The organism is Bradyrhizobium sp. 2S1 (assembly GCF_011516625.5).
GTDB classification, from domain to species: domain Bacteria; phylum Pseudomonadota; class Alphaproteobacteria; order Rhizobiales; family Xanthobacteraceae; genus Bradyrhizobium; species Bradyrhizobium septentrionale.
In genome coordinates this window covers 57,672-288,357 of sequence record NZ_CP147717.1, presented here as the reverse complement: position 1 = coordinate 288,357, position 230,686 = coordinate 57,672, and the positions used below count along the sequence as shown (strand labels likewise).

Below are 230,686 nucleotides of genomic sequence, written 5' to 3'. Positions count from 1 at the left end.
CCATGCTGCGATGTTCCGCGTTGGATATTCAACGCAGGTGCAACATACACCAAACTGTCCGTGATAGGGAAGGATTGCTGACGTCACGTCCCCGTGTGGCTGGTATAACCTATTGTCATAACGAGGCTTTTCATCGGGGGGTGCGTCATACCGCCGCTTCCAGCGCCCTTTGCAGGAGAAGCAAATCCTCCGGCAAAGGCTGTTCCCAGCGCAAAAGTTCCCCGGTCCGGGGGTGCTCCAAAGCCAGCAGATAGGCGTGCAGGGCCTGCCGGTCGAGGGCGGTGAGTGCGTCCTTACCTTCCGCGCTGAGCTGCCCGGCCTTGGTCTTGAAGTGGGCGCCGTAAACGCTGTCGCCCATCAGCGGATGGCCGAGATGGGCGAGGTGCACCCGGATCTGATGGGTCCGGCCGGTCTCGAGCTGGCAGGCCAGGAGCGAGGCGACCGGCTTGCCGTCGCGGCCGGCAAAGCTCCGCTGCACCTCGAAATGCGTGATCGCCTCGCGGCCGCTCTGACGGACGGCCATCTTCTCGCGGGCGTACGGATGGCGGTCGATCGGCGCGTCGATGGTGCCGTGGGGCCGGTTCGGCACGCCCCAGGCGAACGCCATGTAGCCGCGCTCCATCGGGCCGGTGCGGCCATGGTCGGCGAACTGCGCGGTCAGCGACTGATGGGCGTGGTCGTTCTTGGCCACCACCATCAGGCCCGTGGTGTCCTTGTCGAGCCGGTGCACGATGCCCGGCCGCTTGACCCCGCCGATACCGGACAGGCTGCTGCCGCAATGCGCGATCAGCGCGTTGACCAGCGTTCCCGTGGCGTGGCCGGCCGCGGGGTGCACGACCAGGCCGCGGGGCTTGTCGATGACGATGATGTCGTCGTCCTCGAACACGATATCGAGCGCGATGTCCTCGCCCTGGGGCTCGGCAGGCGCGGCCTCCGGCACGTCGATTATGATCGTATCGCCCTTGGCGACATGATAAGCGGGGTCGCGGACGATGGCGTCCTTGACGGTCACGGAACCGGCGAGGATCAGCGCCTTGAGCCGGGACCGCGACAGCTCCGGGGTGCGCTGCGCGAGCACGCGGTCAAGCCGGGCCGAGCCCTCGTCGCCCGCGACGATGACCTCCAGCTTCCGACCGCCATTCGAAGAGACGTGTTGCAAAGATATAGAGCCTTGTGATGACCGACACCGCTGTGACCGAACCGACCCCCGACCAGGCCGCGCTGATCGCGCGGGTGCGGCGCATGATGCTGATCGCGGGGCTGACCTCGGCACTGGCCGTGGCCGTCGTGTTGATCGCCATCGGCTACCGCCTTTATCGCAGCGAGGGAAGCCCTGTTTCGGTGTCCGACGTCACTGCTGCGCTGCCGAAGGGCGCCCGCATCGTCTCGACCGGCGTCGCCGGCGAGCGGTTGATGCTGACGCTTGATATAGGCGGTGCAACAGAGATTCGCACATTTGATGCAAAGACGCTGAAACCTGTCGGCAGGCTGACCTTCGTCAACGAACCCTGATCGACGCAACCGCGAAGCGGCGCAGCTAAATCAACCAAAAGCTGCAGCGTATTTTTTGCGCATGCGTTCGTGCATCGAGAAGGTGTGCCGCCATCTTTTCGGCTGAGTTGCACGCTCAGCTTGCGCCATGTCGGAGTCTAACCCCAGCGCTTCCGTCGAACAGACCAGTGAGTCCGATGCGTCGGGCTCGTGCGCCGACCCGACGCGCCGCGCGCTGATGACCGCGCTCGCGGGTTGCGCCTGCCTCGCCGCGATCGAGCCTGCATCCGCCGACGACGAAGATCAGCCTGGCGCCAGTGAGCGACCGCAAAAGGCCGACCTCCTGGTGCGCGCCGAAGGCGACAAGGCCGGCGAGGTCATCAAGTCGGATGATCTGACGCTCGGTGGACCGCCCATTCGCGCCTGGCCGAAGGATCCGAAATCCTCCGTCGTCCGCAAAGGTTCGCGGCTGAATGAGGTCGTGCTGGTCAAGCTCGATCCGAACGAACTGGACGATGCGACGCGTGCCCGCGCGCCTGACGGCATCGTCTGCTACTCCATCATCTGCTCGCATGCCGGATGTCCGATCACCGCCTGGGTGAAGGAAGAGCAGGGCGACAAGAACGTCCTGAAATGCCTCTGTCACAACTCCGAATACGATCCGCGGCAGAATGCGCAAGTCGTGTTCGGGCCGGCGCCACGTCGCCTCGCGGCATTGCCGCTGACGGTGGCCGACGGCGCGATCACGGTCGCAGCGCCATTCGTTGGGAAGGTGGGTGCTCAGCAAGGAGGATGAGGCCACACCGGGATTTCTGCATGACCTAAGCTGAAAAAACAAAACAGAGCAGGGAGGTAGCATCTCATGACAAGCAAGCAGTGGTTACTGTCGGGTTGCGTCGCATTCACGTGTCTCGTCTCGACCTGCGCCGTCGCAGGGCCGATCGAAAACTACAGTCCGGTGACGTCAGCGCGTCTCGAAAATCCCGAACCCGGCAACTGGATGCTCTATCGCCGGACCTATGACGGACAGGGTTATAGTCCGCTCAATCAGATCAACACTTCCAACGTCAAGGATCTCAAGCCGGTCTGGACTTTCTCCACCGGCGTCATCGAGGGCCATGAGGCGCCGCCGATCGTCAACAATGGCGTGATGTTCGCCGCGACCCCGATGGGACAGGTGATCGCACTCAACGCCAAGACCGGCGAGGAATATTGGCGCTACAAGCGCCAGCTTCCCGACGATCTGTTCCAGTTGCACCCGACCAGCCGTGGCGTCGGCCTGTGGCAGGACAAGGTCTACTTTGCCACGACCGACGACCACGTCGTCGCGCTCGATGCCAAGACCGGCAAGGTGGTCTGGGACACCAAGGTCCAGGATTACAAGAAGGGGCAATATTTGACGCTGATGCCGCTGGTGGTCGACGGCAAGGTGATCGTGGGCGGCTCCGGCGGCGAGTTCGGCGTGCGCGGCTATGTCGTCGCCTACGATGCCGACAGCGGCAAGGAGCTCTGGCGCACCTTCACCATCCCCGGCGAAGGCGAGCCCGGCCATGAGACCTGGACCGGCGACGACTGGAAGTCGGGCGGTGGATCGGCCTGGATGACCGGCGTCTACGACAGGGACAACAAGACGATCCTGTGGGGCGTCGGCAACGCCGCACCGTGGCCGGGCTCGGCTCACGCCGGCGACAACCTCTACACCAGCTCCGTGATCGGCCTCGATCCCGAGACCGGCAAGATCAAGAAGCACTTCCAGTATCACCAGAACGATTCCTGGGACTGGGACGAGGTCGATGCGCCGATGCTGGTCGACCTGCAGCGTGACGGACGTTCGTTCAAGAGCCTGATCCACCCGGGCCGCGACGCGATCTTCTGGGTGCTCGAGAACAAGCCCGACAAGATCAACTACGTGTCCGGCTGGCCGTTCGTGAAGACCAATGTCTGGAAAGGCATCGAGGCCGAGACCGGCCGGCCGATCGTCGATCCCGACCACAAGCCGGTGATCGGCAAGCGGGTCGAGTTCTGCCCGTCGCTGTGGGGCGGCAAGGATTGGCCGTCGGCGGCGTACAGCCAGAACACCAAGCTCGTCTATGTTCCCGCCAACGAGAATTTCTGCGGCGGCTTCACCGGCGAGAAGCAACCGCTGGTTCCTGGCCAGCTCTGGCTCGGCACCAAGCCGGAGGACATCGGACTGACGCCGGCACCGAACGCCGATCATTTCGGCGAGTTGCAGGCGTGGGATCCGGCCACCGGCAAGAAGGTCTGGCAGCACGACTTCAAGACCTCACAGCTGTTCGGCTCGGTGACGGCGACCGCCGGCGACCTCGTTCTGGCCGGCGGCACCAACGACCGGATGTTCCGCATCTTCAATGCCAAGACCGGCGAGCTGTTGTGGGAGCAGAAGACCAACTCCGGCATCATGGCGATGCCGATGTCCTATGAGGTCGATGGAACGCAATACATCGCGGTCCAGTCGGGCTGGGGCGTCGACGCGCAGCGCATCCAGGACGCGCTTGCCGGCAAGGTCGCGGGCTTCGAGAACAACGTGCCGCAAGGTGGCGTGATCTGGGTGTTCGCGCTCAACAAGAAGTAAGGCGCGCGACCAGAGCTTCGGTTCTGATCAGAACCGAAGCTCTGGCTTTCTGTTTTGACGCGTTTTCTTCACGCGAACCGGTGTCCACTTCGCTCGAAAACGCTTTAGCAGACAGGGGGCGATGCGATCGGGAAGCGGCGGCTGGGGAGACCGCCGCTTCCCGGTCCGCTTCCCGCTGCTTGTTCCCGCTATTTGCCCTTGGTGTCGACCTTCTGCTTCTCGTCCTCATTCATTTTCTTGATCATCGGGTCACGGCTGGCCTCGCCGGTGGCTTGGCCGGTGGTCGCCGGCGGGGCGTTGCTCGGAACCGAGGTCTGGTCGGGCAGCACCTTGGCCGGCCGCGTCGCTGTGCTTGGCGGCGCAGCGGTCTGCGCGAGCGCTGTCTGCGTCGCAAAAAGAAAAGCGCCCGCGGCCACGGTTGCCGCGAGCGCTTGAAACTTCACGGGTGGGGTTTTCATCGGTCTGCTCCTCTAAAGCGCGATCTTCATCGCGCTTTAGCTGTTTGTTGGGGCATGATCTTTTCGGAAAACCGCTTCGCACTTTTCCGGATCATGCCTCAGATCGATGAGAACTTCCCGTCTTGCCTAACGTTCCTCAGGTCTCCAGCTGCTTGCCGATCGGAAGGGCGCGGATGCGCTTTCCGGTTGCGGCGAAGATCGCGTTGATCAATGCCGGTGCAAATGGCGGCACGCCGGGCTCGCCGACGCCGCTCGGCGGGGTGTCCGGACCGGGCGGCACGATGTGGACGTTGGTGATCGCAGGCGACTCGTCCATCCGGATCACCGGGAAGTCGTCGAAATTGCTCTGCTGCACCTTGCCGTCCTTGAAGGTGATCTCGCCGTATTTGGCGAGGCTCAGCCCCATGATCGCGGCGCCTTCGATCTGCGAGTGGATCCGCTCCGGATTGACGTAGGTGCCGCAATCGATCGCGGTGTCGACCCGCGGCACCGTGAACTTGCCCTTGTCGTCGATCGCCACCTCGACGATGGTCGCGATGTAGCTGACGAAGGAGCGGTGCACCGCGATGCCGAGACCGTGGCCTTTGGGCACGCTGCGTCCCCACTCGCCCTTTTCCGCGACCAGTTCGACCACCTTGCGGAGCCGCGCGGTGTCGATCGGGTAGCTGTCATAGGGCTCGCCGTAGTTCCAGAGGTCCTTCACCGAATCGAGTTTGACGATCCGGGGGCTCCCGATCAGCTCCAGCAGCATGTCCTTCGGGTCGCGCCCCGTCGCCTGCGCGATCTCCGCCACCATGGATTGCACCGCGAAGGCGCGCGGGATGTTGGAGACCGAGCGGAACCAGCCGATACGCGTGAACGCGGCGGCTTCCGGGTTCTCGCACTGGATGTTGGCGATCTCGAACGGCATGTCGACCAGCCCCATCCCGAGTTCGAACGCCGCCTCGTGATTGGCGCCGGCGGCGAAGGTCGAGGCGATGGTCGGCGCCACGCTGCGGTGCCGCCACGCAGTCACCTTGCCGCTCTTGTCGAGGCCAGCCTCGATACGTTCGACCGAGACCGTGTGCAGGAAACCGTTGTGGACGTCGTCCTCACGGGTCCATTGCACCTTGACCGGCGCGCCGAGTTCCTTCGACAGCAGTGCCGCCTCGAGCGCGAAGTCGCATTTCGACTTGCGGCCGAAGCCGCCGCCGAGCAGCGTCACGTTAACGGTGACATTGTCCTCGGGGATGCCGAGCGTCTTGGCGACGTCCTCGCGGGTGCCGCCGGGGCTCTGCACCGGCGCCCAGATCTGGGCCTTGTCGCCCTTGACGTCGGCAACCGCGACCGGCGGCTCCATGCTGACATGGGCGAGATGCGGCAGATAATATTCGCCGGTTATCACCTTGTCGGCGCTCTTCAGGGCAGCATCGACGTCGCCCTCCTTGCGCACCACGGGGCCGGGTTTTCGCGCGGCTTCCTCGAGCGAGGCACGATAGGTGACGGAGTCGTACTTGGCATTGGCGCCGTCGTCCCAGACGATTTTCAGCTGGTCGCGGCCCTTGATCGCGGCGCCGGTGTTGCGCGCGATCACAGCCACGCCGCCGAGCGGCTGGAACTTGGACGGCCACGGCCAGCCCTTGACCTCCATCACCTTCTCGACGCCGGGGATCTTCATCGCCGCGCTGTCGTCGAACGATTTGAGCTTGCCGCCGGTGACCGGCGGACGGGCGATCACCGCGTATTTCAGGCCGGGCAGCCGGATATCGGCGCCGTAATGCGCCTTGCCGGTGGTGATGTCGTGCAGGTCGACGATCGAGACCTGGCCCTTGCCGAGATAGCGGAAGTCCTTCGGATCCTTCAGCTTGAGGCCCTCGATGCTCGGCACCGACTGCTTGGCGGCGTCGGCCGCGAGCTCGCCGAAGCCGACCTTGCGCCCGCTCGCGCTGTGGACGACTTCGTGGTTCTGCGCCTTCACCTCGGTCACCGGCACGCCCCATTTCTTGGCGGCGGCGGCTTCCAGCATCGAGCGTGCCGAGGCGCCGATCTGGCGCATCGGGATGAGATAGTGCCGCGTGCTGCGCGACCCGTCGGTGTCCTGATTGCCGAACTTGACCTCGTCGCCATGCGCCTGCTGGACATGGACGCGCGACCAGTCGGCCTCCATCTCCTCGGCGACGATCAGGGGCAGGCTGGTGCGGACGCCGGTGCCCATCTCGGAGCGGTGTGCCACGATGGTGACGATGCCGTCGGGGGCGATCGCGACGAACACGCGCGGGTCGACCACGACGCCATGCGGCATCTTGCCGGCGCCGGTCTCATAGGCGGCGAACGCCTGGCGCGTCATCACGGGCGCGGCGAGCACGAAAGAGCCGGCGATGCCGAGACCCTTGAGGATGCTGCGGCGCGAAACGTTCTCGACCTTCACGTGCTTCTCGAAGCCGCGAAGCTTACCCGGATTGGTGCGAATGTTCATGTCACACCCCCGTCGATGCGAGGTGCACGGCATTCTCGATCCGCTGATAGCAGCCGCAGCGGCAGATATTGCCCGCCATGGCTTCGCGGATCTGGTCGTGGTTGGGCTTCGGGTTCTGGTCCAGCAGCGCTGCGGCCTGCATGATCTGGCCGGCCTGGCAGAAGCCGCACTGCGGAACATTGACCTGGCGCCATGCCTTCTGCACCGGATGATCGCCGGTCGGGTGCAGGCCCTCGATGGTGGTGACCTCGCGGCCGACGACGTCGGAGACCGAGGTGATGCAGGCGCGCACCGCCTCCTTGTCGACGATCACGGTGCAGGCGCCGCACAGCGCCTGGCCGCAGCCGTACTTGCTACCGGTGAGGCCGGCTTCGTCACGGAGATACCAGAGTAGCGAAAGGTCGGGGTCGCCATCCCAATTCTGTTCCTGGCCGTTGATTTTTAGCTTGATCATGGTCTGTCCTCGCTCTGCTTAAGCTATTGACCGATGCGGGCAGGGCGGAACGTCTTCCATGGCCTGCGGCCGCGATGATGTTTGTTTGCCAAGATGTTGGTGAGCCAAATTGCCGTACGCCAAGGATTTGCGCTTTGTTCCAAGCACTCCTCTTGCTTCTCGAGCGCCTTGCCGGGCGCGCAGCGTGGTGAATGGCTGCGATGTTAGCAGAGCCGGGCGCCGCGTGACTTCACAGGCAAGTGTTTTGCATTTCCATTTGGCGAAAGCAGGGCCGTGCACGATGGAGACGTGACATCCGGAGGTGGCCGTCATGCGATCGGCGCGGCCGCATCGCTGGGTCTGTGCAGGCGAGCCGCGCCGGGGTCCCTCATGGCAGGGCGGTTTGGGGCTGCTTCCGCGGGAAATAGCGGCCCGGCGCGTAAAGTATGGCCGACAAAATCCCCACCGCAATGCACAAGCCATCTTGCGGCAGGCCGATTTCAAGGCTATTGCCTTCCCCCTCAACGCTCCCTTCGTCTAGCGGTTAGGACGCGGCCCTCTCAAGGCTGAAACAGGGGTTCGATTCCCCTAGGGAGCGCCAGCAGCATCAGAAGACCCGATAATCCAAGAACATCGCACAAATACTGGCTTTGTCTGCTTCCGACTGGTAGCAAACGCTGGTAGTTTTCGATGAACGCAATGCCCTATCTGATCAAGAACTCCGCGCACGTTTGGTGCGTTCAGCGCAAGGTTCCCGAGAGGCTCCAAGCCGCCGTTGCGCGCATCCTTGGCGGGAAGAAGCCGACCCAAGCGTACCTCAAGAAATCTCTGGGAACGAAGGATCGTCGCGAGGCGACACGGCGAGCCCCTCACGCGCTTGCCGACATAGACCGCACACTCAGAGAAGCCGAGGCTCTTGTAACGCAGCCCACGTCGAAGGCTGCACTCCGCGCTAGCCTCACTGATACTGAAATCAAGAGAATGGCGGAGTACGTCTATGCGAAGGCTCTCGCATGGGACGAGCGTACTCGATATGGCCGTGACGAACTCAAGCGTATGGAAGCGGATCACATCCGGCTTGAGGGGCGTCCGCTGACTGGGCCTTGGGCATTTCCCTATGAGACCCTTCCTGCTCACGGTCTATCGCCTGCTCAGCTTGCTGAGAACCGCAAACAGCTCGCCGCCATCGCTGACTTACCGTAAGCGCTCCTTTCTACGCACCTATGCAGTTGAGCGCGGGGATGGGATGAGGTGTCCACCATGAGCGAGGTGGACACGATCGATGATCACTCCAGAAGAACCTTTGAGACTTGAGACGGTCGGCGTGTTGCGCAATGGCCGGCGTCGCTATGATCCGGCCAGCAAACAGCGGCTGGTCGAGGCCTGTCTGCAGTCTGGCGTGTCGCTGGCGGGGCTTGCGCTGCAACACGGCGTGAACGCGAACCTGCTGCGCAAGTGGGTGGCCAAGCGACAACTTCAGAACGGGGATGGCCAGCCGGAGGCGCGGGCGCCGATTGCGCCAGCCTTTATTCCGGTTCGCGCGCCGTCGCCGTCGCCAACTCGATCTGCTGGCGCGATTGCGGTTTGCGCGACGGAGCGATCCTGTGCAGGGCGGCTGACGGCATCGATGCCCAACGGCGTGACGCTTTCGCTGGAAGGCGGCGACGCGCAGTTGCTGTCGGCGGTGATTGAAGCGCTGGGGCGTTGCGATGTTCCGACTGGCGTCTGATCTTCGGGTCTACCTTCACCGCGAACCGATTGACTTCCGGGCGGGCATCAACAGCCTGGCGATCGTGGTCGAGCAGTCGATGGGGCTGGATCCGTTCCAGCGCGCGGTGTTCGCGTTCTGCAATCGTCGCCGCGACCGGATCAAGCTGCTGATTTATGATCGGTCAGGATTTTGGATGCTGCTGAAGCGGCTGGAGGCCGACAGATTCCACTGGCCCCGAAGTCAGGAGGCGGTGCTGACGCTGACGACGGAGGAGCTGCACTGGCTGCTTGACGGCATCAACATCGCGGCGGTGCGTCGTCATCCGGTGCGGCAATATCAGAGCGTGGGCTGAGCGTGTTCGATGCGGGCGGCGTCATCGGGCTTCGGCATGGCCGTTCTCAGATGACGCGGCCGAAGACATGACGAAGACATGGGAGCCCGGTTGACGCGGCGGCATGACTTCGATTCAAGACTCCGATGAGTCGCAAGCCCACGACGCACGAACTGGAAGCCTTGATCGCGGCGCACGCGGCCGAGATCGCGGCGCTGAAGGCCGAAAACGAGAAACTCGCACAACGCGTGCTGCATCTAGAGGAGCAGTTGCGCCTGGAGCGCCTGCACCGGTATGCGCCGAAGAGCGAAAAGCTCAAGGAGCGCATCTTCAACGAAGCCGAGCAGGCCGCCGCTGAAAGCCGGGACGACGACGATGTCGAGGCGGTCGCCGTGCCGGACACGGGATTGCCGGAGGCTCCAAAGCCGGCGCCGAAGGCACGCGGCCGCAAGCCGCTGCCTGACGATCTGCCGCGCCAACGCGTCGAACACGATCTGGGTGAGGATCAAAAGGACTGTCCGTGCTGCCATAATCGGATGCATCGGATGGGCGAGACCGTCACCGAGCAGTTGCACGTCGAGGTCAAGGCGTCGGTGCTGCAACATGTGCGGTTCAAATATGCCTGCCGTCACTGCGAGCGCACCGCGCTGAACACCCCGATTGTGACCGCGCCGATGCCGGCGCAGCCGCTGCCGGGTAGCGTCGCCACGCCATCGACGCTGGCGCTGGTGCTCGCCAACAAATACGTCGACGGCACGCCGCTGTACCGTGTGGCGGACGCGCTGGGGCGCGCCGACGTCAGCATCAGCCGCGGGACGCTGGGCAACTGGGTGATCCGGGCGAGCGAGTTGCATCTGCATCGGGTCTATGACGCGCTACAGCAAAAGCTCATGTCGCAGCCCCTGGTCCACGGCGACGAAACCTGGGTCCAGGTTCTTAAAGAGGACGGCCGTGATGCGCAGGCCAAATCCTTCATGTGGGCCTATCGCAGCGGCCAGGACTGCGCGCAGCCGGTCGTGCTGTTCGATTACCAGCCCGGTCGCGGCCAGCAACATCCTCAGGCCTTCCTGGCCGGCTATCGCGGCTTGTTGATGAGCGACGGCTATGACGCCTGGCGCACGCTGACAGGCGCGACCCATCTCGGCTGTATGGCGCATGCGCGCAGGAAATTTACCGATGCGCTCAAGGCCAGGACAAAGCCTGGCGGTCCGCCATTGCAGGCGCTCAAGTTCTTCGAGGCGTTGTACGAGGTCGAGAGGGTGGCGCGCCAGACGCCGCCCGACGGCGAAACGCGCGCCGCATACACCTTGCGGCTGCGCCAGCAGCATAGCCTGCCGGTATTGGCCGCCTTCCGGACCTGGCTCGACGACCAGGCGCCGAAGGTGCTACCCGAAAGCTTGACCGGCAAGGCGATCGCCTATGCACGCAACCAATGGGATTATCTGACCCGTTACACCAGTGACGGTCTCGCCCCGATCGATAACAATGTTCTGGAGCGCGACATCAGGCCGTTTTGCACCGGACGAAAAAGTTGGCTGTTCAGCGACACCGTTGCCGGCGCCAAGGCAAGCGCCGTGATCTACAGTTTGGTGCTGACATGCCGGGCATGCGGCGTCGATCCCTATGCATGGCTACGTCACGCGCTCACCGAATTGCCCCAACGCGCGCCAGACGCCGATATCGAAGATCTGTTGCCGTTCAATTGCACCGCTCAAAAAAACCTGCCAGCTGACAACGACAGCGGCTGACCGTCAAACGCTCAGGATCAATCAAGCCGTTCCGATGATCCCGCTGGGCCCCGGCGCCACGCGACGCCGCGGCCAGCCGCGCGCGCAGCCTGTGCAGTAAAATGCGCGCTTACGACTTACCGATACGTTCGGTACGCGCCACGTGGAGCGTCACGTTGCTGTAGTCGCGAACACCTTTTGGGGTTGGAATGATGTCCGCACGGTCCTCCATTAAGTCATACATCAGGTCGACGCCGGCTGTTGCGTCCAGCACGACTGGCCCGGGCAGCTCCAACGGCACGGTTAAGGCTGAAGAGTTGAGAGAGTGCTGGACGCCCTGCAGAGTCATGAAGGCGTACTGATCCAATAGGGCCTCCGCGGACGCCAGCGTCTTGTCAAAACGTTGAGCTAACCTCTGACGCTCGTTCTCGTCGTCCTTGCCGTTGATCTTGTCGTATCGAAGATTGCGCATGTCGGCGCGTAGCGCAGTGAGGTCGGCATTAGCCGGGCTGGACCCAGCCTCCCATGCGAGTGCCGTGCCTAAACCGAAGCCATCATTGGCCGCGGCATGGGACAGCATGCTCTCGCGCAGCGTCTCTAAAGCTTCAACCTCAATTGGGTGAGACAGGCGCATTTCTTGCGTAATGTGCCCAATTGTGCGGCTTAGCTCGTCGAGCTTTAGCTGGCTGTGTTCCACGACGTTGGCCAACGCTTCGTCAACGATTGTGAGGAGACGTCTTCCACCTTGCCAATGCGTCAGGTTATGCCACCGGTCTGCACTAAAACCCGAGAGCGTCTTCTTAGCGCTCGTGTAAGCCGCGTGCGTGATAACAACTACGTCGCTTGCCCGTAATTGCTCGGGATGAGCTGCTGCCGGTTTGATGGACACCCGCTTAAGCTAATCCCACCTTGCGCTCGAACTCAACCGGGCTGAGATAGCCGATGGTCGAGTGCCTGCGGGTCGTGTTGTAAAATCGTTCGATGTAGTCGAACACATCGGCGCGTGCCTCATCTCTGGTTTGATAAATCTTGTTGGCCGTACGCTCGGTCTTGAGCGAGGAGAAGAAGCTCTCCATCGCCGCGTTGTCCCAGACGTTGCCGGAGCGGCTCATGCTGCAAACGATGCCGTGGTCGGCCATCAGGCGCTGGAACTGCTCGCTGGTGTACTGGCTGCCCTGGTCGGAGTGATGCAACAGCGCATCCGGCTTGCCGCGCCGCCAGACGGCCATCAACAATGCGTCCGTCACGAGCTGTGCCGTCATGGAGGCACTCATCGACCAGCCCACCACGCGGCGTGAGAACAGGTCGATCACCGCTGCGACATAGAGCCAGCCTTCGGCCGTCCAGAGATAGGTGAAGTCGGCGATCCACTTCTGGTTCGGCCGCTCGGCGGCGAACTGCCGGTCAAGGAGGTTCGCCGGTACGGTCTCGAGCTGTCGATCGCCGCTGTCCTTCGGTAAGCGCCGACGTCGCGGCCGCGCCCGCAAGCCTTGCAGGCGCATCAGCCGCTCAATCCGGTGCAGGCCGCAATCCGCCCCGTCGGCGAGCAGGTCACGCCACACCCGGCGTGCGCCATAGGTGCGGTCGCTGGCGGCGAAGCTGGCCTTGACCTTGCCGCCGAGCTCCTCGTCGCTGCGGGATCTGGCGCTGGGAGAGCGGTTCAGCCAGGCATGGAAGCCCGACCGCGACACTCCCAGCGCATCGCATAGCCATGCCACCGGCCAGATCGTCCGGTGCTTCGCGACGAAGGCGAACTTCATGTCGCTTCCTTCGCGAAGTAGGCTGCGGCCTTTTTTAGGATATCCCGCTCGGCCTTCAGCTTGGCGACCTCACGGCGCAGCCGCTCGATCTCCTGCTGCTCCGGCTTCATCTGCCCGTGGCCGGGAAAGGCTTGCGCCGGGTCGGAGCCCAACTCCTTCACCCATTTGCGGAGAACATTCTCATGAACATCCAGGTCACGGCCAGCTTGCGCCACCGACACCCCACGTTCCCGCACCAGCTTGACCGCCTCGACCTTGAACTCGCGGCTGAACTTCCGTCTTTTCATCGCCACCTCCGGCTTCATGAAACACCTAATCTCGGTGTCCATCAAACCGGCAGCAGCTCAGTCCGGCCGCGCGTTGCAAGAAGACTTGGTCGAGCTGGCGATGAGCGGTCTTGCATCAATGTATCCGGCCTCTGATCGGAGCGTGTGGTGCTCCGGGCCATCATGGATATCAGCGCGCGTACGTTCTCGTTAGCGTGCGCCGCTTTGGCGGCAAATACATGGGCGATCGCGTGCTCGTTTATTTCGGCTATCCGCAGGCGCAACAGGATGACGCCGAGCGAGCCTTGCGCCATCTTTAAACGCTCGGGCTTGGCCGTGGCATGTCCGCGAGTGGCCCAATGTATGGACCGGCGTTGGCGGACGTATAGCGCGGTATATCGTTAGTGGCTGGGCTTTGATTTGGTTGTGAGTTCCACGCTCGCTCTTGATGCGATTCACGATGGGGAGTGGTAGGTTTTTGGCAAGCTCAAGTTTTTCGACGATTCGTTTCATGTCGTTGTCATCCGGGACGCGCAGGAGATGTATGTCCTTGCTCTGGTCACCCAAAAAGGCGGAAGCGGCAAGAGCACGCTGGCGGTCGGAATCGCAGTCGAAGCGATGGGGAACGGGGAGCGCGTCGCAATTGTCGAGGCGGATCCACAGGGCACGATTTCAAAATGGAAAGAGCGGCGCGGCCATCCCTATCCGCGGGTCGTTCGGATCGCGGATCCCGCCGAAATAGAAGGCGCGCTCGTCCCCCTTAAAGCTGAGGGGATCTGGCTTACGGTCATCGATACCGCCGCCACGAACAATGGACTGGCTATGCGCGCCATCGCGAGGGCGGATTTTTGCCTGATCCCGGTGCGTCCGAGTCCGGCGGACATCGAAGCTGCGATACCGACGCTGATTGCTATTCGTAGGCTCAACCGCCGATTTGCTTTCGTCCTCAATCAGACGCCACCGCGGGGCTGCCGCTTGAGTGAAGCTGCAACGTCGCTCAATTCGCTCGGGGTGCTTGCGCTTCCCTATGTCGGACAGCGCAATGACCACCAGGACGCGCTTGGGGCAGGATTAGGCGTGACCGAGTTTGCACAAGAGGGAAGAGCCTCGGAGGAAGTTCGTGAGCTGTGGCGCTGGGTCTTGAAAAAGCTTGTCGAGGGTCGTTAGATCATGAGCCACACGCAAAAAAGGCGGCGTGCTAGCCATACGCGCTGTGCGCGACGCTCGCTGGTGGAGCTTACGGCGGCGGCGAGCCGAGCGGTTGACGATGGCCTGTTTGTGTTGTCCAGCGGGATTGCTGCTTCCAATCCGCGATCGGAGCACACAGGCGACAAGACGTCTGATCAAACAATCCTTGGAAGGCAAGCGACGGCCCCGAGTCCCGTTGCGGTGCTTGAATCTCGGAATGCGGCGGCGTCTCGAAAGGACGGACTCCTAGATTCCGACACTACCACCGAGATGATGGTGAAGATTGCCAAGGACTATCAAAATAGCGCTTTTGAAAACATCAAAACCAGCCTGAACGCTGCGTTGGACCATGCAAAGGACCTCGTAGAAACACGGGTCGGAGGCGAAGCGGCGTCGAATGACATCGGCGGTTTCAGTCTTGAAAGCAATTTTTTGACCGTTCTCAAAGAAGCCGCAACGGAGTTCCGCGCGGATGCGGTCGAATTGATTGTACAGAAGGAACCAACCGACAGCGCAGGGCAGCCACAACCGCGATACATGCGGCGGCTCACTGACGAGGCGGTCAGATTGCTGGACGATCTTCGGAGCGGCAAGCTGGAGAATCAGGCGAACTTCATCCTGAGCGAATGCTTCAGAGAAGCCGCCAGCGCGTTCTCTATGATCAATCAGCAGCTCAAGCGCGACGGCTATGCCGCGAGCATTGATCCATCAATCTTCAACTGGCTTGCCAATATCACCGAACCGGAGACGCGCGACACCGGGACCATGCGGCTTGAGATCGTACCCAACCACCGAGGTCGTCCGAGCACGTACGCGCGCCAGGTCGCTCAATTCATCTGGCACCTTGTCGAGGGGCAAGGCTGCCGACGACAGGCCGCATATCGGGGAGCGCTCACGAAGTTCAGCATAAGCGCGAGTTTCGCCGAGAAGGCCTATGCCTTTTGGGAGCCGATCTTCAAACGGGCGGGACCGCACGTGAAGATGCTGACCCGCATTTCAGATCCAGAAATGTAACGCTAAGCAGCGCGGGCATTTGGCGTCGGATTTGACTGAGGCCGAGACCCGGACAGAGGTGGAAGAGTTCGTTCACCTCGAGACTCTGGAACTGCACAGCAAGTTTGGCGGCTTAGTGTCGTAGCGTCGAACAGATTATTTGAAACCCGTCTCATGACCACGAAAACTTATTGCAACAAAGCCTATCGTGCGCAGCGTCAACGTCTTCACGAGGCGGTCCGACGTGTCGAAATCCGCGTGAATTTAAGGTCGGCCGATGCGCTTAGTTCCCGTTGTTTCTTGGCCGCGTTCATTTACTATCGGCGGATAGCGAGGTCGGCTTCTGTCGCATACGCCGCGCTTCCAGACCTTGAGGCGACCACAAGATCGTTCCGATGTCTGCCTGTGGCCGAGCGTTACTAAGAGCCACTGGTGCGCTTGCCTAGTACCTACTGTTCTTAAAGCGTGAGTCGTGATTCAAGGTCGGGATGATACCCGAAGCAAGAGAAGTCCACCTTTCGAGGAAAGATCGCAAGGTGCTTGAGGCGTGTTGCCGCTCCCCGGTGACGTTGCAGCGCGATTTGAAGCGGGCGCGGATAGTTCTGTTGGCGGCGGATGGACGCAGCACTCGGTCGATCGCCAAGGAAGTTGGGGTCCAGCCGCGGATTGTCAGCCTTTGGCGGCATCGCTATGCCGACCAAGGCCTTGAAGGGCTGCAAGACAAGCCGCGACCGGGCAAGCAGCCAATCTATACGAAGGCCACCGACAAGCGGATTCTGAAGCTGCTGGACAAGCCGCCGCCGGACGGGTTCGCACGCTGGACCGGGCCCCTGCTGGCCGGGGCGCTGGGCGATGTTGACGTCCAATATGTCTGGCGGTTCCTGCGCAGCCACAAGATTGACCTCGCGGCTCGTAAGTCCTGGTGTGAGAGCAACGACCCGAACTTTACGGCCAAAGCCGCCGATGTTGTCGGCCTCTATGTCGCCCCGCCCGCGAAGGCCATTGTGCTGTGCGTGGACGAGAAGCCCTCGATCCAGGCTTTGGAGCGAGCGCAGGGTTATCTGAAGTTGCCCAATGGCCGCGCCTTGACCGGCCAGAGCCACGATTACAAGCGGCATGGCACCACAACATTGTTTGCGGCGCTCGAAGTCGCCACCGGAAAGATCATCGCGGCGCATTCAAAACGCCGACGCCGCGTCGAGTTTCTCGACTTCATGAACAGCGTCACCGCGGCTTTTCCGAACCGGAAGCTTCACGTCATCCTCGACAACCTCAACACCCACAAGAAGAACGAGCATTGGCTCAAGGCCCACCCCAACGTGCAATTTCATTTCACGCCGACAAGTGCGTCTTGGCTCAATCAGGTCGAGGTATGGTTTTCGATCTTGCAGGGGCAGTCGCTCAGCGGCACCTCCTTCACAAGCCTCACGCAGCTTCAGGAGCACATCGATGCCTACGTCAACGCATACAACGACAGAGCCGAGCCCTTCGTCTGGACCAAGAAAAAGGTCCGTCAACGCCGTTTCAAAGGCCGCCGTATCACTCAGCTCTGATTCTGGGTACTAGCGCCGCCAAAAGTCCTTGAAGCGAGTAGGGGACAATTCGGTATAGCGCACGGTGTGTTGGATATTTTTGTGTCCGAGGTTGGCTTGTAGCGCGCGTGTGTCGTGGCCCTTGTTGGCGAGAGCGTAACCGCAAGCGTGTCGCAGCATGTGCGGATGGGCCTTAAAGCCCAACTTGGCTTCGATCCCAGCCCGTTCGACCATCCGAGCGAAGCCAGCTGTAGTAAACGGAGTGCCGCGCTCGGACGTGAATACGAATGGCGACTTCGGTTCTTGCTCGCGCCGAAGCCTGCGAAGGGCGCGTAGTTCGTCGCCGAGGATCGGGTGCGTGCTCGGCGTCCCCTGCTTTACCCGTCTCACGTGCAGCGAAGCGGAGGTGAATTCGATCTGATCCCAGCGTAGATCGGTCAATTCTGATGCCCGAAAGCCATGCCGGTAGGCCACGAGGATTATGGTTGCGTCACGATGGCCGTGGCGATTGGCCTTGGCAGCCTGCGTTAGGCGCTGCACTTCATCGTCAGTCAAATACTCGCGCGTTCGTAGCTCAGCGTTCTTTCGCCGAATCGGCGCTCGAACTGTTCGTTTTTCGATGGCTGACGACGTGATTCTAGACGCGGATTTTGGCATGTTTTTATGCTCGCTTGTGAGTGAACTGTTCGAAGAACGGCTGTTTTATGAACACTAGAAACGACGAATTCTGAGCGCGAAAGCTACTCGTTGCGGCAATACTTGAAGGTGAATGGAGTAGTTTTTCCTCAGACCAACTGTGAACATGTTGATGAAAAGGTATCGGCTTGGCTTGGCATTCCGCCAATGCGCTCAAAATGCTAAGATGAAGTGCGCGCCGAAAATGAGGGAATTTATGGATACGATTGGCGAACAGAAGCTCTGGTCATTCGCACCGCAATCTAACAAGGCGGCCGCAACCACCTGTGTCGAAGTCAGGGCGGCCGCAGGTCACAAGGTGATTTCATTTATGGATTTGGCGACCAAGATTGCCGAACTCCAATTTTTGAACCGAGAGCACGTGCTTCTCTTTCGAGGTCAGCGCTCTGACTATCGTAGTGAAGCGAAGCTTTCTTCGCTCAAGCCGGGAGTGTTTCGGTCTGGAGTCGACAAAAAGCCAAATACATTTGAAGTCCGAGACCGGTTTGCGAGGCTGGAAACGGCCGAGGCCACTTTGGCGGAGGAGTACACGAACCTTAAGCTGCTCGGCGTTGCGTAAATCAATCGACACCGTATTTTGCGGTGGGCGATTTTGCAGCACTATGAAATCTGTTTAACGCCACTTTTAGATTTTACTCACTCCCTCAGAATTGCCGCTTCGTTCGCCTCGCAAAACGCCAAAAACGAGGCATACGTTTTTGTTATCGGTGTGCCCAACTTGAGCGGGGCAGTAACCGCAAGCGCAGAGGCTGGCGTTCAGATAATTCGACTTTCAAGCGTATGCCCCCCTACGGCGGTACGAGCCCACATTCAGGAGTGCTATCTATTGGGCGAATATCCAGAGATGACCAGTTATAGGCAGCAAAAGCAGTACCACCACCACGAGATCGATTTTGGACGACGATTGGTAGCGAAGTTTGTGCTCGATCCTTCCACTTTTTGGAAAAACGATGAATTCCCTCTGCTGGCGCGTTCAGCGCTCTATCCCGATCCTGTGGACCCGTTCTATCAAACGGCGGAAAGAATCAAGCTGACGCTAGCGGGCACTAAGATCGGCCCGGGTGAGGCGTTGTTCTAGCCCGACCTACCTGTTCGGTGCGGTGTGCCCGGAGCTCGGAACCGGCGCGGGACTGGTTCTGCCCTTCTGCAACAGCGAGGCCATGCAGCTTCATCTCAACGAGATCGCAAGCAAGGTCAGCCCTGGCGCTCACGCCATCGTCATCCTCGATCAGGCCGGGTGGCACGGAGCCAAGGAGCTGAAGATCCCGCACAACATCTCGCTGATGCCGTTGCCGCCGCGTTCGCCCGAGCTCAACAGTCAGGAGAATATCTGGCAGTTCATGCGCCAGAATTGGCTGTCAAACCGCGTTTTCAAATCCTATGACGACATCGTCGATCACTGCTGTTACGCCTGGAACACTCTCATCGATCAGCCGTGGAAGATCATGTCAATTGCGCTCCGCGATTGGGCCTACATCGGTCCATCAATTTGAGGATTGGTATTACTCGCCTGACCTCAATCCGATCGAACAGACCTGCGCCAAGATCAAGCACTGGATGCGCGCCGCCCAAAAACGCACCATCGACGAGATCAGCCGCCACCTCGGCGAACTCATCCAAACCATCCAGCCAGATGAATGCAAAAATTACTTCGCCAACGCCGGATACGCTTCAATAAAAACGTGAAACGCTCTAATGAGTCGCCCGTTAAGAAGCTTCCAGGCGACTGATCTGGAATCGTAATTTGGCTGGAATGACGTTCTGAGATTGCAAGGTTTTGGTGTTTTGTGCATCGGAAGCTTGCAATTTCGTTTTCGAGAATCCCTCGACGGGCGAAGCATGAGTCCCTGTCCGCATCGGAGGGCACGATGCGGCCGAAGAAGCACAAAACGACGGGAGCGAACGATTTTTTCCGGGCGCGGCTCGACCAGATCATCAATCTGAAGCACGAGCTGGTCCGGCTCACCGGCAAGATCGATTGGGACTGGATCGACGGCGAGATCGCGCCGCTCTACAGCGAGAACGGCCGGCCGGGGATTGAGACCCGCTTCGTGATCGGGCTGTTGTTGCTCAAGCACATTTACGGGCTGTCCGATGAGGGGGGATGCGAACGCTGGGTCCACGACCCGTATTTCCAGTACTTCACTGGCGAAGAGTTCTTCCAGCACGCATTCCCGCACGAGCGCTCGGACCTGAGAGCTGGCGCCGGTTGTTTGGACAGCGCCCCGCGGGATTTAAGTGGATTCCTGCCGGGTTATGCTGAACGCGGGGCCTTACGATTTTGTCGTTGCGTCGGGAGGGCGTAGCCCGACCAGAGCGACGACAAAATCGTCGGCGACGGTCATGCGGCCATCACCATAGCTTGCGTGCCGAAGTAAGCCTCGTCGGGCGTGCGCCCGTCAAGGCTCGAGTGAGGGCGTCCCTGATTGTAGAAGGCCAGATACTTGGCAATTGACGCTCGCGCCTCGGACACGCTGTCGTAGGCGCGGAGATAAACTTCTTCGTATTTGACCGTGCGCCAGAGCCGCTCGACAAACACGTTGTCGCGCCAGGCGCCCTTGCCGTCCATGCTGATGGCGATCTTCGCGTCCAGCAGCACATCGGTGAACTCGAGGCTGGTGAACTGGCTGCCCTGGTCCGTGTTGAAAATCTCGGGCCTGCCGTGCTTCGCCAACGCCTCCTGGACCGCTTCGACGCAGAAGGCCGCCTCCATTGTGATCGAGACGCGATGGGCCAGGACCCGTCGGCTGAACACATCGACGACCGCCGCGAGATAGACGAAGCCACGCCGCATCGGAATGTAGGTGATGTCCATTGCCCACGCCTGGTCGGGCCGCTCGATCTTCAATCCGCGCAACAGGTACGGGTAGATCTTGTGACCCGGTGCCGGCTTACTCGTGTTCGGGCGACGATAGACCGCCTCGATCCCCATGCGCTTCATCAGCGTCGCGATGTGGCGGCGACCGGCGTATACGCCCTCCCGCCGCAGCAACGATCGCTGCATACGCGCTCCCGCGAAGGGATAATCGAGATGCAGCTCATCGAGCCGACGCATCAAGGCAAGGTCCTCGGCCGAAACTGGCCGAGGTTCATAGTAGACCGTGCTGCGAGCCAGCTTCAGGACCTTCGCCTGGCGCACGATAGAAAGATCATGACCGCGGTCGATCATCGCTTTGCGCTCAGCAGGCCCGCCTTGGTGAGCGCGCCGGACAAAAAATCGTTTTCCAACGCCAGCTCGCCGATCTTGGCATGTAACGCCTTCAAATCGACCGGCGTCTCGGCCGACGCCTTGTCATGCCCAAACACGCCGGCGGCGCCTTCCAGGAGCTGGTTTTTCCAGATCGTGATCTGGTTCGGATGAACATCAAACAGTTGCGCCAGCTCCGCCAGCGTCTTCTCGCCTTTGACCGCAGCCAAAGCAACCTTCGCCTTGAATGCCGGAGAATGCATCCGGCGGCTCTTCTTCGTCATCTTCGCTCCTGATTCGCGGCAAGAATCCTCGCCGCTGTCAGGCAGAAAATCCACTCAAGCTACTGTCCGAATTTGCGGAGCCAGCTCTGTTGGCGCTGGTTTCGTCGATGAAGACGAGACGCTCAGGGTCAAGATCGATTTGCCCTTCGAACCACTCCTCACGCGCGGCATTTATATCGCCGCGCCGTTGCTCGGCGGCGTGCGCTGTCTTTTTTTAAGTGTGATCTTTCTGCGCTGGAAAAAACGCCAGAGCGACGCGATGCCAGTCGATATTCCACGACGTTTCAACAGTTCTCGCAACTCGGCGAGCGTGATATCCGGCTTCGCTGTCACTGCCTCCAGAATCAATTGCGAATGCGCTTCGATGCGCTGCGATTTGCGGTCACCGCCCTGGCGTTTAGGAACGATGTCGCCAACTTCCTTGAGGCGACCGCGCCAGCGGATCGCACTGGCCGCGCTGACACCAAAGCGCTCAGCAGCCTGTCGACAGGACATGCCACCGTCAATCGCGGCTATCACCCTTTGACGAAGATCAACCGAAAGCGCCCTGGCCATACATGCTGGCCTCCCTCGCCAGCATGCAGCTTGAATCTGACTCGCGCCGTTTTGGGAATCCCCACCCGATTCATTCCGGTCGGAAAATGCTCTAGCTTCGGTTCCAAGGATCTCCGTCAGAGCCTCGACCCAGTCGCCAAGCTTAGGCGTCGGCTGAACGCCCCGCGCGTATTTGAACTCGGTCTTGTGGCCCCGAATGACCTTGCGCACCGTCGCGCGCGATACCAAAAGCGTGCGCACTATCTCCTTGATGGAGCGGTCCTGCTCGAAATAGGCGCGCCGTATCTCGCCGATCTTGTCCACGCCAATCATCCCCATCAGCCCTTCCCGGCCGACTGAGGCCAAAGGGAAGGACGCTGACACACAACGTCAAAGGGGGGTCTTTATTGGACGCGAAAACCGCCCCTCAGGGGGGCATTATTGCAAGCGAATTTACAAACTGGGCTCACCGGGACCCGCTGGAGGGAAGGGAGCCGTCACGCGTTAAGACCCATTGACGAGAAACACGGGAGGGAACCCTGAGTCCCGCAAACCTGTCCACGAAACGACAATGGATAGCCGATCTGGCGAGGCAACATCCCGAGCGGGTGCTGACCGCGCTGCATCACCTGATCGACCGTGAATGGATGCTCGAGGCTTATCGTCTGACGCGCAAGCATGGCGCGCCCGGCGTCGACGGCATGATGGCGACGGACTATGAGGCGAACTTGGAGGTCAATCTTGATGATCTCCTGGCGCGCATCAAATCCGGCCGTTACATCGCGCCGCCGGTGCGACGGCACTACATCCCCAAGGCGGATGGCACGGAACGGCCGCTGGGCATCCCGACACTGGAAGACAAGGTGGCGCAGCGGGCGATTCGCCTGCTGCTGGAGCCGATCTACGAGACGGACTTCTTGCCGTGCTCGTACGGGTTCCGATCGGGACGATCGGCCCATGACGCCCTGCACGCTCTACGTACCGGTTCATGGAATAAGGGCTGCGCTGGGTGGTGGACGTCGATATCTCGAAATACTTCGACACCATCGACCACGCACACTTGCGCCGATTCCTCGACCAGCGAGTCACGGACGGTGTCGTCCGGAGGATGATTGATAAATGGCTGAAGGCGGGGGTGCTCGAAAAGGGCATCCTGCGCCGCACGACTGGTGGAACGCCCCAAGGCGGCGTGATCTCGCCACTGCTTGCAAACATCTACCTGCATTATGTGCTGGACGAATGGTTCGAGCAGGTGGCGCGACCGCGGCTCAAGGGGCGGTGCCAACTGGTTCGATACGCTGATGATGCGGTGATTGCCTTTGAGGACCACCTGTCCGGCAAGCGATTGCTGAACGTATTGGCCAAGCGGCTTGATCGGTATGGGCTTCAACTCCATCCGACCAAGACTCGCTTCGTAGACTTCCGGTTCAAACGCCCAGGCGGGCGTCATCCTGTGACGGCGGGGACCACGTTCAACTTCCTTGGCTTCACCCACGTGTGGGGTATGTCGAGGCGAGGCAAGAATGTCGTCCGTCAGATAACGGCAAAAGACCGTTACGCACGCGCGCTGGCTTCTGTGATGGAATGGTGTCGGCAAAACCTGCACTGTTCGTTCAGGGAGCAGCACGCCCATCTGTCACGGGTAATCCGGGGGCACTGCGCCTACTACGTCATCTCCGGAAACGGCCGACGCATCAGGTGGTACCACCACCAAGTCACGCGGATATGGAGGAAATGGCTCGCACGGCGTGGCCGCCACAGCAATCTGCCGTGGACGCGCTTCCGGGCCATGCTCGCGCGATACCCACTGCCAACAGCCAAGATCGTCCACCAATATGCCGTCTCGTGAGCGAAGCTTGCGCGTGAAGAACCGGATGCGGGTAATCCGCTCGTCCGGGTCTGTGAGGGGCGGGGATGGCAACACCCCCGCCTACTCGGCAGGCCGCTTCAAGGATCGGAGCCGGCTTCCTTTGGGCTTTGTAGAGCTGGTTATATCCATCGAAGGCATCGGCCTGGGTGTTGCCTGAACACCTTCACGTCGTGTAAATATTGCCCGAAGGTGATGCCGATTTTGCACTGCGCTGGCGGTTGATCAAGTCCACCTTTTCGCGTCGTCTGGCGCGAAACGAGGCTCGTCGACCGGGTACGCGACTGGGCGCCGTCCTCGTTTCATCGTCACGTGGAGAGCTCGGCAACTATCCAGCGGATTGGGCGGACTCCCCTCATTTTTGGTGGGTCGCTTGTCCAGTTCAATTGCCCTACGTTTGTCCAATCACTGGTCCTGTTGATTGGCGAGGCTTCCATGCACGTGACCAACTTGCGGCACCACGTTGTCGGCCTGATCTGTGCTATGGCCGTTGGAATATCGCCGCTCGCTGCCCAGCCTTCGGCATTGCGCAGTTATAATGCGGCGATCGGCGAGAGCTCGGTCTCCGGCATTTCATCCGGCGCCTTCATGGCAATCCAGTTCGGCACAGCCTGGTCTTCGATCATCAAGGGAGTCGGTGTGGTCGCTGGCGGCCCCTATTGGTGCGCGGAGGCGAACTTCTGGGATGTCATCACCGGGTATTGGGGGCCGATCTGGCGGGCTACGCGTCAATGCATGAAAGGGCCTGCGTCGGACCTGAACATCAAGCACTTCACGAATCAAGCTGATGCAAAGGCGTCAGCCGGCGAGATCGATCCACTTAGCAATCTTGCCAGGCAGAAAATCTACCTCTTCCACGGCTACAACGACGCGGTCGTCTATAAAGCCGCGCCCGATGCGGCTGCCGAGTTCTACCGCCACTATTTGGGCGATGGCAAGCGCGGCAATCTCTTCTATCAGACCGTGCTTGGCGCGGGCCATTCTTTCGTGGTGACGAAACAGAACGACGCGGGACTGAACGACTGCAGCGCCAACAAGGAACCGTATATCAACCAATGCGGCTACGATCAGGCCGGAATCATTCTGCAGCACATCTATGGCCGCCTGAACCCACTCAATCGCGGGCAACTCGCGGGCGCACTCAAGAGCTTCGATCAGTCACTCTATACTAGGCCGCATACAACCGACGAGCTGAGCCTGGGCGATAAAGGCTATGCTTTTGTACCTCAGGACTGCGAGCAGGGCGCTCCATGCCGCGTTCACGTGGCGCTGCATGGATGCAAGCAGGATGTCGATCAAATCGGGCCCAAGTTTGTCGACTATGCCGGCTACAATGCGTGGGCGGATACGAACAGTTTTATCATTCTCTATCCTCAAACCAAGCCCCACTCATTTCGGCCGACCAATCCGGATGCCTGCTGGGACTGGTGGAGCTACGTCAATCACACCGATGACTATGTCACCAAGTCCGGACCGCAAATCAAGGCGATCAAGGCCATGCTAGACGCGCTCACCGGGGGGAACGCGACGCCCAACGCGACGCTCGTCAGTGAAAACGATCAATCGGTGTCAGCACCTCAAGGGCTCTCGGCGAACGATGCGTCGGATAGCAGCGTTAATCTTGTCTGGTTTCCGGTATCGGGAGCAACGACTTACAAGGTCCAGCGTGCAGGCGCCGATCGTGCGTTTCAGACGGTTGGCGAGGTAGCAGGCGCGAGCTTCGGTGACTCCGGCCTGACGCCGCAAACAGCCTTCCGCTGGCGCGTATCTGCCATGCTCAATGGAACGGAGGGCCCCGCCTCCGAGGAAGTGATCGCTACTACGCGATCGAGGCCTCCCCCTTGCAACGATCCTGGGTCCTGCCCGGTAGGCCCGATAGGCAGGTAGGCGAAGGAGCAATGGATCTTTGCTCCAGCTTCATTCATCTGCCGAGCGCGAGGATCATGGATGAGGCGAACATCCTCTCGGCTCAGGTGGCCGAGTAGTGCGTCTGATTCAGTCTCCCTCGCGACAGATTCCGGAACTGCCACGTCCTTGTCTGTGCCGAACGAGGTGGCCCCGGAAACAATTCGCTATCCAGCCAGATCATTTGTCAGTGCGCGTGCTCAGCTTGCCGCAACACGCAGCGCCGTCCACAGCCTCGGGCGGTCTGGGGCAGTTCGTAGACCTTCATCCCGGGTAACATTACTTCCTGAGGCAATACGCGGGGTCCTTATTCCATGCCGAAACACACTGAAGGTGATGGGGTTAGCTTCGCAACCGACTCCTACGCCGCATCAGCGCTTTACACCACGCTCGCCAGCCCTCAGGCGCACTCTTGCGAATTCGTAGAGGCGTTCGCCGGCACTTCCCCAGACTGCGCTCGCCGGATGGCTGCGCCGGCTGGTTCCGGTCCTTCGTGCCCAGGGCCCAGGCCGTCGGCGTGAGCCCTCCAGCCTGAGCTATCCGCCCACGGCGACATCAGCCCCTGAGTCGGTTCTGCAGTGCCTGCCGATTGGCAACTACGTTGCTGAGGTTCAGCAGGTCTGGTTCCCGTCCTTGCTCCAATTGCCTAACCAGCGCCCGCGTCCCGTCCACGACGAAGACACCGCAATCATACCCGTTCCGCTGCTGGGCCATGCCGGCTCGCTCCAGGCGGAGGTGCAGCCGACCTGCGAGATGGTCTGCATCCTTGTTGTTGAGTCCCCCGTAGGAATCGTAGTGATAGGCGACCGGCCGGCCCCGGTCGCGGCGATCAACGAACAGCAGCGACCAATGGTTGCCGAGGCTATTAGGATCTTCAGGATTGGCATTAATCACGGGCAGGAACAGGAAGTCGGCTGTATCATTACCATTATCATCACCGACGATGCGCTGGAATTCGGTTAGCACGACGCCATCGTCGTTAGAGCGCAGATAATTTAGGACGATGAGGGGATTCACGAACCGCGTCCGGGCGGCGAGATCCGGATGGTTCCTCCGCAAATCCAGCTCCTGGAGCCGGTAATCCCTGTCGATATGCTCGTCGCCCAGCCATTCCGTGTCCTCGAGCACCAGCCCGTGGCCGTGGGACGAGGCTGTCGGATCTAAAGCCCTGATCTGAGCATCAGCGGAGGTGCTCGGAAACGGCCGTACAGAATTAGCATCGTCGCGTGATTCGGACGGCGTGGCCGCAGTCAGATCAACCAATGGAAAACCACGGTAGGTGTCTGAGCGAGCCCCGGCAGCGGGCGCCGGCGCAAAGTGAGCATCGTCGCGCAACTCGGACGGCGTGGCCGCATCCAGATCAACAAAAGACTCAAGACCGCCGTAGGTGTCTGACGGAGCCCTGCTGGTTGATGGTGAGGCCGGCTCTTGCATCTGCCGCCGCGCCAGCTCCTCGCGCAACCACGCCAAAGCTTCATCATCCGAGAAGGCTGGCGCCGGAGAAAGCCCCTGCGGCGAGCCGGGCTGTCGAACGCCCTGGTGATGACCCGGTACTGGCCCGGCAAACGGCGGCGGAAAGTCAGGCGCCGGGCTCCAAGCATTGTCACGCAACTCGAACGGTGCGGGCGGATTCGGATGAACCGCTGCCTCAAGACCGCCTTCGATGTCTGAAGGAGCCCTGGCAGAGTGCGCTGACGCTGCTTCCAGGGTCGGCCACATACTCCAATCAAAGTCGAGCGGCATCTGCGGCGACCAGGTCGAGGTGGACCTGGCAGGTTCCTGCTGTCCAGCTTGGACTATCTCCTGCGCCTGCTCAGGGGGAACCCCGGACCACGGTGGGCCGTCTTCCACCATCAAACGCAGGTCCTGATCGTAACCTTCCGGGAGGACCAATGGCCGACTGACAGCTCCCTGCGGCGCGCTGTGCTGCGCAGCGGCGCCTCCGACGTACGTCGCGACCGCATGCGGCGCCGTGGCATCTTCGTGCCCGCTCGCCTGCATCATCGGCTGCGCCTGCCATGGCGATGCACCCAGTTGATGGGTGGGGGCCGACGTCAGCAGGCGACCGCCTGAATTGGCGATCTCGCTCAGCTGCCGCTCGCCGGCAAGGCCGTGCAGATTGTCTAGGGGCCTCGGCCTCTTCGCTGGCCTCAACTCAGCTGTGTCATGCTCATCGTTGATGAGGACCTCCTCGCTTGGCAGGAGGTTGCTCCTGGCAAGTGCACCCATCGACTCGTCCGGGAACTGCTGGCGGTCGTAGCCCCAGTTCAAGGGACGAATGGACTCTCCGGGATCCGATGACTGGTCATGGCGCGCGGCTGGCTCGAGAGATGACGACGGGCCGGGTTCGTCCATCAGCCCCAAAAGCAAATCCTGATCGTGGCCTACCGCAGGAAGCAGCTCCTCTGGCCAACTGAAAGCTCGCTGCGACGCGCTGTGCTGCGCAGCGGCGCCGCCGACGGGCATCGGCTCCATCAGTGCCGCGTCTTCGGGATCAGGAACTGGGGAAATATAGCGCTCGAACTCCATCGCTTTAGCGCCGGCCTGCGATTTTCGGAGATGAGCCAGTGCGGCACCGATATTCGGATCCCCACCGGCGTCCTTCCTATAGCGCTTAACATCTTCATCCAACGTGTTGCCGGAAAGCCGAGCAGCAATGCCCTTCTTGTTGTTTTCACGCAGGTAGTGACCGAAACTGCGAAGAGAAACTGCATACACCCTGCCGGTCACTGTCGCTGCTTCGTTTTTGTACTCTTTGATGAGAGCCACGTCCTGGGGGTGAGGATTTAGCTCAGCGCGGCCTGTGATCGGCACGACTCCGCCCGTCGACTGGAAGGTCCGGAGATGGTCAATTGCCGGACGGAGTCCCCTGTTATGACCTTTTTCGATGGCCTCGCGCGCATCATCGATTAGCGACTGGTCGTCGAGCCGAGCAGCAATCGGATCTTTGTTATTTGCGAAGAGCCAGCGGCCGAAGCTGCGAAGAGAATGTACATAGTTCTGGGCGGTGCGCTTGGCGCTGTTGCCCTTGATGAGGGCCTTCTCAAGCCCCGAAATAAGGCGAGCATCCTCGGAATAAAGAGGCTGCTTGCTCCGCCCTTTCAAAACCCCAGCTGACTGAGCCGGCTGCAGCGCCGAGGCGGCCGGCATTGCTCCACCACCTCCATTTGAATTGGCGATCTCGCTCAGCTGCCGCTCGCTGGCAAGGCCGTGCGGATTGTCTAGGTTTCTCGGCCTCTTGGCTGGCCTCAACTCAGCTGTGTCATGCTCATCGTTGACGAGGACCTCCTCGCTTGGCAGGAGGTTGCTCCTGTCAAGTGCACCCATCAGCTCGTGCGCGGCCTGTTGGAGGTCGTGGTGTCCGCTCAGGTCAGGAAAGGACTCTGCGTGATCCGGCGCATGGTCGTCGCGTACGCTTGGCTCGAGAGCCGACAAGGGGCCGGATTGATGATCCCGCGGTCCCTGCGTCTCCTCCAGAAGCTCTTGTTCCGGTGGCAGAAGCGCTGGATCGTCAGCCATGATCGGCGGCTCGTCGGCCTCATCATCCAATAGCTGCCGAAGCTCTTCGGGATCGACGTCTACCATCGGCGACTGGGTAGCCTCACCTGCGCCCTGCTGAGAGCCGCCTGCGCCCGAAGCCCCCTCCCCCGAGGGGCTTGAAGCCTTCGCCTGACGATACTCACGAAGCGCTTTCAGCCCACCGTCCAAGGCCATTTTGCCCCCGTCTTTGCGAAACAATCTGTCCGCGTAGACACGTAGGGCTACGTGATTGAGTGCAGAAAGCGAATCGCCGTAAAGCCCTAACTCTCGGGAGAATTTGCGAAGCGCCCAATCATAACTCTTGACGGTAGTCGAACTCAACTTGTTGCTCTCAAAGGCGTGGCTTATGGCGCCCTTAATGAGCCCTTCGTCACCATCGGCAGGAGGAAGCGGTGGGCGCTCGCCAACAGATGAAGCGCCCGGAGCGTTGGGGGCACGATGTTCTCTAAGCGCCCCCACCGCGGTCCGCATAAGTTTATCACCCTTGAAGATTTCTTTAGCATGGGCGAGCAAGAAAGCGTCATTACTCCCAACAAGCGATAGACCGCGCTCCCCGAGATCATTCGCCAACCTGTTAAGATTGCGCGTATACCCGTTAGCCACCACGTCTTTCAGCTTCCGACTTGCAATAACGCCCTGAGCCACCTCGCTGATAAGCTCCCGGTCGCACCCAGACACATGGGGATAGACGGTGGATGCTTTTTGGCGCTTGCGCACGGGAGCTGCATGGGGGACGCGCCCCGTCGACCGCCAGGTCCGGAGATGGTCTAGTGCCAAAATGAGATCCCTGTTTCCGTTGTATTGGAACAGATCACCGCCATCGGTCAGCGAATTGTTGTCTAGCCGAGCAACAATGCCCGTCTTGTTATTTACACAGAGCCAGCGGCCAAAGCTAAGAAGAGGACCTACAATCCTCTGGACGAAGGATTCGGCGAGCTTGCCCCCGATGAGGGCCTCCCTAAACCCCAAAACAACGAGAGCATCCTTGGAATAAAGAGGCTGTTTCCTTTTTGTGCCCGCTATTGAAACCAGAGTTAACTGAGCCGGCTGCGGGGCCGAGGCGGCAGGGATTGCTCCACCACCTCCAACTGAATTGGCGACCTCGCTCAGCTGCCGCTCAATGGCAACGCCTTGCGGATTGTCTGGGGTCCTCGGCCTGTTCGTTGGTCTCAACTCAGCTGTGTCATGTCCATCTTTGATGAGAACCTTCTCGCTTGGCAGAAGGTTGCTCCCGGCGAGTGCACCTATCGGTTCCTCCGGGGACTGCTGGCCGTCGCTAGACACATTGGGAGGGGTCCCGCGGTCCGGCATCGCGGTATCGGCCTCGCGCGCCTCGTGCAATTGCTGCTCAAAGGCCTCTTGCCCGGCTTGGCCCGCCTGCTGCTCCTGCAACAGGTCGTGCTGCACCTGCGACGAAGCTGTTACGTTGGTTGGGTCATAATTGTGTCGGTCCACGTTAGCCTCGCATCTACAGAATCATCTAATCAGGTTTCTGACTTGGTTAGGCTGTCAAAAAGCTGACGAGCCAGGAGCCTGGGTAACCCGAAAACCTTTCGGGTCATCTGGCCAAACGTTCCTGCCTCCCCGAGATCTCGTTCGATCACCTTTTTCACGTCTTCGGCATGAGCACCGCCATCGACCAGGCGCTGCTTACGAAGCTGTGCATGTTTCGCGGGATCGTGAGCACGGATTTCAGGGGATCGTGAGCAGAGATTTCAGACGATCGTGAGCACGGATTTCGCGGGATCGTGAGCAGCTTTTCAGCGGCTCAGCCCGCTTCGGCCGACAACTCAACCGGCTTAGGAACTGCCTCGTCAGTGAACGAGGAAGGCCGATGCCCACCCAGAGATTGTCGATGCGCCGGATCAAAGAGGTTCTCCGCTTAAAACATGTTCAAGGCTTGCCGGAGCGAGCCATCGCGCGCACCCTGGGCATCAGCAACGGAGCCGTGCACAGCTATCTGCGCCGAGCCGGGGCTGCCGGACTGAACTGGCCGTTGCCGGTCGGAATGACCGACGAAGACCTGGAGCTGCTGCTTTTCCCTGCGCCGAGGCCTGCGTCACAGAGCCCACAGCGGCCCGTTCCCGACTGGGGCTATGTCGACAAGGAGCTGCGCCGGCGCAACGTGACCCGCCGGCTGCTGTGGGACGAGTATCGCGCCAGCCATCCCGATGGATTCGGCTACACATGGTTCTGCACGACCTACGAGGCCTGGAAGGGGCGAGCCCGGCCTTCGATGCGGCAGACCCATCTGGGCGGCGAGAAGGTTTTCGTGGATTTCGCCGGCGACACCATCGACGTCATCGCCCCCTCAAGTGGGGAAGTGCAGTCGATGAAGCTGTTCGTCGCAGCGATGGGCGCCTCCAACTATACCTACGCCGAGGCCTGCCCAAGCGAGGGGCTCGCCGACTGGATCCGGGTCCACATCAACCTTTTCGCCTTCCTCGGCGGCGCGCCGACATTCGTGGTCTGCGACAATCTCAAGGCCGCCGTCACCAATCCCGACCGCCACGATCCTGGCCTCAACCGAACCTATGCCGAGATGGCGAGCCATTACGGCACGGCCATTCTCGCAGCCCGGCCGCGGCGCCCAAAAGATAAGGCAAAGGTCGAAGTTGCGGTGCAAGTCGCCCAGAGATGGATTTTGGCGCGGCTGCGCAACCAACGCTTCTTTTCGTTGGCGGAGCTGAACGCAGCCATCAAAATACTCGTCGTCGAACTCAATGCCCGGCAGATGCGCGACTTTGGCGCCAGCCGCGCCGAACTGTTCTCCGAACTCGACAAGCCCAAGCTCACAAAGCTGCCGGATCAGGCTTACGCTTTCGCGCGCTGGAAGCGATGCCGGGTCGGCCCCGACTATCATATCGAGATCGATGGACACTGGTATTCCACGCCATATCGGCTCATCCGTGAGCTTGTCGATGCCCGCATCGACGACAGGACGGTCGAGATCTTCCACAACGGCCGCAGGATCGCCAGCCACGCCCGCGCGCCCAACCGGCGGGGCCACACCACCACCGCCGACCACATGCCCAGCGCCCATCGGCGCTACGGCCAATGGACGCCCGCCGGAGTGATCGCCGCCGGCGAGCGGATCGGTCCGTCGACCGCCGCCTTCTTCCAGGCCGTGATCGCGGCCCGGCCGCATCCCGAGCAAGGCTTTCGCACCTGCCTCGGCATTCTGTCGCTGGCCAAAAGCTACAGCGCCGAGCGCGTCGACGCGGCCTGCCGGCGCGGCATTCTGATCAAGGCGCGATCCGTCGCCTCGATCCGCTCCATCCTCCAGAACGGCCTGGATCGCACCTTTCTCGACGAGCCCTCCGAACCCCAACCCCTGCGCCACGGCAACATCCGCGGCCGGGATTATTTCCACTGAAGCCAAGGAGACCTGTATGCTCACCCATCCCACCCACGAACGCCTGATCGAGCTCGGCTTGAGCGGCATGGCCAAGGCCTTCGAGGAGCAGCGACGATCACCTGATCTCGAAGCCTTGCCGTTCGAAGATCGCATCGGCCTGCTGGTCGACCGGGAAGCCGCGGAACGCGACACCAGGCGGCTCACTACGCGCCTCAAGCTGGCCGCGCTCCGCCAGAATGCTTGCTTGGAGGACGTCGATTTGCGCACGCCGCGGGGTATCGACCGGGCCGTCTTCGCCAAGCTGGTCAGCGGCGACTGGATCGATCGCCACGAGAATTTGCTCATAACCGGAGCGACCGGATTGGGCAAAAGTTGGTTAGCCTGTGCCCTCGGCCACAAGGCCTGCCGCGACAATCGCTCGGTTCTCTATCATCGCGTCCTGAACCTCCTCCGAATTGATGGACACCTGTAGTAGGCTCGAAGAGCCAGGAGAGGTGTTGGATGGAAGGACGTCAGCGTAGGTCGTTTACGGACGACTATAAGCGGCAAGCGGTCGATCTGGTCGCTTCGAGTGGCCGCTCGATCGGATCGGTGGCCAAGGAACTTGGCCTGCGCGATTCAGTTTTGCGGCGCTGGGTGGAACTACGTGGAACTGGGCGAGAGCCGACGGCTGCGGCGCGGCGCCCCACAACGCAAGCGACGCTGCCGTCGGCGGACCACGCGGCGGAGATCGCTCGTCTGCAGCGAGAGAACGAGCGGCTGCGCATGGAGCGCGACATTTTAAAAAAGTCGATCGCGATCTTTGCTGGGGGGCCGAAATGAGATTCCGCTTCATCGAAGATCGCCGCGCCGACTATCCTGTGACGATCCTGTGACGATCCTGTGCGACGTGCTCGGTGTCTCGCCGGCCGGCTATTATGCTTGGCGCTCCCGGCCGGAGAGCCAGCGATCGGTCGCCAACCGTGAGCTTGTCGACGACATCAAGCGCGTCCATCGCGAGACAAACGGACGCTACGGCAGCCCGCGTATCCATGTCGAATTGAAGGCCCAGGGCCGCGGGGCGAGCCGTGGCCGCATCGAGCGGCTGATGCGCCATCACGGTATCAGGGCCATCATGGCACGGCCTCGCCGGGTGCGGACGACCGATAGCCGTCACGACCTCCCGATCGCGGCGAACCTGCTCGAGCGCAACTTCACCGCCACTGCGCCGAACCGGATCTGGCTCGCCGATATCACCTACATCGAGACCGATCAGGGTTGGCTCTATCTGGCCACCGTCATGGATTTGTACAGCCGCAGGATCGTCGGCTGGGCGATGGCGGATCATTTGCGTGCCGAGCTGCCGCTGGCAGCCTTGCGGATGGCCGTCTCAGCGCAGCGGCCTGGCGCCGGTCTGATCCATCATTCCGATCGCGGCGTCCAATACGCATCGGCGGAATACCGCAAGGTCGTGCAATCTGCCGGCTTGAGGGCATCGATGAGCCGCAAGGCCGACTGCTATGACAATGCTCCAATGGAGAGCTTCTTTCACACGCTCAAAATCGAGCTCGTCTACCACACTCACTATGCAACACGCGCAGAGGCCACACGTGATATCTTTGCTTACATTGAAGGCTTCTACAATCGAACTCGTCGTCACTCCGCCATCGGCTATGTCAGTCCGATCGAGATGGAGCTAAAAGCAGCTTAACCTTGTCCATTTTTTCGGGGGAAGATCATCCCAAGATTGTTCGAAGCGTTGGCACTCGCGCGGGGGGATGGACGTTATGCCCGCTTGCTCAAAACCCTTGGCCGCGCCCAGCTTCTGATTTTGGACGATTGGGGATTGTCAGTGCTCACCGCTGCCGAACGGCGCGATCTACTGGAAGTCCTTGAGGACCGCCATGGCCGCGCCTCCACCATCGTAACCAGCCAACTCCCTGTGGACACATGGCACGAAGTTATCGGAGACCCAACCTACGCCGACGCTGTCCTCGATCGCCTCGTCCATAACGCTCACCGCCTCCAGCTTGCCGGCGAAAGCATGCGAAAACGCAACGCCAGAACCATCACCCTTGACGAGCAGCCAGAACGCTGACTCTACAGGACGATCAACGACCCGGCATGGACGCCTCCGCAGCAGATGGACCTAGACGACGGCACCTACCTGCCGATGACCTTCGTTCAGGGTGCTAAGCCCTCGGTGGCCGCCGCTGCCTTCTTCGCGATCGTCGACCGCGCGCTGCAGGTGCTGGCGAAGGAGGAGGGTTGGATCTTTGTGAGGAAGCCGACCTGCGCGCGCCTAATCATATCCGAATATGCGCACATCGACGTTCCCCTCTATGCGATTCCTGACAAGGAATTCAGGCTGTTGGAAAAGGCCGCGCAATCCAGGACCCTTGACGGCGCGTTCGACGCCAGGGCCGACAGCATCGACCGCTGGGATGCGCTGCCTTCCGATTGCGTGCTGCTGGCACACCGCGAGGAAGACTGGGTGGCTTCAGATCCGCGCCAGATCAACGACTGGTTCGTCGACGCAGTCGATCTGTATGGAGAAAGGCTCCGCCGCATCTGCCGCTACCTGAAGGCATGGCGCGACCACAACCGGCCCCATCTCGATCGCGTTTCGTCGATCCTGTTGATGGTCTGTGCGTGGCGGGTGTTCGACGATTTCGGCCGGCCGAACGTTCCCGAGCGGGACGATGCCGCACTCCTCCTCGTTGCCCGCCGCCTGCCCATCCTGTTGGCCGGCCCGGTCGAGAACCCGACTGATTCCGAAGAGAAGGTCGATGCCCGCCTCGAAGATGCCGACAGGCGCATGGCCATCGTGATGGCCGAAGGACTCGCGAAGGAGCTGGGCGAGATCGACGAGAAATGCTTCGACCCGCAGGAGGCCGTGACGCGTCTGAAGGACCTGTTCGGCGACCGCATTCCCGATCGTCCCGATCTCATCGACGTGACGAAGGCTGCCTACGCTGAAGTCCGGTCGCACGATCGCCGAATCTCGGCTGCACCCGTCGTCGGCAAGTCGACGAGTGCCTGACAGGCGCACGAAATCGATCCGACGCGTTCACGATGCGCTACTGCAGCGCCACTTCGTGCGCGACCATACGAGATCGGGGTTGCACTACCGCGGCGTGCTCGATGAAACGGGACTGAAAGTCCCCGTTGTGGTCTCGGTGACCGATCTTGATTTCGTGGCGCCGCCGAGCATTAGGCTGGTCGATCCTGGCGTCGGATCCGCCGGCCAGGTGCCCCACGTCCTAAGATCCGATGGCACGTTCTGTTATCTCGACGGAAAGGCGATCGTACTCGACAGATACAAGCCCGCTGAGACCATGATCCAGTGCCTCGAATGGGCCGACAAGGTCCTGAGAGATGCCGTCCGGGGACGGCTTGACGAGGACCTGGTCGGTGAGTTCGGCGCATATTGGGCGGATGGCACCGTCTTGATGGATCTTCCTGAAGGGTTCGAAGGCGATGCGAAGATCCAGATACTGAAGTTTGACCGCCATTCTGGGCGCGAAGAAATTCTCGTGTCTGACGGGGCTTCCAGTTTTGTCACTCTGCACAAGCGTAATGGCGGCAAGGACCCGGAAGGCCTGCTTTGTCCTGTGCTGCGCGTTCCGGCGCTATCCTTCGATCCGAAGCAATCCTGGCCGCCCAAGAATCTGGCAGAATTGAACACGTGGATGACGAGCGCGCTGCGCCGACGGCGGTCGGAGCGATCGAGAAAGCGTTCGCCCGCTCCACGGGACATCACCAGTGGATTTGCTTGTCGGCACCGAACGGCCGCTTCTTCGTGTCGGCGGAGATCGCCAAGGCATATAGGACGCCGGAGCTTTTGAAGAACCGGCGCGCTCATATTGGCGAGACGCTCCGATATATGCAGGGTGCGGTGAAGATTTCGGGCTACGTCGGCGTGCCGGTCGACGAGGAGTACGTCTTCTCGAGGAACATGGGCGGAATGACGAATCTGGCCGGAAAGAAAATACTACTCATCGGATGCGGGACGGTCGGCGGTTTCCTGGCGCAACACCTAGCTCTAAGCGGCGCCGGCGCCGGCGGCGGAAAGCTGACCTTAGTCGATAATGACAAGCTGAAGGGCGCCAATCTTGGCCGTCATTTGCTTGGATCGCCGTATCTCGACCGCAACAAGGCCGATGGTTGCGCAGACTTTCTTCGCGAGCAGCTTCCCTATCTCGACATCACCAGCATTCCGCGCTCGATCATGAATGACACCACTGTTCTTCGCAGACAGGATCTGATTATCGATGCGACCGGGGAGGAAGCATTGTCGATCGCCATCAACGAACTTGCCATCACAGCTCGGCCGGCCTTTCCGCCGGTTTTGTTCGGCTGGCTGGAGGGAAACGGCGCGGCTGCCGTGGCCTTCATGACCGGAGACCCTGGCCTAGCCTGCTTCAAGTGTCTCAAGGTTGAACTGGCCGGCGTGCCCAGGTTTAAGCTCATGCGCGGCGACGCAAAGGTGGAGACGGGCCGCAATCTGGCGTGCGGGGATGCGCACTTCATTCCGTTTCCGGTTTCCCGCGCAGCGGTTGCGGCGGGCCTAATTTGCGACATTGCGCTCGACTGGGCGAACGGCGGTGGCGGCCACAAGTGGCGATCGCTGACGCTTGACCACGACCGCGCCATTCAGATCAAGGACAGCAATCCGAAGCGTATCGACAGGTGTCCTGCATGTGGCAACATTGAGTGATGATTTTCCTCGCAGGCGGTCATCTTGTGATTTTGGCGGAACAGGTTGTCGCCGAGATAAAGCGTTTCAACGGACCGGATGAAGCCAGCCTGGAGGCCGGGGGTATTCTGCTGGGATGCTATCGCGGACCGCACGTTGAAATTCTGGAATGCACCACGCCTATGCCTCTGGACACGCGCACCAGATATGGATTTGTCCGCCGCGATCCGGGTCATCAGCGTCGTGCCCTCGCGGTTTGGAAGGCTAGCCCGTCTTATTCGTCAGAGTGCGCCTGAGAGGCTGGCGAGCGTGGTGTAAAGCGCTGATGCGGCGTAGGATTCGGTTGCAAAGCCAACCCCATCACCTTCAGCCGCGAACACCAGGCCCGCCATGACCGATGATACGATTCCGCCCTTCTCGTTTCCAGCCGTTCACGCCAAGAAAGTCACAGCTGCCTTCGATGGCGGTCGGCTGACTGTCAATCGGCCTGCAAATTTGACCCCTCGTATTGCCTCAGGAAGTAATGTTACCCGGGATGAAGGTCTACGAACTGCCCCAGACCGGTCTCGAGCCGCGGCCAGCTCGGTGGAGAGGCTGTGGGCGGGGCGGAGTGCTCATCACACGCAGCGCCGTCCACAGCCTCGGGCCGTATTTCATCCACGGGCATGGATACGATGGCTGTCTCCGCCACCTTCCGCCGGAGGGACCGAAGCAGGCGCTGAACGATCGAATGCTGCTTGTCGCTGAACATCGAAGGATCGATCGTGGCGAGCCTGCCCACGATGGCCAGTGCAGTGAGCTGTGGCTCGACGGCGAGCCAGTTCTCGATGATCGCGAGATGGGGATCGAGCTTCGAGGGCATGCGAATACGCTTTTTGTATCGCCGTTTCGGCCGGCGGTGCGTGGCCCGCACTTCGGCGGTGTTTGCCGCCGTGCCGAGCGATCGGGCAAACGAGAGCGGATCAGCCGGCGATACGGTGGGAACCTTCGCAAGACCGCGCTTGCCGATCCGTTCGCCGAGCTCTTCCTGCGCCGTGCGGATCGTGGCAAGCAATTGTATGGGATCGAGAGTCCGATACGTCTGGCGCAGACGGCGCTTGACCGCTGATGGGAGTTTCGGGTGCCCCAGTGCACGTTCGTATGGTGTGGCAGGCGGATGATAGCGTTTGATGATCTTGGCACCCTCGCGGCGCTTCTCTTTGAGCTTGAATGACGGCTGGAAGAAGTTCACCAGCAGGCGCGCCGCCGCGTAGAGACGTGCCATCACGCGGGCCGTCTCGACCCCGTCGAAGCGCCCGTATCCGACGAGCCGCCGGACCACCGCACCGTTCTTCTGCTCCACGAAAGCCTGATCGTTCTTTTTGTAGGCACGTGACCGCGTTACCTCGATCTTCTGTGCTCGGCACCATGGAACGACGACGTCGTTCATGAACGCGCTGTCGTTATCGAAGTCGGCGCCACAGATCACCCACGGGAACAGGCCCTGTGCTCGCGTCATCGCTTCCACGACGAGGCTGCCATCGCGTGTCACCAGGGGCAGGCATTCCGTCCATCCTGTTGCGATGTCCACCATGGTCAAAGTCTGGATAAACGAGCCGGCGACGCTGGTCCCACCGTGCGCGACCATGTCGATCTCGCAAAAGCCTGGCGGCGGGTTTGCCCAGTCATTGAAAGTGCGGATCGGCACCTCGCGTCGAATCGCCGAGTAGAATCCGACTCGCCGCCGGCGCCCCCCAGCAGCCGCAATTTTAACGTCGATCAACATCCGATCGATCGTCGCCGCGCTCAGAGTTGTCAGCAGCGCACGCTCTGCGCTCGTTGGCTTCAGCCGGCCATGCCGCTCGAGTGCGGGCAACAGCACTGGGATCATCGATACGAGGCGCTTACCGCAGACGCGATCGGAGGCTTCCCACAGCGCGATCAGCGCGTCGCGCACGCTGGCGTATTTGCGTCGCCGACTTGTCGCTGGTTCGGTTGGGCTCGTTGCCCCTTCGTCCAGTGGTGGTCTGGGCCTGTCCCTTCCGGCAACCGACAGTGCTCGCACCGCGTGCTTGCGGTGCCAACCCGTCGTTGCTGTCAACTCGTCAAGGATCCGTCCCTTCTCAACTCGTCCAGCCGCACGGTAGCGCCTCGCCACCACGGCCAACACCTCGCGCCTTGCGCCCATGCTGATCCCGCTCGCCATTGGCGCCACCGACCTGATTCGGTAACGCCGCCCCAGTCATCAGCGGAATTGTTCGGTAACATTTTCGATGAGGCAATGCGCCCCTCATCGGCGTCCAATTTTGACCCCTTCGTGCGGCGGGCTTTGCTGGTAGCGCTCGTCTCGTCGGAGCTGGCCGGGATAGCGGAGGCGAGACGAGCGCGGGTGGCGTGATCGTCGTCTCGGCTCTTGAACCGCCAGCTATCGTTGCCGGTCTCGACAATGTCGCAGTGATGGGTCAATCGGTCGAGCAGCGCTGTGGTCATTTTGGCGTCGCCGAACACGCTCGGCCATTCGCCGAAGGCGAGATTGGTCGTCACGATGACGGAGGCGCGCTCATAGAGCCGGCTGACGAGGTGGAAGAGGAGCTGGCCACCGGACTGGGCGAAGGGCAAATAGCCGAGTTCATCCAGCACGATGAAGTCCATCCGGGTCAGATGCTCGGCGAGCCGTCCTTGCCGTCCGTTGCGGGTCTCGGTCTCGAGGCGATTGACGAGGTCGACTACGTTGAAGAAGCGGCCGCGGGCACCGGATCGGATGCAGCTTCTGGCGATGGCAATGGCCAGGTGGGTCTTGCCTGTGCCGGTGCCGCCAACCAGCACGACATTGCGTTGCTGGGCGATGAAGCCGCCGCTGGCGAGATCATTGACGAGAGTCTGATTGATCGGCGTGCCGTCGAACTGGAAGTCGGCGATGTCCTTGGCAAGCGGCAGCTTGGCAATGGTCAGCTGGTATTTGATCGAGCGGGCCTGCTTCTCGTTGATCTCGGCGTTAAGCAGGTCGCCGACAATGCGCTGAGGTTCGTGCTGGCGCTTGACGGCAGTTGCCATGATCTCGTCGAAGGCAGCCTTCATGCCGTAGAGCTTGAGCTCGCCCATGAGGTCGAAGATTTGGGTTCGTTCCATCAGATGGTCCTCCGGAGGTTGTCGTAGCGGGCACAATCGGCGATCGGTGCATGACGGAGCGTCAGTGCGGCCGGCGTCATGATGTTGGCCGGTGGGGCGGGTTCACGTTGACGGGCCAGGATGTTGAGCACGACATCGGCGGAATGGACGCCATGACCGAGCGCTTCGGCACAGGCCGCTTCCACCGCGGACAGACCGTCAGTCAGCACCGCGGTGAGGATGTCGACCATCTGCCGATTGCCATCGTCGGTGCTGGCAAGCTTGCGCCGGATCCGCTCGATCGCGGCCGGCAGCACCCAGTCTTTGAAGGGAGCGCCGTTGCGCAAGGCACCGGGTTTGCGAGCCAGCACCGGCACATAGTGCCAGGGATCATAGGTCGTCTCGCCGCGGCCAAAGGATCGCGGGTGCTCGGCAACGATGCGTCCATCCTGACGGATCACGATGCGGTCGGCATAAGCCTGGACTTCGACCGGCCGTCCGACTGCGCTGGCTGCGACCGAGTACTTGTTGTTGTCGAAGCGCACCAGGCAGGTCTTCGAGACCGATGCCGTCACCGCATGGAAGCCGTCGAAGCGGCCGGCATAGGGAACGAGCTTGGGACGCTCGGCTTCGAACACTTCCCAGATCGTCTGATCGACCAGCTCCGGGTGGCGATGAGCCTTGGCGTAGGCGATGCATTTGTCGAGCAGCCAGGCGTTTAACTCGTCGAGGTTTTTGAACCGCAGCCGCGGCGTGAAGAAGCGCTCCCGGACCAGCCCGACCTGGTTCTCGACCTGCCCCTTCTCCCAGCCCGACGCCGGCGTGCAGGCGACCGGATCGACCAGATAGTGGCTGCACATCTGCAGGAAGCGGCGATTGTAGAGACGCCCTTTACCGACGAAGATCGTCTCTACGGCGGTCTTCATGTTGTCGTAGATGCCGCGGGTGCAGGTGCCTTTGAACAGAGCGAACGCCCGGTCGTGGGCGTCGAACACCATCTCCTGCGTCTCCCGCGGATAGGCCCGCACGAACAGCATGCGGCTGTGACAGAGCCGGACATGGGCGGCCTTCACCATCACCGTGGTCCCGCTCAGCAAGACCACCTCGTGGCTCCAGTCGAACTGGTAGGCTTCGCCTGGGGCAAAGCTCAGCGGGACATAAGCCGCCGCGGTCGATTGCCCGCGTTCTTTGCTCCACCGCCTGGCGTAACGCCGCACGGCATCGTAACCGCCGTCGTAGCCGCGGCCGCGCAGCTCTTCGAAGATCCGGATCAACGTCAGCTGTTCACGAGCCGATTTGGCCGCGTTCGCCGCCAGCAATCCGTCAAGCTCTACTGCCCATCGTCCCAGCTTTGGCCGCGGCTGCACCTGCCGCTCGTACTCGAAGGAGGTCTCTCCCGACCTCAGCACCTTCCGGACCGTGTTCCGCGACACCTTCAGGTCACGGGCGATCTCCTTGATCGTCTTGCCCTTGATGAAGTGCTCGCGCCGGATCCGGGCAATTGTCTCCACGATCAGCATCCCCCACCACCTGCTTCGTTCCAAAGCAGGCAGCGCAACAGATCAATCTGTAGGGGGTCAATTTTGGACGCCGATCCCCCGGCTTAGGGGGTCAATATTGCAGGCCGAATGACACCTCGGCGAACACGTAGACTACTGCCGGCGGCGCCGGGCCGCCCCACGGGCGGTCGTCGGTGGCGATCGCCCAGAACTGGCAGACTTTGGTTCTGCCACGGCCGGGATCGAGAACTGGCAGCGGCGTCTCGTCGGCAAACAGCCGCGGGTAGGACATCACTGCGCGGCGCAACAGCGCGTGAAGCGGCTTCAGCCACCAGGCGACGCGGCCCATCCACGAGGCCAGCGTTTGCCGGTCGAGCGTGATGCCTTGGGCGGCAAACATCTGTTCCTGGCGATACAGCGGCAGCTGGTAGCCGTATTTCATCACCGCGACGTGGGCCAGCAAGGCTTCCGTCACCATTCCACCGTCGATCGCCTGGGCCGGCGCGGGTGCCTGCAGAACACCCTGGCGGCATCCCCGGCAGCCGTACCGTGGACGCATGATGCGCTTGACCCGGTACTGCATCGGAATGACGTCGAAGGCTTCCTTGACGGTCTCCCCGATCTTGTGCAGCTGCTCGCCGCAGCAAGGGCAGATGTGGCTCTCGATATCGATCACGACATCGATGCGCGGCAAATGCTCCGGAAGCTTCCCCCGGTTGCGTCGCGCCGGTCGCTTTCCACGGCCCTCCGCTCCGTCAGGCAGCCTGCCTCCGGTCACGTCGTCGTTGGCGGCGGCACGAACCGCCTGTGCCCTGATGGTGAAGAGAGACAGCTGTCCGATATCCAGTGTCTCGGAGCGCGGACCGAAGATCGTGCGCTTGTACTGGGACAGGATCATCAGGAGCTTGTCGTTCTCCTGGATCGCAGCGTCGCGTTGGGCGATCGCTGCATCACGCTCGGTCGCCAGCGTGCTGCATTCCTCCGACAACGCCGCAAGCCGTGACGATAGCGTCATCACGGCTTGTCGGAGCAATGCTGGATCGGAAGGCAAATCACTCATGCAGAGCGATTCTACAACAACTCCGCATGAGTGACGAACGACTCTTGATAATGATCAACCAGCTCGTATCGGCTGATCCACAACTCGCATCGGCACACGCTTCCAGTCCGAGCCATCGAGCAGCACCGAGAGCTGAGCATGAGATAGCGACATGACGCCTTCCTTGATCGGCGGCCAGGTGAACTGCCCCTCGATTCTTTTGTAGTAAAGGACAAGGCCGCTTCCATCCCAAGTCAGGATCTTCACGCGATCTCGGCGCTTGGAGCGGAAGACATAAAGTCCGCCGTCGAACGGATCGGCTCCAAAGGCCTCGCTCACCAGCATCGCCAGCGAGTCCATGCCGCGGCGGAAATCGACCGGCTGCGTCGCAATCCAGATCGACAACCCAGCTCGAAGCCCGATCATCGACCAACCGTCCCGACCGCCGCCAGCACCTCGCACAGTGCCTCCCGGTCGACTGTCCCCCTGACACGGATGCGAATCGCGCCGACCTCGATCTCGATCGCCGCCTGCTCCTCACTCGGGCGCCCACAGCCGGTGATCGCGACCGGCACAAAGCCAGGTGGCATGCCTCTGTCCCCGCGCTCCGCGACCTGCGCCCGCGTAGCCTGGCGACGCCAGAGAAACAACAGGCTTGGACTGATGTCGTGTCGCCGCGCCACTGCGGACACGCTTGCACCCGGCGCAAAACTCTCCGCAACAATCGCCGCCTTCGCATCGGTCGACCTGCGCCGACGTCGGCCCGTCCCGGTGATGATCTCGACACGCTGCAGCGTGTCGGCGCCGTGTTCGAGGATAGGCATATGCCTATCCTTATCGCTATCCTTACGACTATCCTTTGACATTGTGACCTCGCGACAAACCATTCCGCGAGATCTTCCTAGCCGACCAGATCAACCCTCAGCGCGTGGTCTCCGCATGACGCTCACGATCATTCTTCTCGGCGTGTCGTCGTTTCATCGAGGACAGTTCGCCACCTCTCGTTTGGTCAGTGGAGCAGCAGTCGGTGCATGCACAGCGAGACAGACTCGCTCATGGCCATCCGCGGAGGGAGGGGCAACCTCGCCGATATGACCGCGACCAAATAAGGCGGCAGCTGGGCGCGCGGTGCGGGCGTAGGGAGCTCGGCTATCCGTACAAGCGCGGCCATCTCATCGCGTTGCGGCCGACGAAGATTTCGGCGAGCGATCCGCCGTCAACGTGGTGGCCGGGTGAACGGTGAAGACCACCAAATACCGCTCGGTCTGTTGCAGTTATGCAAGCTTCTCTCTGCTCCGAAACGATAGTGTTTTGGGTCGGATCGGAGGTGATACATGTTCGACGTGCAGCTAAACCATAAACGTGATCTGCTCGTTGTGAGGCAGGGATCGTCGATACCTCTCGGTTTCACGTCGGGGAGATGGCAAAAAAGAAAGAGGAGGGTCCCCAGCGTCAGCGACGAAATTAAGTCTAAGAGGCAGGGCTACTACATGCGGAAGCGGAGTGAGTTGAAGACAAACTAGGATCAAGTCCGGTTTTCTAAGCGCGGCTCGCATGTGCAATCTCTTGTCTGATTGCGGTTGCTGGCACAAGGGTTCAGCTCGTTACCGACAGCCTGCGAGGCTCGCTCTTGTCTACGAGGTCGACGTTCATAGCCGCCTCACGATGGTAGTCCGAAGATCGGGAGCTGCTATCTATTAGGCGCGTGCTGCAGGCACAGAGGTTGCAGCGCAGTCACCCCGACCTCGTCCTCGCAGGACGTCGTCCCGCCTTTTCGGCGGATCCGCTGAATTGCTAATTGATCATGCGGTCGCCTCCTCGCGGGTCCATCGGAACTCGCTTCCATCTGCCCAGATCCGATGCATCACGATCGCTAATTTTCGTGCGACTGCTACGACCGCTCGGCGAAGGCCGCGTCGCTTGGCCACCCTTACACCCCAAGCTTTCAATGCGGACCAACGCTTGGTGCGGGTTAGAAGTGCAAGCGCGGCCTGATAAAGTATGGTCCTGAGCATCACATCGCCACACCTCGAAATAGCGCCATTCCGATCGGTTTCCCCAGATGCGTATTTGCGTGGCGTAAGGCCAAGATGCGCGCCAACATCGCGGGAGCGTTGAAAGCGATCTGGGTCATCAATGGTTGTTAGAAACGTGATTGCCGTCAGTGCACCTACGCCCGGTATCGTCATGAGCCGCTGACATGTCGGTTCGCGGCGTACTATTTCAAGTACCATCTTGTGCAGGACGCCGTACTGTTCACGCAGCGCGGCTCGAGCCACAAGCATTGGGCGCAGCATCGCCGCGAGTCGTGGATGGCCATCTGTGAGTTCATTAGTCTGCTGCTCAAACGTCGCTTGAGATATACGACCAGACAGCTTTAAGCCGAAGACGCGTAAGACGCCGCGAATTTCGTTCTCGATATCGATCTGCTTGATCAAAAGCGTCTTGCGATTGTTGAGAAGCATTCGTAGCTCCTGGCTCACGTCACCCTTGATATGAACAACGGTGTACCAGCCGACCCGCATTACCTGTGCAATGGCGCGAGCGTCGTTTCGATCGGTCTTAATCGGCATCGTCTTAGTCACGCCACGCAGTCTTCGGGGATCGATGCAGACTGCGTGTAAGCCGGCAGCACGCAGTTCGCTGTACAGCCAACGAGCGAGACCACCAATCTCAATCCCGATCTTGACAATGGGCAATCCGCTTTCGTTGAGCCAGGCAACAATAGCCTCCGGTTCCGAAAGTGCCTTGCCCTCGCGAATGACGACGCCATTCTCGTCCACAACACAGATAGCCGTCTCCTTTAGCGAAACATCCAGACCGACATAGTGCTTCATGTTCCCGCTCCTGCTGCCACCGGCTCGCCGGCTTCCCTTCCAGGCTGAGCCTTTCGAGCAGCAACCGCAATCACCCCATCTACAGCATCACCACAAACCAAATTGTAGAAGCGCCCGCGAGCACCGGATCGGATGCAGCTTCCGATGAGTCTTGCCAGCACCTGTGCCGCCGACCGGCACGACGTTGCGTTGCTGGGCGATAAAGCCGCCGGTGGCAAGATCATCGACCAGCGTCTGGTTAAACGGTGTGCCAGTCGACTGGAAATCCGCGAGGTCCTTAGCCCGTCCTATTCGTGAGAGTGCGTTTTTTTAGTCCGATTGATGTGGCCGCACATCTGCTCTGACGAGGCGCGCGGGATTGCCTTCGGCTTTTCACCGCCTGACGACCGGTACTTTGCAACGCGCTTGAGGTGTAGGTTGGGCGAACGGGGGGCGGACGCCCCGCCGGTCAAGGACCGAGCGGCAGCAGCGCGCCTGGCAAGCCGCGGATCAGGTCGGCTTCGGGACAGGCCGCGGCAAACGCAAGGCGAATGCGGCTCGTGGTCTCGACGACACGGGCAGCGAGTTTCAAGAGACGAAGACGCAGCGTCGCGAACTCGGCTGTGGCCAATTCCCGGGCTTTGGGAATCGCGTCGCGCACGGTCAGCATCAGCCAATAAGCGGCGGTGTGGAGAACGAGGCGGACTTGATTGGCGAGCGCCGAACGGCAGCTGGTGCGATCGGAGGCGAGCTGTGTCTTATGCAGCTTGATCAGATTCTCGGCTTGGCCGCGCGCGCAATACAGGCTGTCGTAGATCCACTCGGCCGAGCCGACATCGAGGCTGGTGACGACGAAACGGATGTCGAGGCCGAGCATCGTCGCCTCAATACGGGCGACGGTACGCCGTTCGCGATCCCAGGACTTGGCCTTGTGGCGCGTCTCGGTATAGCCACGCAGAACCGGCAGGTTCTCGATGGCGCGTCGCGTGCGGATGTCGTCGGCGGCCTCGTCGAGTTTTCTGGCGAGCGGCTTGGTGCCGGACAGACCGAAGATGTAGTCGATGCCGTTGGTCTCGCACCACGCCATTGCCTCCGGCCGGGCATAGTGCCCGTCGCCACGGAACGTAATTCGCGTGTTGTGCCACCGCGTCCGGATATGCCGTATCAGGCGGCGCAGATGGGCACGCACCTCGACGCCGCCCGGCGTCTTGCCGGGCCGCAACACGACCGCCACGGGCCGGCTCTTCTCCGTGTCGTAGACGTGGATCGGCAGGAAGCAGCGTTCGTCATAATGAGCGTTGAACAGCGAGAGCTGCTGATGGCCGTGGACGACATCGCAGGTATCATCGATGTCGAGCGTGACGGATGCCGGCTCGCGCGGGTAGCTATCCATCCATGCGTCGACCAAAGTGTAGGTCAGTCGGATCACGTCGCGCAGGCGCGGAGCATTCTCCAGCCGCGACAGCGTCGGTTGGGAACACAGATCGCGACCCGTGTCCGGCAGCCGTCCGCAGGCCAGCTTGAATGCGGGATCGGACCGCAGATGATCGAGGTCGTCGGCGTCCTCGTAGCCGCAGCAGATCGCGAACATGCGCGCGCGGAACATATCGACAAGGCTGTGCACGACCCGCGTCGGATCGCGCCGATCCGGGAACACCCGGGCCAAATTGTCGGCCAAGCCGAGACGCCGCTCGGCCATCGCCAGAAGCATCACGCCCCCGTTCGAGGTCAGCCGACCGCCATCGAAGGCAGCTGTGACTTTCTTGGCGTGAACGGCTGGAAACGAGAAGGGCAGAATCGTATCATCGGTCATGGCGGGCCTGGCGTTCGCGGTTGAGGTGATGGGGTTGGCTTTGCAACCGAATCCTACGCCGCATCAGCGCTTTACACCACGCTCGCCAGCCTCTCAGGCGCACTCTGACGAATAAGACGGGTTAGCGAGCGGTAGCTTGGCTATGGTGAGCAGGTATTTGATCGACCGGGCCTGCTTCTCGTTGATCTCGGCGGTGAGCAGGCCGCCAACGATGCGCTGGGGTTCATGCTGGCGCTTGACGGCGGTCGCCATGATCTCGTCGAAGGCCGCCTTTCATGCCGTAGAGCTAGAGCGAAGAGGCTACTTATCAAGTTCGGGTCATCATCAGAGAACCGTTTGCCCCGAATAGCCCAACTGCTCCAGACGGTGAAGTCGCAACGTTGAAGTCGAGCGGTCCGCAAGTAATCATGCAATAATCGTAAGCCGAGCGCTGATCATTTCCCATTAGAAACTGATAATGGATCTGCATAAAGTTGAACCGATAGCGTCGGAAGCGGATAGGACTCACCATTGAGTGTATTTGGACGCGCCGAATCTTTGGATGGACTCCTGAATGGTCTCGACTGATACGTTTCAGAGTGACAGGGTCGAAACGATAGAAGCTGATCGCGTCATCTCGTGCTTGGTATTCGACCCAGTCGATGGCAGCCGTTCCGGCCACAAGTTGCGCCGCTTCCCGTATTTGGCCGCCCATCGGATGCAACGAGAATTTAGGAATAGTGGCGCCCACTGTAAGAATGCATAGCTTTGGTCCGCGCGTTTCGAGCAGAGGATCCAATTTTAGCGCGCGCGCTACCGCCGCTATTGAGAGCGCAGCGCCAAGGGAATGGCCTACAATCAGAATTTCATCAACTTCTGCGGCCCGAGCTGCTTTTGATATCAGCTCCGCAAAATCGCTGAGCCGCCTGTCAAGTTCGCGTTTTTGCCCGTGAAGAAATTGAAGGGAGAAAATGGCATCGTCGAGAATGTGGTTTATCCGATGCTTTGGTCCAATCCAGAGCATCGAGATGACGAAGATGGCAAGCGATAGAAGAATTCCAAGCAGTAATTCTTCTACCCAAAATGTTGGGCGTATGAACCTGATCACCAGATATGATAACCCAGCGCTGCAAAATGCGATCAACAGTAAACAGCAATACGGAAAGATGAAGAAGAGGGCATATTTCCAGCTTGCGATAGCATATTTAAGTAATGTTCCCGTTACGATGAAGTCGAATAGGGCTTTCACGGACTGAACGAGACGAGGCACGAGCCCGACTCCCGAATCGCATCGAATCAGATCATCCCAGCGCAGCATTTCGAAGGTGACGTAAGTTTTCCAGTTCGGCCCCCATGCCTCCAAGTTACACGAGGCACTGATTGCAGATGTGTTCGAGATTTCCGACAGCCGTGAAGAAGCGCCCCAAATCTTATCGAAGCTCGACAGCGAGCGGCGTAAGCGATCAACCTGCTCTTTTGGGGTGATTGGATCGTAGCCGCCGATGTGGAAGACGTGCCGTCGTTGAATCATTTAACAACTCGAAATCTGCATTGAAGGTTGCCGCTCATTCTGGAAAAGCGAAACGTATATACACTTTACTCCAGAACCGCTGCGACGTTGATCGGGATCCGTGGTGAGCCTGATATCGACGATGGTTAAATTACCACTCCAGCTGCGAGGTGGCACTCATTGATATTAGCCTTGGTCAAAATAGCGCACAGGACTGGCCCTAGGCCACTTCGGAGGCCATTGTTACGATTTACAAGTCTGATTTAATGCGACTGGAAGTGGACGAGGCGTCCTGAAATGGAAAGCGCGTTACAGCGCGGCACTGGTATGCGCCGTCCTGACGCTTATTTTTGCAAGCAGCTCGCTTTTGAGCGGCGGGCTCAGGCGACGCCCGGAATTTCGGTTGCGATGTTCGGGATGTAGACGGCAACCACTTTAACAGTACGCATACGACGGAGGCCGCCTGATTGACGCATGCGCGCGGGCACGGCGAGGTCTATGATGGCATTGGGTGAAGGGTGAAGGTCAGGCGGCCTGCTGATTGGCTGGCTTGTCGGCCTGGCGCAGGAGCTTCCATTCCCAGGGCAAGAGCTCGTGCAGACGCGATGCGGGATGATCGGCGATACGGGCCAGGACGTCGGCGAGCCAGGCCTTGGGATCGACGTCGTTGAGGCGACAGGTCGTGATCATCGTCAGCATGATGGCGGCACGGTCGGCGCCGCGCTGGCTGCCGGCGAAGGTCCAGTTGCGCCTTCCCAAGGCGATGCCCCTCAATGCGCGCTCAGCGCAATTGTTGGTCAAGCAGATCCTGCCGTCGTCGAGGAAGCGGGCGAAGCCGTCCCAGCGCCTGAGCATGTAGTTAATCGGCTTCAGGACCTCGGAGGAACGCGAGAGGGTTTCGCGCTCGCGGAGCAGCCAGGCATGCATGTCCTCGAGAAGTGACTTACTCTGTTCCTGGCGAGCGGCACGCCGCTCGCCGGCACCGCGGCCGTTGATGGCGCGCTCGATCTCGAACAACGTATCGAGGCGTCTGACAGCCTCCAGCGCGATCGGGGAGACCGGTTTGCCTTTCTTGCCTTCCCGAGCATTTTTCTCGATATCAGCCAGCTCGAAGAAGCCCCGCCGCGCATGGGCCACGCAAAACGCCGGCGTAATCGGCAGCGCCTTCTTCTGCGGGTCGAACAGCGGCTCGAAGCCGCTGTAGCAATCCGCCTGCAAGATGCCGGCGAAGGCGGCCAGATGTCTCTGTGGATGCTCGCCTCGTCGGTCGCTCGAGGCGTAATAGACCGCTGCCGGCGGCGCAGGCCCGGCGAACGGCCGGTCATCCCGCACATAAGTCCAGATCCGCCCGGTCGTGCACTTGCCCTTCGCCAGAATACGGATGGTGGTGTCGTCGCCATGAAGGCGCTCGGCAGCGAGCACGTGGCGTTCGATCAAGTGGAAGAGCGGCATGACGGCGAAGGTCCCGTGGCCGACCTGGTCGGCCAGCGTCGACAACGGCAGGTCGATCCCCTCGGCCTTAAAGCGCGCACTCTGGCGGTTGAGCGGGATATGCATGCCGAACTTGTCGAACAGGATCGTCGCCAGCAATTGTGGGCCGATGAAGCCGCGCGGCGTGGCATGGAACGGCGCGGGCGGCTGGCTGATCTTCTCGCAATCGCGGCAGGTGAACTTCTCGCGTACCGTCTCGATCAGCTTGAAGCGGCGCGGGATCTCCTCCAGCGTCTTGGTCACATCCTCACCGATCTTCGCCAGCCGCGATCCACCGCAGCAGGCGCAGGTATTGGAGTCTCAATGACGACGCGCTCGCGTTCGATATCGTCAGGCCATGGCTTGCGCACCGGCCGCTTGCGCATGAAGGGGCGGACGTTCTGCGTCTTCGCCGCTGCGGCCTGTGCGGCAAGCTCATCCTCGCTCGCCGTGGTGACGAGTTCTTCGAGCTCCAACTCCAACTGCTCGAGCAGCCGTGCCGAGCGCTCGGATCGCTGCCCGTGCAGTTCGCGTTTCAGCTTCTCGATGCGCAACTCGAGATGAGCGATCAGCGCCTCGGTATCCGACAGTTTCGCCTGCGCATTCGCGGCTTGCGCCTGCCAGTTGGCGGCCTTCGCCTCGGCTTTCTGTCGCGCCTCACGCTCGGCCTGCAGCGCCGCCAGGGCACTGACAAGGTCCGATGGAAGATCATCCGGCTTCGATATCATGGAGCCATTGAATCAGATCGAGCAGCAGATTCAAACCGTAAAACGACTATCCGACCCGCGTCGGACGCTGGGTTTCTTGAGGGTTGCGCCAATCGATCCCGGACAACAGATAGCTCAACTGCGCCGGAGAGATCGTTACCGATTCACCAGCAACCGATGGCCAGATGAACCTGCCTCTCTCGAGTCTTTTGGTGAACAAGCAGGCGCCCTGGCCATCGTGCCAAATGACCTTCAATAGATCACCGCGTTTGCCCCGGAAGCAGAAAAGACCGCCGCCCATGGCGTCGCGCTTGAGCACTTCCTGCACGCGCAGAGCCAGGCTCGGAAAGCCGCACCGCATGTCGGTATGGCCCGTCGCCAGCCACACCCGCACGCCCATCGGGATCGGGATCATCGGCGCGCCAGGCCCCGAGCAATTCGAACGACCGCCTCGATATCCGCACCGGGGCCGAAGACCACGCGCAGCCCCTGAGGGCTCACGATTTCGATCTGACCTGTCTCGACAGCTTCCGTCGTTGGCGGCGTACTTGCCGCAACTATCGCAGGGACGAATGTCGGGCCGATCGAATCCTCTTCGGCCGGATCATGACAGGTCCAAGCCTTGCGCCAGCTCAGCAGAAGCTGACGTGATATCCCATACCGGCGAGCCGTCGCCGACACCAGTCGTGGCCCCGAGAAGCTCTCCTCTACGATTCTGAGCTTCTCCGCACGCGTCCAGCGTCGCCGCCGACCGGTCTCCACCAAATCCATGCGGCTCAGCACCGCACTGTCCTTATGTCCGTCCATAAGGACAGTCAGCTACAGATCGGAAAAACTCGCAAGACGGCCGCCCTCGGACGGATACCTTTAACATCGACAAAAGCGCGGCGCTACATACCATGGTGATACGAAAGATAAGGGCAATCGCCCCCCCCTGTTGCGCGCCCACGAAAACACCCGAGTCTTTCGAACTCAGTTTTACCTGCGGCCCGAGCGACCAATTCTTAGCACGACGCCCAAAAGACAGTTGGAAGGTGGGGGTTGATATAGCATTTGATGCTTTGGGTTACGTCTCTGTTGGGCCCGGTGTCCGTGTTGTTTCTCTTTAGCAATTCAGGCCGGGGAGACAGTCATTGACGACGTTTAGACAATTCTCATTGGCTATAGCCATATGCATGCTGGCAACCGTGTGTGCCGCCTTCACAAAGCCGATTCATATCGTAGCGGTCGGCGCAAGCAACACGCAAGGTTGGTACGTTGGAGAGCAAGACGCTTACCCAGCTAAGTTAGAAGCCCTGCCGAGAGCGAAGGGCGTCAACGCGACCGTGAGCTGGCTCCGGTTGTCTGAACAGATTTTCCGCGTCGATAAGTGGAGCCTCTGCCATGGTTAGGCTGCCAAGCGGAGTGGCAGCGGGTTGAAGTAGGCTTGATCGGGGGTGACGCCGTCAAGGCTCGAATGCGGGCGCCGACCGTTGTAGAAGTCGAGGTATCGGCCGATCGACGCGAGGGCCTCGCTGACGCTGTCATAGGCCCGCAGATACACCTCCTCGTATTTGACGCTGCGCCATAGCCGTTCGACAAACACGTTGTCCCGCCAGGCTCCCTTGCCGTCCATGCTGATCGCAATGCCGTTGTCGGCGAGCACGCCGTTAAAAGCCTGTCCGGTGAACTGCGAGCCCTGATCCGTATTGAAGACGTCCGGCTTGCCGTGACGAGCCAGGGCATCCTGAAGCGTCGCGACACAGAACGCCGCCTCCATGGTGATCGATACGCGCCACGACAGCACGCGGCGGCTGAACCAGTCGAGCACAACCGCCAGATAGACGAAGCCTCGCGCCATCGGGATGTAGGTGATGTCCATCGCCCACACCTGGTTCGGCCGCGTGATCTCCATCCCGCGCAGCAGGTACGGGTAGATCTTGTGGCCCGGCTCGGGCTTTGTCGTGCGTGGACGGCGATAGAGCGCTTCTATCCCCATCCGCCGCATCAACGTCTTCACATGCCGACGGCCGATCTTGCACCCATCGGCAGCCAGCAGCCCTCGCAACATGCGAGAGCCGGCAAAAGGGAACTCCAGATGCAGCCGGTCGAGGCGCTGCATGATCGCAAGGTCGGCGTCCGGCACCGGCCGCGGCAGGTAGTACACGCTGCCGCGGCTGATGTTCAAAGCCTCCGCCTGCCTGGTGATCGACAGCTCGTGCTCACGGTCGATCATCGCTTTGCGCTCAGCAATCCCGCCTTGGTGAGCGCTCCTTCTAAAAAACTATGCGCGGCGATGCGCTCCCCCTGTGGGATAGAAACGGACCGGCGCTAGATTGCCGACCGGGAGGGAGCGGCCGATACGATTTTGGTGGCACGTGACCCCGTTAAAAAACCTGGTCCATGGGTTGTCGCGCACTTGAGAGTGGTGACGCCATCCGGCGATCCCGTTTAGGAATCTGACGTATAGCGCAGCCCAGCCCTTCCGCCGCCGTCAGCAGGAGGATTAGAGATGAACCCCAAAAGATCGAAGTCGAGGAACGGAGGTAAGATGCAGATGGTGCACCCGGACGCGGCTGCCATCGACGTCGGAGCGACTATGCACATGGCTGCCGTGAGGGCAGATCGCGCACCGGAGCCAGTCCGCAGCTTCGGTACCTTCACGGCTGATCTGCATCGGCTAGTCGACTGGTTTACTGAATGCGGCGTCGAGACTGTCGTCATGGAATCGACCAGCGTCTACTGGATTCCGATCTTCGAGCTTCTCGATGCCCGGGGATTTAACGTGTTTCTTGTCAACGCGCGCGATGCCAAGCACGTGCCGGGGCGCAAGACCGATGTCAGCGATGCGCAATGGCTGCAGCGGCTCCATTCATTCGGGTTGCTGCGGGCCAGCTTTCGGCCCAAAGGGCAGATTGCCGAGCTGCGAGCCTACGTGCGTCAGCGCGAGCGTCTGCTGGAGTACGCGGCCTCACACATCCAGCATATGCAGAAGGCCTTGACGGAGATGAATCTTCAGCTGCACCACGTCGTCACCGACATCACCGGCGTGACCGGCCTGCGTATCATACGGGCGATCCTTGCCGGCGAGCGCGATCCTGAGGCGCTGGCGTGCTTGCGCCATTATAGTTGCCGCTCCAGCGCCGAGACGATCGCGAAGGCGCTCACCGGAAGCTACCGCGCCGAGCATCTGTTTGCGCTCGAGCAGGCACTTGCGCTTTACGACGCCTACCACGAGAAGGCATCTGCCTGCGACGCCCGAATTGAAGCCGTGTTGAAGGAACTGAGCTTCCATCGGGGGCATGGCCACGGATCAGCGCCGCGGGTCTCGCGGCGTCGGAATCGAACCGATCAGGCGAACGCTCCAGCTTTCGATGTCCGCGAGGCGCTGTTCGCGTTGCTCGGAAAGGACCTCACCGCGATCGACGGCCTCGGTCCTTACCTCTCGCTGAAGCTGATCGCTGAATGCGGCGACGACCTCTCCTCGTGGCCAAGTGCAAAGCATTTTACCTCCTGGCTGGGACTGGCGCCGAGCAACAAGGTCTCCGGCGGCAAAATGCTCTCGTCCCGAACGCGCCGATCCGGCGGCCGAGCGGCGGCACTTCTGCGCCTTGCTGCCGTGACCGTGGGTCGTACAGACACTGCGCTCGGCGCCTTTTATAGACGGCTCTCAGCGCGCATCGGCAAGGCCAAGGCCGTGACCGCCACGGCCCGGAAGATCGCAGTTCTGTTCTACAATGCTGTGCGATACGGAATGGACTATGTCGATCCCGGGGCCTCGTCCTACGAGACGCGTTACCGGACGCGAGTGGTCAACAATTTGCATCGGCGTGCCAAGGCATTCGGCTTTGTTCTCCATCCCTTGGAGCCGAAAGTAGATGCTGCCGTTTCTTAGGAATCGTTCTCCAGCGTCAGTTCGCCGATCTTGGCGTGCAGCGACTTCACGTCGATGGCTGCTTGCTCCGCTCCGGAGCCGCCGCCGGGACCGAACGCATCGGCGGCCTTGCTTTCAAGCTGAGCCTTCCACGCCGTGATCTGATTGGGGTGGACGTCGAACTGCTCGGCAAGCTGAGCCAGCGTTCGATCGCCCTTCACGGCGGCGAGCGCCACCTTCGCCTTGAAGGCCGGTGTGTGGTTCCGGTGTGTGGTTCCGGCGTGTTCTTCTGCTCATTGTCGCTCCTGATTCGCAGGCACAGCGTGCCCGCTGTCAGCCAGAAACTCCACTTATCGCCCTGTGCAGAATTCCGGGGCCGGCTCTACCGTCGTCAATGCCGGCGTTCCCTTCGATACCACGGCTGGTATGCTCAAGCGCATTGATAACGCCGTTCCAACGGGAACCGACATCGTAATCTTGCAGCCTGGAGGCAATGATAGGCGCTTTTTTGTTACGAAGGAGCAGCGGGCGGCCAATGTCGCGGCGATGGAGCGGCGGCTGTGTGATCGCGCCATCAAAAGCATCGTGTATGACGAAGAGATTCCTTCTCAGTATTATGCTTTTGACTTCATTCACCTCACGGCTGACGGTCATGCTTTCATAGCGTCGCAGTTACTCCCCCGAGTGCTGGCGACCGTAGACCGAAGAGCCATGGTGGCTTCGCCGCGGGCGAAATAGAAATAGTTTTGTCATGGCAACCGGTCCGGCGCTCGCAATCCTGTCGATTGCGGACTTTTAGCTGGATCCAGGGAAGCTAACAAAGAGCGTCTTCGTAGATGTCTTTCTCAACGGGTGCTATTTGAGAAAACTCGAGCAAGAGCTCGACCAATGCTCTCATAACCATCCTCTGCTTTGTGCTATTCGCCCCAAAGAGAGCGAACGAACGCGGCGACGCACCAGCCTTGGATACCGCCGGACGTGCTGCCAATTAATCAGTGGAAACGACCGGCAACCCTTGTATGATCGCTCTCTGGACCTATCCAGATCAAATCTCAGACGTTCGCTAAGGATGGCGCCGTTTCGATGGTCGGCAAAGATGGCGCGCGAGCGAAACAAGCGCTCGGCACACGGTGACATTGCCAAATTCGTGTTTGTGATGATGGCGGTCGGTTGGTATCTCGTCCGCTACAAATATGCGCGTCGTGCTCGCCGTGAAAAGGTCGCGACGAGCGCCCGAGGTCTTCGCGAAAACACCCTGCTGCTGATATCGCTTACGGGTCTTGGTATTGTGCCATTCATCTACATTGTAACCGCCATACCTCACTTCGCATCGTACGCCTTCCGGCCAGCTCAAGCGTGGCTGGGCGTTTTCCTGGCGGTTGCGGCGCTGATCATGTTTCGGCTAACCCATCGAGCTCTTGGTCGGAATTGGTCGTTAAGTCTCGACGTGCGGGAAAACCATCGCCTGATCACAGACGGGATTTATCGAGAAAGTCGGCACCCCATGTATTCCGCATTCTGGCTTTGGGCTGTCGCTCAGGCATTGCTTATGCCGAATTTGGTAGCCGGTTTCGCTGGCTTGATCGGATTTGGGACATTGTTTTTCGGCCGGGTTGCCAGAGAAGAACAGATGATGCTGGAAACGTTCGGCGACGAGTATCGCGAGTATATGGCGCGGACCGGACGCATTATACCGAGGCTGTTCTGAGCTGGCTGTACGAGATCGGTCTCGCCCGTCCAATATCCAACGCCACGCAAAGTAATCGCTCCGTGTCGTTTTTGTCACATCCGGCAGAGAAACGACCGCACGAGCGCCAGCTTTGATACAGCGTTAATTGCGCCGTAGCCGTTGGAAGGTTAGGTGTTTGTGCTCGGCTACATGAAGGATGGGCAAGTGCGCTCATTCCTCGTGAAGGGCGATACGGTGGCCCTTAAGGAAGAACTTGTCCGTCAAGGCAGCCTTACTCCGGAATGCCAAATTCCTTCGCAACACGCGCCGCGATCTCGTGCGGATCGTGAGCACCCGACTTGTCGATCTCGATTACCTTGCGAGCCACAATGTCGGAAACAGGGTCATTGCGATCAACAAGGTGTAGCGACTTTAGGCTGAACGTGAAGGCGCGGTTGAGTCTTTCAACCTCTTCGGGACTAATCTTGCCACCCTTCAATAGCCGATTGATCGGCATTGTCGCCCTCCCTAGCCAAGGTTCCTTTTTAGCTGAAAACTGAAGGGCCGCGCATTGAAATCGACGTACTCACGCGCCGAAATAAGTAGCGGTGCCTACGTCATCGCGGCGCTCTCCCGCTGAAAGCGATTCGCAGGGCGGCGAGAGCTTCGCGCTGAGACTTCAGGAACAGGGGAAGGGCGGGAAAAGTTGAGACTCAATGAAAACTCCATGAAGGATATCTCACAGCTATCAATAGACTGGGCGACCGCCTTGACAGCTTTCTCCTTCAGTTTGTCAAAAGGCCAGACTGAGGCTGCTCATATCGCCAAAATAAGGCCCGGTAAATCTTCATAGCCTAGGAGACGCTCAATCCTGGTAGGTGCGTCGCAGTTCGGTTTTGGCGATAGTGCCTCATCTCGCAGACTCATTGCGCGATACCGTCGCTCGTAAGGGAGCAGAATCATGTCCAGACTTCAGGGGACGTATGTGAACGACAACATCGGAGCGAAGCTTGTAATTTCACAGGCTAACGATTCGAACGGCCAGATCGCTGCTGCTTCGATCAGCTATAATGGCCATAACTATCCTGCGACCGGCCACTACCACTTCAAGAACAGCACTGGCCCAACCACGGTAGCGGTTCTAACCGGTCTGGACGATGACACTGGCTATGTCGCCTTATCCTTGACCGCCGAAAACCAGGAATTCAAACGTCTGAAGAGCTTCGGTGGGCTCGCTAATTTCGATGCCGAGACTATCGGCCTCGGCGGCGCCTTCATTCGCCAATAACGCAGACTGGATGTGGCTTTAGGAGTCACGCAGCCACGTTCGGCTTTGTGGGCTATGGGGGCGGAACGGAAGACTTCACCGCGCGGCCGAACCATATAGGCGCCGCTCTCTTTGTCGGGATTGCCTGCGAACCTAGAATCACCAGGTTCGCAGGCATCGTAGCAACCCATTTTTTCAATGACCTGATTATTTGGTGATGAGCGAAACCTTCGAAGGCTGGACACGCGAGCAGGACGAGATCTTCTGGCATTTGGTAAAGAAGCAAACTCCAGAGGAAGTCATCGCGGCGGCGCTGAACAAAACTTGTCAGGATCTCAGACGGCGCGGCTATGTGCTGGGATTGCCAGCGAAATGGTTCAAATCCGCAAGGAGAACGACCGATCAGCCGGTGCTGGAGGGCGGGAAGGGGGGCGACGCTGTCTAGCCCGTCTTATTCGTCAGAGTGCGCCTGAGAGGCTGGCGAGCGTGGTGTAAAGCGCTGATGCGGCGTAGGATTCGGTTGCAAAGCCAACCCCATCACCTTCAGCCGCGAACACCAGGCCCGCCATGACCGATGATACGATTCTGCCCTTCTCGTTTCCAGCCGTTCACGCCAAGAAAGTCACAGCTGCCTTCGATGGCGGTCGGCTGACCTCGAACGGGGGCGTGATGCTTCTGGCGATGGCCGAGCGGCGTCTCGGCTTGGCCGACAATTTGGCCCGGGTGTTCCCGGATCGGCGCGATCCGACGCGGGTCGTGCACAGCCTTGTCGATATGTTCCGCGCGCGCATGTTCGCGATCTGCTGCGGCTACGAGGACGCCGACGACCTCGATCATCTGCGGTCCGATCCCGCATTCAAGCTGGCCTGCGGACGGCTGCCGGACACGGGTCGCGATCTGTGTTCCCAACCGACGCTGTCGCGGCTGGAGAATGCTCCGCGCCTGCGCGACGTGATCCGACTGACCTACACTTTGGTCGACGCATGGATGGATAGCTACCCGCGCGAGCCGGCATCCGTCACGCTCGACATCGATGATACCTGCGATGTCGTCCACGGCCATCAGCAGCTCTCGCTGTTCAACGCTCATTATGACGAACGCTGCTTCCTGCCGATCCACGTCTACGACACGGAGAAGAGCCGGCCCGTGGCGGTCGTGCTGCGGCCCGGCAAGACGCCGGGCGGCGTCGAGGTGCGTGCCCATCTGCGCCGCCTGATACGGCATATCCGGACGCGGTGGCACAACACGCGAATTACGTTCCGTGGCGACGGGCACTATGCTCGGCCGGAGGCCATGACGTGGTGCGAGACCAACGGCATCGACTACATCTTCGGTCTGTCCGGCACCAAGCCGCTCGCCAGAAAAGTCGACGAGGCCGCCGACGACATCCGCACGCGACGCGCCATCGAGAACCTGCCGGTTCTGCGTGGCTATACCGAGACGCGCCACAAGGCCAAGTCCTGGGATCGCGAACGGCGTACCGTCGCCCGTATTGAGGCGACGATGCTCGGCCTCGACATCCGTTTCGTCGTCACCAGCCTCGATGTCGGCTCGGCCGAGTGGATCTACGACAGCCTGTATTGCGCGCGCGGCCAAGCCGAGAATCTGATCAAGCTGCATAAGACACAGCTCGCCTCCGATCGCACCAGCTGCCGTTCGGCGCTCGCCAATCAAGTCCGCCTCGTTCTCCACACCGCCGCTTATTGGCTGATGCTGACCGTGCGCGACGCGATTCCCAAAGCCCGGGAATTGGCCACAGCCGAGTTCGCGACGCTGCGTCTTCGTCTCTTGAAACTCGCTGCCCGTGTCGTCGAGACCACGAGCCGCATTCGCCTTGCGTTTGCCGCGGCATGTCCCGAAGCCGACCTGATCCGCGGCTTGCCAGGCGCGCTGCTGCCGCTCGGTCCTTGACCGGCGGGGCGTCCGCCCCCCGTTCGCCCAACCCATCCCTCAAGCGCGTTGCAAAGTACGGGTCGTCAGGCGGTGAAAAGCCGAAGGCAATCCCGCGCGCCTCGTCAGAGCAGATGTGCGGCCACATCAATCGGACTAAAAAAACGCACTCTCACGAATAGGACGGGCTAGCGGAGAGATTTCCAAGGGCCGACCGCCCTGTTGAACCGATCCAGTTTTCGCGTGCCAATGATGCGATGACCGTTGGGTCTCGCGTAATAGTAGCGTACTCGGCTGGTCCAAAGCTGAAAGGGCGGAGCGGCCTCATCGTCGCTCTTGGTGTGACCAGGACAAGGGTGCGCGTCCTCTTGGACGGCAACATGAGACCGATCACACTCCACGTGTGCCTGTTGGAAGTTGTATAGTCGCGCCGCGCAGCAAAATGATGTCCGTCCGCGCAGCGAGCAAGTACAAAACAGCCCAACGCCGCCCGCTTGAAATGCATGCGGGCGACGTTGGCTCTCCCCAGGGGGGATGACAAAATCCTGACCTGGATGAAGTATGGAGGGGAGCTTACGTCTTCGCTATCCGTATGACTCCGGTATCACCGATGAGTAGTGGAGGCAGTGCGGTGCGGTCTAGGATCGGCTGACGGCAGAACGCGGAGCTGCCCAGCAGGGTGGTTGCGGCGGTGAAGGATGCAAGGCGTGGAGGGGGCTGGCTTGAGGTGACATAAGCAAAGCACGGCTACGGATACCGCCTGGATACTTCGTGAAACCTCAAACGACCATCGCCATGAATGAGCAACTACCAGACTTGGGAGCACTTCAGACAACCGTGGAACTAATCTCACAAGAAGGTTAGGAACAACATATAACGGTCCATGTTGGAGAAGCTTTCAACTATACTCACCGCCATCGAAATTGCGAACGCCAAAAAGCGCGTTAAATATCGACACGCGAACGTTCGACACGAACATGACGACTTTGTCAGGATTGCTTATCAATGGCTGGACGCGCAAATGCCAACCAAGAGGATGTTGCGCCGTACTTACCCTTTAAGGGACATCATCGAGATTTGGGGCGGTAGGCATTGCAGTGTCCGATGTAGAGGTTGCGGCTGAACTACACCCGAGTATCCAATGGCAAATACCCTCACTTCAATATCAGCGCTCGCCTAACGTTTCCCTCCGGTAGTCGCCTTGCCAACATTGCAGAGGCGAGAACGCAAGACTACAAGCTTACGACGTATCACTTCATTCAAACGTACGGTGGGATCGAGGAACCGTAGGGCACGGAGCACCGTCGATGGATCGTCACGCGGTCGCACGGTTTACCCGCCAGAATAATCTGCGCATCGCTATGGTGTTCTTGTTCCCGCCTACACCAACTGCACACAGCCTTACGGCACGACGTGCGTCATTGTTATCCCGACCAGCAACAGCTAAGAGGCCGACCGGAAATTAAAGTTGGGTGATTTCAGCAGGTTGTGCGTTTTCGAGGTGTTCGAAGCCATCGGAGAAGCAGATGACCTGGGCCAAAAATCACCCGCTGTCAGCATGACAGACGAGAACTGCGCTATGCAAGCGATTGTACGGATGCGGAATGGGACTTGCTCGAGCTGTTGATCCAAGGCCGAGCAAGGTCGGGCGACCGCGCACGACCTGCATGCGATCGGTATGGGATGCGATCCAGTACATTGCGACGACGGGATGCCAATGGGCGTGCCGAAGGATTTTCCTCCCTTCACGACGCAGGGCTATCGCATATGGCTGAGGGCTGCCATGAGGAAGGCATTGTCCCAGCCGGCGCGCTTAATTTTGCGCCGCAGGGAGGCTGGATCCGGGTGAGTTCGCAGGATGTTGAGGGCGAGCCTGCGCAGAATGGCAAGGTTCTCGGGCGCATGGTCGCAGCGTGAGCGGTTGCTATCCTCGGCAAAATGGACGTCGAGCACCCAATGGAGTTGGTTCTCGATGCCCCAATGGCTGCGAGTGACGTGGAGCAGCCGCTTGGGAGCGATGTATTTGGACAGGAGATAGTGACGCACGACAGGCGCATCGGCGCGCTGCTTCCGCAGGCGTCTGCGCGAGGTGATGCGCCCTATCGCGGCGGCCCCTGGGAAGCCATAGAGGTCCGCCAAACTGGTATTGCGCATGACTGTGGCACGTCGCACTTCGCGTCGATCGTGGGTGGAAGGGTCGATCTGCTCGGCTGTGCTGCGCTTGCCCGATCGCGCAAATTGTTGGGTCACCGCGGTGAACAAGCGCCCGCGGTTGGCCTTGATCGCCAGAACATAGTCGCCGCCGCGCTCGCGCACCGTAGCCGCAAAGGCGCGGGTACAATGCAGCGCATCGGCGGTAACGAGTCGCCCGTTAAGAAGCTTCCAGGCGACTGATCTGGAATCGTAATTTGGCTGGAATGACGTTCTGAGATTGCAAGGTTTTGGTGTTTTGTGCATCGGAAGCTTGCAATTTCGTTTTCGAGATTCCCTCGACGGGCGAAGCATGATTCCCTGTCCGCATCGGAGGGCACGATGCGGCCGAAGAAGCACAAAACGACGGGAGCGAACGATTTTTTCCGGGCGCGGCTCGACCAGATCATCAATCTGAAGCACGAGCTGGTCCGGCTCACCGGCAAGATCGATTGGGACTGGATCGACGGCGAGATCGCGCCGCTCTACAGCGAGAACGGCCGGCCGGGGATTGAGACCCGCTTCGTGATCGGGCTGTTGTTGCTCAAGCACATTTACGGGCTGTCCGATGAGGGGGTATGCGAACGCTGGGTCCACGACCCGTATTTCCAGTACTTCACTGGCGAAGAGTTCTTCCAGCACGCATTCCCGCACGAGCGCTCGGACCTGAGCCATTGGCGCAAGCGGCTCGGCGACAGACTGGAACTGCTATTGGCCGAGAGCCTGCGGGTGGCGCACGACGTCGGCGCGTTACGCGGCAAGGACCTTGAGCGGGTCACGGTCGACACCACGGTGCAGCCGAAGGCCATCACCTTTCCGACCGATGCCAAGCTGCTGCATGCGGCGATCCAGGGGCTCAACCGCCTAGCGAGGAAGCACGGAGTGCGGCTGCGGCAATCCTATTCTCGGATCGCCAAGGCCACCGCGATGATGGCGGGACGCTACGCCCATGCCAAACAGTTCAAGCGGCACCAGCGGCAGTTGCGCATCCTGCGCAGCCGCCTGGGCCGGATCATCCGCGACATCCGCCGCAAGATCGAAGGCCAGGATGCGCTCGAAGAGGCGTTCGCACTCCCGTTGAGCCGGGCCACGCAGATCCGCTCGCAGCAGCAGCGCCAGCGCGGCTGGAAGCTGTATTCCTTCCATGCCCCCGAGGTGGAGTGCATCGGCAAGGGCAAGGCCAGCGCGCCTTACGAGTTCGGCGTGAAGGCTTCCATCGTCACCAACAACCGGCCTGCTCCCGGCGGCCAGTTCGTGCTGCACGCCAAGGCGCTGCCCGATAACCCTTACGACGGTCACACCCTGCGGGACGTCATCGACCGAACCGAGACACTCACCGGCTGCGCGATCCAGTGCGCCTTTGTCGACAAGGGATACCGCGGCCATGACGCACAGAACCCGCGCCGCGTCTTCATCTCCGGCCAGAAGCGCGGCGTCTTCGGCACTATCAAGCGCCAGCTGCGGCGCCGCTCCGCTATCGAGCCCGTGATCGGCCATTTGAAGGCTGACGGACACCTCGGCCGCTGCTACCTCAAAGGCCGCGCCGGCGATGCCGCCAACGTCATCCTCTCCGCCGTCGGTTACAACTTCCGCCGCATCCTCGCCTGGCTAAGGGCTCTTTGGTACCTCTTCCTGGCTGCCTTCTTCTCAGTCACCAGCCACCGCACACCACTCAAATCGGCTTCTTAACCGACGACTAACGATGCAGCCTTCCAGCGACAGAAGGTCCAGTACCTCCAGAGCGCCCGCCGTCTCGTTGCGACCAGATGCCTTTTGCTGAGCCAAGGCCATGCGGGCATCCACCGCAAAGACGTTGACCATGTGCAGCGGGGTGGCCTTGCCGCCGCGTTCGTAGGCCCCGCGCAGGGCCTTGCCGTCAACCGCCACGACCCCAGTCAGCTTGATGCGGTTGGCCTTGGCAAAGGCCGCCATGAAGCGACGAAATGCGCACTCAAAGGCCTGCGGTTTGAGCAGGCGGAACACCCGACTGAATGTATCGTGGCTTGGGATGCCATGCTCCAGGCGAAGAAAGAGCCGCAACAGCTCCTCCTTCGACTGCCCGAAGTCCGCCATGTCCGAGCACGACTCCGCCCCGCACAGCATCGCCGCCAGTGCGATGAACAGCACTTCCAACAGATCGTGCCTGGCATTGTCCGCGCGCGGGTCCGGCAACCGCCGAAAGGCCGTCTTGAACTTCTTCATCCGACCCCCTCCTTAATCCGGGAGTCGTCTTCAGAATCGGTGTTGCCTTACAATGCAATAGCCAGCGAAACCCCATATGCGATTCCCCTGCTTCACGACGGTGCGGTACTATTTTTTATGGCCTGCGCGACCGCGGGGCATTGGATTTGATCAATGAAGCCCCGGTTGAAATCGCGCGTAGGCTTGCTGGACGGGAGCCGCAACCAACGGTGGCGATCATCGGTCAAGACGACCGAGAGCGGAGGGCCACGCGGCTTTGATGCGGGCTAGAAGATCAAAGGTCGCAAGCGCCACATCGTCACCGATACACAAGGAAACTTGCTGAGCACCATCGTGCACCCGGGCAATGTTCAGGATCGGTTTGCGGGGGGCGATGTAGTGCCAGGGCCAAAGACCTCAGCGTGCCCCCCCCCCCGCAATTGACTCGCCAACGTGCGCATGAGCGAACTACCGAGGCCGTCTACGATGCTATCGCTCCGATCCTCGGCCCCCTCTCACCGGCCGAATGTGCCAATTACTTCGCCGACGCCGGATATGGCCAAAACTAAAGTCATCACGCTCTAGTACCCAGAATCAGAGCTGAGTGATACGGCGGCCTTTGAAACGGCGTTGACGGACCTTTTTCTTGGTCCAGACGAAGGGCTCGGCTCTGTCGTTGTATGCGTTGACGTAGGCATCGATGTGCTCCTGAAGCTGCGTGAGGCTTGTGAAGGAGGTGCCGCTGAGCGACTGCCCCTGCAAGATCGAAAACCATACCTCGACCTGATTGAGCCAAGACGCACTTGTCGGCGTGAAATGAAATTGCACGTTGGGGTGGGCCTTGAGCCAATGCTCGTTCTTCTTGTGGGTGTTGAGGTTGTCGAGGATGACGTGAAGCTTCCGGTTCGGAAAAGCCGCGGTGACGCTGTTCATGAAGTCGAGAAACTCGACGCGGCGTCGGCGTTTTGAATGCGCCGCGATGATCTTTCCGGTGGCGACTTCGAGCGCCGCAAACAATGTTGTGGTGCCATGCCGCTTGTAATCGTGGCTCTGGCCGGTCAAGGCGCGGCCATTGGGCAACTTCAGATAACCCTGCGCTCGCTCCAAAGCCTGGATCGAGGGCTTCTCGTCCACGCACAGCACAATGGCCTTCGCGGGCGGGGCGACATAGAGGCCGACAACATCGGCGGCTTTGGCCGTAAAGTTCGGGTCGTTGCTCTCACACCAGGACTTACGAGCCGCGAGGTCAATCTTGTGGCTGCGCAGGAACCGCCAGACATATTGGACGTCAACATCGCCCAGCGCCCCGGCCAGCAGGGGCCCGGTCCAGCGTGCGAACCCGTCCGGCGGCGGCTTGTCCAGCAGCTTCAGAATCCGCTTGTCGGTGGCCTTCGTATAGATTGGCTGCTTGCCCGGTCGCGGCTTGTCTTGCAGCCCTTCAAGGCCTTGGTCGGCATAGCGATGCCGCCAAAGGCTGACAATCCGCGGCTGGACCCCAACTTCCTTGGCGATCGACCGAGTGCTGCGTCCATCCGCCGCCAACAGAACTATCCGCGCCCGCTTCAAATCGCGCTGCAACGTCACCGGGGAGCGGCAACACGCCTCAAGCACCTTGCGATCTTTCCTCGAAAGGTGGACTTCTCTTGCTTCGGGTATCATCCCGACCTTGAATCACGACTCACGCTTTAAGAACAGTAGGTACTAGGTTGTGACAAACCGAAGTTGCATCCGATGCAAAGACCGCCACGGGATATCGCCCCGAGCGATCAGACCTTGACGCCTTATGACCGGGAGCACGCCGTCACCTACATGCGCATGCTGGAAGCGGACGCAGAGTGCGCAGACTAGCGAGAGGTAGCGGAGATCGTATTGCGCATCAATCCTAAACGCGAGCCGCAGCGCGCCCGCCGAGCGTATGAGACGTATCTCGCCCGGACCAAGTGGATGACTAATCAAGGATACCGGCACATCTTGCGTGACGGCGGCCCGGCCGTCGTGGATAACTAACTTCAGGTATCCATGTTCTTTAGGCCGCAATTGCTTTGTTGAGCGCGCTCGAGGCTTGCCTGAGGCCATCCACATATTCGGCTGTGTCAACGGCCTCGGAGCCGCCCACCGCATGGACGCGGACTTGGCGACCTCAAGATCTGCCAAAAGCTGATCAATGTTCGCTCGCTCTCGCTGCAACTCTTCAATGATCGAACCGTGTTTTGTCATCCCGCTTCCTTACTCATCAGGTTTGACTGTTGTACTCGCAGCCACCGTTAAACTCGACGAGCCGGCGTGTTCGCTCATCGTATCGCCAGCACGCTCGGGGGTGTGGCCGCTTGTGAACGTGCCGCGATAGCCGAAGAAGAACAGATGCATGTCGCCGAAATCGGGGCGGTCACCTTCGTAGTCGTCAAGCTCCACATCATTCCACGCAAGCCCGTCATCCAGATCATTGCGGGGCTCGCCAGGCATGAGGACAGCAGAGCAGGGGGATGGTTGTGGTCGTAGTTGACCGGAGCTGGCGGCTCTGCGTGCACGCTCAGGCTTACTTGCATAGCTTCGATGACGGCAGGGAGCGTCCCATAGTTTGCGACCGAGTAGGAAGGCCATTCCCACCGCGAAAGCGGCGACCGTGAGCAAGCAACCTATAACAACCTCGGGCACTCGGAACTTCATGCTCGCTCGTCTGATTGAGAGGTGCCATTGCGTCCGTACAATCTAAGGGGGCTACACCAAATGGTGGTTCAATTGAATAGCTGGCCTCCCGCCCGATCCCTATTGGGATTTGGTTGCGGGAGGACGGACCTTCTCCCCGCGATGCGTCAACGAGATACTCCGCAGGTTGAGCGCGTGCTAACGTCTAATGGCTTCGCCGTCAGGTTGGCACCTATGCCGACAAGTAGGTGTAGGGCTCGGGTTGCCGTGTCAGGGTGCGGAACGCTGCGCGCCGGCTTGTGCTGGTGTGCCGCGTCTCGGAGTGCACGCTCCGTTAAGTGCTGGAGCTGTGTAGTGCGTGGCGACCTTCCGTACATCGCATACGTCATTTTGATGGGACTAACCTCGCTCGCCATCGCCGCGGTCGTAATATTCATGCAATGAGGTGGCCGTCCTCGTGTTCAGCCGCGGTGTCCGATGCCTCGGGATCTTCAGAGGTTCGGCAGCTCAGGGCCCCACGGAGCTCAACAAGATGGATGGTTGGATAGCGACAGCGGCTTTCTTCAAGGAAGATGGTGACGATGACGAAGAATTCAGGCACATAACTTGCGTGGGGCCGTCGCCGATCCGGCGGAAGTGGTGAGGATGACCATCGCGGAATGCGGCGCAAAGGCCGCAATGCTCAACTGCCCAATCGAAGAGGAGCAGTTGCGAAGACTTGGCGTGAAGCCCGGCGAGCTTCTCATCGTGCACGATGACGAGATCAGTCCGACTATTTCGCACCCTCGTCGTCATTAACGCGGCACGTCTGATGTCGTTCAGTTGCGTCCGGTTCGTGACATTGTAGTCCGGAAAGCACCGCTCGCGCGAGTAGTTAGTCTGCACAAGGTATGAAAGCGCGCCGTTTGCCTCTCTGCGCAATGTGGCCGTTTGGCACACTGATTGCTGAGCCCATGTATGACTTGGTCGCTTATTGATTGAGGGCCAAGTCCTCGCACCGTAACTCGTGCGGGCGGTCGTCAGCAGCCGCCGCACGCTTTTCATGGTGGTGCGCACTATTTCGCCTCTCTTGCATCTTGAATGGCACGCGAGTTGCTGAGAGCCAATTGGGCTTGGCTCCTCATAATTCGCGCGACCTCCATGAGATGGCCAAGTCTGCGCAGGGGGTGGGGCTCTCCTCCGCGCATCTTTTCATGCCATCGGTGGCACGGTGTGGAGATAATGCGATGACGCGTGAAGAGGCTTTGAAGAACGCCATAGCGGCACTCCGGGAATGGTCTAAAGGGAAGATCACAAAGAGCGCAGTGCTTGCGACGATTGTGACGCATCAGGCAACCAGACGGTCACCTAGGCCGTCTCCGCAGTGGAAGCAAGTTCGTAGGTCAGGCTCAAGATCGCCTCTGGAGACTATTGCAATGGACAGGCTCAAGTTCATGCCTGCCTTCGACGCAGCTATTCGCTCTGCCGATCCCGACAAGCTCGCCGCACTGCGGGAGGCCATCGATGAGCGTGGAGGCCGTGACGCGTTCGCGAAGGCGAGCACAGAACTCTTACGCAAACACCCGCTTACGCTCTTTAGGCTACTTACGATCATCTCCGTTGCGGCGCATGAGGAGCATGGACTATGAGCATCAAGCCAGCTTCTCGAAGTTACACTATTCTCATCGCAGACGCAGTGTATCGGTCGTTGAGGTGGTTTGCGCAGCATGGCGCTGACAACATGCTTGCTCGGAAAGCAGCGCGAGCAGCCTGCGGATCTGCGTGTGAAAGCGTGTCCCGTTTTCCCTTACGTCTATCTAGCACGCGGATTGCTGAGCTATGTATAGCTTGGTCGCTTACTGAATCTCCTGAGGGCCAAGCATCATGCGTAACGCAACTCGTGCGGGCGGTCCCTCAGCCACCGCCCGCGCGGTTTTCCATCGTGGCGCTAGCCGCCATGCTCTGTCGAGGTCAGGCTACGACGGGCGAAAAGGCTGGCACCGCTTATCTCTACACTTGAAGTTCGTGACCGTCTGGCACGCGAGTTGCTGAGAGCCTTTTGGCTTGGCTGTTTATTTCACGCAACCCCAGCAGCCAAGCTTGGCGTAGCAAACTTCGCGCGGGCGGCTCCTCCAGACGCCCGCGCCTCTTTTCCTGGGTTCTACCGGCCTTCTGCAACAGGCTCGCTGGGGAGATAGTTCACATGAGCCGTGAAGAGGCTTTGGAAGACGCCATCGCGGCGCTCGGAGATTGGTCCGGGGGAACGACCGAAACGAGCGTAGTTCTCGCGACGATTGCGCAGCTCATGGCGACTGGGCCGCCCCCTAGCCGGCCTCAAAACCAAAAGCTCGTTTCCCCGACTGACACTCACGATGGCTTTGTGGAGTGTGCTGTAATGGACCGGCTCAAATTCATACCGGCCTTCGAGGCCGCTATTCGCTCTTACGCCCCTGAGAAGCCAGCTGCACTCCGAGAGGTCATCCGCCAGCGCGGAGGCCCTGATGAGTTCGCGGTGACGAGCACTGAGCTCTTAGATCATATTCTCGCGGCGCATGAAGAGCATCGCTCATGAATGGCAAGCTGCCGTCCGCTCGTGGTCGCTTGGCTAGGGGCGGCTCGCGAGCAATGAAAGACAGCACTGGGAGCATCACTGCGGATGTTGGACCGACATCGATCGGCCTTATCGGCATCTTAATGACAGCGGTCCAACTGGCCGCGCACTTCAAGACCACGCCTCGGACAATCGCTCGTTGGGCTGAAGAGCCAAATTTTCCCTGCGCGAGCACTTCAGCAGGTGAGGTAATGTGGCTGTTAACGGACGTGCAGGAGTGGAACCGCCAACGCCGACGCACCCGCGCCGCGCTACGCTCCAAAGAGAAGACCATCGAGAAGGTGGTGGAAAAAGCTGGCCGCCGCCAGCGCCTGATTGCAGCGTTTTCCCGGCGATATCCGCCGCAGATCCGGCGATCGGCAGTTCTGCCGCTTGGCGCGCCCCTCTCGCGCAAGATGATCGTTCAGGCCGATGGCTCGCTAGCCCCTGCGCCCACTGAAGAACAAGAATCGAATGAAGCCGATTTTCATCAGTGATAGGATCTTAGTGCTGCCGTGTTTCGCCAAGCTGTCAATGCGACTGCCGGCGGCATTGATCGCGTCGATAACGCGCTTCTCAAGTGCACCCAGCGTGTCTTTCGGCACGTAGTCCCGGGACACCTCAACGCGGAGATCGGCCAGCCTTTTTCAAGCGAGATTGTTCGAGCGACCGCCGGATGCGGATTTGGCTGCCTGATCCGCGGTCACTTTGCATCCGTTATAAAGTTGGACAGTTCATCCTGAATGTGAGGGTGCTTCCGATGGAGACCACGGCCCCGAGCAGCCGGTGCGCGGCAGGAGAGAGGACGCTCATGGCCCTTGTTTCCATCGAAGATCGCGCGGCGGTTCGTATCATCACCTACGCAAACGCCCCGTTCGGCACCATGACCGCTGCCGGGACGGCCGAGATGTTTCATGCAGTCGCGGCTGCAGGAGAAAACACATCGGTGCGGGCCGTCGTCATCACGGGGAGCGTACCCGGCATCTTTCCGCCATTATGACGTCAGGGAACTCTCTGACGCCGCGGATGCGATGAGCCCGGAGCGCCGCGACTGCCGTCGCCGCCCGGTCCTCGACCGCCAGGCTTCCATGCGCTCACGGACCTGATTGCAGCCGTCGAGAAGCCGGTCGTAGCCGCGATAAATGGCTTATGCATGGGTGGAGGCTTTGAGCTATCGCTAGCATGCGACCCGCGCATCGCAGGGATGCCGTTACGGCATCGGTCTGCTGGAAACCCGTATTGGCATCTTTCCGGGTGGCGGCACGCAGCGCTTGCCCAGGATCATTGGAGAGGCCAAGGCGCTCGAGATGATCCTGCGCGGGTTAACCGTGACGGGACCGCGCGCCACGAAATCGGGATTGTGCATGAGGTCGTTGATGACCCGCACGCGCGCGCCCTGGAGGTCGGGGCCGAATTATCGAGCCGAGGCGCTATTTGGTACGGTACGCTCGCGGAATGCCTGCGCGAGCCTCATGTCGAAGCCGAAAATCAACACCGCCTCCACATCTCTCGTCACGAGTCGGGCCATAGGGGGTCGACGGTGCGGGTGCGCATCTTGTTGCGACCCAAGATAGTAGCGGTCGGAAGAGCTGGCTCCGCAAATTCGGACAGTAGCTTGAGTGGATTTTCTGCCTGACAGCGGCGAGGATTCTTGCCGCGAATCAGGAGCGAAGATGACGAAGAAGAGCCGCCGGATGCATTCTCCGGCATTCAAGGCGAAGGTTGCTTTGGCTGCGGTCAAAGGCGACAAGACGCTGGCGGAGCTGGCGCAACTGTTTGATGTTCATCCGAACCAGATCACGATCTGGAAAAACCAGCTCCTGGAAGGCGCCGCCGGCGTGTTTGGGCATGACAAGGCGTCGGCCGAGACGCCGGTCGATTTGAAGGCGTTACATGCCAAGATCGGCGAGCTGGCGTTGGAAAACGATTTTTTGTCCGGCGCGCTCACCAAGGCGGGCCTGCTGAGCGCAAAGCGATGATCGACCGCGGTCATGATCTTTCTATCGTGCGCCAGGCGAAGGTCCTGAAGCTGGCTCGCAGCACGGTCTACTATGAACCTCGGCCAGTTTCGGCCGAGGACCTTGCCTTGATGCGTCGGCTCGATGAGCTGCATCTCGATTATCCCTTCGCGGGAGCGCGTATGCAGCGATCGTTGCTGCGGCGGGAGGGCGTATACGCCGGTCGCCGCCACATCGCGACGCTGATGAAGCGCATGGGGATCGAGGCGGTCTATCGTCGCCCGAACACGAGTAAGCCGGCACCGGGTCACAAGATCTACCCGTACCTGTTGCGCGGATTGAAGATCGAGCGGCCCGACCAGGCGTGGGCAATGGACATCACCTACATTCCGATGCGGCGTGGCTTCGTCTATCTCGCGGCGGTCGTCGATGTGTTCAGCCGACGGGTCCTGGCCCATCGCGTCTCGATCACAATGGAGGCGGCCTTCTGCGTCGAAGCGGTCCAGGAGGCGTTGGCGAAGCACGGCAGGCCCGAGATTTTCAACACGGACCAGGGCAGCCAGTTCACCAGCCTCGAGTTCACCGATGTGCTGCTGGACGCGAAGATCGCCATCAGCATGGACGGCAAGGGCGCCTGGCGCGACAACGTGTTTGTCGAGCGGCTCTGGCGCACGGTCAAATACGAAGAAGTTTATCTCCGCGCCTACGACAGCGTGTCCGAGGCGCGAGCGTCAATTGCCAAGTATCTGGCCTTCTACAATCAGGGACGCCCTCACTCGAGCCTTGACGGGCGCACGCCCGACGAGGCTTACTTCGGCACGCAAGCTATGGTGATGGCCGCATGACCGTCGCCGACGATTTTGTCGTCGCTCTGGTCGGGCTACGCCCTCCCGACGCAACGACAAAATCGTAAGGCCCCGCGTTCAGCATAACCCGGCAGGAATCCACTTAAATCCCGCGGGGCGCTGTCCAAACAACCGGCGCCAGCTCTGCTCTCCTGCTCCAGTTGGCCCGCGGCTGCGAGTGCGATCTCAATCTGATCCGGCACCAGGGCGTCGAGGACTACCCGTTGGACCAAGGCATCAACCGCTAAGGCCCGGACTTCCTGGCACAGTGCACTGCCTTCCTGATCCCGATCCGACCGGCAGCAATAGACCGGATAGTCGGCATTCGGGCCCGTGTAGCGCATGCTCATGCGCCGTCCACAACGACCGCAGACCGCAATTCCTTGTAACAGGGCTGCCCCCTTGCGTGGCACGCCAGCGTGTCCTGCCTCAAAGTGGGCGACGTTATCTGCCAGTCGCCGCTGGTTGGCCATGAACTCCTCCCAGCTGATATAACCCGGGTGAGCAGAGCGGAGGCAAACCGCCCAGTCGGCGATCGCCACCTTGACCGTTCCCGTCAGCGATCCCGGCCGGCATCGGCTCGGATCCTTTTGCCGTCGGCCATAAACGTACGCCCCAGCATAGGCCGGATTTTGAAGGACGCTAAGGACGCGTGCACTATCTGGCGCCCGCCAGACGATCTCATGTGGAGATGGTCCAAGCAGCGGTCGAACCGGCAAGGACAGTCCGTTCCTGTCCAAGTAACGCATCACACGGCGGGCGCTTTGCAATTCCTGGAATTTGGCAAAAACGAGATGAAGACGGGCCTGCACCTCCTCATCAGGATTGAGAATAATTGTGCCGGCGCGATCATAGGCGAGCCCGGCTGGCAGGGGCAGCCGCAGTTCGCCCCGCGCCGCCTTCTGGCGTTCCCCTTGGTGAAGGCGCATCCGAAGCTGATGCAACTCCGCCTCGCTCATGATGCCGGACAAGCCCAACAGCAGGCGGTCGTGGTAGGCGCGCGGATCGTAAAGCCGCTCGCCATCCGCAATGAGCACACCGAACACCGAGCACAGTTCGAGCAACTGATGCCAGTCCCGGTTGTTGCGGGCCAAGCGCGAAGCGTCGAGGCTCACCACAAGACCGGCGTTGCCAAGGCCGATCTCGGCAATGAGCTTCTGGAAGCCATGACGATCCACACCGCCAGCACCGGATTTGCCCAGATCCTCGTCAATGACCTGGACGCGCTCCGGCGGCCAGCCCAGACCGATGGCGCGATCGACGAGGCGGTACTGCAGCTCCGTGCTCTCCTGATGCTGGCGCACCTGGTTCACGGATGACTGCCGTACGTAGACATAGGCCAACTTGGCTCGGTGCGCAGTCGTGAGCCGCTCGTCAGCGACGTTCAAGCTGATCAGCACGACCCAGTCCCCTTCCGGGCGTGCCGGGAACCGCTTGCATCCGCCGGAGCAGCGTGGCGAGGATTTGAGCGATCTGGGTTTGCGTCGCGGTCGACAGATTCGGCCACAGGCGCGGAATGTCGTCCGTCGGACGGCCGGGTGGATTTGCCAACGTCGGCATGGGTCGATACGCAACGCGACCTGGAAGCGGTCGGTGGGTCATCGCGAATCACCTTCTCGTCAAGAAGGCTCAGACTCGCGCTCAAATGTTGCATCAATGGGATCAGCGTACGTGCGCTGATGCGCGGCAGATCGGCGGCGTTCGGACCAGAAGTTATTGTCTCGGCAAGATCGGTCGACGCGATGCGAACCGCCCGCGGCCGGCCGTCCGGCAGCGCGACAACGACATAGGCGGGACCGCGCCCCGACCGCTCCTTCAGCACCTCAACCCGGTGCCCAAAAAGAAAATGATGCGGGTCAGTGATCGTAACGTGAGACACGACCCGCTCGAGAATAGGGGTACTTCGACGTGTTCGGTGACGCGAAAATGACAACCGCCATGCTCGATCGGCTGACCCACCACTGCGACATCATCGAGACTGGCAACGACAGCTGGCGCTTCAAGAACCGCGCATAACCTCCTGCTCGCCACTCGCGGCCCGCCAAGACCGGCTCTCCTCCGCTACGTGGGGCTCCGCGACGCCGGTCTTGGCTCCGTCAGAGGGGTCATTCTTGGACGCGAAAAGGGGGCGCACTTGGATGCGATTTGACAGGCGATGTGTCGGCTCAAGTCCAGGCACATACGATCAGCGCTCCTGGCCTTCATCTTCGAAAGTGAGTACAGATGAACTTCGTCTCAATGAATCGCGTGCGTCAACAAACGGATAGCGTGGACGCGCAAGATGCCTCTCCGGCCGACTCGTCGGCAGAGGCGGCGGCCTTTCAGCGGGCAGGCAGGAAGCAGCGTTCGTCATAATGAGCGTTGAACAGCGAGAGCTGCTGATGGCCGTGGACGACATCGCCGATGCAATAGGCGTCTCAAGATTAATACTGAATTGTAAGGCACCAAAAGTTGGTTGCGTTTCGATTTTGACTCGCGCGTTCAGCGCATCCTGTCAAGATGTTGGCTGGAGATAGTCCTCGCCGCGAAAGCTGGCCGTACGCCTCACCGATGAGAAGCAGTATTTTGTCTCTGAATCTTCGGTCTATCGGCTGTTGACGGCGAAGCGCGCAGGTCATAACAGGGGACTCCGTTCGGCAATTGACCATCTCCGGACCTTCCAGTCGACGGGCGGAGTCGTGCCGATCACAGGCCGCGCTGAGCTAAATCCTCACCCCCAGGACGTGGCTCTCATCAAAGAGTACAAAAACGAAGCAGCGACAGGAACCAGCAAGACGTATGCAGTTTCTCTACGCAGTTTCAGTGACTACCTGCGTGAAAACTACAAGGAGGGCATTGCTGGTCGGCTTTCCGGCAATGCGCTGGATGGAGATGTCGAGAGCTATAGGAAGGTCGCCGGTGCTGATTCGAGGATCGGTGCCGCGCTGGCCCATCTCCGAAAATCGCAGGCCGGCGCTAAAGCGATGGAGCGCGAGCGCCATATTCCCCCCGTTCCTGCTCCCGAAGACGCCGCACTGACGGAGTCGAGGCGGGTCGGCGCCGCCGCTGCGCAGCACAGCGCGTCGCAGGGCGCGGGCAGTTTGCCAGAGGAGCTGCTTCCTGCGGAAGGCTACGATCAGGATTTGGGCCGGATGGACGAACCCGGCCCGTCGTCCTCGGCGCCGCAGCCGGCTCAGTCAACTCGGGTTTTAATGGGGCGGAACAAGCCTCTTTATTCCGAGGACGCTCGCCTTATTTCGGGGCTTGAGAAGGGCCTCATCAAGGGCACCGGCGCCGAGCGCACCGCCAAGGACTATGTATATTCGCTTCGCGGCTTTGGCCGCTCGCTCTTCGCAAATCACAAAAAGGGCATTGTTGCTCGGCTCGACAACGAGTCACTGACCGATGATGCGCGCGAGTTCGCCGGAAACGGTAAGCCCGGTCTCCTCCTTAGGGCAATAGATCGTCTCCGGACCTTCCAGTCGACGGGCGGAGTCGTGCCGATCGCAGGCCGCGCTGAGCTGAATCCTCACCTCCAGGACGTGGCCCTCATCAAAGAATACAAAAACGAAGCAGCGACAGGGACCGGCAAGAGGCATGCAACTGCTCTACGCAGTTTCAGTGACTACCTGCGTGAAAACAACAAGAAGGGCATTGCTGGTCGGCTTTCCGGCAACACGTTGGATGAAGATGTTAAGCGCTATAGGAAGGACGCCGGGGGTAATCCGACTATCGGTGCCGCACTGGCTGATCTCCGAAAATCGCAGGCCGGCGCTAAAGCGATGGAGCTCGAGCGCTATATTTCCCCCGTTCCTGATCCCGAAGACGCGGCACTGATGGAGCCGAGGCGGGGCGGCGCCGCCGCTGCGCAGCACAGCGCGTCGCAGGACGCGAGCAGTTGGCCAAAGGAGCCACGGCGCCGCATGCGGTCGCGACGTACGTCGGAGGCGCCCCTGCGCAGCACAGCGCGCCGCAGGGAGCTGTCAGTCGGCCATTGGTCCTCCCGGAAGGTTACGATCAGGACCTGCGTTTGATGGTGGAAGACGGCCCGCCGTGGTCCGGGGTTCCCCCTGAGCAGGCGCAGGAGATAGTCCAAGCTGGAGAGCAGGAACCTGCCAGGTCCACCTCGACCTGGTCGCCGCAGATGCCGCTCAACTTTGATTGGAGTATGTGGCCGACCCTGGAAGCAGCGCCGGCGCCCGCTGCCAGGGCTCGCTCAGACACCTACGGCGGTCTTGAGTCTTTTGTTGATCTGAATGCGGCCACGCCGTCCGAATTGCGCGACGATGCTAACCCGTCTTATTCGTCAGAGTGCGCCTGAGAGGCTGGCGAGCGTGGTGTAAAGCGCTGATGCGGCGTAGGATTCGGTTGCAAAGCCAACCCCATCACCTCAACCGCGAACGCCAGGCCCGCCATGACCGATGATACGATTCTGCCCTTCTCGTTTCCAGCCGTTCACGCCAAGAAAGTCACAGCTGCCTTCGATGGCGGTCGGCTGACCTCGAACGGGGGCGTGATGCTTCTGGCGATGGCCGAGCGGCGTCTCGGCTTGGCCGACAATTTGGCCCGGGTGTTCCCGGATCGGCGCGATCCGACGCGGGTCGTGCACAGCCTTGTCGATATGTTCCGCGCGCGCATGTTCGCGATCTGCTGCGGCTACGAGGACGCCGACGACCTCGATCATCTGCGGTCCGATCCCGCATTCAAGCTGGCCTGCGGACGGCTGCCGGACACGGGTCGCGATCTGTGTTCCCAACCGACGCTGTCGCGGCTGGAGAATGCTCCGCGCCTGCGCGACGTGATCCGACTGACCTACACTTTGGTCGACGCATGGATGGATAGCTACCCGCGCGAGCCGGCATCCGTCACGCTTGACATCGATGATACCTGCGATGTCGTCCACGGCCATCAGCAGCTCTCGCTGTTCAACGCTCATTATGACGAACGCTGCTTCCTGCCGATCCACGTCTACGACACGGAGAAGAGCCGGCCCGTGGCGGTCGTGTTGCGGCCCGGCAAGACGCCGGGCGGCGTCGAGGTGCGTGCCCATCTGCGCCGCCTGATACGGCATATCCGGACGCGGTGGCACAACACGCGAATTACGTTCCGTGGCGACGGGCACTATGCCCGGCCGGAGGCAATGGCGTGGTGCGAGACCAACGGCATCGACTACATCTTCGGTCTGTCCGGCACCAAGCCGCTCGCCAGAAAACTCGACGAGGCCGCCGACGACATCCGCACGCGACGCGCCATCGAGAACCTGCCGGTTCTGCGTGGCTATACCGAGACGCGCCACAAGGCCAAGTCCTGGGATCGCGAACGGCGTACCGTCGCCCGTATTGAGGCGACGATGCTCGGCCTCGACATCCGTTTCGTCGTCACCAGCCTCGATGTCGGCTCGGCCGAGTGGATCTACGACAGCCTGTATTGCGCGCGCGGCCAAGCCGAGAATCTGATCAAGCTGCATAAGACACAGCTCGCCTCCGATCGCACCAGCTGCCGTTCGGCGCTCGCCAATCAAGTCCGCCTCGTTCTCCACACCGCCGCTTATTGGCTGATGCTGACCGTGCGCGACGCGATTCCCAAAGCCCGGGAATTGGCCACAGCCGAGTTCGCGACGCTGCGTCTTCGTCTCTTGAAACTCGCTGCCCGTGTCGTCGAGACCACGAGCCGCATTCGCCTTGCGTTTGCCGCGGCATGTCCCGAAGCCGACCTGATCCGCGGCTTGCCAGGCGCGCTGCTGCCTCTCGGTCCTTGACCGGCGGGGCGTCCGCCCCCCGTTCGCCCAACCTACACCTCAAGCGCGTTGCAAAGTACGGGTCGGTCAGGCGGTGAAAAGCCGAAGGCAATCCCGCGCGCCTCGTCAGAGCAGATGTGCGGCCACATCAATCGGACTAAAAAACGCACTCTCACGAATAGGACGGGCTAATTCTGTACGGCCGTTTCCGAGCACCTCCGCTAATGCTCAGATCGGGGCTTTAGATCCGACAGCCTCGTCCCACGGCCGCGGGCTGGTGCTCGAGGACACGGAATGGCTGGGCGACGAGCATATCGACAGGGATTACCGGCTCCAGGAGCAGGATTTGCGGAGGAACCATCCGGATCTCGCCGCCCGGACGCGGTTCGTGAATCCCCTCATCGTCCTAAATTATCTGCGCTCTAACGACGATGGCGTCGTGCGAACCGAATTCCAGCGCATCGTCTACGATAATGGTAACGATACAGCCGACTTCCTGTTCCTGCCCGTGATTAATGCCGATCCTCAAGATCCTAATAGCCTCGGCAACCATTGGTCGCTGCTGTTCGTTGATCGCAGAGACCGGGGGCGGCCGGTCGCCTATCACTACGATTCCTACGGGGGACTCAACAACAAGGATGCAGAACATCTCGCAGGTAGGCTGGACCTCCGCCTGGAGCCAGCCCGCATGGCCCAGCAGCGGAACGGCTATGATTGCGGTGTCTTTGTCGTGGACGGGACGCGGGCGCTGGTTAGGCAATTGGAGCAAGGAGGGCAGACAGTCCACCTGGACCAGCTCGTCGTCGATCGGCAGGCACTGCAAAGCCGCCTCAGGGGCTGATGTCGCCGTGGGCGGATAGAGTTGGCTGGAGCGGCTCTCGCCCGACACCAGTCGGACTGTGTGCGCGGGAAACTGGGGTGCACGCCGAAGGCGAACATTATCAGTGGAGGGAGATTCCACCCAGAGAGTTGTCGATTGATCTGGTAGCTGACGAGCGGTTCAGAGGGCAACTGACGGATCGGAGCCTCGTGACAAAGGCCGTCTTTGGACGGTTGAGCGATCCACTGGGCCGTAGGGCGAGTAAAGTTTAAGCAGGCCTCGAAAGAAGCAATGTGGATGCAGACCCACCCCCAATTTGGGGAAGGCCGCGCGGGAAGCAATCGACACATGCACCTGTCCGGTCCACCGGGGTAATGGACACGGCACGTTGGAAGGGTGATGCGCGTAATCGGGGGAGACCCGCCCGGTCGGAGGTCGCGGCTTCGACGCTGCTCCTGGCAGCGGACCGTGCGGGAGTCGGAAAGGATCGTACGACCGTTGAAGCCGGGTAATGCCGGCGGAGGAAAGGACCCTGACCGCCGAACGGGATGTTCGTGCCGCTGAGAAAGACGCGGCGGCCTGTCAATCGGCGTTGGACTGGGGTCCATGCCGAAACACATCCCTCGATTTGTCTCACAGGCGCTGATGGCGAACACTCAAGAACTCTGCATCTGGCCGAGCAGCAATGGCTCAGGACAGTTTATTCGTAACCCGTTCAGACGTCGGCTTTGTTGAGTTCAAGACGCTCAATCCCCCTGCTGCTCGGGCCTCATCTGGCTCAAGCCGAGAAAGGCTGCACCGAATCGAAGCCGAACTCCTTCACACATCGCGCAGATCGTTCCCTCAACATAGTTCAACGCTCGTCAGCTCGACGTAAGCTGAATGTCTTAGATGCTGCAACCGTTCGATGTGGGCTGATAGGTCGCCTTGATTTGCTCAGTCCGACAAAGGAGTAGGGAATGGATTCCTTTGATGCAGGGCAGGCTCAGCGCGGTGATGGCAGCACTGCCGAATCTTCCGAAGGCGAGGACCGGGAAGGTGAGGAGGCCCAGTGGGTTGGAGTCTTGACCCACGCGGTGCTCGCCGCTGACGATCCGGCAAACCTCGGGGTTTCTGCTCCTGAGGGGGGGGGCACGACCAGATGCTGGAGGAGTGGGCTGTCGATGAGGGGCAGAACCCGCTCGAGGATCGGCAAGAGGCTGTAAGGCGAGTGAATGCTTGGAATCAGGGCGAGCTGAATCTTGGAATGCTGCGCCTCACCAGCCTGCCTCCACTTCCGGCCGGGCTCCACTTGCTCGACGCGTCCTTCAACCGGCTGACCAGTCTGCCCGAGACTCTCCCTGACGCACTCTCTTCGCTCAGTGTTAGGGGGAATCAGCTGGCCAGCCTGCCCGCGCTTCCGGCCGAGCTCGCCTCGCTGGACGTTTACCACAATCGGCTCACCAGCCTGCCTGACGCCCTCCCGGCCGCGCTCGAGGACCTCAACGTTGGCCACAACCAATTGACGAGCCTGCCCGAGACCCTCCCGGCCAGGCTCGAAAGCCTTGACGTTAGTGAAAACCAGTTGACGCGTCTGCCAGAGACTCTCCCGGCCAGTCTCGAAAGACTTGACCTTAGCCAAAACCAGCTAACCAGCCTACCCACGGGCTTGCTAACGCAGTTGGGTGCTGCTGCCGAGATGGTTGTGTCTGGCAATCCGCTGCCCGAGGAGGTGCTGACGAACCTGAACACAATCCAAAGTGCCTATGGGTATGCCGGCCCGAGGGTCTTGTTTCTGGCCGACGAAGGAAGTGATTTGTCCGAGACGGACGAAGATCAGTCGGAGGAGGACGCCGCTGCGCAGTTTCTTCCCGAGACAGTAGCGGACTGGCTCAACCGGGATCCGAAGGAGGGTGATCCCGAGGTGGTGGCCAAGTGGCAGAGCTTTGCAGAAGAACCCGGCGCCCAGCAATACGCAAACTTCCTCAACGGGCTGCGGGGTACCGTGAACTCTGGGAACGAAGGATTCCAGCAGGGGGTGGCCAATGATCTGCGGCAGGCGGCGGCCAACCCGCAATTGCGCGCGCAGTACTTCCAGCTTGCTCTTGACGCCAACGAGAGCTGCGCGGATCGCAGAACTTTGACCTGGAACGGCATGCAAACCGCACGCCTGATCGCCAACGTCGAGAGCGGGCTCTATGACAATAACGAGGGGGTAGCGGCCCTCGTTGATCTAGCCCGTCCTATTCGTGAGAGTGCGTTTTTTTAGTCCGATTGATGTGGCCGCACATCTGCTCTGACGAGGCGCGCGGGATTGCCTTCGGCTTTTCACCGCCTGACCGACCGGTACTTTGCAACGCGCTTGAGGTGTAGGTTGGGCGAACGGGGGGCGGACGCCCCGCCGGTCAAGGACCGAGAGGCCGCAGCGCGCCTGGCAAGCCGCGGATCAGGTCGGCTTCGGGACATGCCGCGGCAAACGCAAGGCGAATGCGGCTCGTGGTCTCGACGACACGGGCAGCGAGTTTCAAGAGACGAAGACGCAGCGTCGCGAACTCGGCTGTGGCCAATTCCCGGGCTTTGGGAATCGCGTCGCGCACGGTCAGCATCAGCCAATAAGCGGCGGTGTGGAGAACGAGGCGGACTTGATTGGCGAGCGCCGAACGGCAGCTGGTGCGATCGGAGGCGAGCTGTGTCTTATGCAGCTTGATCAGATTCTCGGCTTGGCCGCGCGCGCAATACAGGCTGTCGTAGATCCACTCGGCCGAGCCGACATCGAGGCTGGTGACGACGAAACGGATGTCGAGGCCGAGCATCGTCGCCTCAATACGGGCGACGGTACGCCGTTCGCGATCCCAGGACTTGGCCTTGTGGCGCGTCTCGGTATAGCCACGCAGAACCGGCAGGTTCTCGATGGCGCGTCGCGTGCGGATGTCGTCGGCGGCCTCGTCGACTTTTCTGGCGAGCGGCTTGGTGCCGGACAGACCGAAGATGTAGTCGATGCCGTTGGTCTCGCACCACGTCATGGCCTCCGGCCGAGCATAGTGCCCGTCGCCACGGAACGTAATTCGCCTGTTGTGCCACCGCGTCCGGATATGCCGTATCAGGCGGCGCAGATGGGCACGCACCTCGACGCCGCCCGGCGTCTTGCCGGGCCGCAACACGACCGCCACGGGCCGGCTCTTCTCCGTGTCGTAGACGTGGATCGGCAGGAAGCAGCGTTCGTCATAATGAGCGTTGAACAGCGAGAGCTGCTGATGGCCGTGGACGACATCGCAGGTATCATCGATGTCGAGCGTGACGGATGCCGGCTCGCGCGGGTAGCTATCCATCCATGCGTCGACCAAAGTGTAGGTCAGTCGGATCACGTCGCGCAGGCGCGGAGCATTCTCCAGCCGCGACAGCGTCGGTTGGGAACACAGATCGCGACCCGTGTCCGGCAGCCGTCCGCAGGCCAGCTTGAATGCGGGATCGGACCGCAGATGATCGAGGTCGTCGGCGTCCTCGTAGCCGCAGCAGATCGCGAACATGCGCGCGCGGAACATATCGACAAGGCTGTGCACGACCCGCGTCGGATCGCGCCGATCCGGGAACACCCGGGCCAAATTGTCGGCCAAGCCGAGACGCCGCTCGGCCATCGCCAGAAGCATCACGCCCCCGTTCGAGGTCAGCCGACCGCCATCGAAGGCAGCTGTGACTTTCTTGGCGTGAACGGCTGGAAACGAGAAGGGCAGAATCGTATCATCGGTCATGGCGGGCCTGGCGTTCGCGGTTGAGGTGATGGGGTTGGCTTTGCAACCGAATCCTACGCCGCATCAGCGCTTTACACCACGCTCGCCAGCCTCTCAGGCGCACTCTGACGAATAGGACGGGCTAGGAGCTTGTCTGGATAGTCGCTGTTCAAATCTGGTCGGGTCTGATTCAACATTGGGCGATGAGCAAGTATTTTCGGCCTTGGAACATAGATCAGACGCTGCTTCTGCCGCCGAATGTGCAGGACTTCGTGCCGAAAGGCCATGTCTCGCGGTTTATGGTTGATCTGGTGCGGGAGAGCCTCGATCTCAGGGAGATCATGGGCAGCTATGTGAGCGGGCTTGGGCAGCCGCCGTTTGATCCGCGGATGATGGTGGCGCTGCTGCTGCATAGCTATGCGAGTGGGCTGTATTCGTCGCGTCGGATTGCCAAGGCCTGCCGGGAGCGGAACGATTTTGTGATGATCGTGGCGCTGGATGCGCCGGATTTTCGGACGATCAGCGACTTTCGCAAGCGACATTTGAAGGCGCTCGGCGCGCTATTCGTGCAGGTTCTGAAGTTGTGCGAGACGGCCGGGCTGGTCAAGCTCGGTCATGTCGCGCTGGATGGTACGAAGATCAAGGCGAACGCGTCGAAACACAAGGCGATGAGTTATGAGCGCATGAAGAAGCGCGAGGCGGAATTGAAGGCCGAGGTCGCTCGCATGCTGGCGGCCGCCGAGGCGGCGGATGCCTCGGAGGATGAGACTTTCGGCAACAGCGACGAACTGCCGGACTGGACCGTCGACAAGCAGAAACGGCTGGCGAAGATCCAGCAAGCGATGGCGGCGCTGGAAGCGGACGCCAAACTGGCGGCGGAGGAAGAGCGCCGCATCGAGGCCGAAAAGGAACAGCAGCGCCAGGCCGAAGGCCGCAAGAAGCCGGGCAAACCGGCGGCGCTGCCATCGGAGGAACCCAATCCCAAGGCGCAACGCAACTTCACCGATCCGGAAAGCCGCATCATGAAGTCGAAGGATGGCTTCGTTCAGGCCTATAATGCCCAGGCGGCCGTCGATGCACATGCCCAGATCATTGTCGCGCAAGAACTGACCCAGCACGGCAGCGATCAGGGCCAGTTGGTGCCCCTGATCGAGGCCATCGAGAGCAATCTTGGCCGCAAGCCGCGGCAGGCCTCAGCGGATTCCGGCTACTGCAGCGAAGCCAATCTCGAAGCGCTCGACACACGCAGCATCGATGGCTATGTCGCGCCCGGACGCGCCAAGCACCCGACAGTAGCGAACGGAAAAGTCGGCGGCCCGCTGACACAGGCCATGCGAAAGAAGATCGACGATGGCGGCTTCGAAACACCCTACCGATTGCGAAAGCAAGTGGTGGAGCCGGTGTTCGGGCAGATCAAACAGGCAAGAGGCTTCCGCCAGTTCCTGTTGCGGGGCATCGAGAAAGTGCGCGCCGAGTGGACAATGATCTGCACCGTCCATAACCTCCTCAAGCTGTTCAACCTCGCAAACGCAGCCTGAGCCTGCTACTCTACAACAAATGCCCGTCACGAAAACATATCTGGACGGGCTCCTAGGGTCTTCATCTTTGAAGCCGATAATGGCCCGGCATTGGCCTTCAATGTGGTCGACTAACAGAACCTTTTTTACGTCATCGGGCTCGTTCAACTTGCTGCTCCTGAATGCCAGGCTATCTCTTCTGATGTCGCGCCGGTTACGCCGAGCGAGGCGTTGCAACGCAAGAGCTTTGCAGGTCGCCGTAGTCGCGCGCTTGGGCGCTGGGACCGCCCAAAAGCGCTGTAAGCGGTCGAGAAGCTGGCTCGCCGCTTTGATTGTCTTTGAAGCGAGGTGAAGTTGATCTTCTCTGACCTCGGCCACTCTGCGGTGATGCGGCTTAGGACAGCTGAACGGTATCGCTGTGGGATGGCAGCCCCTTCACAACCGCCTGCTCGCCGCGGCGGCGCGATCAACACGCAACGCATAGACATCTCGAGCGGTCGGCTGTCGCGGACCAGGATCTCGCCCAAGCATTGCGGCGTGGCTATGCCCATGTGAGACATTCGAAATCCTTCACAGTCCGGACGGCAGCTGAAGACTCGTGCCTTCCTAAGATTGTACAATTTAACGCTACGTCCGGTTCAAGTCCTCTTGGCAGCCTGTATGCACGTGCCTAAGCGCCAAGGTCTGCTCGCAAAACGCCGCGTACAGTGTTGTTGCTGACTCATTCTGTGTCTCGATGTGCGTCACAATGCCACCCCAGTTGACAACAAGGTTCGGGCGGACGAGCCCCGGCCGGAAAGGTTCGTGCCTGCGCGGCAGCTACCCGCTCTAGGGCCTGTTTGGATTCCGGATTCTCATCCTGGCTTGGTTGTGATTCAAGCTTGGGATGGACCGATTCGTTTTGACTGATGCCCAATGGGCGAAGATGGAGCCGCTTTGTCTTGGCAAGCCGGGTGATCCCGGCCGGAGCGGCAATAACAACCGGCTGTTTGTCGAAGCCGTGCTGTGGATTGCGCGCACGGGCAGTCCGTGGCGCGATCTGCCGCGCGCCTTCGGCAACTGGATAACCGTGTACACGCGCTTCCGCGACTGGGCCAAGGCGGGCGTCTGGAAGCGCATGTTTGATGCGGTCTCGGACGAGCCGGACATGGAGTACGTCATGGTTGATGCCACCATCGTCAAAGTCCACCGCCACGGACAGGGCGCAAAAGGGGGACGCAAAACCAGGCGATCGGCCGCTCGAAAGGCGGAATGACCACCAAAATCCTGGCACTGACCGACGCGCTCGGCAATCTCCTGCGTTTCGTGCTGCTGCCAGGACAGCGCTTCGACACGGTCGGCGTCCCGCCGTTGATCGAAGGGCTGACCTTCGATGCGATGATCGCCGACAAGGCGTTCGACAGCAACGCCATCATTGCCGACCTCGACGCACGCGGCGCCAAGGTCGTCATCTCCCAGCACCCGCGGCGCGCAAAACCTCTCGCCATCGACGCGGAAATCTACAAATGGCGACATCTGATCGAAAATTTCTTCTGCAAGCTCAAGGAATTCAAGCGGATCGCCATGCGAGCCGACAAAACAGATATCAGCTTCGAAGCCATGATCAATCTCACCGCCGCTGTGATAAATTCAAGATGAATCCAAACAGGCCCTAGTCGCAGTCAATTTCGCGGCCGGACATCCGGCCGTGCGGTAGTCATGAAAATTCAGTCGGATGGGCACCGAAGCCTCAGTGCCCAATGCGAGATCCGGATGGTGTTCGATCAGGTCGGCCTGACAGGAAGGGATTTATGTGACCCATTGCGCCATTTCGAGGCGTGCGGCGCGAATATCGGAGCGCGTCCCCGATCCGGCGTACGCCGCGGTCGCGGCCGGCGGCTGGTCGAAATTATTGCAGTGTCTGATAGAGGCGATAGAGGAGTCGGGCGCGCGGCTCAATCGAGGAGATGTAGAGTTGCTCGCAATGGGTATGCGCGCCCTTGCCGTCGACGCCGAGGCCGTCGAGGGTCGCGGTATGCGGCGCTGTGAAATTGCCGTCGGAGCCGCCGCCGGTGAAGACATCGAGCAGCTCGAAGCCGAGTTCGGCGGCAAGCTCCCTGGCGTGTTCGTAAAGTGCTGCGCCGGCGTTGCTCTTCTCGTAGGGCGGACGGTTCAGTTCGCCGGTCACCTTCACGGTGACGCCCTCGGTGCGCGCGGTGATTCCGAGGATCTTCGGCACCAGCTCGTCGGCGTCGGCGATGGTCGGCACGCGCAGATCGACTTCCGCATAGGCCTCCTCGGCGATCACGTTCGGCTTGGTGCCGCCGCGGACGACGCCGACATTGACGGTGATGCCGCGCTTGAGATCGTTCATCGCCTCCAGCGCCAGGATCACATGGCCGAGTTCCCGGATCGCGCTGCGGCCGTGCTCGGGGCGCGTGCCGGCATGCGCCGGTGCGCCCTTGATATGCAAGTCGAAGCGCGCGACGCCCTTGCGTCCGGTGACGATCTTGCCGCCGTCGCGCGCGGGCTCGGTCACCAGCACATATTTGGCCTTGCGGCCCTCGGCCTCGATCAGCGCCCGCGAGGTCGGGCTGCCGATCTCCTCGTCCGATGAGTAGAGATGGGTGATGCCGAGCGGCGGGCGCGCATCATCGGCGCAGATCCGCCGGAAGGCATCATACGCAAGATACGCGCCGCCCTTCATGTCGTAGATGCCGGGACCGAACGCGCTGTCGCCGTCGATCCGGAACGGCAGGCGCTCGATGAAGCCCATCGGGTGTACGGTATCGAGATGGCTCAGCACCAGGACGCCCGGTGCCTCCTGGCCCCAGGACGAGCGTGCGATCAGGTGATCCCCTCGGCCGTCGCGTCCCGCGACACGTTCCACAGTTGCCGGCAAGTCGCCATAGCCTGCGGCGACGAGGTCGACGAGCATGTTGACCTGATCCGGCCGCTCCGTTGGAGACTCGATCTCAACCCAACGTCGGATACCCTCGAGGATTGTCGTTGCTCCAAACGGATTGCTGGACATCGCCTGACGCCTGTGAACGCGCCTCTCATCGCTCATACAAGATCAGGATAAGATCCACGGTAATCCTATCATGATCTCGCGCGAAGATCTTAAGATGCGCAATTGTTGTGCGGCACCTGTGCCTTCTGAAGCCTGGTCTTGCCGCGGCAATGATGCTACGCCGCTATCGACAGTAACTGAGCTACCAGGGCTGGTAGGTGTCGGCGCAATTGTAGAGCTCAGGAGCGCGCCCTGGTATGGGCCGTCCTCGCATTGCTGACCTGCCTTCTGTTGCGCAAAATGCCTGACCACGACATCAATCCAGGAACGTTGCCGTGCCGCTCCCTGGCACGGCTTGGCTTCGGCGGGAGCGCAGAATGCACCTGTGGAGCCGGCCGCCCGCCTTCCTCTTTCAAGTGCACGTATTCGATGCGCTGCTCGTGATCTTATTCCGGCAGGATGTGCTTGCCGGTGACCGGAGAAGCCGTGAGTGCCGGCTCGCACGCGCGCGTGCCGTGATAGCGCAGCGCTCTACAACACCCTGAGAGACAATCTTGTCGATCTTTGCTCGTTCCACGATGCATGTTTCGCGGGATCGTGAGCACGGATTTCAGGGGATCGTGAGCAGAGATTTCAGACGATCGTGAGCACGGATTTCGCGGGATCGTGAGCAGCTTTTCAGCGGCTCAGCCCGCTTCGGCCGACAACTCAACCGGCTTAGGAACTGCCTCGTCAGTGAACGAGGAAGGCCGATGCCCACCCAGAGATTGTCGATGCGCCGGATCAAAGAGGTTCTCCGCTTAAAACATGTTCAAGGCTTGCCGGAGCGAGCCATCGCGCGCACCCTGGGCATCAGCAACGGAGCCGTGCACAGCTATCTGCGCCGAGCCGGGGCTGCCGGACTGAACTGGCCGTTGCCGGTCGGAATGACCGACGAAGACCTGGAGCTGCTGCTTTTCCCTGCGCCGAGGCCTGCGTCACAGAGCCCACAGCGGCCCGTTCCCGACTGGGGCTATGTCGACAAGGAGCTGCGCCGGCGCAACGTGACCCGCCGGCTGCTGTGGGACGAGTATCGCGCCAGCCATCCCGATGGATTCGGCTACACATGGTTCTGCACGACCTACGAGGCCTGGAAGGGGCGAGCCCGGCCTTCGATGCGGCAGACCCATCTGGGCGGCGAGAAGGTTTTCGTGGATTTCGCCGGCGACACCATCGACGTCATCGCCCCCTCAAGTGGGGAAGTGCAGTCGATGAAGCTGTTCGTCGCAGCGATGGGCGCCTCCAACTATACCTACGCCGAGGCCTGCCCAAGCGAGGGGCTCGCCGACTGGATCCGGGTCCACATCAACCTTTTCGCCTTCCTCGGCGGCGCGCCGACATTCGTGGTCTGCGACAATCTCAAGGCCGCCGTCACCAATCCCGACCGCCACGATCCTGGCCTCAACCGAACCTATGCCGAGATGGCGAGCCATTACGGCACGGCCATTCTCGCAGCCCGGCCGCGGCGCCCAAAAGATAAGGCAAAGGTCGAAGTTGCGGTGCAAGTCGCCCAGAGATGGATTTTGGCGCGGCTGCGCAACCAACGCTTCTTTTCGTTGGCGGAGCTGAACGCAGCCATCAAAATACTCGTCGTCGAACTCAATGCCCGGCAGATGCGCGACTTTGGCGCCAGCCGCGCCGAACTGTTCTCCGAACTCGACAAGCCCAAGCTCACAAAGCTGCCGGATCAGGCTTACGCTTTCGCGCGCTGGAAGCGATGCCGGGTCGGCCCCGACTATCATATCGAGATCGATGGACACTGGTATTCCACGCCATATCGGCTCATCCGTGAGCTTGTCGATGCCCGCATCGACGACAGGACGGTCGAGATCTTCCACAACGGCCGCAGGATCGCCAGCCACGCCCGCGCGCCCAACCGGCGGGGCCACACCACCACCGCCGACCACATGCCCAGCGCCCATCGGCGCTACGGCCAATGGACGCCCGCCGGAGTGATCGCCGCCGGCGAGCGGATCGGTCCGTCGACCGCCGCCTTCTTCCAGGCCGTGATCGCGGCCCGGCCGCATCCCGAGCAAGGCTTTCGCACCTGCCTCGGCATTCTGTCGCTGGCCAAAAGCTACAGCGCCGAGCGCGTCGACGCGGCCTGCCGGCGCGGCATTCTGATCAAGGCGCGATCCGTCGCCTCGATCCGCTCCATCCTCCAGAACGGCCTGGATCGCACCTTTCTCGACGAGCCCTCCGAACCCCAACCCCTGCGCCACGGCAACATCCGCGGCCGGGATTATTTCCACTGAAGCCAAGGAGACCTGTATGCTCACCCATCCCACCCACGAACGCCTGATCGAGCTCGGCTTGAGCGGCATGGCCAAGGCCTTCGAGGAGCAGCGACGATCACCTGATCTCGAAGCCTTGCCGTTCGAAGATCGCATCGGCCTGCTGGTCGACCGGGAAGCCGCGGAACGCGACACCAGGCGGCTCACTACGCGCCTCAAGCTGGCCGCGCTCCGCCAGAATGCTTGCTTGGAGGACGTCGATTTGCGCACGCCGCGGGGTATCGACCGGGCCGTCTTCGCCAAGCTGGTCAGCGGCGACTGGATCGATCGCCACGAGAATTTGCTCATAACCGGAGCGACCGGATTGGGCAAAAGTTGGTTAGCCTGTGCCCTCGGCCACAAGGCCTGCCGCGACAATCGCTCGGTTCTCTATCATCGCGTCCCAAGATTGTTCGAAGCGTTGGCACTCGCGCGGGGGGATGGACGTTATGCCCGCTTGCTCAAAACCCTTGGCCGCGCCCAGCTTCTGATTTTGGACGATTGGGGATTGTCAGTGCTCACCGCTGCCGAACGGCGCGATCTACTGGAAGTCCTTGAGGACCGCCATGGCCGCGCCTCCACCATCGTAACCAGCCAACTCCCTGTGGACACATGGCACGAAGTTATCGGAGACCCAACCTACGCCGACGCTGTCCTCGATCGCCTCGTCCATAACGCTCACCGCCTCCAGCTTGCCGGCGAAAGCATGCGAAAACGCAACGCCAGAACCATCACCCTTGACGAGCAGCCAGAACGCTGACTCTATCACCGCCTCGGCCGGAGCGGGCTGCTCACGATCGTCTGAATTCGCCGCTCATGATCGCGCGAAATCGCTGCTCACCATCACTGAAATATGCATTCCACGAGGTAGCTGCACGTGCTTTGGTGTCTGGGCCGCACGCATTCCTGCGTATGGCCGCGCGCATCGAAGAGGCGGAGGCACCCTCCCGCTCCGGCCGGGAGGGTTTGCCCGAGGCCTCGCTGTTCCCCGGCTGCTCGGTTCAGCACATCGGGCTTTGTGAAGGCAAATGTCCCGAAAATGCGCGGGTTCGCTTTTTGTCTGTTGACAGCTCTTGTTTGCAGCAGCGTTCGGTCGACGGCCGTGTTGGTGATGTCGGGCGTGCCGGCTTCGTCAATTCGCAGCGATTTGGCAAAGACCGAGCAGTGGAGGAGATGTCCGGCGATGCGTGACGGCAACTCACTTCCGAACGAGGGAGCCGGTGCGTCATGGAACGCGTGATCCACAATGCGCAGGTGACAAGGCATCGGCGGCATCGACTTCACCTAGTCGGCCGGCGGCAGCAACCGTGGTTGTCCGGTATTGCACTCTCAATGAACCCAGGCGCTGCATGACGGGCAGCTTTTACCGACGTATGAATCGATCCGAGAAATCCCGTGTGCAGCTTGCTTTCGATCTTGTCGAGAGCAGCTTTGGCGGTAGTTGCCATAGCTTCAATAGAATCCCGAACGAGCCTTTTCGCTACGCCCGCCGTTTCGCGGGTCTGCACGAAATGCCGCCCCTGTACGCCGGCAATCCTGTAGGAGTTGTATGTCCCTACCGACGTCACAAGCTTCTTCTGCATGCGTTACGCCGATCGGCCAAAAGAGAATCTGCGCCCTCAGCAGAATCGCCTGGTCCTCGGAAGGGACATCGCTGCCTTTTTGGCAGATCAAGAAGCTCCACCCTGCCGGCCGCCGCGCCCGGATACTTGCGTAGCGGCAAGCAGACAGCGCCTGACAGCAGTCCTCCTGCGGCAGCCGGAGCAAGCGGCCATCCTTCGTCCACCGCCAGGCGCTCGATCACCAGCGCCGTGGTTCCGCCGAAAGTGGCAATCTCGGCATGGCTCACCGGCAGGCCGAACGCGGCAGTCAGCCTAAGGCAATCGCGACGGTTTGGCCGACGGCCGTGCGTGAGAACGGGCCTGAAGCTGGACCATCTCGATGTATATAATGTGCTTGGCTTTCTCTGTAGACCAATGAGCAATTGCTCGATCTCGTCGAGCTCAATCCTATCCCCGCTAGGCAGAAAGGGGCGGCCATGCTGCTGGATTCCGTCGGCGCGATCGGTGCATGGCTGGAACGTCGCCGACTGGCCGTGCGGACAGGATCATGCCGATTGCGGTACTGGCGGGCGCCGGCCAGGGCAAATTGTTTCTCCTTATGCAGGGCATTGGCGCGCTTAATGTCCCCGTAAGAGAACACGCTTTTTTGCATCGATAAGATGCTCATCGAGTGTTGCGTGCAGCGCGCCCCGCAGCTCCGGGGGGATCGAGCTGTCCGTATCAATCAATTCCCTAAACTTGCGAATGATGTGTTCTATCGTTGCGATGGATCCGAGTGCTTCCGTTTTCTGTGCGGACGTCATCGATCATCTCCTTTGGCCGGCAGCGTTAGCACCACGTAGCGGGCTCTGAAACCTCGGCAACGGTGCGCCGCAACAGGCTCTCGCCGACGACGAAGGCCGGCTCTTGCGCCACCTATTCGATGCCAACTGCGTTGATGCATGGGCAAGCGGCGCAAGCTCGCAAGCCTCGCAGGAGCAGCGCGCATTCGCGCTTGTGAACGTTGGCCTTGGCGGCCACAACTGAACAGGGCTCAACTCAGTTGTCATTAGTTGGAAGCCGCGATCAGGCGCTCCAGTCGGGTGGCTGCGGCGCCGCGATCAAGCGCTTCCTGGCCAAGTGCGACGCCTTCCTGGAGCGTGGAGGCACGGCCGGCCACGATCAATGCCGCCGCCGCGTTCAAAAGGGCGGCATCGCGATATCGACTTGCTGCGCCACCGAGCACGCTTTGCAGCGCCACGGCATTGCCATCCACATCGCCGCTTTCCAGCGCCTCGGTGTGGCGGGGGAGCCCAGCATCTTCTGGCGTCACCTCGAAGGTGCGGACTGCACCCGCCTCGAGCGCGGCAACAAAGGTCGGGCCGGCAAGGGTTATCTTATCGAGCCCGTCCGAGCCGTGCACCACCCACACCGATTCGGCGCCAAGGTTCTTCAACACTAGGGCCAGTGGCTGCACCCATTCACGAGAGAACACTCCGACCATCTGCCGCTTAACCCCCACGGGGTTGGACAGAAGCGTGATTAGATTAAAAATCGTGCGAGTCCCAAGTGCAGTCCGGATCTGGCGAATACGCTGCATGGCCGGATACTGGGCCGACGCAAACAGAAAGCCGATGCCGGCTTCCTGTAGACAACGAGCAACGGCTTCAGGCGTGAGATCGGTCTTCACGCCTAGGTGCGCCAAAATTTTCGCGGCGCTCGAGCTTGATGACGCTGCGCAGTCGGTGTGCTTGGCGACAGGAACGCCGGCCCCGGCGACGATAAAGGAGGCGCACGTCTCCACGTTGACTGAGCAAAACGGGGTATCGCTCGTGCTAGCAATGCCGATGGGTTCGCATGGCGCATCGACCCGTGGCATTCTATTGCGGATCGCGGAGGCCGCGCCGGTGACCTCTTCGACGGTCTCGCCGCGGACCCGCATTCCCAGCAACAAGCCACCGATCTGCGAAGGGCTCGCTTGACCCGACATCATGCTGTCGAAGGCGAACTCACTTTCCTCACATGTCAGAGTGGTGCCGCTGGCAACTTTGCCAATGATCGATCTAAGCGCTTCCATCGAACTTTACACGTTACCTGTCTATCCTCGGGCTCCTCGTTCAATAGGGGACTTTTCGTCGACGAGGCGTGGCGTCAATTGCATTGATATTGTTGTGCGAGCACCCGCTCGCGGCAGACCGTCCTCGATGCTTGCGTATCTGCCGCTTAAATGCGATTCCTTCGTGAGGCTACAACCTGACGCTACGTGAGGGTCAAGCGCTCCAGGCTGAGCTGCCCGATAGAAGTAATCGGCGACCGTGTCTGTCAGTTCTAAGTTATCGACGTCGTTCTCGATCGCCCGTGCCTGTTGTCCTGCCATCGCGTGACGGCCTGCTGGTCACGGTCGGCAATCTCTGAGCCTGAGGCGAAGGCGCAGCCACCTGGTTCGCCATCCCCTCATTTCGGTTCGTTACTCTTCTTGCCAGCGTCGCCAGCGGAAATCATGTAGCGACATTTCAGACTGAGCCTCGATTGCTTGGATCTGAGACAAGCGATGATGGCGACGCGATCCGGAATATGGCTGCTGCACAGGCGGAACACGTCCTCCATGCAGGCTTCTTTCTCCTCTACGGTCGGCGCTTGATCGCGCGCGTCTACTCGCTCTGGGATGAGGGCGGTCATTGCAAAAGCAAGGGTGATGGCAGCCTTCAGGGGCGAAGCCAAACGAAGCCGCTGGTTTTGAATCATGGTGTTTCTTCGCGTCGGTTGGTTTGCGGCATGTTCTTCAGGCCTTCCGACCGAAGACATGCCGGATTGTTAGGTAAGCGCCTGCGAGACCGTTCTTTTCTCTTGCGAAACCATCCGGGCCGGGAGTCGGTATTTTCGCAGCGACTTGTCAGCATCTGTCGTTGCCGGCGCCGAGCGCCGGGCTGCACTCGCAGCTGCACTGACCGAACAATTTGATCACGGTTAAGCTTTCGGTGATCGTGCGGTGGCCGCGGTCACGCCCCGATCTCGTGAGGCATTGGGAGGCTTTTGCATGAGTCTAAAGTGCGGCCGCAGCCTAATGACGAGTCAACCGACGGAGGAGGCCATCGTCGTCCCGACGCAGGATCGAACAGGACTTGTGACCGCGGGCCAGGAAAGGCGGCGAGGAGCGCCCAAGGCAGGGCTGCTCAATCCATTGACAAACGATGCACTCGACTGCGCAGGCAAAGCTGTCATCGCGCGTGCCCCTGTCACGCTCGGCGCGGTCCCGCAACGTGCGTGCCACTTCATTTGACGCAAGAGCGGGGGCAATCGAGTTGGCGTCAGTACCGGGCGTCCGTTCCCCTGCGCATGCCACGATCGAAAGGGGCCGGTCTCGAAGAGCGCAATTGTTTATACCTCTCATTGGACCAGCCACCAATAAGGGCAGACAAGTGTGCTTTGAATCTCGCGGGTTGAGCTTGGGTGTTTGAAACATTCGCAGTTCTTGGGATTTGGCGGGAAACGCCTGGATTGTTCGAAGTAGTCCCCACTTGTCCAGGATCGTGCAATCTGACGCTACGTGCGATTCAAGCCCTGTCGTCTGAATACGTCTTGGGATCTACAGGGTCCGTCAGCAGGACGAGTGTGCTCCGGCGAAACCTCGCGCTGAGTGTTTGTAAACCGCGGCGTCTCTATGGCCACGCTCAGGGCAAGTGTGAGTTTGCGCGCACCGTTGGTGTCTACTCGCTGGTAACCCCGGGCCACAAGCGTCACTGCTAGGTAATTGTACGGAGCGCCACTGTCACATTTGTTTGATCTGCAAATTGCATGTTCATCGCTATGAATCCGAAGAGTAAACTCTACGATCCCGACCTTTGGCGCGGCCGTGCGGAAGCAACGCGAGAGAAAGCGGAAACGCTGGCGTACGGCAAAGCCAGAGATAGGCTTCTCAAGATAGCCAAGGAATACGACAAGCTCGCTCGGCGCGCCCTAGAGTGGCAGACGCACAAGAACGAGCGGGGCACTTGGCCCGGCCAAGAGTCGTAGCGTCTCGCGTGTCGATGGAACCTCCATCGGCAGATCGCCACGAATGCCAACGGTGAGCAACAATCTCGCTCGGTATTCGGGCGGGCGATTCATTGCAGAGGCTGCCGTGCCGAGAATCTCCAGACGGTCCTCTCTCGCACAAATCGTTCCAATCGAATCCCAGTCAGCGTGCCGCCTCAGCGCAGCGAGCCGCTTTAACGACCTACAGGGGATTGTATAGGCGCAGGCGTATTCTTTTCGTCAGCTTCTCGAAAGCTAATCCGCCTACTATCGAGCCGGCGCGCCGATCTTAGTCCTGTTCTTGCGCGAGAACCGTAAAGCACTTGTCGGGCGTAGTACCGAATACCGGATGGGACAATAGCTGCCGTCAGGTCAAGTCAAGCTTGCAGGCATATAAGTCCGATAATCCGCGATATCCAACACTTCTGCACCTGCCTGTCTGACCTCGGAGGTTTTCATATCTAGCCACTCAACAATTGCAAGACCGCGGCCGCGGTACACGAGGGCATCGAAAGGCCCTCCTATACCAGCACCCATCCACTGAGATCTCCTCTGGTTCATCGTTTCGCTCATAAGGACGCTGCGATGATCCAACATATACTGGCCCAAAGCAGCGCATGAAGGAGAAGCCCGGCCAGCGGCAACAGGTTCCATCTCCTCTGCGTCTGCCAAGAGCGGCGGTCAGCAGCGTAATGCTTCATCATGGACTGCTTTGGTGCGCGCCAGTGCGTCATTCCTCGCATGCTCCACTGGTCCAGGGAAAAAGGTTAGCGTCCGGACGCCTCGTGTTATCCATCAGTTCGTCTTCCAAAGCTCGGAGTGTCAGAATTCGGCTTGTTGCGCGTGAGGTATGCGGCCTGTCGATTTGGTCGCGTATCATCGATCAGGGGATACCGTGCAAGTTCGAAACGTGCTTTGGCAATGCATAAAGCAAAAACAAACAACGAGTCCATTGCAAATTGATGTCGGGATAGCGTGTCCTTCCTGTTTCGACACTACAGCAATCAGCATGCCAGTAACCGAGAAGTGCCCGCACCGCTCGACAAGGGTTAGATGCGTGCCTCTAGAGTGCGGCGCTGTGGACCAATCGACGATTGTCGGAGCTGCGACATCGATGTCTGAAAGCCGACACCAGCAATGGGAGGCAAGCGTGAATGTTTGCTGACGTCATACCCGCAACGATGCGCCAGCTGTTGCATTGTATCGACGCGCCTGAAGATCCGCGGATGGTCGCAGTGATGGTCTGTCCAAAGGACTAACTCGTCATGTCTGATCATCCTCGCGAGGAGCCGTAGGATGCTATCAACTCGATCCGAAACACATTGTGCCAAGCATTCACGAGCCAGACGCGCCCGTTCGAATTTTTAGTCCGACAAGCTCTTCATGGTCACATAGATGACGTATTGGCATTGTTTCAGGCTCCGCTAGCGGCGAGAGCTGCGAATGATTCAAGTGCGGCCACGTCACAAGGCCGCATCGGGCCAAAGCCGATATTGCTCTTGCGTCGCGTCAGTCCGTGCGGCGTGACGTCGTTTCGGCGAGCCATAATCGAGTGCACAAACGGATATCGGATGCGACATCAGAACGGGAGGGATGAAGTGATACGCGTCGATTGACGGATTTCATATTGCCGAGATGCATCCTCGAGACCTGAACGGAAAGGCTAATGAACACTCGTTTTGCAAGTGCGGGAGATCGAGCGCGGATCTTACCTTGCTGAAGCGCACTCTGTCCGGCGCCGGCTGATCAGCGCCCGCGGGCATGGGTAAGTAAGATGTGTCGCCAAAAGCGCGCTTCGTGACCGAGTTGTCTGGCGGGGCTGGTTACCCCATCGGGTGTTCGTGAGTGTGGAGGTCAATTCCGCGGGTGAATCGGATCGAGCACTTCGTGCATCGCCGGCCTTCATGCAATCGGGGAGTGCAGTAAAGGCGTTCGTCGGGTGCTTGAAGAGGATGTGAGCTTCCGAGAACTAAGTAATGGGAGAACAAGTGATGATGGACATCTGCGGCTTTCTCAGCAGATGGTTCGCTGGAGAGTGGTGCTCGAACGCTACGCTGCTGACGGAGCTTGCGCCGGCTCATGAGTTGCCAAACAACGTCATCTACGTCGACTTCAAAGCGATCCGTAAAGCAAAGGAGGGTGCGTGCGAGCGCAGATCATAGAGAAGCTGGAAGCCGGCCGCGTACGATCCGGCAAGTTCGCCAGCGTACCAGGATCAGGCCCCGGTGGGCTGTTCTTGGTGCAGGGCCCTTGCGGGAGTGAACTGAAAATCAGTGGCTTCGTCCGTCCGGGCTGGGAGCAGGTCGCCGTTTCGACGCCGCGGCGTTGTCCGAACTGGCAAGAGATGTGCTTTGTCAAAGACTTGTTCTGGGATGAGGAGGAATGCGTCATGCAATTGCATCCGCCGCATTCGCAGTATGTCAATAACAGCCGGTACTGCCTTCACCTCTGGAGACCCACTGATCGGCACATCCCAAGGCCGCCGCCGAGCTTTGTAGGTATTGTTGGGCTAGGACCATCCGAAGCGGCAATGTTATTTGCTAAGATTCGCGCGACGGCATGATGGTTTAGGGGACGAGGCAGAGCGGGTGCAGAAACATAGTTCGGCGTCGCCGGAAGGCCATGCAACCAGCTCACGTCGCAAGTGTTCTTCTGTGTGCGACGGACGGGAGGCCAACCCGGGATCACTGCCGCCAAGCGAGAGGCGGCAGTGGAGAGGATGTCTCACGCGGCTGGCCTCAGGGGGAGCTTCGACGACTTCTTGGCGATAGTTCGCGCCGTCGGAGTGATTATCAGGTCCGCAAGTCGGTCATCGCGCATCTTTCGTAGTCAGCCTGACCACCCGCCTTCGCGGGGCAAGCGCATCATGATCTATTCGCAAACGATATCGCGCGGTGAGCGGCCGCATTAGCTGTTTAGTCCCGGCATTTGCTGGAGCGGATTGAGGGTGAATCGTTCGTTCTCTTTTGTCCAGGCTTTGCAGATGTATTCGTAGGGCGTGAGGCCCTTCAGGGTCTTCAGCTGTCAATCGGCCTGCAAATTTGACCCCTCATCGGCGTCCAATTTTGACCCCTTCGTGCGGCGGGCTTTGCTGGTAGCGCTCGTCTCGTCGGAGCTGGCCGGGATAGCGGAGGCGAGACGAGCGCGGGTGGCGTGATCGTCGTCTCGGCTCTTGAACCGCCAGCTATCGTTGCCGGTCTCGACAATGTCGCAGTGATGGGTCAATCGGTCGAGCAGCGCTGTGGTCATTTTGGCGTCGCCGAACACGCTCGGCCATTCGCCGAAGGCGAGATTGGTCGTCACGATGACGGAGGCGCGCTCATAGAGCCGGCTGACGAGGTGGAAGAGGAGCTGGCCACCGGACTGGGCGAAGGGCAAATAGCCGAGTTCATCCAGCACGATGAAGTCCATCCGGGTCAGATGCTCGGCGAGCCGTCCTTGCCGTCCGTTGCGGGTCTCGGTCTCGAGGCGATTGACGAGGTCGACTACGTTGAAGAAGCGGCCGCGGGCACCGGATCGGATGCAGCTTCTGGCGATGGCAATGGCCAGGTGGGTCTTGCCTGTGCCGGTGCCGCCAACCAGCACGACATTGCGTTGCTGGGCGATGAAGCCGCCGCTGGCGAGATCATTGACGAGAGTCTGATTGATCGGCGTGCCGTCGAACTGGAAGTCGGCGATGTCCTTGGCAAGCGGCAGCTTGGCAATGGTCAGCTGGTATTTGATCGAGCGGGCCTGCTTCTCGTTGATCTCGGCGTTAAGCAGGTCGCCGACAATGCGCTGAGGTTCGTGCTGGCGCTTGACGGCAGTTGCCATGATCTCGTCGAAGGCAGCCTTCATGCCGTAGAGCTTGAGCTCGCCCATGAGGTCGAAGATTTGGGTTCGTTCCATCAGATGGTCCTCCGGAGGTTGTCGTAGCGGGCACAATCGGCGATCGGTGCATGACGGAGCGTCAGTGCGGCCGGCGTCATGATGTTGGCCGGTGGGGCGGGTTCACGTTGACGGGCCAGGATGTTGAGCACGACATCGGCGGAATGGACGCCATGACCGAGCGCTTCGGCACAGGCCGCTTCCACCGCGGACAGACCGTCAGTCAGCACCGCGGTGAGGATGTCGACCATCTGCCGATTGCCATCGTCGGTGCTGGCAAGCTTGCGCCGGATCCGCTCGATCGCGGCCGGCAGCACCCAGTCTTTGAAGGGAGCGCCGTTGCGCAAGGCACCGGGTTTGCGAGCCAGCACCGGCACATAGTGCCAGGGATCATAGGTCGTCTCGCCGCGGCCAAAGGATCGCGGGTGCTCGGCAACGATGCGTCCATCCTGACGGATCACGATGCGGTCGGCATAAGCCTGGACTTCGACCGGCCGTCCGACTGCGCTGGCTGCGACCGAGTACTTGTTGTTGTCGAAGCGCACCAGGCAGGTCTTCGAGACCGATGCCGTCACCGCATGGAAGCCGTCGAAGCGGCCGGCATAGGGAACGAGCTTGGGACGCTCGGCTTCGAACACTTCCCAGATCGTCTGATCGACCAGCTCCGGGTGGCGATGAGCCTTGGCGTAGGCGATGCATTTGTCGAGCAGCCAGGCGTTTAACTCGTCGAGGTTTTTGAACCGCAGCCGCGGCGTGAAGAAGCGCTCCCGGACCAGCCCGACCTGGTTCTCGACCTGCCCCTTCTCCCAGCCCGACGCCGGCGTGCAGGCGACCGGATCGACCAGATAGTGGCTGCACATCTGCAGGAAGCGGCGATTGTAGAGACGCCCTTTACCGACGAAGATCGTCTCTACGGCGGTCTTCATGTTGTCGTAGATGCCGCGGGTGCAGGTGCCTTTGAACAGAGCGAACGCCCGGTCGTGGGCGTCGAACACCATCTCCTGCGTCTCCCGCGGATAGGCCCGCACGAACAGCATGCGGCTGTGACAGAGCCGGACATGGGCGGCCTTCACCATCACCGTGGTCCCGCTCAGCAAGACCACCTCGTGGCTCCAGTCGAACTGGTAGGCTTCGCCTGGGGCAAAGCTCAGCGGGACATAAGCCGCCGCGGTCGATTGCCCGCGTTCTTTGCTCCACCGCCTGGCGTAACGCCGCACGGCATCGTAACCGCCGTCGTAGCCGCGGCCGCGCAGCTCTTCGAAGATCCGGATCAACGTCAGCTGTTCACGAGCCGATTTGGCCGCGTTCGCCGCCAGCAATCCGTCAAGCTCTACTGCCCATCGTCCCAGCTTTGGCCGCGGCTGCACCTGCCGCTCGTACTCGAAGGAGGTCTCTCCCGACCTCAGCACCTTCCGGACCGTGTTCCGCGACACCTTCAGGTCACGGGCGATCTCCTTGATCGTCTTGCCCTTGATGAAGTGCTCGCGCCGGATCCGGGCAATTGTCTCCACGATCAGCATCCCCCACCACCTGCTTCGTTCCAAAGCAGGCAGCGCAACAGATCAATCTGTAGGGGGTCAATTTTGGACGCCGATCCCCCGGCTTAGGGGGTCAATATTGCAGGCCGAATGACAGTGTAGGTCAGTCGGATCACGTCGCGCAGGCGCGGAGCATTCTCCAGCCGCGACAGCGTCGGTTGGGAACACAGATCGCGACCCGTGTCCGGCAGCCGTCCGCAGGCCAGCTTGAATGCGGGATCGGACCGCAGATGATCGGAGGTCGTCGGCGTCCTCGTAGCCGCAGCAGATCGCGAACATGCGCGCGCGGAACATATCGACAAGGCTGTGCACGACCCGCGTCGGATCGCGCCGATCCGGGAACACCCGGGCCAAATTGTCGGCCAAGCCGAGACGCCGCTCGGCCATCGCCAGAAGCATCACGCCCCCGTTCGAGGTCAGCCGACCGCCATCGAAGGCAGCTGTGACTTTCCTGGCGTGAACGGCTGGAAACGAGAAGGGCAGAATCGTATCGTCGGTCATGGCGGGCGTGGTGTTCGCGGCTGAGTGTGATGGGGTTGGCTTTGCAACCGAATCCTACGCCGCATCAGCGCTTTACACCACGCTCGCCAGCCTCTCAGGCGCCCTCTGACGAATAAGACGGGCTAAGCGGCTTAGGTTTGCTAAAGGCTAATTTGGTTTCCTCGGTATTGTGGTTGTGGTGTCTAGTCTAGCTCGGCACCTGGCGATGACGTGGTCGCTGATGGCATGGTGGTTAACTGGGCTGCGTCCCCTGGGGAGCGGCCGACGAGAATGGTGAGAAGACCTTAGCCCCACAGCCGCTGCGCGACTCTCTTGGCATCCTCCAACGTGACCGCATCGACGACTGCTTCATGCTTTTCGAAATAGTCGATCGGCAGCTTGTCAAGCTGATACTGCAACAGCGTTTGCGCCAGCTTTGATGATGTGTTGAGGGCCAGCATCTGCGAGCCCTTCAGGTAGGACTTTGCATTGTCGAGTTCCTGCTGGGTCGGGCCTTGCTCGGCGATGTGGCGGACTTGCTTCTCGATTTCTTCGACAGTCTCACGGGCGCGATCGGCGCTGGTCCCGCTATTGCCGACAAACATGGCCGAACGATCCATCCAGACTAGGTGCTCACGGACGAAATAGGCCAGCCCGCGCTTCTCTCGGACTTCGCGGAACAACCGCGACGTCAGACCGGCATCGCCGAGGATGTGGTTGACAATATAGGCGGCCATGAAATCGGGCTCGCTGCGGCGGACCGCTGGACCGCCGAAACTCACAACTGTCTGTGGCACATCGAACGGAATATTGACGCGCTGCGGTGGTCTTGCCGCGACCACGTCGGGGACCGACGCCAACTCCGCCCTGGCGGGAAGGCCTCCAAAGGTCTTGTCGAGTAGTATACAGAGAACCTCTGGATCGACATTGCCGACCACCGCGATCTTGAGCGTGTCTTTTGCCATCACGTGTCGGACATCGCGCTTGAGATCCGGGACCTCGATCTTCGACACGCTTTCGATCGAGCCTGCAGCCGGGCGAGCATAAGGATGATCGCCAAAGGCGACTTCGAGTAACTTGCGATTGGCGAGCGATGAAGGATCGGTCGATTGATGCCGAAGGCGACAGAGCACGCCGGCACGGATCCGCTCGACGTCGGCCGCGTCGAAACGGGGCGAGGTTAGCGCCATCCGTAAAAGGTCGAAGGCCTCGTCCCTGTGGTCCTCGAGCGTGCGCAGGGCACCGCGGAAGTGATCGTGGGTCGCTCCAAGCTCAGCTTAATGGCTCGACGGTCGAGCCGTTCATGAAAGGTCTTAAAGCCGAGATCGCCGGAGCCTTCATCGAGCAAGCCAGCAACCATGTTGCCGACGCCGGGCTTGCCGCTTGGGTCCTGGGTCGCGCCACCGCCGAAGGCATATTCCATCGCAATCAACGGGACAGTGGGGTCTTGCAAGAACCAGGCTTCGATACCACAAGACGAGACCAGGCGCTTGATCTTGGTCGCGGCAAGCGTCCTGGTGGTGGCAAGCGAATTTAGCGAGGCGAGCATCGCGATTGAGAGCGACGCGCCGCCGAGGAGGACCCCCCGCCGTGTGCAAAAACAGGTCACTATCGCTTCTCCTCGTGGTTTGGCGTTGGCTCTTTGATGAGATAGCCGGTCACCGAGCGTCTTTTGTCGAGCCATTTCCGCGCGGCCTCGCGCACCTGCTGGGCACCGACGGCGCGGATGCCGTCCGACCAGCCTCGAATATCGTCGATGCACAGGCCCGTGCTGAGCCCGCGGCCATACCGGTTCGCGAGCGCTTCCTGATTGTCCTGAGCGTAGATTGCTCGCGCGATCAGCCGCGTCTTGACCCGCTCGATATCCTCGATGCGCGCGGGATTGTGCGCAATGTTGGCGATCACCTCGTCGATGGCGCGCTCAATCTGGCCGAACTTCACGCAGGGGTTTGGTATGGCAGAAATCACGAACCGCGAGGAATCGAGCGCGGTAGGCTGGTAGCTCGCCGTGGCACCGATCGTAAGCTGCTTGTCGATTACCAGCGCGCGATAGAGATATGAGTTGACGCCACCTCCAATCAATTGCTCGAGCACTTCAAGCACTGGACTCTCGCCGGCGGCCGCGGTGCGAGCGGAGGGCACGAGATAATAGCGGTGCAAGGCTGACTGCTCGACGCGGGGATCGGCCAGCGTCACGGTCCGCGGCGCGGCCGGCGTCGGCTCCTGCGGCCGCAGGCGTTCCTCTGGGATCGATGGCTGCGCAGAGATGCCGCCAAATTCGTCTCGACCAGCGGGCGGATCTCATTGGCCTCCGCACTCCGGTTGGAGTGTCTGAGGTGCACTTCATTCTGGCCCGACGCTGTTCCTATTGTTCGGTGTGGGACCTGCGGCGTTTGGCCCGACGCTCGGCCTGCTGGTGCAAGGCTTATTCTTTACCCCTGCCGACCCGCCGCAATATGGCATGAACGTCATCTAATCTGGTGAAGCCTTCAAGCTCACCGAATTCGACCCGCACTTGGCACAATGGATACATCGCGCATCCGGAATTGAAGTTTGTTCTTGAGCGAACGCCAGCTCCGTTGGCAAATGCCAACTGCGAGGACGTCAAGAAGGCGCTTTTGCAATCGCTGCTGTCTCGAATGAGTTGGCGCCTACTCCACCGACAGGCAAACTGCCATTGAGCGGGGGGCCGTCCTCCCGGTGGCCAAACCAGATGAAGCGTTCCGAGCGCCAGATCTGTGATCTCGTTCCACGACAATGGGATTTCGAAAGCGCCCCCTTGGTCTCCTTGTTCAAGCGTCCTAGCCGAGCATCCAGTTTTCGTTGCTGATCAGCTGAATCAGCTTGGAGCATTCGCGGCCGACGTTGGCTGGGGTCATAACGAAGAGGAGGCGGCCCCGCATACCTGAAGCTATCTGGGAACAGCTCCCACGCGCCTCGGTCAGTACGGCAAACAAACTCTCACTTCGCTCTAGTGAGCCGGTCGTCGGCTTCGCGACCAATGTTCGAAAGTTGACGGTACGCAGGTTCAGACAAGGAGAAAAATCAGCAGTCGCAGTTGGCCCGCTGCTTGCTTGTTTACGGCTTGGTCAGCGGCCGCTTGCGGGCATGTCGTTGGCTCATCGAGTCGAGCCGGGGGGGAGTTCAACTATGTCGGAAGCCGAAGCCGCGCGAACAATGGAGGCGGCGAAGTCGTCCTATCGAAGAGCTCAGACCGGATGCGGCAAGTCACCTTTGACTGATTGTAGAATCCGCCTTGAAGCAACCAATCGGCCTGTATCCGTATCTGCGTCGAGCTATCGCGATCGCCATTGCCGGAGAGATGTCAGCGCACCTGGCATGCTGGCGGCGATGTATCCACGGAAGTCATTTGTGCCGACATGAAGAAAAGCCCAACTATCGCGCGGATAAATGCAGCAAACACGCATCCGATCGATGTGTATGTCTCCCCAGTGAATTTGACTGCCAATGGCAGGGCACATCTGGGGCACGCCGCTGGGCCTTATCTTCGGATGGATGTCGTGCAGAGGCACCTGAAGAGGGCGGGGCATCGAGTTCGCTCTGGGCTGACCACCGACGGCTTCGAGAATCATGTTTTGGTCCGGGCGGCTCGCGAGAACACTGATCCATCGGAACTCGCGCATGGCTTCCACGTCAAGATCGTTGAGGATCTCGCCTCGCTAGGCATTGTTTTCGACCATTTCGATGATCCTGCGCATGGCCGAAATCTGCAGCGCTTCTCGAATGTGAGTGGCGCGCTCATGGGGGCATTGTTTGCAGCCGGAAGTCTGCAATTCCGCACAATGCGTTTACCAATTGACGATACGCCCTCAGCTGTCACGCGGCCAGAACAACGTTTTTGCATTGGGGGCTGGTTTGGTGCGACCTGTCCGGTTTGTGCGGCTTCTGCCGGCAGCTTCTTCTGCGAGCAATGTGGATATCATTTCGAGCCCGAAGAGGCGCGGGATCCGATATCAAGGCGAGGGCGGATCGTGCAATGGGCGGATGACATTTCCGCCTTCCTTTCAATTTCGGAAAAAGACCGGCTTCTACGGGCGTGGGACGACACGGCTATAGAGCCAAGTTTTCGGGACATAGCGAAGCGGTATGTCGCGCGCAAAGGACAGCAGATGCGGCTGACCGTGCCGGGGTTGCACGGGTTGGGTTGGAGTTCGCCGCATTTCAAGACCCGGCAAATATTGTTCAGCTACTCCTCGCTACTCTACGCTCATTCTCTCTATTGCGGCCAGAGAGACACAGAAAGCAGCGGCAGGCCTAGTCCTTTTGTTCTCGACTCCGATGCGTTCCTCATTAGTGCTACCGGTGTCGATAACACAATTCCGATGCTCGTGGGTACTACAGGGTGCGCGCTGGGCCAGGACTCGTTTCGGCCGTTCGATCGTATCTTCTTCAACTACTTTTTGCGATTGAACGGATCGAAGTTCTCCACCAGCCGAGGTCACGTGATCTGGGCGGGCGAGATCGCTCGAACTCCAAATGTATCAATCGATGTTCTTAGAGTGTACCTGTCGGAAATTTGTCCGGAGGAGGCCGAGGCCGATTTGATATCAGAGCAGCTGGTCGATCGTTACAACGTACTTTTCGATCAGATGTCTGCAGCTATCGACCGCTGCACAGGCATCGTAAACGCAGCACCGGCTCCAACCTGCTGCTACGTAGATGGCGCGATGATGACCGCGCTCGACAGGCTCTACGAGAAGCAGTGCGCGGCACTTTCGCTGGATCATCTGCTGGTATCACAAGCGTCAAAGCCAGTCATCGAATGGGGCGACTGTGTGAATGCGGCGACGAGCCATGAGACCGCTTACACTTGGCTGATGGGCTTTAGCGTACTGGGGTGGCCGCTGATGCCGAAGATCACCGAAGCGTTATGGCGCTGGCTGGGGCATAGCGGACATCCGCTTGCCGGATGCGCGTCAAGGCCATCATCTGCGCGAAACGGATCAGTACCGAAGATCGATGGGCGCAGGTTAGCGGCTAAAGACATTGATTGGTGCCTGCCCGGAAAGAGCGCAGCATGACACCGGCCAAGCATATCGTTCCTGCTGAGGACTTGCCCAATGCAATCGCGTTGCAGGTCTCAATCCCCTTCATGTTTGGCAGTATCAGCTTGGCCGCTTGCTACGGCTCGAGTTTCTTTCTTGTGGACGCGTTAACCGCCGTTCGACAAAACGACACGACCGCCGGAGCCGTTGTTTCGATCGGTACGATCGCAACAATATTGTGCTCGCTCTTGGCCGGCCGGATTGCCGACGTGCTCGGCGTGATGCGAACGATCACACTCGCTGCAGCGATCATGGCCCTGGCCATGGTATGTTTCGCATCAGCATCGCTTGCGACGCTGATAGCTTACATCGGTGGACTTCTGCTGGGCATTGGATGGTCGGTCTTTTATATACTAGCGCCGCTTCAAATCTTCTGCCACGTGCGAGCTGAGGCTCGTATCAAGTATCTTACGTTGCTTTCCGCATCTCAAATGCTTGGCATCGGGCTTGCGGCGCCCCTCGCACGTGCGCTCGCGGAAGCCGCTGGATCCTACATTGCAGTTTACTGCCTATTTGCAGCTGCCTGTCTTGCGGGCGCGGCGCTCTTGGAGTCCGCAGGCAGGGTCCTGGCGCAAGCTCCACAGATCGAAATGCCGGCTGTGCGGCTGACCTTTGGAAGTCTGGTGCGAACCTTCAAGGCGAACACGCGCTATCCAGTCATCATGATCGGCATCGCAGCCTGCGTTTTCGCCGGTCTGTCCACGTTCCAAACGCTCTACGCGACATCGCGAGCACAGTCTGCGGATACGTTCTTTCTGGTCTTCACGCTGACAGCGGTCTTCTCGCGTTTTGCGGTGGCACCGATCATTGGGCTCTGGCGGCTTGAACGCGTAGCTGCATTTCTGATCCTTTGCACTATTGCGGGGCTATTCGTCCTGTTGATGAACGTAGGTAGTCCAGCAATCTACATTCTCGGGACGATGATGTTTGCGCTCGGATACGGTCTCAGCTATTCGACTTTGAACAGCATGGTCGTTCACATTGCCGCTATTGATGGGTCATCGTTGGCCGTTGCGTCTCAGGTGTTCACTCTCTCCTACTTCATTGGCCTATTTGGATTTCCGTACATCGCTGGGCAAATCATAGGGGTCGGCAGTTTCGATTATCTATTGATGAGCATGATGTTGCTGGTCGGCGCCAATGGCGCTCTTCTTACAATTCAAGTATTCGTGAGCGGCGGGAGGCATTGAGTGGCGCCCCTCAGGGATCATGGGATGATCAAGGACGGCGTTGGCCGCGACGTAGTCGCGATCGGTGCTGGGCCTGCAAATCTAAGTCTGGCGGCGCTCGCGGTTCCGGTTTCGGAAATTTCTGTGCACATCCTGGAAAGATCGGACTCGGTTGAGTGGCATCCCGGACTGCTTCTAGGAGGTGCCCTTATGCAAACCAGCCCGCTAAAGGACCTTGTTACGCCGGCGGATCCAACCAGTGCCTACAGCTTCATCGCCTACTTGCATGATCAAGGACGGCTTTATCAAGCCATCGTCCGTGGACTTGACCACGTCAGCCGTGCTGAATTTGAAGACTATTTGCGATGGGCAGCAAAAAAGCTGGCGAACGTTCGGTTTGGCGAACGTGTCGTCGCACTCGAGCTGCGAGGCAGCTCCTTTGACGTCATAACCACTCACCGCAAATACCAAACCTGTACAGCTGTGGTAGGTGTGGGTCGCGTTCCATCTATTCCTGATTGGAGCAGGAATGCACCGCCAGACGAGGTGTTCCACGGGAGTGCCCTTCTGCTGCGACGGCGCGAGCTGTCGAGCAAGCGTGTTATGGTGGTGGGTGGCGGCCAGAGCGGGGCGGAGGTATTCCTTCATCTCCTGCGTGGTGGTTGCGGCGCGCTCAGAGCCCTGACCTGGGTGACGCGCCGCGCGAATATCTTTGCGCTCGAAAATAGCCCGTTCGTGAACGAATGGTTCTTTCCGCGGTATGGTGGGTGGTTCTTCGAGCAGAGCGAATCGGCGCGCAAAAGAATTCTGGCGCGGCAAGCATTGGCCAGCGACGGGGTGAACTGCGTGACGCTCCGCGCCATCTACGACGCCCTCTACGATCGAGAGCTTCGCCGAGGAACATACCCCGCTCAGGTCGAAATATGCGTCGACACCACAGCCGACGAGTTGCAAGGCGCGTCCCCCTTTCGCGTGGGTTTGCGTCAGCAGACGACAGGCATTTGTTCTGAACATGCCGCCGACATTATCATCTTAGCCACGGGTTATCGGACCGAGATCCCTTCGTTCCTAGATCCGATCGCGGGCCGACTGACGGTCGCGAGTGCCCCCGGTGGCTCTCGGGAAATCGTCGTCAAGAAGGACTTTTCGGCTCGTTTCGATGGTCCCGAGACATGCCGTTTGTATGTGCAGAACGGCGCGCGCCTTCAACATGGTATCGCTGATACCAACCTCAGCTTGGTACCCTGGCGCGCTTCAATAATCCTCAATTCGATCATCGGCCGCGTAGCCTACGAATGCGGCGAGGAAACTGGCGCCGTCAAGTGGAACAGTTGCCAGCAGCCTTGAACCAGCCTTTCCTTAATCGGGGTATACTATGAAAGATGCAGAGCTGATTACGTTAGGCGACATCACCGCTTATAGCCCCGGCGTCGTGCTGCAGGAGGTCAAAGGCATAGGCAATCAACAGACGACTTGTTGTCCCGTCGAACTCATCGAATTCCGGCTTGATCCGTTCGCGGTGTCGACGCCGCATTCCCATCCGTCCAGCGAGATCTGGCGCATTACCGGCGGCAGCGGTCGGGTGGTGACCAATGATGGTGAGTTGGCTGTGAAAGCAGGAGACCTTGTGTTTCTGCGACCTGATCGAACTCATCACCTGGAAAATAGCGGCTGCGAAGCTCTGAGCGCCCTGTCTATCTCCTGGAGGGAAACCCGATGACCGGCGGGATTTATGACCTGGCGGTTATCGGCGCGGGCGTCATGGGTCTTAGTGCCGCCTTCATCGCGGCGCGCAATGATCCGAAGCAAAGGATCGTTATCTTCGAACGAGATATCGTTGGAGCAGGTGCTAGCGGGTTTGCTCCCGGAATCCAAATCAACATTTGTCGGAATGATGGGGAAAGGAGCCTCATTGATCGCGGTTCGAAATTCTGGCGTGGGATCTATCCCCGTGGTGGCTGGCACAATGGCCGAGACTGTGACGTGTTCTGGCTGACCCGCAATCCGGACGAACTCGCGCGACTGGCTGGCATGGGCGGCACTACCCCCTCAACGTCGGTCGAGCTGACCGAGAGGCTTTCCTCGCTGCCAAATTTTCAGATTGCCGACGATATAGCTGTAGCGCTCGATCGGGGCTCGTATAGCCCGGTCGATTTAATTGTCCAGGATTTGGCCGAACGGCTCAGGGCCCTCGGTATTTCGATATTCGAGCAAACGTCCATTGAAAGGATAAGGCAGGGCCCACGTAATCTTCTTCTTCGGACCTCGGACGATAGCGAAATCTCGGCGCGGCGAGCTATCCTGGCAATTGGTCCATGGCTTCCAGAATCACCATTACGCGAGCACCTGGCAGACGAACCGCGGTTGCGGGTTAAAAAGGTCGTCGCCCTTCATCTCGCAGCGCGTCCCTCCTCGAACTGTCCGATGATCGGCCTGTTGGATGACTACGCTTTCCTCATTCCCATGATCGCGGACGGCTATTGGTTGTTCAGCTTTACCTCGCAGGAATGGGATGTCAGGCCCGACAGCGACGCGTTGCATGTCAGTTCAGACGATTTGGCGCGCGCAACAGCAATATTGGCGAAATGGTTCTCCGTGGACGTGCCGGCGATTGCGTCAGTACGGGTGTTCTGCGACTGCTATTCGGACGATGCCGTCCCGTTCGCGCGTCCAGCTCGAACCATCGCCGGGCTTCAGGTCATTGGTGGCGGCGCAGGTAACGGGTTTCGGTTTGGGCCCGCCTGTGCGGAAGAAGCAATACGATCCTTGTATTCTCCGTAGTCGCGATGTCAGCGCCGGGACACGAGGAAGGGCATATGCCTGAATCGATTCATACCGAAGCGAAGCTTTCTATCCAAGAAGCAGACAACGGTTATTTCAATATGTCGAGATCCACCATGATTGTGGATCTCGGCGCGATCCAATCGAACTATCGGAGAGTTCAGGCGCTTGCCCCGCATAGCGCATGCGGCGCGGTTGTCAAAGCGGACGCCTATGGCCTCGGCGCGAAGCATATAGCGCCCTTCCTTGCTCAACTTGGCTGTAGGGACTTTTTCGTAGCCGATGTGGAGGAGGGGATCGCCCTGCGCGATGTGCTACCATCATCTTCGAAGATCTACATCCTCCACGGCGCTATGCCAGGTATGGAGCTGGCAGCCGAGCAGCATGATCTATTGCCAATCCTCAACAGCAGGGAACAATTGGATGCATGGCTTCGGCATTGCCGACAGCGTAATCGGGCACTACCAGCGGGTATCCATGTCGACACCGGACTGGCTCGATTGGGTTTTGCCGTTGATGAATTGCGAGCAATCGCCGAGTACGACAGTGGACTGTCGGAATTACCCGTAGCGCTATTCATGAGTCAGCTCGCCTGTGCAGAATGGCGCAACGGGGACAGTTTTCAACAATTGAGAAGGTTTCGCGAACTCACACAGTTTTTTCCGGAAGCGATCCTCTCATTGTCGAACTCGGCTGCCCTATTTGCCGGATGCGAGTTTCATTTCGACCTCATAAGAGCAGGTGGAGGAATTTTTGGCTTTTTGACGTCTGATGATCCCTGCTTCAAGCCATCGCAAGTCGTCCATCTGCGAACTCAGATCGTTCAATCTCGCAAAGTAGAGCCTGGTGAGACGATCGGATACTGCAGGTCGTACCGAGCGAGCAGGCAGATGCGTGTTGCTACCGCCTCTATCGGTTATGCGGATGGCTTTCCACGTAGTCTTGGCAATCGAGGGAATGTGTTCATATGTGGTATTCGTGTGCCTATCGTCGGCTTTGTTTCGATGGACCTTATTACAATTGATGTAACGGATCTGCCTGAGAGTTGGACGACTCCGGGCGCAATGGTTGACGTGATCTGCCCTGAACAGACTGTGACGGATCTAGCATCTGCGGCCAGGATGCTGAGCGATGAGGTGACCACAGCGATGGGGCGGCGGTGCCGTAGGCTCTATGTCTCGGCGAAATGACATGAGGCGCCGATGAACTCCTCTGCTCCTGAATTCGAGCAATTCAATCGATCGATCTATCTACATGGCGAAGCTGGGCGTCTCATGCGCCCGAATTACTTCACCGCCGAGGTGCGTCAGTTCCACGAACTTGAGCGACGCTTTTATGCCGATCTGCTGCGCGCAGCCCGATATGATTTGGTCATTGAGGTAGGTTGCAGCTGCTATCGCCTCATTGGAGTCAAGAGCGATGCGAGTGATTACCTTGGGATCGATATAAACCCGGCTCGCACGCGAAGGCTAAAAAGCGGGAAAGGAGCAGTTATTCGCTGTGAGGCTGATAAATTCTTTAAAAGAACGCGGCTGATCAGTAAAATCAGGAGCCGATATGATGGAAAGGTACTCTGCATCCTGCCATTCAATTTTCTAGGTACGATGGATGCGCCGATGGAATTTCTAACACGCGTGTGTCAAGCGCCCTTTGATCTCGCTTTGTCGCTCTTTGCAACGAACGAGGCGGCAACGCTGGCGCGCTGCGAATATTATGATCTTTGTGGCATCGGGATTGAAAGTGTGGAGCGGACCGACGATTACGTCCGCCTGAACTGCTCCAACGGCTTCCGAGCATTTGCTTTCGAGCCGTTATTTCTTCAGAACCGCATAGCGGCTTGTGGCTTCCGCTTGAGCGGCGCGCAGTATTCTGACGTCTGCAACTTCCTGCATTTCAGGAAAAGCAATATTGGTTAGCCCGTCTTATTCGTCAGAGGGCGCCTGAGAGGCTGGCGAGCGCGGTGTAAAGCGCTGATGCGGCGTAGGATTCGGTTGCAAAGCCAACCCCATCACACTCAGCCGCGAACACCACGCCCGCCATGACCGATGATACGATTCTGCCCTTCTCGTTTCCAGCCGTTCACGCCAAGAAAGTCACAGCTGCCTTCGATGGCGTCGGCTGACCTCGAACGGGGGCGTGATGCTTCTGGCGATGGCCGAGCGGCGTCTAGGCTTGGCCGACAATTTGGCCCGGGTGTTCGTACGCATACGACGGAGGCCGCCTGATTGACGCATGCGCGCGGGCACGGCGAGGTCTATGATGGCATTGGGTGAAGGGTGAAGGTCAGGCGGCCTGCTGATTGGCTGGCTTGTCGGCCTGGCGCAGGAGCTTCCATTCCCAGGGCAAGAGCTCGTGCAGACGCGATGCGGGATGATCGGCGATACGGGCCAGGACGTCGGCGAGCCAGGCCTTGGGATCGACGTCGTTGAGGCGACAGGTCGTGATCATCGTCAGCATGATGGCGGCACGGTCGGCGCCGCGCTGGCTGCCGGCGAAGGTCCAGTTGCGCCTTCCCAAGGCGATGCCCCTCAATGCGCGCTCAGCGCAATTGTTGGTCAAGCAGATCCTGCCGTCGTCGAGGAAGCGGGCGAAGCCGTCCCAGCGCCTGAGCATGTAGTTAATCGGCTTCAGGACCTCGGAGGAACGCGAGAGGGTTTCGCGCTCGCGGAGCAGCCAGGCATGCATGTCCTCGAGAAGTGACTTACTCTGTTCCTGGCGAGCGGCACGCCGCTCGCCGGCACCGCGGCCGTTGATGGCGCGCTCGATCTCGAACAACGTATCGAGGCGTCTGACAGCCTCCAGCGCGATCGGGGAGACCGGTTTGCCTTTCTTGCCTTCCCGAGCATTTTTCTCGATATCAGCCAGCTCGAAGAAGCCCCGCCGCGCATGGGCCACGCAAAACGCCGGCGTAATCGGCAGCGCCTTCTTCTGCGGGTCGAACAGCGGCTCGAAGCCGCTGTAGCAATCCGCCTGCAAGATGCCGGCGAAGGCGGCCAGATGTCTCTGTGGATGCTCGCCTCGTCGGTCGCTCGAGGCGTAATAGACCGCTGCCGGCGGCGCAGGCCCGGCGAACGGCCGGTCATCCCGCACATAAGTCCAGATCCGCCCGGTCGTGCACTTGCCCTTCGCCAGAATACGGATGGTGGTGTCGTCGCCATGAAGGCGCTCGGCAGCGAGCACGTGGCGTTCGATCAAGTGGAAGAGCGGCATGACGGCGAAGGTCCCGTGGCCGACCTGGTCGGCCAGCGTCGACAACGGCAGGTCGATCCCCTCGGCCTTAAAGCGCGCACTCTGGCGGTTGAGCGGGATATGCATGCCGAACTTGTCGAACAGGATCGTCGCCAGCAATTGTGGGCCGATGAAGCCGCGCGGCGTGGCATGGAACGGCGCGGGCGGCTGGCTGATCTTCTCGCAATCGCGGCAGGTGAACTTCTCGCGTACCGTCTCGATCAGCTTGAAGCGGCGCGGGATCTCCTCCAGCGTCTTGGTCACATCCTCACCGATCTTCGCCAGCCGCGATCCACCGCAGCAGGCGCAGGTCGTTGGAGTCTCAATGACGACGCGCTCGCGTTCGATATCGTCAGGCCATGGCTTGCGCACCGGCCGCTTGCGCATGAAGGGGCGGACGTTCTGCGTCTTCGCCGCTGCGGCCTGTGCGGCAAGCTCATCCTCGCTCGCCGTGGTGACGAGTTCTTCGAGCTCCAACTCCAACTGCTCGAGCAGCCGTGCCGAGCGCTCGGATCGCTGCCCGTGCAGTTCGCGTTTCAGCTTCTCGATGCGCAACTCGAGATGAGCGATCAGCGCCTCGGTATCCGACAGTTTCGCCTGCGCATTCGCGGCTTGCGCCTGCCAGTTGGCGGCCTTCGCCTCGGCTTTCTGTCGCGCCTCACGCTCGGCCTGCAGCGCCGCCAGGGCACTGACAAGGTCCGATGGAAGATCATCCGGCTTCGATATCATGGAGCCATTGAATCAGATCGAGCAGCAGATTCAAACCGTAAAACGACTATCCGACCCGCGTCGGACGCTGGGTTTCTTGAGGGTTGCGCCAATCGATCCCGGACAACAGATAGCTCAACTGCGCCGGAGAGATCGTTACCGATTCACCAGCAACCGATGGCCAGATGAACCTGCCTCTCTCGAGTCTTTTGGTGAACAAGCAGGCGCCCTGGCCATCGTGCCAAATGACCTTCAATAGATCACCGCGTTTGCCCCGGAAGCAGAAAAGACCGCCGCCCATGGCGTCGCGCTTGAGCACTTCCTGCACGCGCAGAGCCAGGCTCGGAAAGCCGCACCGCATGTCGGTATGGCCCGTCGCCAGCCACACCCGCACGCCCGTCGGGATCGGGATCATCGGCGCGCCAGGCCCCGAGCAATTCGAACGACCGCCTCGATATCCGCACCGGGGCCGAAGACCACGCGCAGCCCCTGAGGGCTCACGATTTCGATCTGACCTGTCTCGACAGCTTCCGTCGTTGGCGGCGTACTTGCCGCAACTATCGCAGGGACGAATGTCGGGCCGATCGAATCCTCTTCGGCCGGATCATGACAGGTCCAAGCCTTGCGCCAGCTCAGCAGAAGCTGACGTGATATCCCATACCGGCGAGCCGTCGCCGACACCAGTCGTGGCCCCGAGAAGCTCTCCTCTACGATTCTGAGCTTCTCCGCACGCGTCCAGCGTCGCCGCCGACCGGTCTCCACCAAATCCATGCGGCTCAGCACCGCACTGTCCTTATGTCCGTCCATAAGGACAGTCAGCTACAGATCGGAAAAACTCGCAAGACGGCCGCCCTCGGACGGATACGGGTGTTCCCGGATCGGCGCGATCCGACGCGGGTCGTGCACAGCCTTGTCGATATGTTCCGCGCGCGCATGTTCGCGATCTGCTGCGGCTACGAGGACGCCGACGACCTCGATCATCTGCGGTCCGATCCCGCATTCAAGCTGGCCTGCGGACGGCTGCCGGACACGGGTCGCGATCTGTGTTCCCAACCGACGCTGTCGCGGCTGGAGAATGCTCCGCGCCTGCGCGACGTGATCCGACTGACCTACACTTTGGTCGACGCATGGATGGATAGCTACCCGCGCGAGCCGGCATCCGTCACGCTTGACATCGATGATACCTGCGATGTCGTCCACGGCCATCAGCAGCTCTCGCTGTTCAACGCTCATTATGACGAACGCTGCTTCCTGCCGATCCACGTCTACGACGCGGAGAAGAGCCGGCCCGTGGCGGTCGTGCTGCGGCCCGGCAAGACGCCGGGCGGCGTCGAGGTGCGTGCCCATCTGCGCCGCCTGATACGGCATATCTGGACGCGGTGGCACAACACGCGAATTACGTTCCGTGGCGACGGGCGCTATGCCCGGCCGGAGGCAATGGCGTGGTGCGAGACCAACGGCATCGACTACATCTTCGGTCTGTCCGGCACCAAGCCGCTCGCCAGAAAAGTCGACGAGGCCGCCGACGACATCCGCACGCGACGCGCCATCGAGAACCTGCCGGTTCTGCGTGGCTATACCGAGACGCGCACAAGGCAAAGTCCTGGGATCGCGAACGGCGCACCGTCGCCCGTATTGAGGCGACGATGCTCGGCCTCGACATCCGTCTCGTCGTCACCAGCCTCGATGTCGGCTCGGCCGAGTGGATCTACGACAGCCTGTATTGCGCGCGCGGCCAAGCCGAGAATCTGATCAAGCTGCATAAGACATAGCTCGCCTCCGATCGCACCAGCTGCCGTTCGGCGCTCGCCAATCAAGTCCGCCTCGTTCTCCACACCGCCGCTTATTGGCTGATGCTGACCGTGCGCGACGCGATTCCCAAAGCCCGGGAATTGGCCACAGCCGAGTTCGCGACGCTGCGTCTTCGTCTCTTGAAACTCGCTGCCCGTGTCGTTGAGACCACGAGCCGCATTCGCCTTGCGTTTGCCGCGGCATGTCCCGAAGCCGACCTGATCCGCGGCTTGCCAGGCGCGCTGCTGCCGCTCGGTCCTTGACCGGCGGGGCGTCCGCCCCCCGTTCGCCCAACCTACACCTCAAGCGCGTTGCAAAGTACGGGTCGTCAGGCGGTGAAAAGCCGAAGGCAATCCCGCGCGCCTCGTCAGAGCAGATGTGCGGCCACATCAAGCGGACTAAAAAAAGCACTCTCACGAATAGGACGGGTTAGGACATGCAAACACGCACTGCAGATCACAGCTGATGGAGAAGTGCGATCGCCAGCACTGGCCTGTCCCAGCCAAATCGATCTTTCAATCTCCGCCATCTGCCGGCCCCTGCCGGAGCAGGAGTGATAAGAATAAGGCAGGATATTCCCATCGTGCCTTAGGCTGATGATCCAAGGAGATCGTTTGCTGCATTGCAGCTCATCTTTGTTTGCGGACACCACCGCGTCGCCCTTTTCGAGTGCGGTCTCGAAGACCTCTTTAAGCCTGGGATCCAGCAAAATCTCCTCCGCCGCGCTGAAATCCGTAACGGGATGCCAAGTCATGCCTCCGCGAGGCGGTGGCAGGGTGGCGGATTCGAAAGCGTACGCGCATCGCCCCTCGCCAGATTGGCCTTGCTCAATGAATTTTCGTAAGCGACTCAAAAGCGTCCCCAATTGATCTTGAGTATCTCGGCGCAAGCTGCCGATCCAGTTCGAAGCTCGCAAGGGCTGAGGATCATTGCAAGCCCGACCGAAGGCCCGGCATTGCTGCCAGGGTTCTGCCAGTCATGGCTGCCGAGAGAGGCTGGATCAGAAGTCCATGCCGCCCATGCCCCCGCCCGGGGGCATTGCGGGCCCGGCCGCAGCCTTCTTCGGCAGCTCGGCGACCATCGCTTCCGTGGTAATCAGGAGTGCAGCAACCGAGGCGGCGTTCTGAACTGCGATGCGCACGACCTTGGTCGGGTCGATGATGCCCTTGGAGACAAGATTGCTGTATTCGCCGGTCTGCGCATCGAAGCCGAAAGAATATTGATCCTTCTCGAGCACTTTGCCGACCACGACCGAGCCGTCTTCGCCAGCATTGATCGCGATCAGGCGGGCAGGCCAGGACAGCGCCTTGCGCACGATCTCGACGCCGGTCTTCTGGTCGTCGTTCTTGGTGCTCAGGCCCTTGAGTTGCCCGGACGCTCGGAGCAGGGCGACGCCCCCGCCAGGCAAAATACCTTCCTCGACGGCCGCGCGTGTGGCGTGCATCGCGTCATCAACGCGATCCTTGCGCTCCTTCACTTCGACTTCGGTCGCGCCGCCGACGCGGATTACTGCTACGCCGCCCGCAAGCTTGGCCAGACGCTCCTGCAGCTTCTCACGGTCATAGTCCGAGGTGGTCTCCTCGATCTGCGCTTTGATCTGGGCAATGCGGGCGTCGATGTCGGCCTTCTTGCCGGCGCCGTTGACGATCGTGGTGTTCTCCTTCTCGATCATCACCTTCTTGGCGCGGCCGAGCATCTGCAGCGTGACATTTTCGAGCTTGATGCCGAGGTCTTCCGAGATGGCCTGGCCGCCGGTCAGGATCGCGATGTCCTGCAGCATGGCCTTGCGGCGATCGCCGAAGCCCGGAGCCTTGACGGCCGCGACCTTCAGGCCGCCGCGCAGGCGGTTGACGACGAGGGTGGCGAGGGCTTCGCCTTCGACGTCTTCAGCGACGATGACCAGCGGCTTTCCGGTCTGCACCACCGCCTCGAGCAGCGGCAGCAGCTCGTTCAGCGAGGAGAGCTTCTTCTCGTTAGTCAGGATGTAGGCGTCGTCCATTTCCACGCGCATCTTGTCGGCGTTGGTGACGAAGTAGGGCGAGATGTAGCCGCGATCGAACTGCATGCCCTCGACGACGTCGAGCTCGGTCTCGAGCGACTTGGCTTCCTCGACCGTGATCACGCCCTCGTTGCCGACCTTCTTCATGGCGTCGGCGAGGAACTTGCCGATCTCGGCATCGCCGTTGGCTGAAATGGTGCCGACCTGGGCGATCTCCTCGTTCGAGGTGACCTTCTTCGAGTTTTTCTGGAGGTCCGCAACGACGGCTTCGACCGCGAGGTCGATACCGCGCTTCAGGTCCATCGGGTTCATGCCGGCGGCAACCGACTTGGCGCCTTCGCGAACGATGGCAGCCGCAAGCACGGTCGCGGTCGTGGTGCCATCTCCGGCCGCGTCAGCGGCTTTGGCGGCGACCTCGCGCACCATCTGCGCGCCCATATTCTCGAACTTTTCCTCCAGCTCCACCTCCTTGGCGACCGCGACCCCATCCTTGGTGATGCGCGGAGCGCCGAACGACTTGTCGAGCACCACGTTGCGGCCCTTCGGACCGAGCGTGACCTGAACGGCGTTGGCGAGGATATCGACACCCCGAAGCATGCGATCGCGCGCTTCTACGCCGAATTTGACCTCTTTGGCTGACATAATGATTCCTTCAGTTGTATTTCGACCTTCGGGGCGCCCGGCCGGCACTCTTCGGGGATAAGCAGTGTGAACGATGAACTAGGCGGCCTTCTTTCTTGAGAACACGTCGGTAAGAACGCCCATGACATCGCTTTCCTTCATGATCAATAGCTCTTGGCTGTCGATCTTGACCTCGGTGCCCGACCACTTGCCGAACAGCACGCGGTCGCCGACCTGCACGTCGATCGGGATCAGCTTGCCGGTCTCGTCACGGCCACCCGGGCCAACGGCGATAACTTCGCCTTGCGAGGGCTTTTCCTTGGCTGTGTCGGGAAGGATGATACCGCCAGCGGTCTTCTCATCTGCGTCGATGCGTTTGACCACGACGCGATCGTGAAGCGGACGGAAATTCATGCAGGCCTCCTGAGCATTTGAACGGGTTGGAGATAGGCACATTGCGAACAGCGCCTTTATAGCAAGAGGCAGGCCAAAGATGAGCTGATTGATCCTGCCTGCAGTTCTGCTAAATCGTACACTTGGCCTGCGCGTATGTTCGTCCGGAAGCAAACGCGCTGGCGTACCCAGCCCGTCAAGCTGTCGTGAAAGTGACATTGCATCTCGTCAAAGCACCAGCATCGATCGTCACGCCTTGGCCTAAATCATGCAGGCTTGGGTCGCGGCAAGTCAGGCTGGTCAGAGGAGTCCGATGCATGCAGGCTCACGATTGGCAGGGCACTCGAGTGCCAACCCTCGTGATCCGCGGCTCTGCGCTGTTGGGCTTTGGCATCGAAACCGCTTGGACGGATTTGGAAGGAGCAATCATGCAGTCCGCGTCAAAAGAGAACGGGTCTATCAAGATCGTCGGCCCTGCCGACCGTCCGAAGGTCATTGCCGTTCTGACGACAGCCTTTACGACCTGCCTGCTGCTGAGATGGCTATATCCAGAACGGGAGCGCTACTTTCGCCATTTCGCCGGCTTCCTGGAATACTACGCCGGCGATCCCTACATCGATGGAAGTGGCGCGTATCTCGAAGACGGCCAGAAAGGTGCTATTCGAGGAGTTCGGCAAGTATCACCCCGAGGAGCCACACTGGTATTTCACCATGCTGGGCATCGATCCCATGCATCAAGGATCGGGCCGGGGCGGCCGTCTTTTCCAATACGGCCTTGCAATCCTGGACGAGGCGAAAGGCTTGGCATTCAACGAGGCCACCAGTCTCGGGTCGGCACGTCTGTATGAGCGGCTGGGATGGAAGATCGTGGGTGAGGTTCAGGTCGGCAGTTCGCCGCCCATTTTCCCGATGGTGCGCCGTCAGTCTTGATGGACCGTACGCGCGGGCCGGGCCGGGCAGAAGCTTTGTTCTACCCATGAATCAGGATCCGAATAGATCGCAGGGCCGCCGAGTTCGGCCCCTGCAAGACGCGCTCGTCATGTTGCAATCCCAGTATATCAAAAAAGTGGACGAACTGTTCTCCACGATGCAGGAGGCAAATGAATGCTTTCTGGGATACCCGTTCGCGAGGGGATCGACTATGAACCCTTATGGCGCTTCTTGAAGTTCACAGACAACAACCTTGGAGACCCGTTCGAACCAGGAACCTATCGCGTCAACCCGCATACCCTGGAACGGGAAGTTATCGAATTCTTCGCCGAGCTGTTTCGAGCACCGCGGGAATTTCGGGGCTACATCACCAACGGAGGGACGGAAGGTAACATCCACGGTCTTTATCTCGCCCGTGAGCTCTATCCGGATGCTGTGACGTATTTCTCGTCTGATACCCATTACAGCGTGAGCTCTGCTCGGGGTTGAGCACCGCGTGGTTCGTTCGCAGCCAAATGGAGAGATCAGCTATGACCATCTGGCGCAGGAAGCGGCTCGTGAAAGGCCCGCCGTCGTGGTGGCAAACATAGGCACCACCATGAAGGAAGGCAGGGACGATACGCTCAAGATACGCGCCGTGCTTCGCGATGTCGGTATTGACGCTATCTACGTTCACTCCGACGCGGCACTATGCGGGGCATACGCGGCTCTCTTGAGCCCGAGGCCGCATGTCGATTTCGCGGATGGAGCGGACTCGGTTACGGTCAGCGGACATGAGTTCCTTGGCGCGCCAAGGCCCTGCGGTATCGTTCTCTAGCGTAAAATTCATGCTCAGCGTATCGAGCGTTCTATCGATTACATCGGGAGCTTCGACGCGACCTTGAGTGGCTCGCGTAATGCCTATACACCGATCATCCTTTGGTATGCGATCCGTCGTCTGGGTGTCGAGGGCATCAAACAAATGTTTGTTGAATGCGAACAGCTTGCCGCCTATGCAGCCAGGGAACTCAATGCCCGAGGCGTCAGCGCCTGGCGTAATCCTAATGCGCTTACGGTCGTCTTTCCTGCTGTCGATGAGTGTATCAAGGCTAAATGGCAAATTGCGACTCAGGACGTAAGCCATTTAGTCGTTGCGCCAGGGACGACCAAGAGTCAAATCGACGCGCTTATTGAGGCAGTGAGCAACAGCGGCTGATGATCGTCCTCGAGCTGACACCGCTGTGCTGCTTTGCACGCGGGATTTTGGTGCTCTCGGGCGAATGCGTGTTCTGCGTTGCACGGCTGCAATCTGCGGCGATGCCAAGCGGAGCTGATGGTCGGCCCGCATTGGCCCGATCCGTCGTCGACGCTCGCTCCACCCACGCCGATTCAACTGTGCTGCGGGAGTTCCTCCCTCGTGTATGGTGAAAGATGGCAACGCCTTGGCAATACGCGCCCTGGAGCAGCGTGTTCTCGCGTGTTTTGTGGGCTGAGAGAGCCATAAGCAACTTCAGCCGGCCCCCTATTTGCAAGCGGGGCGATGCAGTCGGCAAAATGCGTTTCAGGCGCGCTCGATCTGACGATCGGTCCGTGCGCGGCGAGACGAACATCTGCTGTGCGATTTGCGGATTTGACGCGCCGGTTGCAACCAGATGCAACACTTGGATCTCTCTGAGCGAGAGATCGTATGGCCACGAAATCTGCTCCTCGGTGACCACGACCATGGTATGCTGGCAGGGTATAATTGAGACGTGATGGCATTGGCCGCTGTCATCGCTCCACAGGAAGCGTCGCGGGGCCCAGTGCCTAAGCATTTCCGCGAGCAGTTTGCACCCCCTTCGCCCAGATGTCGACCCGCTGCACGTGCCAGCAAGTTGAAAGCGGCGCCACTTGAAGAAATCACCAACGCAAACGAGTTAGGAGCCACGCCTTCTGCGAGTAGAGGGGGCGTTCTCAGCCGGTCGCAGAGCTCGGCCAGAATGGGACGAAATCGCTGAGTGATGTCCTTGGGCTCATCGTAAGCGCTCCTTTCTACGCACCTATGCAGTTGAGCGCGGGGATGGGATGAGGTGTCCACCATGAGCGAGGTGGACACGATCGATGATCACTCCAGAAGAACCTTTGAGACTTGAGACGGTCGGCGTGTTGCGCAATGGCCGGCGTCGCTATGATCCGGCCAGCAAACAGCGGCTGGTCGAGGCCTGTCTGCAGTCTGGCGTGTCGCTGGCGGGGCTTGCGCTGCAACACGGCGTGAACGCGAACCTGCTGCGCAAGTGGGTGGCCAAGCGACAACTTCAGAACGGGGATGGCCAGCCGGAGGCGCGGGCGCCGATTGCGCCAGCCTTTATTCCGGTTCGCGCGCCGTCGCCGTCGCCAACTCGATCTGCTGGCGCGATTGCGGTTTGCGCGACGGAGCGATCCTGTGCAGGGCGGCTGACGGCATCGATGCCCAACGGCGTGACGCTTTCGCTGGAAGGCGGCGACGCGCAGTTGCTGTCGGCGGTGATTGAAGCGCTGGGGCGTTGCGATGTTCCGACTGGCGTCTGATCTTCGGGTCTACCTTCACCGCGAACCGATTGACTTCCGGGCGGGCATCAACAGCCTGGCGATCGTGGTCGAGCAGTCGATGGGGCTGGATCCGTTCCAGCGCGCGGTGTTCGCGTTCTGCAATCGTCGCCGCGACCGGATCAAGCTGCTGATTTATGATCGGTCAGGATTTTGGATGCTGCTGAAGCGGCTGGAGGCCGACAGATTCCACTGGCCCCGAAGTCAGGAGGCGGTGCTGACGCTGACGACGGAGGAGCTGCACTGGCTGCTTGACGGCATCAACATCGCGGCGGTGCGTCGTCATCCGGTGCGGCAATATCAGAGCGTGGGCTGAGCGTGTTCGATGCGGGCGGCGTCATCGGGCTTCGGCATGGCCGTTCTCAGATGACGCGGCCGAAGACATGACGAAGACATGGGAGCCCGGTTGACGCGGCGGCATGACTTCGATTCAAGACTCCGATGAGTCGCAAGCCCACGACGCACGAACTGGAAGCCTTGATCGCGGCGCACGCGGCCGAGATCGCGGCGCTGAAGGCCGAAAACGAGAAACTCGCACAACGCGTGCTGCATCTAGCCCGTCTTATTCGTCAGAGTGCGCCTGAGAGGCTGGCGAGCGTGGTGTAAAGCGCTGATGCGGCGTAGGATTCGGTTGCGAAGCCAACCCCATCACCTCAACCGCGAACGCCACGCCCGCCATGACCGACGATACGATTCTGCCCTTCTCGTTTCCAGCCGTTCACGCCAAGAAAGTCACAGCTGCCTTCGATGGCGGTCGGCTGACCTCGAACGGGGGCGTGATGCTTCTGGCGATGGCCGAGCGGCGTCTCGGCTTGGCCGACAATTTGGCCCGGGTGTTCCCGGATCGGCGCGATCCGACGCGGGTCGTGCACAGCCTTGTCGATATGTTCCGCGCGCGCATGTTCGCGATCTGTTGCGGCTACGAGGACGCCGACGACCTCGATCATCTGCGGTCCGATCCCGCATTCAAGCTGGCCTGCGGACGGCTGCCGGACACGGGTCGCGATCTGTGTTCCCAACCGACGCTGTCGCGGCTGGAGAATGCTCCGCGCCTGCGCGACGTGATCCGACTGACCTACACTTTGGTCGACGCATGGATGGATAGCTACCCGCGCGAGCCGGCATCCGTCACGCTCGACATCGATGATACCTGCGATGTCGTCCACGGCCATCAGCAGCTCTCGCTGTTCAACGCTCATTATGACGAACGCTGCTTCCTGCCGATCCACGTCTACGACACGGAGAAGAGCCGGCCCGTGGCGGTCGTGCTGCGGCCCGGCAAGACGCCGGGCGGCGTCGAGGTGCGTGCCCACCTGCGCCGCCTGATACGGCATATCCGGACGCGGTGGCACAACACGCGAATCACGTTCCGTGGCGACGGGCACTATGCCCGGCCGGAGGCAATGGCGTGGTGCGAGACCAACGGCATCGACTACATCTTCGGTCTGTCCGGCACCAAGCCGCTCGCCAGAAAAGTCGACGAGGCCGCCGACGACATCCGCACGCGACGCGCCATCGAGAACCTGCCGGTTCTGCGCGGCTATACCGAGACGCGCCACAAGGCAAAGTCCTGGGATCGCGAACGGCGTACCGTCGCCCGTATTGAGGCGACGATGCTCGGCCTCGACATCCGTTTCGTCGTCACCAGCCTCGATGTCGGTTCGGCCGAGTGGATCTACGACAGCCTGTATTGCGCGCGCGGCCAAGCCGAGAATCTGATCAAGCTGCATAAGACACAGCTCGCCTCCGATCGCACCAGCTGCCGTTCGGCGCTCGCCAATCAAGTCCGCCTCGTTCTCCACACCGCCGCTTATTGGCTGATGCTGACCGTGCGCGACGCGATTCCCAAAGCCCGGGAATTGGCCACAGCCGAGTTCGCGACGCTGCGTCTTCGTCTCTTGAAACTCGCTGCCCGTGTCGTCGAGACCACGAGCCGCATTCGCCTTGCGTTTGCCGCGGCATGTCCCGAAGCCGACCTGATCCGCGGCTTGCCAGGCGCGCTGCTGCCGCTCGGTCCTTGACCGGCGGGGCGTCCGCCCCCCGTTCGCCCAACCTACACCTCAAGCGCGTTGCAAAGTACCGGTCGTCAGGCGGTGAAAAGCCGAAGGCAATCCCGCGCGCCTCGTCAGAGCAGATGTGCGGCCACATCAATCGGACCAAAAAAACGCACTCTCACGAATAGGACGGGCTAGAGGAGCAGTTGCGCCTGGAGCGCCTGCACCGGTATGCGCCGAAGAGCGAAAAGCTCAAGGAGCGCATCTTCAACGAAGCCGAGCAGGCCGCCGCTGAAAGCCGGGACGACGACGATGTCGAGGCGGTCGCCGTGCCGGACACGGGATTGCCGGAGGCTCCAAAGCCGGCGCCGAAGGCACGCGGCCGCAAGCCGCTGCCTGACGATCTGCCGCGCCAACGCGTCGAACACGATCTGGGTGAGGATCAAAAGGACTGTCCGTGCTGCCATAATCGGATGCATCGGATGGGCGAGACCGTCACCGAGCAGTTGCACGTCGAGGTCAAGGCGTCGGTGCTGCAACATGTGCGGTTCAAATATGCCTGCCGTCACTGCGAGCGCACCGCGCTGAACACCCCGATTGTGACCGCGCCGATGCCGGCGCAGCCGCTGCCGGGTAGCGTCGCCACGCCATCGACGCTGGCGCTGGTGCTCGCCAACAAATACGTCGACGGCACGCCGCTGTACCGTGTGGCGGACGCGCTGGGGCGCGCCGACGTCAGCATCAGCCGCGGGACGCTGGGCAACTGGGTGATCCGGGCGAGCGAGTTGCATCTGCATCGGGTCTATGACGCGCTACAGCAAAAGCTCATGTCGCAGCCCCTGGTCCACGGCGACGAAACCTGGGTCCAGGTTCTTAAAGAGGACGGCCGTGATGCGCAGGCCAAATCCTTCATGTGGGCCTATCGCAGCGGCCAGGACTGCGCGCAGCCGGTCGTGCTGTTCGATTACCAGCCCGGTCGCGGCCAGCAACATCCTCAGGCCTTCCTGGCCGGCTATCGCGGCTTGTTGATGAGCGACGGCTATGACGCCTGGCGCACGCTGACAGGCGCGACCCATCTCGGCTGTATGGCGCATGCGCGCAGGAAATTTACCGATGCGCTCAAGGCCAGGACAAAGCCTGGCGGTCCGCCATTGCAGGCGCTCAAGTTCTTCGAGGCGTTGTACGAGGTCGAGAGGGTGGCGCGCCAGACGCCGCCCGACGGCGAAACGCGCGCCGCATACACCTTGCGGCTGCGCCAGCAGCATAGCCTGCCGGTATTGGCCGCCTTCCGGACCTGGCTCGACGACCAGGCGCCGAAGGTGCTACCCGAAAGCTTGACCGGCAAGGCGATCGCCTATGCACGCAACCAATGGGATTATCTGACCCGTTACACCAGTGACGGTCTCGCCCCGATCGATAACAATGTTCTGGAGCGCGACATCAGGCCGTTTTGCACCGGACGAAAAAGTTGGCTGTTCAGCGACACCGTTGCCGGCGCCAAGGCAAGCGCCGTGATCTACAGTTTGGTGCTGACATGCCGGGCATGCGGCGTCGATCCCTATGCATGGCTACGTCACGCGCTCACCGAATTGCCCCAACGCGCGCCAGACGCCGATATCGAAGATCTGTTGCCGTTCAATTGCACCGCTCAAAAAAACCTGCCAGCTGACAACGACAGCGGCTGACCGTCAAACGCTCAGGATCAATCAAGCCGTTCCGATGATCCCGCTGGGCCCCGGCGCCACGCGACGCCGCGGCCAGCCGCGCGCGCAGCCTGTGCAGTAAAATGCGCGCTTACGGCTCATCCGTTGCCTCCGCTGATGTAGTCCACTTCATTGGAAAGCACCGACGTAGCGGCAGTCCGACAACCGCAAGCACATCGTCGAGCCCTCGTACCGATGGAATGAGAAATTCGCGCGCCGTCAGAGTCTCGGGAAACCAAAGGTTCCAGTCTCGCTCACAATCGCGCCACCTGAGCGAGCGCGGATCATCCTGATGCGCAATGGTGAAGGCAGGATTGTCTTTGACGAAATCATCATTGATGTGATCGAGCAGCTTCTCGGAGTAACCGTCACTTGCGAGTGTCTGATGCAGATGAGTCTGCGATAGCGGATCCCAAGCACTCAAAGTAAAAGCGGAACACTGCACCAAGGTCCTATCAATCAGTTGCGCGCGTGGATCGACGGATGCCGCATCCCACGGAACGATCACCGAGCTCTCTAAATGTGCTCTCACCGAGTCCCCCTTAAGATATCATTGCGGAAGGAGCCAGCCGGTCACGCTCGGTCGATGTTACGTTGCGTTTTGGGCGGCTGTCGCGCCGCCTTGTTGCTCAGCGCTCCTAGCGGCTCGTTGTTTTAGCCAGCTTACGACAGTTAATATTCGTTCGCACCGGCTATTGGACTGCCCGGGGCCGTCGAAGGTTAGGTCGGTTGTCCGAGATGGGCTTTCCCACTAGCCCACCAGCTGTTCGACGACGTCCTCGCCAGGCGAATAGAGCGGGCGTTACACGCGCGCATTGGGCGAGACAAGCTGTTCGCCAGCGCAGTCCGTCCTGTGCGGCGCTGCTACTGGCTTCGCAAAATCGGTCAACTGATGTATTGAAGCAAGGTGCGGCGCGCCCGAAGCTTGGTCATCGCAGCATCTTGGTCTCGCGATGTCTAAACCGGCGCTGCGGTGAAAAGGTCTGCGATAGAGCGCATCATGTACGCAATGGGTGTGAAGGGAGATCAGTCGGGCAAGGCACGAAGAGACAACAATGCGCTACTGCTCTGAAACTCTCGGAATTAGCATCGTCAAACGATGCGCCGTCTGTAATGGTCAGTTCGGACTGGTCCGGTACTACTCATGGCGGACCTCTCTTTGTTCAAGGAAGTGCCTCGATCGCCTGCGCGCCCGCCGGCAAGCCGACCGCAGCTGGCTGAGCAAGCTCGTCGCTCGAAAATCAACAAAGCGAGCGGGCGTGCGAGCCGAGCTGGTCTGACGCCCTACCGCTCCCCGCTTGAACGATCTGATCACGTATTGGAAGGGCAGGGCTCAAGCGAGGGGCCGGGTTTGGTCGTGGAAAAACCTGCTCGCCCGTTGATCCCGCCAGAACCATGAAACTTGACAGAACTGATGCCCGCCTTCTTGACTTACTGCAAAGAAACAACCGTCTGAGCAGTGAAATACTCGGCGCGAAGGTCGGGTTGTCGGCCTCTGGCGTTCAGCGCCGACTGAAGCGCCTGCGAGCACTGCGCGTAATCGAAGCGGACGTCTCAATCATTTCTCCGAAAGCAATCGGACCAAACGTGACCCTGCTGGTTCTCGTCTCACTTCACCGGAATCGAGCCGACATCGTTGATCGCTTCAAGCGCACAATCTGCAAAATGACTGAGGTGATGAGCGGATTCTATGTCACCGGTCAGGCCCACTTCGTCCTGCTCGTTACCGCAGATAATCTGGAGGAGTACGAGCAATTTACCCGCCGCCTCTCTCATGAAAATCCGGACATAGAGCGCTTCGAAACCATGGTGGTTATGGATAGGGTCAAGGCAGGCTTTACCTTGCCAATTTCTTCGATCGCATGCTGGTGATCGCCCGATACCGTTCGAACGGAGGCCGGCGCTCGTTCAGTTCATCACAATTATCATCTATGCGGAGTGAACGTCGATCAGTAGCCTTTCCTGGAGCGGCCGCAGTCGCCCGTGGCCGCTCCCGGTACCTGGTGCCCGAAGGTGGTATCAAGACTGGTGACAATCAGACCACAATCCGTTCGGCGCGGGTCTTTATCGCCTTGCGAAGCCAGATCGCGATGCAGTGGTCAAAGGGCCACTCGCAAATCGCCTATGCCACCGCGAAGATCGCGTTCCAGATGGCGCCCTCGAGAGCACGCCGCGGCCCGCTTCGCAAGACAAGCCGGCAGTGGCGGCAGCATCATCCCTCGCCACGCTCGAGCGAAAGAGAGCGGCATCCGCGACTGCTCGCGCGCCGGCATATGAATTATATATGTTGATATACGTTGTGCTGGGATGTCTGACGTGTGATTGCGCGTCTAGGACAAAGTGTCAACGGAGTTCCAATGGAAAAACAACCCGTGTCTTCTGTGGACGTACATCAGCATATTCTGTCACTTCTTGGGATGTCCAATCCAGTGATCTTGGATATCGGCTGCAATGACGGAACCGATACGGCACATTTTCTCACCCTGTGCCCACAAGCTCAGCTTTACTGCTTTGAGCCGGACCCCCGAGCGATCGCGCGTTTCAAGAAGAAGCTCGGTCCACATCTCGATAAGGTGAAGCTGCTTGAAATTGCGATCAGCGAACGAAACGGGACGATCGACTTCCATCCAAGCAATGCAGATGGAGATGCAAAGGAATGGGACCTCTCTGGCTCAATACGCCGCCCGAAGAACCATCTTACCGAGTATGATTGGGTTCGCTTCGACCGTCCCTTCTCGGTTGAAACTCGACGGCTCGACGATTGGTGCAGCGAAGCTGGACTGAACACGGTCGATTTCATCTGGATGGACGTTCAAGGAGCCGAGGCCGATGTCATCGCCGGTGGCGTGCAGACGTTAAGCAACACGCGCTTCATCTACACGGAATATAGCGATCGCGAGCTCTACGAGGGGCAGCTGTCCCTGCAAGCCATTCTCGACCTATTACCATCATTCGAAGTGGCGGCTCATTATCCCCGCGAAGTGGAGGGTGACGTATTGCTGAAAAATACGCAATTCTAGCTGCCATATCCGGCAGCCCCGTTCGTCGGTGAAAGAGCTTGCCCCAGATTTATGTAGCACATTGTTGTGTAACAGCGATCGATCGGGCAAGCGGGCTCGTTGCCTCGTGGCTTCGCTCGCTACATGTCCTTTGACGTTCTCGGTTGTTGCCGTTGCACGGGCTTACGGACGGGAGATGCATGAGACTCCCGTGAGAATTGCTGAGTTGCTGATAATCGCTATTTTGATATATCGGCGCTGGGAGTGACGTCGCGGATAGCCGCGCGAGCCGTTTCAGATGCTTGAATCAGCTCCATCAGCCGGCGCTCATACTGTTTAAGCGTCTGAACGGCTGCTGTATGCTCTGGGCCTCTAGGAAGCTGCTGCACGGATTCGAACAACTGCCAAAGCAGCTGCATCATGTCTCGTAGTTCCTTGAGCCGCGCCAGTTTTGTCACCCGGTCAACCTTGCTCTAATTGCTCCAATGCGAAGACGGGCTGAAGCATCGGCGTTCGATCCGGTCAACACCGCAGATAGGAAGACGTGAGATCGGTAAAAAGGGTCGTTGTTCCCCGCCGGATGCAGTTTGTCGCACGATCGTCTCCGTTGGTTAGCTTCTTTCTCGCGGTTTTTTCAGTCCTGCCGTCTCGCTCATGATCCTGGCGGGAACCATTCAGTCTGCTGTACAGAGGCAAATGTTGAGCGAGGGTTTTGCAACGACCGTGCCATCAGCTCGATCCAAATAGCCTACGGATCTGAGAATGCTAGAGCATGATGAGATTAGGTTGAGCTGGAGCGGCGTCGAAAGTTCACCGCTCCCTTGGGAGAGGTCGATTTGCGTAGCAAATCGGGTGAGGGGTTGCGGTCTACCGAGAGAGCCAAGAGCCCTCACCCGGATTGCACCGGACGATGCTTCGCATCGCCGAGCGCAATCCGACCTCTCCCCGACGGGGAGAGGTGAACCGCAACCGCGGCGATCCGATTCAACCAATACTCATCCCGCTCTAGGTTCGTGGTTGTTGCGGATCCGACATCGCCTCGGCGCCCCGGCCTGTCAGTGTCCATACAGCATCAATGGATTCCAAAGCACCGGCTTTGGCTCTGAGCGTTGTGTTGCGACGCGTGCAATACGCGCTGGTCCTTGGCGCCGGAAAGCTCGCTCACAGCTGCTCTAGGAGCTTGTCTGGATAGTCGCTGTTCAAATCTGGTCGGGTCTGATTCAACATTGGGCGATGAGCAAGTATTTTCGGCCTTGGAACATCGATCAGACGCTGCTTCTGCCGCCGAATGTGCAGGACTTCGTGCCGAAAGGCCATGTCTCGCGGTTTATGGTTGATCTGGTGCGGGAGAGCCTCGATCTCAGGGAGATCATGGGCAGCTATGTGAGCGGGCTTGGGCAGCCGCCGTTTGATCCGCGGATGATGGTGGCGCTGCTGCTGCATAGCTATGCGAGTGGGCTGTATTCGTCGCGTCGGATTGCCAAGGCCTGCCGGGAGCGGAACGATTTTGTGATGATCGTGGCGCTGGATGCGCCGGATTTTCGGACGATCAGCGACTTTCGCAAGCGACATTTGAAGGCGCTCGGCGCGCTATTCGTGCAGGTTCTGAAGTTGTGCGAGACGGCCGGGCTGGTCAAGCTCGGTCATGTCGCGCTGGATGGTACGAAGATCAAGGCGAACGCGTCGAAACACAAGGCGATGAGTTATGAGCGCATGAAGAAGCGCGAGGCGGAATTGAAGGCCGAGGTCGCTCGCATGCTGGCGGCCGCCGAGGCGGCGGATGCCTCGGAGGATGAGACTTTCGGCAACAGCGACGAACTGCCGGACTGGACCGTCGACAAGCAGAAACGGCTGGCGAAGATCCAGCAAGCGATGGCGGCGCTGGAAGCGGACGCCAAACTGGCGGCGGAGGAAGAGCGCCGCATCGAGGCCGAAAAGGAACAGCAGCGCCAGGCCGAAGGCCGCAAGAAGCCGGGCAAACCGGCGGCGCTGCCATCGGAGGAACCCAATCCCAAGGCGCAACGCAACTTCACCGATCCGGAAAGCCGCATCATGAAGTCGAAGGATGGCTTCGTTCAGGCCTATAATGCCCAGGCGGCCGTCGATGCTCATGCCCAGATCATTGTCGCGCAAGAACTGACCCAGCACGGCAGCGATCAGGGCCAGTTGGTGCCCCTGATCGAGGCCATCGAGAGCAATCTTGGCCGCAAGCCGCGGCAGGCCTCAGCGGATTCCGGCTACTGCAGCGAAGCCAATCTCGAAGCGCTCGACACACGCAGCATCGATGGCTATGTCGCGCCCGGACGCGCCAAGCACCCGACAGTAGCGAACGGAAAAGTCGGCGGCCCGCTGACACAGGCCATGCGAAAGAAGATCGACGATGGCGGCTTCGAAACACCCTACCGATTGCGAAAGCAAGTGGTGGAGCCGGTGTTCGGGCAGATCAAACAGGCAAGAGGCTTCCGCCAGTTCCTGTTGCGGGGCATCGAGAAAGTGCGCGCCGAGTGGACAATGATCTGCACCGTCCATAACCTCCTCAAGCTGTTCAACCTCGCAAACGCAGCCTGAGCCTGCTACTCTACAACAAATGCCCGTCACGAAAACATATCTGGACGGGCTCCTAGAGCATTTTCCGACCGGAATGAATCGGGTGGGGATTCCCAAAACGGCGCGAGTCAGATTCAAGCTGCATGCTGGCGAGGGAGGCCAGCATGTATGGCCAGGGCGCTTTCGGTTGATCTTCGTCAAAGGGTGATAGCCGCGATTGACGGTGGCATGTCCTGTCGACAGGCTGCTGAGCGCTTTGGTGTCAGCGCGGCCAGTGCGATCCGCTGGCGCGGTCGCCTCAAGGAAGTTGGCGACATCGTTCCTAAACGCCAGGGCGGTGACCGCAAATCGCAGCGCATCGAAGCGCATTCGCAATTGATTCTGGAGGCAGTGACAGCGAAGCCGGATATCACGCTCGCCGAGTTGCGAGAACTGTTGAAACGTCGTGGAATATCGACTGGCATCGCGTCGCTCTGGCGTTTTTTCCAGCGCAGAAAGATCACACTTAAAAAAAGACAGCGCACGCCGCCGAGCAACGGCGCGGCGATATAAATGCCGCGCGTGAGGAGTGGCTCGAAGGGCAAATCGATCTTGACCCTGAGCGTCTCGTCTTCATCGACGAAACCAGCGCCAACACCAAAATGGCGCGGCTTTACGGCCGCTCGCCACGCGGCGAGCGATGTCGTGCAGCTATCCCACACGGACATTGGAAGACGACGACATTCACCGCTGGATTGCGCTCCGACGGTCTGATCGCGCCGCTTGTTCTGGACGGTCCAATGGATGGCGACGCTTTCCTGGCCTACGTCGAGCAATTGCTCGCCCCATCGCTGCGGCCGGGCGATACCGTTATCATGGACAACTTGCCCGCTCACAAGGTCCATGGCGTTCGAGAGGCCATCCGGGCGGTCGGAGCAAGCCTGCTCTATCTTCCGCCCTACAGTCCAGACTTCAACCCGATCGAAATGGCCTTCTCTAAACTGAAAGCCCTGTTGCGGGCCGCCGCAGCGCGCACCATGCCCGATCTCTGGCAAGCAATCGCCAACGCTCTCAAGCGCTTCTCACCCGAGGAATGCCAAAATTATCTCGTCGCGGCTGGTTACGACGCAACGTGATCGGAAAATGCTCTAGGTTAGTACATTGAGAGTCGTGGCGGCCGCCATCAGGGTCGCTGATCAGATGGACCTGCGCTGCCACTTCGGCGAGATAGCGATCCATCGCCGTTCGTGCCGTGGCGGTGCCGGGGTGGGCGGAAGTTCACGCAGCTTCTGTTAGTGACTGGTCCACAGGTATGTCTCGCGGGCATCAGAATCGCGGCCAATCAAAAACCGGCGCTCCAGCGCGGCAAGCAATCCGATCGGGCGCCCCCTCGGATTGTCCATACAGGACACCATGAAACGGTCGCGAAGTGCGAGGCCGAGCAGATCGAAGGCCTCTCCAGAACAAAAGACGGACGCGCGCGTCGGCCCGCTAGCTGACAGGGGCGGGAATGTTGATCCGCCACACCGTCAGCCGACCCGGTTGCCGATCAAGATCGCCAAATTCTTTGATGTGATGCGCCGGTCCGTCGTGTCGGTTACACACGCAAGCTGCGCGTGCGGCGCAGCGGGGAGCGCCAAATCCAAACTATCGAGGCGGCGCCAAGCAGGCTGCTCGCAAGCAACGTAATGCGTAAGCCTGTTGCCGCAGCGACTGCGCCACCGGCCAGCGCACCCAATGACGCCAGTCCCCACACCACGCTGCGGATGCTCGCATTGGCCCGGCCTTGCAAGCGTTGCGCGACCAACGCGTATCGAAGGGGAACCTGCTGCACATTGTAGATCCCCTGGCCGATCCACAGAATGAATTGGGAGAGCGAAACGCATGCCACCGCGGCCCACCGGGGTTCGGTGATCAGGGTGGCCAAACTCATGCCCACGGTGCTCACGGCCAAACCGACCATTAACACCGGGCCGATGCCGATTGCCCGGCCGGCCGAGGGCGAGCTAGCCGCGCCGACCACACCACCAAGCGCGCCGATTCCGAGCACCACGCCGACGATCCGGCTGTCGAATCCGAGATCCTTGGTCAGATGCAACAGAAAGGCTGCAGAATATGCGGTATGGCAAAAGATGAACGTGGCGGTGGCTAAAGTGACCGCCCTCAAGATCGGATTGCCGAACACGCCCGCCAGCCCCTCAGCCACTTGGCAGAGTACCGCGCACGAGGCGGCTGTTGAGCGCCCAGCGGACCGCATCGGCACCAGCAACAGCAACGCGGCGGCAAGCAGAAACGAGACAGAGTCTGCCAGGATCGCGGTCGGTGCGGAGAGCGCGTTGACGAGCCAGCCGGCCAGGAATGGACCTGCCGCCATCGCGATCGCCTGGCTGAGCTCCAATGAACTCTGCGCCCGCACCAGCCGGGAGCGGTCTAACCACTATCGGTATGCACGCCAGATATGCCAGGTCGGCGATCACCGCGACACCCCCAACCAGCAGGCTGGTCGCGTACAGCTGGACCATTCCAAGATGTCCAAGGCCCACGGACAACGGAATCGTCGCCAGTGTTGCCGCCATCACGACGTTGGCGGTCAATAGGATTCGTCGGTGCGGGAGACGGTCCACGATGACTCCGGCGAACAGGCTCAGCATCAGACACGGCGCCCGACTGCAGGCCAGCAGCACCCCCGTCTGCGCCGGTCCCGCGTCCAGGAGGGTGATTGCGGTCAGCGGTAGCGCCAGCATGGTGACGTTGGAGCCCAGCAGCGAAATGGTCTGGCCGACCAGCAGCGCAAGATAGCTGCGCGGCAACCCGCCAATCACGGCGGAACAGTTCCGGCGACTCACGCGTCGCCAGACGGGCTTGCAAGCGGCAAATAGCCGAGGCGGACCAGCTCACTTCCGGCGATCTGCTCGAACTTCGCAATCTGGGCTCGCGTCAGATCCTTGGTGTAACGACCCACCCGGCCTTGGTGCAGCGGCTTTCCCGCAGCCTCGGCCGCCGGGTGGCCGTGCGGTTGTTCGAACAATGCGTGCTCGTATTCGGCGTGACGCAGCACGGCCTCGTCCCAAGGCAAGCCGAGATGGTCCAGGATTCGGGTCAGCGTGGGCCGAGGACTGCCCACAAGATCCTCGTAACGCACCTCCAGATAGCGACCGGGCGGCACGATCTGATGCGGCCGGGATACCACGTCAAACCAGCCGCACGCGGCCTCGGCCACAGTCCGGTACCCCCAATCAGGAACGGTTTTCAGATGCGAGGCAGCAACGTCGCGCCCGTCGCGCACGATATGCACGAAATGCGCGTGCGGCCATAGCCGGGCGAAGTCGTCGATCTGGGCGATCTTGCGCTGCGGTTTTCAATCCCCAGCGCCGAGCGCCGCTGCGCGTCCTGCGCAACTCGCCCATCTCGTTGATTAGCTTGCATCGGTCGGCGAGTGAAACAATGTCGCTGCCCAAATCGAGCATGACCTTGCTGACGAGCTCGAGCAGGTCATTGACGTCCAGACCGAACCGGCGGCATTGCACCACAAAATGCACGCCGTCGTACCAGAACGGATCGATCGCGCTCTTGGTCGTGCCCGTGACCCGCGGATCTCCAGCGGCAAGCAGGTCCGTCGCATGTAGAATGTGCGGGCCGAGATTGGGCGGCTCAAGGAAGTCGATCTCCGGCCCGGCTACCAGATCAAGATGCGAGTCAAGCACCACGCTCAACAAGGTCGTGCCCGACCGGTTCTCGCCGCCGAGCAGCACGGGGGATGTGGAAAATGGATCGGGCTGCGGCATGTGAGTATCCTCTGTTGGAAATCCGTTCTCATTCATGGGCTGGTGCAGTGAACCAGCGCCGAACTGCCTCAGGGCTCGCAACGAAGTGATCACCGGCAAACCGTATGGCGGCTGCAAGTCGATCCCGCTCGCCATTGCTGCTGTCCACCCGCGACTGCGCAGCCGGCAAGGCCTCTGCAGCTGCTTCAATAGCCGCCTGCACGTCGGCGTTCGACACCGCCGCGGACGGCATGAAGCGGCCGCCATATTGCATGAGGAAGCCTCGCGCCCACATCTGCTGGAAGAACGCCTGACCAAGCTCCGCGTCGGCAAAAACGACGTCGAACATGGTCGGCCATGCGAACGACCATGCTGCGACTTGCCGGCTCGCGAAGACCGCATTGAGTCCCTTGATCAGTTGCTCGCCAACCTCGCGCATCCGGGCCAGCGCGGTCCCGTCGCGTACCGCGTCCAACGTACTCAGCGCGGCCGCGAATGGAGTGACCTCGCGCTGATAGGTGTTGCCCATGTAGGTCTTTTCGCCGGAACTGAGGACATCCGCCCGACCCGCGACCGCGGACAATGCCATTCCGTTCGCCAGTCCTTTGCTCAGCGTAATCAGATCAGGCGTGAGGCCGACCGCCATGTGGTAGCCTCCGAAGGCGTAGCGGAATCCGGTCATCACTTCATCGACAATGAGCAAGGCGCCATGCCGATGCACCTGCCTCTGCAGCTCCTTATGGTATTCGGGCGGGAAGAAGTTGACCTCCGGCGTGATGATCACTGCCGCAACGCGCTCGACGCTGGCGAGCTCGTCGAGCAAGTCGAGGTCATAGCGGAAGTCCACGCTGTCCCGGTCGCGGTTAGGCAGCCCCATATCCGGTCGGTCCTGCAACTGCCAGTCGTGCCAGCCGTGATATCCGCTGGTGAGCACACGGTTCACGCCCGTGAACGCGCGGGCAAGGCGAACCGCAGCACTGGTAGCGCATGAGCCGGTGCGGAAGAACACCGCGCGTTCCGCGATCGGGAATATCTCAGCCAGCCGTTCGGCCAGTTCGATCCGGTGCACAGATAGCGGCCCGGGGAGGATGCCGCCGGTCCGGCGCATCTCAGCGGCGGCGTGCGCAACGACCGGCTCGTATCCGGCTCCTAGCGGCGCGGCCCCGCTACAGGACGTGAAATCGACATATTGCTTTTCATTGATATCCCACGCATGCGCGCCGGACGCGCGGGCCATCACGACCGGAAAGCGCCTGTTGAGATCCCATCTTTCCGAGGCGGTGACGCGGAGGGCGCGGCGCAGTGCGGATTTCGGCCCGTCGGTCGCGGCCACGGTACGACTAGGTATGTTGGTCGACAAGACCGGTCTCCGTTTGATGATCCACGCTCGTTAGATCAGCTGCGTGACTATTCTTCGAGCGATCCGCAGCGCGTTCGCCTGGATCGTGAAGGTCGGGTTGACGCCTCCCGCATAGGGGAAGAAGCCCCCATCCGCGACGTAGAGGTTGTCAATGTCGTGTACCCGGCCCCAGCGGTCGACCACCGATTGTGCCGGGTCGATCCCGGCCCGACAGCCGCCATGCAGATGCCCGCTGCCGAACTGATAGCCGGAATCTTGGTAATCGACCTTTTCCACGCCGGCCTCGGCCAGCAAGCTCGACGCGCGTCGTGACAGATAGCCTAATCGGCGTTTGTCCAGCGGATGGGTCGAGTAATCGAGAATGATCTTCTCTAAACCCAGCCGGTCCCGACTGGCGGCCAATCGGACGGCATTGTTGCGCATGGGCTGGTCGGCCGCCAGGAAATGCAGCCGTACGTTTGTCTCTCCGTGGTGGCCCGTGTGCTGAGCTCCACTGGCTTCGTAGATCATTCCGCCCAGTCCCGACGGCACCTCGTCGTCCAGGTAGTGATCGGATATCGCGACGGTGGAAAATGGGCCGCCAGAGGGGGGCGTGGAGAGCTGATCTATCCTGGTGCTGCCCGACACGTAGCCGCTGATCTTAAACGAGATGCCACCGCCGACCATACCAGAGGCATTGCCGATGCCGTTCGGCGCTGCCCGCTGCCTCGAACGGAGCAGCAGGGCCGCGGACTGCACTGCGTTGCCGGCGAGCACCACGCAGCGGGCGCGAACCCGGGCGCGTCGTCTGCTTAGCGTGTCGAGCCATTCTACCGAGTCCGCGCGGCTGACACTGGCCAGATCGATACTTACTGCCCTGCTGCCCGAAGCGACCGTCAGTGCGCCAGGCGGCAGGGTGACATCTGTGAATGGCGAGCGCGCATCGGCTCGCGCGCCGGTTGGGCACAGATGTTCGTTACAGGGACGGTCGCAATGACAGGCTGGCCGGTTGCGATATGGCAGTGAGTTGATTGCCAATGGGGTGGGGAACGGCAGCCGGCCCAGGCGCTTGGCCGCATCGGCAATCAACCGCCCCTGCGTGCTGTACTCATGGGGCGGCAGAATGGGAGGATCGCTCGGCGGCTCGAGCCGGTCCGCGCCGGCCAGACGGGCCACTCCCATCCGCCGTTCGAGTTCCTCATAGAAGGGGCGCAGTTCGGCGTAGTCGATCGGCCAGGCCGGGTCGAGTGCATCTCCAGCGGTATGCGCTCGTGCGTCAAAATCGATGATGCGATAACGGAAGGCTATTCCGGCATACAAAGTCATTCCACCGCCGAGCGCACAGACGGTCCACGGACGACCGAACGGAGTCAACGTACCTGCCGCAGACCGAACCAAGGCGGTATCCATGCGACTTTGGACGCTCGCCAGCGAGGCGTCGGGAGGAAGCGCCTGACCTGCCTCAAGGAGGAGCACTCGCAAACCGCTTTGGGCGATCTCGTAGGCGACCATCGAGCCGCTGGCGCCGCTCCCGATCACGCATACATCAACGGCATCGGCCGTCATTGTCTCACCCTCTGCCAATAGGCCGGCGATACGCAATCCCGACCTATTCAATATTCGGCAACTGCCGTGACAGCTGCCATCGTCAGCGTTGTACGTACGCTAGGTCTCCGCGACCGCCACAGACTACCGGTGTGGCTTCGCCCGTTTGCCAAAGGATCGTCGCGAACACCTCGGCATCGTACAATGTGACGCTACGTTCGATTCGAGCCTCTTCGCTGGTAAACGCATGAATATGATCACGAGGCCCTTCCAGGAGCTACGAGAATATCGAAGAGAACGAGCATGCTTGAAGTCGTGATCCACCAGCAACCTGTACGCGCGGGCGAGCGCACGCGCTTTGCGCGAGCGAACGAAAAGTGGCCAGGATTGGTCAAAGGTAAGCGCTGTTTTCAGGCCACAGCTTTGAGGTCGTGACGGCAATAGGCCCACGGCAGCAGGTGATCGATCTCGTTATTCGGATGACCGTTGACGATCCTGGTGAGCGCGTCGGTCAAGTAGGCAAGCGGATCGACATCGTTCAGCTTACAGGTTTCGACCAGGGAGGCGATGATAGCCCAGTGCTCGGCACCACCGTCGGAGCCTGCGAACAGCGCATTTTTCCGGTTGAGCGTGATCGGACGGATCGAGCGCTCTACGGCGTTGTTGTCGAGCTCGATACGGCCATCATCGATAAAGCGCGTCAGGCCCTCCCAGCGTGAGAGCGCATAGCGGATGGCGTCGGCCAGCTTGCCCTTTTGGCTGATCAACGCGAGCTTTGCGCGGAGCCACTGCTCGAAGGCTTCCGCGAGCGGTCGGCTTTTCTGTTGCCGAACGAGACAGCGCTCCTCGGCGCTACGGCCACGGATGTCCTTCTCGATGGCATAGAACTCGGCGATATGCTTGAGCGCCTCGCCCGCTGCATATTTCAGTGATGGTGAGCAGCGATTTCGCGCGATCATGAGCGGCGAATTCAGACGATCGTGAGCAGCCCGCTCCGGCCGAGGCGGTGATAGAGTCAGCGTTCTGGCTGCTCGTCAAGGGTGATGGTTCTGGCGTTGCGTTTTCGCATGCTTTCGCCGGCAAGCTGGAGGCGGTGAGCGTTATGGACGAGGCGATCGAGGACAGCGTCGGCGTAGGTTGGGTCTCCGATAACTTCGTGCCATGTGTCCACAGGGAGTTGGCTGGTTACGATGGTGGAGGCGCGGCCATGGCGGTCCTCAAGGACTTCCAGTAGATCGCGCCGTTCGGCAGCGGTGAGCACTGACAATCCCCAATCGTCCAAAATCAGAAGCTGGGCGCGGCCAAGGGTTTTGAGCAAGCGGGCATAACGTCCATCCCCCCGCGCGAGTGCCAACGCTTCGAACAATCTTGGGACGCGATGATAGAGAACCGAGCGATTGTCGCGGCAGGCCTTGTGGCCGAGGGCACAGGCTAACCAACTTTTGCCCAATCCGGTCGCTCCGGTTATGAGCAAATTCTCGTGGCGATCGATCCAGTCGCCGCTGACCAGCTTGGCGAAGACGGCCCGGTCGATACCCCGCGGCGTGCGCAAATCGACGTCCTCCAAGCAAGCATTCTGGCGGAGCGCGGCCAGCTTGAGGCGCGTAGTGAGCCGCCTGGTGTCGCGTTCCGCGGCTTCCCGGTCGACCAGCAGGCCGATGCGATCTTCGAACGGCAAGGCTTCGAGATCAGGTGATCGTCGCTGCTCCTCGAAGGCCTTGGCCATGCCGCTCAAGCCGAGCTCGATCAGGCGTTCGTGGGTGGGATGGGTGAGCATACAGGTCTCCTTGGCTTCAGTGGAAATAATCCCGGCCGCGGATGTTGCCGTGGCGCAGGGGTTGGGGTTCGGAGGGCTCGTCGAGAAAGGTGCGATCCAGGCCGTTCTGGAGGATGGAGCGGATCGAGGCGACGGATCGCGCCTTGATCAGAATGCCGCGCCGGCAGGCCGCGTCGACGCGCTCGGCGCTGTAGCTTTTGGCCAGCGACAGAATGCCGAGGCAGGTGCGAAAGCCTTGCTCGGGATGCGGCCGGGCCGCGATCACGGCCTGGAAGAAGGCGGCGGTCGACGGACCGATCCGCTCGCCGGCGGCGATCACTCCGGCGGGCGTCCATTGGCCGTAGCGCCGATGGGCGCTGGGCATGTGGTCGGCGGTGGTGGTGTGGCCCCGCCGGTTGGGCGCGCGGGCGTGGCTGGCGATCCTGCGGCCGTTGTGGAAGATCTCGACCGTCCTGTCGTCGATGCGGGCATCGACAAGCTCACGGATGAGCCGATATGGCGTGGAATACCAGTGTCCATCGATCTCGATATGATAGTCGGGGCCGACCCGGCATCGCTTCCAGCGCGCGAAAGCGTAAGCCTGATCCGGCAGCTTTGTGAGCTTGGGCTTGTCGAGTTCGGAGAACAGTTCGGCGCGGCTGGCGCCAAAGTCGCGCATCTGCCGGGCATTGAGTTCGACGACGAGTATTTTGATGGCTGCGTTCAGCTCCGCCAACGAAAAGAAGCGTTGGTTGCGCAGCCGCGCCAAAATCCATCTCTGGGCGACTTGCACCGCAACTTCGACCTTTGCCTTATCTTTTGGGCGCCGCGGCCGGGCTGCGAGAATGGCCGTGCCGTAATGGCTCGCCATCTCGGCATAGGTTCGGTTGAGGCCAGGATCGTGGCGGTCGGGATTGGTGACGGCGGCCTTGAGATTGTCGCAGACCACGAATGTCGGCGCGCCGCCGAGGAAGGCGAAAAGGTTGATGTGGACCCGGATCCAGTCGGCGAGCCCCTCGCTTGGGCAGGCCTCGGCGTAGGTATAGTTGGAGGCGCCCATCGCTGCGACGAACAGCTTCATCGACTGCACTTCCCCACTTGAGGGGGCGATGACGTCGATGGTGTCGCCGGCGAAATCCACGAAAACCTTCTCGCCGCCCAGATGGGTCTGCCGCATCGAAGGCCGGGCTCGCCCCTTCCAGGCCTCGTAGGTCGTGCAGAACCATGTGTAGCCGAATCCATCGGGATGGCTGGCGCGATACTCGTCCCACAGCAGCCGGCGGGTCACGTTGCGCCGGCGCAGCTCCTTGTCGACATAGCCCCAGTCGGGAACGGGCCGCTGTGGGCTCTGTGACGCAGGCCTCGGCGCAGGGAAAAGCAGCAGCTCCAGGTCTTCGTCGGTCATTCCGACCGGCAACGGCCAGTTCAGTCCGGCAGCCCCGGCTCGGCGCAGATAGCTGTGCACGGCTCCGTTGCTGATGCCCAGGGTGCGCGCGATGGCTCGCTCCGGCAAGCCTTGAACATGTTTTAAGCGGAGAACCTCTTTGATCCGGCGCATCGACAATCTCTGGGTGGGCATCGGCCTTCCTCGTTCACTGACGAGGCAGTTCCTAAGCCGGTTGAGTTGTCGGCCGAAGCGGGCTGAGCCGCTGAAAAGCTGCTCACGATCCCGCGAAATCCGTGCTCACGATCGTCTGAAATCTCTGCTCACGATCCCCTGAAATCCGTGCTCACGATCCCGCGAAACATGCAGCCTCCAGCGCATCACAATCATGAAGTGACGCTTCAATGACGCCAGGCCCCGTTTCAAAGTGCAGCCCGATAAGAGGTATTCTGGCCTTGTCACAAAGCACCAAGATCTCACCGAACAGCTCCTGGTGTGCGACAGAGCGCGCAATCGAGTAACCGAATGGACCACGCGTTAACGGAACCCATTTGTCAAAGGGCTTCTCTTCTATCGTGTCTGCGTTCTCCTTGAACAGCATAAATTCAAACTCGAACCCGGCAGCGCAGCTGTATCCATGGATAGCAGCCCTTCGAAGGACCTTGCGCAGAACGCCACGCGGGCAAATACCCTCATGCGCGCCCGTAAACTCGGCGAGGTAGAGGCGTTGATCCCCGACATAAGACACAGCACGTCCGGTGCTTGACAGTATACGCAGATCGGCGTCTCCGAACGCCGACAGAGGCTTCTGCGTGAAGCCGGCTGGTATCACTCGGTCCGAACAATCCCAGGCGAGCACCGCTTCAGAGAACTTGATGACTCCGTCTCGATCCGAGACATCTTCCTGTAAGATGTGTTTGCCCCGCAGGACGCCATCAAAATCACTCACACCGATCATTGTCGCGTGGGTTGGATTCACCCCAATAGCATCGGTTAACATCAGTTGCGATCCTGCGTCATCAAATCAAACACGTGGTCCATCCGCATCGCTCGCAACTTGCGATAATCATCCTCAAGCTGATTCAATTCGTTATTCACCAGATAAACAATTCCCGGTGTCGATGCTAAGTCGACCGTCGGAACCAGGTTTTGGCCTATCGGAACGAAAGCAATGGCATCAGCGAAGCTCGGGAGCTTGCGAATCGTTTCCAGACCCGAATAGCCGCTAACAACACCGGCCGTGTCGGAAATCAGCGAGACGCACAGTGCATGAGCCTGCCGTTTGTAAGCCCCACGCCGCCTCATATACGCAGCAAAGCCTTGGGGATCTGCGTAGCGCCACGCCGTCAGCGCCATATGGTTATGACCCAACGCCATTGTTCGTGCTTTTGCCGACATGGTTCCTTGAAGCCTCGCTCCGAAGTCCACCAAAACCGGTCCCCGATGGTCGACGATGATCTCGGCATGAGCAGGTCCGTCGACAATCTGAAGCGCCTGCAAAGCGCGCACCAAGTAGTCGGACAGTTCATGAACAATCGGTTCCCTGCCCCCCAACAACCGCTCCACCGAGCAAACCGACGACGCCCCCTCAATAGGAACGGTGTCATAGGTCCAGGCCTCGGTAACGAAGGCTTCGCCGTCGATCGAGACCGCATTTACGGTGTACTGCTGGCCGTTTATCTTCTCCTGTCCAAGCGCAAAATGATTGAACGCTCCTGTACGGTTCGTCTTCCCGACAATTGCGCCTACAGCTCTCCGAATATCGGCGTCAGTCGAGCAAAAGAACACATCCTCGGTACCCGTACTGTTCAGAGGCTTGACCACGATTTCATCGAAATCCGCGCGATGCTTCCAGTTTGTGACCTCTTCAGCATTATTGGACACGACCTGCCTGATCGATCGCACGCCTGCAGCGCCCAGCGCGTCAGACAAACGCGCCTTGTCACGTCGGGCGGCTGACAGCGCCGTCCCATTTGAAGGTAACCCTAGCCGCTCCGACAGCGAGTCGGCGAGCTCAACACCGGTTGAGCACCCCGCGATAACAAACTCCAGCTTCCTGCCGCGGAGGACCTGAGCATGAAATTCAACGATCTCCTCATTAGACATTTGCTCGGGCGGACGAATGACTTCATCACACAGATCTGCATTGAAATGCGGTTGAAAGATCGCAGGAATTTGCGCAGCAGACATCACGTGCACCGTTCCAATTTCATAACACTCAAACTCCTCCGGTAGGTATCGACCGGTCGAGTATGCGTCCACGATTACGCAACTGCGTTCCTTCATGCGGATCTCCGATACTGCAAGTAGATGTTGCCCGAGGCGACAGCCGTAATGAGAACATTTCCAACGAACGTATGTGAGGAAGGCACGATGCGAGAATCGAAGTACTGGAACAGAAAGGTGATGATAGGAGCCGTGGACAGGACCATGTTGACTGTGAAGGGCTCTACGCGGCGAATGCCCGCTTGGATCAAGAGCAAAGGAACGATGATCGTCGACAGCCCAATCGTTGCGATTGCAAGCCAATGCTGCGAGATCTCAAGCACGAGAGAGGAATAGTCAACCAGTCCCAGCAGCAGCAGAATGGTTGCGTTAAACCGATGGGCCAGCACTTGCCGTACAGAAAACCCACGGTCGAAGAGCAACTTGACGAGAATATTTGTGAGGGCCAGCGATAGACCGGCCACGATTGCCAAGACGATGCCAAAGGACGATCGAGTCCCCCACTCCATGCCCGCGTTGCCGCTAGCCGAGATCCAAATCATGTAGCATCCAATCGCCGCGATCGTAACGCTCACGACAACATCGGATGCTGGAGGGACGCCCTGTCGCCTGATCAGTGCATTTAACCACACTGTTGCTGTGGGCCCTAACGCCACCATGAACGCGACGACGATCGCCGGTTCTGCATATTTGAGACCGATGAACAAGCCGATCCAGCTTATCGCGGTCACGACATTGAGCGAGACAAGAACCAGGAGCGAGCGCTTCGTCAGCCGCGCCTCGCCTCCCTCGTGGCGAGCTAGGAGATTGAACATTAGACAAACCGCAGCAAAGGACAGCAGCAGAGCGACGAACACGTCTGCCTGCTGAAAATACGACGCGGCATAAACCTCCCCTGCGGCGCTCACGACGACATAAAGCGCCACAAAGAGAACTCCTAGGAGCTTGTCTGGATAGTCGCTGTTCAAATCTGGTCGGGTCTGATTCAACATTGGGCGATGAGCAAGTATTTTCGGCCTTGGAACATCGATCAGACGCTGCTTCTGCCGCCGAATGTGCAGGACTTCGTGCCGAAAGGCCATGTCTCGCGGTTTATGGTTGACCTGGTGCGGGAGAGCCTCGATCTCAGGGAGATCATGGGCAGCTATGTGAGCGGGCTTGGGCAGCCGCCGTTTGATCCGCGGATGATGGTGGCGCTGCTGCTGCATAGCTATGCGAGTGGGCTGTATTCGTCGCGTCGGATTGCCAAGGCCTGCCGGGAGCGGAACGATTTTGTGATGATCGTGGCGCTGGATGCGCCGGATTTTCGGACGATCAGCGACTTTCGCAAGCGACATTTGAAGGCGCTCGGCGCGCTATTCGTGCAGGTTCTGAAGTTGTGCGAGACGGCCGGGCTGGTCAAGCTCGGTCATGTCGCGCTGGATGGTACGAAGATCAAGGCGAACGCGTCGAAACACAAGGCGATGAGTTATGAGCGCATGAAGAAGCGCGAGGCGGAATTGAAGGCCGAGGTCGCTCGCATGCTGGCGGCCGCCGAGGCGGCGGATGCCTCGGAGGATGAGACTTTCGGCAACAGCGACGAACTGCCGGACTGGACCGTCGACAAGCAGAAACGGCTGGCGAAGATCCAGCAAGCGATGGCGGCGCTGGAAGCGGACGCCAAACTGGCGGCGGAGGAAGAGCGCCGCATCGAGGCCGAAAAGGAACAGCAGCGCCAGGCCGAAGGCCGCAAGAAGCCGGGCAAACCGGCGGCGCTGCCATCGGAGGAACCCAATCCCAAGGCGCAACGCAACTTCACCGATCCGGAAAGCCGCATCATGAAGTCGAAGGATGGCTTCGTTCAGGCCTATAATGCCCAGGCGGCCGTCGATGCACATGCCCAGATCATTGTCGCGCAAGAACTGACCCAGCACGGCAGCGATCAGGGCCAGTTGGTGCCCCTGATCGAGGCCATCGAGAGCAATCTTGGCCGCAAGCCGCGGCAGGCCTCAGCGGATTCCGGCTACTGCAGCGAAGCCAATCTCGAAGCGCTCGACACACGCAGCATCGATGGCTATGTCGCGCCCGGACGCGCCAAGCACCCGACAGTAGCGAACGGAAAAGTCGGCGGCCCGCTGACACAGGCCATGCGAAAGAAGATCGACGATGGCGGCTTCGAAACACCCTACCGATTGCGAAAGCAAGTGGTGGAGCCGGTGTTCGGGCAGATCAAACAGGCAAGAGGCTTCCGCCAGTTCCTGTTGCGGGGCATCGAGAAAGTGCGCGCCGAGTGGACAATGATCTGCACCGTCCATAACCTCCTCAAGCTGTTCAACCTCGCAAACGCAGCCTGAGCCTGCTACTCTACAACAAATGCCCGTCACGAAAACATATCTGGACGGGCTCCTAGAGCGAAGCGACTTGCCGATCGCCCGCTCTTGTTCTGCCCATGGAATGCTGCAGCACGCCCCCAGAACCATGCTCGCGCATCAGTCCCGAGCGCCTCTCCTTTCGACCTTAACGGACCGCGCTTCGATTGAAATGTCACCATCCGCCTCTATTGCTTCTTTGTTTGGCGATAGGCAGCACACGCCGCTCCAAATGCCGCGAACAATTGCTGGCTGAGGAGATCGGTTGCTACGTGCCATTCGGGATGCCATTGCACTCCGATTTGCATTGTCGGCGCGCCAATGACTGAAGCTGCCTCGACCAGGCCGTCAGGCGCCCACGCCTCGCGCTTTAGCGCGGCGGCAAGTGTCTCTATGCCTTGATTGTGCAGGGAGTTAACTTGCGCTGCGACGGCGCGCGCGATCGGAAACAGCGCACCGTCAGAACATATTCTCACGCTGTGTGCGGCATCGTACTGGCGGTCCCTTGGACGATCTGGTTTCTCGGCATGCATCTGGCCACTCTCGGGCCTCCACGCCGCTAGCGATGGCCGGAGTGTGCCGCCGAAATAAACGTTGAGTTCCTGAAGTCCACGGCAGATGCCTAGCATCGGCATTCCGAGCGCAGTGGCGTTCTCAATGGCTACCGCAGAGAGCCTGTCGCGAGGGCGGTCAAGAGTCCCGCCCTCAACATCCTGCTGGTCATCCCCTGTCGACAACAGGATGGTCGGCGTTTCGCCTGCTAGCTCGATGCCTGCAGACAAGTGAAGTTGGCTGATCCTCTGGCTTCATGCGCGATCCTTGCCGAAACCAGGCCGGAATACCGGGTTTCTGCAGGCGGATCTTCGCGCTGATCAGTGTGTAGAAGACCTTGAAGCGCTTGAGCAACGAGATTGCCTGACCGCGACGCCGCGCGGTGGTCCTTTATCATTGCGTCGTAGACTCTGACCTGGAGCATGGGACGGCGTTTCTTGAGCTCCTCCGCTCCTGCCCAAGCTCCATCTCTGGTCGCGAATTCGGTTTTGAACTGACCGTCGACTTCGCGCACGTAACCAGAAGCGGGCAATCGACGAGCGGGTGCGACCATTTTGTTCCTTTAGAGGACAATTCGGATCGATGCCCCTGCTTAACCCGAGTCGCCTTGGCCAGCCAGCAGACTGGTGAGCTCATCTCCTACAAAATCTATCGTGCGATGCGCAGTGTCAGGTTCTGCGCTACGAACCGCCAAGGATTGCGCGCGCTATCAAGGCACCGACCACAACTTCCGCTGACTGCTCAGGCGTTTGCTCCATGGTCCTGAGATGAATTTCGGGTCTTATGGGGGCTTCGTAGGACGCATCGATGCCGGTGAAGCTCTTGATCTTACCGTACTTCACTCTTGAATAGAGACCTTTGGGATCGCGCCGCGTGCATTCTTCGATCGGCGTGTCGACAAAGACTTCGATGAACTCCTCCCCACCTACCAAGCCGCGCACCAGGTCTCGATCCGCCCTGTAAGGCGAGATAAACGAGCAGATCACGATCAAGCCGCTGTCCGCCATCAACTTGGCAACTTCTCCGACACGCCGAATGTTCTCCGCGCGGTCGACATCGGAGAAACCGAGGTCCACATTTAGTCCGTGCCGGACGTTGTCCCCATCCAGCAACATGGCATGCCGCGACATTGCAAACAACTTCTGATCGACGATATTGGCAATCGTCGACTTTCCCGCGCCGGACAGGCCGGTGAACCAGATAATGCAAGGCTTCTGGTTCTTGACCGCTCCTTCCTTCCCACGTCAAGGGGTTGCCAGGCGACGTTTGCAGCCCGTCGCAATGGAGATGCGATCATGCCGGCTGCGACCGTACGATTGGTATAACGGTCGATGAGGATGAATGATCCGGTCTTGCGATTCACTTCGTAAGGATCGAACGCCGCGGGCAGTGCCGTTGAGACATTGCAAAAGCCGATCTCATTGAGACTCAGCGTCCTAGCTGCCTGATGCTCACGCGTATTGACGTCGATCTCGTGCTTGATTGCGGTAATGTAAGCGGCTGTGGTCTGCGTCCCGATGCGCAGAATGTAGTTGCGTCCGACAATAAGCGGGTCCTCATCCATCCAGATCAGATGAGCGGCGAACTTGTCGGCGACCTGCGGCCGCTCGGTCGGTCGTGCCAGGAGATCGCCACGGCGGACATCGATCTCGTCTTCAAGCGCAATCGTGATGGCGTCGCCGGACTCAGCGCAAGCGAGATCGCCGTCCCGAGTCACGATCCGCTTGATTCGCGCGATCCGCCCGGATGTGGCGACAACGATATCGTCTCCCACAGAAATGCTCCCCGAAGCCACGGACCCGGCATAACCGCGGAAATATTCGGCCGGTTCACCCACTGGACAGGAAAGCGGAACGCCTGGCCCGCGCTGTCGGAGCCGATGTCAATGCTCTCAAGGTGACCGAGCAGGCATGGGCCATCATGCCACTGAGTATTACAGGAGCGATCGACGACATTGTCGCCGTACCGGGCGGAGATCGGAATCGGAACGATCGAGGCAAAGCCAAGATCGGCAGCAAACGCCACATAGTCTGCGAAGATCCGGTCAAAGATCTCTTTTTTGTAGCTAACGAGGTCAATCTTGTTCACGGCCAGGACGAGATGCCGAATACCAAGCAGCGAACAGATGAAGGAGTGGCGCTTGGTTTGGACCAGCACGCCCTTGCGTGCATCGATCAGGATGACCGCGAGTTGAGCGTTGTGTTTGCCGTCAGGGCGTGTGAGACAAATTGAAGGATTTTGCGGAGGGAGGATTTCTGGTTCATCGTAGCCACCAGGAGCGAAGATGAAGCAGAAATCCGGACCGGGCAAAGCGCCGGCAGAACAGGTACTAAGGGACATTCGGCGCCAGACCCGCCGGCAGTATTCGGCGGAAGAGAAGATCCGCATCGTGCTGGAAGGACTGCGGGGCGAGGAGAACATCTCCGAGCTCTGCCGGCGTGAGGGCATTGCCGCCTCAATGTATTACGGCTGGTCGAAGGAGTTCCTCGAAGCCGGTAAGCGCCGCCTGGCGGGCGATACGGCGCGTGCGGCGACCTCCGGCGAGGTGACGGATCTCCGTCGTGAGACGGCCGCATTGAAGGAAGTCGTGGCCGACCTCACCCTTGAGAACCGCCTACTCAAAAAAAGCATGAACGGGGATGGGGAGGACGAGGCATGAGATATCCTGCGTCCGAGAAGGCCGAGATCATCCAGTTGGTCGAGCAGTCGCACCTGCCGGCCAAGCGCACGCTGGACAAGCTCGGGATCCCACGCGCCACGTTTTATAGATGGTATGATCGCTATCGTGATGGCGGCGTCGAGGCGCTGGCTGACCACCGGTCTCGACCTGACCGGATATGGAATCGCATCCCCGACGATGTGCGGGGCCAGATCATCGACCTGGCGCTGGAGCTGCCCGAGCTGTCGCCGCGCGAGCTGGCCGTGCGGTTCACCGACGAACGGAAGTATTTTGTCTCCGAGGCATCGGTCTATCGGCTGCTGAAGGCGCATGACCTCATCACCAGCCCCGCCTATGTGGTGATCAAGGCGGCGAACGAGTTCAAGGACAAGACCACCGCCATCAACCAGCTCTGGCAGACCGACTTTACCTACCTCAAGATCACCGGCTGGGGCTGGTACTACCTGTCGACCGTGCTCGATGACTTCTCGCGTTACATCGTCGCCTGGAGGCTTGGTCCCACGATGTGTGCCTCCGACGTCACGGCCACACTCGACCAGGCACTCGCGGCCTCCGGCCTTGACCACATCACCGTCGCGCACCGGCCGAGGCTTCTCAGCGACAATGGTTCGAGTTACGTCGCGGACGATCTGGCCAGGTGGCTCGAACACAAGGGCATGCAGCACGTGCGCGGCGCTCCGTATCATCCCCAAACCCAGGGAAAGATCGAGCGCTGGCATCAGACCCTGAAGAACCGCATTCTGCTCGAGAACTATTATCTACCTCACCACCTCGAACGGCGGATCGGCGCCTTCGTCGAGCATTACAACCACGTCCGCTATCATGAGAGCATCAAAAACCTGACCCCGGCTGACGTCTACTTCGGCAGAGCCGAGACCATCCTAACCGAACGACAGCGCATCAAGCGTGAGACCATCGCAAACCGCCGCTTGCAGCACCAACTGCAGGCCGCTTAAACTCCAACAACAGATGAGCCAGAGCCTCCCTTCTCGAAAGCCTGATTAGTCTCAAATTATCTGACGACGGACAATCTCGCGACCAAGCGCGCGCAGGGTTTGTTCGTTAGGGCAGTCGTCCGGGAGACCTGTATACTTCTCCTTTCCGGCGTCGGCGGCGCAGCGGGCCTTAGCCCGACACAGGCCGCACACCCGCTGCAGATCGCGCATTACGTCACCATGACGAGCGGCAAGCGCATTCTCGGAAAAACCGGCAAGTGCGAGGCGCTTGCTTAAGAGTTCAGGAGAACCCGGACTTTGAGCCATCCTGCGAAAGGCGGACGTGGACAGATTAAGCTCACGCGCGATCGCATCGATGTCGTGAGAGCTCAAGTAAGCTAGGGCCTGTTTGGATTCATCTTGAATTTATCACAGCGGCGGTGAGATTGATCATGGCTTCGAAGCTGATATCTGTTTTGTCGGCTCGCATGGCGATCCGCTTGAATTCCTTGAGCTTGCAGAAGAAATTTTCGATCAGATGTCGCCATTTGTAGATTTCCGCGTCGATGGCGAGAGGTTTTGCGCGCCGCGGGTGCTGGGAGATGACGACCTTGGCGCCGCGTGCGTCGAGGTCGGCAATGATGGCGTTGCTGTCGAACGCCTTGTCGGCGATCATCGCATCGAAGGTCAGCCCTTCGATCAACGGCGGGACGCCGACCGTGTCGAAGCGCTGTCCTGGCAGCAGCACGAAACGCAGGAGATTGCCGAGCGCGTCGGTCAGTGCCAGGATTTTGGTGGTCATTCCGCCTTTCGAGCGGCCGATCGCCTGGTTTTGCGTCCCCCTTTTGCGCCCTGTCCGTGGCGGTGGACTTTGACGATGGTGGCATCAACCATGACGTACTCCATGTCCGGCTCGTCCGAGACCGCATCAAACATGCGCTTCCAGACGCCCGCCTTGGCCCAGTCGCGGAAGCGCGTGTACACGGTTATCCAGTTGCCGAAGGCGCGCGGCAGATCGCGCCACGGACTGCCCGTGCGCGCAATCCACAGCACGGCTTCGACAAACAGCCGGTTGTTATTGCCGCTCCGGCCGGGATCACCCGGCTTGCCAAGACAAAGCGGCTCCATCTTCGCCCATTGGGCATCAGTCAAAACGAATCGGTCCATCCCAAGCTTGAATCACAACCAAGCCAGGATGAGAATCCGGAATCCAAACAGGCCCTAGCCCGTCCTATTCGTGAGAGTGCTTTTTTTAGTCCGATTGATGTGGCCGCACATCTGCTCTGACGAGGCGCGCGGGATTGCCTTCGGCTTTTCACCGCCTGACCGACCCGTACTTTGCAACGCGCTTGAGGTGTAGGTTGGGCGAACGGGGGGCGGACGCCCCGCCGGTCAAGGACCGAGAGGCAGCAGCGCGCCTGGCAAGCCGCGGATCAGGTCGGCTTCGGGACATGCCGCGGCAAACGCAAGGCGAATGCGGCTCGTGGTCTCGACGACACGGGCAGCGAGTTTCAAGAGACGAAGACGCAGCGTCGCGAACTCGGCTGTGGCCAATTCCCGGGCTTTGGGAATCGCGTCGCGCACGGTCAGCATCAGCCAATAAGCGGCGGTGTGGAGAACGAGGCGGACTTGATTGGCGAGCGCCGAACGGCAGCTGGTGCGATCGGAGGCGAGCTGTGTCTTATGCAGCTTGATCAGATTCTCGGCTTGGCCGCGCGCGCAATACAGGCTGTCGTAGATCCACTCGGCCGAGCCGACATCGAGGCTGGTGACGACGAAACGGATGTCGAGGCCGAGCATCGTCGCCTCAATACGGGCGACGGTACGCCGTTCGCGATCCCAGGACTTGGCCTTGTGGCGCGTCTCGGTATAGCCACGCAGAACCGGCAGGTTCTCGATGGCGCGTCGCGTGCGGATGTCGTCGGCGGCCTCGTCGAGTTTTCTGGCGAGCGGCTTGGTGCCGGACAGACCGAAGATGTAGTCGATGCCGTTGGTCTCGCACCACGCCATTGCCTCCGGCCGGGCATAGTGCCCGTCGCCACGGAACGTAATTCGCGTGTTGTGCCACCGCGTCCGGATATGCCGTATCAGGCGGCGCAGATGGGCACGCACCTCGACGCCGCCCGGCGTCTTGCCGGGCCGCAACACGACCGCCACGGGCCGGCTCTTCTCCGTGTCGTAGACGTGGATCGGCAGGAAGCAGCGTTCGTCATAATGAGCGTTGAACAGCGAGAGCTGCTGATGGCCGTGGACGACATCGCAGGTATCATCGATGTCGAGCGTGACGGATGCCGGCTCGCGCGGGTAGCTATCCATCCATGCGTCGACCAAAGTGTAGGTCAGTCGGATCACGTCGCGCAGGCGCGGAGCATTCTCCAGCCGCGACAGCGTCGGTTGGGAACACAGATCGCGACCCGTGTCCGGCAGCCGTCCGCAGGCCAGCTTGAATGCGGGATCGGACCGCAGATGATCGAGGTCGTCGGCGTCCTCGTAGCCGCAGCAGATCGCGAACATGCGCGCGCGGAACATATCGACAAGGCTGTGCACGACCCGCGTCGGATCGCGCCGATCCGGGAACACCCGGGCCAAATTGTCGGCCAAGCCGAGACGCCGCTCGGCCATCGCCAGAAGCATCACGCCCCCGTTCGAGGTCAGCCGACCGCCATCGAAGGCAGCTGTGACTTTCTTGGCGTGAACGGCTGGAAACGAGAAGGGCAGAATCGTATCATCGGTCATGGCGGGCCTGGCGTTCGCGGTTGAGGTGATGGGGTTGGCTTTGCAACCGAATCCTACGCCGCATCAGCGCTTTACACCACGCTCGCCAGCCTCTCAGGCGCACTCTGACGAATAAGACGGGCTAGCTCAGATGACCGAGACAGGCTTGCTCGTAACCGCCTAAGCAGATTTCTGAACCGCCAAGGACGACCGATATGTGCAGATTGGCTCACCGTGTGTCACATCCCTCGAAAGAGCCTTAGCTGATGGCGGCCCATGGGATTTGACATGCATCAAAATGGGGCCGAGCAAATCGCTCCAATCAACCAAGCCGATACATGTTGCTGCAGGGACGCTGTGCTCCTCGCACCGGGCTCACCGCTGGCGATTCTCGACGTGCATCGGCTTTTTTGACCTGCATCAATACTGCGGCGGCGGCTTAGCGATAGAAAAGACGTTCCGGTCAAGGTCAGAGACATGGCAGACAGAAGGACTTGGCGGCCCATCATCTTTTCGTGTCCAAATACCGGCGACCGGGTTCAAGGACTGCTGCCGGATGACGCCTCCGAGCTAGGCGCCGACGACCTGCCCCAATAACCTGCGCTGCTTGTGATGGCGTCCACTTCGTCGACCGGCGGACCGGCGCAATGATTGGGGCCGAGCGCAGCTAGATCGATCGGCATGGCATCAAGCGAAGCCGGGGGCGTCACATTTTCGCTTGGACACGCCCGCCAGGCTCGCAAGGACGCGTTGAGGCCATCCATCTCACGCTCGCCCACTTGGGAGTCTTCTCACCAATGAAGGATGTTCGACATGAAAGACCACGGGAACACTTGTGGCGCCGCTGGCACGACTTCGCAGGCAGCAGTTCAGTCTGATTTCTGCAAGACAGCGGCCGATACTAGCCGGCATTGTCTTGAGCAGGGCGGGATCTTCTCGATCGTAGCCGGGAAGCTGTATCGGAGCGTTAATCCTCGTAATTCAGTTAGCGAGCGGATCATGTCCCATCACGGGTTCAACGAACTATGACTTATAGGACCTGGACGGCAACCGAAGCGATCGAGATCACGCGCCGCTCGGCCAATATTTGGCTCAACCTGTTCCCGCACCGACCAAGCGAACTGATCCATGCTGTTCAGAAGGTTGCCCCAATTGTCTATTCGCGGCGATAAACACCATACAGCATCTACTGACAAGATGACGTGGGAACGGATCGAAGCGGCGCCCTTTGATCGGGATCTGGAGATTGCCGTCATTGAGGGTAATACCATTCACCGGCTGGTGTTTCCTTGCCGCCGGATCTTCGGCGGCTGGATTAAGACCAAGACCGGAGAACACGTCGCTGTGCGACCCACACACTGGCGCATCTGGTCGAAATAGCGGGCCATCCAGCACTTAGATGCCGTGAATGCTACGCTTCCACTCAGTGGCCCTCTCGCAGGCGATGTAGAGCGAATCGAATGAGTGTGCTTGGCGCGAAATATGCCGACCGCATCCGGTATCGCTATGGCACTGAGGGACCGCGGCTGCATGGGTTTAATCTGAACTCGTGCACGTCTCGCGGCCGACCACCATGGGTGAGATGGCATCGGCCATCGCCCATGAAATCAACCAGCCAGTCTTCGCCACTACAAACTACCTGCTCGGGCCGGCATCAGACAAGCCAGACGTCAATCGCGTTGGTAACGCGCTCGAACACGCCGCCCGACAGGCCTCCTCGCGCCGACGATATCGCCAGGCGCTCACGTGAATTCGCGGCCAATGGCGAGCGGCAGGACTTAGTGGAGAATGCGCCAGGATGCGCTGAACCTGATGGGAACGGCAATCGAGACGATGGCTTCCCTACTGGTGCTGAAAATTGACCGTCGGGGCTACCAAGACGGCCTGGCCAGGTTTACTCGTGCTGGTAGCGGCCCCAGCATTAGCCCCGACCGCCTGTTTCAACCCCTTGTCACGAGTTAACCCGTCTTATTCGTCAGAGTGCGCCTGAGAGGCTGGCGAGCGTGGTGTAAAGCGCTGATGCGGCGTAGGATTCGGTTGCGAAGCCAACCCCATCACCTCAACCGCGAACGCCACGCCCGCCATGACCGACGATACGATTCTGCCCTTCTCGTTTCCAGCCGTTCACGCCAAGAAAGTCACAGCTGCCTTCGATGGCGGTCGGCTGACCTCGAACGGGGGCGTGATGCTTCTGGCGATGGCCGAGCGGCGTCTCGGCTTGGCCGACAATTTGGCCCGGGTGTTCCCGGATCGGCGCGATCCGACGCGGGTCGTGCACAGCCTTGTCGATATGTTCCGCGCGCGCATGTTCGCGATCTGTTGCGGCTACGAGGACGCCGACGACCTCGATCATCTGCGGTCCGATCCCGCATTCAAGCTGGCCTGCGGACGGCTGCCGGACACGGGTCGCGATCTGTGTTCCCAACCGACGCTGTCGCGGCTGGAGAATGCTCCGCGCCTGCGCGACGTGATCCGACTGACCTACACTTTGGTCGACGCATGGATGGATAGCTACCCGCGCGAGCCGGCATCCGTCACGCTCGACATCGATGATACCTGCGATGTCGTCCACGGCCATCAGCAGCTCTCGCTGTTCAACGCTCATTATGACGAACGCTGCTTCCTGCCGATCCACGTCTACGACACGGAGAAGAGCCGGCCCGTGGCGGTCGTGCTGCGGCCCGGCAAGACGCCGGGCGGCGTCGAGGTGCGTGCCCACCTGCGCCGCCTGATACGGCATATCCGGACGCGGTGGCACAACACGCGAATTACGTTCCGTGGCGACGGGCACTATGCCCGGCCGGAGGCAATGGCGTGGTGCGAGACCAACGGCATCGACTACATCTTCGGTCTGTCCGGCACCAAGCCGCTCGCCAGAAAAGTCGACGAGGCCGCCGACGACATCCGCACGCGACGCGCCATCGAGAACCTGCCGGTTCTGCGCGGCTATACCGAGACGCGCCACAAGGCAAAGTCCTGGGATCGCGAACGGCGTACCGTCGCCCGTATTGAGGCGACGATGCTCGGCCTCGACATCCGTTTCGTCGTCACCAGCCTCGATGTCGGTTCGGCCGAGTGGATCTACGACAGCCTGTATTGCGCGCGCGGCCAAGCCGAGAATCTGATCAAGCTGCATAAGACACAGCTCGCCTCCGATCGCACCAGCTGCCGTTCGGCGCTCGCCAATCAAGTCCGCCTCGTTCTCCACACCGCCGCTTATTGGCTGATGCTGACCGTGCGCGACGCGATTCCCAAAGCCCGGGAATTGGCCACAGCCGAGTTCGCGACGCTGCGTCTTCGTCTCTTGAAACTCGCTGCCCGTGTCGTCGAGACCACGAGCCGCATTCGCCTTGCGTTTGCCGCGGCATGTCCCGAAGCCGACCTGATCCGCGGCTTGCCAGGCGCGCTGCTGCCGCTCGGTCCTTGACCGGCGGGGCGTCCGCCCCCCGTTCGCCCAACCTACACCTCAAGCGCGTTGCAAAGTACCGGTCGTCAGGCGGTGAAAAGCCGAAGGCAATCCCGCGCGCCTCGTCAGAGCAGATGTGCGGCCACATCAATCGGACCAAAAAAACGCACTCTCACGAATAGGACGGGTTAAGAGCATCGTATGGGGGTTGGACTATCAATCGGATGGGCGATCATCGAATCCCATGGCGGCCACATCCTCGCAGAAACGAATCCGGGCGGGAGTGCGATCTTTCAGTTCACCCCGCCATTTGCGGAGGTTGGTGAAGACGCATGATTATGCGGCGCATTCTTGTGATCGATGATGACGCCGCGATGCGGGATTCGCTCGCGCTTCTGCTTGATGTAAAAGGCTTTTGCGTAGCAGCCTATGAGAGGGCGAACCAGTGCCTCGATGAGGTCGCTAGCGGCCCTGTCGACTGTATTATCTCAGACATCCGCATGCCCGGCATGAGTGGCCTCGAACTGCTGCGCAAACTCAAGGCCGATCGTGTCGGCTATCCTGTCGTCCTGATAACTGGGCATGGCGACGTATCGCTTGCAGTCGAAGCGATGAAGGCGGGTGCGGCCGATTTTATCGGGAAGCCGTTCGAGGATGAGGTGCTATTGCGTTCCGTCCATAGTGCGTTGGACGCGCGGCCGATCAAGCCAATCGGTGACTGCAGCAAAACTGCAGGCGGACGCCCGCCTCGCAGATCTCTCGGCGCGCGAACGTGACGTCCTGCACGGACTATTAGCCGGCAGAATCAACAAGGTGATCGCCCGGGATCTTGGCATCAGCCCCCGGACAGTCGAGGTTTACCGCGCTAACCTCATGGCCAAGACCGATGCCCGCAGCATTGCCGAGTTGATGCGGATCGCCATCGTCTCAGGGCTCTAGGTGGTGTGGACTCTAAGGATTCCCTTTTAGGAGCAAATCAGATTCAAGGCTGCTTTTGGGGAGGCCGCCTTGGGTGTGATGGACCGTTTGGTATTGAGCGACGCGGCGTGGGAGCGGATAGCGCCGCTGATCATAGGGCGCCCCGATCAGAAGGGCTCCACCGGGCGCGACAACCGGATGTTCGTGGAAGGTGTGCTGTGGATCGTGCGTACGGGGTCTCCCTGGCGCGATCTTCCGGAGGTGTTTGGGGACTGGAACAGCGTGTTCCGGCGCTTCAGTCGATGGAGCATCAAGGGTGTTTGGTGGCGGATCTTCGAGGCGATGTCCGATGATCCGGACTTCGAATATCTGATCGTCGATTCCACCATCGTTCGGGCGCATCAGCACGCCGCCGGCGCCAAAAAGGGGGGTCTGAAGATCAAGCGGAAGATCAAGCGATCGGCCGCTCGCGCGGCGGCCTGAGCACCAAGATACATATGGCCGTTCGAGGCTTGGGATGTCCGGTGCGGTTCACGCTCACCGCAGGTCAGAAGGGCGATGCACCGCAAGCCGCCGCATTGATCGAAGGCTTATCCGCCGAGGTCGTCATGGCCGATACGGCCTATGACGCCGATCACTTGCGCCAAGCCATCGCCGCCAAAGGCGCGCTCGCCGTGATCCCCAACAACCCGTCACGCGCGCTCAAATATCCACTCGACAAGCATTTCTATGCCCAGCGTCATCTCGTCGAATGCTGCTTCTCAAAGCTCAAGCAGTTCCGCCGCGTCGCAACCCGCTTCGAAAAAACGGCCCGGAACTACCGGGCCGTCGTCACTCTCGCAGCCATCGTTCTATGGATGCGCTAGTGTCCACACCACCTAGCCCGTCTTATTCGTCAGAGTGCGCCTGAGAGGCTGGCGAGCGTGGTGTAAAGCGCTGATGCGGCGTAGGATTCGGTTGCAAAGCCAACCCCATCACCTCAACCGCGAACGCCAGGCCCGCCATGACCGATGATACGATTCTGCCCTTCTCGTTTCCAGCCGTTCACGCCAAGAAAGTCACAGCTGCCTTCGATGGCGGTCGGCTGACCTCGAACGGGGGCGTGATGCTTCTGGCGATGGCCGAGCGGCGTCTCGGCTTGGCCGACAATTTGGCCCGGGTGTTCCCGGATCGGCGCGATCCGACGCGGGTCGTGCACAGCCTTGTCGATATGTTCCGCGCGCGCATGTTCGCGATCTGCTGCGGCTACGAGGACGCCGACGACCTCGATCATCTGCGGTCCGATCCCGCATTCAAGCTGGCCTGCGGACGGCTGCCGGACACGGGTCGCGATCTGTGTTCCCAACCGACGCTGTCGCGGCTGGAGAATGCTCCGCGCCTGCGCGACGTGATCCGACTGACCTACACTTTGGTCGACGCATGGATGGATAGCTACCCGCGCGAGCCGGCATCCGTCACGCTTGACATCGATGATACCTGCGATGTCGTCCACGGCCATCAGCAGCTCTCGCTGTTCAACGCTCATTATGACGAACGCTGCTTCCTGCCGATCCACGTCTACGACACGGAGAAGAGCCGGCCCGTGGCGGTCGTGCTGCGGCCCGGCAAGACGCCGGGCGGCGTCGAGGTGCGTGCCCATCTGCGCCGCCTGATACGGCATATCCGGACGCGGTGGCACAACACGCGAATTACGTTCCGTGGCGACGGGCGCACTATGCTCGGCCGGAGGCAATGGCGTGGTGCGAGACCAACGGCATCGACTACATCTTCGGTCTGTCCGGCACCAAGCCGCTCGCCAGAAAAGTCGACGAGGCCGCCGACGACATCCGCACGCGACGCGCCATCGAGAACCTGCCGGTTCTGCGTGGCTATACCGAGACGCGCCACAAGGCAAAGTCCAGGGATCGCGAACGGCGTACCGTCGCCCGTATTGAGGCGACGATGCTCGGCCTCGACATCCGTTTCGTCGTCACCAGCCTCGATGTCGGCTCGGCCGAGTGGATCTACGACAGCCTGTATTGCGCGCGCGGCCAAGCCGAGAATCTGATCAAGCTGCATAAGACACAGCTCGCCTCCGATCGCACCAGCTGCCGTTCGGCGCTCGCCAATCAAGTCCGCCTCGTTCTCCACACCGCCGCTTATTGGCTGATGCTGACCGTGCGCGACGCGATTCCCAAAGCCCGGGAATTGGCCACAGCCGAGTTCGCGACGCTGCGTCTTCGTCTCTTGAAACTCGCTGCCCGTGTCGTCGAGACCACGAGCCGCATTCGCCTTGCGTTTGCCGCGGCATGTCCCGAAGCCGACCTGATCCGCGGCTTGCCAGGCGCGCTGCTGCCGCTCGGTCCTTGACCGGCGGGGCGTCCGCCCCCCGTTCGCCCAACCTACACCTCAAGCGCGTTGCAAAGTACCGGTCGTCAGGCGGTGAAAAGCCGAAGGCAATCCCGCGCGCCTCGTCAGAGCAGATGTGCGGCCACATCAATCGGACTAAAAAAAGCACTCTCACGAATAGGACGGGCTAGCCCGTCTTATTCGTCAGAGTGCGCCTGAGAGGCTGGCGAGCGTGGTGTAAAGCGCTGATGCGGCGTAGGATTCGGTTGCAAAGCCAACCCCATCACCTCAACCGCGAACGCCAGGCCCGCCATGACCGATGATACGATTCTGCCCTTCTCGTTTCCAGCCGTTCACGCCAAGAAAGTCACAGCTGCCTTCGATGGCGGTCGGCTGACCTCGAACGGGGGCGTGATGCTTCTGGCGATGGCCGAGCGGCGTCTCGGCTTGGCCGACAATTTGGCCCGGGTGTTCCCGGATCGGCGCGATCCGACGCGGGTCGTGCACAGCCTTGTCGATATGTTCCGCGCGCGCATGTTCGCGATCTGCTGCGGCTACGAGGACGCCGACGACCTCGATCATCTGCGGTCCGATCCCGCATTCAAGCTGGCCTGCGGACGGCTGCCGGACACGGGTCGCGATCTGTGTTCCCAACCGACGCTGTCGCGGCTGGAGAATGCTCCGCGCCTGCGCGACGTGATCCGACTGACCTACACTTTGGTCGACGCATGGATGGATAGCTACCCGCGCGAGCCGGCATCCGTCACGCTCGACATCGATGATACCTGCGATGTCGTCCACGGCCATCAGCAGCTCTCGCTGTTCAACGCTCATTATGACGAACGCTGCTTCCTGCCGATCCACGTCTACGACACGGAGAAGAGCCGGCCCGTGGCGGTCGTGTTGCGGCCCGGCAAGACGCCGGGCGGCGTCGAGGTGCGTGCCCATCTGCGCCGCCTGATACGGCATATCCGGACGCGGTGGCACAACACGCGAATTACGTTCCGTGGCGACGGGCACTATGCCCGGCCGGAGGCAATGGCGTGGTGCGAGACCAACGGCATCGACTACATCTTCGGTCTGTCCGGCACCAAGCCGCTCGCCAGAAAACTCGACGAGGCCGCCGACGACATCCGCACGCGACGCGCCATCGAGAACCTGCCGGTTCTGCGTGGCTATACCGAGACGCGCCACAAGGCCAAGTCCTGGGATCGCGAACGGCGTACCGTCGCCCGTATTGAGGCGACGATGCTCGGCCTCGACATCCGTTTCGTCGTCACCAGCCTCGATGTCGGCTCGGCCGAGTGGATCTACGACAGCCTGTATTGCGCGCGCGGCCAAGCCGAGAATCTGATCAAGCTGCATAAGACACAGCTCGCCTCCGATCGCACCAGCTGCCGTTCGGCGCTCGCCAATCAAGTCCGCCTCGTTCTCCACACCGCCGCTTATTGGCTGATGCTGACCGTGCGCGACGCGATTCCCAAAGCCCGGGAATTGGCCACAGCCGAGTTCGCGACGCTGCGTCTTCGTCTCTTGAAACTCGCTGCCCGTGTCGTCGAGACCACGAGCCGCATTCGCCTTGCGTTTGCCGCGGCATGTCCCGAAGCCGACCTGATCCGCGGCTTGCCAGGCGCGCTGCTGCCGCTCGGTCCTTGACCGGCGGGGCGTCCGCCCCCCGTTCGCCCAACCTACACCTCAAGCGCGTTGCAAAGTACGGGTCGGTCAGGCGGTGAAAAGCCGAAGGCAATCCCGCGCGCCTCGTCAGAGCAGATGTGCGGCCACATCAATCGGACTAAAAAAAGCACTCTCACGAATAGGACGGGCTAGCAGTATCGCAAACGGCGCGAAATGGCTTTTTCAGGCTGCGCGCACCTGATGGTGCACAGTAGTTTCGGAGGCAAGGCTTCGAACCGGGCTCAGAAAGACGCCTTCGGCACGCACTGGCGGACAGGTTGACCGCGCCGAACGAGTCGTGCATCACCTCGGTTGCTTGCTTGTCATCCTGGTATTCAGCACCTGTTTTGCCGCGACTAACAATGTCGATCAGGTGATGGCTAAGAACGGCATCCGCAATCTTTTGCTCGATCACCCTTCCTGGTCTCGGCGGCATAATCGCTGTGCATGAATGATGCAGTTGCGCGGCTGGCATCACCGACGGACCACATGCCATGCTGGCTTTTCTCTAGTTGACACCGGGCCATTGCGCGACAGCTACACGTCCAGTTTAATCGTGCCTAACCAAATCAGCGACTGCGTATGAAGCAGATCAATTAAACGGCCCGGATTGTGCTTCGACAACCAGCATGTCCTTCACGCCAGAGAGCGGCAATGTTCAGGAATATATTGGTCCGTCTTCCTACGGAGCTACCGGTGCGGGCTGCGGTAGATGGTTCGATTTCCTTCGCATTGAGCACGGGCGCGCATCTTGATGTTGTCGCGATCGGGTACGAAAGGACCATTGCTCCGCTCGTTGCGCTCGGCGGGGCGACCGTCACTTCGGTCTCTGAGGTCGAACAGGAGCGTGCATTGGAGCGAGCCAAAGCGGCACTCTGTGTCTTTGATCTGCAGGCAAGAAACACCGGTATCTCCTACGTGAGCCGCGCGCTGAGTGCGGTTCCGGCCGACGCGCCGGATCATCTGCGCGAGCGCGCGAGTCCACGATATGAGCATCGTCACGCAACCTCAGGGCGGCTATGACAGCTACGATAACGTTATTCCCAAGCGAATGCTTTTCCAAGCCGGCGGACCCGCTCTGTACCTGCCATGCATCTTCCACGGCCCGTTTTCGGCCAGGCGAATCGGGATTTGCTGGGACGGCAGCCGTCGCGCGGCCCGCGCGTTGCACGACGCGATGCCGCTGCTGCGCGAAGCTGACGTCCTCACCATTGTCGCGATCGCCGCTCCAAACAGGCTTCCGGCGGAAAGTTCTAAGGAGCATTTGGGGCAGTACCTTGCAAAGTCAGGCCTTGCTGCAAAGGTCGTTTCACTCCCGGCATCCCGGTCAGCGGCAGGGCTATCGCATATGGCTAAGAACCTGCATGAGAAAGGCCTCGTCCCAGCCTGCGCGTCTGATCTTGAGGTTGATGGACTTGCGATCGGGGTGGGCTCGCAGGATGTTGAGGGCAAGGCGTCGGAGAATGGCGAGATTCTCCGGTGCGTGGTCCTTGCGGGAGCGGTTGCGATCCTCGGCAAAATGGACGTCGAGCACCCAATGCAGCCGGTTCTCAACGGCCCAGTGACTGCGGGTGACGTCAAGCAGCCGCTTGGCAGAGATATATCTGGACAGCAGATAGTAACGTACGACCGGCGGATCGGCGCGCTGGTCACGCAGGCGCCGGCGCGAGGTGACGCGGCCCACGGCCGCCACGCCGGGGAAGCGTTCAGCCAGGGTCGTGTTGCGCATGACGGTCGCACGTCGCGCCTCGCTGCGATCATGGGCCGGGCGGTCGGTCTGCTGGACGGTGCTGCGCTGCCCCGATCGCGCAAACTGCTGCGTCACCGCCTTGAACAAGAGGCCACGGTTCGCCTTGATCGTCAGAACATAATGTCCGCCCCGATCAAGCACCGCTGCAGCAAATCGGCGGTGGCAATGCAGGGGCATCGGCGGTCACAGTGCAGTCTTCAAGGGAGAGAAGATCCAGCACCTCCAAGGCGCCCGCCGTCTCGTTGCGCCCCGGCGCTTTTTGTTGCGCCAGAGCCATGCGTGCTTCGACTGCGAAGACGTTGACCAGATGCAGTGGCGTTGCCCGTCCGCCGCGTTCATAGGCACGCCGCAGAGCTTTGCCATCGACCGCAATCACGCCGGTAAGCTTGAGCCCATTGGCCTTGGCAAACGCCGCCATGAAGCGGCGGAAGGCGAACTCAAAGGCCTGCGGCTTGAGCAGACGGAACACCCGACTGAACGTATCGTGGCTGGGGATGCCGTGCTCCAGCTTCAGGAAGAGGCGCAACAAGCCTTCCTTGGACTGTCCAAACTCCTCCATCTCCGCGCAGCTGCCGGCTCCGCACAGAACCGCCGCCAGCGCGATGAACAGAACTTCCAGCAGTTCGTGGCTCGCATTGCCTGCGCGCGGGTCCGGCAAGCGCCCAAACGCCCTTCTGAACTTCCGCATCCGACTCCCTCCAGAATCCGGGAGTCGTCTTCAGAATCCTTCTTGCCTTCCAACGCAATAGCTAGCCAAAACCCATATGCGATTCCCCTGCGGTCAGCGGGGCGCACCCTCCTGTCGCTCGCGGCGCACCAAAGCTTCGACCTGCTGGTGATGGGCGGATCCGGCGCCTTCGTCCACGGCCGATTTCGGCTCTCCGCCTTAGGATCACCTGGCCAATAATCCTTCTCCAGCCACCGGCCGGCCGCCGCTGTGACAACGCGCATATTGGCGGCATCCCCTCATCGGTTACGCCAGGTCCACCTGGACGACGAGCTTGGTATGATCTGATACGCGCGCACGTGTAAGCCCGAGAACTTGGCTCGGGTAACATATTGATCCGGCTCAACGGCTGGCCTTGCCGCTCTCCGGTGATTTTGGTGGCAAGACTGTCCGTGAGCAGTTCCTCCAGCAGCTCGATCGATATCGACCTGCCCATTCTAAGGCATTGCGCTTCCGCCTGGCTCTTCCCGGGAGATTGGCCCAGGCTTGCGATTGTTTCCATCGGCAAGGCCGACCAAGCCGGCAGCCTCTTTCGATCCAAAGGCCGCCTGGCCGGCTTCGAGCGGGTTGGAGCAAGCCAGGGGCAGCGCTGCACTAGGACGGCATTACAGGACCTACGTGTAAATACTTAGTGGCTTCTACTTAGGGAAAACATCCGAATTTGCCGGCCCGTTGGAAGCGGCCAATCTGAGCCCCATCGTCGTTAGCAAGATTGAGTCCGCCATGCAGGCCCAGGCCGCACCTTCTCACGAGATCAGCCGACATCCGACTAGCGTCTTGCGCAGGCAGCCGCATGGTTGTGGTCCGTTTGGTATGATTGCGGCACCGATGCGGTTCACTCGCAACAGCGAAATCTTCGGCGAGGATGAGGCAGCTGAATACCTGTATCAAGTGGTGTCAGGTGCTGTGCGAACCTACAAGATTCTGGAGGACGGACGCCGTCAGATCGGTGCATTTTATCTGCCCGGCGACATCTTCGGCTTCGAGGCCGGAGAAAGCCATATCTCTTCGGCCGAGGCGATCTGTGAGACGCATCTGCTGATGGTGAAGCGCTCCGCCGTCATTGTTCGCGCCAGTCACGAGAGGGAGCTCACGCGACAGCTGTGGGACGGTATGGCGCTGGAGCTCCGCCGCTTTCAGCAACATTCAATGCTCCTGATCGGCAGCGCAGAAGATCGGGTGATGGCCTTTCTGCTCGATATGTCTCGCCGCGCTACCAAGAAGGGTGCGATCGAACTTCCCATGTCACGGCAGGATGTTGCCGATTACCTTGGTTTGACCATCGAGACGGTGTCGCGCACCTTTACCCAACTTGAGCAGAATGGCGTTATTGCCCTACCAACCTCACGCCGAGTCGAGCTGCGTGACGGCAGATTATCCAGCCGCTATGTGCAGAACTTGGGTTAAGTCGCAAGCCGCGGCGAAAATGCGAATTCTGCAAGAACAGCGCGGACAATTGCGGCGCCGTGAAGGACACTGAACCTTAGCTTGAGCGATCTGCTACCTTGTTCCTCCATGGAGCCCACAATGATCATCGATCTGTTGCTTCGAGAGCATCGCAATATTGATCTTCTTCTGACTTTCCTCCAACGCGAATTGGAGGTTTTCGAGCATGGGACCCGTCCGGACTATGAGGTCATTCGCGCGATCCTCAGCTACTTCGAGGTTTACCCGGCGATGTACCATCATCCTCAAGAAGACTTGATTTTCTCAAAGCTCGAGACTCGCGATCCGGATGCGGCTGCGATCGTCGGCAATCTCGCACATGAACACCAGGAAGTCGTCGACCGTCTGCACCACGCCGTTCAAGCTATTGATGGGATCCTCGCGGATCGTGAACTCGTTCGGCAAGACGTCGGCAATATCGTACGCGACTTTATCGTACGCGAGCGGCACCACATGATGTTGGAAGAACGAGATTTCTTTCCCGCCGCCGTTCTGGCTCTATCCCCTCAGGATTGGACCGACATCGCTTCTGCTCTCACCGATCATGGTGATCCCCTATTCAGCGAAGCAGCAAGGGCGACCTCCGATGCGCTAAGAGCGCATATCCTAGAATTGGAGCAAGAAGCTGAAGCCGAACGGAGTTCGGTCGCTCTTTCCTCCGGAATGGCCGGCAGCCCGCTACATGGCCTCACGAGGGACGGCTAATATCCTTCGGGAGAGGAATACTTTCTCCCTTTGCTCATGCAGGCCCAATTGGATCAAAACGAGAACTGGCCTGCATGCCGCCCATTGCTGCGGCATCACCGCTTCATCGCGATCCAGGGACGATATACGCCGTGGGCATGCCCTACCAATTTGGCTTCAGACTCGCCACTGCCATCAGCCACCAATTAAACTGACGCAGCGCAAAAACCTATCCGGCGTATCTGCGATTTGGACCCAGAGAAGAAGAATGCGACCCGACTTGGCAAAATCCTACGGGCAGCACTCCCTGCCACGCTACACCAGCTATCCGACGGCTCCCCATTTCTCGGCGTCAGTTAGCGAATCCGACTATCAAGCGTGGCTCAAGTCGTTAGGCGGCCAGCAGTCCGCCTCGATTTACGTGCACGTGCCATTTTGCCGAAGCATGTGCTGGTACTGCGGCTGCCACACATCTGTCATGAAACGCCAGGAGCCGCTCGCGACCTATGCAACCGCACTGCGAACTGAAGCCTACCTCATTGGAGAAACCATCGGTCGACGACAACCGGTCTCCCATGTCCACTTCGGCGGCGGCACGCCGACGATCATGACACCTGAAACGTTTGCTGATCTGGTCGCCTCGTTGCGCTATTCGTTCGCAATTTTGCCTGATGCCGAGATCGCCGTAGAGATCGATCCACGCATATTGACCGAGCCGATGGCCGAGGCGCTAGGCTATTGCGGGGTCAACAGGGCGAGCCTAGGTGTCCAAAGCCTCGATCCGGTTGTTCAACGGGCCATTGGCCGTCTGCAGAGCTTCGAACAGACCGCAGTATCGGTCGATCGTCTACACCGCGCCGGCATCGGCCGGATTAATTTCGACCTGCTCTATGGGCTGCCCCAGCAGACCGTCGTTTCCTGCCTCGACACTCTCTCCAAATGTCTCGAACTGCATCCGGATCGGTTCTCGGTGTTTGGCTACGCGCACGTTCCTTTCCTTAAGAAGCATCAACGCAAGATCGATGGATCCACTCTGCCCGACAGCGTCGAGCGACACCTGCAATCGGAAACGATCGCGCAAGCTTTGGTCGACGCTGGATATGTACGCATCGGCATCGATCACTTCGCCCTGCCGGACGACAATCTCGCCCTGGCACGGCAGGAAGGCAGGTTGAGGCGCAACTTTCAAGGTTATACGGATGATTCGGCGGACACCCTCCTTGGACTCGGCGCCAGCGCCATTGGCCAGATGCAACAAGGGTTCGTCGCGAACGCTGTGTCGATAAAGGACTACCTTGCTCGCATCGCCGAGGAACGGCTGGCCACGATGAAGGGCTATTTGCTGGCCGACGACGATCGCTTCCGCGCCGAAATCATCGAGCGACTCATGTGCGGCATGGCAGTCGATCTTTGCGAGACATGCCGTCGTTACGGCAAGGATCCGAGCCTGGCCGTCGTCGATCGTTCTCGACTCGCCAACCTGATCGCAGATGGAGTTGCCGTACTGGACGACGGTCGACTTTCCGTGGTCGATGGCGCAGAGTTTCTGGTCCGGAGCGTCGCATCTTCGTTCGACGCGCACCTCCCTGGGTCGAGGGCTACGCACAGTCGGGCGGTTTGAACCGAAGCCAACCCGATCCGGTTCCGATCGGAGATCAACATCACCAAATCGGCTTCTGGTTAGGAGTATCGCACGGCTGATAGCACGCCGATTTGGCATCCGGTCCCGAGCTATCTACAAGCGTCGTCACACCCACTACGTCGAGCCGCACGTAGATTTCAAACACTCGTTGGAACCGAGGATTCCAATCGGGCGACAACGGTTTGACCAACGACCGACCGAATCTGGCCTAACTCAAGCTGCTCATTTCATTGGTGATGATGAGGTCCTTGCGTGCGCGATTTTGGTATGTCTCGGTGATTGAGCGTATTGTTTGCGGGCAGGAGAGCGCACCACGTTTTGCGGCCCGTTGCCTTCCATGCGGCGATCGCTCCACATCATCGCCCACCCATGCTCGACTCAGCGAGTCGTTGAGACAGTCCTCATCAGCAACAACCTTGGTGTAGTTTTCTAATCCTTGGCTATATTGGCCGCATACCAGGGCATAATTGAGTTACGATCATCCTGTGCCTTAACTGGGACTTAGATTTTCGGCGAATGTCCTCGCCGAGATCGAGCCGTCGGCCGTGCTCCCTCTGCCGATGGAAGTGGCCGCGATGCCTAGCAGCGTCGCTCCTCCCAGACTCGACTTCCGCCCGGCCGCTAAACGCGGCCGGGCCTTTTGTATTCACGAAGGCTCTCCCGGGACTATCGAGATCTCCTTAAGCCGATCAGCTCGACGAAAGACCTGACCAAGGATCAATGGCCTATTGGAGCGGATGCAGCGCGCAGTTCGCGGGCCGCAGCGACCATGTTGACAAGTGCCGGGCGAACCTCCTCCCATTTGCGTGTCTTCAAGCCACAGTCCGGATTGACCCAGAGCTGCGACCGCTGCAGCCGCTTCAGAGCCAAGGCCATGAGCTCCTTCATCTCGCCGGTCTCGGGAACGCGTGGGGAATGAATGTCGTACACGCCTGGCCCAATTTGGTTCGGATAGTTGTAGTTCCTGAACGCGTCGAGCAGTTCCATCTTCGAGCGCGAAGTCTCAATCGAGATGACATCTGCGTCCATTGCAGCAATCGCATGGATGATGTCGTTGAATTCTGAGTAACACATGTGGGTATGAATCTGAGTTTGTTCGGCGACGCCCGATGAGCAGATGCGGAAGCAATCTCCAGCCCACTCGAGGTAAACGGTCCACTGCGCACGACGCAATGGCAAGCCTTCGCGTAGTGCAGCCTCATCGATCTGGATCATGGAAGCACCCGCATTCTCGAGATCGCCGACTTCATCTCGAATTGCGAGCGCAATCTGACGGCAGACTTCGCTTCGGGGAATATCCTCGCGAACGAACGACCAGTTCAAGATCGTTACTGGTCCGGTCAACATCGCCTTCATCGGCCTTTTGGTTAGCGACTGCGCATAGCGCACCAGTCCACCGTGATCGGCTTCGGCCGCGAGACATCTCCAAACAGGATCGGCGGCCGGACACAGCGCGAGCCATAGGATTGCACCCAACCGTTTTTGGTAAATGCGAAGCCGGAGAGTTGCTCGCCGAAGTACTGCACCATGTCATTGCGCTCAAACTCGCCATGGACGAGCACGTCCAGACCGATGTCTTCCTGCCAACGTACGGCGCGCGCCGTCTCTTCCTTGAGGAACTTGTCGTATTGCTCGTCGCTCATCGCGCCTCGCGCATGCGCCGCCCGGGTATTACGGACCTCTGAGGTCTGAGGAAACGATCCGATCGTCGTGGTCGGGAACGCTGGCAGCCCGAAGCGCTTGCGTTGGATCTCGGCCCGACTGGCAAATGGGCTGGCGCGCCGGCGCATGGCCTGGTTGATCGCACTCAGCCGGACAACGACATTGGCATCTCGGATCTTCGGCGACGTCCGGCGGACGGCTGCGGCACACTCCGATTCCGCAAGAGCTTTCGCAACATTCTGGTCGCCTGCGAGTGCCCGCGCCAAGGTCGCAAGCTCACGCATCTTCTGAACCGAGAAAGCAAGCCAGCTCTTGACGTCGGAGGCGAGCCCGGTCTCGAGTTCAACATCGACCGGCACATGAAGCAGCGAGCAGGATGGGGCGATCTGTACGCGGTCCTTACCAAGCTTCGCAATCGCGGGGTCCAGTCGCTGGCGGAGCGCCGACAAATTCGATCGCCAAACATTCCGACCGTCTATGACGCCGAGCGACATGACGAGGTCACTTCGGCCGCTCGCAATGATCTGGCTCAATAACTCTGGCGCGCGAACCAGATCGACGTGAAGCCCGGCAACAGGCAGGCGCAGGGCAGCGTCCAGATTGTCGCAGAGGCCACCGAAATAGCTTGCAACCATGATCTTGATGGCCGGCCCTTCCTTTGCGAGCCGGCCATAAGCATGTACCAAGGAGTTTCGCGAACTCTCATCCAGATCAAGGACTAGCCAAGGTTCGTCGAATTGAACCCAATTTGCCCCGCGTTTGGCCAATTCCTTCAAAAGCTCAATATAGACCGGTATCAGGTCATCCAGCAGTGACAGTGGCTGGAACGCACGATCGGCACTCTTGCCAAGCTTCAAGAATGTAACCGGCCCGATCAGGACAGGGCGCGTCTGAAAGCCAAGGGCCTTGGCTTCCTCGTACTCCTCGATTGGTTTGCGAGAGGATAGTCTGAAAGTCTGCCCCGGGTGAAATTCCGGGACCATGTAATGGTAGTTGGTGTCGAACCATTTGGTCATCTCCTGCGCGGGTGCGCCATATCCACGCGACGGGTGACCGCAACTCCCATCCTGACCGTCGCATTGTGACCCGCGTGCCATGGCGAAGTATGTCTTGAGCGAAATGGATCCGGCATTCGTCTCGTAGACTTCTGGGATGGCACCAACCATGACACTGGTGTCGAGCACCTGGTCGTACAGCGAGAAATCGTTCGATGGGATCACGGTGATACCGAGAGACCTCTGGCGAGCCCAATTTGCGGCACGTAGGCCAGCTGCATCCTCGAGCAACTGCTGTTCGGCGATTTTTCCGGCCCAGTAACTTTCGAGCGCAACCTTGAGCTCTCGCCTTGGACCGATGCGTGGCGTTCCGAGTGTGGCAACCGGAAGAGAGAGAAGAGACATAGCGTTAACCCCATATTGGGGGGCAAAGGCCATGGCGGACGCAGGCAGAAGAAGTCGCGCGAGCGACCGCTGCTTGGCGCACCACCGGGACACCCCGCCCGTGGACGAAGATAGTGTCGGGGCAGGTCTCCTGGCTCGCGGCTCAGCGCTGCTGTCCGGCCTTCCCGAAACCGTCAGGCTTCAGTGACTTCGTTGGACAGCGGCTCGCCGCTCACAGTTGCGGGGACAGCGCCGGCATTGACACCGGCTTCCCTCTTAGCTCCGGCCTAATGAGACCGGAGAACCTCGACACCTTCAATTATCGGCAAAAGGGATGTTCCGTCAACCTCGCGAATTCATGTTGCGATCTGCTAATGTGCCTAGCGGCATGCCCACCGTTCATCCTCGATGCAGAAGTCGCTCTGCAATCACGGACATCGGATGACATCCCGAAAGTCCCTCCGCGTGGGCAGCGACAAATCCGAATACGCCGCCTTTGCGCCGAGGACCACTTGGTCGAACAGACGGCTTTCATGCAAGCTGGCCCCGGTTCATCAAGCACGGCGCGCTGCGCTGCCTTCTCCAAGCAATCAACGATCCACCGAATAAGATAGCATACGCGGCGCGAGGTGTTTCTGTGATGCCAGCCATTTCTGGTAGGCGTCACTCGGACACTTTTTGGCGATACTGCCCAGGCAAGCATATCAACCAAACCAAGGAGACCGGCTCGCAATGAAAATGGCTGTTTGGAGTGCCCTCGGTGTCTTTGCTGTTGCCGTCTCGGCGGTCGGCTTGTTCGGATTGATGGTAAGACCGCTCTTGAGTAACGCCGCTCGACAGATTCTCTCGAAACTATTGATCGGCTCAAGCCGAGGCTAGCACGGCTCAGCGCCTCTACCTGCTTGCGGAGGACAGGACTTGCGTCGAAGCCGCATCTTCCGGTCGATTGAAGAGCACGATATGCGCCGGCCGACACGAGCGATCGCGCATGCCAGTGAATGCTATCATCTCGCCCGCCTGCTTAAAGCGTGCACTTCGGCGGCGTCTGTTCTAAACGCCCGGCGCTGATGGGCGGTTTCGTATCGTTGTGGGCCCTTGAGTGCCAAGCACATCTGCCTGGCGCTGCAACTAGCACTTCAGGACTGTCGCATAGTCGCGAAGGAGCGCCAATCGCGTGTGGATAGAGCCACGACGTTCAAAACCGAACGACGGGTTCGATGGTAGACAATCTGCTCTAGCCCGTCTTATTCGTCAGAGGGCGCCTGAGAGGCTGGCGAGCGTGGTGTAAAGCGCTGATGCGGCGTAGGATTCGGTTGCAAAGCCAACCCCATCACCTTCAGCCGCGAACACCACGCCCGCCATGATCGATGATACGATTCTGCCCTTCTCGTTTCCAGCCGTTCACGCCAGGAAAGTCACAGCTGCCTTCGATGGCGGTCGGCTGACCTCGAACGGGGGCGTGATGCTTCTGGCGATGGCCGAGCGGCGTCTCGGCTTGGCCGACAATTTGGCCCGGGTGTTCCCGGATCGGCGCGATCCGACGCGGGTCGTGCACAGCCTTGTCGATATGTTCCGCGCGCGCATGTTCGCGATCTGCTGCGGCTACGAGGACGCCGACGACCTCGATCATCTGCGGTCCGATCCCGCATTCAAGCTGGCCTGCGGACGGCTGCCGGACACGGGTCGCGATCTGTGTTCCCAACCGACGCTGTCGCGGCTGGAGAATGCTCCGCGCCTGCGCGACGTGATCCGACTGACCTACACTTTGGTCGACGCATGGATGGATAGCTACCCGCGCGAGCCGGCATCCGTCACGCTTGACATCGATGATACCTGCGATGTCGTCCACGGCCATCAGCAGCTCTCGCTGTTCAACGCTCATTATGACGAACGCTGCTTCCTGCCGATCCACGTCTACGACACGGAGAAGAGCCGGCCCGTGGCGGTCGTGCTGCGGCCCGGCAAGACGCCGGGCGGCGTCGAGGTGCGGGCCCACCTGCGCCGCCTGATACGGCATATCCGGACGCGGTGGCACAACACGCGAATTACGTTCCGTGGCGACGGGCACTATGCCCGGCCGGAGGCAATGGCGTGGTGCGAGACCAACGGCATCGACTACATCTTCGGTCTGTCCGGCACCAAGCCGCTCGCCAGAAAACTCGACGAGGCCGCCGACGACATCCGCACGCGACGCGCCATCGAGAACCTGCCGGTTCTGCGTGGCTATACCGAGACGCGCCACAAGGCCAAGTCCTGGGATCGCGAACGGCGTACCGTCGCCCGTATTGAGGCGACGATGCTCGGCCTCGACATCCGTTTCGTCGTCACCAGCCTCGATGTCGGCTCGGCCGAGTGGATCTACGACAGCCTGTATTGCGCGCGCGGCCAAGCCGAGAATCTGATCAAGCTGCATAAGACACAGCTCGCCTCCGATCGCACCAGCTGCCGTTCGGCGCTCGCCAATCAAGTCCGCCTCGTTCTCCACACCGCCGCTTATTGGCTGATGCTGACCGTGCGCGACGCGATTCCCAAAGCCCGGGAATTGGCCACAGCCGAGTTCGCGACGCTGCGTCTTCGTCTCTTGAAACTCGCTGCCCGTGTCGTCGAGACCACGAGCCGCATTCGCCTTGCGTTTGCCGCGGCATGTCCCGAAGCCGACCTGATCCGCGGCTTGCCAAGCGCGCTGCTGCCGCTCGGTCCTTGACCGGCGGGGCGTCCGCCCCCCGTTCGCCCAACCTACACCTCAAGCGCGTTGCAAAGTACCGGTCGTCAGGCGGTGAAAAGCCGAAGGCAATCCCGCGCGCCTCGTCAGAGCAGATGTGCGGCCACATCAATCGGACTAAAAAAACGCACTCTCACGAATAGGACGGGCTAGACTGTCGTGAGACACCTCGCCGCAAGTCGATCACCTGCGCCACCGGAGATTAAGCGCGTGATCAAGCGCGTGCCATGAATTCTGCAGGTCGAGGCGGACTGAAGGGACGCATTGCAACGTACGCAGGTCGGAAAGTCGACAAAGGCGACACAATTATAGTGCAAACGGCCGCCTATTAGCTGGCACGAAGAATGCAGGCTCTCGGTAGCCCAGGCTTCTCCTCCTGGGTAGGTCCAGCATTGCAAGTTGAGGCTGTGGCTAGCCACCGAAGTTAGCGGCGCGTGACACAAAGGGGACTACGCCTGCTCGCGCGGGACACCAGCGGGCGCCCCCGTCACGTCGCCGCTAACTTCATGCGATCGCGCATAGCGCGTTGAAGTTACCCGCCTCGGAATTGATGTGTGTGGATGAAAGCCAGACGAGCCGACAACTATGAAGCGTAAAACGGTTGGAAGACATGTGCTTTGGTTCTGGCTCATTCGATCGCTGATCTGCCACGCCGAGCTGGCCACGACGAGCAACAGTGTTCGCGCCAACGACAACGCCCTTGTCGAACGGGTCAGGTCAACATGGCGAGCGCAGGACGGCGAGACCATAGAACAAATTACCTCCAAAGTCTCGAAGGTGGCGCAGTTCGTCACTCAAACGTGGGGGGTCGCTGAAGGAGTTGACCGAACTGAATACGTGTATCTGTCGTGGACAAGGCACCACGAGCGTGCATCAGACGAAGTGTACGTTATCACCTGGAAGGTCGCATCTGACGGAGGCATTGAAGTGGCGTCGACATATGCAAAGCCCATTGAACTGGGCTGGCGCGCCTTTGCGCTCTCGCTGATCGCCGGTGAAATCGCAGATGGCGAAAGGACCGCTAATCTTCACTTTCTGCATGATCCGGCCAACTTCAACTTCGTGACGACGGCGCAAGGAAAGCTCGGCAATCTTCTGCGGCGCGGCCGCTGCAATATCATGGAACCCGTTGTAGTGGATTACGTGCCGAAGCCGAATGAGAATGCGACCGATAAGGGTGACATGTGGCGTGTCCTGCTTTTGGTGAACTGTAACATTCCAGGGCCGCGCTATTTTACCCGCAACGGGGTCATCACCTTCGAGAAGCGGGCGCGACGAGATTGGGAGCCGCAATCCTTCTTTGCCAAGCGCATTGCGGCATTTCCTCCGGGCTCTTGGTTCGATCGCATAGAGCCAGATGAACATGACGCATTGGAGAAGGCGCGAAAGGCCTCGGCAAATGGCCCCACAGATCATGATCCCAGCATAACTCCTTGAGACTGAGCGTCACGGAGCAGCCATGCGGTCTGCACTTAGCGCATTCTGTTACTCACGCGGACGTAGATGGCCTCCTGCCGGTAGAGCGGTTGGCCATCGGCATATTTGGCGACGGCGATCTGGGCTAAAAGCGCTTCCGTCGGAATGCCTCCTTCAATAATATGGACCGGGGCCGGGCCTGGATCACGCCGTCCTCCTTCTTGACGGCGCGTAACGATCACACGGAACTTCACCGGCACCACATCCAGACGCTCTGACACGTCCTCGCCGATCACCACCTTCTGCTTGACGGCATGCTCAGCCAGCTCTTCCGGCTCAATGACCGTTTCGATCCGTTCCAGATGGGGCGCAAAGCCCTGGCGCCGACGCGGTACGCTTGCCATCCGCTTGCTCACGGCCCTCGTTGACCTGGGCCTTGATCGCAGCGATGCCGGTCTCGATTTCCTCGAAGACAAAGGTCTGCTGTTCATCGTCACCGTTCGCAGAGCCGAGCTTTTCCGGTTCGTCGGCCGAACCGGGCGCGGTCGAAGGACCTTCAGGATCTGCGTCAGCCGCTCGATACGCGCATCGGCATCGGCGTTGCGCGCCCTGATCGGCGACTTCGCTCTCCAGAGCATCGGCGCGGGCCGCCTCTCGGCCATCGCAAGCACCATGGCTCTCAGCATCTTTACGTCATTCGGGAGGTTGTGATCGGGCGGCGTCATTGACCCGACCAGAGCACATTTTGCCCCGGTTCTCTTGCCTTTTCAGCCCACTGATTCACTTCGCCGCAGCGCTATACCCAACAGTTTCCGGCGGCTTGACCGCCACGGTCTGGACCCGCTTCCAGTCCATTCAATCCACCAGTGCCATCAACTGCGCAGGATTCATCTGCACCCGATGATGCCCGATCTGCGGCCAACAGAACGTCGCCTTTTCAAGACGTTTTAGAGGCACACGCCGGAGCCATCCCACCATACGATCTTGATTCTATCGGCTCTTTTGGCCCGGAATACATAAAGCGCACCGTCGAACGGATCTGAACCGGCATCCCCGCACAAGCACAACAAGACCGTCGATACCCTTGCGGAAGTCAACTGGATGGCTGGCGAGGAACACCTTCACACGAGAGGGGATCATGCCGAACGGACCGCCCGGATCACCCGCTGCAAGTGCGCCTCGTCAACATCGACGCCGGCGCGCACGACTACCTCGCCCATCGCAATTTCGATGCACCTGTCACAGACGCCACCACACCCTCGCAACCCGAGTGCCGCGAGCGACAATGCCGCTCGGCCCGAGCATCACGGCGCCAGGCGAACAACTGCGACGGGTGAATGACGATCCGGCGGGCGATCGTCGAGACGCTTGCGCCAGGCTCCAGCGCCTCTGTCACAACTTGCTCCTTGAACTCGTCCGACCAGCGTCGGCGAAGCTGACGCGGCGCTCCCTCAAGACGGTCGGCGACCACTTCGATCATATGCAAGGTTCTAGTTCCAGAACTAGGCGCAGACATAGAAGCTCACATCGGCTTCCAAACTCAACATCCGATAGCCGATCGCTCACCCACTCCGCCAAACGGGTCTCTTTGCTTTCAATTACCCATAACTTTGACCACACGGGCTGATCCGCTGATCGGCCAGAATCTTGAATCGAACGAATCGCTTGTGATTCCTTTCTGAGCACCTAATTCGCGCGGAGGTGCTCTATGGGGCTGACGTTAAGGGATCGATCGGCAAAAGGCTGTTTGCGGTCTTTGGAACGGTGAATGTTGGATTGATTGTAAGCGCGCATTTTACTGCACAGGCTGCGCGCGCGGCTGGCCGCGGCGTCGCGTGGCGCCGGGGCCCAGCGGGATCATCGGAACGGCTTGATTGATCCTGAGCGTTTGACGGTCAGCCGCTGTCGTTGTCAGCTGGCAGGTTTTTTTGAGCGGTGCAATTGAACGGCAACAGATCTTCGATATCGGCGTCTGGCGCGCGTTGGGGCAATTCGGTGAGCGCGTGACGTAGCCATGCATAGGGATCGACGCCGCATGCCCGGCATGTCAGCACCAAACTGTAGATCACGGCGCTTGCCTTGGCGCCGGCAACGGTGTCGCTGAACAGCCAACTTTTTCGTCCGGTGCAAAACGGCCTGATGTCGCGCTCCAGAACATTGTTATCGATCGGGGCGAGACCGTCACTGGTGTAACGGGTCAGATAATCCCATTGGTTGCGTGCATAGGCGATCGCCTTGCCGGTCAAGCTTTCGGGTAGCACCTTCGGCGCCTGGTCGTCGAGCCAGGTCCGGAAGGCGGCCAATACCGGCAGGCTATGCTGCTGGCGCAGCCGCAAGGTGTATGCGGCGCGCGTTTCGCCGTCGGGCGGCGTCTGGCGCGCCACCCTCTCGACCTCGTACAACGCCTCGAAGAACTTGAGCGCCTGCAATGGCGGACCGCCAGGCTTTGTCCTGGCCTTGAGCGCATCGGTAAATTTCCTGCGCGCATGCGCCATACAGCCGAGATGGGTCGCGCCTGTCAGCGTGCGCCAGGCGTCATAGCCGTCGCTCATCAACAAGCCGCGATAGCCGGCCAGGAAGGCCTGAGGATGTTGCTGGCCGCGACCGGGCTGGTAATCGAACAGCACGACCGGCTGCGCGCAGTCCTGGCCGCTGCGATAGGCCCACATGAAGGATTTGGCCTGCGCATCACGGCCGTCCTCTTTAAGAACCTGGACCCAGGTTTCGTCGCCGTGGACCAGGGGCTGCGACATGAGCTTTTGCTGTAGCGCGTCATAGACCCGATGCAGATGCAACTCGCTCGCCCGGATCACCCAGTTGCCCAGCGTCCCGCGGCTGATGCTGACGTCGGCGCGCCCCAGCGCGTCCGCCACACGGTACAGCGGCGTGCCGTCGACGTATTTGTTGGCGAGCACCAGCGCCAGCGTCGATGGCGTGGCGACGCTACCCGGCAGCGGCTGCGCCGGCATCGGCGCGGTCACAATCGGGGTGTTCAGCGCGGTGCGCTCGCAGTGACGGCAGGCATATTTGAACCGCACATGTTGCAGCACCGACGCCTTGACCTCGACGTGCAACTGCTCGGTGACGGTCTCGCCCATCCGATGCATCCGATTATGGCAGCACGGACAGTCCTTTTGATCCTCACCCAGATCGTGTTCGACGCGTTGGCGCGGCAGATCGTCAGGCAGCGGCTTGCGGCCGCGTGCCTTCGGCGCCGGCTTTGGAGCCTCCGGCAATCCCGTGTCCGGCACGGCGACCGCCTCGACATCGTCGTCGTCCCGGCTTTCAGCGGCGGCCTGCTCGGCTTCGTTGAAGATGCGCTCCTTGAGCTTTTCGCTCTTCGGCGCATACCGGTGCAGGCGCTCCAGGCGCAACTGCTCCTCTAGATGCAGCACGCGTTGTGCGAGTTTCTCGTTTTCGGCCTTCAGCGCCGCGATCTCGGCCGCGTGCGCCGCGATCAAGGCTTCCAGTTCGTGCGTCGTGGGCTTGCGACTCATCGGAGTCTTGAATCGAAGTCATGCCGCCGCGTCAACCGGGCTCCCATGTCTTCGTCATGTCTTCGGCCGCGTCATCTGAGAACGGCCATGCCGAAGCCCGATGACGCCGCCCGCATCGAACACGCTCAGCCCACGCTCTGATATTGCCGCACCGGATGACGACGCACCGCCGCGATGTTGATGCCGTCAAGCAGCCAGTGCAGCTCCTCCGTCGTCAGCGTCAGCACCGCCTCCTGACTTCGGGGCCAGTGGAATCTGTCGGCCTCCAGCCGCTTCAGCAGCATCCAAAATCCTGACCGATCATAAATCAGCAGCTTGATCCGGTCGCGGCGACGATTGCAGAACGCGAACACCGCGCGCTGGAACGGATCCAGCCCCATCGACTGCTCGACCACGATCGCCAGGCTGTTGATGCCCGCCCGGAAGTCAATCGGTTCGCGGTGAAGGTAGACCCGAAGATCAGACGCCAGTCGGAACATCGCAACGCCCCAGCGCTTCAATCACCGCCGACAGCAACTGCGCGTCGCCGCCTTCCAGCGAAAGCGTCACGCCGTTGGGCATCGATGCCGTCAGCCGCCCTGCACAGGATCGCTCCGTCGCGCAAACCGCAATCGCGCCAGCAGATCGAGTTGGCGACGGCGACGGCGCGCGAACCGGAATAAAGGTGTCAATCGGCCTGCAAATTTGACCCCTCATCGGCGTCCAATTTTGACCCCTTCGTGCGGCGGGCTTTGCTGGTAGCGCTCGTCTCGTCGGAGCTGGCCGGGATAGCGGAGGCGAGACGAGCGCGGGTGGCGTGATCGTCGTCTCGGCTCTTGAACCGCCAGCTATCGTTGCCGGTCTCGACAATGTCGCAGTGATGGGTCAATCGGTCGAGCAGCGCTGTGGTCATTTTGGCGTCGCCGAACACGCTCGGCCATTCGCCGAAGGCGAGATTGGTCGTCACGATGACGGAGGCGCGCTCATAGAGCCGGCTGACGAGGTGGAAGAGGAGCTGGCCACCGGACTGGGCGAAGGGCAAATAGCCGAGTTCATCCAGCACGATGAAGTCCATCCGGGTCAGATGCTCGGCGAGCCGTCCTTGCCGTCCGTTGCGGGTCTCGGTCTCGAGGCGATTGACGAGGTCGACTACGTTGAAGAAGCGGCCGCGGGCACCGGATCGGATGCAGCTTCTGGCGATGGCAATGGCCAGGTGGGTCTTGCCTGTGCCGGTGCCGCCAACCAGCACGACATTGCGTTGCTGGGCGATGAAGCCGCCGCTGGCGAGATCATTGACGAGAGTCTGATTGATCGGCGTGCCGTCGAACTGGAAGTCGGCGATGTCCTTGGCAAGCGGCAGCTTGGCAATGGTCAGCTGGTATTTGATCGAGCGGGCCTGCTTCTCGTTGATCTCGGCGTTAAGCAGGTCGCCGACAATGCGCTGAGGTTCGTGCTGGCGCTTGACGGCAGTTGCCATGATCTCGTCGAAGGCAGCCTTCATGCCGTAGAGCTTGAGCTCGCCCATGAGGTCGAAGATTTGGGTTCGTTCCATCAGATGGTCCTCCGGAGGTTGTCGTAGCGGGCACAATCGGCGATCGGTGCATGACGGAGCGTCAGTGCGGCCGGCGTCATGATGTTGGCCGGTGGGGCGGGTTCACGTTGACGGGCCAGGATGTTGAGCACGACATCGGCGGAATGGACGCCATGACCGAGCGCTTCGGCACAGGCCGCTTCCACCGCGGACAGACCGTCAGTCAGCACCGCGGTGAGGATGTCGACCATCTGCCGATTGCCATCGTCGGTGCTGGCAAGCTTGCGCCGGATCCGCTCGATCGCGGCCGGCAGCACCCAGTCTTTGAAGGGAGCGCCGTTGCGCAAGGCACCGGGTTTGCGAGCCAGCACCGGCACATAGTGCCAGGGATCATAGGTCGTCTCGCCGCGGCCAAAGGATCGCGGGTGCTCGGCAACGATGCGTCCATCCTGACGGATCACGATGCGGTCGGCATAAGCCTGGACTTCGACCGGCCGTCCGACTGCGCTGGCTGCGACCGAGTACTTGTTGTTGTCGAAGCGCACCAGGCAGGTCTTCGAGACCGATGCCGTCACCGCATGGAAGCCGTCGAAGCGGCCGGCATAGGGAACGAGCTTGGGACGCTCGGCTTCGAACACTTCCCAGATCGTCTGATCGACCAGCTCCGGGTGGCGATGAGCCTTGGCGTAGGCGATGCATTTGTCGAGCAGCCAGGCGTTTAACTCGTCGAGGTTTTTGAACCGCAGCCGCGGCGTGAAGAAGCGCTCCCGGACCAGCCCGACCTGGTTCTCGACCTGCCCCTTCTCCCAGCCCGACGCCGGCGTGCAGGCGACCGGATCGACCAGATAGTGGCTGCACATCTGCAGGAAGCGGCGATTGTAGAGACGCCCTTTACCGACGAAGATCGTCTCTACGGCGGTCTTCATGTTGTCGTAGATGCCGCGGGTGCAGGTGCCTTTGAACAGAGCGAACGCCCGGTCGTGGGCGTCGAACACCATCTCCTGCGTCTCCCGCGGATAGGCCCGCACGAACAGCATGCGGCTGTGACAGAGCCGGACATGGGCGGCCTTCACCATCACCGTGGTCCCGCTCAGCAAGACCACCTCGTGGCTCCAGTCGAACTGGTAGGCTTCGCCTGGGGCAAAGCTCAGCGGGACATAAGCCGCCGCGGTCGATTGCCCGCGTTCTTTGCTCCACCGCCTGGCGTAACGCCGCACGGCATCGTAACCGCCGTCGTAGCCGCGGCCGCGCAGCTCTTCGAAGATCCGGATCAACGTCAGCTGTTCACGAGCCGATTTGGCCGCGTTCGCCGCCAGCAATCCGTCAAGCTCTACTGCCCATCGTCCCAGCTTTGGCCGCGGCTGCACCTGCCGCTCGTACTCGAAGGAGGTCTCTCCCGACCTCAGCACCTTCCGGACCGTGTTCCGCGACACCTTCAGGTCACGGGCGATCTCCTTGATCGTCTTGCCCTTGATGAAGTGCTCGCGCCGGATCCGGGCAATTGTCTCCACGATCAGCATCCCCCACCACCTGCTTCGTTCCAAAGCAGGCAGCGCAACAGATCAATCTGTAGGGGGTCAATTTTGGACGCCGATCCCCCGGCTTAGGGGGTCAATATTGCAGGCCGAATGACACCCCGGTGACGTTGCAGCGGGATTTGAAGCGGGCGCGGATAGTTCTGTTGGCGGCGGATGGACGCAGCACTCGGTCGATCGCCAAGGAAGTTGGGGTCCAGCCGCGGATTGTCAGCCTTTGGCGGCATCGCTATGCCGACCAAGGCCTTGAAGGGCTGCAAGACAAGCCGCGACCGGGCAAGCAGCCAATCTATACGAAGGCCACCGACAAGCGGATTCTGAAGCTGCTGGACAAGCCGCCGCCGGACGGGTTCGCACGCTGGACCGGGCCCCTGCTGGCCGGGGCGCTGGGCGATGTTGACGTCCAATATGTCTGGCGGTTCCTGCGCAGCCACAAGATTGACCTCGCGGCTCGTAAGTCCTGGTGTGAGAGCAACGACCCGAACTTTACGGCCAAAGCCGCCGATGTTGTCGGCCTCTATGTCGCCCCGCCCGCGAAGGCCATTGTGCTGTGCGTGGACGAGAAGCCCTCGATCCAGGCTTTGGAGCGAGCGCAGGGTTATCTGAAGTTGCCCAATGGCCGCGCCTTGACCGGCCAGAGCCACGATTACAAGCGGCATGGCACCACAACATTGTTTGCGGCGCTCGAAGTCGCCACCGGAAAGATCATCGCGGCGCATTCAAAACGCCGACGCCGCGTCGAGTTTCTCGACTTCATGAACAGCGTCACCGCGGCTTTTCCGAACCGGAAGCTTCACGTCATCCTCGACAACCTCAACACCCACAAGAAGAACGAGCATTGGCTCAAGGCCCACCCCAACGTGCAATTTCATTTCACGCCGACAAGTGCGTCTTGGCTCAATCAGGTCGAGGTATGGTTTTCGATCTTGCAGGGGCAGTCGCTCAGCGGCACCTCCTTCACAAGCCTCACGCAGCTTCAGGAGCACATCGATGCCTACGTCAACGCATACAACGACAGAGCCGAGCCCTTCGTCTGGACCAAGAAAAAGGTCCGTCAACGCCGTTTCAAAGGCCGCCGTATCACTCAGCTCTGATTCTGGGTACTAGTATGAACCGCGGGCGCATCGGTGTGGCTGCTATGGGTCTTGGAGCCCTTGAGCGCGCTATCCAGGTCGCAGCCTCATATGCAAGCCATCGTCGACTGGGTAAGCTGCGCATGATCGAGAACAGCTATATCGAGCAGTTATTTGAGCAGATGGTACTCCGGCGGGAAGTAGTGAAGGCAATGCTAGCTGCATCCTGCCGACTTGTCTCAGCGCAGAGCGCGCCCAACGTCCACCTTGCGTCGGCAACGAAGGTTCTGTCGGCGGAGTGGTGCGGCGTCGTCGCAGATCAATGCTTACAACTGTTAGGTGGCCGTGGTTACGATGAGGGAACGCCTGTAGCTAAAATTTATCGAGACGCTCGCATTCTCCGCATCTTCGAAGGTCCGACTGAGGCGCTCCTATCACATCTCGGCCGCTGCCTTCTCTAGAGCCACACGTGACGAAATAGCCGATCTTTTTCTGTCTCTTGGTGCGGCGCCGGTCCATGCTGCTGCAATTGAGAAACTCTCTGGGCTCAATGAGACAGACGGTGCCGTGCTAATCTATGCGGGTTGGCTCACCACACTAGGACTGGCACAAGCTGTCATGTCTGCTGGTTGCTTCTCCGCCGCAGATTGCGCCGCAGCCGCGGCTGACCTTGTTGGTTCCGAACTAGCAACTCTCCGTACTCGCGCACCGGCACGGCTATCTTTCGAAGGGCGCGTTCGCGCTAGTCGGACACTGAATACCTTCCTTCAAGACGCAGCTTCTTCTATCCGCTCACCTGTCCTCACGAGCGATTACCTCAAGCTGGAGCAGTATGTCTGATCCCGTAGCTAACAAGGGGAGCGAGGAGGCCCGTCTTATAACTGCTGGCATTGCGAACGCCCCGATTCACGCTCGCTCCTCAGCGAACGCTTGGCGTCCGAAAGCCTGTTCGAAGAAAACGCTGAGCGCCTCAGCTTGCGTCCCGGCGGGGAGAGGACGGCGCCACGGTAGCCTCACTCATGGTGCTTAAGGCTTCTCGTTGAAAACACATTGCGATGCGTGGTGGCAATGATGCGTGGTGGAAATAACGCAGTCGTCTTGAGCCTCCGCGCCCCTATCCCCGATACTGCGCAAGTCAGTCGTACGGTCGCTGCTCTGAAGGTTGGAGGTTGACCACAGTTCCCCTTTCTATTTGAACCCAAAGCAGGCCTGAGAGAACCGCCCGCCAGGGTTTCATGCTGAACTTCGAAAACGTTGCTTCCCCGGCCACCACGGCCTGTGCGTGTCAAGTCGCTGTCCTTTTTGGTCCGCATCGCCAATAGCGACCGCGTACGCCGACGCTGAAATCATCCGTGACAAAGTAGGACAACACGCCGGACCTGCCGTGATGAGTAGCCGGTGTGGCGAACCGCCGCGAACACAGGGATATCGACGGCGTCGCCGTAGATCGACGGACTATAGGAATTATTTCAGCATGTCCGGCAGCAATTACCGCCGACGTGTTCGCCATGCACCCTCCGGACCAGCACCGCTGCACCGCCGGCTCAAGTTCTGCCGAATCGTCTTACCACTTGGGACAAGCGCAACTGCCGTAGCTCCCAAAAAACGAACTCCAGATCGCATTAATACTCCAGGGCGCTTTCCAGACTCCCAACCGAGCGCCTTTGGCTCGCATCGATAACGGCGCTCGAATGAACCAGGCAGCGCGCCGCTCGAACTGGAGGTTATCCAGTGGCCTCCCAACGCGCTGGTCAAATTGTGACTAAGTCGCAGACCCCGCAATGGCGCTATTCGCGATCAATAGTATGCCGCACGGCGGGAAGCCGCCGTTCCCGCTGCAATTTTGGCAGCTGATCTGATCGGCCTGAACAGAGGCTGGATCAGCTGTTGAATATCCAACGAGACGTTTGACGCCCGAGCATCACCGTTACGGCCGAGGCTGGACGGGGTAAGCCAGGTCGCAAGCATATCGCAACGCCCACACCAGACGAAATTGCTTGAACCTCACGTTGCGTCAGGACGTAGGGTGAGAATCACGAACGACAAAGCAAACCTCGCACGATGCACAGGCCAGATGGCAGAGATGTGTGATCAAGCGGTCGAATGTAGCGGTGACCGATTGCACGTGTGTCTGGGCCCATGGACCAAGAGCGAAAGGTTGTCAGATATGAAACAACGCATGATGATGGCCGCATTGCTCGCTATCATCGCATCTCCGGTTTGCGCGGCGACAAGCGGCGCTCCCCGCATTCTCGACGGCAACACGATCGAAATCGAGCAGACCAAAATCCGGCTCTCGGGCATCGAGGCGCCAGAGACTGATCAGATCTGCCTCGACGCTCATGGCCAGAAATGGGCTTGTGGCATAGCTGCTCGCGATGAGCTCATCAAGCATTCGAACGGGCGAACCTGGGATTGCCATACCACAGGGGTAGATGTGTACAGGAGGTCGCTTGGCAACTGCTTCATCGCAGGCGAGGATGTGAACGCGTGGATGGTACGCTCGGGATGGGCGCTATTATCGGCACGCTCCGCAGCAAGCTATGCCATCTATGAGGTTGTTGCGAGCAATGCCTATGCGGGCATCTGGTCCGGGGCGTTCATCGCACCTTGGGATTGGCGCCATCGCAACCAGTCGACGATCATTATTGGCGTAAGCTCGGTGCCCTCAGACGCTCAAGAACTTCTGCTCGGATCCGCTTTGCTGACCGACCCGCCCTCACAGGAGTGTCTGATAAAGGCCGCCGTGGGCCGTAAGGGCGAGCGCATTTACCACTTGCCCGGGCAAAACGGTTACGAACAAATCGATATGACGAAGAACTTAGGTGAACGTTGGCTCTGCAGCGAATCGGAAGCGACCGCCTTGGGATGGCGTAAAGCAGCGCGATAGGGTGCCACCACACATGCAAGCAGATTCTTCGAGCATGAGCCATTCGATCGAACCTTCGCGCCGTTCTCTGTTGCTGTTCACTATGTCGGCTGTCGGCATGCTGCTTGCCGACCATATCGTCGAGGCGAAGGAATCAAAACCGCGGCCGAAGCCGGATAATCTGCTCTCTCCAGATGCTGCGCTGAAGCGGCTAATGGAAGGTAATGATCGCTACGTCCAGGGCGCTTCCCAAGGCCACGATTTCAAACGCGAGCGCCGGGTTTTGGTCGGTGGGCAAAATCCATATGCCGCGGTTCTGGGCTGCGCTGATTCTCGTATTGCGCCAGAACTGGCCTTCGACAGCGGACTTGGTGATCTGTTCGTCTGCCGACTCGCCGGAAATTTCGTCAACGAGGACACGCTCGCCAGCATGGAGTATGCCGTGGCCGTGCTGAACACGCCATTGATTGTGGTACTTGGTCACGATCATTGCGGCGCAGTAGACGCCACGATCAAGGCGCTCAACGACGACAAGCCGCCGCTGGGACATATTCCATCGCTCGTCGCCGCACTTGCACCTGCGGTTAAGGAATCTCGACAGCAAGGCGGCGACACGTTCGCCAATGCGACCCGGCAAAATGTAATCGATAACGTCAATAAACTCAGATTGGCGGGACCGGTTCTAAACCGGGCAGTTGAGCAGAACAGACTGATGGTTGTCGGGGGCCTTTACAGGCTTGATACGGGCAGAGTCGATCTGCTGAGCTAATGGATGGCGGCCGCCATGCGCGGCGGCCTCGTCCTTACTGGCTCAACAGCGACCTCGGACGACATTCGCTCATTCATCCGCCGCAGCAAGTGCCCTGGATATCGTCAACAATTCTAGTACAGCTTCGGATAGCTCAGGTATGCGCGGGCTCTTAATTCTCGTTGTAATCCTTGTACTTATTCTGGCGACACGCGGCCAGCACCAAGAGAGATTCTTGGCCCGGCCGACAACCTGGATGTCTCGTTAGTTCGTCCTGGCTCACAGAGTTGGCTCGAGCGGAAGATCGCGCTGGGATTTGAGCTCGGCCTCCGCACCAGCGAGCCCAGCAGAATTTTCTCGCCGCTGGCGATCCGCCTGGCATCGATACAAATCGTCCGTTGAGAATCTAGCTCACGCAGGACTGAAGATCAAATAGAGCACGACTGCGGCCACGACGGTCACCCAGGCAGCTGATCTGAGGAATAGCGTTACTCGCGTCGGCATCTTGAGGGTTTCTCCTGCATCAGGCAACGAACGAACCGCCGACTTCGGAGCAGCCTCATTGGATCTGTCCAGCTCTGCCATTTATCGGCAGCGGATCGAAAACCTTGGTTCGCGAGAGGCGCTGCCGCGCGGCTCGAGCGCGTCGACCTCGTCGGCAAGGGTCGCCTTCATGTCCCGTTCACACGGCAAGACATTGCCGAGCCCTTCGGCGCTTGTCCCTACAAGAAGATTGATGCGGTGCTTGCAATGCATCCCGCTCTGCCCAGCCTCCCACTCACAACTCATGCGCACTTTGTCGTCCTCTCGAACTGCATGACCTCGTACTCTCTGCCGCCTGAACTGCTCTCAACTCTAAAAACATAGCATGCGTTCTTCCATGCACTTTGCTCCAGCTACCTTCACTCGAATTATCCAAGGATCCTGCGCCCTTTTGAATCGATCATGTCCTCAATCTGCTAAGCATCTGCGTTCGCGCAATGCAGCGGGATCGCACGAAGAGTATCGAACCGAACAAGCTTGTCGGCATCATTTGCTGCACCCAAGTTGCGTCGACGAGAGGCGGCCAGTGCGCATCATGCTCGCTCAGATTGCCCGGACTGTTTGCCGATGCCGATCTCATACCGAGATCTGAGACTGATGTTCCCCGCAGATCTAACTCACTATACCTCCACCAGCGGTGAACTCCCGCCTGCCGCGGAAATGCTCCAGATCGGTGATGTTTGTCGCCCGGCAGGCGGCGTGCTCCAGCTGTCTGTAAATTCGCTTGCAATAATGCCCCCCTGAGGGGCGGTTTTCGCGTCCAATAAAGACCCCCCTTTGACGTTGTGTGTCAGCGTCCTTCCCTTTGGCCTCAGTCGGCCGGGAAGGGCTGATGGGGATGATTGGCGTGGACAAGATCGGCGAGATACGGCGCGCCTATTTCGAGCAGGACCGCTCCATCAAGGAGATAGTGCGCACGCTTTTGGTATCGCGCGCGACGGTGCGCAAGGTCATTCGGGGCCACAAGACCGAGTTCAAATACGCGCGGGGCGTTCAGCCGACGCCTAAGCTTGGCGACTGGGTCGAGGCTCTGACGGAGATCCTTGGAACCGAAGCTAATCTGCCGAAGCGGGAACGCCGCTCGACGCAGCGGCTGTTTGAGGAATTACGTGGGCGCGGATATGACGGCGCGCACGACAGCGTGCATCGCTTCGTCAAGTCCTGGCGCGACGAACGCGCCCGGGTCCCGGCTCATGCCTATGTGCCGATGAGCTTTGCGCCTGGGGAAGCCTACCAGTTTGACTGGAGCCACGAGACGATCACGCTCCAGGGCTTGCCGCTGACGGTCAAGGCGGCGCACATGAAGCTGTCGCACAGCCGCATGCCGTTTGTGCGCGTCTACTTCCGCGAGACTCAGGAGTTGGTGTTCGACGCGCATGACAAGGCGTTCCGGTTCTATGGCGGGGTTTGCCGGCGCGGCATCTACGACAACATGAAGACGGCGGTCGAGGCGATCTTCGTTGGCAAGGCGCGCCGGTATAACCGCCGTTTTTTGCAAATGTGCTCGCACCATCTGATCGACCCGGTGGCCTGCACACCCGCCTCGGGATGGGAGAAAGGTCAGGTCGAGAACCAGGTTGGCAACTTGCGTGACCAGATGTTCCGGCCGAAGCCTCGGGTCAAGAGTCTCGCCGAGCTGAATGCGTGGCTGGAAGATCAGTGCATCGCCTACGCCAAACGAACCAGGCATCCGGAGTTCAAGGATCGGCCGATCTGGGACGTGTTCCAGGAAGAACGCGCGAGCCTGATGGAGCTTCGCGGCCCCTTCGACGGGTTCGTCGAGAAGGCCGTTAGGGCCAGCACCACTTGCCTGATCATGGCCGATCACAATCGCTACAGCGTCGATGCGCGCGCCGCCGGCCGGATGGTTCTGGTGCGCTCCCATGCCGAACGGATTGTCGTCTTGCTGGGCGACGAGGTGGTCGCCGACCATCCGCGCCACTTCCGGCGTGACCAGATCATCTACGATCCCTGGCATTATCTGCCGGTACTAATGAAGAAGCCCGGTGCCTTGCGCAACGGCGCGCCGTTCAAGGATTGGGCTCTGCCACCCGCCCTGACCCAGGTCCGCGCCAAACTGAAGCAACACGCCGACGGGGACAGACAGTTCGTCAAGGTGTTGGGCGCCGTGCTCGATCACGGGCTCGCCGCGGTCGAAAGCGCCTGCGCCGAAGCGCTGGAAGCGGGCCTCGCTAGTGGCGATGTAATTCTGACCGTGCTGGCACGCCGACGGCAGCCCACGCCGCCGCCCAGCATCATTACGCCCGACGCGCTGCGCCTGAAGATCGAACCCGCGGCCGATTGTGGCCGCTACGACAGCATAAGGAAGATCGCCTGATGGAACGCCATGAGATTCTGGAGGCCATGAGCGAACTCAAGCTTTACGGCATGCGCGCCAGCTTCGATGAGATTGCCGGTAAGGGTCTTGCGCGGCGCGATGAGATCTATCCGCTGATCGCCAGCCTGATCCGGGCCGAACGCACCCACCGGCAAGCCCGCTCGATCAGCTATCGTATCGGCGGAGCCAAGTTCCCGGTTCTCAAGGACATCGACAAGTTCGTCTTCGCGGACACGCCTGTCGATGAAGGACTGGTGCGTGAACTCGCCTCCGGCGGGCTTCCTCGACGCCAAGCGCAACGCAATCTTCATCGGCGGCACCGGCACTGGCAAAACCCATCTATGCATCGCCGTGGCCTCGGCGGTCATTCGCGCCCGCGTAGGACGCTTCTTCAATCTGGTCGACCTCGTCAATCAACTGGAGCAGGAGAAGGCCGCCGGTCGTAGTGGCCGGTTGTCCGAGAAGCTGTTGCGCTACGATCTCATCGTCATCGACGAGCTCGGCTATCTGCCGTTCAGCCAGCCTGGCGGCCAGTTGTTGTTCCACCTGATCAGCAAACTCTACGAAAACACCTCGCTGCTGATCACCACCAACCTCGCCTTCGCCGATTGGCCGCAAGTGTTCGGCGACGCGAAAATGACAACCGCCATGCTCGATCGGCTGACCCACCACTGCGACATCATCGAGACTGGCAACGACAGCTGGCGCTTCAAGAACCGCGCATAACCTCCTGCTCGCCACTCGCGGCCCGCCAAGACCGGCTCTCCTCCGCTACGTGGGGCTCCGCGACGCCGGTCTTGGCTCCGTCAGAGGGGTCATTCTTGGACGCGAAAAGGGGTCGCACTTGGATGCGATTTGACAAGCTGTCCTTCGAGAAGCAAGCACAATTGAATTGTGAGCAGTGCGCGCCCATCACTACGGCCAACCAAGGGAGCGCCGAGCTGCTACCCCGATCAGCCTGCAACCAGACAGACGCGCGCCTTCGCATGCGTACCCCCGGCCGGGCGATGCAACCGAGAGCGGCCGAGGAGGCTCATTGAAGACCTACCCTTACGATCCGTTTTTCTGAAGCGCGAAAAGGATCGCGCAAGGGCTATTGACGGACGATGTAGCTATCGACGCACAAATCCGTACGAAACGGACAAACGCAGGTCAGGCGACGTGCTCTAATGACGCTCGGAGGGGCTGTTCGCAACAAGCTATCGACAAAAGCGATGCAACATGCCGACTGGGCCGACACCGTCGAGTTGAATGAAGACAAGTAAGTTGGCGGCAAGCCCGTCGTAGCGCCGCTAGCGGCCTGTAGGGCAGCATGGTGTCCGGTGCGTCAGCAGTCAACGCCAGACCTGACATGCCAGAGACACGGCCAATCGACACGATTGACCCTGACACACTCATCGTTGCACACCGGGGTTAAGGGTACACAGGCTGGGCAATTCGAACGCGCCGATCACGACGCAAACGTGATCTTGCTTTTGTTCGCCGAGGCACATTCGGCGTCATCGGTGAGGGTTCGCGAACAGCGCCAGCAAGCTCCAGAGCATCAGCATGACGTGTTGAGGAGCTCTCGGACAAGGAGTGGCTCTCGATGTGAGCCAGCACGGCTCGGCCTTTCGGTGTAATGCGCCAGCCGAATGGATCACGTTCCACAAGCCCCATCGTGAAGATGCTCAGATCGGGCACGCGGGAGGCAAATCGCCTGGTGTGCTTTGACCGTAAGCGCTGTTCAGCGGCCACCTACCGGTTGACGGGGTGATCTGCGAGTCTGCGGTTTGTTTGAACCGTTAGGCTTAGAATGGACACAGTGCATAGTGCTATCACGGAGCCGGTGAGGCGGCTTGAGGTCTTCACTGGAGCCGGCCGTCGGCGGAAGTGGAGCGACGAGGACAAGGCGCGGATTGTTGCGGAGATCGTTGCGAGCGGCGACTCGGTCTGTTCGGTAGCGCGACGGCATGGATTGTCGCCGCAGCAGTTGTTTGGCTGGCGCCGTCAGTTGCGAGAAGCTGCGGGCGGTCATTCCGAAGTGGAAGAAGTACAGTTTGTGCCGGCGGTGGTGGATGCCGTAGTGCCGGCGCCCGCTCTTGGCCGTGAGCGCAAAGCGGTGCGCTGCAAGGCCAAGACGGATTCCGGGATCATCGAGATCGAAGTTGACGGCATCACGATCCGGGCCGGTCGTGGTGCCGACCCAACAATGATTGCGTCGATCGTCCAGGCGCTGAAGGCGAGCCAGTGATCGGTCCGTCGGGTGCGGTCCGGGTGATGGTGGCGACTAAACCGGTAGACTTCCGCAAGGGAATGGAGGGGCTTGCTACCCTGGTGCGCGAGAGCATGGGGGCTGACCCATTCTCGGGAGCTGTCTATGTGTTCAGGGCCAAGCGGGCGGATCGGGTCAAGCTGGTGTTCTGGGACGGAACGGGTTTGTGTCTGTTCGCCAAGAGGCTGGAGGATGGAATCTTCCGCTGGCCGAAGATCGAGGACGGAGTGATGCGTCTGTCGGCGGCGCAATTGTCGGCGCTGCTGGAGGGGCTCGACTGGCGGCTTGTGCATGAAGCACGGGCGACGCCGGCGCCAACACAAGCGGGATAGTTGTTGGCGGTGCTGCGGCGAAGTGAATCAGGAGCGTCGGACGCGTCGCCAGTTGGCGGCGAATATGCTCTGAATTGGGTGTGAGCGACGCCCTGCCTGACGATCCCGAGACGCTGAAAGCGATGCTGCTTGCGGAGCGGTGCGAGAGCGAACGGCTGCGTCAGATCATCAAGGAATTGCAGCGGCATCGGTTTGGCCGGCGGGCAGAGACGCTGCCTGAAGATCAGATGCTGCTGGGCCTAGAAGACGTCGAGCAGGTGGCAGCGTACGGCGAGACGGCGCAGGACGTCAGCGCACCTGAAGGCCGTGAGGTGCAAGCCGGTAGGCGCCGCGTCAACCGTGGCGCCTTGCCGGCGCACCTGCCGCGGATCGAAGTCGTCGTCGACATCGAGGACAAGACCTGTCCCTGCTGCCAGGGCGAGTTACATCGGATCGGCGAGGATAGAAGCGAGCGGCTGGACCTGGTCCCGGCGCAGTTCCGGATCCTCGTTACCCGGCGTCCCAAATACGCCTGCCGCGCTTGCGAGGACGGTGTCATGCAGGCGCCGGCCCCGGTCCGGTTGATCGAGGGCGGACTGCCGACCGAAGCAACCGTCGCCCAGGTTCTGGTGTCCAAATATGCCGATCACCTGCCGCTCTATCGGCAGGCTCAGATTTACGCCCGCCAGGGCATTGAGCTCGATCGTTCGACGCTGGCGGACTGGGTGGGACAAGCAGCCTTCCACCTGCGTCCGTTGCATGAGCGCCTCCTCGGCAAGCTCAGGCGACGGCCAAAGCTGTTCGCCGACGAGACGACGATGCCGGTGCTCGATCCCGGCCGAGGGCGCACCAAGACCGGTCAGCTCTGGGCCTATGCAGCGGACGACCAGCCATGGGGCGGCGCCGATCCGCCGGGCGTCGCCTATGTCTATGCTCCCGATCGCAAAGCCGACCGACCAATCGCCCATCTGGCAGGCTTCAAGGGGATCCTGCAGGTCGATGGCTATGCTGGCTATGGCAAGCTGGCCGAGCGTGGCGACGTTCAGCTTGCATTCTGCTGGTCCCACATGCGGCGTAACTTCTACGAACTCGCCGCCCCCGGTCCCGCGCCCATTGCGGGTGCATGTTTCGCGGGATCGTGAGCACGGATTTCAGGGGATCGTGAGCAGAGATTTCAGACGATCGTGAGCACGGATTTCGCGGGATCGTGAGCAGCTTTTCAGCGGCTCAGCCCGCTTCGGCCGACAACTCAACCGGCTTAGGAACTGCCTCGTCAGTGAACGAGGAAGGCCGATGCCCACCCAGAGATTGTCGATGCGCCGGATCAAAGAGGTTCTCCGCTTAAAACATGTTCAAGGCTTGCCGGAGCGAGCCATCGCGCGCACCCTGGGCATCAGCAACGGAGCCGTGCACAGCTATCTGCGCCGAGCCGGGGCTGCCGGACTGAACTGGCCGTTGCCGGTCGGAATGACCGACGAAGACCTGGAGCTGCTGCTTTTCCCTGCGCCGAGGCCTGCGTCACAGAGCCCACAGCGGCCCGTTCCCGACTGGGGCTATGTCGACAAGGAGCTGCGCCGGCGCAACGTGACCCGCCGGCTGCTGTGGGACGAGTATCGCGCCAGCCATCCCGATGGATTCGGCTACACATGGTTCTGCACGACCTACGAGGCCTGGAAGGGGCGAGCCCGGCCTTCGATGCGGCAGACCCATCTGGGCGGCGAGAAGGTTTTCGTGGATTTCGCCGGCGACACCATCGACGTCATCGCCCCCTCAAGTGGGGAAGTGCAGTCGATGAAGCTGTTCGTCGCAGCGATGGGCGCCTCCAACTATACCTACGCCGAGGCCTGCCCAAGCGAGGGGCTCGCCGACTGGATCCGGGTCCACATCAACCTTTTCGCCTTCCTCGGCGGCGCGCCGACATTCGTGGTCTGCGACAATCTCAAGGCCGCCGTCACCAATCCCGACCGCCACGATCCTGGCCTCAACCGAACCTATGCCGAGATGGCGAGCCATTACGGCACGGCCATTCTCGCAGCCCGGCCGCGGCGCCCAAAAGATAAGGCAAAGGTCGAAGTTGCGGTGCAAGTCGCCCAGAGATGGATTTTGGCGCGGCTGCGCAACCAACGCTTCTTTTCGTTGGCGGAGCTGAACGCAGCCATCAAAATACTCGTCGTCGAACTCAATGCCCGGCAGATGCGCGACTTTGGCGCCAGCCGCGCCGAACTGTTCTCCGAACTCGACAAGCCCAAGCTCACAAAGCTGCCGGATCAGGCTTACGCTTTCGCGCGCTGGAAGCGATGCCGGGTCGGCCCCGACTATCATATCGAGATCGATGGACACTGGTATTCCACGCCATATCGGCTCATCCGTGAGCTTGTCGATGCCCGCATCGACGACAGGACGGTCGAGATCTTCCACAACGGCCGCAGGATCGCCAGCCACGCCCGCGCGCCCAACCGGCGGGGCCACACCACCACCGCCGACCACATGCCCAGCGCCCATCGGCGCTACGGCCAATGGACGCCCGCCGGAGTGATCGCCGCCGGCGAGCGGATCGGTCCGTCGACCGCCGCCTTCTTCCAGGCCGTGATCGCGGCCCGGCCGCATCCCGAGCAAGGCTTTCGCACCTGCCTCGGCATTCTGTCGCTGGCCAAAAGCTACAGCGCCGAGCGCGTCGACGCGGCCTGCCGGCGCGGCATTCTGATCAAGGCGCGATCCGTCGCCTCGATCCGCTCCATCCTCCAGAACGGCCTGGATCGCACCTTTCTCGACGAGCCCTCCGAACCCCAACCCCTGCGCCACGGCAACATCCGCGGCCGGGATTATTTCCACTGAAGCCAAGGAGACCTGTATGCTCACCCATCCCACCCACGAACGCCTGATCGAGCTCGGCTTGAGCGGCATGGCCAAGGCCTTCGAGGAGCAGCGACGATCACCTGATCTCGAAGCCTTGCCGTTCGAAGATCGCATCGGCCTGCTGGTCGACCGGGAAGCCGCGGAACGCGACACCAGGCGGCTCACTACGCGCCTCAAGCTGGCCGCGCTCCGCCAGAATGCTTGCTTGGAGGACGTCGATTTGCGCACGCCGCGGGGTATCGACCGGGCCGTCTTCGCCAAGCTGGTCAGCGGCGACTGGATCGATCGCCACGAGAATTTGCTCATAACCGGAGCGACCGGATTGGGCAAAAGTTGGTTAGCCTGTGCCCTCGGCCACAAGGCCTGCCGCGACAATCGCTCGGTTCTCTATCATCGCGTCCCAAGATTGTTCGAAGCGTTGGCACTCGCGCGGGGGGATGGACGTTATGCCCGCTTGCTCAAAACCCTTGGCCGCGCCCAGCTTCTGATTTTGGACGATTGGGGATTGTCAGTGCTCACCGCTGCCGAACGGCGCGATCTACTGGAAGTCCTTGAGGACCGCCATGGCCGCGCCTCCACCATCGTAACCAGCCAACTCCCTGTGGACACATGGCACGAAGTTATCGGAGACCCAACCTACGCCGACGCTGTCCTCGATCGCCTCGTCCATAACGCTCACCGCCTCCAGCTTGCCGGCGAAAGCATGCGAAAACGCAACGCCAGAACCATCACCCTTGACGAGCAGCCAGAACGCTGACTCTATCACAGAGCTGGCTCCGCAAATTCGGACAGTAGCTTGAGTGGATTTTCTGCCTGACAGCGGCGAGGATTCTTGCCGCGAATCAGGAGCGAAGATGACGAAGAAGAGCCGCCGGATGCATTCTCCGGCATTCAAGGCGAAGGTTGCTTTGGCTGCGGTCAAAGGCGAGAAGACGCTGGCGGAGCTGGCGCAACTGTTTGATGTTCATCCGAACCAGATCACGATCTGGAAAAACCAGCTCCTGGAAGGCGCCGCCGGCGTGTTTGGGCATGACAAGGCGTCGGCCGAGACGCCGGTCGATTTGAAGGCGTTACATGCCAAGATCGGCGAGCTGGCGTTGGAAAACGATTTTTTGTCCGGCGCGCTCACCAAGGCGGGCCTGCTGAGCGCAAAGCGATGATCGACCGCGGTCATGATCTTTCTATCGTGCGCCAGGCGAAGGTCCTGAAGCTGGCTCGCAGCACGGTCTACTATGAACCTCGGCCAGTTTCGGCCGAGGACCTTGCCTTGATGCGTCGGCTCGATGAGCTGCATCTCGATTATCCCTTCGCGGGAGCGCGTATGCAGCGATCGTTGCTGCGGCGGGAGGGCGTATACGCCGGTCGCCGCCACATCGCGACGCTGATGAAGCGCATGGGGATCGAGGCGGTCTATCGTCGCCCGAACACGAGTAAGCCGGCACCGGGTCACAAGATCTACCCGTACCTGTTGCGCGGATTGAAGATCGAGCGGCCCGACCAGGCGTGGGCAATGGACATCACCTACATTCCGATGCGGCGTGGCTTCGTCTATCTCGCGGCGGTCGTCGATGTGTTCAGCCGACGGGTCCTGGCCCATCGCGTCTCGATCACAATGGAGGCGGCCTTCTGCGTCGAAGCGGTCCAGGAGGCGTTGGCGAAGCACGGCAGGCCCGAGATTTTCAACACGGACCAGGGCAGCCAGTTCACCAGCCTCGAGTTCACCGATGTGCTGCTGGACGCGAAGATCGCCATCAGCATGGACGGCAAGGGCGCCTGGCGCGACAACGTGTTTGTCGAGCGGCTCTGGCGCACGGTCAAATACGAAGAAGTTTATCTCCGCGCCTACGACAGCGTGTCCGAGGCGCGAGCGTCAATTGCCAAGTATCTGGCCTTCTACAATCAGGGACGCCCTCACTCGAGCCTTGACGGGCGCACGCCCGACGAGGCTTACTTCGGCACGCAAGCTATGGTGATGGCCGCATGACCGTCGCCGACGATTTTGTCGTCGCTCTGGTCGGGCTACGCCCTCCCGACGCAACGACAAAATCGTAAGGCCCCGCGTTCAGCATAACCCGGCAGGAATCCACTTAAATCCCGCGGGGCGCTGTCCAAACAACCGGCGCCAGCTCTCATCTCAGTTGCGTCCGACGGTGACAATGCGTTCTACGACCGCGACAGGTTCCGCGGTATCTCAAAACAGATGAGTCAATTCATTGGCGGACAGCTGAAATACATGAGTGATTTCTGTGTGCTCGCCGCGCCGAACTTCAATAGCTACAAGCGGTTGGTGCCCGGCTGCTGGGCTCCAACCTGTCCAAGCTGGGGAGTTGACAACCGTTCCTGTGCGGTACGGGTCATTCCGGGAGACCCGTCTGCTCATCGCCTAGTACCTACTGTTCTTAAAGCGTGAGTCGTGATTCAAGGTCGGGATGATACCCGAAGCAAGAGAAGTCCACCTTTCGAGGAAAGATCGCAAGGTGCTTGAGGCGTGTTGCCGCTCCCCGGTGACGTTGCAGCGCGATTTGAAGCGGGCGCGGATAGTTCTGTTGGCGGCGGATGGACGCAGCACTCGGTCGATCGCCAAGGAAGTTGGGGTCCAGCCGCGGATTGTCAGCCTTTGGCGGCATCGCTATGCCGACCAAGGCCTTGAAGGGCTGCAAGACAAGCCGCGACCGGGCAAGCAGCCAATCTATACGAAGGCCACCGACAAGCGGATTCTGAAGCTGCTGGACAAGCCGCCGCCGGACGGGTTCGCACGCTGGACCGGGCCCCTGCTGGCCGGGGCGCTGGGCGATGTTGACGTCCAATATGTCTGGCGGTTCCTGCGCAGCCACAAGATTGACCTCGCGGCTCGTAAGTCCTGGTGTGAGAGCAACGACCCGAACTTTACGGCCAAAGCCGCCGATGTTGTCGGCCTCTATGTCGCCCCGCCCGCGAAGGCCATTGTGCTGTGCGTGGACGAGAAGCCCTCGATCCAGGCTTTGGAGCGAGCGCAGGGTTATCTGAAGTTGCCCAATGGCCGCGCCTTGACCGGCCAGAGCCACGATTACAAGCGGCATGGCACCACAACATTGTTTGCGGCGCTCGAAGTCGCCACCGGAAAGATCATCGCGGCGCATTCAAAACGCCGACGCCGCGTCGAGTTTCTCGACTTCATGAACAGCGTCACCGCGGCTTTTCCGAACCGGAAGCTTCACGTCATCCTCGACAACCTCAACACCCACAAGAAGAACGAGCATTGGCTCAAGGCCCACCCCAACGTGCAATTTCATTTCACGCCGACAAGTGCGTCTTGGCTCAATCAGGTCGAGGTATGGTTTTCGATCTTGCAGGGGCAGTCGCTCAGCGGCACCTCCTTCACAAGCCTCACGCAGCTTCAGGAGCACATCGATGCCTACGTCAACGCATACAACGACAGAGCCGAGCCCTTCGTCTGGACCAAGAAAAAGGTCCGTCAACGCCGTTTCAAAGGCCGCCGTATCACTCAGCTCTGATTCTGGGTACTAGAGTACAGGCTGACAGGCGCGGACATGAACCCATATCTCGCGCTCCGTGCGCGATCGGTTCAGGCATTCTGGGAATCGAAGAAGATGCTGCATTGCCGGCTTCGATCGTCGGTGGTGCAAGCGAGAAGACCTGCCATACTTCCGCTAGACTTCCGCAAAGCTTATCAGAGGCGACATACCGATTTGCACGGTCTCCAGTCGCCAGGGATGTCTTTGGAGACAGGTTTGTTGAAGCCTTTTCTTGCTCGCGCCGTTGGGAATGGGAATCCGTTCAACATCGTGTTACCGACTTTGAACGTCAGCGGTACTTCGAGATCACCTAGCGTAAGCTCCATGCTGCTCCAATGGTTCGTGATGTCGGCTTGACCTCGGATCCTTGGTCAGGATGCACAAGCGCCTTGCAAGCCCGCTGGCCCGAGCGTATCGGCGATCGGCATCACCAACCGCACGTTTCCGGCTGTTCGATCGGCCATTCTGTTCGAGTTCGTCAGCTCCTCGAAAGCGAACCTTCTTACCATTCGAACCTCGGCTCAAGAGGTCGATGCTGCCTATAACCGAACGTCGCGAATCTGGGATGTCCGCTCGGCAAATAGGCTACCGGCGAGAGCTTTATGGTCTTCAGTTGGATAAGCGGTGCTGGCTCGCCAGGAATTCGAACGGAGTACGCCGGCAGAGAGGAGGACAAAAATCTATTCAAGCAGGCCGTGAGCGCCACCAGAACAAACCATGCGGAGATGAAAGCGACGATTGAGCTGACGCGCAAGCGGGTCGGCTGCAAGGGTCGCCGACACAACGTGCGTCATCGACGCAATGGTGTAAGTCGGGTCATCATCTGCTCCAACTGTATCGACAGAGGCTCCGATTTGGAGCTCGAGCGATCCATACGGCAACTTTTCACGGTGACTACTCTTGGAACAACGACGTATGGGGCGCGTGCGCTGGACCTCAGACGAATTCAGCGGGAGCAGTCAACCAGTGGGACTCAGCGGGAACAGCTCCGTTCAGCCAGGCTCGCTCGATTGTCCAGCTTGGAGTATGATGGGCGGTATCGAGGGCGGCTGCTTGCTGATCTTGAGCCGCGTTATGCTGCGCCGGCCGTCGACGCTTACGGGCACGTCGCCATCGATCGTGGCCCGGCGCATGACGCGATGATGATCGCCATAATCGTTGACCGCGTAGTGCAACGTTGCGCGGTTGTCCCATATCGCGACGTCGCCCTCCGTCCAGTTCCAACGCACGGTGTTCTCGGCTGCAGTGATATGATATTGGAATAAATCGAACAGTTTCTGACCGTCATATTTGGGAATGTCGACAAACCGCTGTACCAACGCGCCGAGCAATAGCGTGCGTTCACTGGTCTCGGGGTGGACGCGGACGAGAGGATGCTCGGTCTCAAAGATGGTTCTGGTGAAGACATCGTCAAAATGCTTCTTGTCGACTTCGCGGACACGGGCCATTCCGGCGTAATCGAAGAGGTTGCTGTGAACGGCCCAGAGGCCGTCGGCAAGCCGTTGTAGCGGAGGCGGCAGATCGAGATACGCGGCTGCTGTATTCGACCACAGCGTATCGCCGCCGAACGATGGGATTACAACGGCTCGTAGAACCAGAATCTTCGGATATGCGTCGGCAAAGGTCCCATCTGCGTGCCATATGTCAGCGCGACCTCCGCCGCGGGTGGAGTCGAGCTCAAGGAGCGACGCAGTTCCGTTGGCAGCACCGAGCATCGGGTGCGGTACCAGCTTTCCGAACCGAGCTGCAAAGCGCTCCTGCCCAGCATCATCAAGGTGGCTCTGGTTACGGAAGAAGATCACCTTGTGCTCGAGTAACAGGCCACTGATCGCAGCGATGATCTGGGTCGGCAAATCGCCCGTGAGCCTCAGATCTTTGATTTCGGCACCGATGCGCGCTGCGCGTTTCACAACGTTGCCGCGCGGAATGACATCATCGATCAAAGGTGTTGCACTCATCGTGACATATCTCCCACGTCTGGTCGTCGCTTCCCTCGTCCCAGCCAGTGAATGATCCACAGCAAGCATTGTGCCAGGCGAAGGGACCGCGCCCCGGGCGGCCATGTACGACACGGACACTAACCCGTCTTATTCGTCAGAGGGCGCCTGAGAGGCTGGCGAGCGTGGTGTAAAGCGCTGATGCGGCGTAGGATTCGGTTGCAAAGCCAACCCCATCACCTCAACCGCGAACGCCACGCCCGCCATGACCGACGATACGATTCTGCCCTTCTCGTTTCCAGCCGTTCACGCCAAGAAAGTCACAGCTGCCTTCGATGGCGGTCGGCTGACCTCGAACGGGGGCGTGATGCTTCTGGCGATGGCCGAGCGGCGTCTCGGCTTGGCCGACAATTTGGCCCGGGTGTTCCCGGATCGGCGCGATCCGACGCGGGTCGTGCACAGCCTTGTCGATATGTTCCGCGCGCGCATGTTCGCGATCTGCTGCGGCTACGAGGACGCCGACGACCTCGATCATCTGCGGTCCGATCCCGCATTCAAGCTGGCCTGCGGACGGCTGCCGGACACGGGTCGCGATCTGTGTTCCCAACCGACGCTGTCGCGGCTGGAGAATGCTCCGCGCCTGCGCGACGTGATCCGACTGACCTACACTTTGGTCGACGCATGGATGGATAGCTACCCGCGCGAGCCGGCATCCGTCACGCTCGACATCGATGATACCTGCGATGTCGTCCACGGCCATCAGCAGCTCTCGCTGTTCAACGCTCATTATGACGAACGCTGCTTCCTGCCGATCCACGTCTACGACACGGAGAAGAGCCGGCCCGTGGCGGTCGTGCTGCGGCCCGGCAAGACGCCGGGCGGCGTCGAGGTGCGTGCCCATCTGCGCCGCCTGATACGGCATATCCGGACGCGGTGGCACAACACGCGAATCACGTTCCGTGGCGACGGGCACTATGCCCGGCCGGAGGCCATGGCGTGGTGCGAGACCAACGGCATCGACTACATCTTCGGTCTGTCCGGCACCAAGCCGCTCGCCAGAAAACTCGACGAGGCCGCCGACGACATCCGCACGCGACGCGCCATCGAGAACCTGCCGGTTCTGCGTGGCTATACCGAGACGCGCCACAAGGCCAAGTCCTGGGATCGCGAACGGCGTACCGTCGCCCGTATTGAGGCGACGATGCTCGGCCTCGACATCCGTTTCGTCGTCACCAGCCTCGATGTCGGCTCGGCCGAGTGGATCTACGACAGCCTGTATTGCGCGCGCGGCCAAGCCGAGAATCTGATCAAGCTGCATAAGACACAGCTCGCCTCCGATCGCACCAGCTGCCGTTCGGCGCTCGCCAATCAAGTCCGCCTCGTTCTCCACACCGCCGCTTATTGGCTGATGCTGACCGTGCGCGACGCGATTCCCAAAGCCCGGGAATTGGCCACAGCCGAGTTCGCGACGCTGCGTCTTCGTCTCTTGAAACTCGCTGCCCGTGTGGTCGAGACCACGAGCCGCATTCGCCTTGCGTTTGCCGCGGCCTGTCCCGAAGCCGACCTGATCCGCGGCTTGCCAGGCGCGCTGCTGCCGCTCGGTCCTTGACCGGCGGGGCGTCCGCCCCCCGTTCGCCCAACCTACACCTCAAGCGCGTTGCAAAGTACCGGTCGTCAGGCGGTGAAAAGCCGAAGGCAATCCCGCGCGCCTCGTCAGAGCAGATGTGCGGCCACATCAATCGGACTAAAAAAATGCACTCTCACGAATAGGACGGGCTAAAGGATTGGAATATTTGGCGCGAGCCGGCCAGGGACTGAGCTCAGGCGCAACTATGCCGCTTCTAATCGTGGCTCTGGCCGGGCAATGCGCGGCCGTTGAGCAACTTCGGATGCTCCAAGGCGTGGATCGAGCGCTTCTCGTCCACGCATAGCGCCTTCGCTGGCGGGGCGACGTAAAGGCCGACGACATCGGCAGCTTTGGCCGCAACGTTCGGGTCATTGCTCTCCCACCAGGACTGCGAGCCGCGAGGTCAATCTTGTGGTTGTGCAGGACCGCCAGACATATTGGACATCAACATCGCCCAGCGCCTCGGCCAGCAGAGGGCGGGTGGTCCAGCGCGCAAACCCTTGCGCGGGGCGCCTTATCCAGCAGCTTGAGAATCCGCTTGTCGGTCGTCTTCGTATAGATCGCAGCTTGCCGGGCCGCGGCTTGTCTTGCAGCCCTTCAAGACGTTGCTCGGCATAGCGATGCCGCCAAAGGCTGACAATCCGCGGCTAGACCCCGACTTCCTTGGCGATCGACCGGGGGCCGCGTCCGGCCGCCGCCAACAGAAGTATCCGCGCTCGCTTCAAATCACGCTGCAATGTCACCGGTGAGGGGCAACAGGTTTCAGGCACCTTGCGATCTTTCCTCGAAAAGCGGACTTCTCTTGCTTCGGGTATTATCTCGCTTGAATCACGACTCTCGTTCCACGAAAAGTGGGTGCTAGGGTGAGCAGGGGTTGATCGAGGCGGGTGTAGAGAGCCTTTCGTTCGAGCAGCACAAGAAAGCCTGTTCAATCGAGATCGCGCAGAGTCATCGACGGGGAATACACCTCAGTTGATAAGCGGTCCAATCGACATGTGAAAGCGGCAGTCGTGACGCCGTCACGGCGACTTCAACGCCTCATCGATCCAGTGCCGCGGCATCCTTGTAAGCAGATCAACGTCCCCGGGTGTGCCAAGATACTGTGCTCCAACGGTTTCGCGGCCGATTGGCTCGGCCGGCTTTGCCGGAGCTTGCGCTCGCCACGCCGGGCCGCGGCAGAAGCGGTTGTCAAGAGTCCAAGCCGCGCCGAGCGTCGAAGCTTCTATGGGTGTACCGCGCAAGGCGGAAGCGCGCTGTTTGGAGCTTGGAGGGCCTGCGAGAAGAAGGGAGGCGGGCCGTTGTCCAAGACGCTGCAAATCTGCTACTGGCGGGGCGAAGAGCGGCATGATGAGGGCGCGCTGCGCGGTTTACGGAATGTGGAGCGCGTCATGGTCGAGTAGGTTGCAGCTTGGAACAGCAGCGGCGTTGAAGAGGCTGAACAGGTTTCTGGACAATTGCTGAATCGATGATCCGATAAGGTCATCCATTTCGCAAGTGGATCGACCGGATGGGCTATGGGCGAAAGTTGGTGACAGCATGAAGAGGTAAGGCGGCGTATCGTGGTGGTGTTCGAAGCCTCCAGTTTCCATCGAAGGCGCCGTGACCGACTCTAACGGTTTTCAATTTTCCCAGCCAGGAAGCTTCGCGGACCCGCTTACCGAGGTTTTTCGCAGCGGCGCGCGAGCGCTGCTGATGCAGGCCGTGGAGGCCGAAGTGGCGGCTTTGCTCGGCAGGCACGCCGCAGGTTACCGATGATGGCCGCCAACGGCTGGTGCGCCACGGCCATCTGCCCGAGCGAGAGATCATAACTGGCATCGGCTCGGTAGCGGTGCGCTGCTCGCGGATATCTGTCGTACTCACAGTTACGCAGAAGAGTGACCGTCGACGCGTGGTCGATGAAGGCTCCGCGCGTCCAGCTCAAATTGTCTTCAGGTCTTTCACTCCGTGGTTGACGCTTGCTCTTCAGGAGCGATGCGATGCGCCTCATGCGGCGGCACCGGCCGAAATCAAGTCGAGGTGTCCTGCAAACCTACAACTCAATAGGGTCCGAGTTCAGGACGGTGATGCGTCTGGGCAACTGTTGTCGACTAGTTCAAAAATGTCACGCCAAGTCGGCGCGCATCACGCCAAACTACCTGGCATATCGTATCGACGTCCGCGCTTGGAACGCGCAGCCCAAAAGCTGCGGGCATGAAACGCGCGTCAGGCGTCTGAACGATTGCGGAGGATGCCGTGAGGTGGCGGACCTTGCAGCGCATTGGACTGCCATCAACCAAGATCTGTCCTGCGCAGACAATGCTTTTCCGCTCATTCGACATATTCCGCCCTCCCCAATATAGCACCTGCACTTTTGTGCCGGCGACTTCCGCCTCAAATAAGGCCAGACCATGGTGTCACGCTACTCTCGGCGTCTCTTTTTCAATCCCAGCCAACTTTGCCAACGTCCCATCGTGTGTCCACAATTCTCCACCCGGCGTGCTTCGTGTCGTGGCTAATCAGCGGGAGCTTTGCCCGGAGCCACCGCTCGAAGGCTTCCGCCAGTGGTCGACTTTTCTGTTGCCGAACGAGGCAGCGCTCCTCAGCGCTGCGGCCACGGATCTCCTTCTCGATGGCATAGAACTCGGCGATATGCTTGAGCGCCTCGCTCGCAATGGGCGCGGCGCCAGGAGCGGCAAGTTCGTAGAAGTTACGCCGCATGTGCGACCAGCAGAATGCAAGCTGAACGTCGCCACGCTCAGCGAGCTTGCCATAACCGGCGTAGCCATCGACCTGCAGGATCCCCTTGAAGCCCGCCAGGTGGGCGATCGGTCGGTCGGCCTTGCGATCGGGGGCATAGACATAAACGACGCTCGGCGGATCGGCAGTATCCGTCCGAGGGCGGCCGTCTTGCGAGTTTTTCCGATCTGTAGCTGACTGTCCTTATGGACGGACATAAGGACAGTGCGGTGCTGAGCCGCATGGATTTGGTGGAGACCGGTCGGCGGCGACGCTGGACGCGTGCGGAGAAGCTCAGAATCGTAGAGGAGAGCTTCTCGGGGCCACGACTGGTGTCGGCGACGGCTCGCCGGTATGGGATATCACGTCAGCTTCTGCTGAGCTGGCGCAAGGCTTGGACCTGTCATGATCCGGCCGAAGAGGATTCGATCGGCCCGACATTCGTCCCTGCGATAGTTGCGGCAAGTACGCCGCCAACGACGGAAGCTGTCGAGACAGGTCAGATCGAAATCGTGAGCCCTCAGGGGCTGCGCGTGGTCTTCGGCCCCGGTGCGGATATCGAGGCGGTCGTTCGAATTGCTCGGGGCCTGGCGCGCCGATGATCCCGATCCCGACGGGCGTGCGGGTGTGGCTGGCGACGGGCCATACCGACATGCGGTGCGGCTTTCCGAGCCTGGCTCTGCGCGTGCAGGAAGTGCTCAAGCGCGACGCCATGGGCGGCGGTCTTTTCTGCTTCCGGGGCAAACGCGGTGATCTATTGAAGGTCATTTGGCACGGTGTGCTGCAGAGCATGAAGGAGGTGAATAACCGAATTTAATGCGTACAGCTTTATGAGAGATGGAGGATGGCCCTCCTGCATCGGCGTTTCAGGCGCAGATGCAAAACCACGACACTGTGGCTTCGCTTAAAAGGCGCGGTCATGAGCAAGTGTTGCAAAAGTCCCGGGTGTACGGGGCAGGTAAGTATCCAGAAGGCGAGCGAAAGCGAATCTTCCGATGACGCGTCGAAAATTACTAAGGCGTCGCCAAAATCAGGGGCGCGTGCCATCCCTGAGATCAATCCGTGAGGCGCCTGGATTACTGCGCGGATGGCGACCGGCGTTTAGGGGACGCGATCTGGATACAGGCTCTTGTAGAGAACTGCAGGAACCAGTCGTTGTGATGCCAAGGGAGAAGTTCAAGCGGCGCACACCGCGAGACGAGAGTACCGAAGCACAACACTGGGGCGGATCGGCTCGTAGTAGTGATGAAGGTGCTGTAATGGGACTGGAGCGAAGGGGCCGAAACAAGTGGGTTGCTCCCATATGCAACTGTGATGAGCAGGAGGACATGTGAGTGTAACCGGACGTAAGCAGTACGATATCGACAAGCAGACAGTGATGAAGGCCTACCGATTGGTCAAAGCCAATGCGGGCTCGGCCGGCGTGGATAAGGTGTCGCTCGAAGCTTTTGAGAAGGACTTGAAGGGCAACCTTTACAAGGTCTGGAATCGAATGTCTTCTGGCAGCTACTTTCCACCTGCCGTTCGGGCTGTCTCCATTCCCAAGAAGAACGGCGGGCAACGCATTCTAGGTGTGCCGACAGTAGCAGATCGCGTGGCGCAAACGGTCGTCAAGCTGCAGATTGAACAAGCACTCGAGGAAATCTTCCTTCCCGATTCCTACGGCTACCGGCCCGGAAAATCCGCGCTGGACGCCGTCGGCGTCACCCGGCAACGGTGCTGGAGGATGGACTGGGTGCTGGAGTTCGACATCAAAGGCCTGTTCGACAATATCAGCCACAAGTTGCTTATGAAGGCCGTCAGGAAGCATGTGCAAGACGAATGGGCTCTGCTCTACATCGAACGCTGGCTAACAGCGCCGATGCAAGACAGAGACGGAGCGATCACCGCTCGCGACCGGGGCACACCCCAAGGCGGCGTGATCAGTCCCGTCCTTGCCAATTTGTTCTTGCATTATGCGTTCGATACATGGATGGCGCGGAACTTCCCGCAGTCGCCGTGGTGTCGATACGCGGACGACGGGCTCGTTCATTGCCGAACCAAGGCTGAAGCGGAAGCCATCAAGGCGGCGCTGCAAGCAAGGTTTAAGGAATGCGAACTCGAAATGCATCCCGACAAGACCAAGATCGTCTACTGCAAAGACAGCAATCGCCCGGGTAGCCATGCCAGTCAGTCATTTGACTTTCTGGGATTTACCTTTCGACCGCGCAGGGCAAGAAACCATCAGAAGAAAGAAAACTTCTGTACGTTCTCGCCAGCGGTCAGCAGGGCGGCGATGACGTCTATGCGTATGACGATCCGGCAGCTCCGCCTCAGGCTTCGCTCGCAGACGGAAGTCGACGCAATTGCCTTGGAACTGAACCCCGTCCTTCGTGGATGGAGGCAGTACTACGGCAGATATGGGCGGTCAGAAATGCACAACCTGTATCGATATGTCGACGAATCTCTTAACCGCTGGGCGCGACGCAAATACAAAGGGCTGAAGAATGGAAAAGTCAGAGCCTCCACCTGGCTCAGATTGATCCGCTGCCGCAGGCCGAAGCTGTTCGCTCATTGGGCGATGTTGAGTTCTGCCTCGTTACTTGTTGAGAGCCGTATGACGTGAGAGCGTCACGTACGGTTCGGAGAGCGGCTCCGGGTGCAACCCCCGGGGCCGACTCACCATGGCCAGGGCGCCTGCTTGTTCACCAAAAGACTCGAGAGAGGCAGGTTCATCTGGCCATCGGTTGCTGGTGAATCGGTAACGATCTCTCCGGCGCAGTTGAGCTATCTGTTGTCCGGGATCGATTGGCGCAACCCTCAAGAAACCCAGCGTCCGACGCGGGTCGGATAGTCGTTTTACGGTTTGAATCTGCGGCTTGATCTGATTCAATGGCTCCATGATATCGAAGCCGGATGATCTTCCATCGGACCTTGTCAGTGCCCTGGCGGCGCTGCAGGCCGAGCGTGAGGCGCGACAGAAAGCCGAGGCGAAGGCCGCCAACTGGCAGGCGCAAGCCGCGAATGCGCAGGCGAAACTGTCGGATACCGAGGCGCTGATCGCTCATCTCGAGTTGCGCATCGAGAAGCTGAAACGCGAACTGCACGGGCAGCGATCCGAGCGCTCGGCACGGCTGCTCGAGCAGTTGGAGTTGGAGCTCGAAGAACTCGTCACCACGGCGAGCGAGGATGAGCTTGCCGCACAGGCCGCAGCGGCGAAGACGCAGAACGTCCGCCCCTTCATGCGCAAGCGGCCGGTGCGCAAGCCATGGCCTGACGATATCGAACGCGAGCGCGTCGTCATTGAGACTCCAACGACCTGCGCCTGCTGCGGTGGATCGCGGCTGGCGAAGATCGGTGAGGATGTGACCAAGACGCTGGAGGAGATCCCGCGCCGCTTCAAGCTGATCGAGACGGTACGCGAGAAGTTCACCTGCCGCGATTGCGAGAAGATCAGCCAGCCGCCCGCGCCGTTCCATGCCACGCCGCGCGGCTTCATCGGCCCACAATTGCTGGCGACGATCCTGTTCGACAAGTTCGGCATGCATATCCCGCTCAACCGCCAGAGTGCGCGCTTTAAGGCCGAGGGGATCGACCTGCCGTTGTCGACGCTGGCCGACCAGGTCGGCCACGGGACCTTCGCCGTCATGCCGCTCTTCCACTTGATCGAACGCCACGTGCTCGCTGCCGAGCGCCTTCATGGCGACGACACCACCATCCGTATTCTGGCGAAGGGCAAGTGCACGACCGGGCGGATCTGGACTTATGTGCGGGATGACCGGCCGTTCGCCGGGCCTGCGCCGCCGGCAGCGGTCTATTACGCCTCGAGCGACCGACGAGGCGAGCATCCACAGAGACATCTGGCCGCCTTCGCCGGCATCTTGCAGGCGGATTGCTACAGCGGCTTCGAGCCGCTGTTCGACCCGCAGAAGAAGGCGCTGCCGATTACGCCGGCGTTTTGCGTGGCCCATGCGCGGCGGGGCTTCTTCGAGCTGGCTGATATCGAGAAAAATGCTCGGGAAGGCAAGAAAGGCAAACCGGTCTCCCCGATCGCGCTGGAGGCTGTCAGACGCCTCGATACGTTGTTCGAGATCGAGCGCGCCATCAACGGCCGCGGTGCCGGCGAGCGGCGTGCCGCTCGCCAGGAACAGAGTAAGTCACTTCTCGAGGACATGCATGCCTGGCTGCTCCGCGAGCGCGAAACCCTCTCGCGTTCCTCCGAGGTCCTGAAGCCGATTAACTACATGCTCAGGCGCTGGGACGGCTTCGCCCGCTTCCTCGACGACGGCAGGATCTGCTTGACCAACAATTGCGCTGAGCGCGCATTGAGAGGCATCGCCTTGGGAAGGCGCAACTGGACCTTCGCCGGCAGCCAGCGCGGCGCCGACCGTGCCGCCATCATGCTGACGATGATCACGACCTGTCGCCTCAACGACGTCGATCCCAAGGCCTGGCTCGCCGACGTCCTGGCCCGTATCGCCGATCATCCCGCATCGCGTCTGCACGAGCTCTTGCCCTGGGAATGGAAGCTCCTGCGCCAGGCCGACAAGCCAGCCAATCAGCAGGCCGCCTGACCTTCACCCTTCACCCAATGCCATCATAGACCTCGCCGTGCCCGCGCGCATGCGTCAATCAGGCGGCCTCCGTCGTATGCGTACGATCGGCACCGCCCCATGGCCGGTCGTCCGCCGCATAGGCCCAGAGCTGGCCGGTCTTGGTACGCCCACGGCCAGGATCGAGCACCGGCATCGTTGTCTCGTCGGCGAACAGCTTTGGCCGTTGCCTGAGCTTGCCGAGGAGACGGTCATGCAACGGACGCAGGTGGAAGGCGGCTTGTCCGACCCAGTCCGCCAGCGTCGAACGATCGAGCTCAATGCCCTGGCGGGCGTAAATCTGCGCCTGCCGGTACAGCCGCAGGTGATCGGCATATTTGGAGACCAGCACCTGGGACGGTGGCCTCGGTCGGCAACCCACCCTCAATCAGTCGAGCCGGGGCCGGCGCCTGCATGACGCCGTCCTCGCAAGCCCGGCAGGCGTATTTAGGACGCCGGGTCACGAGGATCCGGAACTGCGCCGGGACCAGGTCCAGCCGCTCGCTTCTATCCTCGCCGATCCGGTGTAACTCGCCCTGGCAAAAGGGACAGGTCTTGTCCTCGATGTCGACGACGACCTCGATCCGCGGCAGGTGCGTCGGCAAGGCGCCACGGTTGCCGCGGCGCGTGCGAGCCCGCACCTCACGGCCTTCAGGTGCGCTGATGTCCAGCGCTGTCTCGCTGTAGGCTGCGACCTGCTCGACGTCTTCCAGGCCCAGCAGCATCTGATCTTCAGGCAGCGTCTCTGCCCGTCGGCCAAACCGATGTCGCTGCAATTCCTTGATGATCTGACGCAGTCGTTCGCTCTCGCACCGCTCGGCAAGCAGCATCGCTTTCAGCGTCTCGAGATCGTCAGGCAGGGCGTCACTCACACCCAATTCAGAGCATATTCGCCGCCATCTGGCGACACATCCAACGCTCTTGATTCACTTCGCCGCAGTGCCGCCAACAACTATCCCGCTCGCGTTGGCGCCGGCGTCTCCCGCGCCTCATGCACAAGCCGCCAGTCGAGTCCTTCCAGCAGCGCCGACAATTGCGCCGCCGACAGACGCATCACGCCGTCCTCGACCTTCGGCCAGCGGAAGATCCCATCCTCGAGCCTCTTGGTGAACAGACACAGACCCGTTCCGTCCCAGAACACCAGCTTGATCCGATCCGCCCGCTTGGCCCGGAACACATAGACAGCTCCCGAGAATGGGTCTGCCCGCATGCTCTCGCGCACCAGGGGCGCAAGCCCTTCCATCCCCTTGCGGAAGTCTACCGGTTTGGTCGCCACCATCACCCGGACCGCACCCGACGGACCAATCACCGGCTCGCCTTCAGTGTCTGGACGATCGACGCAATCATCGTCGGGTCCGCACCACGACCGGCCCGGATCGTGATTCCGTCGACTTCGATCTCGATGATCCCGGCATCGCAACGGCGGGCCCGGGTATCCGCTTTGGCCTTGCAGCGCACCGTTTTGCGCTCCCGGCCAACAGCGGGCGCCGGCACCACAGCATCTACCACCGCCGGCACAAACTCTACTTCTTGCTCTTCGGAATAATCGACCGCAGCATCTCGCAACTGACGTCGCCAACCAAACAACTGCTGCGGCGACAATCCATGCCGTCAGGCTACCGAACAGACCGAGTCGCCGCTCGCCACGATCTCCGCAACGATCCGCGCCTTGTCCTCGTCGCTCCACTTCCGCCGACGGCCGGCTCCGGTGAAGACCTCAAGCCGTCGCACCGGCTCCGTGATAGCACTATGCTCTGTGTCCATTCTAAGCCTAACGGTCCAAACCGAACCGCAGACTCGCAGATCACCCCGTCATCCGGTCGGTGGCCGCTGAACAGCGCTTACGCTCGAAGCACACCTTGCCGACTTCATTAACGCTTACAACTACGCTCGGCGGCTGAAGACCCTGAAGGGCCTCACGCCCTACGAATACATCTGCAAAGCCTGGACAAAAGAGCCCGAACGATTCACCCTCAATCCGCTCCAGCAAATGCCGGGACTAAACACCTAACCCGTCCTATTCGTGAGAGTGCTTTTTTTAGTCCGATTGATGTGGCCGCACATCTGCTCTGACGAGGCGCGCGGGATTGCCTTCGGCTTTTCACCGCCTGACGACCCGTACTTTGCAACGCGCTTGAGGGATGGGTTGGGCGAACGGGGGGCGGACGCCCCGCCGGTCAAGGACCGAGCGGCAGCAGCGCGCCTGGCAAGCCGCGGATCAGGTCGGCTTCGGGACATGCCGCGGCAAACGCAAGGCGAATGCGGCTCGTGGTCTCGACGACACGGGCAGCGAGTTTCAAGAGACGAAGACGCAGCGTCGCGAACTCGGCTGTGGCCAATTCCCGGGCTTTGGGAATCGCGTCGCGCACGGTCAGCATCAGCCAATAAGCGGCGGTGTGGAGAACGAGGCGGACTTGATTGGCGAGCGCCGAACGGCAGCTGGTGCGATCGGAGGCGAGCTGTGTCTTATGCAGCTTGATCAGATTCTCGGCTTGGCCGCGCGCGCAATACAGGCTGTCGTAGATCCACTCGGCCGAGCCGACATCGAGGCTGGTGACGACGAAACGGATGTCGAGGCCGAGCATCGTCGCCTCAATACGGGCGACGGTACGCCGTTCGCGATCCCAGGACTTGGCCTTGTGGCGCGTCTCGGTATAGCCACGCAGAACCGGCAGGTTCTCGATGGCGCGTCGCGTGCGGATGTCGTCGGCGGCCTCGTCGAGTTTTCTGGCGAGCGGCTTGGTGCCGGACAGACCGAAGATGTAGTCGATGCCGTTGGTCTCGCACCACGCCATTGCCTCCGGCCGGGCATAGTGCCCGTCGCCACGGAACGTGATTCGCGTGTTGTGCCACCGCGTCCGGATATGCCGTATCAGGCGGCGCAGATGGGCACGCACCTCGACGCCGCCCGGCGTCTTGCCGGGCCGCAACACGACCGCCACGGGCCGGCTCTTCTCCGTGTCGTAGACGTGGATCGGCAGGAAGCAGCGTTCGTCATAATGAGCGTTGAACAGCGAGAGCTGCTGATGGCCGTGGACGACATCGCAGGTATCATCGATGTCGAGCGTGACGGATGCCGGCTCGCGCGGGTAGCTATCCATCCATGCGTCGACCAAAGTGTAGGTCAGTCGGATCACGTCGCGCAGGCGCGGAGCATTCTCCAGCCGCGACAGCGTCGGTTGGGAACACAGATCGCGACCCGTGTCCGGCAGCCGTCCGCAGGCCAGCTTGAATGCGGGATCGGACCGCAGATGATCGAGGTCGTCGGCGTCCTCGTAGCCGCAGCAGATCGCGAACATGCGCGCGCGGAACATATCGACAAGGCTGTGCACGACCCGCGTCGGATCGCGCCGATCCGGGAACACCCGGGCCAAATTGTCGGCCAAGCCGAGACGCCGCTCGGCCATCGCCAGAAGCATCACGCCCCCGTTCGAGGTCAGCCGACCGCCATCGAAGGCAGCTGTGACTTTCTTGGCGTGAACGGCTGGAAACGAGAAGGGCAGAATCGTATCATCGGTCATGGCGGGCCTGGCGTTCGCGGTTGAGGTGATGGGGTTGGCTTTGCAACCGAATCCTACGCCGCATCAGCGCTTTACACCACGCTCGCCAGCCTCTCAGGCGCACTCTGACGAATAAGACGGGCTAGACAAGGCCCACTCCAAAGAAAGAAGTCTCAGATCATGGCGCCGTACCAAATCACGAGCGCGAAGATCACCAGCAAGACGATGGTGATGATCTGTTCACCGACGGGTATCGGTTGTTTGTCCATGACCCGCGCCGAATCGAAACGGCCTTTAAAGCAAAGCTTGATCGATTGCATCCACGATTACTGAACCAACTCAGCTGTCATTTGAATACGGCGACGACGTCGATGATGACGAAGAGGCCGCCAACTGAGGCGCCCTTACTAATGGGCGGCTTTTGGTACCGGGCCTTCTCCGTTTGACTTGCTCAATCAGAGGCCGGATTAGATGTTTAAAAGCAAGGCCGAGACATGTGATCAGCACCAAGATCGGCCAGTATGCCAAAATCGCAAGAGCGGCCAACCATGCCGGGCTGCGCTGCTCCCGCCAAAAATACACCGACGCTGCGGTGATGTGGGCCGCGACTATTGCGGCCCAGATGGCTAGCGCGACGTTGGCCGCCTCACCGAGTGTCACCGCTTCCCACGCGGCTTCAATCGGCCTTGAAGGCGCGTTTTCGCTTGTCATAGTTTGCGCGGCCTTCCCACATTGCCCGCTGGTAAGCCCCACGGAGTCAGCTCGAAAAGGCTAACGAGGGCTGACGGTACTGCATCAGCAGTGGATCGGTACCCTACCCACTCTGGGGGGCCGTACTTTTTGATGGCGACAGAAATCCCTGTATGGCTTAAGCCCGCAAAGCCACCCTTTGATCTCGTCCGATTCCATCGGGTCTTCAAGCGCGCCCACTGAATGATGAGGCAACGCGGCGGCATTCGGGCATCCGGCGCACTTCGGAAACTGAAGGGCACACCAATTGTTTCCGGGGCATTTCGATAGATGCCTAAAGCAATTGGCCCAAGCGGGCTCGGATATGCGCATACGTCACCGCATTTAACGGCGGGAGCACAACACTCTCAGTCACCGGCGACGGCCGAACCGGAGCCCGGTGATAGAAAACATCATTAACTAGTTTTGGGTGAGAACCTTTGCGGTGGATCAAACCCAGACCACTGAGGGTTAAAATAGGCTGGCACCCACCAATTTCCCCGAGCGGGAAGACCTCCTATGCATGGTTAAACGTCCGTTCACCCGAGCCGGCATGGGGTGGCTCGCAAAATCAACAGAATGAACAATCTTCGGATGATGATCTTTGACCGCAAAAGCCGCGGACCTCGCATAGACCAGTAAAGCGGCAGTCTCTTAGGCTCGCAGCACGTTAGATGCATGCGAGGATAAGAATGCGCAGCAAGTTTCTTCGAATGATCGGCTTAGCGACGGTCACTGCTTCGCCGTTACTTCTGTTGGCGTCCTTGGCTTTGGCCGCCGGCACCGTCCCTGGCTTCAGTCTCACCCCGCAATTCGACCTGACCGGCAAGGCTGCGCCTGGCTGTCGGCTCTTCGTGATCCAGGCCGGCACAGTCGCGACGCCTCAGAACGCCTATTCAGACTCGGGTCTGACGCAACTCCTACCGAACCCGTTGACGTGCGACGCAGCGGCTCGCTTGCCTCAGTGGTTATTGCTGATGGCGCCATAAAACTCAGATTGACGGATCGCGGCTGCTCGCGGTGCTTGGAAACCAGCCCTTCCAGTCCCATCAGGTAGACGTAGCGGAACAGGTCGGGGCCGATCTCGCCCTGCTCGAAGTCGCTGGAAGATCCCGTCGACGCGACGCGCTAACAGCCGCACCAGGTTGATCTTGGGCATCGATAGCGACAGTTTGCGATGATCCTCGCCGCCTTTCGCCAGGATATCGAAGGCGTAGAACTGCATCTCGTCATGTACTGTACGCATACGACGGAGGCCGCCTGATTGACGCATGCGCGCGGGCACGGCGAGGTCTATGATGGCATTGGGTGAAGGGTGAAGGTCAGGCGGCCTGCTGATTGGCTGGCTTGTCGGCCTGGCGCAGGAGCTTCCATTCCCAGGGCAAGAGCTCGTGCAGACGCGATGCGGGATGATCGGCGATACGGGCCAGGACGTCGGCGAGCCAGGCCTTGGGATCGACGTCGTTGAGGCGACAGGTCGTGATCATCGTCAGCATGATGGCGGCACGGTCGGCGCCGCGCTGGCTGCCGGCGAAGGTCCAGTTGCGCCTTCCCAAGGCGATGCCTCTCAATGCGCGCTCAGCGCAATTGTTGGTCAAGCAGATCCTGCCGTCGTCGAGGAAGCGGGCGAAGCCGTCCCAGCGCCTGAGCATGTAGTTAATCGGCTTCAGGACCTCGGAGGAACGCGAGAGGGTTTCGCGCTCGCGGAGCAGCCAGGCATGCATGTCCTCGAGAAGTGACTTACTCTGTTCCTGGCGAGCGGCACGCCGCTCGCCGGCACCGCGGCCGTTGATGGCGCGCTCGATCTCGAACAACGTATCGAGGCGTCTGACAGCCTCCAGCGCGATCGGGGAGACCGGTTTGCCTTTCTTGCCTTCCCGAGCATTTTTCTCGATATCAGCCAGCTCGAAGAAGCCCCGCCGCGCATGGGCCACGCAAAACGCCGGCGTAATCGGCAGCGCCTTCTTCTGCGGGTCGAACAGCGGCTCGAAGCCGCTGTAGCAATCCGCCTGCAAGATGCCGGCGAAGGCGGCCAGATGTCTCTGTGGATGCTCGCCTCGTCGGTCGCTCGAGGCGTAATAGACCGCTGCCGGCGGCGCAGGCCCGGCGAACGGCCGGTCATCCCGCACATAAGTCCAGATCCGCCCGGTCGTGCACTTGCCCTTCGCCAGAATACGGATGGTGGTGTCGTCGCCATGAAGGCGCTCGGCAGCGAGCACGTGGCGTTCGATCAAGTGGAAGAGCGGCATGACGGCGAAGGTCCCGTGGCCGACCTGGTCGGCCAGCGTCGACAACGGCAGGTCGATCCCCTCGGCCTTAAAGCGCGCACTCTGGCGGTTGAGCGGGATATGCATGCCGAACTTGTCGAACAGGATCGTCGCCAGCAATTGTGGGCCGATGAAGCCGCGCGGCGTGGCATGGAACGGCGCGGGCGGCTGGCTGATCTTCTCGCAATCGCGGCAGGTGAACTTCTCGCGTACCGTCTCGATCAGCTTGAAGCGGCGCGGGATCTCCTCCAGCGTCTTGGTCACATCCTCACCGATCTTCGCCAGCCGCGATCCACCGCAGCAGGCGCAGGTCGTTGGAGTCTCAATGACGACGCGCTCGCGTTCGATATCGTCAGGCCATGGCTTGCGCACCGGCCGCTTGCGCATGAAGGGGCGGACGTTCTGCGTCTTCGCCGCTGCGGCCTGTGCGGCAAGCTCATCCTCGCTCGCCGTGGTGACGAGTTCTTCGAGCTCCAACTCCAACTGCTCGAGCAGCCGTGCCGAGCGCTCGGATCGCTGCCCGTGCAGTTCGCGTTTCAGCTTCTCGATGCGCAACTCGAGATGAGCGATCAGCGCCTCGGTATCCGACAGTTTCGCCTGCGCATTCGCGGCTTGCGCCTGCCAGTTGGCGGCCTTCGCCTCGGCTTTCTGTCGCGCCTCACGCTCGGCCTGCAGCGCCGCCAGGGCACTGACAAGGTCCGATGGAAGATCATCCGGCTTCGATATCATGGAGCCATTGAATCAGATCAAGCCGCAGATTCAAACCGTAAAACGACTATCCGACCCGCGTCGGACGCTGGGTTTCTTGAGGGTTGCGCCAATCGATCCCGGACAACAGATAGCTCAACTGCGCCGGAGAGATCGTTACCGATTCACCAGCAACCGATGGCCAGATGAACCTGCCTCTCTCGAGTCTTTTGGTGAACAAGCAGGCGCCCTGGCCATGGTGAGTCGGCCCCGGGGGTTGCACCCGGAGCCGCTCTCCGAACCGTACGTGACGCTCTCACGTCATACGGCTCTCAACAAGTAACGAGGCAGAACTCAACATCGCCCAATGAGCGAACAGCTTCGGCCTGCGGCAGCGGATCAATCTGAGCCAGGTGGAGGCTCTGACTTTTCCATTCTTCAGCCCTTTGTATTTGCGTCGCGCCCAGCGGTTAAGAGATTCGTCGACATATCGATACAGGTTGTGCATTTCTGACCGCCCATATCTGCCGTAGTACTGCCTCCATCCACGAAGGACGGGGTTCAGTTCCAAGGCAATTGCGTCGACTTCCGTCTGCGAGCGAAGCCTGAGGCGGAGCTGCCGGATCGTCATACGCATAGACGTCATCGCCGCCCTGCTGACCGCTGGCGAGAACGTACAGAAGTTTTCTTTCTTCTGATGGTTTCTTGCCCTGCGCGGTCGAAAGGTAAATCCCAGAAAGTCAAATGACTGACTGGCATGGCTACCCGGGCGATTGCTGTCTTTGCAGTAGACGATCTTGGTCTTGTCGGGATGCATTTCGAGTTCGCATTCCTTAAACCTTGCTTGCAGCGCCGCCTTGATGGCTTCCGCTTCAGCCTTGGTTCGGCAATGAACGAGCCCGTCGTCCGCGTATCGACACCACGGCGACTGCGGGAAGTTCCGCGCCATCCATGTATCGAACGCATAATGCAAGAACAAATTGGCAAGGACGGGACTGATCACGCCGCCTTGGGGTGTGCCCCGGTCGCGAGCGGTGATCGCTCCGTCTCTGTCTTGCATCGGCGCTGTTAGCCAGCGTTCGATGTAGAGCAGAGCCCATTCGTCTTGCACATGCTTCCTGACGGCCTTCATAAGCAACTTGTGGCTGATATTGTCGAACAGGCCTTTGATGTCGAACTCCAGCACCCAGTCCATCCTCCAGCACCGTTGCCGGGTGACGCCGACGGCGTCCAGCGCGGATTTTCCGGGCCGGTAGCCGTAGGAATCGGGAAGGAAGATTTCCTCGAGTGCTTGTTCAATCTGCAGCTTGACGACCGTTTGCGCCACGCGATCTGCTACTGTCGGCACACCTAGAATGCGTTGCCCGCCGTTCTTCTTGGGAATGGAGACAGCCCGAACGGCAGGTGGAAAGTAGCTGCCAGAAGACATTCGATTCCAGACCTTGTAAAGGTTGCCCTTCAAGTCCTTCTCAAAAGCTTCGAGCGACACCTTATCCACGCCGGCCGAGCCCGCATTGGCTTTGACCAATCGGTAGGCCTTCATCACTGTCTGCTTGTCGATATCGTACTGCTTACGTCCGGTTACACTCACATGTCCTCCTGCTCATCACAGTTGCATATGGGAGCAACCCACTTGTTTCGGCCCCTTCGCTCCAGTCCCATTACAGCACCTTCATCACTACTACGAGCCGATCCGCCCCAGTGTTGTGCTTCGGTACTCTCGTCTCGCGGTGTGCGCCGCTTGAACTTCTCCCTTGGCATCACAACGACTGGTTCCTGCAGTTCTCTACAAGAGCCTGTATCCAGATCGCGTCCCCTAAACGCCGGTCGCCATCCGCGCAGTAATCCAGGCGCCTCACGGATTGATCTCAGGGATGGCACGCGCCCCTGATTTTGGCGACGCCTTAGTAATTTTCGACGCGTCATCGGAAGATTCGCTTTCGCTCGCCTTCTGGATACTTACCTGCCCCGTACACCCGGGACTTTTGCAACACTTGCTCATGACCGCGCCTTTTAAGCGAAGCCACAGTGTCGTGGTTTTGCATCTGCGCCTGAAACGCCGATGCAGGAGGGCCATCCTCCATCTCTCATAAAGCTGTACGCATTAAATTCGGTTATTCACCTCCTTCATGCTCTGCAGCACACCGTGCCAAATGACCTTCAATAGATCACCGCGTTTGCCCCGGAAGCAGAAAAGACCGCCGCCCATGGCGTCGCGCTTGAGCACTTCCTGCACGCGCAGAGCCAGGCTCGGAAAGCCGCACCGCATGTCGGTATGGCCCGTCGCCAGCCACACCCGCACGCCCGTCGGGATCGGGATCATCGGCGCGCCAGGCCCCGAGCAATTCGAACGACCGCCTCGATATCCGCACCGGGGCCGAAGACCACGCGCAGCCCCTGAGGGCTCACGATTTCGATCTGACCTGTCTCGACAGCTTCCGTCGTTGGCGGCGTACTTGCCGCAACTATCGCAGGGACGAATGTCGGGCCGATCGAATCCTCTTCGGCCGGATCATGACAGGTCCAAGCCTTGCGCCAGCTCAGCAGAAGCTGACGTGATATCCCATACCGGCGAGCCGTCGCCGACACCAGTCGTGGCCCCGAGAAGCTCTCCTCTACGATTCTGAGCTTCTCCGCACGCGTCCAGCGTCGCCGCCGACCGGTCTCCACCAAATCCATGCGGCTCAGCACCGCACTGTCCTTATGTCCGTCCATAAGGACAGTCAGCTACAGATCGGAAAAACTCGCAAGACGGCCGCCCTCGGACGGATACCATGTACTTGCGGGACTGATATGCCGTCGACGCCGAGCACGGCCTCGCCGTCAATCACGAAGGACGTGTTCCGGTTTCGCAGCGCGGCGTCCCCGATCGCGGCTCCCAAAGCCCTCCCAGCCGATGCTCGGCAAAGCGCCGACGCCACTTGCCGACCGTGTCCGGATCAATGCCCAGGCGGGTCGCCACGACCTTGCTCTGCTCGCCTACGGCACAGGCCAGGATGATCCGAGCCAGCAGCGCCAACGCCTGAGCCGTGCTTCGGCGCGACGCCAGCGACGTCAACTCAGCGCGTTCCACCTCATCGAGCCCCAGCGAGGCAAACCGTCGACCCATGACCAATCCTCCCCCAAATCAGGAGCGTCCGCCATGATCGAGCCGATTTGGAGTCTGCCGAACTTATGATTCAGGACACTAGTCCTACTGCGTCACAAACGATGATCTGTCTAGTGGTCGAACTTGATCGCACAACAAGGACATCTCGACAGCGTTCGGACGAGCCCATGTTCGAGGCGCCGTCGCATCGTCGCGATCGAATTTGGAATGTGACGTTGGGTCCGCAGCGGCAAATCCGCGGGGTCTGTAATCTGCGGGAATGCGATCGAGCAGGATCGGCCGGGCGTGCCGAGTGCCTGAGGGGGGAATCGTCTCCCGCTCGGAGATCAGGAATCCGTAGGCTGCGATGCACATTGTTGCGTGATGATGAAAGCCGCGCCAGCCGCGTCCCTCGAAGTGGCCGAGCCCGACCTCCTGCTTGAGTTCCTGATAGTCGCGTTCGATGCGCCAGCGCAATTTAGCCGTCTCAACGAGAGTCCGGAATGCCACATCCTCCGGCAATGTCGAGAGCCAGTATTTGGTAGGCTGGTCCTCGCCTTTTGGCCATTCGATCAGCAACCATTCCTCCAATCGCCGGGTGGTTTGCCAATAATCACGATGCGCGGCACGGACCCGCACGCGGGCAAAGCGCGAGGTCAGCTTTTCGTTCGTTCCTTGCCGCCACGTGATGGTGCGCCAAGCTTTGGCCGGCAGGCCGATCGCGAGCGCCTTGACGGCGGCCGGCTGATGCTGACGGTTGCGGCGCATCAGTTTCGGTGGACGGCCGCGGCCCGACCATGGCTTCGGCGGCAAGGGACCGGTACCGGGCGCCCATACCGTTGTGCTCGACAGAAGACCCGCCACATAGGTCAATCCCAGCGCCGTGATCTCCGTGCGCAGGTCGCTGTTATTGCCATAGCCCGCGTCCATCAGTACGACACCGCGTGGAAGGCCGCTCGCGCAGGCCCACCGCAACTGCTCCAGCGCGATCTCCGGCTTGGTCCGGAAGCCAACTTCGGCAGGAATGCCCACCTTGCGCCGCCGATCGCAGTCCTCAGTCCATTCCTTCGGAAGATAAAGGCGATAAGCGACAGGCAGGCTGGCGTGGTGGTTGGCAATCGACAGTGACACCGCCACCTGACAATTATCCTGCTTGCCGAGCTGCCCGCAATATTGCCGTGCAACTCCAACTGAATGTCGGCCCTGCTTGGGAAATCCGGTATCGTCGATGATCCAGGCTTCGATGGGGCCCTGGCGTTCAATCGCCGGCAGGACCATCTCACGTACCTTGCCCAGCACCTTCTCATCCGACCAGGCGCCGCTGCCGACGAAATGCAGCAGCGATTGATGCTGGGCGGCCGTCCGTTCCGGAGCTGTCACCGCCGCCATCGACTCCACGCTCTTGCGACCGCCACAGGCCATCAGGCCGACGCAATAGTCGCGCAGCGGCGCCTTCCGATCAGCATGACCGATGACACTGGCAAGCCCTTCCAAATACGTCGCAAATCGCTTCTCGCTCGTCTTGGTGCCACGCCCGCTCATGTCGGCCTCTCGACTGATGGTCCGTGCTTCATCCATCGCTGATTCTGGCCGGCGGTTTTGTGACTCAGTCAGACTAGCTAGTTGACCTGTGGACGTGAGGTAGCGTGGATCCAAACAATCTTGACACACCCAATGTAACAGCTTGGCTGCAGGTGTAGCACCCGGAATTGCGAGAGCAAGCGGGATAGGTCGGGGATGTCCCGATTGGTGTTGAACTACGTCGGGCCGACGTTGCCGGAATGAATGTTACGCGGCCCTCGAGACGTGGGCAACGAGCTTGATCGTCATGCGATCGTGGTGAGCTTGAAGGGCCGCACGCAGAACCGACAATTGCTTATGCGCCTTCAATCGTCGGAAGCCCTTGTTGGCCTCGATCATGCCGGCCGCGCCCCATCGCAACGCCATACCGGCATCCCGCCAGCGTTCGGCGTTGCGCGTGACGCGGCGAATGGTGCCCATCATGTTCTCGGCGATGTTGGTACAAGCGAGCGATCGACGAAGCTCCTTCGGCAGCTTCAACCGGACGACAGTCAGGATTTCGTCGAGGCCTTCGAGGATGCTGGCCGCTACGCCGGGGCATTGCTGGTCGAGTCGACGCGCGAGATTGCGGATCAATTTTTCAGCCTTGTCGGCGTCATCGAGCTCCCAGGCCTGGCGCAGCACCCGATCTTTCGGCAGGCGTTCCATGATGTTGCGCGCCTTGTGGATCTGGCAGCGCTGGATCGCAGCGGCCGAACCGAAGGTGCGGCGGATCGCCTTCGACAACGCTTTCGCGCCGTCGGCGATGAACAGTGTTGGCACCGTCGGGTCGAGCCCGCGCGAGACCAGGTTGTCCAGCAGGGCCTGAACCGTTGCGGCATTCTGGGTCGCCCCTTCCACCAGCGCCAGCGGATGCTTGTTGCCTTCGCCGTCAACCCCGATCGCGGCGACCAGCACGAGATCGTCGCCGAGATGCAGCCCGTCGATTTGGACCACCAGAAGGTCGAGCGCGGACAGATCGGCAGCCATGAAGTCAGCCAGCCGCGCCGCCGACAGCGCTACGAACCTCCGCGAGGCCGCCGACTTCGAAACCCCCGGTCCGGGCGGTGCCGGCACGTGACCTTCGGGCAGCCGGACAGCGCGGCCGAACCGGCGCGTCGATACATTGATCAGCATCAGGTTCATCGCCCAGCGACCGAGCCAGTCCTCCTGCGCCGCCGTTTCCCAGCTCGGGATCGTGACCTCGCCGCCATCCACGCCCCGGACCCGCGGGCGCTCGACCTCGATCTTGCCGCCGTGGAAACCGATCCGTCCCTGCGTTCGGCCCCAACGGTGCGCCCGCCGCGCCGCATCGCGACCGTGGCGCGGCCCGCAGGCCGCCGTCACATCCGCCTCCATCATCGTGCCGAGCGCCTCGATCCCTGCTGCAAGGCAGAACCGATCGAAGCTCGCCCGCACTTCCGCAAACGCTTCGTCCACCGCCCCGGTCGCCGGCCAACCAGCCGGTGTGATATCTCTCGTCATGGCGTTGCTCTCCTTTGTGGAATCAGCACCCCGAGCCTACCGGCTCAAGGTGGGCAACGCCGACCTCTTCAGAAATTCAACAGAACCCGGGACATCCCCGAAATTCGTTCACGATGGGGTCCGGATCGGCGCCGATCGGCCTCCCGCTATCTTCCAAAGTCACGAACCAGATCAATAGGTGGCCTCACGTCGCCCCGGGGGCGCATTCTGGGGCTTATTTACACTTGGGGCGGACACGCCGCGTCAGGAGAGGCTCCGGACATGGGCGACGCTGCTGGCCGCGCGCCCGATAGAGCTGGACCAGCGATTACTTTGTCCGTCGGACATCTCTTCGTCCGTCATCCGGGACGGATCGAGTAATTCCTCCTTGCCGCAAGCCAATCTCACAGGTTGCGTTAGGGAACCTACAAGGTTTGGCAGGCGGCTAACTCAACAAGCTTAGGTAACCTAACGGGCCCGGTCGCGCAGTACGGGGACATCCCATACGAAGGAGATCGCAGATGGCCTACGAGAACCTCGTCAATCAAAGCGGGCTGACGCTTACGATTTTGCTCATTACGCGTGTTGACTCGGAGCCGAACCAGTAACGGACCGATTGTGGCGGCGGCACTACCGGCGGGCGGCAGGCAGACGGTTGAGTACGGTAATACGCAGACTCCTTTCCTCAACGGGATCGTGATTTCCTTGTCTTTCGATGGGCGTTTTCGAGCGCCTCGCAGACCGTGACAACTCGCGGCAGGAGCCGGAATAATCTGCTGAACGACAAGGCCGACCCTGTCGGCGCCGCCGCCTGCTCGACGGGGTGCCCCAGATGGACGGAAAGCTCAAGCTCATGCCTCCGTCCACTCCCGTGCAGCGGTGATCGCGGGCGCCGAATTGTTAAATGGCCTTCCGGCCGCGACGCATCCTGGTTCCTTCATCTGGGTAGTACACAAGGACCGAAGGTGCTCTGGGACAGAGTATCCCTCGGGACCCCAAGAGGCTATGAAACGACCGCACGTCATCATGGGAGGCGGTATATGCATATGAGCACCAATCTTGCGGTACACGAACCGAGCAACGCGCTCCGGCTGGTGACACAGGCGTATATGAGCCTTCTCCTCATCGCCTTTGCCCTTATGCCCGCCCAGTTCATTGCCTATCTGTATTTCCAGCAGGATCCCACGCTAAAATTCGAGAATCACCTGTTTCATGAATTCGCGATTGCCGTCGCCACCCTCGAAGGGCTGTTCGTCACCTATGTGACGTGGCGTTGCTACCGGTCTTCAGGCGAACCTCTGTTGCGTTGGTTGACGCTGGGTTTTCTCGGCTTCGTGCTGGTCTATTCGCCGCACGGCGCCTTCACCGAGATGGCACACCGCAATATTTGGCTGTTTCTGCTCTATGGGCCAGCGTCGCGTCTCGCGATGTCGATTCTGCTCTTCGTTGGGCTGCTCTGCTACAACCAGCCGTCAGACAAGCGTTCGGATCCGCGCGCATGGCTGATCTGGATCGGCTTATTCCTGACGATGGATATAGCCGTCGCCTTGATCGCCTACTCCCCCTATGCGGGACACCCCGCGGTACGCTTGTCCATGGAGGGCGGCGCAATGGTGTTCAGCGCGCTGAACGTCGCGGTCATGTTCATGCGACGGATTCACTCGCCGCTCATGCTCGTTTTCGGCATTTCGGTCGGGTGGTTTGCGCTATCGTCGCTCGCATTCATTCTGGCGGCGCCGTGGAATCATATGTGGTGGCTCGCCCACGCGATCTTTGCGGGCGGGTTCTTCCTGCTCAGCTATGGCGTTGTCCAGGCGCTCCGAACGACGCAATCCTTCTCGACAATCTATAGCCAGGAAGAAATGATGGCCCGCCTGGCCGAGTCGATGGCCGACACTCAAAGGGCACTACAACAAGTTCAAGTGAGCAATCAAATGTTAGAGCGTCTTGCCGCCACCGACCCACTGACCGGCGCCGGAAATCGGCGACACTTCCTCGAGCATATCGGCGCCGAGATCGCGCGGGCCAAACGAACCGGTGCTCCATTATCTCTGCTGTCGCTCGATCTCGACCATTTCAAGGATATCAATGACTCACGTGGTCACAGCGTCGGCGATGAGGTGCTCCGCGCATTTGTGCGAAAGTGTCTGGAGGCAATTCGCCCTTATGACTCTGTCGCGCGCGTGGGCGGTGAAGAATTCATGGTCTTGCTGCCGGGAGCGACGCTCGACACGGCTTGCGCGGTAGCCGAGCGCCTACGATCGACGATTGAAGGCACTGCATTCGACGTCGAAGCCCGACCGTCGGTCTGCGTCACCATCAGTGTTGGGGTGTCGGAGCTCGGGCGCGATGGAGACACGCTTGACGGATTGCTGAACGTCGCAGATCAGCGGCTCTATCGCGCAAAACATGAAGGTCGCAATCGTGTGATTGCCGCGTAGGCTTCGTTCATTCGCGCGCTTAGCCTAAGGCTGCACGAGCAACATGGTCGTGACCGGGAATCGCGGCGGCGAACCACGTAGATCGCATCTTGCTTTACGCGGTCGAGCGAGTCTCTTTATCCATCAACGCCGCGAGCCGGACAATGGCTTCGCGGTCGCAAGGTTCGCGCTGAAGCTGGTTGAGCAGGCGCGCCGCACAAAACCTGGTGTTAAGTGTGCATTTATGCCACTTGTAAGAGCTTGCTGGAATAACCGGCGTCAGCGAAGGTTCGACTGTGATGAGTTTGTCAAATCCACGATCGCGCGTATTGCGCGCCGATTGGTTCGATTGGCGTAGTTCTGCCACAAGGGATTTCATCGCTCTCTTTGGGGGCGTCGTTCTTGCTTCGATCTTGGCGCATGTTTATGAGCTTGGCCCTCGTTTGTTTCAGCTGGGACGGGGCTATGCGGATTCGGCACTCGACGCCATCGTATTCATGATGTTTGTCGCATTCTTTCTGAGCGTTGCGCTGACAATCTTTAGTGTTCGCCGCTATCGAGATCTCGCCCGAGAAACCAAAGCACGAACCATTGCAGAAGCAGAAGCGCGCGATCTGGCGCGACATGATCCATTGACCGGCCTGCCTAACCGTCGCCTGTTTGATGAAAAACTTGATGCGTGCCTTGGCCTCGCCGGCGACACCCACCAGGTGGCCGTTCTGATGCTTGGCCTTAGGGGCTTCAAGAGAATCAAGGACGCGCATGGCCACGCAGCGGGGGACAAGGCGCTTTGCGAATTTGCCAACAGGCTCGCCGACGTCTTGCGCACGGATGGCGTCCTGGCGAGGATTGGAGGCGACGAATTCGGGATTGTCATGCCAGACATTAGCTCCTTTGAGGATCCCACCAATCTGGCGCGCCGTATTGTGGCGTCCGCCGGCGACACTTTCGCGATCGAGACGGGGTCAGCCGAGCTTGGTGTTGGAATTGGCATCGCCATCGCTCCGATTGACGGCGTCAATCTCCACGAATTGGTCAGGCGCGCAGAACGTGCACTTTATCGCGCACAAGGCGATGGCAGGTCGTGTGTTCGCTTTTTCGAACCAGAGATGGACATGCATGTCGAGCGGCGCATCCAGATCGAGCGAGAGCTTCGCAGCGCGATAACGGCCGATATTATCGAGCCGCACTACCAGCCGTTCGTTTCGCTCAAAAGTAATTGCATCATCGGGTTCGAGGCCCTGGCGCGTTGGGAAAACCGGACTTTTGGGCATATTCCGCCCGACGTGTTTATTCCGATTGCAGAAGAAACTGGCCTCATCAACGCGCTTGGCGATCAGCTTTTTCGCCGCGCCTGTTTTGATGCCAATGTGTGGCCGGAGATGTTTACGCTTGCCTTCAATATTTCGCCGATTCAGTTGCGTGACCCCGCGCTTGGACAGCGCATTCTATCGATCCTTGGGCAAACCGGGGTCAGTCCGAGCCGCCTGGAGATTGAAATTACGGAGAGCGCGTTCGTGGAAAAGACCGGGGTTGCGAAGACCGTGATGGATGAACTCCGTCAAGCCGGCGTCCGCATCGCGCTCGATGATTTCGGTACGGGTTATGCTACGCTTAGCCAGCTGCTTTCGTTTCGTCTCGACAAGATCAAGATAGACCGCAGCTTCGTGTCGCATCTCGACGACAGTACCGACAGCCAGGTGATCGTTCGTGCTATCCTTGGCCTTGCAAATGGATTTGGTTTGACGGCCACGGCCGAGGGTGTCGAAGACGCAGGCCAGCTGGCCTATCTGGTGGCCAATGGTTGCGCAGAAGGACAAGGTTATCTGTTCAGTGATGCCGTCCCGGCCGCCGGTATCCCCGCGCTGCTTAGTCGCCCGTTAAGAAGCTTCCAGGCGACTGATCTGGAATCGTAATTTGGCTGGAATGACGTTCTGAGATTGCAAGGTTTTGGTGTTTTGTGCATCGGAAGCTTGCAATTTCGTTTTCGAGATTCCTCGACGGGCGAAGCATGATTCCCTGTCCGCATCGGAGGGCACGATGCGGCCGAAGAAGCACAAAACGACGGGAGCGAACGATCTTTTCCGGGCGCGGCTCGACCAGATCATCAATCTGAAGCACGAGCTGGTCCGGCTCACCGGCAAGATCGATTGGGACTGGATCGACGGCGAGATCGCGCCGCTCTACAGCGAGAACGGCCGGCCGGGGATTGAGACCCGCTTCGTGATCGAGCTGTTGTTGCTCAAGCGCATTTACGGGCTGTCCGATGAGGGGGTATGCGAACGCTGGGTCCACGACCCGTATTTCCAGTACTTCACTGGCGAAGAGTTCTTCCAGCACGCATTCCCGCACGAGCGCTCGGACCTGAGCCATTGGCGCAAGCGGCTCGGCGACAGACTGGTTCGGATGGACATCAAACAGTTGCGCCAGCTCGGCCAACGTCTTCTCCCCCTTCACGGCCGCCAAAGCCACCTTGCCGTGAATGAAGCCGAAGACGCAGCGTCGCGAACTCGGCAGTGGCCAATTCCCGGACTTTGGGAATCGCGTCGCGCACGGTCAGCATCAGCCAATAAGCGGTGCCGGAGAATGCGTCCGGCGACTCCTCTTCGTCATCTTCGCTCCTGATTCGCGGCAAGAATCCTCGCCGCTCTGACGTAGCGAATGCGTGCGCGTTTAGCCATTCTCGTCTCTCCTAATCTCTCCTAAATCTGCAAGTCCTGAAGGACCAGCATAGACCAATGGTGGGATTCGGCTGCCACCAATCCAGGTAGGTGCGGTGCAGTCCTTCTCCGCGATACTCTTTGCTCGCACCCTTGAGAATTGAGCCTCTCGGGGGGCAAGGTGGTCAGTCTCGCTAGCCCGTCCTATTCGTGAGAGTGCTTTTTTAGTCCGCTTGATGTGGCCGCACATCGGCTCTGACGAGGCGCGCGGGATTGCCTTCGGCTTTTCACCGCCCGACGACCGGTACTTCGCAACGCGCTTGAGGTGTAGGTTGGGCGAACGGGGGGCGCACGCCCCGCCGGTCAAGGACCGAGCGGCAGCAGCGCGCCTGGCAAGCCGCGGATCAGGTCGGCTTCGGGACAGGCCGCGGCAAACGCAAGGCAAATGCGGCTCGTGGTCTCGACGACACGGGCAGCGAGTTTCAAGAGTCGGCTTTGGCGAACACGAATCTCACATTCGCGGATGATCAGGACGCCATAGGCGTCCGATTCCGTCCGCCGGAGCTATCTTCCGTCCTTAAAGGAGGTTTTCATGCGCCAAGAGCGGATCTATCTCGACGCGAGATCGGCCGACAATTTACGCAGCCTGCCTAGGGCCTGTTTGGATTCCGGATTCTCATCCTGGCTTGGTTGTGATTCAAGCTTGGGATGGACCGATTCGTTTTGACTGATGCCCAATGGGCGAAGATGGAGCCGCTTTGTCTTGGCAAGCCGGGTGATCCCGGCCGGAGCGGCAATAACAACCGGCTGTTTGTCGAAGCCGTGCTGTGGATTGCGCGCACGGGCAGTCCGTGGCGCGATCTGCCGCGCGCCTTCGGCAACTGGATAACCGTGTACACGCGCTTCCGCGACTGGGCCAAGGCGGGCGTCTGGAAGCGCATGTTTGATGCGGTCTCGGACGAGCCGGACATGGAGTACGTCATGGTTGATGCCACCATCGTCAAAGTCCACCGCCACGGACAGGGCGCAAAAGGGGGACGCAAAACCAGGCGATCGGCCGCTCGAAAGGCGGAATGACCACCAAAATCCTGGCACTGACCGACGCGCTCGGCAATCTCCTGCGTTTCGTGCTGCTGCCAGGACAGCGCTTCGACACGGTCGGCGTCCCGCCGTTGATCGAAGGGCTGACCTTCGATGCGATGATCGCCGACAAGGCGTTCGACAGCAACGCCATCATTGCCGACCTCGACGCACGCGGCGCCAAGGTCGTCATCTCCCAGCACCCGCGGCGCGCAAAACCTCTCGCCATCGACGCGGAAATCTACAAATGGCGACATCTGATCGAAAATTTCTTCTGCAAGCTCAAGGAATTCAAGCGGATCGCCATGCGAGCCGACAAAACAGATATCAGCTTCGAAGCCATGATCAATCTCACCGCCGCTGTGATAAATTCAAGATGAATCCAAACAGGCCCTAGTCTGCGAGTGTCTGAACGACTCGATCTGCGGAAACGAGCCAACTCGCTGACGGAAGCGAGCTGACAACCGTCTGAAGCTCTGAAATGCAGGCGGCTATTGCGGGGGTGCGCTTCTCGCCACGCCGGTACGCCACGAAAATTTTTCGCGCGATGGTCGGCCTGATCTCCTTCAGACAGAGCTTTCCAACGTAGTCGCGGCCCCGAAGGCCTGGAATGATCGAGATCGAGCATCCGGCCTCGATCAAGGCGCGCACCACTTCGAAGCCGTGACAGTGCCCATTAATGACGGGATCGAAGCCAGTGTCCCTACAGGCTTTGACAATGACATTGGAATAGGTGATCGAGGCCGTGTCGAGCGCCCATTTCTCTTCGCTCAGTTCACGCAAGGTGGCATACGGGCGATCCGCGAGCGGGTGGCCTTCGGGAAGTAGGACGTGGAGGCTGTCATCGAGCAGATGAAGCATTTCAACCGTCGCCTCGGGAATTCCTGGCGCGGTCGTCAAATCATCCACGATGGCGACGTCCGTCTGCCAGGCGCGGAGAGCGGCTAGGCCGTCCATTGGCTCAAGTTCGTCGAAGGTCGTCGCAAGGTCTGGAAAGCGATTGGCCATGGCCCGCATCGTCCGAGGAATCAATGACGCTGCCACCGATGGAAAAGCCGAAACGCGCAGCTCTCCCGCAACGGTGCGCTTGAGTTCCGCCAGGTCGGTCTTGGCTTCCTCCAGGATGCCGATCACCCTTCCTGCATGTTCGGTGAGGCGCTCGCCTGCGGGAGTCAGGCGGACGCCTCGCCCGCGGCGCTCGACAAGCTCAACCCCAACTTCGTCCTCGAGCAACGCAATCTGCTGAGAGACAGCGGAGGGCGAGATAAACAAGGCGTCGGCCACCGATGCCATTGTTTTTCGCAGTGACAGCTCGCGAAGTGTGCGCAGGCGGGCAAAGTCCATGCGGTGAACTCGGGTTTTGCTCAGTCCTTAATCATGCAATTTCCCTAACGTATATGTCAATGTTAATTAAGTAGACCTGTATTCATGGTTGCGCCTAGCCTGCTCATTGTGAGAGGGGCGCCCCTTTCCCCTTGATCACGACGGAATTTGGCTATCAGGCTGAAGCTTCCGTGAGGCGACGGTAGCGGACCGAGCTCGAGGAACCACGGCGATCTCGAATTCGCAACTCGTGGAAGAAAATTTTCGCATGGTTCCATGCGGGAACAAACCCATCCGGCAGGAGATAGGGCGCGATTTCGTTGCCGGGTTCGATCGATGACCTAACGAATAGCAGGGGAATTGCGTCATGAAATACGGGAAACTTCTTGCCGCTGGGCTAACCGCGGCTGCAAGCCTTTGGGTGAGCGCTGCTTCGGCCGCCGTGCTGGACACAGTCAAGCAACGCGGCATCCTGAACTGCGGTACGGACAACACCGCGCCGGGCTTCGGCTACCTCAATACGAAGACTGGCAAGATGGAAGGCCTCGACGTGGATTTTTGTCGGGCGATGGCGGCCGCTGTGCTCGGCGACGCCGCGAAGGTCAACTTCGTAGTCGTGACCGACAAGAGTCGGTTCAACGCTCTACAGACCGGCCAGGTCGACGTCGTCTTCGCACACACCACGGTCAAGCCGGTGCGCGAGTCAGCCATCGGTATCGATTTCCTGCCGATCAGTTTCTACGACGGCACCGGCGTCATGGTGAAGGTTGCCTCCGGCGTGAAGTCGGTAGCGGAGCTAGACGGCGCGACGATCTGCACGACCCAGGGCTCCGGTACCGAAAGCACGCTCGCCGGAACCATCAGACAACGTGGCTTCAAAAACACGAAGGTCCTCACTTTTGAGAACCTAGCCCGTCTTATTCGTCAGAGTGCGCCTGAGAGGCTGGCGAGCGTGGTGTAAAGCGCTGATGCGGCGTAGGATTCGGTTGCAAAGCCAACCCCATCACCTTCAGCCGCGAACAGCACGCCCGCCATGACCGATGATACGATTCTGCCCTTCTCGTTTCCAGCCGTTCACGCCAAGAAAGTCACAGCTGCCTTCGATGGCGGTCGGCTGACCTCGAACGGGGGCGTGATGCTTCTGGCGATGGCCGAGCGGCGTCTCGGCTTGGCCGACAATTTGGCCCGGGTGTTCCCGGATCGGCGCGATCCGACGCGGGTCGTGCACAGCCTTGTCGATATGTTCCGCGCGCGCATGTTCGCGATCTGCTGCGGCTACGAGGACGCCGACGACCTCGATCATCTGCGGTCCGATCCCGCATTCAAGCTGGCCTGCGGACGGCTGCCGGACACGGGTCGCGATCTGTGTTCCCAACCGACGCTGTCGCGGCTGGAGAATGCTCCGCGCCTGCGCGACGTGATCCGACTGACCTACACTTTGGTCGACGCATGGATGGATAGCTACCCGCGCGAGCCGGCATCCGTCACGCTCGACATCGATGATACCTGCGATGTCGTCCACGGCCATCAGCAGCTCTCGCTGTTCAACGCTCATTATGACGAACGCTGCTTCCTGCCGATCCACGTCTACGACACGGAGAAGAGCCGGCCCGTGGCGGTCGTGTTGCGGCCCGGCAAGACGCCGGGCGGCGTCGAGGTGCGTGCCCATCTGCGCCGCCTGATACGGCATATCCGGACGCGGTGGCACAACACGCGAATTACGTTCCGTGGCGACGGGCACTATGCCCGGCCGGAGGCAATGGCGTGGTGCGAGACCAACGGCATCGACTACATCTTCGGTCTGTCCGGCACCAAGCCGCTCGCCAGAAAACTCGACGAGGCCGCCGACGACATCCGCACGCGACGCGCCATCGAGAACCTGCCGGTTCTGCGTGGCTATACCGAGACGCGCCACAAGGCCAAGTCCTGGGATCGCGAACGGCGTACCGTCGCCCGTATTGAGGCGACGATGCTCGGCCTCGACATCCGTTTCGTCGTCACCAGCCTCGATGTCGGCTCGGCCGAGTGGATCTACGACAGCCTGTATTGCGCGCGCGGCCAAGCCGAGAATCTGATCAAG

165 protein-coding genes, 1 tRNA gene, 55 pseudogenes and 1 riboswitch (1 of these 222 running past the window's edge) are annotated in these 230,686 nt (G+C 60.5%); of the genes and pseudogenes, 122 read left to right on the top strand and 99 right to left on the bottom strand.

What is annotated here, in order from left to right; translation table 11 throughout:
* Positions 1–145: 145 nt before the first annotated feature.
* On the bottom strand, positions 146–1,126 hold the full coding sequence (locus HAP54_RS01350; protein ID WP_166307294.1) for an RluA family pseudouridine synthase: 981 nt from the start codon (positions 1,124–1,126) through the stop codon (positions 146–148).
* 50 nt (positions 1,127–1,176) lie between these two features.
* On the opposite strand from HAP54_RS01350, the gene HAP54_RS01345 reads away from it, so the two are divergent.
* From HAP54_RS01345 to HAP54_RS01335, 3 genes are all read left to right on the top strand, one after another.
* Entirely contained in the window at positions 1,177–1,512 is a 336-nt protein-coding gene (locus tag HAP54_RS01345) for a hypothetical protein (RefSeq protein ID WP_166298563.1), read from the top strand.
* A gap of 127 nt (positions 1,513–1,639) precedes the next feature.
* Positions 1,640–2,287, top strand: coding sequence for a ubiquinol-cytochrome c reductase iron-sulfur subunit (locus HAP54_RS01340; protein ID WP_166298562.1), 648 nt, complete (start codon positions 1,640–1,642; stop codon positions 2,285–2,287).
* Between the two features lie 66 nt (positions 2,288–2,353).
* Entirely contained in the window at positions 2,354–4,084 is a 1,731-nt protein-coding gene (locus HAP54_RS01335; protein ID WP_166298561.1) for a methanol/ethanol family PQQ-dependent dehydrogenase, read from the top strand.
* A 188-nt stretch (positions 4,085–4,272) separates the two neighbouring features.
* On the opposite strand, the gene HAP54_RS01330 is transcribed toward HAP54_RS01335, so the two are convergent.
* The 3 genes from HAP54_RS01330 to HAP54_RS01320 form a co-directional block, all read right to left on the bottom strand.
* Positions 4,273–4,542, bottom strand: a complete 270-nt coding sequence (locus HAP54_RS01330; RefSeq protein ID WP_166298560.1) for a hypothetical protein — start codon at positions 4,540–4,542, stop codon at positions 4,273–4,275.
* 136 nt (positions 4,543–4,678) lie between these two features.
* Positions 4,679–6,997 (bottom strand): xanthine dehydrogenase family protein molybdopterin-binding subunit, encoded by a 2,319-nt coding sequence (locus HAP54_RS01325; protein WP_166298559.1) that lies wholly within the window; start codon positions 6,995–6,997, stop codon positions 4,679–4,681.
* A gap of 1 nt (position 6,998) precedes the next feature.
* Positions 6,999–7,451: a (2Fe-2S)-binding protein gene (locus HAP54_RS01320; protein WP_166298558.1), complete on the bottom strand. Its 453-nt coding sequence runs from the start codon at positions 7,449–7,451 to the stop codon at positions 6,999–7,001.
* Positions 7,452–7,956: 505 nt separating this feature from the next.
* On the opposite strand from HAP54_RS01320, the gene HAP54_RS01315 reads away from it, so the two are divergent.
* The 5 genes from HAP54_RS01315 (at position 7,957) to tnpC (HAP54_RS01295) (ending at position 11,220) form a co-directional block, all read left to right on the top strand.
* A tRNA-Glu gene (locus HAP54_RS01315) sits at positions 7,957–8,031 on the top strand.
* 98 nt (positions 8,032–8,129) lie between these two features.
* Positions 8,130–8,633, top strand: coding sequence for a DUF6538 domain-containing protein (locus HAP54_RS01310; RefSeq protein WP_166298557.1), 504 nt, complete (start codon positions 8,130–8,132; stop codon positions 8,631–8,633).
* 79 nt (positions 8,634–8,712) lie between these two features.
* Positions 8,713–9,159, top strand: a complete 447-nt coding sequence (gene tnpA / locus HAP54_RS01305; protein ID WP_166205731.1) for an IS66-like element accessory protein TnpA — start codon at positions 8,713–8,715, stop codon at positions 9,157–9,159.
* A complete protein-coding gene (tnpB, locus tag HAP54_RS01300; protein ID WP_166205730.1) occupies positions 9,140–9,493 on the top strand; it encodes an IS66 family insertion sequence element accessory protein TnpB in 354 nt (117 codons plus the stop codon). The genes tnpA (HAP54_RS01305) and tnpB (HAP54_RS01300) overlap by 20 nt, the downstream gene beginning before the upstream one ends.
* Before the next feature lie 125 nt (positions 9,494–9,618).
* Positions 9,619–11,220, top strand: a complete 1,602-nt coding sequence (gene tnpC, locus HAP54_RS01295) for an IS66 family transposase (protein WP_166205729.1) — start codon at positions 9,619–9,621, stop codon at positions 11,218–11,220.
* Between the two features lie 109 nt (positions 11,221–11,329).
* Here tnpC (HAP54_RS01295) and HAP54_RS01290 read toward each other — a convergent pair whose 3' ends face one another.
* The 3 genes from HAP54_RS01290 to HAP54_RS01280 form a co-directional block, all read right to left on the bottom strand.
* Positions 11,330–12,088 (bottom strand): hypothetical protein, encoded by a 759-nt coding sequence (locus tag HAP54_RS01290; protein WP_166298556.1) that lies wholly within the window; start codon positions 12,086–12,088, stop codon positions 11,330–11,332.
* Positions 12,089–12,092: 4 nt separating this feature from the next.
* Positions 12,093–13,246 (bottom strand): IS3 family transposase gene (locus HAP54_RS01285; protein ID WP_166295259.1). Its coding sequence is split into 2 segments (ribosomal slippage): positions 12,093–12,997 and positions 12,997–13,246, totalling 1,155 coding nucleotides; the frame shifts between segments, so codons are not numbered across the junction.
* A gap of 41 nt (positions 13,247–13,287) precedes the next feature.
* Complete coding sequence (locus HAP54_RS01280) at positions 13,288–13,539, bottom strand: hypothetical protein (protein ID WP_166298555.1); 252 nt, start codon at positions 13,537–13,539, stop codon at positions 13,288–13,290.
* Between the two features lie 226 nt (positions 13,540–13,765).
* Between HAP54_RS01280 and HAP54_RS01275 the strand changes: the two genes are divergently transcribed.
* The 3 genes from HAP54_RS01275 to HAP54_RS01265 all read left to right on the top strand — a co-directional run bounded on the left by HAP54_RS01275 (position 13,766) and on the right by HAP54_RS01265 (position 16,959).
* The gene (locus HAP54_RS01275) at positions 13,766–14,392 is read left to right on the top strand and encodes a ParA family protein (RefSeq protein WP_166298554.1); all 627 of its coding nucleotides are present in this window, start codon (positions 13,766–13,768) and stop codon (positions 14,390–14,392) included.
* A 3-nt stretch (positions 14,393–14,395) separates the two neighbouring features.
* Positions 14,396–15,427 carry a hypothetical protein gene (locus tag HAP54_RS01270; protein ID WP_175619348.1) on the top strand — a complete coding sequence of 344 codons (1,032 nt, stop codon included), beginning with the start codon at positions 14,396–14,398 and terminating at the stop codon, positions 15,425–15,427.
* A 467-nt stretch (positions 15,428–15,894) separates the two neighbouring features.
* Positions 15,895–16,959, top strand: a complete 1,065-nt coding sequence (locus tag HAP54_RS01265; protein ID WP_166204319.1) for an IS630 family transposase — start codon at positions 15,895–15,897, stop codon at positions 16,957–16,959.
* A gap of 9 nt (positions 16,960–16,968) precedes the next feature.
* Here HAP54_RS01265 and HAP54_RS01260 read toward each other — a convergent pair whose 3' ends face one another.
* Entirely contained in the window at positions 16,969–17,493 is a 525-nt protein-coding gene (locus tag HAP54_RS01260) for a tyrosine-type recombinase/integrase (protein WP_210297573.1), read from the bottom strand.
* 253 nt (positions 17,494–17,746) lie between these two features.
* Here HAP54_RS01260 and HAP54_RS01255 point away from each other — a divergent pair, with 253 nt between their 5' ends.
* The 6 genes and pseudogenes from HAP54_RS01255 to HAP54_RS01235 all read left to right on the top strand — a co-directional run.
* Positions 17,747–18,193, top strand: a complete 447-nt coding sequence (locus HAP54_RS01255; RefSeq protein WP_166298552.1) for a hypothetical protein — start codon at positions 17,747–17,749, stop codon at positions 18,191–18,193.
* Positions 18,194–18,211: 18 nt separating this feature from the next.
* Positions 18,212–18,310 (top strand): annotated as a pseudogene (locus HAP54_RS52370) (FRG domain-containing protein); the annotation flags it as partial.
* Positions 18,311–18,478: 168 nt separating this feature from the next.
* Positions 18,479–18,712, top strand: a complete 234-nt coding sequence (locus tag HAP54_RS01250; protein ID WP_224742081.1) for a hypothetical protein — start codon at positions 18,479–18,481, stop codon at positions 18,710–18,712.
* A 7-nt stretch (positions 18,713–18,719) separates the two neighbouring features.
* Positions 18,720–19,127: pseudogene (locus HAP54_RS01245) on the top strand (IS630 family transposase); the annotation flags it as partial.
* Positions 19,128–19,134: 7 nt separating this feature from the next.
* A pseudogene (locus HAP54_RS01240) lies at positions 19,135–19,320 on the top strand (IS630 family transposase); the annotation flags it as partial.
* A gap of 182 nt (positions 19,321–19,502) precedes the next feature.
* Positions 19,503–19,829, top strand: a pseudogene (locus HAP54_RS01235) (transposase); the annotation flags it as partial.
* A gap of 146 nt (positions 19,830–19,975) precedes the next feature.
* On the opposite strand, the gene HAP54_RS01230 reads toward HAP54_RS01235, so the two are convergent.
* A protein-coding gene (locus tag HAP54_RS01230; protein ID WP_166296389.1) for an IS3-like element ISRj2 family transposase occupies positions 19,976–21,105 on the bottom strand; the annotation gives its coding sequence in 2 pieces (ribosomal slippage) (positions 19,976–20,853 and positions 20,853–21,105; 1,131 coding nt in all).
* 88 nt (positions 21,106–21,193) lie between these two features.
* Positions 21,194–21,660 (bottom strand): annotated as a pseudogene (locus HAP54_RS01225) (IS630 transposase-related protein); the annotation flags it as partial.
* A gap of 626 nt (positions 21,661–22,286) precedes the next feature.
* Between HAP54_RS01225 and ltrA (HAP54_RS01220) the strand changes: the two are divergent.
* Positions 22,287–23,488, top strand: a pseudogene (gene ltrA, locus HAP54_RS01220) (group II intron reverse transcriptase/maturase).
* Positions 23,489–23,941: 453 nt separating this feature from the next.
* On the top strand, positions 23,942–25,393 hold the full coding sequence (locus HAP54_RS01215; protein ID WP_166298549.1) for a fibronectin type III domain-containing protein: 1,452 nt from the start codon (positions 23,942–23,944) through the stop codon (positions 25,391–25,393).
* Positions 25,394–25,966: 573 nt separating this feature from the next.
* On the opposite strand, the gene HAP54_RS01210 is transcribed toward HAP54_RS01215, so the two are convergent.
* Entirely contained in the window at positions 25,967–30,406 is a 4,440-nt protein-coding gene (locus HAP54_RS01210) for a Ulp1 family isopeptidase (protein WP_224741419.1), read from the bottom strand.
* 379 nt (positions 30,407–30,785) lie between these two features.
* On the opposite strand from HAP54_RS01210, the gene istA (HAP54_RS01205) reads away from it, so the two are divergent.
* From istA (HAP54_RS01205) to HAP54_RS01170, 8 genes and pseudogenes are all read left to right on the top strand, one after another.
* The gene (gene istA, locus HAP54_RS01205) at positions 30,786–32,327 is read left to right on the top strand and encodes an IS21 family transposase (protein ID WP_166217180.1); all 1,542 of its coding nucleotides are present in this window, start codon (positions 30,786–30,788) and stop codon (positions 32,325–32,327) included.
* Positions 32,328–32,343: 16 nt separating this feature from the next.
* Positions 32,344–32,757 (top strand): annotated as a pseudogene (locus HAP54_RS01200) (ATP-binding protein); the annotation flags it as partial.
* A 53-nt stretch (positions 32,758–32,810) separates the two neighbouring features.
* Positions 32,811–33,999: pseudogene (locus HAP54_RS01195) on the top strand (IS3 family transposase).
* 27 nt (positions 34,000–34,026) lie between these two features.
* Positions 34,027–34,386: pseudogene (locus tag HAP54_RS01190) on the top strand (ATP-binding protein); the annotation flags it as partial.
* Between the two features lie 12 nt (positions 34,387–34,398).
* Complete coding sequence (locus tag HAP54_RS01185; protein ID WP_312022843.1) at positions 34,399–35,331, top strand: CBASS cGAMP synthase; 933 nt, start codon at positions 34,399–34,401, stop codon at positions 35,329–35,331.
* Positions 35,324–35,713 (top strand): annotated as a pseudogene (locus HAP54_RS01180) (E2/UBC family protein); the annotation flags it as partial. The gene HAP54_RS01185 and the pseudogene HAP54_RS01180, both read left to right, overlap by 8 nt.
* Positions 35,714–35,976: 263 nt before the next feature.
* Positions 35,977–37,008, top strand: coding sequence for a ThiF family adenylyltransferase (locus HAP54_RS01175; RefSeq protein WP_166298547.1), 1,032 nt, complete (start codon positions 35,977–35,979; stop codon positions 37,006–37,008).
* The gene (locus HAP54_RS01170; RefSeq protein ID WP_166298546.1) at positions 37,008–37,283 is read left to right on the top strand and encodes a hypothetical protein; all 276 of its coding nucleotides are present in this window, start codon (positions 37,008–37,010) and stop codon (positions 37,281–37,283) included. The genes HAP54_RS01175 and HAP54_RS01170 overlap by 1 nt, the downstream gene beginning before the upstream one ends.
* Positions 37,284–37,513: 230 nt before the next feature.
* Here HAP54_RS01170 and HAP54_RS52365 read toward each other — a convergent pair whose 3' ends face one another.
* The 15 genes and pseudogenes from HAP54_RS52365 to HAP54_RS01090 form a co-directional block, all read right to left on the bottom strand.
* Positions 37,514–38,923 carry an integrase catalytic domain-containing protein gene (locus tag HAP54_RS52365; RefSeq protein WP_166293515.1) on the bottom strand — a complete coding sequence of 470 codons (1,410 nt, stop codon included), beginning with the start codon at positions 38,921–38,923 and terminating at the stop codon, positions 37,514–37,516.
* A gap of 329 nt (positions 38,924–39,252) precedes the next feature.
* Positions 39,253–40,095: pseudogene (gene istB, locus HAP54_RS01155) on the bottom strand (IS21-like element helper ATPase IstB); the annotation flags it as partial.
* An 8-nt stretch (positions 40,096–40,103) separates the two neighbouring features.
* Positions 40,104–41,594 (bottom strand): annotated as a pseudogene (gene istA, locus HAP54_RS01150) (IS21 family transposase); the annotation flags it as partial.
* A 115-nt stretch (positions 41,595–41,709) separates the two neighbouring features.
* Positions 41,710–42,561 (bottom strand): annotated as a pseudogene (gene tnpC / locus HAP54_RS01145) (IS66 family transposase); the annotation flags it as partial.
* Between the two features lie 126 nt (positions 42,562–42,687).
* Positions 42,688–43,038, bottom strand: coding sequence for an IS66 family insertion sequence element accessory protein TnpB (tnpB, locus tag HAP54_RS01140; RefSeq protein WP_166298545.1), 351 nt, complete (start codon positions 43,036–43,038; stop codon positions 42,688–42,690).
* Positions 43,035–43,436 carry an IS66-like element accessory protein TnpA gene (gene tnpA / locus HAP54_RS01135; protein ID WP_166298544.1) on the bottom strand — a complete coding sequence of 134 codons (402 nt, stop codon included), beginning with the start codon at positions 43,434–43,436 and terminating at the stop codon, positions 43,035–43,037. Before tnpA (HAP54_RS01135) ends, tnpB (HAP54_RS01140) begins: the two co-directional genes overlap by 4 nt.
* 978 nt (positions 43,437–44,414) lie before the next feature.
* Entirely contained in the window at positions 44,415–45,449 is a 1,035-nt protein-coding gene (locus HAP54_RS01130; protein WP_166298543.1) for an IS110 family transposase, read from the bottom strand.
* Between the two features lie 29 nt (positions 45,450–45,478).
* A pseudogene (locus HAP54_RS01125) lies at positions 45,479–45,749 on the bottom strand (ATP-binding protein); the annotation flags it as partial.
* Positions 45,750–45,897: 148 nt separating this feature from the next.
* Positions 45,898–47,241, bottom strand: coding sequence for an IS1380-like element ISBdi2 family transposase (locus HAP54_RS01120; RefSeq protein WP_166204320.1), 1,344 nt, complete (start codon positions 47,239–47,241; stop codon positions 45,898–45,900).
* A gap of 123 nt (positions 47,242–47,364) precedes the next feature.
* Positions 47,365–47,493 (bottom strand): annotated as a pseudogene (locus tag HAP54_RS01115) (IS21-like element helper ATPase IstB); the annotation flags it as partial.
* 55 nt (positions 47,494–47,548) lie between these two features.
* Positions 47,549–48,751 (bottom strand): alpha/beta hydrolase, encoded by a 1,203-nt coding sequence (locus tag HAP54_RS01110; RefSeq protein ID WP_166298542.1) that lies wholly within the window; start codon positions 48,749–48,751, stop codon positions 47,549–47,551.
* Between the two features lie 504 nt (positions 48,752–49,255).
* A protein-coding gene (gene tnpC, locus HAP54_RS01105; RefSeq protein WP_166294868.1) for an IS66 family transposase occupies positions 49,256–50,928 on the bottom strand; the annotation gives its coding sequence in 2 pieces (ribosomal slippage) (positions 49,256–50,514 and positions 50,514–50,928; 1,674 coding nt in all).
* Positions 50,929–50,974: 46 nt separating this feature from the next.
* Complete coding sequence (tnpB, locus tag HAP54_RS01100) at positions 50,975–51,322, bottom strand: IS66 family insertion sequence element accessory protein TnpB (protein ID WP_166298541.1); 348 nt, start codon at positions 51,320–51,322, stop codon at positions 50,975–50,977.
* A complete protein-coding gene (tnpA, locus tag HAP54_RS01095) occupies positions 51,319–51,714 on the bottom strand; it encodes an IS66-like element accessory protein TnpA (RefSeq protein ID WP_166202956.1) in 396 nt (131 codons plus the stop codon). Before tnpA (HAP54_RS01095) ends, tnpB (HAP54_RS01100) begins: the two co-directional genes overlap by 4 nt.
* Positions 51,715–52,294: 580 nt before the next feature.
* Positions 52,295–53,170 (bottom strand): annotated as a pseudogene (locus HAP54_RS01090) (IS3 family transposase); the annotation flags it as partial.
* Between the two features lie 228 nt (positions 53,171–53,398).
* On the opposite strand from HAP54_RS01090, the gene HAP54_RS01085 reads away from it, so the two are divergent.
* A complete protein-coding gene (locus tag HAP54_RS01085) occupies positions 53,399–54,781 on the top strand; it encodes an IS110 family transposase (protein WP_166298319.1) in 1,383 nt (460 codons plus the stop codon).
* Between the two features lie 2 nt (positions 54,782–54,783).
* On the opposite strand, the pseudogene HAP54_RS01080 reads toward HAP54_RS01085, so the two are convergent.
* A pseudogene (locus HAP54_RS01080) lies at positions 54,784–55,026 on the bottom strand (transposase); the annotation flags it as partial.
* Positions 55,027–55,186: 160 nt separating this feature from the next.
* Between HAP54_RS01080 and HAP54_RS01075 the strand changes: the two are divergent.
* Together HAP54_RS01075 and HAP54_RS01070 are read left to right on the top strand one after the other, a co-directional pair.
* The gene (locus HAP54_RS01075; RefSeq protein WP_051346684.1) at positions 55,187–55,498 is read left to right on the top strand and encodes an SGNH/GDSL hydrolase family protein; all 312 of its coding nucleotides are present in this window, start codon (positions 55,187–55,189) and stop codon (positions 55,496–55,498) included.
* Between the two features lie 358 nt (positions 55,499–55,856).
* The gene (locus HAP54_RS01070) at positions 55,857–56,468 is read left to right on the top strand and encodes a protein-S-isoprenylcysteine O-methyltransferase (RefSeq protein WP_166298540.1); all 612 of its coding nucleotides are present in this window, start codon (positions 55,857–55,859) and stop codon (positions 56,466–56,468) included.
* Between the two features lie 253 nt (positions 56,469–56,721).
* Here the strand turns inward: HAP54_RS01070 and HAP54_RS01065 are convergent, their stop codons facing one another.
* Positions 56,722–56,946 carry a hypothetical protein gene (locus HAP54_RS01065; RefSeq protein WP_035977990.1) on the bottom strand — a complete coding sequence of 75 codons (225 nt, stop codon included), beginning with the start codon at positions 56,944–56,946 and terminating at the stop codon, positions 56,722–56,724.
* A gap of 444 nt (positions 56,947–57,390) precedes the next feature.
* On the opposite strand from HAP54_RS01065, the gene HAP54_RS01060 reads away from it, so the two are divergent.
* The 4 genes and pseudogenes from HAP54_RS01060 to HAP54_RS01045 form a co-directional block, all read left to right on the top strand.
* Complete coding sequence (locus tag HAP54_RS01060; protein WP_165128001.1) at positions 57,391–57,717, top strand: hypothetical protein; 327 nt, start codon at positions 57,391–57,393, stop codon at positions 57,715–57,717.
* Between the two features lie 196 nt (positions 57,718–57,913).
* A complete protein-coding gene (locus HAP54_RS01055; protein WP_165128003.1) occupies positions 57,914–58,141 on the top strand; it encodes a hypothetical protein in 228 nt (75 codons plus the stop codon).
* A 122-nt stretch (positions 58,142–58,263) separates the two neighbouring features.
* A complete protein-coding gene (locus HAP54_RS01050) occupies positions 58,264–59,607 on the top strand; it encodes an IS1380-like element ISBdi2 family transposase (protein ID WP_166296351.1) in 1,344 nt (447 codons plus the stop codon).
* A 1,521-nt stretch (positions 59,608–61,128) separates the two neighbouring features.
* A pseudogene (locus HAP54_RS01045) lies at positions 61,129–61,348 on the top strand (transposase); the annotation flags it as partial.
* Here HAP54_RS01045 and HAP54_RS01040 read toward each other — a convergent pair.
* Positions 61,345–61,962: pseudogene (locus tag HAP54_RS01040) on the bottom strand (ISAs1 family transposase); the annotation flags it as partial. The pseudogenes HAP54_RS01045 and HAP54_RS01040 overlap by 4 nt on opposite strands.
* 156 nt (positions 61,963–62,118) lie before the next feature.
* Between HAP54_RS01040 and HAP54_RS01035 the strand changes: the two are divergent.
* Positions 62,119–63,465: an IS5 family transposase gene (locus HAP54_RS01035; RefSeq protein WP_166297067.1), complete on the top strand. Its 1,347-nt coding sequence runs from the start codon at positions 62,119–62,121 to the stop codon at positions 63,463–63,465.
* 6 nt (positions 63,466–63,471) lie between these two features.
* On the opposite strand, the pseudogene HAP54_RS01030 reads toward HAP54_RS01035, so the two are convergent.
* Positions 63,472–63,978 (bottom strand): annotated as a pseudogene (locus HAP54_RS01030) (ISAs1 family transposase); the annotation flags it as partial.
* An 82-nt stretch (positions 63,979–64,060) separates the two neighbouring features.
* Between HAP54_RS01030 and HAP54_RS52360 the strand changes: the two are divergent.
* Positions 64,061–64,383: pseudogene (locus tag HAP54_RS52360) on the top strand (transposase); the annotation flags it as partial.
* A gap of 168 nt (positions 64,384–64,551) precedes the next feature.
* On the opposite strand, the gene HAP54_RS01020 reads toward HAP54_RS52360, so the two are convergent.
* Together HAP54_RS01020 and HAP54_RS01010 are read right to left on the bottom strand one after the other, a co-directional pair.
* Positions 64,552–65,616 (bottom strand): IS630 family transposase, encoded by a 1,065-nt coding sequence (locus HAP54_RS01020; RefSeq protein WP_166204319.1) that lies wholly within the window; start codon positions 65,614–65,616, stop codon positions 64,552–64,554.
* Between the two features lie 567 nt (positions 65,617–66,183).
* Positions 66,184–66,420, bottom strand: coding sequence for a hypothetical protein (locus tag HAP54_RS01010; RefSeq protein ID WP_156929123.1), 237 nt, complete (start codon positions 66,418–66,420; stop codon positions 66,184–66,186).
* 828 nt (positions 66,421–67,248) lie between these two features.
* On the opposite strand from HAP54_RS01010, the gene HAP54_RS01005 reads away from it, so the two are divergent.
* The 7 genes and pseudogenes from HAP54_RS01005 (at position 67,249) to HAP54_RS00975 (ending at position 71,975) form a co-directional block, all read left to right on the top strand.
* Positions 67,249–67,401 (top strand): hypothetical protein, encoded by a 153-nt coding sequence (locus HAP54_RS01005; RefSeq protein ID WP_224741422.1) that lies wholly within the window; start codon positions 67,249–67,251, stop codon positions 67,399–67,401.
* Positions 67,402–68,018: 617 nt separating this feature from the next.
* Positions 68,019–68,231, top strand: a complete 213-nt coding sequence (locus tag HAP54_RS01000; RefSeq protein ID WP_166298537.1) for a hypothetical protein — start codon at positions 68,019–68,021, stop codon at positions 68,229–68,231.
* Between the two features lie 919 nt (positions 68,232–69,150).
* Positions 69,151–69,669 carry a helix-turn-helix transcriptional regulator gene (locus HAP54_RS00995; RefSeq protein WP_166298536.1) on the top strand — a complete coding sequence of 173 codons (519 nt, stop codon included), beginning with the start codon at positions 69,151–69,153 and terminating at the stop codon, positions 69,667–69,669.
* Positions 69,670–69,983: 314 nt separating this feature from the next.
* Positions 69,984–70,172, top strand: a complete 189-nt coding sequence (locus tag HAP54_RS00990; RefSeq protein WP_156929130.1) for a hypothetical protein — start codon at positions 69,984–69,986, stop codon at positions 70,170–70,172.
* A gap of 51 nt (positions 70,173–70,223) precedes the next feature.
* Positions 70,224–70,364, top strand: a pseudogene (locus HAP54_RS00985) (enoyl-CoA hydratase-related protein); the annotation flags it as partial.
* Between the two features lie 25 nt (positions 70,365–70,389).
* Positions 70,390–70,746 (top strand): enoyl-CoA hydratase-related protein, encoded by a 357-nt coding sequence (locus tag HAP54_RS00980; RefSeq protein ID WP_084518861.1) that lies wholly within the window; start codon positions 70,390–70,392, stop codon positions 70,744–70,746.
* Positions 70,747–70,845: 99 nt separating this feature from the next.
* Positions 70,846–71,975, top strand: a protein-coding gene (locus HAP54_RS00975; RefSeq protein ID WP_166204126.1) for an IS3-like element ISRj2 family transposase whose coding sequence is annotated in 2 segments (ribosomal slippage) — positions 70,846–71,098 and positions 71,098–71,975 — 1,131 coding nt in all. Because the reading frame shifts where the segments join, the coding sequence is not laid out codon by codon here.
* A 35-nt stretch (positions 71,976–72,010) separates the two neighbouring features.
* On the opposite strand, the gene HAP54_RS00970 is transcribed toward HAP54_RS00975, so the two are convergent.
* Positions 72,011–73,375: a recombinase family protein gene (locus HAP54_RS00970; RefSeq protein WP_166298535.1), complete on the bottom strand. Its 1,365-nt coding sequence runs from the start codon at positions 73,373–73,375 to the stop codon at positions 72,011–72,013.
* Positions 73,376–73,883: 508 nt separating this feature from the next.
* Between HAP54_RS00970 and HAP54_RS00965 the strand changes: the two are divergent.
* From HAP54_RS00965 to HAP54_RS00945, 5 genes and pseudogenes are all read left to right on the top strand, one after another.
* Positions 73,884–73,991: pseudogene (locus HAP54_RS00965) on the top strand (ATP-binding protein); the annotation flags it as partial.
* A 662-nt stretch (positions 73,992–74,653) separates the two neighbouring features.
* Positions 74,654–75,988, top strand: coding sequence for a hypothetical protein (locus tag HAP54_RS00960; RefSeq protein ID WP_224741423.1), 1,335 nt, complete (start codon positions 74,654–74,656; stop codon positions 75,986–75,988).
* A 380-nt stretch (positions 75,989–76,368) separates the two neighbouring features.
* Positions 76,369–77,712, top strand: coding sequence for an IS1380-like element ISBdi2 family transposase (locus tag HAP54_RS00955; RefSeq protein ID WP_166204320.1), 1,344 nt, complete (start codon positions 76,369–76,371; stop codon positions 77,710–77,712).
* 256 nt (positions 77,713–77,968) lie between these two features.
* Positions 77,969–78,532, top strand: coding sequence for a Ulp1 family isopeptidase (locus tag HAP54_RS00950; RefSeq protein WP_312022755.1), 564 nt, complete (start codon positions 77,969–77,971; stop codon positions 78,530–78,532).
* Positions 78,533–79,652: 1,120 nt separating this feature from the next.
* Positions 79,653–80,759: an NEL-type E3 ubiquitin ligase domain-containing protein gene (locus tag HAP54_RS00945; protein WP_224741424.1), complete on the top strand. Its 1,107-nt coding sequence runs from the start codon at positions 79,653–79,655 to the stop codon at positions 80,757–80,759.
* Between the two features lie 136 nt (positions 80,760–80,895).
* Here the strand turns inward: HAP54_RS00945 and HAP54_RS00940 are convergent, their stop codons facing one another.
* Positions 80,896–82,239: an IS1380 family transposase gene (locus tag HAP54_RS00940; protein ID WP_166298534.1), complete on the bottom strand. Its 1,344-nt coding sequence runs from the start codon at positions 82,237–82,239 to the stop codon at positions 80,896–80,898.
* Positions 82,240–82,421: 182 nt separating this feature from the next.
* On the opposite strand from HAP54_RS00940, the gene HAP54_RS00935 reads away from it, so the two are divergent.
* Both HAP54_RS00935 and HAP54_RS00930 read left to right on the top strand, forming a co-directional pair.
* Positions 82,422–83,756, top strand: a complete 1,335-nt coding sequence (locus HAP54_RS00935; protein WP_166202952.1) for an IS1182 family transposase — start codon at positions 82,422–82,424, stop codon at positions 83,754–83,756.
* Between the two features lie 865 nt (positions 83,757–84,621).
* Positions 84,622–85,373, top strand: a pseudogene (locus HAP54_RS00930) (IS5 family transposase).
* Positions 85,374–85,623: 250 nt separating this feature from the next.
* On the opposite strand, the gene HAP54_RS00925 reads toward HAP54_RS00930, so the two are convergent.
* Positions 85,624–86,748 (bottom strand): M20 family metallopeptidase, encoded by a 1,125-nt coding sequence (locus HAP54_RS00925; protein WP_029084811.1) that lies wholly within the window; start codon positions 86,746–86,748, stop codon positions 85,624–85,626.
* A gap of 731 nt (positions 86,749–87,479) precedes the next feature.
* Between HAP54_RS00925 and istA (HAP54_RS00920) the strand changes: the two genes are divergently transcribed.
* The 3 genes from istA (HAP54_RS00920) to HAP54_RS00910 all read left to right on the top strand — a co-directional run bounded on the left by istA (HAP54_RS00920) (position 87,480) and on the right by HAP54_RS00910 (position 90,230).
* Entirely contained in the window at positions 87,480–89,021 is a 1,542-nt protein-coding gene (gene istA, locus HAP54_RS00920) for an IS21 family transposase (protein ID WP_166217180.1), read from the top strand.
* A 16-nt stretch (positions 89,022–89,037) separates the two neighbouring features.
* Positions 89,038–89,799: an IS21-like element helper ATPase IstB gene (gene istB / locus HAP54_RS00915; RefSeq protein WP_029085260.1), complete on the top strand. Its 762-nt coding sequence runs from the start codon at positions 89,038–89,040 to the stop codon at positions 89,797–89,799.
* 152 nt (positions 89,800–89,951) lie between these two features.
* Positions 89,952–90,230, top strand: a complete 279-nt coding sequence (locus HAP54_RS00910; protein WP_166298533.1) for a hypothetical protein — start codon at positions 89,952–89,954, stop codon at positions 90,228–90,230.
* Between the two features lie 89 nt (positions 90,231–90,319).
* Here HAP54_RS00910 and HAP54_RS00905 read toward each other — a convergent pair whose 3' ends face one another.
* The 4 genes from HAP54_RS00905 to HAP54_RS00890 form a co-directional block, all read right to left on the bottom strand.
* On the bottom strand, positions 90,320–90,622 hold the full coding sequence (locus HAP54_RS00905; protein ID WP_166298532.1) for a type II toxin-antitoxin system HipA family toxin: 303 nt from the start codon (positions 90,620–90,622) through the stop codon (positions 90,320–90,322).
* Positions 90,623–91,218: 596 nt separating this feature from the next.
* Positions 91,219–91,404: a hypothetical protein gene (locus tag HAP54_RS00900; RefSeq protein WP_084518780.1), complete on the bottom strand. Its 186-nt coding sequence runs from the start codon at positions 91,402–91,404 to the stop codon at positions 91,219–91,221.
* A gap of 245 nt (positions 91,405–91,649) precedes the next feature.
* A complete protein-coding gene (trpD, locus tag HAP54_RS00895) occupies positions 91,650–92,657 on the bottom strand; it encodes an anthranilate phosphoribosyltransferase (RefSeq protein WP_166214467.1) in 1,008 nt (335 codons plus the stop codon).
* 377 nt (positions 92,658–93,034) lie between these two features.
* Positions 93,035–93,325: a hypothetical protein gene (locus HAP54_RS00890; protein ID WP_175612357.1), complete on the bottom strand. Its 291-nt coding sequence runs from the start codon at positions 93,323–93,325 to the stop codon at positions 93,035–93,037.
* 3,412 nt (positions 93,326–96,737) lie between these two features.
* Between HAP54_RS00890 and HAP54_RS52785 the strand changes: the two genes are divergently transcribed.
* Positions 96,738–97,157, top strand: coding sequence for a DUF7694 domain-containing protein (locus HAP54_RS52785; protein ID WP_084518781.1), 420 nt, complete (start codon positions 96,738–96,740; stop codon positions 97,155–97,157).
* A gap of 344 nt (positions 97,158–97,501) precedes the next feature.
* On the opposite strand, the pseudogene HAP54_RS00885 reads toward HAP54_RS52785, so the two are convergent.
* The 6 genes and pseudogenes from HAP54_RS00885 to HAP54_RS00860 all read right to left on the bottom strand — a co-directional run.
* Positions 97,502–97,618, bottom strand: a pseudogene (locus HAP54_RS00885) (IS481 family transposase); the annotation flags it as partial.
* A complete protein-coding gene (istB, locus tag HAP54_RS00880) occupies positions 97,619–98,482 on the bottom strand; it encodes an IS21-like element helper ATPase IstB (protein WP_166294386.1) in 864 nt (287 codons plus the stop codon).
* Between the two features lie 8 nt (positions 98,483–98,490).
* Positions 98,491–99,981 (bottom strand): annotated as a pseudogene (gene istA, locus HAP54_RS00875) (IS21 family transposase); the annotation flags it as partial.
* Between the two features lie 107 nt (positions 99,982–100,088).
* A pseudogene (locus tag HAP54_RS00870) lies at positions 100,089–100,500 on the bottom strand (transposase); the annotation flags it as partial.
* 182 nt (positions 100,501–100,682) lie between these two features.
* A pseudogene (locus tag HAP54_RS00865) lies at positions 100,683–102,028 on the bottom strand (M16 family metallopeptidase).
* A 59-nt stretch (positions 102,029–102,087) separates the two neighbouring features.
* Positions 102,088–102,791, bottom strand: a pseudogene (locus HAP54_RS00860) (M16 family metallopeptidase); the annotation flags it as partial.
* Between the two features lie 6 nt (positions 102,792–102,797).
* Between HAP54_RS00860 and HAP54_RS00855 the strand changes: the two are divergent.
* From HAP54_RS00855 to HAP54_RS00815, 9 genes and pseudogenes are all read left to right on the top strand, one after another.
* Positions 102,798–102,949 (top strand): annotated as a pseudogene (locus HAP54_RS00855) (energy-coupling factor ABC transporter permease); the annotation flags it as partial.
* A 910-nt stretch (positions 102,950–103,859) separates the two neighbouring features.
* On the top strand, positions 103,860–105,521 hold the full coding sequence (locus HAP54_RS00850) for a class I tRNA ligase family protein (RefSeq protein WP_166298531.1): 1,662 nt from the start codon (positions 103,860–103,862) through the stop codon (positions 105,519–105,521).
* On the top strand, positions 105,518–106,735 hold the full coding sequence (locus HAP54_RS00845) for an MFS transporter (RefSeq protein WP_166298530.1): 1,218 nt from the start codon (positions 105,518–105,520) through the stop codon (positions 106,733–106,735). The genes HAP54_RS00850 and HAP54_RS00845 overlap by 4 nt, the downstream gene beginning before the upstream one ends.
* Positions 106,736–106,759: 24 nt before the next feature.
* Positions 106,760–108,061, top strand: coding sequence for a lysine N(6)-hydroxylase/L-ornithine N(5)-oxygenase family protein (locus HAP54_RS00840; protein ID WP_166298529.1), 1,302 nt, complete (start codon positions 106,760–106,762; stop codon positions 108,059–108,061).
* A 28-nt stretch (positions 108,062–108,089) separates the two neighbouring features.
* Entirely contained in the window at positions 108,090–108,434 is a 345-nt protein-coding gene (locus HAP54_RS00835; protein ID WP_165125920.1) for a cupin domain-containing protein, read from the top strand.
* A complete protein-coding gene (locus HAP54_RS00830; protein WP_166298528.1) occupies positions 108,431–109,495 on the top strand; it encodes an NAD(P)/FAD-dependent oxidoreductase in 1,065 nt (354 codons plus the stop codon). The genes HAP54_RS00835 and HAP54_RS00830 overlap by 4 nt, the downstream gene beginning before the upstream one ends.
* Positions 109,496–109,530: 35 nt before the next feature.
* On the top strand, positions 109,531–110,685 hold the full coding sequence (gene alr / locus HAP54_RS00825; protein WP_224741425.1) for an alanine racemase: 1,155 nt from the start codon (positions 109,531–109,533) through the stop codon (positions 110,683–110,685).
* A gap of 12 nt (positions 110,686–110,697) precedes the next feature.
* Positions 110,698–111,411 (top strand): hypothetical protein, encoded by a 714-nt coding sequence (locus tag HAP54_RS00820; protein ID WP_224741426.1) that lies wholly within the window; start codon positions 110,698–110,700, stop codon positions 111,409–111,411.
* A gap of 122 nt (positions 111,412–111,533) precedes the next feature.
* A pseudogene (locus tag HAP54_RS00815) lies at positions 111,534–111,694 on the top strand (transposase); the annotation flags it as partial.
* A gap of 84 nt (positions 111,695–111,778) precedes the next feature.
* On the opposite strand, the gene tnpC (HAP54_RS00810) reads toward HAP54_RS00815, so the two are convergent.
* The 3 genes from tnpC (HAP54_RS00810) to tnpA (HAP54_RS00800) are packed head-to-tail and all read right to left on the bottom strand — an operon-like array spanning position 111,779 to position 114,238.
* Positions 111,779–113,452: an IS66 family transposase gene (tnpC, locus tag HAP54_RS00810; protein ID WP_166205228.1), complete on the bottom strand. Its 1,674-nt coding sequence runs from the start codon at positions 113,450–113,452 to the stop codon at positions 111,779–111,781.
* 46 nt (positions 113,453–113,498) lie between these two features.
* Positions 113,499–113,846, bottom strand: coding sequence for an IS66 family insertion sequence element accessory protein TnpB (gene tnpB / locus HAP54_RS00805; protein ID WP_063676425.1), 348 nt, complete (start codon positions 113,844–113,846; stop codon positions 113,499–113,501).
* Entirely contained in the window at positions 113,843–114,238 is a 396-nt protein-coding gene (gene tnpA / locus HAP54_RS00800) for an IS66-like element accessory protein TnpA (protein ID WP_166202956.1), read from the bottom strand. Before tnpA (HAP54_RS00800) ends, tnpB (HAP54_RS00805) begins: the two co-directional genes overlap by 4 nt.
* Positions 114,239–114,295: 57 nt before the next feature.
* Between tnpA (HAP54_RS00800) and HAP54_RS52355 the strand changes: the two are divergent.
* Positions 114,296–115,485: pseudogene (locus HAP54_RS52355) on the top strand (IS1380 family transposase); the annotation flags it as partial.
* A 104-nt stretch (positions 115,486–115,589) separates the two neighbouring features.
* Here HAP54_RS52355 and HAP54_RS00785 read toward each other — a convergent pair.
* The 3 genes from HAP54_RS00785 to HAP54_RS00775 form a co-directional block, all read right to left on the bottom strand.
* On the bottom strand, positions 115,590–115,976 hold the full coding sequence (locus HAP54_RS00785; RefSeq protein WP_156929045.1) for a hypothetical protein: 387 nt from the start codon (positions 115,974–115,976) through the stop codon (positions 115,590–115,592).
* Between the two features lie 246 nt (positions 115,977–116,222).
* Positions 116,223–117,863 (bottom strand): chaperonin GroEL, encoded by a 1,641-nt coding sequence (groL, locus tag HAP54_RS00780; protein ID WP_166298526.1) that lies wholly within the window; start codon positions 117,861–117,863, stop codon positions 116,223–116,225.
* 78 nt (positions 117,864–117,941) lie between these two features.
* Complete coding sequence (locus HAP54_RS00775) at positions 117,942–118,256, bottom strand: co-chaperone GroES (RefSeq protein WP_166298525.1); 315 nt, start codon at positions 118,254–118,256, stop codon at positions 117,942–117,944.
* A gap of 597 nt (positions 118,257–118,853) precedes the next feature.
* Between HAP54_RS00775 and HAP54_RS00770 the strand changes: the two genes are divergently transcribed.
* The 4 genes from HAP54_RS00770 (at position 118,854) to HAP54_RS00755 (ending at position 120,360) form a co-directional block, all read left to right on the top strand.
* Positions 118,854–119,165, top strand: a complete 312-nt coding sequence (locus HAP54_RS00770; RefSeq protein WP_051346782.1) for a GNAT family N-acetyltransferase — start codon at positions 118,854–118,856, stop codon at positions 119,163–119,165.
* Between the two features lie 174 nt (positions 119,166–119,339).
* Entirely contained in the window at positions 119,340–119,654 is a 315-nt protein-coding gene (locus HAP54_RS00765) for a hypothetical protein (RefSeq protein WP_165125908.1), read from the top strand.
* A gap of 7 nt (positions 119,655–119,661) precedes the next feature.
* Entirely contained in the window at positions 119,662–119,982 is a 321-nt protein-coding gene (locus tag HAP54_RS00760) for a pyridoxal-dependent decarboxylase (RefSeq protein WP_234583745.1), read from the top strand.
* 63 nt (positions 119,983–120,045) lie between these two features.
* Entirely contained in the window at positions 120,046–120,360 is a 315-nt protein-coding gene (locus HAP54_RS00755) for a hypothetical protein (RefSeq protein WP_224741427.1), read from the top strand.
* On the opposite strand, the gene HAP54_RS52350 is transcribed toward HAP54_RS00755, so the two are convergent.
* Positions 120,332–120,868 (bottom strand): LuxR C-terminal-related transcriptional regulator, encoded by a 537-nt coding sequence (locus HAP54_RS52350; protein ID WP_166298524.1) that lies wholly within the window; start codon positions 120,866–120,868, stop codon positions 120,332–120,334. The genes HAP54_RS00755 and HAP54_RS52350 overlap by 29 nt on opposite strands.
* 376 nt (positions 120,869–121,244) lie before the next feature.
* On the opposite strand from HAP54_RS52350, the gene tnpA (HAP54_RS00750) reads away from it, so the two are divergent.
* The 5 genes and pseudogenes from tnpA (HAP54_RS00750) to tnpC (HAP54_RS00730) all read left to right on the top strand — a co-directional run.
* Positions 121,245–121,691 carry an IS66-like element accessory protein TnpA gene (tnpA, locus tag HAP54_RS00750; protein ID WP_166205731.1) on the top strand — a complete coding sequence of 149 codons (447 nt, stop codon included), beginning with the start codon at positions 121,245–121,247 and terminating at the stop codon, positions 121,689–121,691.
* Positions 121,672–122,025, top strand: a complete 354-nt coding sequence (tnpB, locus tag HAP54_RS00745) for an IS66 family insertion sequence element accessory protein TnpB (protein WP_166205730.1) — start codon at positions 121,672–121,674, stop codon at positions 122,023–122,025. Before tnpA (HAP54_RS00750) ends, tnpB (HAP54_RS00745) begins: the two co-directional genes overlap by 20 nt.
* A 125-nt stretch (positions 122,026–122,150) precedes the next feature.
* Positions 122,151–122,315 (top strand): hypothetical protein, encoded by a 165-nt coding sequence (locus HAP54_RS00740; protein ID WP_166298523.1) that lies wholly within the window; start codon positions 122,151–122,153, stop codon positions 122,313–122,315.
* Positions 122,316–122,386: 71 nt separating this feature from the next.
* A complete protein-coding gene (locus HAP54_RS00735) occupies positions 122,387–123,730 on the top strand; it encodes an IS1380-like element ISBdi2 family transposase (RefSeq protein WP_166297949.1) in 1,344 nt (447 codons plus the stop codon).
* Positions 123,731–123,897: 167 nt separating this feature from the next.
* Positions 123,898–125,388 (top strand): annotated as a pseudogene (gene tnpC / locus HAP54_RS00730) (IS66 family transposase); the annotation flags it as partial.
* A 109-nt stretch (positions 125,389–125,497) separates the two neighbouring features.
* Here tnpC (HAP54_RS00730) and HAP54_RS00725 read toward each other — a convergent pair.
* A complete protein-coding gene (locus HAP54_RS00725) occupies positions 125,498–125,914 on the bottom strand; it encodes a hypothetical protein (RefSeq protein WP_166298522.1) in 417 nt (138 codons plus the stop codon).
* An 887-nt stretch (positions 125,915–126,801) separates the two neighbouring features.
* On the opposite strand from HAP54_RS00725, the gene HAP54_RS00720 reads away from it, so the two are divergent.
* A complete protein-coding gene (locus HAP54_RS00720; protein ID WP_029084834.1) occupies positions 126,802–127,278 on the top strand; it encodes an Lrp/AsnC family transcriptional regulator in 477 nt (158 codons plus the stop codon).
* A 500-nt stretch (positions 127,279–127,778) separates the two neighbouring features.
* Positions 127,779–128,426, top strand: a complete 648-nt coding sequence (locus tag HAP54_RS00715; protein WP_029084833.1) for an FkbM family methyltransferase — start codon at positions 127,779–127,781, stop codon at positions 128,424–128,426.
* Between the two features lie 218 nt (positions 128,427–128,644).
* On the opposite strand, the gene HAP54_RS00710 is transcribed toward HAP54_RS00715, so the two are convergent.
* Positions 128,645–128,863: a hypothetical protein gene (locus HAP54_RS00710; RefSeq protein ID WP_166298521.1), complete on the bottom strand. Its 219-nt coding sequence runs from the start codon at positions 128,861–128,863 to the stop codon at positions 128,645–128,647.
* A 775-nt stretch (positions 128,864–129,638) separates the two neighbouring features.
* On the opposite strand from HAP54_RS00710, the gene HAP54_RS00705 reads away from it, so the two are divergent.
* The gene (locus HAP54_RS00705) at positions 129,639–130,973 is read left to right on the top strand and encodes an IS1182 family transposase (protein WP_166202952.1); all 1,335 of its coding nucleotides are present in this window, start codon (positions 129,639–129,641) and stop codon (positions 130,971–130,973) included.
* A 147-nt stretch (positions 130,974–131,120) separates the two neighbouring features.
* Positions 131,121–132,067, top strand: a protein-coding gene (locus tag HAP54_RS00700) for an IS630 family transposase (RefSeq protein WP_166293914.1) whose coding sequence is annotated in 2 segments (ribosomal slippage) — positions 131,121–131,460 and positions 131,460–132,067 — 948 coding nt in all. Because the reading frame shifts where the segments join, the coding sequence is not laid out codon by codon here.
* Between the two features lie 461 nt (positions 132,068–132,528).
* On the opposite strand, the gene HAP54_RS00695 is transcribed toward HAP54_RS00700, so the two are convergent.
* From HAP54_RS00695 to HAP54_RS00640, 12 genes and pseudogenes are all read right to left on the bottom strand, one after another.
* On the bottom strand, positions 132,529–133,329 hold the full coding sequence (locus HAP54_RS00695) for an MFS transporter (protein WP_283843096.1): 801 nt from the start codon (positions 133,327–133,329) through the stop codon (positions 132,529–132,531).
* Between the two features lie 94 nt (positions 133,330–133,423).
* Positions 133,424–133,675 (bottom strand): annotated as a pseudogene (locus HAP54_RS00690) (MFS transporter); the annotation flags it as partial.
* Positions 133,676–133,773: 98 nt separating this feature from the next.
* Positions 133,774–134,217, bottom strand: a complete 444-nt coding sequence (locus HAP54_RS00685) for a sulfotransferase family protein (RefSeq protein WP_234583949.1) — start codon at positions 134,215–134,217, stop codon at positions 133,774–133,776.
* Positions 134,168–134,716 (bottom strand): sulfotransferase, encoded by a 549-nt coding sequence (locus tag HAP54_RS00680; protein WP_224741428.1) that lies wholly within the window; start codon positions 134,714–134,716, stop codon positions 134,168–134,170. The genes HAP54_RS00685 and HAP54_RS00680 overlap by 50 nt, the downstream gene beginning before the upstream one ends.
* A gap of 28 nt (positions 134,717–134,744) precedes the next feature.
* Positions 134,745–136,055, bottom strand: coding sequence for an aminotransferase class III-fold pyridoxal phosphate-dependent enzyme (locus HAP54_RS00675; RefSeq protein ID WP_166298520.1), 1,311 nt, complete (start codon positions 136,053–136,055; stop codon positions 134,745–134,747).
* Positions 136,056–136,085: 30 nt separating this feature from the next.
* Complete coding sequence (locus tag HAP54_RS00670; protein WP_166307282.1) at positions 136,086–137,600, bottom strand: FAD-dependent oxidoreductase; 1,515 nt, start codon at positions 137,598–137,600, stop codon at positions 136,086–136,088.
* A 389-nt stretch (positions 137,601–137,989) separates the two neighbouring features.
* A pseudogene (locus tag HAP54_RS00665) lies at positions 137,990–138,496 on the bottom strand (IS66 family transposase); the annotation flags it as partial.
* A 98-nt stretch (positions 138,497–138,594) separates the two neighbouring features.
* On the bottom strand, positions 138,595–139,356 hold the full coding sequence (istB, locus tag HAP54_RS00660; RefSeq protein ID WP_029085260.1) for an IS21-like element helper ATPase IstB: 762 nt from the start codon (positions 139,354–139,356) through the stop codon (positions 138,595–138,597).
* 16 nt (positions 139,357–139,372) lie between these two features.
* Positions 139,373–140,914, bottom strand: coding sequence for an IS21 family transposase (gene istA / locus HAP54_RS00655; protein WP_166217180.1), 1,542 nt, complete (start codon positions 140,912–140,914; stop codon positions 139,373–139,375).
* Positions 140,915–141,065: 151 nt separating this feature from the next.
* Positions 141,066–141,668: a hypothetical protein gene (locus tag HAP54_RS00650; RefSeq protein WP_339156820.1), complete on the bottom strand. Its 603-nt coding sequence runs from the start codon at positions 141,666–141,668 to the stop codon at positions 141,066–141,068.
* A 50-nt stretch (positions 141,669–141,718) separates the two neighbouring features.
* On the bottom strand, positions 141,719–143,005 hold the full coding sequence (locus tag HAP54_RS00645) for an ATP-grasp domain-containing protein (protein ID WP_166298519.1): 1,287 nt from the start codon (positions 143,003–143,005) through the stop codon (positions 141,719–141,721).
* Entirely contained in the window at positions 143,002–143,871 is an 870-nt protein-coding gene (locus tag HAP54_RS00640) for an EamA family transporter (protein WP_224496925.1), read from the bottom strand. Before HAP54_RS00640 ends, HAP54_RS00645 begins: the two co-directional genes overlap by 4 nt.
* 72 nt (positions 143,872–143,943) lie before the next feature.
* Here HAP54_RS00640 and HAP54_RS00635 point away from each other — a divergent pair, with 72 nt between their 5' ends.
* Entirely contained in the window at positions 143,944–145,278 is a 1,335-nt protein-coding gene (locus HAP54_RS00635; protein ID WP_166202952.1) for an IS1182 family transposase, read from the top strand.
* A gap of 203 nt (positions 145,279–145,481) precedes the next feature.
* Here the strand turns inward: HAP54_RS00635 and HAP54_RS00630 are convergent, their stop codons facing one another.
* Both HAP54_RS00630 and cysC read right to left on the bottom strand, forming a co-directional pair.
* Positions 145,482–146,075: a gamma-glutamyl-gamma-aminobutyrate hydrolase family protein gene (locus HAP54_RS00630; RefSeq protein ID WP_210292795.1), complete on the bottom strand. Its 594-nt coding sequence runs from the start codon at positions 146,073–146,075 to the stop codon at positions 145,482–145,484.
* A gap of 450 nt (positions 146,076–146,525) precedes the next feature.
* Positions 146,526–148,053, bottom strand: a pseudogene (gene cysC, locus HAP54_RS00625) (adenylyl-sulfate kinase); the annotation flags it as partial.
* Between the two features lie 76 nt (positions 148,054–148,129).
* Here cysC and HAP54_RS00620 point away from each other — a divergent pair.
* A protein-coding gene (locus HAP54_RS00620; RefSeq protein ID WP_166298338.1) for an IS3 family transposase occupies positions 148,130–149,481 on the top strand; the annotation gives its coding sequence in 2 pieces (ribosomal slippage) (positions 148,130–148,466 and positions 148,466–149,481; 1,353 coding nt in all).
* A gap of 394 nt (positions 149,482–149,875) precedes the next feature.
* Here the strand turns inward: HAP54_RS00620 and HAP54_RS00615 are convergent.
* Together HAP54_RS00615 and HAP54_RS00610 are read right to left on the bottom strand one after the other, a co-directional pair.
* Positions 149,876–150,588: pseudogene (locus HAP54_RS00615) on the bottom strand (IS5 family transposase).
* A 264-nt stretch (positions 150,589–150,852) separates the two neighbouring features.
* Positions 150,853–152,196, bottom strand: coding sequence for an IS1380-like element ISBdi2 family transposase (locus HAP54_RS00610; protein WP_166204320.1), 1,344 nt, complete (start codon positions 152,194–152,196; stop codon positions 150,853–150,855).
* A 1,107-nt stretch (positions 152,197–153,303) separates the two neighbouring features.
* Between HAP54_RS00610 and HAP54_RS00605 the strand changes: the two genes are divergently transcribed.
* The 7 genes and pseudogenes from HAP54_RS00605 to HAP54_RS00575 all read left to right on the top strand — a co-directional run bounded on the left by HAP54_RS00605 (position 153,304) and on the right by HAP54_RS00575 (position 160,483).
* Entirely contained in the window at positions 153,304–153,555 is a 252-nt protein-coding gene (locus HAP54_RS00605; protein WP_312022757.1) for a hypothetical protein, read from the top strand.
* Between the two features lie 202 nt (positions 153,556–153,757).
* Positions 153,758–153,925 (top strand): hypothetical protein, encoded by a 168-nt coding sequence (locus HAP54_RS00600; protein WP_166298518.1) that lies wholly within the window; start codon positions 153,758–153,760, stop codon positions 153,923–153,925.
* A 333-nt stretch (positions 153,926–154,258) separates the two neighbouring features.
* Positions 154,259–155,602 carry an IS1380-like element ISBdi2 family transposase gene (locus HAP54_RS00595; RefSeq protein ID WP_166297949.1) on the top strand — a complete coding sequence of 448 codons (1,344 nt, stop codon included), beginning with the start codon at positions 154,259–154,261 and terminating at the stop codon, positions 155,600–155,602.
* Positions 155,603–155,913: 311 nt separating this feature from the next.
* A pseudogene (fixJ, locus tag HAP54_RS00590) lies at positions 155,914–156,520 on the top strand (response regulator FixJ).
* A gap of 78 nt (positions 156,521–156,598) precedes the next feature.
* Positions 156,599–157,365 (top strand): annotated as a pseudogene (locus tag HAP54_RS00585) (IS5 family transposase).
* A 137-nt stretch (positions 157,366–157,502) separates the two neighbouring features.
* Positions 157,503–158,848, top strand: a pseudogene (locus HAP54_RS00580) (IS1380-like element ISBdi2 family transposase).
* Between the two features lie 291 nt (positions 158,849–159,139).
* The gene (locus HAP54_RS00575; protein WP_166204320.1) at positions 159,140–160,483 is read left to right on the top strand and encodes an IS1380-like element ISBdi2 family transposase; all 1,344 of its coding nucleotides are present in this window, start codon (positions 159,140–159,142) and stop codon (positions 160,481–160,483) included.
* Positions 160,484–160,634: 151 nt separating this feature from the next.
* On the opposite strand, the gene HAP54_RS00570 is transcribed toward HAP54_RS00575, so the two are convergent.
* Positions 160,635–160,916 carry a hypothetical protein gene (locus tag HAP54_RS00570; protein WP_166298517.1) on the bottom strand — a complete coding sequence of 94 codons (282 nt, stop codon included), beginning with the start codon at positions 160,914–160,916 and terminating at the stop codon, positions 160,635–160,637.
* A gap of 281 nt (positions 160,917–161,197) precedes the next feature.
* Between HAP54_RS00570 and HAP54_RS00565 the strand changes: the two genes are divergently transcribed.
* Positions 161,198–161,524, top strand: coding sequence for a hypothetical protein (locus HAP54_RS00565; RefSeq protein WP_224741431.1), 327 nt, complete (start codon positions 161,198–161,200; stop codon positions 161,522–161,524).
* A 316-nt stretch (positions 161,525–161,840) separates the two neighbouring features.
* Here the strand turns inward: HAP54_RS00565 and HAP54_RS00560 are convergent.
* Positions 161,841–162,939, bottom strand: a pseudogene (locus HAP54_RS00560) (ISAs1 family transposase).
* A gap of 762 nt (positions 162,940–163,701) precedes the next feature.
* Here HAP54_RS00560 and HAP54_RS00555 point away from each other — a divergent pair.
* The 3 genes from HAP54_RS00555 (at position 163,702) to hemN (ending at position 166,729) form a co-directional block, all read left to right on the top strand.
* Positions 163,702–164,385 (top strand): helix-turn-helix domain-containing protein, encoded by a 684-nt coding sequence (locus HAP54_RS00555; RefSeq protein ID WP_166214488.1) that lies wholly within the window; start codon positions 163,702–163,704, stop codon positions 164,383–164,385.
* A 120-nt stretch (positions 164,386–164,505) separates the two neighbouring features.
* Entirely contained in the window at positions 164,506–165,129 is a 624-nt protein-coding gene (locus tag HAP54_RS00550; RefSeq protein WP_035978447.1) for a hemerythrin domain-containing protein, read from the top strand.
* 247 nt (positions 165,130–165,376) lie between these two features.
* Complete coding sequence (hemN, locus tag HAP54_RS00545; protein ID WP_165125887.1) at positions 165,377–166,729, top strand: oxygen-independent coproporphyrinogen III oxidase; 1,353 nt, start codon at positions 165,377–165,379, stop codon at positions 166,727–166,729.
* Positions 166,730–167,467: 738 nt separating this feature from the next.
* On the opposite strand, the pseudogene metE reads toward hemN, so the two are convergent.
* Positions 167,468–169,812: pseudogene (gene metE, locus HAP54_RS00540) on the bottom strand (5-methyltetrahydropteroyltriglutamate--homocysteine S-methyltransferase).
* A gap of 103 nt (positions 169,813–169,915) precedes the next feature.
* A riboswitch (cobalamin riboswitch) is annotated at positions 169,916–170,115 on the bottom strand.
* A 1,036-nt stretch (positions 170,116–171,151) separates the two neighbouring features.
* Here metE and HAP54_RS00535 point away from each other — a divergent pair.
* The gene (locus tag HAP54_RS00535) at positions 171,152–172,495 is read left to right on the top strand and encodes an IS1380 family transposase (protein WP_166298516.1); all 1,344 of its coding nucleotides are present in this window, start codon (positions 171,152–171,154) and stop codon (positions 172,493–172,495) included.
* Between the two features lie 603 nt (positions 172,496–173,098).
* Positions 173,099–173,950, top strand: a complete 852-nt coding sequence (locus HAP54_RS00530; RefSeq protein ID WP_166214486.1) for a nodulate formation efficiency C protein — start codon at positions 173,099–173,101, stop codon at positions 173,948–173,950.
* Positions 173,951–174,006: 56 nt separating this feature from the next.
* On the opposite strand, the pseudogene HAP54_RS00525 reads toward HAP54_RS00530, so the two are convergent.
* The 7 genes and pseudogenes from HAP54_RS00525 to istA (HAP54_RS00500) all read right to left on the bottom strand — a co-directional run.
* Positions 174,007–174,654: pseudogene (locus HAP54_RS00525) on the bottom strand (IS66 family transposase); the annotation flags it as partial.
* Positions 174,655–174,876: 222 nt separating this feature from the next.
* On the bottom strand, positions 174,877–174,990 hold the full coding sequence (gene tnpB, locus HAP54_RS52345) for an IS66 family insertion sequence element accessory protein TnpB (RefSeq protein WP_166298515.1): 114 nt from the start codon (positions 174,988–174,990) through the stop codon (positions 174,877–174,879).
* Positions 174,991–175,235: 245 nt separating this feature from the next.
* Positions 175,236–175,409: pseudogene (locus HAP54_RS52340) on the bottom strand (transposase); the annotation flags it as partial.
* Between the two features lie 415 nt (positions 175,410–175,824).
* On the bottom strand, positions 175,825–177,426 hold the full coding sequence (gene tnpC / locus HAP54_RS00515) for an IS66 family transposase (RefSeq protein ID WP_166205729.1): 1,602 nt from the start codon (positions 177,424–177,426) through the stop codon (positions 175,825–175,827).
* A gap of 125 nt (positions 177,427–177,551) precedes the next feature.
* Positions 177,552–177,905: an IS66 family insertion sequence element accessory protein TnpB gene (gene tnpB / locus HAP54_RS00510; RefSeq protein WP_166205730.1), complete on the bottom strand. Its 354-nt coding sequence runs from the start codon at positions 177,903–177,905 to the stop codon at positions 177,552–177,554.
* 188 nt (positions 177,906–178,093) lie between these two features.
* Positions 178,094–178,957, bottom strand: a complete 864-nt coding sequence (gene istB, locus HAP54_RS00505; protein ID WP_166294386.1) for an IS21-like element helper ATPase IstB — start codon at positions 178,955–178,957, stop codon at positions 178,094–178,096.
* An 8-nt stretch (positions 178,958–178,965) separates the two neighbouring features.
* Positions 178,966–180,456: pseudogene (gene istA, locus HAP54_RS00500) on the bottom strand (IS21 family transposase); the annotation flags it as partial.
* A 113-nt stretch (positions 180,457–180,569) separates the two neighbouring features.
* Between istA (HAP54_RS00500) and HAP54_RS00495 the strand changes: the two are divergent.
* From HAP54_RS00495 to HAP54_RS00430, 15 genes and pseudogenes are all read left to right on the top strand, one after another.
* Positions 180,570–181,565 (top strand): annotated as a pseudogene (locus tag HAP54_RS00495) (IS630 family transposase); the annotation flags it as partial.
* Between the two features lie 14 nt (positions 181,566–181,579).
* Positions 181,580–182,005, top strand: a complete 426-nt coding sequence (locus HAP54_RS52335) for an acyl-CoA dehydrogenase family protein (protein WP_166298514.1) — start codon at positions 181,580–181,582, stop codon at positions 182,003–182,005.
* 1,718 nt (positions 182,006–183,723) lie between these two features.
* A complete protein-coding gene (locus tag HAP54_RS00490; RefSeq protein ID WP_248114290.1) occupies positions 183,724–184,434 on the top strand; it encodes a thermonuclease family protein in 711 nt (236 codons plus the stop codon).
* Between the two features lie 34 nt (positions 184,435–184,468).
* Complete coding sequence (locus tag HAP54_RS00485) at positions 184,469–185,182, top strand: carbonic anhydrase (protein WP_224496927.1); 714 nt, start codon at positions 184,469–184,471, stop codon at positions 185,180–185,182.
* Between the two features lie 1,360 nt (positions 185,183–186,542).
* Positions 186,543–188,042, top strand: coding sequence for an IS21 family transposase (gene istA / locus HAP54_RS00480; RefSeq protein WP_029085220.1), 1,500 nt, complete (start codon positions 186,543–186,545; stop codon positions 188,040–188,042).
* Positions 188,042–188,768: pseudogene (gene istB / locus HAP54_RS00475) on the top strand (IS21-like element helper ATPase IstB). Before istA (HAP54_RS00480) ends, istB (HAP54_RS00475) begins: the two are co-directional and overlap by 1 nt.
* 1,102 nt (positions 188,769–189,870) lie before the next feature.
* Positions 189,871–190,275, top strand: a complete 405-nt coding sequence (gene tnpA, locus HAP54_RS00470) for an IS66-like element accessory protein TnpA (RefSeq protein ID WP_224741334.1) — start codon at positions 189,871–189,873, stop codon at positions 190,273–190,275.
* Positions 190,272–190,628, top strand: a complete 357-nt coding sequence (gene tnpB, locus HAP54_RS00465; RefSeq protein ID WP_166298512.1) for an IS66 family insertion sequence element accessory protein TnpB — start codon at positions 190,272–190,274, stop codon at positions 190,626–190,628. Before tnpA (HAP54_RS00470) ends, tnpB (HAP54_RS00465) begins: the two co-directional genes overlap by 4 nt.
* A gap of 122 nt (positions 190,629–190,750) precedes the next feature.
* Positions 190,751–191,725: pseudogene (tnpC, locus tag HAP54_RS00460) on the top strand (IS66 family transposase); the annotation flags it as partial.
* A 175-nt stretch (positions 191,726–191,900) separates the two neighbouring features.
* On the top strand, positions 191,901–193,442 hold the full coding sequence (gene istA, locus HAP54_RS00455) for an IS21 family transposase (RefSeq protein WP_166217180.1): 1,542 nt from the start codon (positions 191,901–191,903) through the stop codon (positions 193,440–193,442).
* 16 nt (positions 193,443–193,458) lie between these two features.
* Positions 193,459–194,220, top strand: a complete 762-nt coding sequence (gene istB, locus HAP54_RS00450; protein ID WP_029085260.1) for an IS21-like element helper ATPase IstB — start codon at positions 193,459–193,461, stop codon at positions 194,218–194,220.
* Between the two features lie 97 nt (positions 194,221–194,317).
* A protein-coding gene (locus HAP54_RS00445) for an IS3-like element ISRj2 family transposase (protein ID WP_166296389.1) occupies positions 194,318–195,447 on the top strand; the annotation gives its coding sequence in 2 pieces (ribosomal slippage) (positions 194,318–194,570 and positions 194,570–195,447; 1,131 coding nt in all).
* 120 nt (positions 195,448–195,567) lie between these two features.
* Entirely contained in the window at positions 195,568–195,873 is a 306-nt protein-coding gene (locus HAP54_RS00440; RefSeq protein WP_249817851.1) for a glutamine synthetase, read from the top strand.
* Positions 195,874–195,892: 19 nt separating this feature from the next.
* A complete protein-coding gene (locus HAP54_RS00435) occupies positions 195,893–196,957 on the top strand; it encodes an IS630 family transposase (protein ID WP_166204319.1) in 1,065 nt (354 codons plus the stop codon).
* A gap of 104 nt (positions 196,958–197,061) precedes the next feature.
* Positions 197,062–197,292 (top strand): glutamine synthetase, encoded by a 231-nt coding sequence (locus tag HAP54_RS00430; protein WP_248114291.1) that lies wholly within the window; start codon positions 197,062–197,064, stop codon positions 197,290–197,292.
* 678 nt (positions 197,293–197,970) lie between these two features.
* Here the strand turns inward: HAP54_RS00430 and HAP54_RS00425 are convergent.
* Entirely contained in the window at positions 197,971–198,936 is a 966-nt protein-coding gene (locus tag HAP54_RS00425) for a TauD/TfdA dioxygenase family protein (protein ID WP_051346740.1), read from the bottom strand.
* Between the two features lie 244 nt (positions 198,937–199,180).
* Here HAP54_RS00425 and HAP54_RS00420 point away from each other — a divergent pair, with 244 nt between their 5' ends.
* Positions 199,181–200,524: an IS1380-like element ISBdi2 family transposase gene (locus HAP54_RS00420; protein ID WP_166204320.1), complete on the top strand. Its 1,344-nt coding sequence runs from the start codon at positions 199,181–199,183 to the stop codon at positions 200,522–200,524.
* A gap of 235 nt (positions 200,525–200,759) precedes the next feature.
* Here the strand turns inward: HAP54_RS00420 and HAP54_RS00415 are convergent.
* Positions 200,760–201,360 (bottom strand): annotated as a pseudogene (locus HAP54_RS00415) (helix-turn-helix domain-containing protein); the annotation flags it as partial.
* 781 nt (positions 201,361–202,141) lie between these two features.
* On the opposite strand from HAP54_RS00415, the pseudogene HAP54_RS00410 reads away from it, so the two are divergent.
* Positions 202,142–202,388, top strand: a pseudogene (locus HAP54_RS00410) (IS256 family transposase); the annotation flags it as partial.
* A 596-nt stretch (positions 202,389–202,984) separates the two neighbouring features.
* On the opposite strand, the pseudogene HAP54_RS00405 reads toward HAP54_RS00410, so the two are convergent.
* Positions 202,985–203,434 (bottom strand): annotated as a pseudogene (locus HAP54_RS00405) (IS66 family transposase); the annotation flags it as partial.
* A gap of 29 nt (positions 203,435–203,463) precedes the next feature.
* Here HAP54_RS00405 and tnpA (HAP54_RS00400) point away from each other — a divergent pair.
* The 5 genes from tnpA (HAP54_RS00400) (at position 203,464) to tnpC (HAP54_RS00380) (ending at position 207,810) form a co-directional block, all read left to right on the top strand.
* Positions 203,464–203,859 carry an IS66-like element accessory protein TnpA gene (gene tnpA, locus HAP54_RS00400; RefSeq protein ID WP_166202956.1) on the top strand — a complete coding sequence of 132 codons (396 nt, stop codon included), beginning with the start codon at positions 203,464–203,466 and terminating at the stop codon, positions 203,857–203,859.
* Positions 203,856–204,074 carry an IS66 family insertion sequence element accessory protein TnpB gene (gene tnpB / locus HAP54_RS00395; protein ID WP_166294299.1) on the top strand — a complete coding sequence of 73 codons (219 nt, stop codon included), beginning with the start codon at positions 203,856–203,858 and terminating at the stop codon, positions 204,072–204,074. The genes tnpA (HAP54_RS00400) and tnpB (HAP54_RS00395) overlap by 4 nt, the downstream gene beginning before the upstream one ends.
* Positions 204,075–204,635: 561 nt before the next feature.
* Positions 204,636–205,862: a group II intron reverse transcriptase/maturase gene (ltrA, locus tag HAP54_RS00390; RefSeq protein WP_166306448.1), complete on the top strand. Its 1,227-nt coding sequence runs from the start codon at positions 204,636–204,638 to the stop codon at positions 205,860–205,862.
* A gap of 33 nt (positions 205,863–205,895) precedes the next feature.
* Positions 205,896–206,090: an IS66 family insertion sequence element accessory protein TnpB gene (gene tnpB, locus HAP54_RS00385; RefSeq protein WP_166293650.1), complete on the top strand. Its 195-nt coding sequence runs from the start codon at positions 205,896–205,898 to the stop codon at positions 206,088–206,090.
* A gap of 46 nt (positions 206,091–206,136) precedes the next feature.
* On the top strand, positions 206,137–207,810 hold the full coding sequence (gene tnpC, locus HAP54_RS00380; RefSeq protein WP_166205228.1) for an IS66 family transposase: 1,674 nt from the start codon (positions 206,137–206,139) through the stop codon (positions 207,808–207,810).
* A gap of 85 nt (positions 207,811–207,895) precedes the next feature.
* Here the strand turns inward: tnpC (HAP54_RS00380) and tnpC (HAP54_RS00375) are convergent.
* The 3 genes and pseudogenes from tnpC (HAP54_RS00375) to HAP54_RS00365 form a co-directional block, all read right to left on the bottom strand.
* A pseudogene (gene tnpC / locus HAP54_RS00375) lies at positions 207,896–208,658 on the bottom strand (IS66 family transposase); the annotation flags it as partial.
* 122 nt (positions 208,659–208,780) lie between these two features.
* Entirely contained in the window at positions 208,781–209,137 is a 357-nt protein-coding gene (tnpB, locus tag HAP54_RS00370; RefSeq protein WP_166298511.1) for an IS66 family insertion sequence element accessory protein TnpB, read from the bottom strand.
* Complete coding sequence (locus tag HAP54_RS00365) at positions 209,134–209,430, bottom strand: hypothetical protein (protein WP_224741433.1); 297 nt, start codon at positions 209,428–209,430, stop codon at positions 209,134–209,136. The genes tnpB (HAP54_RS00370) and HAP54_RS00365 overlap by 4 nt, the downstream gene beginning before the upstream one ends.
* Positions 209,431–209,674: 244 nt before the next feature.
* On the opposite strand from HAP54_RS00365, the pseudogene HAP54_RS00360 reads away from it, so the two are divergent.
* Positions 209,675–209,839: pseudogene (locus tag HAP54_RS00360) on the top strand (IS3 family transposase); the annotation flags it as partial.
* A gap of 166 nt (positions 209,840–210,005) precedes the next feature.
* On the opposite strand, the gene HAP54_RS00355 reads toward HAP54_RS00360, so the two are convergent.
* Both HAP54_RS00355 and HAP54_RS00350 read right to left on the bottom strand, forming a co-directional pair.
* A complete protein-coding gene (locus HAP54_RS00355) occupies positions 210,006–211,349 on the bottom strand; it encodes an IS1380-like element ISBdi2 family transposase (protein WP_166204320.1) in 1,344 nt (447 codons plus the stop codon).
* A gap of 152 nt (positions 211,350–211,501) precedes the next feature.
* A complete protein-coding gene (locus HAP54_RS00350; protein WP_165123002.1) occupies positions 211,502–211,648 on the bottom strand; it encodes a hypothetical protein in 147 nt (48 codons plus the stop codon).
* A 1,101-nt stretch (positions 211,649–212,749) separates the two neighbouring features.
* Between HAP54_RS00350 and HAP54_RS00345 the strand changes: the two genes are divergently transcribed.
* Entirely contained in the window at positions 212,750–213,046 is a 297-nt protein-coding gene (locus HAP54_RS00345; protein WP_166298510.1) for a hypothetical protein, read from the top strand.
* A gap of 333 nt (positions 213,047–213,379) precedes the next feature.
* Here the strand turns inward: HAP54_RS00345 and tnpC (HAP54_RS00340) are convergent, their stop codons facing one another.
* From tnpC (HAP54_RS00340) to HAP54_RS00305, 8 genes are all read right to left on the bottom strand, one after another.
* The gene (tnpC, locus tag HAP54_RS00340) at positions 213,380–215,053 is read right to left on the bottom strand and encodes an IS66 family transposase (RefSeq protein WP_166205228.1); all 1,674 of its coding nucleotides are present in this window, start codon (positions 215,051–215,053) and stop codon (positions 213,380–213,382) included.
* A gap of 46 nt (positions 215,054–215,099) precedes the next feature.
* Positions 215,100–215,294 carry an IS66 family insertion sequence element accessory protein TnpB gene (gene tnpB, locus HAP54_RS00335; RefSeq protein ID WP_166293650.1) on the bottom strand — a complete coding sequence of 65 codons (195 nt, stop codon included), beginning with the start codon at positions 215,292–215,294 and terminating at the stop codon, positions 215,100–215,102.
* 33 nt (positions 215,295–215,327) lie between these two features.
* On the bottom strand, positions 215,328–216,554 hold the full coding sequence (ltrA, locus tag HAP54_RS00330) for a group II intron reverse transcriptase/maturase (RefSeq protein ID WP_166306448.1): 1,227 nt from the start codon (positions 216,552–216,554) through the stop codon (positions 215,328–215,330).
* A 561-nt stretch (positions 216,555–217,115) separates the two neighbouring features.
* A complete protein-coding gene (gene tnpB / locus HAP54_RS00325; protein ID WP_166294299.1) occupies positions 217,116–217,334 on the bottom strand; it encodes an IS66 family insertion sequence element accessory protein TnpB in 219 nt (72 codons plus the stop codon).
* Positions 217,331–217,726, bottom strand: a complete 396-nt coding sequence (gene tnpA / locus HAP54_RS00320; RefSeq protein WP_166202956.1) for an IS66-like element accessory protein TnpA — start codon at positions 217,724–217,726, stop codon at positions 217,331–217,333. Before tnpA (HAP54_RS00320) ends, tnpB (HAP54_RS00325) begins: the two co-directional genes overlap by 4 nt.
* A 112-nt stretch (positions 217,727–217,838) precedes the next feature.
* A complete protein-coding gene (locus HAP54_RS00315; protein WP_166298509.1) occupies positions 217,839–218,120 on the bottom strand; it encodes a helix-turn-helix domain-containing protein in 282 nt (93 codons plus the stop codon).
* A gap of 84 nt (positions 218,121–218,204) precedes the next feature.
* Complete coding sequence (locus HAP54_RS00310; RefSeq protein WP_166306603.1) at positions 218,205–219,641, bottom strand: IS701 family transposase; 1,437 nt, start codon at positions 219,639–219,641, stop codon at positions 218,205–218,207.
* A gap of 246 nt (positions 219,642–219,887) precedes the next feature.
* Complete coding sequence (locus HAP54_RS00305) at positions 219,888–221,144, bottom strand: IS256 family transposase (protein ID WP_166214503.1); 1,257 nt, start codon at positions 221,142–221,144, stop codon at positions 219,888–219,890.
* A gap of 1,025 nt (positions 221,145–222,169) precedes the next feature.
* Between HAP54_RS00305 and HAP54_RS00300 the strand changes: the two genes are divergently transcribed.
* Positions 222,170–223,564: a GGDEF domain-containing protein gene (locus HAP54_RS00300; RefSeq protein ID WP_165129144.1), complete on the top strand. Its 1,395-nt coding sequence runs from the start codon at positions 222,170–222,172 to the stop codon at positions 223,562–223,564.
* Between the two features lie 94 nt (positions 223,565–223,658).
* Here HAP54_RS00300 and HAP54_RS00295 read toward each other — a convergent pair whose 3' ends face one another.
* The gene (locus tag HAP54_RS00295; RefSeq protein ID WP_166202924.1) at positions 223,659–223,922 is read right to left on the bottom strand and encodes a hypothetical protein; all 264 of its coding nucleotides are present in this window, start codon (positions 223,920–223,922) and stop codon (positions 223,659–223,661) included.
* Between the two features lie 34 nt (positions 223,923–223,956).
* Here HAP54_RS00295 and HAP54_RS00290 point away from each other — a divergent pair, with 34 nt between their 5' ends.
* Together HAP54_RS00290 and HAP54_RS00285 are read left to right on the top strand one after the other, a co-directional pair.
* Positions 223,957–225,459 carry a putative bifunctional diguanylate cyclase/phosphodiesterase gene (locus HAP54_RS00290; RefSeq protein WP_224496918.1) on the top strand — a complete coding sequence of 501 codons (1,503 nt, stop codon included), beginning with the start codon at positions 223,957–223,959 and terminating at the stop codon, positions 225,457–225,459.
* A gap of 124 nt (positions 225,460–225,583) precedes the next feature.
* Positions 225,584–225,970: pseudogene (locus HAP54_RS00285) on the top strand (transposase); the annotation flags it as partial.
* A gap of 596 nt (positions 225,971–226,566) precedes the next feature.
* Here the strand turns inward: HAP54_RS00285 and HAP54_RS00275 are convergent.
* Positions 226,567–226,689 carry a hypothetical protein gene (locus tag HAP54_RS00275; RefSeq protein ID WP_283843099.1) on the bottom strand — a complete coding sequence of 41 codons (123 nt, stop codon included), beginning with the start codon at positions 226,687–226,689 and terminating at the stop codon, positions 226,567–226,569.
* 222 nt (positions 226,690–226,911) lie between these two features.
* On the opposite strand from HAP54_RS00275, the pseudogene HAP54_RS00270 reads away from it, so the two are divergent.
* Positions 226,912–227,663: pseudogene (locus HAP54_RS00270) on the top strand (IS5 family transposase).
* Between the two features lie 13 nt (positions 227,664–227,676).
* Here the strand turns inward: HAP54_RS00270 and HAP54_RS00265 are convergent.
* On the bottom strand, positions 227,677–228,627 hold the full coding sequence (locus tag HAP54_RS00265; RefSeq protein WP_166298508.1) for a LysR family transcriptional regulator: 951 nt from the start codon (positions 228,625–228,627) through the stop codon (positions 227,677–227,679).
* 346 nt (positions 228,628–228,973) lie between these two features.
* On the opposite strand from HAP54_RS00265, the gene HAP54_RS00260 reads away from it, so the two are divergent.
* The gene (locus tag HAP54_RS00260; protein WP_224741435.1) at positions 228,974–229,567 is read left to right on the top strand and encodes a transporter substrate-binding domain-containing protein; all 594 of its coding nucleotides are present in this window, start codon (positions 228,974–228,976) and stop codon (positions 229,565–229,567) included.
* 72 nt (positions 229,568–229,639) lie between these two features.
* A protein-coding gene (locus HAP54_RS00255; RefSeq protein WP_166204320.1) for an IS1380-like element ISBdi2 family transposase crosses the window boundary here: on the top strand, positions 229,640–230,686 show its 5' portion. 297 nt of this gene lie beyond the right edge of the window; the window shows 1,047 of its 1,344 coding nt (coding positions 1–1,047); it begins with the start codon at positions 229,640–229,642; its stop codon lies beyond the right edge, outside the window.

Coding starts and splice junctions, on each gene's coding strand:
- tnpA (WP_166202956.1), top strand. CDS start 203,464: ATGGACGGACATAAGGACAGTGCGGTGCTGAGCCGCATGGATTTGGTG.
- HAP54_RS52350 (WP_166298524.1), bottom strand. CDS start 120,868: ATGGTCGTGGTCACCGAGGAGCAGATTTCGTGGCCATACGATCTCTCG.
- HAP54_RS00905 (WP_166298532.1), bottom strand. CDS start 90,622: ATGCAGAAGAAGCTTGTGACGTCGGTAGGGACATACAACTCCTACAGG.
- tnpC (WP_166205228.1), bottom strand. CDS start 113,452: ATGATATCGAAGCCGGATGATCTTCCATCGGACCTTGTCAGTGCCCTG.
- HAP54_RS00305 (WP_166214503.1), bottom strand. CDS start 221,144: ATGACGAGAGATATCACACCGGCTGGTTGGCCGGCGACCGGGGCGGTG.
- tnpB (WP_166294299.1), bottom strand. CDS start 217,334: ATGATCCCGATCCCGACGGGCGTGCGGGTGTGGCTGGCGACGGGCCAT.
- HAP54_RS01110 (WP_166298542.1), bottom strand. CDS start 48,751: ATGATTCAACGACGGCACGTCTTCCACATCGGCGGCTACGATCCAATC.
- HAP54_RS00420 (WP_166204320.1), top strand. CDS start 199,181: ATGACCGACGATACGATTCTGCCCTTCTCGTTTCCAGCCGTTCACGCC.
- HAP54_RS01320 (WP_166298558.1), bottom strand. CDS start 7,451: ATGATCAAGCTAAAAATCAACGGCCAGGAACAGAATTGGGATGGCGAC.
- HAP54_RS00925 (WP_029084811.1), bottom strand. CDS start 86,748: ATGTCCAGCAATCCGTTTGGAGCAACGACAATCCTCGAGGGTATCCGA.
- HAP54_RS52335 (WP_166298514.1), top strand. CDS start 181,580: ATGAACCGCGGGCGCATCGGTGTGGCTGCTATGGGTCTTGGAGCCCTT.
- HAP54_RS01255 (WP_166298552.1), top strand. CDS start 17,747: ATGAAAAGGTATCGGCTTGGCTTGGCATTCCGCCAATGCGCTCAAAAT.
- tnpC (WP_166205228.1), top strand. CDS start 206,137: ATGATATCGAAGCCGGATGATCTTCCATCGGACCTTGTCAGTGCCCTG.
- tnpC (WP_166205228.1), bottom strand. CDS start 215,053: ATGATATCGAAGCCGGATGATCTTCCATCGGACCTTGTCAGTGCCCTG.
- istA (WP_166217180.1), top strand. CDS start 87,480: ATGCCCACCCAGAGATTGTCGATGCGCCGGATCAAAGAGGTTCTCCGC.
- tnpC (WP_166205729.1), top strand. CDS start 9,619: ATGAGTCGCAAGCCCACGACGCACGAACTGGAAGCCTTGATCGCGGCG.
- HAP54_RS01035 (WP_166297067.1), top strand. CDS start 62,119: ATGCGGCCGAAGAAGCACAAAACGACGGGAGCGAACGATTTTTTCCGG.
- HAP54_RS01250 (WP_224742081.1), top strand. CDS start 18,479: ATGACCAGTTATAGGCAGCAAAAGCAGTACCACCACCACGAGATCGAT.
- HAP54_RS00550 (WP_035978447.1), top strand. CDS start 164,506: ATGATCATCGATCTGTTGCTTCGAGAGCATCGCAATATTGATCTTCTT.
- HAP54_RS00705 (WP_166202952.1), top strand. CDS start 129,639: ATGAGCAAGTATTTTCGGCCTTGGAACATCGATCAGACGCTGCTTCTG.
- HAP54_RS01070 (WP_166298540.1), top strand. CDS start 55,857: ATGGCGCGCGAGCGAAACAAGCGCTCGGCACACGGTGACATTGCCAAA.
- HAP54_RS01335 (WP_166298561.1), top strand. CDS start 2,354: ATGACAAGCAAGCAGTGGTTACTGTCGGGTTGCGTCGCATTCACGTGT.
- HAP54_RS01020 (WP_166204319.1), bottom strand. CDS start 65,616: ATGATACCCGAAGCAAGAGAAGTCCACCTTTCGAGGAAAGATCGCAAG.
- groL (WP_166298526.1), bottom strand. CDS start 117,863: ATGTCAGCCAAAGAGGTCAAATTCGGCGTAGAAGCGCGCGATCGCATG.
- ltrA (WP_166306448.1), bottom strand. CDS start 216,554: ATGAAGGCCTACCGATTGGTCAAAGCCAATGCGGGCTCGGCCGGCGTG.
- HAP54_RS00575 (WP_166204320.1), top strand. CDS start 159,140: ATGACCGATGATACGATTCTGCCCTTCTCGTTTCCAGCCGTTCACGCC.
- HAP54_RS00720 (WP_029084834.1), top strand. CDS start 126,802: ATGAAACTTGACAGAACTGATGCCCGCCTTCTTGACTTACTGCAAAGA.
- istA (WP_166217180.1), bottom strand. CDS start 140,914: ATGCCCACCCAGAGATTGTCGATGCGCCGGATCAAAGAGGTTCTCCGC.
- HAP54_RS00890 (WP_175612357.1), bottom strand. CDS start 93,325: ATGATTCAAAACCAGCGGCTTCGTTTGGCTTCGCCCCTGAAGGCTGCC.
- HAP54_RS01215 (WP_166298549.1), top strand. CDS start 23,942: ATGCACGTGACCAACTTGCGGCACCACGTTGTCGGCCTGATCTGTGCT.
- istA (WP_029085220.1), top strand. CDS start 186,543: ATGATTGGCGTGGACAAGATCGGCGAGATACGGCGCGCCTATTTCGAG.
- HAP54_RS01340 (WP_166298562.1), top strand. CDS start 1,640: ATGTCGGAGTCTAACCCCAGCGCTTCCGTCGAACAGACCAGTGAGTCC.
- istB (WP_029085260.1), bottom strand. CDS start 139,356: ATGCTCACCCATCCCACCCACGAACGCCTGATCGAGCTCGGCTTGAGC.
- tnpB (WP_166205730.1), bottom strand. CDS start 177,905: ATGTTCCGACTGGCGTCTGATCTTCGGGTCTACCTTCACCGCGAACCG.
- tnpB (WP_063676425.1), bottom strand. CDS start 113,846: ATGATCCCGATCCCGACGGGCGTGCGGGTGTGGCTGGCGACGGGCCAT.
- tnpA (WP_166202956.1), bottom strand. CDS start 217,726: ATGGACGGACATAAGGACAGTGCGGTGCTGAGCCGCATGGATTTGGTG.
- HAP54_RS00770 (WP_051346782.1), top strand. CDS start 118,854: ATGGAAGTGGCGCGTATCTCGAAGACGGCCAGAAAGGTGCTATTCGAG.
- HAP54_RS01265 (WP_166204319.1), top strand. CDS start 15,895: ATGATACCCGAAGCAAGAGAAGTCCACCTTTCGAGGAAAGATCGCAAG.
- HAP54_RS00345 (WP_166298510.1), top strand. CDS start 212,750: ATGCGCAGCAAGTTTCTTCGAATGATCGGCTTAGCGACGGTCACTGCT.
- istB (WP_029085260.1), top strand. CDS start 89,038: ATGCTCACCCATCCCACCCACGAACGCCTGATCGAGCTCGGCTTGAGC.
- HAP54_RS00315 (WP_166298509.1), bottom strand. CDS start 218,120: ATGGGTCGACGGTTTGCCTCGCTGGGGCTCGATGAGGTGGAACGCGCT.
- tnpA (WP_166298544.1), bottom strand. CDS start 43,436: ATGCCTATCCTCGAACACGGCGCCGACACGCTGCAGCGTGTCGAGATC.
- HAP54_RS01270 (WP_175619348.1), top strand. CDS start 14,396: ATGAGCCACACGCAAAAAAGGCGGCGTGCTAGCCATACGCGCTGTGCG.
- istA (WP_166217180.1), top strand. CDS start 191,901: ATGCCCACCCAGAGATTGTCGATGCGCCGGATCAAAGAGGTTCTCCGC.
- HAP54_RS01065 (WP_035977990.1), bottom strand. CDS start 56,946: ATGCCGATCAATCGGCTATTGAAGGGTGGCAAGATTAGTCCCGAAGAG.
- HAP54_RS00435 (WP_166204319.1), top strand. CDS start 195,893: ATGATACCCGAAGCAAGAGAAGTCCACCTTTCGAGGAAAGATCGCAAG.
- alr (WP_224741425.1), top strand. CDS start 109,531: ATGCCTGAATCGATTCATACCGAAGCGAAGCTTTCTATCCAAGAAGCA.
- HAP54_RS00990 (WP_156929130.1), top strand. CDS start 69,984: ATGGCCCTTGTTTCCATCGAAGATCGCGCGGCGGTTCGTATCATCACC.
- HAP54_RS00530 (WP_166214486.1), top strand. CDS start 173,099: ATGAAGCGTAAAACGGTTGGAAGACATGTGCTTTGGTTCTGGCTCATT.
- HAP54_RS00670 (WP_166307282.1), bottom strand. CDS start 137,600: ATGACGGCCGATGCCGTTGATGTATGCGTGATCGGGAGCGGCGCCAGC.
- HAP54_RS00490 (WP_248114290.1), top strand. CDS start 183,724: ATGATGATGGCCGCATTGCTCGCTATCATCGCATCTCCGGTTTGCGCG.
- HAP54_RS00350 (WP_165123002.1), bottom strand. CDS start 211,648: ATGCAATCGATCAAGCTTTGCTTTAAAGGCCGTTTCGATTCGGCGCGG.
- HAP54_RS00425 (WP_051346740.1), bottom strand. CDS start 198,936: ATGAGTGCAACACCTTTGATCGATGATGTCATTCCGCGCGGCAACGTT.
- tnpA (WP_166205731.1), top strand. CDS start 8,713: ATGATCACTCCAGAAGAACCTTTGAGACTTGAGACGGTCGGCGTGTTG.
- HAP54_RS00955 (WP_166204320.1), top strand. CDS start 76,369: ATGACCGATGATACGATTCTGCCCTTCTCGTTTCCAGCCGTTCACGCC.
- HAP54_RS00605 (WP_312022757.1), top strand. CDS start 153,304: ATGCTGTTCAGAAGGTTGCCCCAATTGTCTATTCGCGGCGATAAACAC.
- tnpB (WP_166205730.1), top strand. CDS start 9,140: ATGTTCCGACTGGCGTCTGATCTTCGGGTCTACCTTCACCGCGAACCG.
- hemN (WP_165125887.1), top strand. CDS start 165,377: ATGCGACCCGACTTGGCAAAATCCTACGGGCAGCACTCCCTGCCACGC.
- HAP54_RS00600 (WP_166298518.1), top strand. CDS start 153,758: ATGGCATCGGCCATCGCCCATGAAATCAACCAGCCAGTCTTCGCCACT.
- HAP54_RS00900 (WP_084518780.1), bottom strand. CDS start 91,404: ATGACGTCCGCACAGAAAACGGAAGCACTCGGATCCATCGCAACGATA.
- HAP54_RS01325 (WP_166298559.1), bottom strand. CDS start 6,997: ATGAACATTCGCACCAATCCGGGTAAGCTTCGCGGCTTCGAGAAGCAC.
- HAP54_RS00945 (WP_224741424.1), top strand. CDS start 79,653: ATGCTGGAGGAGTGGGCTGTCGATGAGGGGCAGAACCCGCTCGAGGAT.
- HAP54_RS01280 (WP_166298555.1), bottom strand. CDS start 13,539: ATGGCGCAAGGCTCGCTCGGCGTCATCCTGTTGCGCCTGCGGATAGCC.
- HAP54_RS00910 (WP_166298533.1), top strand. CDS start 89,952: ATGGCCGCGCGCATCGAAGAGGCGGAGGCACCCTCCCGCTCCGGCCGG.
- HAP54_RS00260 (WP_224741435.1), top strand. CDS start 228,974: ATGAAATACGGGAAACTTCTTGCCGCTGGGCTAACCGCGGCTGCAAGC.
- HAP54_RS01010 (WP_156929123.1), bottom strand. CDS start 66,420: ATGCCTGGCGAGCCCCGCAATGATCTGGATGACGGGCTTGCGTGGAAT.
- HAP54_RS01075 (WP_051346684.1), top strand. CDS start 55,187: ATGCTCAAGCGCATTGATAACGCCGTTCCAACGGGAACCGACATCGTA.
- HAP54_RS00265 (WP_166298508.1), bottom strand. CDS start 228,627: ATGGACTTTGCCCGCCTGCGCACACTTCGCGAGCTGTCACTGCGAAAA.
- tnpC (WP_166205729.1), bottom strand. CDS start 177,426: ATGAGTCGCAAGCCCACGACGCACGAACTGGAAGCCTTGATCGCGGCG.
- tnpB (WP_166205730.1), top strand. CDS start 121,672: ATGTTCCGACTGGCGTCTGATCTTCGGGTCTACCTTCACCGCGAACCG.
- tnpB (WP_166298541.1), bottom strand. CDS start 51,322: ATGATCCCGATCCCGATGGGCGTGCGGGTGTGGCTGGCGACGGGCCAT.
- HAP54_RS00295 (WP_166202924.1), bottom strand. CDS start 223,922: ATGAAATCCCTTGTGGCAGAACTACGCCAATCGAACCAATCGGCGCGC.
- HAP54_RS01000 (WP_166298537.1), top strand. CDS start 68,019: ATGGACAGGCTCAAGTTCATGCCTGCCTTCGACGCAGCTATTCGCTCT.
- HAP54_RS00830 (WP_166298528.1), top strand. CDS start 108,431: ATGACCGGCGGGATTTATGACCTGGCGGTTATCGGCGCGGGCGTCATG.
- HAP54_RS00835 (WP_165125920.1), top strand. CDS start 108,090: ATGAAAGATGCAGAGCTGATTACGTTAGGCGACATCACCGCTTATAGC.
- HAP54_RS01060 (WP_165128001.1), top strand. CDS start 57,391: ATGTCCAGACTTCAGGGGACGTATGTGAACGACAACATCGGAGCGAAG.
- HAP54_RS00850 (WP_166298531.1), top strand. CDS start 103,860: ATGAAGAAAAGCCCAACTATCGCGCGGATAAATGCAGCAAACACGCAT.
- tnpA (WP_166202956.1), bottom strand. CDS start 114,238: ATGGACGGACATAAGGACAGTGCGGTGCTGAGCCGCATGGATTTGGTG.
- istB (WP_029085260.1), top strand. CDS start 193,459: ATGCTCACCCATCCCACCCACGAACGCCTGATCGAGCTCGGCTTGAGC.
- HAP54_RS00595 (WP_166297949.1), top strand. CDS start 154,259: ATGACCGACGATACGATTCTGCCCTTCTCGTTTCCAGCCGTTCACGCC.
- HAP54_RS01330 (WP_166298560.1), bottom strand. CDS start 4,542: ATGAAAACCCCACCCGTGAAGTTTCAAGCGCTCGCGGCAACCGTGGCC.
- tnpB (WP_166294299.1), top strand. CDS start 203,856: ATGATCCCGATCCCGACGGGCGTGCGGGTGTGGCTGGCGACGGGCCAT.
- HAP54_RS01120 (WP_166204320.1), bottom strand. CDS start 47,241: ATGACCGATGATACGATTCTGCCCTTCTCGTTTCCAGCCGTTCACGCC.
- tnpA (WP_166205731.1), top strand. CDS start 121,245: ATGATCACTCCAGAAGAACCTTTGAGACTTGAGACGGTCGGCGTGTTG.
- HAP54_RS01055 (WP_165128003.1), top strand. CDS start 57,914: ATGAGCGAAACCTTCGAAGGCTGGACACGCGAGCAGGACGAGATCTTC.
- istB (WP_166294386.1), bottom strand. CDS start 98,482: ATGGAACGAACCCAAATCTTCGACCTCATGGGCGAGCTCAAGCTCTAC.
- HAP54_RS00740 (WP_166298523.1), top strand. CDS start 122,151: ATGAGTCGCAAGCCCACGACGCACGAACTGGAAGCCTTGATCGCGGCG.
- HAP54_RS01050 (WP_166296351.1), top strand. CDS start 58,264: ATGACCGATGATACGATTCTGCCCTTCTCGTTTCCAGCCGTTCACGCC.
- HAP54_RS00645 (WP_166298519.1), bottom strand. CDS start 143,005: ATGAAGGAACGCAGTTGCGTAATCGTGGACGCATACTCGACCGGTCGA.
- istB (WP_166294386.1), bottom strand. CDS start 178,957: ATGGAACGAACCCAAATCTTCGACCTCATGGGCGAGCTCAAGCTCTAC.
- HAP54_RS01275 (WP_166298554.1), top strand. CDS start 13,766: ATGTATGTCCTTGCTCTGGTCACCCAAAAAGGCGGAAGCGGCAAGAGC.
- HAP54_RS00845 (WP_166298530.1), top strand. CDS start 105,518: ATGACACCGGCCAAGCATATCGTTCCTGCTGAGGACTTGCCCAATGCA.
- HAP54_RS00680 (WP_224741428.1), bottom strand. CDS start 134,716: ATGCCGCAGCCCGATCCATTTTCCACATCCCCCGTGCTGCTCGGCGGC.
- HAP54_RS00485 (WP_224496927.1), top strand. CDS start 184,469: ATGAGCCATTCGATCGAACCTTCGCGCCGTTCTCTGTTGCTGTTCACT.
- HAP54_RS01170 (WP_166298546.1), top strand. CDS start 37,008: ATGATTTTCCTCGCAGGCGGTCATCTTGTGATTTTGGCGGAACAGGTT.
- HAP54_RS01130 (WP_166298543.1), bottom strand. CDS start 45,449: ATGAAGCACTATGTCGGTCTGGATGTTTCGCTAAAGGAGACGGCTATC.
- HAP54_RS01345 (WP_166298563.1), top strand. CDS start 1,177: ATGACCGACACCGCTGTGACCGAACCGACCCCCGACCAGGCCGCGCTG.
- tnpA (WP_166202956.1), bottom strand. CDS start 51,714: ATGGACGGACATAAGGACAGTGCGGTGCTGAGCCGCATGGATTTGGTG.
- HAP54_RS00940 (WP_166298534.1), bottom strand. CDS start 82,239: ATGACCGATGATACGATTCTGCCCTTCTCGTTTCCAGCCGTTCACGCC.
- HAP54_RS00820 (WP_224741426.1), top strand. CDS start 110,698: ATGAACTCCTCTGCTCCTGAATTCGAGCAATTCAATCGATCGATCTAT.
- HAP54_RS00300 (WP_165129144.1), top strand. CDS start 222,170: ATGAGCACCAATCTTGCGGTACACGAACCGAGCAACGCGCTCCGGCTG.
- HAP54_RS00765 (WP_165125908.1), top strand. CDS start 119,340: ATGCTTTCTGGGATACCCGTTCGCGAGGGGATCGACTATGAACCCTTA.
- tnpB (WP_166298545.1), bottom strand. CDS start 43,038: ATGATCGGGCTTCGAGCTGGGTTGTCGATCTGGATTGCGACGCAGCCG.
- HAP54_RS00735 (WP_166297949.1), top strand. CDS start 122,387: ATGACCGACGATACGATTCTGCCCTTCTCGTTTCCAGCCGTTCACGCC.
- HAP54_RS00555 (WP_166214488.1), top strand. CDS start 163,702: ATGCAGGCCCAGGCCGCACCTTCTCACGAGATCAGCCGACATCCGACT.
- HAP54_RS00355 (WP_166204320.1), bottom strand. CDS start 211,349: ATGACCGATGATACGATTCTGCCCTTCTCGTTTCCAGCCGTTCACGCC.
- HAP54_RS00610 (WP_166204320.1), bottom strand. CDS start 152,196: ATGACCGATGATACGATTCTGCCCTTCTCGTTTCCAGCCGTTCACGCC.
- HAP54_RS01310 (WP_166298557.1), top strand. CDS start 8,130: ATGCCCTATCTGATCAAGAACTCCGCGCACGTTTGGTGCGTTCAGCGC.
- HAP54_RS01085 (WP_166298319.1), top strand. CDS start 53,399: ATGAACCCCAAAAGATCGAAGTCGAGGAACGGAGGTAAGATGCAGATG.
- HAP54_RS00935 (WP_166202952.1), top strand. CDS start 82,422: ATGAGCAAGTATTTTCGGCCTTGGAACATAGATCAGACGCTGCTTCTG.
- HAP54_RS00995 (WP_166298536.1), top strand. CDS start 69,151: ATGAATGGCAAGCTGCCGTCCGCTCGTGGTCGCTTGGCTAGGGGCGGC.
- HAP54_RS01005 (WP_224741422.1), top strand. CDS start 67,249: ATGACCATCGCGGAATGCGGCGCAAAGGCCGCAATGCTCAACTGCCCA.
- ltrA (WP_166306448.1), top strand. CDS start 204,636: ATGAAGGCCTACCGATTGGTCAAAGCCAATGCGGGCTCGGCCGGCGTG.
- HAP54_RS00775 (WP_166298525.1), bottom strand. CDS start 118,256: ATGAATTTCCGTCCGCTTCACGATCGCGTCGTGGTCAAACGCATCGAC.
- istA (WP_166217180.1), top strand. CDS start 30,786: ATGCCCACCCAGAGATTGTCGATGCGCCGGATCAAAGAGGTTCTCCGC.
- HAP54_RS00635 (WP_166202952.1), top strand. CDS start 143,944: ATGAGCAAGTATTTTCGGCCTTGGAACATCGATCAGACGCTGCTTCTG.
- HAP54_RS00535 (WP_166298516.1), top strand. CDS start 171,152: ATGATCGATGATACGATTCTGCCCTTCTCGTTTCCAGCCGTTCACGCC.
- HAP54_RS00785 (WP_156929045.1), bottom strand. CDS start 115,976: ATGACTTGGCATCCCGTTACGGATTTCAGCGCGGCGGAGGAGATTTTG.
- HAP54_RS00840 (WP_166298529.1), top strand. CDS start 106,760: ATGATCAAGGACGGCGTTGGCCGCGACGTAGTCGCGATCGGTGCTGGG.
- trpD (WP_166214467.1), bottom strand. CDS start 92,657: ATGGAAGCGCTTAGATCGATCATTGGCAAAGTTGCCAGCGGCACCACT.
- HAP54_RS00310 (WP_166306603.1), bottom strand. CDS start 219,641: ATGAGCGGGCGTGGCACCAAGACGAGCGAGAAGCGATTTGCGACGTAT.